Below are 227,849 nucleotides of genomic sequence, written 5' to 3' on the forward strand. Positions count from 1 at the left end.
ACTGGGCCGGTTCCAGGCGCATCACCCCGTTCTTGACCGCGGGCCATGTGAAGCTGTTATCTTCGAGCCGTTTGTAGGCCATCACCAACCCGCTACCGTCCCAGTAGATCAGCTTCAGCCGATCCGCGCGCTTGGCCCGGAACACATAGACCGACCCATCAAACGGCTTCTGGCGCAGGTGGCTCTGCACCAAAGCGGCCAGACCATCATGGCCCTTGCGGAAGTCCACCGGATCACTGGCCACAAAAATCCGCACCTTGTGGGATGGCGTGATCACGGTGTCAAAGCCCGCGCAATCTCGGCGATCCGAGCCGCTGGCGTTGCCGCATCAAGACGAACGGTGATGTCGCCCTTGATCACATCCAGCGTATTGGAGAAAGGGTTGGGCAAAGGCTGGGCAACTGGCACAGAGGCCTCAACCTCAACAGGCACAAAATCTATGCCGTTCAAATTTGGCAGAACCAGTTTGCCCTGCCGCGCCATCCGCCGCCAATCAGACACCGTGCTGGGGATCAACTCATACCGTTTCGCAACCGCATTGACCGTCTCGCCTTCAATCAGAGTCTCCGCCACGATCCGAGCCTTCAACTCCGGCGGCCAACTCCGCTTGCCGTCCGCCCGGCGCGGCACCCTTGCCAGAAACTCGCTTGTAGCTACCATCGAGAAACTCCCCACAAATCAAAGAAGCCTCTGAATCGCAGATCAGGCGTCATGCCGTAAGTGTGGGAGCGGCGCACCGCTTACCGTCCATTCGTATCTCAGCATGATTTCATGCACCGGTATCCGAGTTGCGGGCCTCTTTGCTGTTCAATGCTTGGCGGCACAAAAGGGCGAGAGATGACTGCGCCCCTGGTTAGGCGGCGCGTCTGTTGTTCTACAGGAACCATACAACGTTTCATGCTTCCGAGTTAACGCAGCGCGTCTTTCAAAGAGCTCGCAAGGTCATTTATCGAATACGGCTTACCAAGAATATCGAGAGAATGATCATCCACCTCCGAGAACTCGAAGTAGCCCGATGTGAGGAGTATCCTGATATGGGGTCGGTGCTCCTTTATCCATGCCGCCAGGTCGTATCCCGTCAACGCTCCGGGCATCTTGATGTCGGAAAACACAAGCGACGCGGGTGATCCGCTTTCGAGCGTTTCAATCGCCTCGGCCACGCCCTTTGCTTCGAGGACGCTATACCCAAGTGCCTGCAAACGTTGGCGTGTCAGCTTCAGGACCGCTTCATCATCCTCAACCGCCAGAACGACTTCCCGCTGTCCGAAAGGCATCTGCGCCTTGGAAGCGGCTGGCACGGTTTCAATCGGTGGCGGGTCAGCACATGGTAAGTAAACACTCACCGTCGTCCCAATTCCCTCGCGACTCTCGATTGTGACAAAGCCGCCGGACTGCTTGGCAAAGCCAAACACCGAGCTCAGGCCAAGACCGCTTCCTTTTCCAATTTCCTTCGTCGTGAAGAACGGAGTCATCGCCTGCTCCAAAATACCCCGCGACATGCCGATCCCGGTATCTGACACAGAAAGCCTGACATATCGGCCCGTCTTCAACGACGGATCACTCTTCAAATCATCACAATCAAAAGTCTTATTCCCCGTCACAATGCGAATCTCACCGCCTGAAGGCATGGCGTCGCGCGCATTAATGACGAGATTCAAGAGCGCGCTATCAAACTCACCAGGGTCGACGAAAGCCGTATAGGTATCGCTATCGAGCTCTGTTATCAGCACGATGTTCTCGTCGAGCGTTCTCGCCAGGAACGACCGCACAAATTCCACCTTCTCGTTGATCGAGATGTTCGCGGCGTTGTGCGCTCTTTTCTGCGCAAACGACAGAAGGCGCATATTGAGATTTGCGCCCGCCTCGACAGCGCTTTGCGCATCCTCGATCATTCCCGCCAAGCGCGGATCCGACAGCTTCGCCGCAATAAGCTCGAGGTTTCCACCGATAATCGTCAAAAGGTTATTGAAATCGTGCGCTACACCGCCCGCGAGTTGCCCGACGGCTTCCAGTCGCTGAGAGTGCGCGAGCGCCTCGCGAGCCCTCTGACGCTCTTGCATCTCTCGCTCCAACTCATGCGTTCGCTCAGCAACACGCGCTTCTAGTTCTTCATTGACACTTGCCAGCTGAAGCTCTGCGGCCTTTCTCTCGGTAATGTCATAATTTATACCGGTCATGGCCTGCGGCTTACCATCGCTGTCATGGCGAAGCGGTCGGCCATGGCCAACGAGCCATCGGACTTCGCCGTTTCGGTGAACCACGCGAAACTCGTCCCGATACGGCCGGTTGTCTCTGATGGCAGAAAGGGTCGTCTTCACGACGCGATCAACATCGTCTGGATGAACTCGGGCGATTGCCGTTTCGAAGTCTAACTTTTCGGAGCCCCTCGGCACATCGAATAACCTGAACTGCTGATCGTTCCAGTAAAGATCCTTAGTCTTCAGATCGAGGTCCCATGCCCCAATGTCCGCCGCATCGTAGGCCAGGCCCAGGCGCGCTTTGGTCTCTAGAAGGGCGGCCCTAGACTTTCTTATCTCTGTAATGTCACGAGCCTCGGGTGCCAGGAAGATCACCTCCCCAGCATCATTTCGGATCGGTGAAAGAGAAAAATCGGCATGGATGGTTCTGCCTTCTCGATTGGCCAGCTGGGCCTCGAAGCGCGATACCTCGCCTGATACGCCCCGGCGGATGGCCTCTTTAAGAGCGGTTCGCGACACCTCGCAGCCAAGCCACCATGGGGTGTCCCAAAATGGCATGCCGATCACGTCCTCAAGGTCAGCATCAATGAAATCAAGGGCGCTCTTGTTTGCATCTAGCAAAATTCCGTCAGTCGAGATGAGGCCAATGAAACTTTGAACAACATCGTAGATCTCACGAGTTTTGCTGCTATCGAACTTAGGATTCTTTGAAGACGCCATTTCGCGACAAGCTCATTGCAATTGAAACTTCATAACTCTGCTGAATTTTTCCCTGACATGCAACGAATCGTTGTGAACGGTGCGCGGTCAGGTTTTCGCGAACAGGACGTCTCGACCCATCGTAAAATCGAACATTGTCAGCCTCAAGTCTTCGTCTCTGAGCCAAGGGATGCCGCAACTTGCTAGCCTGTCGGCTCCGGGCTCTAAGCCGACTTGCGGCGGTGCAGCACGCGATACTGGAGCGTTTTGGCACCTGAGCGGTCCCCCAGATGACCGCAGTCAGCCCCAAAGCGGTCATGGCGCGGAACTGTGGGACTGGTCAGAGCGGACCTTCGCGTTGCGGCAGGAGATATAGCTAAAAGTTGGTGATGGCCCCTGAGGGGCGGCATATCATGGCGTTGTTCACGCGCCGCAATTCTCATCTGAGAAAAGGATATGCCACATGACGACAAATACCATTACCCAACTGCCCGATCCACAGGGATTTTCGCCTGACCCTCTGACAGAACTTTTACGATCCGGCGCGCAGCGTTTGATTGAGCAAGCCGTCGAGGCCGAACTCGCTGTTCTGCTGGAGGCCTATGCATCCGACAAAACGGACGATGTCCGATAGCGACACATTTCAAATGTGTCCAACACCAATACTCGACGGCAATTGATATTGGGTATCGCCAGATCGTCGCGTTGACCTTCGCCTGTTCAATCTCAACTTGCACGGGACCAATCAGAATTGTGCCGCGAGGTGATCAATCAGGGCTCGAATATCCTGTTCCATTTGCAATACTATGCGTTGACCGCCGCCACGACCCACACAGGGTTTGAAGGAATGGTGATCAAGGATAAGAACCGGTTGAAGCTCGGCACGTTCCACCACCAGATGCATCATCGCTATTTCGAATGTAACTACGGATCGCTCGAGTTGCCGTGGGACAAGTGGTTTGGATCATTCCATGACGGCACCGTTGAATCGGACACCAAAATCCGCAAACGACGCAAGAAATTTACGAATGGAGCCAAATGATATGGGTGGCATGACGGTCAAGGACCTGCGGGAAGCCAAGGGTAATCGCACCATCGCCTATGTTCAGGTCGCAAGCGAGGAGGAAGCGGTCGCCGCCTCTGCCGCGGGCATGGATATGATCGGAACGGCCTTTGTGCCCGACCGCGCACATTTTGCACGGGCGGTCCCCGACACACATTTCCAGTTTGGTCTGCCTTGGGGCAAACACGCGGATTCAACCGAAGCGCTGCGCGATGCGATGGCGGCTATGATGGCAGGCGCGCAATCGGTCTATTGTGGGTGTAGCCCCAAGATCGTTGAGGCGCTGGCCGTTGAGGGTGTGCCAGTCATCTGCCATGTCGGCTTGGTCCCGCCCAAGGCCACATGGACGGGCGGATTTAAGGCCGTAGGCAAGACGGTCGAACAGGCCCGCATGATCTGGCAACAGGTGCAGAATTTTGAGTCCGCCGGTGCCTTTGCCGTTGAGATGGAAGTCATCCCCGCCGCCCTTGCGACCGAGATAACAAAGCGCTCGAAGATGCTGACGATTTCGCTCGGTTCTGGTGCCGGCTGCGATGCACAATACTTGTTTTCCGCTGACCTGCTGGGAGAAAATCGCGGCCATATTCCGCGCCACGCCAAGACTTATCGCAATTTCGCCGCCGAACGCGACCGGATGCAAGACGAACGCATCGCGGCGTATGGCGAATATATCGCAGATGTGCGTGGCGGGGTTTTCCCGAACGATGTGCAATCGGTGGCCACGGACGATGCGGTGCTGGCGCAGCTTTGGAAAGATTAGAGCGGATTGCAGCGACGGAAGCCATGCAGAGGATTGCTTTCAGGTGGGCGTCCGAATGCCATTGTATTGATTTCCCGTTTCCAGACATTCGCTGCGAGGCAGAAAATCGGTAAAGAGGGCTCGAAGTTACCCTTCGCCGCGGCAGGCTCGAAGGTCCGCATTGGGAGGTTTGAGCACCCGAACATCTGCGGCGCCGGAATGCATCCCCATCGCATCCACGCAATTTCTCTAGGACTTCGTGCTGTCTATGGAGATCCTCATCAGTGGATCCCGAGATGTTGAGCCATTCCTCGCCCGGGGAAGCCGAGCTAACCACCTGCCTCAAGATCCGAGGTGATGGATTTGATCATATCTGAGATACGTGCGACCCGCGCGGGCAGCGCGCGGCCACGTTGAAAAATCATCCAAAGGTCATGATGGTGACTTTTGGGAAGCCGCAAAACGCACAGCTTGTCTTTGCCGGGGTATGAAATAACGCCACTGCGCGGCAGCAGCGTGTAGCCTATGCCATGCGCGACGGGCGCCGGTATCTGGCTGATCTGGTTCACGAATGTGCGGATCCGCAAATGTTGTGCCCCCTTGAATTGATCAGGGAAGTTCAGCGAGAATAGCTCTTCCGCGTAGGTAAACCCATCAGGGTGCGCAACAAAGCCAAGGCCTTCAAGTGCCTCGAAACTGATCGGCGATGTCACCGCATCGGGCGGTAGCACCAAGCATAGTTCTTCTTTCCCCAAATACTGCGCATCAAGGCGCGGCTGCCGCGGTTTGTGGTCAACAATGCCAATATCAAACCGGCCCTCAAGCACACCGGACAGAACGCTGTCCTGCGGGGTGGCCTCAAGATGTATGGTCAGGTCAGGAGAGGCGCGCATTGCCGCAAAAAGATGCGAATAGAGCACCATCGCGAAGCTTCCGGAACAGCCAACCACCACACGTCCGACAGCAGGATCGTCGCGCAGGATCGTCTCTTGCAAGGCCTTTTCCTCGATGCGCCGCGCGCGCCCCAAGGCAAGCACAGCCTCGCCAGCCGGTGTCACGCTAAAGCGCTTGCCCTGACGCGAAATCAGGGCTTGGCCAACCTGATCCTCAAGTTTGCGCAAATGCTGTGACACGCCGGGCTGGGTCATCCCCAGACGGTTGGCGGCACGGGTGAAATGCCCGATGTCACACAGCACGGTGAAGGTTTCCAACCATTGAGCGTTCAGCATGAGTCATTACTATTTGTTATCAAACCAGATTGAAATGATTATTTTAATAATCGTCGCTCGCCACCTATCTCTGTCCCAACCAGACAGGACAAGGATATCACCATGCTTCCGACACCCCGCACATTTTCCCATATCGGCCTCTCGGTGCCCGACCTTGACGGCGCAGTGAAATTCTACACCGAGGTTTTTGGGTTCTACACCATCATGCCCCCCACCGAGGTGATCGAGGACGATAGCGATATCGGCAAGATGTGCACCGATGTGTTCGGCCCCGGCTGGACACGCCTGCGCATCGCGCATCTGGCAACGGCCGATCGTATCGGCTTCGAGCTGTTCGAGTTCGACGGCAACCATGCCCCACAGGACAACCTGTCCTTTCGCCAGCACGGCACCTTCCACTTTGCAATTCAAGATCCCGACCTTGAAGGTCTGCTTGCTAAAATCGTCGCCGCAGGCGGAAAACAGCGGATGCCGGTCCGGGAATACTTTCCCGATGAAAAGCCCTATCGGATGGTCTATGTCGAAGATCCGTTCGGCATCGTCTTTGAACTTTACAGCCATAGTTATGAGCTAACCTATTCGGCTGGCGCCTATACTTGATCCCGCACATCTGCGACGCCGCAAAGGTGTCACCCCTCCCCTAACCGACAGACCGCAGGTATGATCAGAAAAGGACGCCGCATGACGCAATCCAGCACCGCAGGTTCGTTCTGGCCGAGCGCCCCAAGGGCGAACCCGACGACAAGACGCTGCGCCTTGATGTCGGGGACCTGCTGAGGGGCGAGGCTTTTGGCAAGCGCGTCATCCACCTGACAACCTGAACACCAAAATAAAAAGGAAGATACCAATGAAAATTCTAATGGTTCTCACATCTCATAATCAACTGGGCGACACTGGCAAGAAGACCGGTTTCTGGCTCGAAGAATTCGCGGCCCCCTATTATGTCTTCAAGGACGCAGGTGCCGAGATCACGCTGGCTTCGCCCAAGGGCGGCCAGCCGCCGCTTGACCCAAACAGTGACGCGGATGACGCCCAGACCGAGGCCACCAAACGCTTCAAGGGCGATGAGGCGGCGCAAAAAGAGTTGGCGCAGACCGCCGTGCTGTCGGAAATTTCGGCGGACGAGTTTGACGCGATCTTTTACCCCGGCGGTCACGGCCCGCTCTGGGATCTGGCCGAGGACGGCGACAGTGCCAAGCTGATCGAGACCTTTGCCGCAAGCGACCGCCCCATCGGCGCGGTCTGTCACGCCCCGGCAGTGTTCAAGCATCCCAAGGGCGCAGATGGCAAGCCACTTGTGTCGGGTCGCAAAGTGACCGGCTTTACCAATACCGAGGAAGACGCCGTTGGCCTGACCGACATCGTGCCGTTTCTGGTCGAGGACATGCTGGGTGCCAATGGGGCCACCTATCAGAAAGGCCCCGATTGGGGGTCCTTCGTGGTGGTCGATGGCAAGCTTGTCACCGGCCAGAACCCGGCCTCCTCCGAAGAGGCCGCGCGCAAGCTGCTCTCGTTGCTGTGAAAAATTCGATCGGGGCAGTAACGAAATAGCTGCACCGATCCCGCAGCAGATAATTTCGTGTCATACAGGCAGGATCGATGGCTACATGATCGAAGTGCACGCAAAAAAGGACAATTGAATTGGAATACAGGCGCAACGCTGGTGCATCTTTTTTGCCGGTATCACAAGTGGCTTGCGCCGTTAAGAAAAGCAGCGCACTGGATGATTTTCGTATTCAGGCTGCGGCGGCGCGGCACAGGCAACTTGCACGGATCGGGATATCAGCGCGCGCAATAGCCTGATCAAGCAAGAGCTTCACATGCGGCAGTTCCACACTCTCGCCGCGTCTTGCCAGACACTCGTGCAAGCCGTGCAGCGCCCAGACGTTACGGGGGTGCTGGCTCGGACGCGGTAGTTTGCCATCCAGGCCCAGATCCGCGCGATAGGCTGCTTCGGCCTCGTTATATTCGCCTGCCTCCATGAGCAGTGCGCCCAAAGCGTGACGCGTGGGCTGCGGCCAAGACCAAGGTTCTTCGTATTCCAGATTGTCGTCCAGATCGACCGCCTTGCGAAGATGGTCCAGCCCTTCCTCGCGACGGCCTGCCTTGAAGGCGATCTCGCCTTTCATCATCTCTTCGGCCACGGCAAGCACATCGCGCGCCTTATTGTTGAACAGCATCCGGCTTTCAGGGACCTTCGCATAGGCCGAGGTGAAATTCGCCATTGCTGCTTTGGCTTCTTCGTGTCGGCCGAGATTAGCAAGCGCCACCGCCTTGGCATAATAGATCAGGGCGTTGGTGGTCACATACAGTTCCTTGTCTTCGGGTTGAGCGAGATCAAGTATCTCGGACCACATACCGAAGCGGATATAGACGTGCGGTGCAGCGGCCACAAAGGTCTCGAAGATATCTGGGTAAGAGCGGACGACCTCGTCGGGAACTTCTTCACGCAGACGTATGGCTGCATCGACCGCCGCGGCCTTCTGGCCAAGAAACATTGCGCCATAGAAGGCGAAATGCAGATTGTGAATCCGATAGAGCGCGTAGAAATTTGCCGGACCAGCGTAGGCCTTGAATTTTTCATCTACTCTGGCGGCCGCAAGATTTCTGTCGAGGACGTTCTGGTATTCACCGCACAGCACATCGATATGGGTCGCCATATGCACGAGGTGGCCGGCATCAGCGACCAAGTCCTTCAGGCGGTCGCCGTGGCGCAGGGCGCGTTCAGGATGCGGCGACATCTCCATCAGGTGGATATACATGTGCAGCAAGCCGGGATGGTCCCAGGCCCCGGAGGTTTGGTCGAAAGCCCGCTCAAGCACGGCCATCGCCTCGGGCGTCGAGGCATCAGGGTTGGGAACGCCCCTATGAAAGTCCCAAAGCTGCCAAGGGGTTCGGTTCATCATCGCTTCAGCATAGGCAAAGGCGATATCCAGATCATCGGGATTAGCCTCGTAAACCGGTTTCATTGCGGCTGCGAACCCGTCATTGAAGGGCTGGTAATCTTCGATTTCCGGATCAGTAGGGTAGCGCGACGCAAGCGCTTGGATCAGGGCGCGCTCCACCGGCTTGGCGTTTTCGAGCGCGAGGCCCGCTTTAAGCGCTGTATGTGCGCGTTCCAGGGCCGGTGCTTTCTCCTCTGGCGTAAAAAACTCCCACGGCTTGTTGTAATTCGGACCGATGGCATAGGCGATCCCCCAGTGAGCCAAAGCGCAGGCCGGATCGGCCACCAGCGCCTTTTCGAAACACACAATGGCCTCTTCATGATTGTAAGCGAACAGCCAGACCAGGCCGCGGTCAAACCAGGTTTGTGCAATAGGAACATCACTCGCTGGACGCCTGTAGCTACCCAAGTTGAAATAATCTGACATGGAAATACTCCTCGTTGGTTTAACAACGATATCACAAACTCGAGGCTCAGTCTGCCCAGCCCATGCCCATAGGCCTCGAACATTGCAGAATGCTGCACTACGCACGAATGGCCGCTCTGGTGAAGCTGCACCGCAGCGACGGACACTTCGGTCTATGTCGGATTTGGGCCGTCATCTCAATTCTTGAAATGCTTCCCAGCCGCGAAGTCTCGCATTGGCACTACGGCTAGATCCGCTTCTAGCTCCGTAGCTATTCCATCATGCAGCTTTATACACATTAAGCACAATTTTCACCCAACAGCTCCGTAAAGCGCAGGAAATTGTGGCGCATCTCAGGTAGTGTCGCCGCACCGCGGCGCCTCCCATTGCCGCAACGCAGCATATCGTTCGGTCAATGAAGCATAAGATTTTTATGGCGGACTTTCTCCTCCCAGAGACCCCGACATAAATTTGCAGCACGCTTTCACCTCCTCCCGAGAGCAAGTTGCCAACTGAAAAGGTTCGCTGCACCTCCTCCCGTGGCGAACCATTCAATAATCGGTGGCCTCGCCTCCTGAGGTCACCGTTTTTTCTTTTAAGAAAATTTGGCGCTACTCGAGGCCCTTATTAGGCAGCCGACTCATAAAACTCGATCCACAGGCGGACCGAGGCCAGTTTGATCATTGCCAGAAAGTTGCGTGATGTTTTCTCATACCGCGTGACGATGCGGCGGAAAGAGGCTTTCACCAGCTTCGAGAACATGCTCTACCGATAGTCAATCTTCACTGCCCGCGCTTGAACTTTGCCCGCAATCCTCAAGAACAGAAGCGGCTTGCCCTTTGCTGAAGCCGAAATCTCTGCAATTATCGGGACTGGAACAAGATCGGAGGGCAATATGACAAAAGTAGCCGCAGTTCAGTATCCGCCTGTTTACTACGACCTAGCGAAATGCTTGGAACGAGCCGTTGAAATCATTGAAGAGGCTGCATCAGACGGAATTGAATGCCTTGTTTTTTCTGAAGCATGGCTGTCTGGTTATCCGATCCTCGTTTGGAACAATCTTCCCGAGAATGGCTTTGGCGGGTTGAGCGACATTTACCGAAGGATGTTTGAAAATTCCGTTGATCTCTCCAAGGATGACTTAAAACCAGTATGTTACGCCGCTCGAGAGCATGGCATCGTGGTCGTTATAGGCATCAATGAACGCGAAAGCGAAATGAGTGCCAGCACTCTCTACAACACGATGGTAATTGTCGACGCCACAGGCGAAATACTGAACGTTCACAGGAAGGTAATGCCAACTAACCCTGAACGCATGGTCTGGGGGTTCGGTGATGCCAGCGGCATCAACGTTGTGGAAACGGCTGTCGGACGTGTCGGTGGCCTTCTGTGTTGGGAAAACTACATGCCGCTCGCCCGCGCGGCGGTCTATGCACAGAATGTTGAGATTTACTGCGCCCCAACTGCTGCCGAAAACAATGTCTGGCATGCTGCCATGCAGCTTGTCGGTCGGGAGGGGTCTTGCTTTGTCGTGGGGGTGGCACCCACGGTCGAAAGATCAGACATCCCTAAGGACCTTCCATCCTATGCAGAATACGCGGGAGATGATGGCTGGGTCGCCGGTGGCAATGGAATTATCTGCGACCCTATGGGCGATGTCATTGCAGGTCCGATGCCGCAGAAGAAAGGTTTCTTGACGGCTGATATTGATGTTGGGCAAGTCCGGGAGGCGCGACGAGCGTTCGACGTGATGGGTCATTATTCAAGGCCGGATATTTTTCAGCTCTCCGTCAACAAAAGTAAGTTGTCACCGGTCAAGTTCGAGCGCGAGAACTGAAATAGCGAGCGCGTGTCGCCCTTAAGGCTTGTGTTGCATTCGCCAGAAACCAAATGTCGTGTTTGGTTCGACGCCGTCATGCGGCGCTGCAGCGGGTCAAGCTTGAACCGTCTCCCGAAAGCCGCCGTTCTTAGAACGCCGAAGCTTCACTCTTTTCAAACGGATGGCTCGGAGAGCGGACGTTTGGTGGTCGGAAGCGGCCGTCAGATGACGGGGCACTGAACGACTGCACCGAGTCCGAGCTGGACGCTTGGTCAATTTCCGCAATGCGCGTAACCTATCGACCATGACCGATTATCCTACAAAGCGGATGGACTTACTCAAGGAATACTTGGCGGGAGTTCAGTCGATGGACCCCAAGCGCGCTATGCGCGCGGCGGCTCCAGACTATCGATGGTATGATGGAATGGTATCCGAGCCCATCACCAAAGAACGGTTCTCCGAGTATCTTCTGAACTGGGAGGATAGGATGCGTTCAATTGGCGGGACTGGTCGTTACGAGGTTTCAGACGAGCTTTTGGCTGATCAGGAGGGGCATATTCTTCGCTGGGCGTGGTGGAAGTTTGTTGGCACGGATGTGGCGGGCTCGGCGCTTCTGAAGGTTGGCAACGATGGCGTCATTTATGAAAAGATTGCCTATTTCAAACCCATTTAGCTTTGCATCAACGGCAACTTTGTCCGCACTGCCGACCTTCGACCCTCCAAAATGCCGCACAATGCAGGAATGGCCGGTCTGGTGCAGCCGCAGCGCGGCATCGGTTCTACGGATGAAAGGCAGGTCAGGGCCGATTGCCAATGGCGAAGGATGGTATGACACAATAGACGGTTGTGACTGCGCCGAGTCGATGGTTTTGGCTTTTGCAAACAAGTTGGAAGTATGGGCAGAATTTGCTTTAAATTAGTCAAACAAGAAAGGATCTATCGTATCAATAAGTTTGACCCTAAGACGCTATCAATAGCTCATCAAGACGTGGTAAAAAACACCCGTCGATGGCTTGAACAAATGGTAGTAGGATTAAATCTATGCCCATTTTCCTCTAGCGTCATAGCCCGAGACCAAGTGTATTATGCCATATGTGATGCCACCACCGATGCACAACTAAAGCAGTTCTATGTGAATGAATTACAGCGCCTGCTTGGGACTAACGAAAATGACGTTGCCACTAGCTTGCTCATGTTTACCCAAGGTCTAGAAGAGTTCGGTGATTACCTCGCATTACTCGATTGGTTTCAGCAGCTATTGGAGAAAGCAGAGCTGACAGAGCATGTGCAATTAGCATCATTTCATCCTCAATATCAATTTGAGGGTGTGGCTGCAGACGATCTTAGCCACTTTACTAATCGCTCACCCTATCCAACCATACATCTTCTGCGTCAAGATCAGATGACTAAAGTCCTCGCTCACGTTTTGGACCCCGAGAAGATTTATATAGATAACATAAAAACATTGAATAAACTTGGTCGCCGACAGGTCGAAGCACTCTGCCCCTGGGGTATATAAAAACTGTTTGCATTGTCTTGTAACCGCATCCGTCGTCAGGGTTTCTGGGTCCAAAGGCGGCTTAAACTAAGAGAGAGTTTGGCTCATCTGGTTTGTTGCATTGCTATGGCCCAACTTTGTGGTGAGCGGCAGCAAAGTCCCGCACCGGAGACATCGAACAAGCCTGCGGCGAACGAGCGGTTTGGATTTCTGCCCTTCAGACCATTGCGAACGGCCGCTTCGGGGAAATCCTGCCGCAGTGCCGCGAAACTGTTGCCTTCTTGATTGGGCGGGTCCGGCGAATTGTGCTGCACTCGCATCAGGCCGGTTTGTCCGCACAGCTGTCCGCGATTCCAACCTGCACCAGCCGATCACGCAAACAAAGTATGGAATACCTGACCAACTTCCGCAAGTTGGTTCGGTTGGGTGCCCGGTCGCAGCCTGACGTTAGCGTAAGCCTGTGGGTAAATAGAGCTCAAGATCCTGGTGAGTGAATGAATGCTATGGGCTTATTCCGTTGAAAAACTCGCCTGATCGCTCGAAAGGGCAAGATCAGCAGAATATTGTCCCGCTAAAACGCCATTCTGGAAGTACCGTTTGTCAATTGGCCTGTGACGAGAACAGTGTTCCAAGTTTCCGAGGCGATTTTGGCGTAGCGGAGTTTTTCAACAGAATAGGCTCTAAGCGGTCATCTGAGGCCTTTCCTCAGATGTCGGCTCTGTCACTCTAAACGGTCATTGGTTGTTGTCAGTTTGAAAACTCAGTCCGCATGGATCGTTAGCCGTCTTTCCCGCTCTTCAACACCCTCGAAACGCTTTGCCTGACTGCTTCTTGTGCTTCTTCTAGTGTATCAACTCGACCTCCTTCGGCAGGGTGAACCCATGTGTTCCACAACCACGGAAGGGAGTCGTTCTGTGGATAGAAGTCACGTGAAATGCGCCCGACATCCTTACCGTCACGCAGGATGACCCAGTCGCTATCTGGATCTGGGCTATAAGTACCACCAATATGGGTTCTTTTCCGCGTCCAAAGCATCAGTACATAAGGTGAACATCATGAGGCATTGTCAATAGACTCAATTAATTCTGGACCATCATTACCTCAGCCAATCTTTTGCACCTCAAGCAATCGCGGGCGATGTCAGCACCGGGGGGAGGGTTGACGGTGAAAAGTGACGGTAACCCCATAGACCCCACCCAAAGGCTCAGAGATGCGCCCAGATGCTGCGCAACAGCAAAGAGCACCGGAGGGCGTTGCAAGGCTCCTGCGGTGCGCGGCTGGCGCGTCTGTCGCATGCATGGCGCTGGCGGTGGAGCGTCATCTGGTTCAGCACATCCGAACTATAGGCATGGACTGCGGACTAAGCAGATGCAGGAACTGCGGCGGTTGGTTACAGTTCTCAGCAGGGAGGCTCGAGATATTAGAAATGAAATCGATTAGCTCAAATGTAGAGTGATACTCCAGTTCGGATTTCATCCGGTCGGCAAACTTTCTCCCAAACGCAGTCACAATTCAAAATTAGAGTGTTTAGGGAAAAACCGGATTAGAAAACTATCAAGATGGAAATATTGATCTTCTTGCTAATGATATGCGGCATGATAGGTTTTGTTGCAGCGGCATCACTGAATCCGGTGAGAAGATTTGTGCACGAAGCAATAGCAATCACTGGACTGATTGAATTCATATTTTTTGTCTCAGTCATAGTTTGCGTTTCGTTTGCTTAGCAACCCTAACCTAGACGCCACTCAGAGGCCCAGAGACAACGCAGATGCCGCGCAACGGCCAAGAGTACAGGGAACGCAGTCAATGCCCTTCTAAGCAAGGCTGGCGCGTCTGTCGCGTTCACGGCGCTGGCGGTGGTGCGCCGTCTGGCTCTGTCCATCCCAATTACAAACATGATCGGGTTGCGCAACTATCTCAAGACATGCATTCTCGAATTTTTACGCTTGCTCATAAGAGGGCTATTAATGCTTAGAATTTTCTTTGCCGCGCTTTCCGCAATTATTATCGTTTTTGCTGGTGTGGTTGCCTACGCCGCAGATTTCCAAAAGGGGTTAGATGCAGCTAAGGCGGGAGATTACGCAACAGCCCTTAAGGAATGGCAGCCCTTGGCTGAGCAGGGTAATGCCGACGCTCAATTCAACCTCGGCCTCATGTATGACAACGGCTGGGGTGTGTCGAAAGACGACGTTGAAGCTGTACGGTTGTATCGCCTCGCAGCCGAGCAGGGCGATGCCAGCGCCCAGATTAACCTCGGCATGATGTATGCGACCGGCAAGGGTGTGCTGAAAGATGACGTTGAAGCTGCGCAGTGGTATCGCCTCGCAGCCGAGCAGGGTAATGCCGACGCCCAGTACAACCTCGGCCTCATGTATTACTACGGCAGGGGCGTGCTGAAAGATGCCGTTGAAGCTGTGCGGTGGTATCGCCTCGCAGCCGATCAGGGCGATGCCAAAGCCCAGTACAACCTCGGCGTCTTGTATGGCAAAGGCGAAGGTGTGCTGAAAGACATGGTCTTCGCGCATATGTGGTCGAATATCGCCAGTGCCAACGGCCAAGAACTTGCAGCAGGAAACCGCGATATAGCTGAAAGCCAGATGACGTCTGAACAGATTGCTGACGCAACGCAACGGGCCAGGGCGTGCATGTCTTCTGGCTACAGCGACTGCGATTGATGCATATCGAAAGCAAATACGCTGGGCAGTGACGGCTAGTGAAGGCCGTTAAAGTTCAAGACCTAACCCTAACTTACACACAGTTTGTTCTCGGAGATGTAATTTGAGCCTGATTAAACTAATCGCTGCGCTTTTTGCACTTTCTGTGTTTCCCTACATTGCTGATGCTCAGGATTCATCGCTCTCAACCCTGAAGGAATTTCAACTTGCCCAAAGTTACTCCTGTGGTCGAACTTGTGGGCAAGTGAGAAGCTGCAAAGAAGCAGTCTACCAGTGGTGTGTATGTGGGTACGCCCGCGCTGATGGTGATAACGACGGGATTCCTTGCGAAAAACAATGTGGTCAAAGTTCGAAAGTGAACCTTGAGCGCGTACAGGCATATAAGAAGGAATTTGGTTGCAGATGACGGCCCATATGTTGCAGGCATTAGACGGAGCGGACTTATGAGAAAGATATTACAGGCGGCGCTGGTCGCGATGATGCTGGTGCCGACAGGCGCGATGGCACAAGTCAAGGAATTCGAAAGGTGTGGCTCAGCTAAGCGCATCACATGCGTTGTTGATGGCGACACGATTTGGTTCGAGGGCGAGAAAATCAGAATGATGGGCTACGATACCCCGGAGCCAATCACCAACATCTGCGGTGGACAGCGCGAAGTTGACTTGGCAACTGCTGCTTCTGACAGATTGCTCCAACTTCTGAATGAGAACCAGTTCACCATCGTCCGCGACGGAAAAGACAAGTACGGGCGTACTCTTGCAGTCGTTCGAGTTGGCGGAATGGACATTGGGGATATTCTTATCGCAGAGGGCTTGGCTCGAAGCTGGCCTGATGGTGCAGAGTTTTGGTGCGAGTGAACAGCGGTCGGGGGCTAATGCCGATGGGAGTGTATGGGAGCCAAGATATCTTGATCACTGTGCTCCCCCGCTCAAATCCCATGCAATGAGACGAAGATTCGCTCACGGCTCAAGCATTTTTTCTATGTGGGGTATTATGTGGGGTAAGGTCGCCAAAACCAATTTTTAACAAATTTTTTCAATGGGTAATGGCGGAGGAGGTGGGATTCGAACCCACGGAGGACTTTCACCCTCGTCGGTTTTCAAGACCGGTGCATTCGACCACTCTGCCACTCCTCCGACGCATGATCCTCTACAGCGGCTTTTGCGATTCTGAAAGATATTGTTTTGCGGGGAAATTCGCCCATCGTGCACCTGCGTGCTTTTCTTGGGCAAGGCAAGGCGCTAGACTGCGCGCGGGCGGGATGCCGCAAGTGAGTATCAACAGGACCGGACAAACCGGCGAGGCGCGCTTTTTGAGCGTGTTCACAGGCAAGGGGCAAAGCATGTTTATTCAATCGGGTGGCAAGGGGTCACGACTACGCGCAGGCTGGAAAACGCTGGCGATGGCCGGACTTGGGCTTGCGGTTCTGGCAGGCTGTGACGACAGTGGGCAGTTCGCCAATCCGTTCCAGGCCAAACCGGGCCAGACGGCCGAGGGCACGGCCGGGACCTCGACCGTGAAACTGGTCGAACGTGATGTCGAGGCGCCGGATGTCTTTCAGGTCACCGATATGGGCCTTTGGGATGGTCGCCCCTCGCTTGGCGGGGTCTGGGTGGCGCATCCGGATGTCAAAGACCCAGAGCGGGTGATTATCCGCAACACGGCCAATTCGAAATTCGTGATAGGCGCGCTGTTTCGTCGTGAGCGCGATAATCCCGGCCCGGCATTGCAGGTCTCTTCGGATGCCGCCAACGCCCTTGGCATGCTGGCCGGCGCGCCGGCGCAACTCAACGTGACCGCGCTGCGGCGCGAGGAAACCCCTGTTGCCGACGCTGCCCCGGAGGATGCGCAGACCGCAGAGCTTGCCGCGCCGAGCGACATTGAGGCGACCTCGCTTGACCCGGTCGCAGGCGCTGCCGCCGCGATTGACGCCGCCGAGGCCGAGGCCGCTGCACCTGCCACACCGGCCCCTGCGGCCGCCGCCCCGCCAAAACCCGCGCCGGCACCCGCAGCAGCGCCCGCGCGCCGCGCCTCGTCGCTTGAAAAGCCATTCATCCAGATCGGGATTTTCAGCGTCGAACAGAACGCCAGCAATACCGCCACCGCCATGCGGCAGGCCGGAATGGTGCCCACGGTGATCGAGCAGACATCGCAGGGCAAAAAGTTCTGGCGTGTCATTGTCGGTCCGGCCACAACCACATCTGAGCGGGGTGTTTTGCTCAAGAAGATCAAGGGCATCGGCTTTGATGATGCCTATCCTGTCACCAATTGATCCGGGGGGCGTCATGACGCTTTTCTTCCGACGTATAGTGTCATCCATCGTGCTGGGCCTTGCTCTGGCGCATCCGGTGCAGGCATTTGACACCGGGGCCAAGGCGGCCTTTGTGTTTGACATGACCACCGGCACGGTGCTGCTGGACAGGAACGCCGATACGCCATTGCCGCCGGCCTCGATGTCCAAGCTGATGACGCTTTACGTTGCCTTCGAGGCGATCCGCGATGGCCGCCTGTCGCTGGACGAGCGTCTGCCGGTGTCGCGTCACGCCATGAGCTATGGCGGCTCGACGATGTTTCTGGACACCACCGATCGCGTCAGGGTCGAGGATCTGCTGCGCGGCATTATCGTGTTGTCGGGCAATGACGCCTGCGCCGTGATCGCCGAAGCGCTAAGCCCCGACGGATCAGAGGCGGGCTTTGCCACCTTCATGACGCAGCGCGCCCAGCAGATGGGCATGACCAACTCGACCTTCAAGAATTCGAACGGCTGGCCCGCGCCGGGCCATGAGATGAGCATGCGTGACCTTGCGCTTCTGGCGCGTCACATCATCACCGACTTCCCGGATTTCTATCCGATGTTTTCCGAAACCGAGTTTCAGTTTGATGGGCGCGCGCCGCGCAACTCGCAAAACCGCAATCCGCTTCTGAGTCTCGGGGTCGGCGCGGATGGCCTCAAGACCGGGCACACCCAACAGGCGGGCTATGGTCTGACCGGGTCGGCCAAACAGGGCGATCGTCGGGTGGTTTTCGTGCTGTCGGGTCTTGAAAGCGCACAGGCCCGCGCCCGCGAATCCGAGGCGGTGGTCAACTGGGCCTTTCGCCAGTTTGCCCGGAAATCCGTGGTAAAGGCGGGCGAAGAAGTGGCGCGCGCACCGATCTGGATGGGCGAGGCCGATAGCGTTGGCCTGACCCCGGCAGAGGACGTGAGCACCCTTATGCCAGTTCTCGGGAGCAGCGTTCTCAAGGCAGAGGTTGTCTTTACCGGGCCGGTTCGCGCGCCGGTCAAGAAGGGCGATCAGATCGCAGAGCTGGTCTTTGCGCCAGAGGGCTTGCCGGAAACCCGCGTGCCGCTGGTCGCTGCCGAAGACGTGGCCAAGGGCGGCTTTACCGCGCGTCTGCGCACGGTCTCGGGGCTGTTGCTGACGCGGTTGCAACAAGGGCCCGAGGGGGCGCTTTGAGCGGGCCGGGCCTTTTCATCAGTTTCGAGGGCATCGACGGCTCCGGCAAATCCACGCAGGCCCGGCTTTTGGCCGAGGCCTTGCGCGCGCAGGGGCGCGATGTGGTGCTGACCCGCGAACCGGGCGGAAGCCCGGGCGCCGAGGAAATCCGCAAACTCGTGCTGACGGGCGACGGCGACCGCTGGTCGGCGGAAACCGAACTGCTTTTGTTCACGGCAGCTCGGCGCGACCACCTTGAGCGCACGATTGCCCCGGCGATTGCCGCCGGACAGGTGGTGATCTGCGACCGCTTTGCCGATAGCACGCGGATGTATCAGGGGCTAAGCCGCAGCGATTTGCGCGCGGCGGTGGATCAGTTGCACGACCTGATGATCGGGCGAGAACCGGACCTGACGCTGTTGATTGATATCGACCCTGCCACCGGGCTTGGCCGGGCCTTGTCGCGTGGTGGCCATGAAGAGCGATTTGAATCCTTCGGCGAGGGCCTCCAGCAAAAGATGCGCGCCGGATTTCTGGCGCTGGCCGAGGAATTTTCCGACCGGATCGTGGTTATCGACGGCAATCGCGCACTTGAGGATGTGGCGCTTGATGTGGCCGCCGCTGCCGGGGCGCGCCTGCCATGAGCACCAGCGATTTGCCGGAACCCGACCGCGTCGAGGGCGCGCCGCATCCGCGCGAAACCGCGCAGGTGATCGGGCAGGGGGCGGCCGAGGCCGAATTCCTTGACGCCTTCAACACCGGGCGGCTGCATCACGGCTGGCTGATCACCGGGCCGCGCGGCGTCGGCAAGGCGACGCTGGCCTGGTCAATCGCGCGGTTTCTTTTGGCCGCCCCGCTGGTGCAGGACGACGGGCTTTTCGGCGCACCGCCACTGCCCACATCGCTTGATGTCGCGCCGGATCATCCGGTGGCGCGCCGGGTTCTGGCGCTCTCGGATCCGGGGCTTTTTTTGTTGCGGCGCGGCGCGACCGAAAAGGGCGACCGGCTGGCCAGCGAGATCCTGGTCAAAGAAGTGCGTCGCCTTGGCAATTTCTTTTCCCTCTCGGCGGCGGATGGCGGGCGGCGGGTGGTGATCGTCGATGCCGCCGATGACCTCAACACCCAGGCCGCCAACGCGATCCTGAAAATGCTCGAAGAGCCGCCCGCGCGCACCACGATCCTGTTGATCAGCCATCAGCCCTCGGGGCTTTTGCCGACGATCCGCTCGCGCTGTCGCACGCTTCGGCTGCATCCCCTGGCGGCCCCCGAGATGGCGCAGGCGCTTGATCAGGCGGGGATTATCCCCGAAGGCGATGCGGGTGCCCTGGCCGAACTTTCGGGCGGGTCGGTCGGCGAGGCGGTGCGCCTGATCAATCTTGGCGGGCTCAAGATCTATAGCGAACTCGTCGGCCTGCTCGACAGCCTGCCGCGGCTTGACCGGCCGCGCGCGCTCAAGCTGGCCGAGGCGGCGGCGACGCGCGGCGCCGAAGAGCGGCTTGACCTCTTGATGGGGCTGACCGACCTTTTGCTGGCGCGGCTGGCGCGCACGGGTGCGATTGGCCATCCCCCGGCAATCGAGGCCGCGAACGGCGAGGCGGTGCTTTTGGCGCGACTGTCCTCGACGCCGCAAATGGCGCGGGCCTGGGCCGATTGCGCGCAAGAGATCGGTGCGCGCGCCCGACACGGGCGGGCGGTCAACCTTGACCCGGCCGCTCTGGTGCTTGATACGGTGTTCAAAATCCAGAAAACCGCCGCAGGCTAAGGCCCGCGCAAGGATAGACATGACCCAAACGATCAAGATCACCGACAGCCATTGCCATCTCGATTTCCCCGATTTCGACGCCGAGCGCGATCAGGTGATCGAGCGTGCGCTTGACGCGGGCGTGCATCGCATGGTCACGATCTGCACCAAGCTGCGCAGCGAACCCCAGGTGCGCGCCATCGCGGAAAAATACGCGCCGGTGTTTTATGCCGCCGGCACCCACCCGATGAGTGCCGCGTCAGAGCCGATGGTGAGTGTCGATGACCTCATTCGCCTTGCCGCCCATCCCAAGTTTGTCGGCATCGGCGAAACCGGGCTTGATTATCACTACACCTCTGAAAGCGCCGAGGTGCAAAAGCAAAGCCTGCGGGTGCATATCGAGGCCGCGCGCCAGACCGGCCTGCCGCTTATCATCCATGCGCGCGGGGCCGATGAGGACATGGCGCAGATTTTGACCGAGGAAATGAAAAACGGCGCCTATACCTGCGTCATGCATTGCTTTTCCTCGGGGCCAGAGCTGGCCAGGGCGGCGCTTGAGCTTGGGTTTTATTTGTCGATGTCGGGCATCGCCACATTCCCCAAAAGCCAGGACGTGCGCGATATCTTTGCGAGCGCCCCGGTGGACCGCATTCTGGTGGAAACCGACGCGCCTTACCTTGCGCCGCCGCCCTATCGCGGCAAACGCAACGAGCCGGCCTATACCTTTCACACCGCCCAAAGGGGCGCCGAGGTGTTCGGCATGGATTGGCCCGCCTTCGCCGCCCAGACCGAGGCGAATTTCGAGCGTCTTTTCTCCAAGGCGGTGCTGTGATGGGCGAGCTGCGCTTTACCATTCTCGGCTGTGGGTCATCGGGTGGCGTGCCGCGCCTTGGCGGGCATTGGGGCGATTGCGACCCGGATAACCCCAGGAACACCCGTCGCCGCTGTTCGCTTTTGATCGAACGCGAAGACGAGGGCGGCGTGACCCGCATTCTGGTTGACAGCTCGCCTGATCTGCGCGCCCAGCTTCTGGATGCAGGCGTCGGCGCGCTTGATGCGGTGGTCTATACCCATAGCCACGCCGATCATGTGCATGGCATCGACGATCTGCGCATGATCGTGTTCAACATGCGCCAACGCCTTCCGGTCTGGGCCGATGGCGACACGCAAAACGCGCTTTACGCGCGCTTTGGCTATGCCTTCACCCAGCCCGAGGATAGCCCCTATCCGCCGATCCTTGACATGCACACCATCAACGGGCCGTTCGAGATCACCGGCGCCGGGGGGGCGGTGTCCTTGCACCCGTTCGAGGTCAATCACGGCTCGATTGAGGCGCTTGGCTTTCGGGTGGGCGGCTTTGCCTATCTGCCCGATGTGGCGGCGATCCCCGAGGATGTCTGGCCGGTGCTTGAGGGGCTGGATTGCTGGGTGCTGGATGCGCTGCGCCGCACGCCGCACCCGACCCATGCACATCTTGCGCAGGCGCTTGACTGGATGGCGCGCGCCGCGCCGCGCCGGGGGATCCTGACCAATATGCATATCGACATGGATTATCAGACCCTCGTCGAAGAACTGCCCGAGCATATAGCGCCGGCCTATGATGGGATGACCATCCGCTATCCGGTCTGAGGCGATGCAGGCCCTGATCGAAGTCATCCTGCCGGTCTTTCTTGTGATCGGCTTTGGCTATCTGGCGGTCTGGCGCGGCTGGTTCAGCCAGGCAGGCGTTGACGGGCTCATGGCCTTCACCCAGAAATTCGCCATTCCCTGCCTGTTGTTCACCGCGATCTCGCGGCTCGATCTGGGCCAGAGCTTTGACTGGCGCCTGCTCACCAGCTTTTACGCCGGGGCGTTGTCGGGGTTTCTTCTGGGGCTGTTCGGCGCGCGCTATCTTTTCTCGCGCACCTGGGAAGACGCGGTCGCCATCGGCTTTTGCTGTTTGTTCTCAAACTCGGTTCTGCTTGGCCTTCCGATCATGGAGCGGGCCTATGGCGCGGCCGCGATGACCGCGAATTTCGCCATTATCTCAATGCACTCGCCGTTTTGCTATGGCATCGGCATCACCGTGATGGAGGTCGTCAAGGCGCGCGGCGCGGCGGGGCCAGCGGTGCTGGTCAAGGTGCTCAAGGCGATGTTTTCCAACACGCTCATCATGGGCGTGGCGCTTGGTTTTGCGGTCAACCTCTCGGGGTTTGCCCTTCCGGGGCCGGTGAATGATGCGCTGGATCTGATGGTGCGCGCGGCGTTGCCGGCGGCCTTGTTCGGGCTTGGCGGGGTGTTGGTGCAATACCGCCCCGAGGGCGATTTGCGGGTGATCTTTTACGTTTGCGCGGTGGCGCTTGTGGCACATCCTCTGATCACCTTCGGGCTTGGCCGGGCGTTTGATCTCTCGGATGCGTCACTGCGCTCGGCGGTGGTGACCGGGGCGATGGCGCCGGGCGTTAACGCCTATATCTTCGCCAATATTTATGGTCACGCGAAACGCGTGGCGGCCTCAAGCGTGCTTTTGTCCACCGCGCTGACGATTGTCACCGCCTGGGTCTGGCTTCAGGTTCTGCCCTGAGCGGGCGGGTTATTCGGTCTTGATGGGCGCACCGCCGACAAAGGCATTGCCATTGGCGTAATCGCAGGGCGCCTCCTGCATTTCCAGATGCAGGCCACTGTCGGTATAGGGATGCGCGCGCGCCAGATCCTCATCGACCTCGATGCCAAGACCGGGGGTGTCGGGCGGCACGACAAAGCCATGCTCGACGCGAATCGTGCCTTTGATCAGATCGTTGTGAAAGCCGGTCTCGATGGTTTCGGCCATCAGGATATTGGGGATCGAGGTGGCCAGGTGGATGTTGGCTGCCCATTCCACCGGGCCTGCGTAAAGATGCGGGGCGATCTGGGCGTTATAGACCTCAGCCATGGCGGCAACCTTTTTCATCTCCCAGATACCACCCGCGCGCCCCAAGGCGGGTTGAAGGATGCTCGCGGCACCGGCGCGCAGGACGGGGGCGAATTCGGCCTTGGTGGTCAGCCGCTCGCCGGTGGCGACAGGGATGTTCACCGCGCCCGCAACCCGCGCCATCTCGGGGATATTGTCGGGCGGAACGGGTTCTTCATACCAGAGCGGCGCATAGGGCTCGATCGCCTTGCCAAGGCGGATCGCGCCGGCGGTGGTAAACTGACCATGGGTGCCGAACAACAGGTCAGCGCGATCCCCCACGGCCTCGCGGATGGCACGACAAAAGGCCACCGAGAGCGAGATGTCCGACATCGCAGGCATATGCCCGCCGCGCATCGTATAGGGGCCGGCCGGGTCGAACTTGATCGCGGTAAAGCCGCGCGCCACGCAATCAAGCGCCGACTCCGCCGCCATTTCGGGCGATGTCCAGAAGGCGGTAAGATCGTGATGCGGCAGCGGGTAGAGATAGGTATAGGCGCGGATGCGCTCATTCATCTTGCCGCCCAAAAGCGCATAGACCGGGCGGCCGCGCGCCTTGCCAAGGATATCCCAACAGGCGATTTCCAGGCCCGAAAAGGCGCCCATGACCGTGAGGTCGGGGCGTTGCGTGAAGCCCGAGGAATAGGCGCGGCGGAACATCAGCTCGATATTTTCGGGATTCTCGCCCTGAATGTGGCGGCTGAACACATCCTTGATGACGCCGCGCATCGCCTCTGGGCCGATGGTGCTTGCATAGCATTCGCCCCAGCCGGTGATGCCGTCGTCGGTGGTGAGCTTGACCAATATCCAGTAGCGCCCGCCCCAGCCCGGTGCGGGCGGGGCGGTGACGATGATGTCGAGGTCCCTGAGTTTCATGTCATGCTCCGATCTGTGAGACGGGTTTCGGATCGCGTTCCGCGATCCGACCGGGTGGGGGGCGCTGCCCCCCACACCCCCCGGGATATTTATGGCAAGAAGAAGGGGTGGGTCATTTGAAGAGGATCACGTTGCGCCGGGCGGCGCCGGTCTTGGTGTCGGCGATGGCCTCGTTGATCTGATCGAGGCGCCAGCGGCCCGAGATGAGTTCGTCGAGTTTGAGGCGGCCCTGTTGGTAGAGGTCGACCATCCAGGGGATATCGCGGCGGATGACAACCTCGCCCGCGTAGGAGCCGATCATCGACTGGCCTGCGGCGGCGAAGCTTACGGCCTCGTAAGAAGAGGGTGAGCCGCTATGGGGCATGCCGACCATAATCATCTTGCCGCCCCCCGCGAGGTAGCGCGGGGCGACGTCATAAGCGGCGGCGGCGCCGACGGTGACGAGCACTACATCGGCGCCGCGCCCCATCGCGGCCTTGGCGGCGCGCCAGGGTTTGTCGCCCGTGGCAAGCACGCCGTCGGTGGCGCCGAATTCGAGGGCGACGGCGAGTTTCTCCTCGTTCATGTCGACCGCTACGATGCGCCGGGCACCGGCGATGCGCGCGCCCTGAATGGCGTTGAGGCCGACGCCGCCGGCGCCGATCACCACCACGTCCTGACCGGCACGCAGGCCTGCGGCGTTGACCACGGCGCCGACGCCGGTAATCACGCCGCAGGCCAGAAGGCAGGCCGAGGCCATGTCGATGCCCGCAGGCAGTTTCACGATCTGGCTTTGGTCGACCACGACCTTTTGCGCGAAGGCCCCGCAGGCCATCGCCTGATGCAGGGTGCCGCCCGAGGTGGTGCTGAGCGGGCCAAGGTCGCCGTCATAACGGGTTTCGCATCCTGTCGGGCGTCCCGAGCCGCAACTTGGGCAAGAGCCGCAGGAGCGGATCAGGGTGACGACGACCGGGTCGCCGGTTTCAAAGCCGGTAACGCCCTCGCCGATGGCGCTTATGCGGCCGGCGGCTTCGTGGCCATAGACCGCCGGCAACGACCCGCCCCAGCCACCCTCGGCATAGGAAATGTCGGAGTGACAGACGGCCACGGCATCCAGATCGACCAGGACCTCGCCGCGTTCGGGCGCGCGCAGCTCGACGTCCTCGATGACAAGCGGCGCGCCGAAGCTGTGACACACGGCGGCTTTGATGGTTGGCATGGCGACGCTCCTTTTTGCGTTTCGGGCAGGTGACCCGGATTCGCGCGCCATCGCAAGGGGGGATTGCAGGATGGGCGCCCGCAACGGCGCCCTTGAGGTGTCAGATGTGGCCCGTGGCGCGGAGGAAGTCGCGCAGTTGGCGGGCATAGGCCTCTGGCTGATCTACCGGGGGCACATGGCCCGCGCGGCGGATAAGGTGAAACTGCGAGCCGGGGATAAGATCAACGGTTTCGCGCACAAGATCAGGCGGGGTCGAGCCATCCTCGGAGCCCGCAATGCCAAGCGTCGGCAGGCGCAGCCCCGAAGTTGGCGTGTAGAAATCCGTGCCTGAAATGGCTGAAGCGCAACCGATGTAGCCCTCTGGATCATGCCGCGTCAAAACGTTGAGCCAGGGCAGGTGCCTGTTTTCCTTCATGAACGCGCGGGTGAACCAGCGCTCGCAAGAAGCGCGGGCAAGCTCTGCCATGCCGCCCGCGCGGGCGGTGGCGATGCGGCTGGCCCAGATCTCGGGGGTGGCGATTTTGGCGGCGGTATTGGACAGAACCATGGCGCGCACAAGATCGGGCCGCTTTACCGCCAGCCCCTGCGCCACCATCCCGCCAATCGAGAGGCCGACGAACATCGCCTCACGCACCGAAAGGTGATCCAAGAGACGCTCAGCGTCGCGCACCAGGGTGCCCATCGAATAGGGCGCGGCCGGGCAGGACGAGAGGCCATGACCGCGCGCGTCATAGCGGATGATGCGCAGGCCCGGCGGCAAATGTGGCAGGATCGCACCCCAAAGCAGCGTGCCGGTGCCAAGCGCATGCGCGAACACAATCGGCGCGCCCTTTGGGTCACCCTCGTCGAGATAATGCAGCCTTATGTCGTCAAATTCCGCAAACGCCATGGCCAGACCTCAGGCAAACCGGGCGAGGGCGGTCTGAAAGACCTCGGCATCGACATTGCCGCCCGAAATGGTGGCAAATACCGCGTCGCCCTCGATCTGATCGGCGTGAAACAGGGCGGCTGCAAGCGCCACGGCGCCGCCCGGTTCGGCGACGACCTTGAGCCGCGACCAGGCGAGGGCCATGGCGTGCAGGCATTGATCCTCGCTCACGACAAGGCCGGGACCACACAGCCGCTGCATGATCGGAAAAGTGATCTCGCCGGGCTGTGGCGTTACGATGGCGTCGCAGAGGCTTCCGGAAAGACGCGCGTTACGCTCGATCTTGCCAGAGACAAGCGAGCGGGTGACATCGTCGAACCCCTGCGGCTCGCAGGGGCGGGCGCGCAGACCCGGCGCATCGGCCTCAAGTGCAAGCGCGATGCCAGAGGTCAGTCCGCCACCGCCACAACAGACCAGAACGTCGGCCTTGGCCACGCCAAGCGCGACCGCGTCCTCGGCGATCTCAAGGCCGATGGTGCCTTGCCCGGCAATCACCTGTGGCTCGTCATAGGGTTTGATCAGGGTCAGGCCGCGTTCGCCCGCAAGACGCGCGCCGATGGCATCGCGATCCTCGGTGGCGCGATCATAAAGCACCACCTCGGCCCCAAGCGCGCGGGTGTTGTCGATTTTCATGCGCGGTGAATCGCCCGGCATGATGATCACCGAAGCCACGCCATGTTCGCGCGCCGCCAGGGCCACGCCCTGGGCATGGTTGCCGCTTGAAAATGCGATCACACCACGGGCGCGGGCGTCGGGGTCAAGCGCTGAAACCGCCGAGCGCGCGCCGCGATACTTGAAGCTTCCGGTGTGTTGCAGGCATTCGGGTTTCACGAACACCCGCCGCCCGGCGATCTCATCCAGAAACGGCGAGGACAACAGAGGCGTGCGCCGCGCGTGCCCCTTGAGGCGCGCGGCGGCAGAGCGGATCATGGTGATGTCGGTCATGCTGTTTGCTCCAGCAGCGCGTGAATGGCGGCAAGCGCCGGGGCTTCGTCAAGAAAGGGCACATGGCCGCGATCGGGCACCACGGCGGCAATAAGGCCGGGGTGATGCTCTTGCATCTTGGCCAGGGTCGCAGCGGTCAGCAGGTCCGAGTTCTCACCCTTGATCACCGCCAGCGGGATATCTTTGAGTGCGTCGAACAACAGCCAGAGATCGGCCGCCTCGCCGGTGCCGGCCTGACCTGTGAGGGCGTCGCGCAGCTTGGCATCATAGCGCAGCCCAAGCCCGCCGCCGGGTTTTTCGTAAAACATGAACTCGGCCTGCTGGCGCCAACGCTCAAGGCTGACCCCGGCGAAATCGGGGCCATGCACATGGGCAAGCGCTGCGGCGCAGCTGTCAAGGTCGGGCAGGCCTGGTTCCTTGCCGACATAATCCATGATCCGCTCAAGGCCCTTGGCATCCACATCCGGCCCGATATCGTTGAGCACCACCGCCCGGAGGCGCGCCGGGTGGCCATAGGCAAGGGCCATCGCGATCAGCCCGCCGCGCGAGGTGCCGATCAGGGTGACCTGATCAAGCCCGAGGTGGTCGAGCAGTTCAAGCGCATCCTGACCTTCGCGCAGGATGTTGTAATTGGTGAAATCCGCGTCATAGGCCGACTTTCCGCGCCCGCGATAATCCATGCAGATCAACCGGTTATCGGATAGGTGAGGCGCCAAAAAGTTGAAGTCGGCGCTGTTGCGCGTCAGCCCCGCAAGGCAGAGGATCGCACGGCCGTTGCCCGTATCGGTGTAATAAATCTCAAGCCCGTCCGAGGTGGTGAAATGCGCCATCAGGAGCCCGCCAGTGCGGGGATGCCCGTCAGATCGTGGCGTATGCTTGTCGGGCGCGCCGGCAGGCGATCCACCGGATCGCCGGCGCGATTGACCCAGGCCGTAGTAAAGCCATAGCCCGCCGCCGCGCTTGCATCCCAGCCGTTTGAGGACACGAACAGCACCTCGTCGGGCGCACAGCCAAAGCGCGCGCCGACAAGGTCATAGACCACGCGCGCCGGCTTGAATATCCCGACGCTTTCAACCGAGAGAACATCGTCAAGCACATCCCCGATGCCCGCCGATCTGACCGCCCCGTCAAGCATATCCGGCGACCCGTTGGACAGGATCGCGGTGTTCATCCCGGCGTCTTTCAACGCGTGCAGCATGGCGGGGACCTCTGGATAGGCCTCAAGCTCCCAGTAGAGTTGTAACAGGCGCTCGCGCAGATCCCTGTCGTCGCCAAGCCCCTCGGAATCCATCGCCCAGTCAAGCCCGTCCTGCGTGACCTGCCAGAACCCCGTATGCTCGCCCATGACCGCGCGCAGCCAGGTGTATTGCAACTGCTTAAGGCGCCATTTCTCGGCAATCGCGGGCCAATGGCGGGCAAAGACCTCGCGGCCGGGTTCTTGTGCGGCGTTGCGGGCGGCGGCGGCGACGTCGAACAGCGTGCCATAGGCGTCGAAAACACAGGTGGTTATGGGCATGGGGCCTCCGGGGGCAGGGGCGCGCGACTGGGGAAATCCCGGCGCGGCAGACTATGGATTGCGCGCAGAGTGGCACGGATTTTCAGGGGTGGAAAGGCCCTGTCGCATAACGCCCACGTGACCGGCCCGCGGGCAAATCAGGATCGGTTTGCAAATCGTGGCAGGGGTGGTTAGGTTTGCGCATCACTCAAAGCACCCGCGCGATGCGCGGCCTTTAAAACCCATCCCCCCATCACGATTGGATATTTCATGACGCAAGTTAAATCGGGCGATACCGTTCGCATTCATTACACGGGTACGCTGGCCGATGGCAGCACCTTTGACAGCAGCGCAGGCCGCGATCCGCTGGAATTTGCGGTCGGCTCGGGCCAGATCATTCCGGGCCTTGACGCGGCGATACCGGGCATGACCGTGGGCGACAAGAAAACCGTCGAAGTGCCCGCCGATCAGGCCTATGGCCACTCCGATCCCAACGCCCAGCAGGCCGTGCCGCGCGCCGAAATTCCGGCCGATATCCCGCTTGAGGTAGGCACGCAGCTTCAGGTTCAGACGCCCCAGGGGCAGGTCATGCCGGTCACCGTGGTCGAGCTGACCGAAGAACAGGTGGTGCTGGACGCCAACCACCCGCTGGCGGGCAAGGATCTGACCTTTGCCATCGAGCTTGTCGAGATCGCCTGAACGCGCGTTTGCCAATTGGCACAACGATAAAAAACGCGCGCCGTGGACCATCCACGGCGCGCGTTGCGGTTTCCGGGCCAGATTTTTCGGCGAAAAATCTGGCGGTTGCGCGTCAGGCGATGTCGAGCAGAACCGCACCGGCGCGCCCCGGTGTCATCACTGCATCCTGCGCGGCGGCGCACTCCTCTAACGGGTAATGGGCGTGAATGGCCGGGGTCAGGCTGCCATCGGCCAAGGCGCTGTGCAGCCGCGCGATGGCGGCCTGTCGCGGCGCATCGGGCAGAATGTAGATCAGCGTGATATCAATCGTGATCGCCTTGAACAAATACGGCCCGAACGGCAGCACCGGCGTCATGTTGCGGCCCGAGCCATAGGCGGCGATGGTGCCATTGGGGGCCATCACCTCGCCGAGGAGCGCCGCGTTTTCGCCAAACTCGACCTCGATCGCGCGCTCCACGCCCTTGCCCTCCGTATCCTCGATGATCTTGGCCGCAAGGTCGGGATCGGCGTAGTCATACACCTGATCCGCGCCCGCCGCCTTTACACGCTCGACCGCGCCCGCAGAGCAGGTTGCGATCACGCGGGCGCCTGCGCCATGGGCCAGTTGCACTGCGTTATGGCCCACCGCACCGGCCCCCCCTGAGATCAAAAGGGTTTGCCCTGCCACATCGCCGCCGCCAAACACCGTGTGCGCCGCTGTCAGCCCCGGAATGCCAAGTGTCGCGCCGGCGTCAAAGCTCATAGCCTCGGGCAGGGGCACGGCCTGAGTCGCAGGCAGGGCGATATACTCGGCGGCGGTGCCATGGGCGCGTTGCCACTGACCATTCCAGATCCAGACCCGCTCGCCGATGCGGGCGGTGTCAACGCCGCTCCCGACCGCCTCGATCACGCCGGCGCCGTCGGAATGGGGGATGATTCGATCAAAGGCGGGCTTGGTCACGCCGGGGCGCGCACCGGCACGGGCCTTGGCATCCGACGGGTTCACCCCCGAGACATGAAGCCGTACCAGAACCTCGCCCGGTGCCGGGCTTGGGGTGTCGATCTCGATCAGGCCAAGCACATCGCTTGCGGGGCCGAAGGCTGAATAGGAAATTGCGCGCATGTCAGAGGGGCCTTTTTGTCAGTGGGGGACACCGTTCACGCCTAAGCTGACGGCGCAGAACGGCAGGAAAGCAATGTTGGTTTGATCGTCGTGCAGGGTGATGATCCCAAGGTCGGGCGCCTCGGCGGCTGGCGTGAAACTCTCCCAATTCCAGGTCGGCACCGGTGGTGGCGCCTGGTAGAGCGCCGAGCGCAGGCTACTGAAGGCGATCCGGCCGATATGCCCCGAGACCGGGCGATGCACATGCCCGAAACAAAGCTGGCGCACCGCCGGGAACCGCGCCAGTAGATCCAGAAGCGCGGCCCCGTTTTCCAACCGGTCCGGGTCAAGCATCGGCAGATCGAGGGCCATCGGCGGGTGATGCAGAAAGACGAGGGTTGCCTTGTCGGGGTTTGCCAGCAACGCGCGTTCAAGCCAGTCAAGCCGTTCGGCGCAAAGCAGGCCAGAGGCCACGCCGGGGTTCAGGCTGTCAAGGCAGAGAACGCGCGCCTGCGGCAGCTCGATCGCATATTGCGCAAAGCCGGGCATCGCGCCATCCGGCAGGCCTAGATGCTCAGGAACCATCGCGCGGTCGTCATGGTTGCCGGTCATCGGCCACCAAGGAATAGCAAGCCGGTCAAGCTCTGTGGCAAGCGCGCGGTAATTCGCGGGTGTGGCGGTTTCAACCATATCGCCCGAGATCAGGCAAAGATCGGCAGCGCCATAGTTCTTGTTGATAAAGGAAATCGTCACATCCAGCCGCGCGCGCGGATCGTGGCCCAGAACCGTGCCGTATTCTTCAAAATGCAGATCGCTCAGCCAGATGATCCGGGTATCGCCTGTCCGGGTGTTGCCTGTCTGTGTCGACTCAGCCCTGTCGGCTGTCATTTCCGGCGCAGGCGGATGACCACATCGACCGAGGCAATCTCGGCGCCCTCTGGCGCGTCAGGCACCTGCGTGATCTTGAGCTGATCGGCGGGCGCATCCGACAGGGTGCCGGTGTCTTCCCAATAGAAATGCGGGTGATCATGGGTGTTGGTGTCAAAATAGCTTTTTGAGCCGTCAACCGTTACCTCTTGCACAAGGCCGACCTCGCAAAACGCGCGCAGCGTATTATAAACCGTGGCCAGAGAGACGCTCTCGCCCATGTCCTGAACATTGGCAAACAGGCTTTCCGCAGTGACATGGCGGTGCTGGCCATCGCCGACCAGAAGCGTGGCAAGCGCGACACGCTGTCGTGTCGGGCGAAGCCCGGCGCCCGAAAGCCACTGCGTTGCGGTGTTGGTCGCTTGCACTGTCATTTTTCCGTCTTTCCCGTGTTCCTGGGTAATATAGAGGTGGGTCGGGGCTGAATTCAAATAAAAATCACAGGCGTTTCCTTGGGCGGGCATGACGTCGCAGGCTTGCATGCGCCTTTTGCCCGATGATAGAGGGTTTGTTAACACAGGGTTTGGAAAATAAAAGGGGGCCGCCTGAATGGCCGATTATCCTAGCAGCTTTGATCGCGACGACTTGCTGAAATGTGCGCGCGGGGAATTGTTTGGCGAGGGCAATGCGCAATTGCCGGAACCGCCCATGCTCATGATGGACCGCATCACCGAGATTTCCGGCGACGGCGGTGCGCATGGCAAGGGTCATGTGGTGGCCGAATTCGATATCCACCCTGATCTGTGGTTCTTCAAATGCCATTTCCCCGGCAATCCGATCATGCCCGGCTGTCTCGGCCTTGATGGCCTGTGGCAGCTGACCGGGTTCAACCTTGGCTGGCGCGGCTGGAAGGGGCGCGGCTATGCGCTTGGCGTGGGCGAGGTCAAACTGACCGGCATGGTGCGCCCGGACCGCAAGATGCTGACCTATTACGTGGATTTCACAAAAGCAGTGCAGAGCCGCCGCCTGACGATGGGGGTTGCCGACGGCCGGGTTGAGGCCGATGGTGAGGTCATCTATCAGGTGAGTGACATGAAGGTTGCATTGTCGGAAAACTAAGCCTCGCGGAAAAAGGAGTACGCAAATGCGTCGAGTTGTGGTGACTGGTCTGGGAGTTGTCTCCAGTATCGGGAACAATGCCCAAGAGGTGCTGGCCTCGCTCAAGGAGGGGCGGTCGGGTATTACCGCAAATGAGGCGATGGCCGAGCACGGCTTTCGCAGCCAGATCGCCGGGGCGGTGAATATTGACCCGAGCGAGCATATCGACAAACGCGCGCTGCGCTTCATGGGGCCGGGCGCGGCCTATGCCCATATCGCCATGCAGCAGGCGATTGCCGACAGCGGGCTTGAGGACAGCGATATCGTCAATCCGCGCACCGGTCTTGTGGCCGGCTCGGGCGGGCCCTCGACAAGCGCGATGCTTCAGGCCCATCAGGCGGTTCTGAGCAGCGGCGCGACCAAGCGGATCGGGCCCTTTGCGGTGCCCAAATGCATGTGTTCGACGATTTCGGCCAATCTGAGCACGGCGTTCAAGATCAAGGGCATCAACTATTCGATCACCTCGGCCTGTTCGACCAGCCTGCATTGCATCGGCAATGCCGCCGAACAGATCATGATGGGCAAACAGGACGTGATGTTTGCGGGCGGCGGAGAAGAGCTTGACTGGACCCTGTCGTGCCTGTTCGACGCCATGGGTGCGATGAGCAGCAAATATAACGACACCCCCGACAAGGCCAGCCGCGCCTTTGATGCGGGCCGTGATGGCTTTGTCATTTCCGGCGGCGGCGGCATTCTTGTGCTCGAAGAGCTGGATCATGCGCTTGCGCGCGGAGCCAAGATTTACGCCGAGGTGACCGGCTATGCCGCCACCAGCGACGGGCACGACATGGTGGCCCCCTCGGGCGAGGGCGGCGAACGCGCGATGCGGCTTGCGCTTGGCCAGCTCAGCACCGATCGCAAGGTCAGCTATATCAACGCCCACGGCACCAGCACGCCGGTCGGCGATGTCGGCGAAGTCGAGGCCGTGCGCCGCGTCTTCGGCCAGGGGGCAACCCCGCCGATCAGTTCGACAAAATCCATGACCGGCCACAGCCAGGGCGCCACCGGCGCGCAAGAGGCGGTTTATTGCCTGCTCGCTCTGGAACATGATTTCATAATTCCCTCGATCAATGTCGAAACGCTTGATCCCGCGCTGAACCCGGCAGAAATCGCCACCAAGCGGGTGGACAATGCCGGGCTTGATACGGTCATGACCAACAGTTTCGGCTTTGGCGGCACAAACGGCTCGATGCTTCTGAGCAAATATCACGGATGACAAATATATGAACACGTCAATGAAGGGCAAACGCGGGCTGATCATGGGGGTGGCGAATGACCGCTCGATCGCCTGGGGCATTGCCCGCGCGCTGCATGAGGCCGGGGCCGAACTGGCCTTTAGCTATCAGGGTGAGGCGTTTGGCAAGCGGTTGGAGCCACTGGCGGCAAGTGTCGGGTCGGATTTCATGGTCGATGTGGATGTGACCGATGATGCATCGCTGGACGCCGCGTTCGAGGCTCTTGGCGCGCGGTGGCCGACGATTGATTTTGTCGTGCATGCGATTGCGTTTTCCGACAAGTCCGAGCTTACCGGCCGGTTTTTGAACACCAGTCGGGCGAATTTCAAAAACTCGATGGATATCTCGTGTTACTCCTTCATCGAAGTGGCGCGCCGGGCGCACCCGTTGATGAAGGAAAACGGCGGCACGTTGCTGACACTGACCTATCAGGGATCAAACCGGGTTGTGCCCAGCTATAACGTGATGGGCGTGGCCAAGGCGGCGCTTGAGGCGGCGACCCGCTATCTGGCCAATGACCTTGGTCCCGATGGCATCCGCGTCAACGCCATCAGCCCCGGCCCGATGAAAACCCTCGCCGGCGCGGCGATTGGCGGCGCGCGCAAGACCTTCAAGCATACCGAGCAGAATGCGCCGCTGCGCGCCAATGCCACGCTTGAGGCGATTGGCGGAACGGCGGTTTACCTGGCCTCGGATGCGGGCGCCTGCACCTCGGGCGAGATCATTCGCGTCGATGGTGGCTATCACGTGCTTGGCATGCCGCAGGCCGACAACCTGTAAGTCCGAAACGGACCGTTTTCGGCCCAAAAAATGCCATTATGCGATAATACCTCATTCGCATGATGACCCAAAGATATAGTACCCCCCAGCGACAAGAACGTTATCAGGCCCGCGCCAAACGGGCCCGCTTTTGGGCTTGGCCAGTGCGGATCGCGATGATCGGCTGTGTCGGCGCAGCAATCTGGCAGGAGCCGGCTTTGTCGCCCAAAGCGCATGCCATGCTCAAGGATGTTGCAGGGCGCGCCAACGAGCGGCTTGAACGCTCTGGCGTGGCGCAATCCTATCTGACCGCCCTGTCCGGGCCAGCGGTGAGTGCGACGGACAAATAAAGCCTGCAAAGGACTGCCGCGGATCGCGCGATCCCCGCGAGGGGCAGCAGCCAAGCGGCGCATTTTCGTGCGGGACTGCGTAAGAAACATGTGATCCCTGAGGCCCTTGGCCGTGGCGCGACCCTTGCGGGCACCTTGACCACCACCGGCGACGGCGGCATGACCGAAGAAGAGCGCGGCCATTCCAAAACGCTGGTCTACCAGGTGCTGCCCTCGCGCTATGGCATGAACCCCGATGACCTGCGGCGCGCCGATGCGATCGAGGTCGTGATCGGTCAGGGCGCCAAGCCGGGCGGCGGCGGCATGCTTCTGGGGCAAAAGATCACCGACCGGGTCGCCGAGATGCGCACCCTGCCCAAGGGCATCGACCAGCGCTCGGCCTGTCGTCACCCCGATTGGACCGGCCCCGACGATCTTGAAATCAAGATCCTCGAACTGCGCGAAATCACCGGCTGGGAAAAGCCGATCTATGTGAAAATCGGCGGCACGCGGCCCTATTATGACACCACTCTGGCGGTCAAGGCGGGGGCCGATGTGGTGGTTCTCGACGGCATGCAAGGCGGCACAGCAGCCACCCAGGACGTGTTCATCGAACACGTCGGCCTGCCGACGCTGGCCTGTATCCGCCCCGCCGTTCAGGCGCTTCAGGACATGGGCCTGCACCGCGAGGTACAGCTTGTGGTTTCGGGCGGCATCCGCACCGGGGCCGATGTGGCCAAGGCGCTTGCGCTTGGCGCGGATGCAGTTGCCATCGGCACCGCCGCCATGGTCGCACTTGGCGACAACGATCCGCGATGGGAATCCGAGTATAACGCGCTTGGCACCACCACCGGCGCCTATGACGACTGGCACGAAGGCCGCGACCCGGCCGGCATCACCACCCAGGACCCGACCCTTTCGGCGCGCCTTGATCCGGTTGCGGCGGGTCGGCGTCTGCGCAATTATCTGGCCGTTCTCACGCTTGAGGCCCAGACAATCGCGCGCGCCTGCGGTCACAACAACCTGCACAACCTTGAACCCGAAGACCTCTGCGCGCTGACGATGGAAGCGGCCGCAATGGCGCGCGTGCCGCTTGCCGGCACCACGTGGATCCCCGGTCAGGGCGGGTTCTGAACACACCTGCCCCCGGCACAGATGTCCGGGGGCCAATTAATGAACGACAACAGGGAAAAGCAAAGACATGGCCAAGGATCTTGCTCAATTCGCCGCCGAGAACGGCGTAAAATATTTCATGGTATCCTACACCGATCTGTTCGGCGCGCAGCGCGCCAAGATGGTCCCCGCCCAGGCGATTGCCGGCATGCAAAAGGACGGCGCCGGCTTTGCGGGTTTTGCCACATGGCTTGACCTGACCCCGGCGCATCCCGACATGCTTGCCGTGCCTGACCCGGAGGCGGTCATCCAACTTCCCTGGAAGCCCGAGGTCGCCTGGGTGCCCGCCAATTGCGTGATGGATGACGCCAAGCTTTCGCAGGCGCCGCGCAACGTGCTTTTGCGCCAGATCAAAGCCGCCGCCGATATGGGGCTGACCATCAAGACCGGCATCGAGGCGGAATTCTTCCTGCTTGATCCCACCGGGGTCGAGGTCTCGGACAAGTTCGATACCGCCGAGAAACCCTGTTACGATCAACAGGCGATCATGCGCCGCTATGACGTGATTGCCGAGATCAGCGATTACATGCTCGATCTGGGCTGGGGCCCCTATCAGAGCGACCACGAAGACGCCAACGGCCAGTTCGAGATGAACTGGGAATTCGACGATGTGCTGGCCACCGCCGACAAGCATTCCTTCTTCAAGTTCATGGTCAAATCCGTCGCCGAGAAACACGGGCTGCGCGCCACCTTCATGCCCAAACCCATTCAGGGGCTGACCGGCAACGGCTGTCACGCGCATATCTCGATCTGGGACAAGGCGGGCAAGACCAACCTCTTTACCGACGGCACCCACGACCTTGGCATGTCCGACACCGGCTGGCATTTCCTTGGCGGGATCATGAAACACGCCTCGGCGCTTGCGGCGATCACCAACCCGACCGTCAACAGCTATAAGCGCATCAATGCCCCGCGCACCATGTCGGGGGCCACATGGGCGCCCAATACCGTGACATGGACCGGCAACAACCGCACCCATATGGTGCGCGTGCCCGGCGCCGGGCGGTTTGAATTGCGCCTTCCCGATGGCGCGGCCAACCCCTACCTCATGCAGGCGGTGATCATCGCCGCGGGTCTGTCGGGCATCAACAGCAAGGCCGACCCCGGCAAGCGGCTTGATATCGACATGTACAAGGACGGCCACACCGTCAAGGATGCGCCGCCCCTGCCCCTCAACATGCTCGACGCCCTGCGCTTTTTCGATCAGGACAGCGCGCTTAAATCCGCCCTCGGCGATGAGTTTTCAGCCGCCTTCATGAAGCTCAAGCATCAGGAATGGAATGCCTTCGTGTCGCATTTCTCTCACTGGGAACGCGAAAACACACTCGATATCTAAGTCCCTCCCCCGCCACCTTTTCCCGAGGGCGGGGCACCTGCGCCGGTATCGCACTTGCGACCGGCGCAGTTTTTTATCTGCACCCGCCTTTGGGGGTCTGATGCCAGAGGGCGCAGACCTGTATCAAATAGCTGGCAGATGTTTTCATCAGAAAACACCTCTTAATCTTACACCCGCACGAACTGACAAGCCGCAGACTTTCCCGCCCATAACCACAGCCCTGCGATCAAGTCAGCTGCAACCGCAGCATTCAGAAATAGCGGCGGACAGCGGACCTTCGCTGCAATCTGCATAGAGGTCTGCAATGCGGACGAAACCGCCATCGGGGGCGTCGGACGCAGATGACCGCCGCGCACAACAAACTTGCAGGTCTCAGGGTGGAACTGCCGCCTGCCTTTGGCAGGCCGCAAGGCCAACATCTGGATGCAGGTCAACGCAAAACACCGGCCAAGCGACCGGTGTTCTGGATATGTCACGACATTCGATTAATGTCGCAGGCCCGCAGTCACCGTTCCGGAGCGGCTTCGCACACACCAGCGCGACAACGTTTGCCCTCACGGAAACAGGCTATGATTTTGGGGAAATCACAAACTAAAGGCTCCTCGGGGGCTTCGCCGCAGTTTCCGTCTGAACCACCAAGCAAGTCGGCCATTCTGATTTCGAAATTGGTTGCGTTTGCGGTGTTGTGTGCCTCCAGCAACGGATCAATCTTGGTCTGCATTTTCAAGCAGGCATTGACACTCGCGTCGGCGTCGAGTGAATCGCAATCCATGGCAGTACAGAATGCGTTGCACAGCCCGTTAAGCTTTCAGTCAAATTCTACCCCGCAGAAAAATTCCTCTTGTGCCGTTTTTGCCTCCGGGTCGAACCCTTCGGGTATAGTCTGCGCATAAGCCGCCGGGCCGAAAAATACGATCGCGACGAAACCAAGCCTGACGCATGCGGCGCCAAGTCTTGACGCCATGGATAAAAACAGAGCCAATACCGGTGATAATTTCATTTATTCCAACCCCTTAGCCACCCACCTTTGTGGTGGCAATTATTATTGAGCGGACAGGCCATTGCGTGTCGCGCATGCGTTAATGTCGTTTGGTCGTAAGGCGCAAATACCCGGGCCGACGCTCCGGTTTCATCTCTGCGGGTCAGTTGCCGCTTAGCAAGATCGTGCGACGATTAGACACGATTCCGTGACCAAGTCGAGTTTTTATGCACATTGGCCCTGACATTCACGCTATGGTTGTCAGGTGCGCAATTTTCTCTTGGCGGCGTCCAAAAGGACCGCGCCCAAGCTCGCCTCATCCCCAGGCGATGCCTTTTTTTGATGGGGCACCATGTGAAGGCCCGTTGGCTCCATGTTGTTACCATTGCAGAAGGACTCTTACGTGCCGTTAGCTGCGCTCTGCAACAAGGTCCGGTAAGGGCCGTTACCGTAGCATTCTACCCTCTCCCTTATCAGCCCCTCTTTGCCGCTCCTGATACCTTAGCTTACAGATACCATTAGCATTTATTCCTTTTGGTTAGCTTAGCTGATAATTATAACCAAGGTCACAGCCAGACACCCACCCGAAAAGGGGCCCGCCCGTGACCGCCGCCCAAGAAACGCTTGATGTCACCGTCCATCGCGGCACCACCCGTGGCGCGCGCTATGACAGCTTTCAGGTCCCCGCCCACGCAAGCCAGACCGTGCTTGATGTGGTCTCGTGGATTCAGCAGTTCGCCGATCCGACCCTTAGCTATCGCTTTGCCTGTCGGGTTGGCATGTGCGGGTCTTGCGCGATGATGGTCAACGGCACCCCGCGCTGGACCTGCCGCACCCATATCAAAAAGGTCGCGCCCGACGGCAAGCTGTTGATCGAGCCGCTGCGCAATCTGCCGGTGATCAAGGATCTGGCCGCCGACATGGACCCGTTCTTTGACAAATGGACCGCCGCCGAGGCCCAGCATCACCCAAGCCAGACCCGCCATGACCCGATTGAACCCATCGACCCGACCGACGCCACCCGCGCCGAGGCCGATCTTGGCGTCGAATGCATCAACTGCGCGATCTGCTATGCCGCCTGTGACACGGTGGCGGGCAATCCCGATTATCTCGGCCCCGCCGCCCTGCAACGCGCCTGGACCCTTTTGAACGATAGCCGCGACGATGGCCGTCAGAGCATCCTTGACGCGGTCTCGGGCACCGGGGGCTGTCACAACTGTCACTCGATGGGAAGCTGCGCGCAATATTGCCCCAACGACCTTAACCCGATGCGCGCCATTGCCGGGCTGAAACGCGAAACCGCGAAATCGTTTTTCAAGGGTAAACGCAATGCTTGATCTGCGTCTTTACATGCTGCAACGGCTCACCGCGCTTGTGATGGCGCCCTTGGTTCTGGGCCACCTCGCGGTGATGATCTATGCCATTCAGGGCGGGCTAAGCACCGCCGAAATCCTTGGGCGCACACAGGGCAGCGCGCTTTGGTTCGCCTTTTACGGCCTCTTCGTCATTGCCGTTTCGATCCACGCCGCCATCGGCCTGCGGGTGATCGCGCATGAATGGCTCGCCCTCAAAGGCGCGGCGCTCTCGCTCCTCACATGGGGCGCCTGCGCCGCCCTGCTCTTTCTTGGCCTCAGCGCCGTTTTCGTGGTGACCGTGCCATGAAGGCCCCTGCCCGCTCTCATCCGCTTTGGTTTGCCTTTGTGTTGCACCGGGTCTCGGGCCTTGGCCTTGCGCTGTTCCTGCCCGCGCATTTTTGGCTGTTGTCACAGGCGTTGACCAACCCTGCGCGCCTTGACGGGTTTCTGGCCTTCGCCGAAATGCCTCTGGTCAAGCTGGCCGAGTTCGGCCTCGTCTTCCTGCTTGCGGTGCATATGTTCGGCGGTCTTCGCCTTTTGGCGCTTGAATTCCTGCCCTGGTCGGACCGCCAGAAGACCCTGGCGGCGGGGGCGGCTGGCGTCGCTTTCCTGATCTCTACCACCTTTTTCCTGAAAGCGATATAGCCATGGCCTCCCCCACAGAGATCGATCGCCATGACACCGATATCCTGATCATCGGCACCGGCGGCGCGGGGCTTTTCGCGGCCCTTCACGCCCAGCAATCCGCACCGCCGGGCACCCGCATCACCATCGCCGTCAAGGGGTTGATCGGCAAATGCGGCTGCACCCGGATGGTGCAGGGCGGCTATAACGTGGCGCTTGGCGGCGGTGATACCGTCGAGCGGCATTTCATGGATACAATCCGGGGCGGCAAATGGCTCCCCAATCAGGATATGGCCTGGAAGCTTTGCGAACAGGCGGTCGTGCGCATTCGCGAGCTTGAGAACGAAGTCGGCTGTTTCTTTGACCGCAATCCGGACGGAAGCCTGCACCAGAAGGCCTTCGCCGGGCAGACGGCGGATCGCACCGTGCACAAGGGCGACCTTACGGGGATCGAGATCATCAGCCGCCTGATGGAACAGGTGCTGTCGCGCCCGGTTGAAAAGCTTCAGGAACACCGCGCCATCGGCCTTATCCCGACGGCGGACAAAAGCGCGCTTGCCGGGGTCCTGTTCATCGACATGCGCACGGGCCGCTTTCGCCTTGTGCGCGCCAAGACGGTGATGATGGCGACGGGCGGCGGCCCGACCATGTACAAATATAACACCCCCTCGGGCGACAAGACGATGGATGGCCTTGCCATGGCCCTGCGCGCCGGGCTTGAACTGCGCGATATGGAAATGGTGCAGTTTCATCCCACCGGTCTTCTGGCGGGCGATCACACCCGGATGACCGGCACCGTCCTCGAAGAGGGTCTGCGCGGCGCGGGCGGGCAATTGCTCAACGGTGCACAGAACCGCTTTATGTTCGATTACGACCCAAAGGGCGAACGCGCCACCCGCGATGTGGTCAGCCGGGGCATCTATTCCGAGATGCGCAAGAACAACACCTCGGAAAATGGCGGCGTGTTCATCTCGATGGCGCATCTTGGCCCCGACAACGTGCGCGCCAAGTTTCCCGGCATGGTCAAACGCTGCGCCGACAGCGGCTTTGATCTCGCCGCCGGTCTGGTCGAGGTGGTGCCGACCGCGCATTACTTCATGGGCGGCGTGGTGGTTGATGCCGATACCCGCACCGCGCTTGAAGGGCTTTACGTGGCCGGTGAGGATGCCGGCGGCGCGCATGGCTCCAACCGTCTTGGCGGCAACGGCGTGGCCAATTCCACCGTCTATGGCGGCGTCGCGGGCGACACGATGGGCGCCGACATTCGCAAGATGGGCGCCCTGCGCGACCCCTGCCCCACAACGTTGCAGGCCGAGGTTGACCGCGCCCTGCACCCGCTCACCCGCAAGCCCGATCTTGTCCAACCCCTGCGCCACGCCCTGCAAGAGGCGATGTGGGAAGATGTCGGCGTGTTGCGCACCGAAACCGGCCTCACGCGCGCACAGACCCGCGTTGCCGATATTTCGGATGCGCTCATGGAGGTCGGCGTCGCCTCCGACAACCTCGCCTTCAACCTGACATGGCATGACTGGCTGAATTTGCGCTCGCTTTGTGATATATCTCAGGCCATCGCCCTGGCCGGCCTTGAACGCGAAAATTCCCGCGGCGCGCATTACCGCGAGGATTTCCCCGACGAGGGCGACCTTGATGCGTCTTACTTCACCGTCGTGACGCAAACCGGCGGCGACCTCGCCGTGCGCCGCGACCCCGTCGATTTCAGCATCGTTCGCCCCGGCGAGACCATCCTGCCCGACGGCGAACCCGAAACACTGGTAGCTGCACAATGATCTCCATCGACCTCATTCAAAAGACCGCCGAAACCCTGATGGACAAGGCCGCCATCGAGATCCCCGACGATTACCTCTCGGGTCTCAAATCCGCCGCCAAAACCGAGGATGGCGATCTGTCGTCTTTCGTCCTGCAGGCGATGCTTGAAAACTATCAGGCCGCCAAGGAAGACCGCCGCGCCATGTGCGGCGATACCGGCACCCCGCGCTGGTACGTCAAGATGGGCAACAAAACGCAGATCGAAGGCGGCCCCATCGCGCTAGAGGCCGCTTTGCGCCGCGCCACCGCCAATGCCACCAACGGCGTGCCGTTGCGGCCCAACCGGGTGCATCCGCTCTGGCGCACCGATCACAACAACAACGTCGGCATCGGCGCGCCCGAGATCGAATACGGCTATGAACCGGGCGGCGAATGGATCGACCTCATTACCGTTCACAAGGGCGGCCTTTTCGGCACCGATTACCGCATGCTGTTCCCGAGCGACGGCATTCAGGGCATCAAACGCTTTTATCTCGATAGCCTTGTCGCCTTTGGCAAACGCGGTCTTGCCTGCCAGCCGGCGATCATCGGCATCGGCCTTGGCGGGTGTAAGGATACCTGCATGGTGCTTGGCAAACGCGCCGCCTGTCTTCGGGTGGTCGGCGATCGCAACCCCGACCCCAAGATCGCCGCGCTTGAGGATGAATTCAAAGAGCTAGGCAATTCCATCGGCATGGGCGCCATGGGCTTTGTCGGCAAGAATATGGTGATCGATTGCAATATCGAGGTCGGCTATTGCCACACTGGCGGCATGCAGATGTCGGTGCATGCCTTCTGCCTCTCGTCACGTCGCGCGGTGGCGCGGGTGCATGCCGACGGGCGCGTCGAATACCGCACCGATCCTGAATGGTTCACCGATTATCAGCGCCGCGATACCATCGAGTGGCACCCCGAGATGGCCGCCGCCGAATGATCGCCACCGGCCCCCTTTCCGGCCTTCGGGTGCTTGATCTCACCCATGTGCTGGCCGGGCCCTATGCCACCGGGCAACTGGCCCTGATGGGCGCCGAGGTGATCCGCGTCGAGCGCCCCGACAGCGACGATTTCGTCCGCACCCACGGCGGCACGCCGGACATGCGCGCAAAAGGTCTTGGCGCGTCCTTTCTCAGCCAGAACAGCGGCAAGAAATCCGTGGTGCTTGATCTCAAATCCGACACCGGGCGCGCCACTTTCCTCGATCTCGCCGCCACCGCCGATATCGTGACCGAAAACTTTCGCCCCGGCGTGACCGAGCGCCTTGGAGTCGATTACGACAGCCTGCGCGCGCCCGCGCTGCCGTTTCGCGCGCCTTGGGCGCCGCGCACCCTTGCCCCGGCTCCGACATGCGGGCGCGACACGTCCGAGATCCTCGCCACCCTTACCCCACAGGAGGCCCCCCGATGAAAGTGCGCGAAGTCCGCCTGAGCACCACCCCGACGCCAGAGGCCATCGCCGATCTGCGGCTTGGCGATATCGTCTATCTCGACGGGCTGCTCTATACGGCGCGCGAGGGCGTCTACATGCGCGCGCTCGAAGAACAGGCGAATATCCCGATGGAATTGCCAAGCCAGAGCGCCGCCAATTTCCATTGCTCCCCCGCCGCCGCCATTCGCGAGGACGGTAGTTTTGACATGGGCGCGGTGACCGCCACCGCCTCGTTCCGCTTCGCCAAATGGCTGCCGGAATGGATCGCCAAGACCGGCGCGAAACTGATCATCGGCAAGGGCGGCATGTCGTCCAGGGACTACAAGGAATACTTCGTGCCCAACGGCGCGGTCTACCTCTCGACCGTCGGCTATGGCACCGGCGCTTTGCTGGGCCGCGGCATCGAAAAGGTCGAGGCCGTGCATTGGCAAGACGAGCTTGGTTTGGCCCAGGCCATGTGGGTGATCCGCTGCAACCGCATGGGGCCCTTCATCGTCGCCTCGGACATGGAGGGCAACTGCCTGTTCGAGCGCGAAAACGCCAAGATCGTGCAAAATCTCGACCGGGTGTACGAGGGCACCCGCCCGGCGGTACTCAAGCGCTATGGCGAAACCGATGACCGCTCCGACGAAGTTATCGGCTAACCCCGCGAGACGGCCCGTCAGGGCTGGCGGGCCACCCCGCTCACCCTATCGCGCCGCATTTCAGTCCTGCCAATGCACCGCCTCGACCTGTTCGCAAGCCGCCGGATACCTTCTTGGTGTGCTTGATAATGTAAGCTCAGCCGCTTTGGATGATGGTGAGTTCGACGAAAGGGACTATATCCTGACCGACGGCGTTTCCTATAACATCGGCAAAATTCAGGAACCGACCAACAGCGGCCGTTTACGCTCGGGGATGGAACCAATCTGAGCTTTGATCCCTCGTTGCGTCGAGGCGTGTCAATTACGCAACCCAATCAGGTCTGGTGCCGCTTGGCATCCCGGTTTGGTCTGACCCAAACAGCGACCGACCTGACAGGTGTCTTTCCCTGGACCTGTCGACTGCCCGGGAACGCCTTGCGAAAAGGCTTGATCGCGGCGCACAACTGCACGATGCTAGACGTATCCGCATTCCACTTAGAGTAACGTCAGTTTAGGAATGGGAAAGCCAATGATCAGGAATTCATTTATCGCGGCGGGGCTGTTGACTGTGATGTTTGGCGGGATCGCTGATGCGGCGACGTTTAACCTTGAGTATACGTTGGGATCCGGCGATGTTGTGACCGCCACAGTCCAAGGGGCTGTGAATTCAGGCGATGCCAATCTGGTGAACGTGGCGTCGGTAAGCGATGCGGCGTTCAACGGTTTATCTTTTGGGCCGCTGGGATTTTCGGCGTCGACACTCGGTGCCGCAGATGGAAGCGGAATCCTGAGCTTTGATGGGTTGGCGACAGAGTTCCTTGCCTGCGACAGCAGCGCTTGCAGTGAGGGTTTTCTGATCTCCGTTGCCGATACATTCGGTGCGCCAGTGTACATCAGCTCGACTTTCTTTTCAGGGGCTTTTGAAGAATTCGACTCTGCCCGCTACTCGCTTTCGGCGGTGCCGCTGCCAGCGGCGATGCCTTTGTTGCTGGCGGCACTTGGCGGTCTGGGTTTCATTGCCCGCCGTCGCAAGGCCGCCTGACACAGCACCGCTCGTTAAAAGTAACATGCGGGCGGCTTCGGTCGCCCGTTTTTGTTTGCATCCTCAAGATCTGCAGCCTATCTAAAAGGAATGATGAATTTGCGGACCATATTTCAAACCTTCCTGCTGAGCCTGATCATGGCGATGGCGGCGAATGGTATGGCGATGGCCTCAAATAGCGTGATGCATCAAGGTCAATGCGCGCATGCGGCATCAGATGCGACACAAACCGCGCCGATGGTCATGGATCACACACACCAAACCGCGACGAGCGGCGAAACGGCATCTGATCATGACCACGAGACCTGCATGATGCATGCCTGCTCGGCTGTGGCCTATGAGTCGCACGGGGCTTTTGCGATCTCTGTTTTGCTTTCTGCGGCAATCGCGTCGAACGAGAAAGAGCTTGTGGCGCTTGAGCGCGCCGATAGCCTTTTGAGGCCTCCAAATACCTGATCTCCGGCTGTGCCGGATCTGAATGAGCGGGACGCACGGTTGACGTGATTGTCCTGCATTGCGTTCTATCGATCAGGAAAAATCATGAAATTTTATATTGTTCTGGGCTTTCCCATAGCCCTTGCGGCCTGTGGCGCGGTGACCGAGCCGCAAGCGCCAACCCGATTGGCAGCCGCCGCCACCCCTGAGGCCACCCATAGCCATGCCAGCTCGCCTTCGCTGCTGACCGGCTATGCAGCGCGCGCCATCAAAGGGCCCGCCTCCTGGCGCGAACTGAATGAGCGGCAATCGCCCGATCACAAGGGGGCTCACGAATGAGAGTATCCCGCAAATCAGGGCTGGCGCTGTCCGTGGCCCTGCTGATCTCGGCCTGTACCTCGCCACAGCAGGTGGCAAAGTTTGCCGATCCAAAAGCCGCGTTTGCACCGGTTTCCGACAGTGGGCGCAAGGTCTTGGGCAAGGACACCGCCCTTTTGATGGATGTCCCCGCGATCGAGGCCAATGCCAAGCGCGTGCATGCCATGGTTCAGGGCAAGACGCTTGACGCGGATACCGCCGTGCAAGTGGCGCTCTTGAACAATCGCGGCCTTCAGGCGGCCTATGCGCAGCTGGGCGTGTCCTCGGCCGAGGCCTGGCAATCCGTCATGATGCCCAATCCGGTGGTTTCCATCGGGGTACTTGGGATCAATGCTGACGGGGTCGGGGCGTTCCGCTCCATCGAGGGGGTGATTGCCAACAACCTGCTGGCGGCGTTCACACAAGAGGGCCGCAGCCACGCGGCGGATGTCAAATTTCGTCAGGCACAGCTTACTGCGGTCGAGAAGACCCTGAGCGTTGCGGTCGATACCCGGCGCGCCTGGGTCGATGCCGTGGCCGCCTTCGAGGCCGCCGGGTTGATCCGCGAGGCCCAGGGAACCGCCGATGCCGCGTCGGAACTGGCGGCACGGCTTGGCGATACCGGCTATCTCAACAAGGCCGATCAGGCGCGCGAACATGCGTTCTACGCCGAGCTGACCGGCCAGCGGGCACAGGCCAAACTTGCCGCCACGCTGGCGAAAGAGGCGTTGACCCGGCAAATGGGTCTTTGGGGGCAGGACGTGACTTATTTCGTGCCCAATGCCCTGCCACGCCTGCCCGGACAGGTGAAAAGCCGCCCGCATATCGAGCGCGATGCGCTCAAGTCGCGGGTCGACCTGGCGATTGCGCGGCTTGATCTGGACAGCATGGCAAAAGCGCGCGGAATGACCGAAGCGACGCGATACGTCACCGATCTGGAACTGGTGGTCGGGGCCGAACTGGAACGCGAGAATGACGGCGGCGGCATCGAAACGAAGACCACGCCACAGGTCGAGCTTGATTTCGCGATCCCGATTTTCGACAGCGGCAAGGCGCGCCTGAAACGGGCCGAAGCGGCCTATATGCTGGCGGCGCATCAGCTCGCCGAACGGGCGGTGAATGTGCGCTCCGAGGCGCGCGCGGCCCATGCGTCTTACCTCGGAACGCACCAGATCGCGCGTCACTATCGCAATGCGGTTCTGCCGCTGCGCCAGACCATCGAGGAAGAGGCGCTGCTGTCTTACAACGGCATGATCACCAACACATTCGAGCTTTTGGCAGACACCCGCGCGCGGTTGAATTCCAACCTGACCGAGGCGAGTGCACGACGCGACTTCTGGCAGGCCGAGGCCAATCTTGTGGCCGCAGTGCATGGCGGCGGTGGCGGTGGCGCGGGCAGCGGTGGTGATACTCAGGCATCGGTGGCCGGTGACGGCTCCGGCGGGCATTGAAAAGGAACATAAGATGATGAACAGACGTCAACTTCTCACTGCCGGCGCGGGCCTGATGGCCACCGGTGCAATGGCAAAATCCCAAAATATGGGCCTCCCCGAGGCGGCGGTGATGGACAATGCCTCCACGCAAGCCCCGCTCAGGCCCAATTCCGGTCCCGACTATAACCCGGTGGTCACGCTCAATGGCTGGACGCTGCCCTATCGCATGAACGGCAACGTCAAGGAATTCCATCTGGTCGCCGAGCCGGTGGAACGCGAGCTTGCCGATGGCATGACCGCCTATCTCTGGGGCTATAATGGCCAATCCACCGGCCCCACGATCGAGGCGGTCGAGGGCGACAGGGTACGCATTTTCGTCACCAACAAGCTGCCGGAACATACCACGGTGCATTGGCACGGCCTCATCCTGCCCTCGGGCATGGATGGCGTCGGCGGGCTTAGTCATCCCGGCATTCCGCCCGGCAAAACCTTTGTCTACGAGTTCGATCTCGTGAAATCGGGCACCTTCATGTATCACCCGCATGCCGATGAAATGGTGCAGATGGCAATGGGGATGATGGGCATGTTCATCGTCCACCCCAAAGACCCGACCTTCATGCCGGTGGATCGCGATTTCTGCATCATGCTCAACGCCTTCGACATTGATCCGGGCACCTATATTCCGCGTGTGATGACGATGACCGAGTTCAATCTCTGGACCTGGAACAGCCGGGTCTTTCCCGATATCGACCCGCTGGTGGTGGGCCTTGGCGACCGGGTGCGCGTGCGCGTCGGAAATCTGACCATGACAAATCACCCGATCCACATGCATGGCTATGACTTCGAGGTGACCTGCACCGATGGTGGCTGGGTTCCGCCCGAGGCGCGTTGGCCCGAGGTGTCGATCGACATTCCCGTCGGCGCGATGCGCGCCTACGAGTTTGACGCGGTTCATCCCGGCGATTGGGCGATCCACTGTCACAAGTCACATCACACGATGAACGCCATGGGCCATGACGTGCCCAATTTCATCGGGGCAGACAAACGCGCGCTCACAAACATGATCCGCAAACATCAGCCGGAGTATATGCCGATGGGCACTGCGGGCATGGCGGATATGGCTGTAATGTCTATGGAAATCCCCGACAATACCGTGCCGATGATGACCGGCTGGGGTCCGCATGGGCCGATTGAAATGGGCGGCATGTTTTCGGTCGTGAAGGTGCGTGATGGCATCGAGGCGAACGATTACTCCGATCCCGGCTGGTACGAGAACCCGCCCGGCACCGAGGCCTATGAATGGACCGGCGAGTTGCCGGAATTCACCTCTAATGAAAAAGCTCAAACCATCCTGACACCCCGCCCGGACACGGCGCGGAAATCCTGAATCAACGGAGAGACACAATGAGAAAACTTATCCTGACGACAAGCATCCTGGCAGTATCGGCAAGTCTGGCATTCGCCGCCGGAACCCATGGTGGCGGCCACGGCCACGACGCAGGTCATATGAAAACGCAAGACGGTCACGGCCATGGCGCGGGTCATATGGACATGATGCAGATCGGCATGACGGGCGACACGACGAAAATTGATCGCATCGTCACGGTTACCATGATGGAAACCGCCGATGGCGATATGCTTTTTGAACCGCGCGACCTGATGTTTGCCGAAGGCGAGACCGTTCATTTCAAGATCACCAATGCCGGTGAGATCGACCATGAGTTTGTCATGGATACCTTCGCCAATAACGAAAAGCACCGTGCGCTGATGATGAAGTTCCCCGAGATGGAACATGATGATCCCAATTCGGTGCGCCTGGCTCCCGGCGAAAACGGCGAGATCATCTGGACCTTCGCTAATGCAGGCGAATTCAACTTTGCCTGCCTGATACCGGGCCACATGGAAATGGGCATGCATGGCCCGCTCAATGTGACGTCTAATTGACCCCATAACCCGAAAGGAAACGCTATGAACCTCATCAAATCCACCCTTCTGGGCTTTGCGATCACAACCGCAACCGGTGCCTTCGCAGAGCCGGTCTTTACCAAGGGCGTCGTCAAGAAAGTGGCCCCTGATGCGGGCAAGGTCACCATAATTCACGAAGAGCTGGTCAATCTGGACATGCCCGCGATGACCATGGTCTTTCGCGTCGCCGACGAGGCCATGTTCGAACAGCTTGAACCCGGCGACGATATCGAATTCGTCGCGGACCGGGTGAATGGAAAGCTGACCGTCACCGACCTGAAATAGGCAACAGCTTTTGGGCGCAGGATGAATGTGCGCCCAAACCGCCACCCGGATGGGCGATGCCACCGCAATTACCCGGCCATCTAATCAACGCAGAAAGAGGATTTCCATATGCGAAAACCCATCATTTTCATCGGAGTTGTTGCTGTCGGTATTGCGGCCTATTTCCTTGCTCAGCCCCCAAAACCGACGCCTGCGCCAGCCGCAGGTCAAGCCGGTGCAATCGCGTCGGTACGGCTGCCGGAAACACTATCGCCGGATGCATCAATTGGAAAAACCGCATATCAGGCGAAATGCGCAAACTGCCACGGAGACAACGCGGCCGGAAAGCACGGTGTCGGCCCACCTTTGGTTCATAAAGTCTATGAGCCGTCCCATCATGGCGATGAGGCCTTTCAACGCGCAGCCGCACTTGGCGTGCGTGGCCATCATTGGCCTTTTGGGGATATGCCCCCGATCAAGGGTGTAACCCGCGCCGATGTTACAATGATCGTCGCCTATGTTCGGGACTTGCAGCGTTTTAACGGTATCAACTGATAAGGATCGGCTCCGGCTGAGTGCAAAACAGGGCGGTAAGGACGTTGTCCCATTCGCACAGGTGAGATAGCGGCCCTCCGCTGCGTAGGGTATGAACCGAGAAGATGCGGATAAAGCGCCATGTCGCTGCGGCTTCGCCAACGGCTTTTAAGGTCTCAATTATTCAATTTGTTCAAAACCAAAGAGACACGCCAAGGGCTTTGAATATAAATCAAGCGCTTGCACCGCGATAGTTTGCCAGTGTTCCAGCCAAAAGCAGCCGAGACAGAGGCGGCAATAAACGGCGCCATTCCGAACAGCGGCGACGAAGCCGGTGGATGAGGGGGATTCCGGCATAGAGGGCGGACAGCATGACAAGCTGCAAAATGATCAGCCTGGACAGGGCCGCGATTGCAGGGCATCGCGAAACAGGCGCGTGCATCAAATGAAACACTGTACAACTGGTACGGGGACAAGCAGGGCCTGTTCAAGGCTCTGGTCACCCGCAACGCCGCCGAAGTCAAAACCCTGCTTGAGGCGGGACTGGCCGCAGATCGCGATGCACTGTCGATCCTTGGCCTGCTCGGCCCAAGACTGCTCGCCCTATTGCTGGGCAACCGCGCAATTGCGCTGAACCGTGCTGCCGCAGCAGACCCAAGTGGGGCACTCGGGAGGACTTTGTCGCAGGCAGGGCGCGAATCCATTTTGCCGTTGTTGATGGAGGTGCTCGAGGCTGCCAGGCACAAGGGCCAGCTGACATTCGACACGACAGAAACAGCGGTGGGTCTCTACCTCGATCTCTTGCTCGGGGATTTGCAAATCAGGCGCGTGATCGGACGCCAGCCACCGCCCACAGCCGAGTTTTTCGTCGCTCGCTCCGAAAGGGCAATGAAACTCTTGCGGCACGTCCTGTCGTGACCATGCAGCCAAAACGTGACGCACCGTATTGATCGCGCGACTGAACTGAAACCAGCAGAGGGCTTGCCTGCCAAAACACCAGCCAGGCTGGCAGAAGTGTTGAGCAATGTCCGGGCAAAGGCGGAAATGGCTGGATGGGATCAGGCCTGGCCGAAACGGTGTTGTCGCGTTAACTGTGCGAAAAACGCGGAAAGGCATCCTTATCAAGGGTCTTGTGGCTCACGCAGATCGATATTCGGCACCTACATCAGCTCGCGCGCCAAAAGCACCGCGCCTGACACAAAGGTCATCACGATAAGCAAGCGCCGGAAAACCGCATCCGGCAGGCGGCGAAAGATCGCGATGCCGATCTGGGCGGCGGCAATCGCCACCGGCGCCGCGACCGCCAGATAGATCAGCGTCTCGCGCGTATAGGCCCCCTTGAGCGCCAAAAGCATCGCCGTCAGCCCCAGAACCACAAAGTTGAACGGCTGTAACACCGCGCGGGTCTCGGCTTTGGGCCAGGGCCTGAGCGCGCACCACATCATCGGCAAGGCCCCCGATAGCGAGGCCGCGCCGCCCAGAATGCCGCCCAGAAACCCCACCACCATATCAAGGTAAGGCGTCGGGCGTTCAAACCGGGGCAAGACCGTGCGCAGACTGAAATAGCCACCATAAAGCAAAAGGAATGCGGCAATCACAAGCTTGAGCGTGCGCGCATCCAGCACCGACAGCGTCAGCACCCCCAGCGGAATGCCCACCAGCGCCGGCACCATGAACCGCGCCAGCCGCCTCGGGTTCTGGCCAATCGCGTGTCGCACCACCCAAAGCCCCTGTGTGCCGGTGATCACCGAGATCATCACCACCACCGCCACCGCCTGTACCGGAGGCATCACCGTCAGAAAAAATCCAAGCGCGAAAAGTGCAGTGCCAAAGCCGGCAAGCCCGTTGATCAACCCGCCCGCCGCCGCCCCGGCGGCCACGTAAACCATCACATCCGGGCTCATGGCGCGCTTTCCTTCATCTGGGGCGTCTGTTGGAACACGCCGATTTTGACCGCCTCAAGCAACGCCTTGTGAATCTCTTCGATCACCGGCAGGCGCGGGTTGTCACGCCGATAGGCCAGCGTCAGCCGCCGCGCCGGTGCGCCATCGGGAAGCGGCAGGCGTTTGAGCGGCAGCGGATTGAAATCACGTACACAGCGCGCGGGCACGATCGACACGCCAAGCCCGGCCAGAACCATGCTTGAAATCGCCTCAAGCCCCTCAAGCTCCATCGTGGCGTTCACCCGGATACCGCTTTCCTGAAGCCAGCCGTCTATCAGATTGCCAACCACCGCATCGCGGCTGAAGCGGATGAACGGATAGTTGGCGAGCAATTCCAGCGGGTCATCGCTTGGCATATTCTGCGCCGCGATCAACTGCATCGGCTCAAGCGCGATATCGCTATACTCCATGTCCGGCGGCAACGGCCTGTGCCGCGACAGGATCGCCGCATCCACCGCGCCGCGATCCACCTGCGCGATCAACTGCGTGGTCAGGCCCGGAAATATCCGCACATGCAAATCCGGATAACTGTCCTTGAGATGGCGCACCGCCAGCGGCGTCAGCCCGGTCAGCGTCATCGGCACCGCCCCCAAAAGGATCTCGCCCTGAAACCCTGCATCGCCAATCACCGAGGGCACGATGGTATCATAGGCGCGCACGATCTCTTTCGCCTTCGCCACAAGCGCGCGCCCCACCGGGGTAAGCTGCGGCGTGCGCCGACTGCGATCAAACAGCGTGACCTGCCATTCCTCTTCCAGCATGCGCATTTGCTGGCTCACGGCGGCATGGGTGATGAACACCGAATCCGCTGCGGCACTGAAGGTGCTGTGTTCTTCGACCGCAATCAGCGTTCGCAACCGCCGGATTGACATGACGCCCCTTTATCGTAAGTTTATCTAACAAATGCTGTAACGCAATATTGCTTATCTTAAGGTTCTCTTAACGATACTACTGATCGCGACGGCGTTGCAATGAGCCATTGATAAGGCCGCATAAAAAGACAGTGGAGGAGGAAATCATGACTTTCAAAAAGCTGGGCGCGGCCTGCGCCCTTGGTCTCGGCCTTTTGGCGACAACTGCCATGGCCGAATACCCCGAACGCCCGATCAACATGGTCATTCCCTATGGCGCGGGTGGGGCCACAGACATTTCCGCCCGCACCATCGCCGAGCCCCTTGGCACGGCCGTGGGCAAACCTCTGGTGATGTCCAACATCACCGGCGCCGGCGGGGCCATCGGCTCAGTTGCGGTGCAAAACGCCAAGCCGGATGGCTATACCATGCTGTTCGCGCGCGTCGGCTCGCATTCCGTCAACCCGGCGATGAAGGCCACCCTGCCCTACAGCCTCGATGACTTCCGCTTTGTCACCGTCTATGAAATCAACCCGGTCGCCTGCGCGGTGCGCCCGGATTCCGGCATCAACTCCATGGAAGACCTGATCGCCAAGACCGAATCCGACGGCACCACCTATAGCTCCTCTGGCGTCGGCTCGCTGCTGCACCTCGCGGCGGTCTATGTGCTGTCGGAATACGGCGTCGAAAACCCGCTCGATAAGGCCACGCATATCCCGCAAAAAGGCGGCGGCGCAGCGGCCACGGCGGTTCTGAATGGCACGGCGACGTTCCTTTGCACCAACACCTCGGCCCTGGCGAGCTTTGTCGCAAATGGCCAGCTCAGGCCGATCCTTGTCACCACCGCCGAACCCGTGCCCGGCTTTGACGCCCCCACCTCGGCCGATGTCGGCAAACCCGGCCTGACCCAGCTTGTCGGCTGGACCGGCATTGCCGGCCCCAAGGATCTGCCCGATGATGTCGCCGCCAAATGGGGCGAGTGGATGGCCGCCGCCGCTGGCGATCAGACCTTCCTCGATCAGATGACGGCGCGTGGCTCGGTGATCAACGTCATGAGCCCCGAAGACGCCAACGCCTTCATTCAAAAGCAATACGAAACCTTCCGCGCCCTTGTCGACAAACTGGGCATGCGGATCGAAGGCTGATACCACTTTTGCAATAACGCCGGGCGCCCGAAATCGCGCCCGGCCAACAACAAAATCAATCTGATCGGGGAGGATCGGGGTGAGCATTCGCACAATACAGGTGCATCTTGGCATCGGGGCCTGCCTCGTCGCCCTTTTCCTGATCCTTTACGGCATACCAAACTGGGTGTCTTCGCCCAGCAATGTGCGCAAGATCATCCTGTCGCCGCTGTTCTGGCCCTATACCATCGCCGGATTGACCGGATTGGTTGGGCTTGGCCTGATCGTCTTCGGGCGTGGCCCGGATGATGACGACACCCCCGTCAACGAGGCCATAGAAGACCCGCGCGCAGGCATGATGCGACTCGCGGCGATGGCGGTGCTGATGACGGTCACCTTCTGGGCAATGCCCCGGATCGGCATGGTCTGGGCCTCGATGGGGGCCTTTGCGGCGCTCGCCTTTCTGGTCAGGACCCGTCACCCCAAAATCGCCCTCGCCTGCGCGGTGCTGGTGCCGCTGGTGCTCTATGCCTTCTTCGCGCATGTCGCCAGCGTCGCCATCCCGCAGGGCAATTACGTGAGACTGCCATGAGCCTTTTGGATAGCATCATGGCAGGCTTTGCGCTTGTCGGGAATTTCAACGCCTTCCTGTCACTGGCCATTGGCATCGTGATCGGCGTGGTCGGCGGTGCCATTCCTGGCATTTCGGCGACCATGGCGGTGGCGCTTGCCCTGCCCTTCACCTTTCCGATGCAGCCGATCAACGGCATCCTCTTGCTGCTTGGCGTCTACAAGGGCGGCATTTTCGGCGGCTCTATCCCGGCGATCCTGATCAAGACACCGGGCACCCCGGCCTCTTCCGCGACCATCCTTGACGGTCACCCGATGGCCGAACGCGGCGAGGCGGGGCGCGCCCTTGGCATGGCGCTTTGGGCCTCCTGCACGGCCGATATCATCTCGAACCTGTCGCTGATCCTCTTCGCGGGCTGGCTGGCATCCTTCGCTCTCAACTTTGGCCCGCCCGAGTTTTTTGCCCTGATGCTGTTCTCGCTGACCATCATCGCGGGCGTCTCGGGCGACAGCCTGTTGCGTGGCGCGCTCTCGGCGCTTCTCGGGCTGTTGCTGGCCACGATCGGGCTTGATCTGGTCTATGGCACCAGCCGCTTTACCTTCGGCGACCCGAGCCTGATGGGCGGCTTGAATTTCATCGCCGTTCTGATCGGGTTGTTCGCCATCCCCGAGGTGATCAACATGGTCTGGCACCCCACCGGCCATATCGGCAAGGTTCAGTCCTTGGGCAGCAAATGGGTCACTTTCGCCGATTACAAACGCTGCTTCCGCTCTATCGTGAGGGGAAGCTTTATCGGCGTCTTCCTCGGCTCTATCCCCGGCATCGGCGCGGCCCCGGCGGCGTTCCTGTCCTATTCCGAGGCCCGGCGCAAATCGCCCAACAAGGCCAATTTCGGCAAGGGCGAGATCGAAGGCGTCGCCGCCTCCGAAGCGGGCAACAACGGCGTGGCCGGCGCCACCCTGATCCCTCTGCTGGCGCTTGGCGTGCCGGGCGATGTGATCACCGCCATCATCATCGGCGCGTTCATGGTGCACGGGTTGCAACCGGGGCCGATGATGTTCGTGATGAATGTCGATATCATCTATGGGCTGTTCATCGGGCTGATCTTCAGCTCTGGCCTGCTTCTGATCGTCGGGTCACTGGCCATTCGCGGCTTTCGACCGGTGGCCGACATCCCCAAGCGCATCCTGATGCCCTGCGTACTGGTGCTCTGCATTTACGGGGTGTTTGCGGTCAATAATAACATCTTCGATGTGGGCGTGATGTTCGTCATGGGCTGGGTCGGCTTTGTCATGAGTCGCTATCACATCCCCGCCGCGCCCTTCCTGATCGCCTTCATCCTCGGCCCGCTGCTAGAGGATAATTTCCGCCAAGCCATGCTGATGTCCGGCGGCAGCCCCGAGATCCTGTTGCGCGGCCCGATCACCTGGTTCTTCTGGGCGCTCACCGTAATCACCGTCGTCGCCATAAGCCGCGGCACCCTCAACAAGGCGCGCGAAGCCGGTTAGGCCCCGTTGATACTCCAGAACCGGTAACGCCCCTGCCCGGTGACCTCGCGGATCAACCCGTGATCCATCAGCAATGTCAGGTTGCGTTGCACCGCCGCGCGGCTGGCCCCGGTCAGGTGCTCCGCCATCGGGGCCGACACAAGCGGCCATTCCGCCAGCACCGCCAGCAATTGCCCCGGCGTGCGCCCCGAGAGCTTGGCGGTTTTCGCCTGCGCGTCGCTCTGCCAGCGTTCCAATTGATCAAGCTGGCGCATCGCCTTGAGAATGGCGCTCTCCACGCCCTCGATCCAGGCCCGCAACCGCGCCTCGGCCTCTTTCGATCCGCGCCCCGCACCGGGCAGCGAAAGTGGCGCGAAAATCGCCCCGCCCCGGCAGTCACCCGCCGCCAGCCGCGCCGCCGTCACCGTCGCCTCAAGCCGGTCGCCCTGATGCCCAAGCCCCGCCATCGGCCAAAGGTAAAACCCGAAGGCCGCGCGCACCAGCGGATGCAACCCACCCGCGTGCGCCATCACGCTCTGCCAGCCTTCAATCCGCTCGCCAAGCGGCTCTGCCCCCTGCCCCGGCTCGTGCCGCCCCAGAAAGGCCTGCAACCCCTCCTCCGGCCCAGGCCCGCCCGACAGCCGCCGCATTGCCCAGCCGACCCGCGTCAGCGCCTGCGCATCCTCCTGCGCCCCCGCAAGGCGCAACGACAGCCAAAGCGCCAACCGCTCGGGCGCCACCCTCTCTCCTGCAAACCAACTTAAATCAGCGGCCGCGCTCAACGCCAACCGATGCCGCCATCCCGGTGGCGCGCGCAACAACCGGTCATCCAGCGCCCCAAGCCGCGCCGCGGCCCGCGCCAGCGGCAAGGCCAAAGCCGCCTGCGCCCTCTCCCAGGGCACAAGCTGATCGCGCTCGCCCACGCCTGCCCTCGGCAATGGCGCAAGCATCGCGTCCTCGTCCGGCGGGCCGGGCAGAAACCAAAGATCGTCGTCAGCACCCTCATTCATATGCGCAAAATACCGCTATTTTGCACATTATAAAAGACCTCACACCTCAAGGTCGTCAAACGCTCCGGGCACCATATCCTCCCAGAACGCGACCATCTCAGCCACACAAAGCGCCGCCGCCCAGCCAAGGCGCGCAAATTCGGCGCGCTTCACCTCATCCTCGACCCCGGCCAGAAACAGCCGCCGGTCGGCATCGCGCTGCGTCGGGCTTCGCGTGCCGGTCAACTCCCTGACCCGCGCCATCTGCGCCGCCCTGATCCTGCGCCCTTCGGCAACCACCGCACCGCGCGCCTCGGCCTCCACCTCGGCCTTGCTCTGCGCCGCGCGCCGCGCCTTCTCGGCCTCGACAACCTCGGGTCGCGGCTCTGGCACAGGCTCGGCGCGATAATCATCGCGCAACGCGGCCGAGAGATACCGCACCGGATGCTCGACCCCTCCGCGCCCCTTGAGATACTCCAACTTCTGGCTCACATAATCTTCGCCATGCTCGGCAATCCACTGCCGTGCCAGCCGGTCACTGACCCCAACCTCAAGCAGCCTCGCATAAACCCGGCCCTGCCTTACTCCCTCGCCATCGTCGATATTCATCATCGCCAGTTGCGGGTTTTCCTTGATGCGGAACCTGATCTCGCTCACCTGCCGCCCCATCTTGCGCAATTCCGGCTCGACAAGGATGTTCGAGGTCTTGTTGACCTCGCTCACCGCAGGCTTGATCACCTTGGCATTGAGATGCTTGAAACTCTCGTAATAGGCGCTGCCATCGACCCCCATCAGACGCCGGAAAAGATCAATTGGCCACCAGCCGGTGCTTCCGGTGCGCACAAACCGATAACAATTCTCGTAAAGGGCAAGCGCGTGACCGCTGGTGAACCGCCGCTGGATATTGAGATTGATAAGCGCAAAGACCTTCGGATCATGAAGCTTTTCCGCCAAGGCCGGGGAATAGGCATATTCGCACACCCCGCTCTTGAGCTTGGCATAAGACAAAAGCGAGCTGACCCCCCATTCCTGACGGCCCTCTTCATCAAGCATGTCCCATTCCGCCGTGGTCTCGGCCAACGAGCGCAGGGATTGCTTGAGCGTCGCCATATCGTTGGAATTATACCCCACCATCAAACAGAGCGTCTGCGCGTCGATCTGATGCTTAGGTTTCGTGATCAGCGCATCATAGGCATTGAGCAACAACACATTCGACAGCTTGCGCTGCAACAGCGTCAACTTGCCCGACACATGAATAGCTGCCACATTCTTTTTCACCGATTGACGCCTTAGCGCCCCGGTCAGCCTGTCATGCTGAATCTCTTGCTGCATCGCCCTGCCCTCTTCTGCCCCAGGATTTTTTCCTGTCGGCGCCTGCTCTCACCCTCTAGTATGCCTCAAAAGGCACCCGTCCTCAATCATTCTCTAGGCACCCGTTTACGGGGGGCGGTGATCCCGCAAACGGGTACTTATGAGCTTTCGGGGTATGGTTTTGGGGATAACTTGGTGGATATGTCTCGGTCCGATGGCGCATTTTGGCCTAAATAGACTCTGTCCCGTGCTCCGGTCCCCCTGCCCCCGCGAATCGCCACCCTTCGCCCCGTGTCCGGGCACCTTTGACCCCGTAGATGGGTGCCTTTCATCCCGTAGTCTGGCACCCAAACATATCTAAGGTATTGATATTAAACGGCGTATACGGGTTAAAGATTCTATAGATTCCTAAAGAATTACAATCTTTAGCGTGGTGTTTTTCTTTCTGATATACTGATTTATGTGGGTTTCGCCGCGAAACCTTCCCTTTTCCTTTCTGGTATCGGTCTCTTCTTAGTGATTCACAATCTCGTCCCGATGTGCGATGATTTGTGCAATAGCACCGAAAAACGGTGATCTTAGTGAGGCTTCCCATACATGGACAAGAAACCAGAGATTCCCCTTCCCCCCTATTTCAATCTCAATCCCGAGGCCGCCGCGGCCAAGCTTGGGCCGATCGTCGATACCGCCCGATTCGCCCGCGCCGCCGCTTTTGCCGGTCGCGGACGCGTTGATCTGGCCAAGCGTGGCTATGCCCCGGATGGCAAGAAGCGTCTGCGCAAGTTCTCCACATGGGAGGTGTGCCGCTATCTCATTCCCGTTGCCCCGGCCCACCTGCGCCGGGTTCTGAACAAGCACCCCGAATTGCCGCAAGGCGAAGGTCAGGGCAATTCCCGCTGGTTCAGCCTTGAAGAAATCCTGATCCTGCGCGATCATTTCGCCGAAGAAGGCAGCAGCGCCAAGGAATACCGCCCCTATCGCCCCAAGGGCCAACCGGCCAAAATCACCGCCGTGGCCAACTTCAAGGGCGGCGTCGGCAAGACCTCGACCGCCGCCCATCTCGCGATGAGTGCCGCGCTTGATGGCTACAAGGTTCTTGTCATCGACCTCGATAGCCAGGGATCGATGACCTCGATCCTTGGCGGCGATGTGCCCGATGAATGGCGCACGGTGTTCCCGCTTCTGGCGCGCGATTACGCCACCCATCTCGAGGCTGAAAATCGCGTGCGCGAGGCCTCCGGCGACCCTGTCCTGCCGCTTGACGAAACCTTGACCGAGGCCTTGCAGGTTTCCTTCGCCGATGTGGTTCAGAAAACCCATTGGCCCAATATTGATCTGATCGGTGCACAGCTTAACCTCTACTGGGCCGAGTTTCAGATTCCGGTCTGGCGCATGGGTCTGCGCAACTGGCCGCTCTGGGATGCGCTCACCTCTGCGCTCTCTGAGAGCGGCGCGCTCGATGACTATGACGTGATCATTCTCGATACCCCGCCTGCCCTTGGCTATCTCACCATCAACGCGCTTGCGGCGGCGGATATCATTCTTGTGCCGCTTGGCGCCTCGTTTCTCGAGTTCGATTCGACGGGGCGGTTCTTTGACATGCTCTATTCGACCTTTGCCTCGATCGAGGATGGTGAAAACACGGCACGCCGTCGCGCGGGCCTGCCTGAGATGAAGTTCGAATGGGACGTGGTGCGCGCCATCATCACCCGCTTTGACGCCAGCCAGCAGACCGATCTCGCCAATGTCATTCAGGCCTATTTTGGCGATATGACCAACGCTTACCGCCAGGACTATACCGCCATGGTCGGGCAGGCGGGCGAGACCGTGTCGGGCATCTACGAGGCCGATTACCGCGACTTTAACAGAGAGACCTATACCCGTGGGCGCGAAACCTTTGATCGCACCTATGCGGAATTCAAGGAAATGCTGATTGGCGCCTGGTGGCGTGATGAACAACTCGCAAAGAAGGAGGCCGGTCATGGCGAAACGCAGACAGCTTGAGATCCCGAGCGCCGAGGCCCTGAAGGAAATCGAAGAGGGTTTCGCGCGCGAAACCCCCACCGGCCCCGGCCTTCGTCCCCCTATCGCCGACGTCGTCGCCGACGCGGCGATGCATTCTGATCCCTTGCCGCCCTCTGAAAGAGCAGATGCCGCGCGCGATAAATCCGAGGCCCGGCAATTGCGCGAGGCGGTCGAGAAAGGCCTGATCGCGCGCGAAATTCCGATCCATGACATCACCGCAGATGCCCTGACCCGCGACCGGATTCATCTTGATGAAGAGGAAATGGTCGAGCTATGCACCTCGATTTCTGCGCATGGTTTACGGCTCCCCATCGAGGTGTTCGAGCCCGCAAATCCAGAGGCTGCGGGCAAATATGCCCTGATCTCCGGCTTTCGTCGTCTTGCCGCAGTTCGTCGCCTGAATGCCATGTCGGGGGGCGAAAAACACCTCACGATTGCGGCCTTTGTACGCCAGCCGGATAGCATTGCCGATTCGGTTATTGCGATGGTCGAAGAGAACGAAATTCGCGCCGGTCTGAGCCAATACGAACGGGGCAGGGCGGCCGCCATGGCGGTTTATGATGGGGTTTTTCCCTCGATGGATGAGGCGGTTCAACGGCTGTTCGGGGCAGCCTCGAAAGCCAAGCGATCCAAGATTCGTTCCTTTGCTCTGGTGCATGAAGAATTGGGCGATATGCTGACCTTTGCAACCCAACTGAGCGAGCGGCAATGCCTGCGTCTTGCAGCGGCCCTCAGGGCCGGTTTGGCGCAGGATATTCGCAGAGTTCTGGAGAATCATGTGATCGAATCCGCCGAGGCAGAATGGGCGGTTTTGACTCCTTTGGTCGAGCAGGCCGAAGGGGTTGGGCCGGACCCGAGCCGGGGAGGGCGGCCCAAGGTTGCGAGTAGGGTCAGGAAAGGCACGCCGATTTCATTGGCGAACGGGGTGTCGATCGAGCGGGTCGAGCGGCCTGAGGGCTATGCTATCCAGTTTCGTGGCGCGGCGGTGAATAGCGAGATGATCGACAAGGTCATCGACCATATCCGCTATTTGCTGGAAGAGGTGAAAGACTAGGGCAGGTGGGTGGGTTTCGCGCGCGAAACCTGCCGTTGCCACCTGACTTGAAATTGGCAAAAAAACAGACTAAGTCTAATTAGCTAAGTCTGGAGTGGCCAAAATGAAAACCGTCAATATGCACGAGGCGAAAACGCACCTCTCGAAGCTGGTCGAGCAGGCCTTGCAGGGCCAGCCCTTTGTTATCGCAAAGGCCGGTAAGCCTTTGGTGCAGGTTACCATGATAGAGACTGTTTCGCCGCAAAGAACAGGTTTTCTGAAAGGGCAGGTCGAAATCCCGGAGGATTTTGATGATATGGCCGCAGAGGATATAAAACAGCTGTTCGAGGGTGAAACAGAGACTGAATCGGCGGCGAAGGGGTGAATTTTTTGCTGGATACCCATTTACTCTTATGGGCGGCCGCGAATGACGATCTGATGTCTCGCAAAGCCGATCAGATGATCAAGAATCCGCAGAACCGGTTATGGTTCAGTGTGGCCAGCCTCTGGGAAATTACCATCAAGCGCGCGTTGGATCGGCCGGATTTTCGTGCCGATGCCGGGCAGATGCGCGCGGGGCTTTTGGCCAACGGCTATGAGGAATTGCAAATTGACGGGCGGCATTGGCTTGCGCTGGCGACCTTGCCGCCCATTCATGGTGATCCGTTTGATCGTATGTTGATTGCGCAGGCGGCGACAGAGGGGATGACCCTTGTCACATCCGATAAAAAGGTGGCGCAATATACCGGACCTATCGAGCTGGTCTGAGGTCTGGTTTCAGCCGTAAAATCGGCTGAGTCAGGGTAATGTGCAAAACATCGCAATTATGCACATTAAATTTTTCGGCCAATTGAGGTTATTCACCTTTCGCCGACGCTTGCAAATACCCCGCCAGAGCGCCGGAGAGGCTCCGTGAGGGTCGTTGAGGTGACTCTGGGTAAGCCCCCCCCCCGCCTAGCCCGCAGGCGTGCCGCCCTCGCCGATATCCCAGAACAACCCGGCCATAAGCCTAAGGGCATCGCGGCAGAGCGGTTTGAGGACATGTTCATCGGGGGCGTGTTGCGAGCAGCCGCGATAGGAATGCGGCACCCAGACCGTGGGCAGGCCGAGAATATCGGTAAAGCAGTCATTGGGCAGCGAACCGGCCAGATTGGGCAGGATATGGGGCGCTTGCCCCGAGGTCTGTTCAAGGGAACGGGCGACGAAGGTGACCCAAGGGTGACCCGGATCGAGCCGCGTCGCGCGGAAAAAGCCCCGGTCATGCGGCTCGATGCGCACCGCATCAAAGCCATGCGCGTCAAGGTGACGGCGCAGGGCGGGCAGGATGTCTTCGGGCGTGGTGCCGACCACATAGCGCAATTGACAGGTGGCGCGGGCATGGGCGGAAATCGCGTTCACCGGGGCCTCGGGCACGCCGCTTTTCATCGCAAGGATGGCAAAGCTGTTCCAGCCATAGGCGCGCTCGACCGGGGTCAGGCTTTCTTCGCCCCAATCAGGGTCGATCGTCGGGCCATCGCCGCCCTCGATCGGCAGGCCATGCAGGGCGGCGCGCACCTCGTCGGTCAGGCTATCGGGGCGCCATTCGGGGATCTTGATCTGGCCGCGGGCATCGGTGATGCAAGACAGCGCCTGCGCCAGAATCATCGCGGGGTCGGCCAGAAGGCCACCCCAGTTGCCCGAGTGATGCGCGCCGTCGCGCAGATCGACGATCAGATCAAAGGTAACCCCGCCACGCGAGCCCATGAACATGGTCGGCGTTTCGGGTTGCAGGCGAGGGCCGTCAGAGGCGATCAGCACATCGGCGTTGAGCTGTTTCTTATGCGCGGCAAAGAATTCGGCAAGGCCGGGCGAGCCGGTTTCTTCGCCGGTTTCGATCACGATGCGACAGTTGAAGCCAAGCGCGCCACGGGTTTGCAGAACCGCGTCGAGAGCGGCGATATTGATCAGGTGCTGGCCCTTGTTGTCGGCGGTGCCGCGACCGTAAAGGCGCTCGCCCTCTTCGACGATCGTGAACGGGTGCAGGCCCGCGCGCCATTGATCGGTCTGGGCGCGGATCACATCGCCATGCCCATAGCTAAGCACGGTCGGGAGGTCGTCGCCCTCGTGCCGCTCGGCGATCAGGAAGGGGCCGGCATTGGCAACGGGGTTGGGATAGGTACTGCAGGTAAATCCCATGGCCGTGAGGCGGGGCAGCATGGCCTCGTTCAGATAGCGGGTCAGTTCGGGAGCCTGATCGGGATTCTGGCTTTCGGTTTCAAAGCTGACCAGCTCGGCAAGCTCTGCCTGGAAGCGATTATCGTCGAAATAGGCCGAAATAGTCTCGATTGCGGTGCTGCGGGTCATTGCGGTGTCTCTTGGTTTATGGCGTCGCCCCAGGGCGACATGATCTCGGTACAGCCGGAGTTGCGCGTGCCGCGGCGCATCACGCCGGCAGGGCAGGCGAAGGCATAGGGAAAGGGGCTTCGCCGGGTGGTGTGAACCGGGTGACCGGCGCGAAGGCGCTCTATCACCTCGGGCGGCAGGGTGTCGTCGGCGACGATGGTGTCGCCCCCCGAGACATCAATCCGCGGGTGGTGGAACGTGTCGGAGATATCCATGCCGAAATCGGCGACAAAAGACGCCATTTGGGCCATGGCAGAGACTATTTTGCGCCCACCAGAGGCGCCGAAGGCAAAGCGGGTATCGCCGACCTCGCCGAGGATCGGGCAGACGTTCATCAGGCAGGCCTTGTTCGGGCCAAGCGAGTTGGGACGCCCCTGAACCGGGTCAAACCACATGATGCCGTTGTTCATCAGGAAGCCGGTGGAGGGCGAGACCACGCGAGAGCCGAAGATCGACAGAAGGGTCTGGGTTTGCGAGACCATGTTGCCCGAGGCATCCACCACCGAGAAATGCGTGGTGCAGCCGGGCGCCGTTTCGGTCTCGCCGGTGTCGCCCATTGCGCCAAGACGGGCGGCATAGGCGGATTTCAGGCCCTCGGCATAGGCGGCGAAGGCCTCTGGCTTGGTGCGCATGTCGCGGGTTTCCATCAAGGCGAGGGCCTGTTGGAAGGTCGGCCCGGCGGTCAGGCCGGGGGGGACATGAAAGCGGGTGGTGCGATAGTCAAAGCTGAGCGGTTCAAGCATCTTGGCGCGGTAGGCAAGGAGGTCGTCGCGCGAGAGGGAGCCGCCCTTGGCCTGGATATCCGCGGCCATGGCGGCACCGAGATCGCCGTCGTAAAGCGTGCGCGCGCCGTGGCGGGCGATCTGGTCGAGGCTGTCGGCCATGCGGCTCTGATCCAGCCGTTTTTCGGCGAGGGCGGTCCAGCCGCTGATGGTGGGCCATTGACCGTCGTCAAGAAACAGCGCGGCGGCGTCGGGGTCTTTGGCAAGCGCGCGGGTGCTTGAGGCGATAATGAGGGCGGCGTACCAGTCGACCAACAGCCCCTGCCTGGCAAAGGCGATTGAGGGGGCCAGGAGGTCGGCCCAGGGCAGGCGGCCAAAGCGGGCGTGCATCTGGCCCATGCCATCGACAAGGCCGGGGACGGCGACGGCGGTTGCGCCTTGAACGTTGCGATCATCGAGCACCTCTTCCCAGGGAAAAAGATCACCGGCGATGCCCTTGCCGGTCAGCGGGTAATTGACGGGATCAAGCGCGGCGGGCGAGCGCATGCCGTAGTTGAGGGCCTGAGCGGTGCCGGTTTCGGCGCGCCAGAGCATGAGGGCGCCACCGCCGGCGGGGCCGCTCATCCAGGGCTCCAGCACGCCGATGGCGAAGGAGACGGCGACGGCGGCGTCGACCGCGTCACCGCCGGCGGCGAGAACATCGGCCCCGGCCTGGGCGGCTAGGCGATGCTGGGCGGCGACGACGCCGTATTCGGTTTCAATGACGGTTTTGCGGGTGAGCATGCTGCGCGAGAGGTTGTCGGACATTTTTAGCCCTCCTTGCCTATGAACATCGGGCCGTTCGGGTCGTGCAGGTGGCATTCGACATGACCCAAAGGCGTGGGAAGGGCGCGCGGGGCCGTGGCTTTGCAGAACGCCGTCGCCCTGGGGCAGCGCGGATGAAAATGACAGCCCGAGGGCGGATCAATCGGGTTGGGATAGGCCATGCCAAGTTGCGTATCGGGCACGCCGAGGCCCGGTTCCGGCGTGAGGACGGATTTCAGAAGCGCCTGCGTATAGGGGTGGCGGGCATGGTCGAACAACCCGCCGACCTCGGCCTCTTCGACGATGCGGCCAAGGTACATCACCGCGACGCGGGTCGCGAGATGTTCGACCACCGCCAGATCGTGGCTGATGAAGAGGTAGGTGAGGCCAAATTCGCGGCGCAGATCGCCAAGGAGGTTGAGAATCTGGCTTTGCACAGAGACATCGAGCGCCGAGGTGGGTTCGTCGCAGATCACGATTTCGGGCTTCATGATCAGGGCGCGGGCGATGGCGACACGCTGGCGCTGACCGCCCGACATCTGGCTTGGGAAGGTGTTCATCACGCGCGCCGGAAGGCCGACGATATCGAGGATCTTGCGCACCTCTTTATCCCAGCTTGCCGCGTCGCCGATGCGATGCACCCGAAGCGGCAGCGAGACGATGTCAAAGATGCTTTTGCGCGGGTTTAGAGACGAATAGGGGTCCTGAAAGATCGGCTGAATCCGGCGCGCGAGGGTCATGCGATCCTGTGCGCCGATTTCCTGACCATCGACCAGAACCTGACCCGCCGTGGGGCTTTCAAGCCCGAGCAGGATCTTGGCGAGGGTGGATTTGCCACAGCCGGATTCACCGACAAGGCCAAGCACCTCGCCACGCGGCAGGGAAATCGACACATCGTTAACCGCCGTCAGCGGGCGGGCCTTGCCAAAGAGGCCCTGTTTCACGCGATAGGTCTTGGTCACGCCGCGCAGTTCCAGAATGGGGGCGGCGGTTTCGGGTTTTGGCGATTTTGCGGTGGCGGGGGTCATGTGGTGGCCTCCTCTGCGTGAAGCTTGCCGTCGGCGTGGATGCAGCGAAAGGCATGGCCGCCGCTGGTATGGCGCGGGATATCGCCGCGGCATTCAAGCGTGGCATGCGGACAGCGGGTGCGGAATGCACAGCCCGTCACATCGCCGATCAGCGAGGGCACGATGCCGGGAATGGTGCCAAGGGTGCTGCCGCGTTCGGTCTTGCCGGGCAGGGGGATACAGCGCAAAAGCCCACGGGTATAGGGATGCGACGGGGTGTTGAACACCTCTTTGGCAGAGCCGGTTTCGACCAACTCGCCGGCATACATCACCGCGACCTTGTCGGCGACGCGGGCCACGACGCCAAGGTCATGGGTGATCAGGATCATCGCCATGTTCATCTCGCGGCCAAGATCATAGAGCAGGCGCAGGATCTGGGCCTGAATAGTAACGTCAAGCGCGGTTGTCGGCTCATCGGCGATGATAAGTTCGGGTTCGCACATCAGGGCCATGGCGATCATCACCCGCTGGCGCAGACCGCCCGAAAGCTGGTGGGGATATTGCGAAAGTCGGCTTGCGGCGGCGGTGATGCCGACCTTTTCCAAAAGCTCGACGGCGCGGGCGCGCGCGGCCTCTTGTCCGACCGGTTTGTGCAGCAACAGAGCCTCGGTCAGCTGATCGCCGATGGTATAGGCGGGGTTGAGCGAGGTCATCGGTTCCTGAAAGATCATCGACATGCGCGCGCCGCGCAAGGACCGCATGGTGCGGGCATTGGCGCGGGTGAGGTCGATGCCGTCAAACGTCATCTCATCGGCGTTACGTTTGATGGTTTTGCCCAAAAGGCCCATCAGCGCCAGCGAAGTGAGGGATTTGCCAGAGCCGCTCTCGCCGACAATACAGAGGGTTTCGCCGCGCTTGAGGTCGAAATCAATGCCGCGCACCGCATGCAGCGTGCCGCCGCCAACCGGAATATCAAGGGTCAGGTTGCGGACGCTCAGAAGGGGTTTATCCATGGCTCAGCTCCGGTTTTCGGGGGCGGTGACATCGCGAAGCCCGTCGCCCATGAGGTTGATGGCCAGTACCAGAACAAACAGCACCGCGCCGGGGATCAGCACCATCCACGGTTCGAACAGCATCATGTTCTTGCCTTCCGAGACCATCAGGCCCCAGCTTGGGGTCGGGGGTTGCACCCCGAGGCCGAGGAACGACAAAGCCGCCTCAAGCAGGATGGCGTGGGCCATTTCAAGGGTGACCACCACGATCAGGTTATTGGCGATATTGGGCATGATTTCGGACAGGATCACCCGAGGGGTCGAGGCGCCGATGGCACGGGCGGCGGCGACATATTCGCGGTTGCGCACCTGAAGCGTGGAGGCGCGCATGACCACGGCAAAGCGATCCCAGAGCAGGAAACCAAGCACCATGATCACCACCTGAAGCGAGCCGCCGAGGATCGCCACCACGGCAAGCGCCACAAGCACCACCGGCATGGCCAGGCGTACGTTGATCAGGAAGGTCACCACCATATCGACGCGCCCGCCGAAATAACCCGCAGCGACACCCATTGCCGTTCCGATCACGCCCGAGATAAGCGCGGCGATCACGCCGATCATCAGGGACACCCGAGCGCCATAGATCAGCCGCGAAAGGTAGTCGCGCCCAAGGTGGTCGGTGCCAAGCGGATGCTCCCAATCGCCGCCGAGAAAGACGGGCGGTTGCATGCGGGTCATCAGGCTCTGGGCATAAGGGTCATGCGGGGCGAGCAGCGGCGCGAAGATCGCCACCAAGAGCAAAAGGCCCACAACAGAGGCGCCGATCAACAGGCCCTGGTGGCCAAAAACGCGTTTGCGCAGCATCTGGGAGGGGGTCGGGCCGATGATATCCTTGAGGAGGGGATCGGGGGTATCGGTCATGGTCATCTCAGCTGCTCCGCATGCGGGGGTCAAGCCAGGCGTTCAGCACATCGGCGAGAAAGGTGAAGACGATGTAGAACATCGAAAAGACAAGGATCAGGGCCTGAACCGTGGGAAGGTCGTTGCGCGCGATGCTTTCCCAGGCGAGGTAGCCGGCGCCGTGCAGGGCGAAGATCGATTCAACCACGATCGAGCCGCCGAGCATAAAGCCCATCTGTACCGCCGCCAGTGACACCACAGGAATGATCGCGTTGCGCAGGGCATGGCGGAAAAGAACGCGCATTTCGGGCGCGCCCTTGGCGCGGGCGGTGCGGATATAGTCGGACGATAGCACGTCGAGCATGCCCGCCCGCGTCAGGCGCATGATCGCGGGCATGGCGTAATAGCCAAGCACGATGGTCGGCATGATGAAATGCGCAGGTGTCGAGGCACCCGAGGGCGGCAGCCAGCCGAGTTTGATGGCGAAAAGCACGATCAGGATCAGGCCGAACCAGAAGCTTGGCATTGCTTGGCCCGCAACCGACAGGAACAGCGCCACCCGGTCGATGATCGAATTCGGGCGGATCGCGGCGGCGACGCCGAGGGGGACGGCGGTGACAAGGGCGAAGGTGATGCCGCAGAGGCCGAGGGTCATGGTCACGCCAAGCCGGTCGACGATCAGAGAGGCGACCGGAAGGCGGAAATAATAGCTTTCGCCGAAATCGCCGCGCAGGGCGGAAAACAGCCATTCGCCGTATTGCACCAGCATCGGGCGGTCAAAGCCGTAAAGGGTACGCAGGGCCTCGATATCTTCGCCGCTGGCGGTTTCACCGGCAAGCGCGACGGCGGGATCGCCGGCCATGAACAGCAGGCTGAAACTTATGAAAGAGACAGTGAAGGCCACCAGAATGGCGAGGCCAAGGCGTTTCAGGATGAAATTGAGCACGGCGGCAGCCCCTTTGGTTGGCGCGGGCAGAAATGCGCGCGGGCGGCGGGATTTGGTGCCGTCATGGCACCCGGATCAAGGCAGGGTAGGGCGCGGGGGCAGGCATGCCGCCCCCGCAGAAGACCGGATCGCTTAGTTCCAGGTCATCGTGGTAAAGCGCAGCACCTCGTCGGCGGTGGGCGTATACTCTACCTCTTTGGTCGAGACATAGTTGGTGTTGTACGAGAACATCGGCGCCCAATAGGCCTGATCGGTGATACGGGCGATGGCTTTGCCGTAATGCTCGATCCGGGTGGCGTCGTCGGTTGCGCTATCGGCGATGGTGAGATCGGCGAGAACCTGATCGTCGCGCGCATCGTCAAGCGAACCGTGCTTGAAGAACTGGCTTACCATGGCAGAGGCATCGTTGATCGAGAAGCTGCCCCAGGTGAGGAAGGCAAGCGGCACGTCGCCGGTCATGTTAAGCTCGCGCAGGGCCGAATATTGCAGGTATTTGAAATCTGCCTTGATCCCCACGGCGTTGAGATAGCTGAGGATCGCCTCGGCATATTCGCGGTTGCGATAGGCGTAGAACTCGGTGGTGAAGCCATCGGGATAGCCCGCTTCGGCCAAAAGCGCCCTGGCCTTTTCCGGGTTGTATTCATACTCGGTCGCGACGTCCTGAACACAGCCGAACTGGCTTGGGAAACACGGCGTCCAGACCACTTTGGATTTGCCCTTGAGCAGGGCATCCACCAGCTCCTGACGGTTGATGGCGTGGTTCACGGCGCGGCGCACGCGAACATCGGTAAACGGCGTGTCGCCCGAACGCCCGGCGGCATCCATCGAGAGATAGCCGACCCGCATGGTCGATTCGTTGGTCACGGTAAACTGGTCCATCTGGGCCAGCTTTTCGGCCTGATCGGCGGGCACCTGCCAGATCAGATCAAGCGAGCCGCTGAACAGTTCGGCCATCTGGGTGTTCACATCCGGGATGGTGCGAATATCGACATTGGTGATGCTGGCCTTGCCCTTGGGGCTATCGTGATAGCCGTCGTTCTTTTTCAGAACGAAATGCTGGCCGGGGACAACCGACACCACCTTGTAGGGGCCGGTGCCGACCGGGTTGAGGCCCATACCGCTTGGGCCGACTTCGGCGTAATAGTCGTTGGGGTACATCGAGACCGGGCCGGACAGAAATTCGATTGCGGCGGGAAAGGCCTCTTTGAGGTGAATGCGGACGGTGTAATCGTCGATCTTCTCGGCGGATTTCATCCAGTTCACGTTGCGCTGAGTCTTGACGCCGTTTTCTTCCTTGGAAACGAAATTGACGGTATAGACCACGTCATCGGCGTTGAACGCCTCGCCGTTGTGAAAGGTCACGCCCTCGCGCAGTTTGAATTCGAGGGTCACATCGTCGATCCATTCCCACGAGGTGGCCAGATTGCCGGAATATTCGTTGGTGATCGGATCACGGTAAACCAGGCCATCCCAGATCGCGCGTTGCAAAACGACGCCTTCGCGCGAGGAATTGAAATAGCTGTCGACGTTCTCAAGCTCTTTGGTAAAGCCGACGCGCAGGGTATCATTGGCCTTTTCGGCCCATGCGGCGCCGCTTGCCGCGATCAGCGCGACGCTGGCGATGGTGTTTTTGAACCAGGATTGTTTCATCGGAATCTCCCTTGTTGGTATGTCTTGTGGTGCGCGATTATGGCCCCGCGTCATTTTTTTGGCTCTTGCTGCAGGTATTATATTATGATACCTAGTGTTGCCATATGATCTATTAAGGCAATGACAATCGCATCCGTCAACCCTCTGCACCGGGGCGGGCCCCTGATTTTGTGAGAGGCGCATGAAAACAAAGCAGAATACGCTTTACGTGGGGTCACTGGCCAAGGGGCTGCGGCTTTTGCGGGCGTTTGATGAAAGCCATAGCGAGCTTTCGCTGTCGGAACTGGCGGCGCGCACCGGGCTTGATAAAAGCGCCACGCAGCGGCTTGCCAATACGCTTCACATCGAGGGGATGCTGGATAAAGACCCCGGCACGCGGCGGTTTCGCCCCTCGCATGCCTGGCTTGAGATGGCCTATGCCTATTACTGGTCCGACCCGCTTGTCGGGCAGGCGATGCCCAAGCTTATCAACCTCAGTCAGGATCTTGGCGAGACCGTGAACCTTGCGGAAATGTCGGGCGATCACATCATTTACGTCAGCCGCCTGCCGTGCAAGCGCACCTATTTCGCCGCGACTGTGATCGGGCGGCGCTTGCCGGCGCTGTCGACCTCGGCAGGGCGGGCAATGCTTGCGACCGTTCCCGAGGACGAGCGGCGCGCGGCGGTCGAGACCTGGCCGATCAAGCCGTTTACCCCAAACACGACCCTGGACCGCGACGCGATCCGCGCCAGCGTCGAAGCCGCGGTGCATGATGGCTATGCGATTTCAAAGGGTCAGATGATTCTCAATGAAATGGCCGTAGCCACGCCGATTATCGGCCCCGAGGGGCGGGCCTTTGCGGCGGTGCAATGTTCGGTCTCGGGGCATACCTGGGATCGCGAGAGGATCGTGGCGGAAATCCTGCCCAGGCTTCAGGATGCCGCTAATTCGATTTCGCCGTCGTTTCAGTCGCAGCGCGGAGCCTAGGCGCGCGCGACAACATTCCCGTGAGGTCGGGGCGTTTGCAGTGTGAATTTGCGCGAACCGTGCATATATTCAGAAAATGAAATATTGTCCTGATCTATGGATCGGGTGGGGCAAGAGGATATGGGAAATGACGGGTTTTGAGACAGCGTTTACGCCGCTTCAGTCACTGGCGGGTGGCGTTCTTATCGGGCTTGCGGCGGTGATGCTTATGCTGGCGCAGGGGCGAATCATGGGCGCGACGGGGATTTTGTCAGGTTTGATCACCGCAGGCACGGTGGGTGACAAGGGATGGCGCGCGGCGATGGTCGCGGGGATGATCAGCGGGCCGCTGTTGATCTTTGCTCTGACGGGCGAGATGCCGGTGGTTGAGGTGCCGGTATCATTGCCGATGGTTTTGATCGGCGGGTTCATTGTCGGGATCGGCGTGACATTCGGGTCGGGCTGTACCTCGGGGCATGGGGTATGCGGGATGGCGCGTCTGTCAAAGCGGTCGTTTGCGGCGACGGCGACCTTTATGGTGGTCTGTTTCGCGACGGTCTATGTCATTCGTCATGTGCTGGGGGTGTAAGAGATGCGGTTGCTGTCTGGATATATCGTCGGGCTTGTCTTTGGTCTTGGCATTGCGATTTCGGGGATGATCAACCCGGCGAAGGTGTTGAACTTTTTCGATCTGTTCGGCACCTGGGACCCGAGCCTTGTCTTCGTGATGGGCGGGGCCTTGGTGACGACCTTTATTGGCTATCGGATCGTCTGGCGCAGGCCTGTGCCGATGCTTGAGGGGGCGTTTCAATTGCCCACCAACACCAAGCTTGATGCGCGCCTTATCGGCGGCTCGGCGGTGTTTGGGCTTGGCTGGGGCATTGCGGGGTTTTGCCCCGGTGCGGCGCTTCCGGCGCTTGGCACCGGGCAGGCCGGGGTGTTTGCCTTTGTGGCCGCCTTGTTGGCGGGCATCCGGGCGGCGCGCGCGGTTCTGGCGCGGCAAGGATAGAGGCAAGGGAAGGGATGAGATGATGACAGACTATCCTGTGACCCTCGGTATCAAGCCCGAGGTGAAGGCGTTCTTTGACGAGGCGACCAATACCATCAGCTATGTGGTGAAAGACCCCGCAAGCCGCGCCTGTGCGGTGATCGATTCGGTGATGGATATCGACATGGCGGCGGGGCGGATCACCTATGATCATGCCGATGCGATGATCGCCTATATCGAGCAGAACGGGCTGAGGCTTGAGTGGATCATCGAGACCCATGTGCATGCCGACCACCTGTCGGCGGCACCTTATATTCAGGACAAGCTTGGCGGGAAGATCGGGATCGGTGACAAGATCCTGGTGGTGCAGGATACCTTTGGCAAGATATTCAATGAGGGCACCGAGTTTCAGCGCGACGGCAGCCAGTTTGACGCACTGTTCAAGGATGGCGACACCTATCAGATCGGCAGCATGCCGTGTTTCGCGATGTATACGCCCGGCCACACGCCGGCCTGCATGGTGCATGTGATCGGCGACGCGGCCTTTGTGGGCGATACGCTGTTCATGCCCGATGGCGGCTCGGCGCGGGCGGATTTTCCGGGGGGCGATGCCGGTGCGCTTTATGACAGTATCCAGAAGGTTCTAAGCCTGCCGGACGAGATGCGTCTGTTCATGTGTCACGATTACGGCCCCAATGGACGGGATATTCAGTGGGAAACCACCGTGGCCGAGGAAAAGGCCCACAACATCCACGTCGGCGGCGGCAAGACCCGCGAGGATTTCATCAAGTTCCGCACCGAGCGCGACGCGACGCTGGCGGTGCCGAGGCTGATCATCCCGTCGTTGCAGGTCAACATGCGCGCCGGGGATTTGCCCAAGGATAGGGACGGCAATCTTGCGATCAGGGTGCCGATCAACAAGCTTTGATTTGATCAGACAAAGCCGGTGATCAATTGGCGCAACCCGATGGCGGCGCCGATAAAGATCGCGACAAAGGTGATTGGCGCGCTCAGCGCCAGCACCGAAAAGGCCGAGACGCCCTGACCGATGGTACAGCCAAAGGCCAGCACCGCGCCAAAGCCCATGCAGACCGCGCCAAGGATCTGGCGGCGCAATTCGCGCGGGTCTTCGCAGGCCTCCCAGCGGAAGTGGCCCTTGATCAGGCTGCCGCCAAATGCCCCCGCCAAAACGCCAAAGACCGAGCCGACCCCAAAGCTAAGGCCGCCGCCGCTTGCGGTCATCAGAAAGAGGATGGTTTCGCCAAGCGGGGCGGAGAAGGTATGCGACTGGATCGGTTGGGGCGAAAAGCCGTGGGTTGCCACCCAGGTACTGCCGAGCCAGCCCGAGGTAACCGCGACCCCGACGATCATACCCCAGAACATCGCCTTGCGGTCGCGCAGAAAGCGCGCAGAGCCAAGCGCCGCGAGGGCGATCAGGAGGGAGAGGGCAAGCCCGGCCCAGACCACCGGCAGGCCGGTCACCTGTGACAGGATCTGGGCGTAGCTATCAGTCTCTAACCTTGGTGTCGTGGCCTCGGTTGCCATCAGGCGCAGGCGCGCAAGCGGGCCCGACATCATGACATAGGCGGCGATGCCCATGACGATGACGATCACGAAAGACCGCAGGTCGCCGCCGCCAAAGCGCGCCAAGGCGCCAAAGCCGCAATTGCCCGCCAGCGACATGCCATAGCCAAACATCAGCCCGCCCAGCACCGTGATCACCGGTGACCAGGGGGTGATGTAATAGATATTGGCCGAGAGGTTTACCGCGCCAAGCCCGGCAAGGCCGAAGGTCAGAATCCCGGCCACGCCGATCGCCAGCACCCACATGCGCAGGCGGGTGTCGCTTTGCTGATAGAGGTAATCCTCGATCGCGCCGAGGGTACAGAACCGGCCAATCCGCGCCGCAAGCCCAAGCAATGCGCCACCGCCAAAGCCGATCAGGGCAATCAGCAGGGGTTCAGGAATGCCGTGTAGCATGCGAATCTCCGATTATCGTGGGCGGGATCAGGGCTGTTTGCAAAACAGATCATACACCATTTCGAGCATTTTGACCGCACGGCGATCTGTCAGGCTGTAATAAATCGCCTTGCCCTCGCGGCGCGGCGTCACAAGGCCCTCGACGCGCAGGCGCGAAAGCTGTTGCGAGACGGCGGCCTGGCGGGCGGATAAAAGCGCTTCCAGCTCGGTTACGGATTTTTCGCCGGTCGAGAGGTGACAGAGGATCATCAACCGGCCTTCATGGCTAATGGCCTTGAGAAAATCGGCGGCGTTGTGGGCGCTTGCGAGCATCGCATCAAGCGATTGCGGGTTGAGGTCACGCTTGGTCTGATTGTTGGGGGTCAGCATGGCGCGCTCATGGGTTGACCTCTGTGGCAAAGGCCTCGGGGTGAGCCGCCAGAAGCTGTTCGACATGGAACCAGAAGAAATCTTCGCTGGCGTAACCCTCGATGCGGCCAAGTTCGACCCCGTCCTTGACCAGCACGAAGGTGGGGGTAAAGACCGGCGGGCTTTTGAAGGTCACGTCCTCGGGAAGGTCGTGAATGTCGGCGCGGCGCAGCGGGGCAAGTTTGCCTTCGCGGGTCTTGGGATAGATATGCGCGATCTCGGTGTTCCAGCGTTCGCACCAGTGACAGCCCGCACGCTCGACCATCACAAGATCAACCGCCCGCGCCGCGCCGGGCAGGGCGAGCGCCAGCAGAATGAGGATCGTGGCAAGCAATTGGCGCATGTGGGTTCCGATTGACGGGTGCTCTAAAACATATGATAGTTTGAATGTGTTGGCCAAGCAAGCCATCAGAGGAGGCCCCGATGTTCGACGTCTCGATCTTAAGCGCGTTTCTGGGCGGTCTCATCGTCTTTTTCTCGCCCTGCGTTTTGCCGATTGTGCCGTTTTACCTGAGCTACATGGCGGGCGCTTCGATGTCCGAGATCAGCGCCGAGGGCAAGCTGGCGCCCGGTGTGCGGCGCCGGGCCTTTGCGGCCTCGGTGATGTTTTCGGCGGGAATCATCACGGTTTTCGTATTGCTCGGGGCGGCGGCCTTTGGGCTTAGCCAGGTGTTTCGCGGGTTTCAGACCGAGTTTCGGCTATTTGCCGCGCTGGTGGTCTTGGTCATGGGGCTGCATTTTCTTGGTGTGCTGCGGATCGGGTTTCTGAACCGGGTGTTCCAGATGGATGCGGGTGACACCAGGAACATGTCGGTACTGGGCGCCTATGTGGTGGGGTTCGCCTTTGCCGCCGGTTGGACGCCTTGCGTTGGCGGCGTTCTCACGGCGGTGGTGTTTACAGCGAGTGCCGAGGCGACGGCGCTTAAGGGGCTGGGCCTTTTGCTTGTGTTCGGCTTTGCGATGACGACGCCGTTCATGGTCGCCTCGCTGTTCATCGGGCCGTTTCTGCGGTTTGCGTCAAAGTTCCGGCGGCATCTGCCCAAGGTGGAAAAGGCGATGGGGCTTTTGATGCTGGTCTTTGCGGCGCTGATTGCCACCGATAGTGTGAATTACATTGCCCAATGGATGCTGGAGGCCTTTCCGGCGTTTCAGAATATCTAGGATGTGGAGGGAATGATGAAACGGTTTCTGACAATGATTGCGGCGCTCTGTCTGGCGGTGCCGGTGATGGCGGCCGAGCTTGGCGATGACGGGCTGCACAAGACCGACTGGATGCGTGAGACCTTCAAGGATCTGCGCGAGGATCTGGACGAGGCAAACGCCGAGGGCAAGCGCCTGATGCTCCTGATCGAGCAACGCGGCTGTATCTATTGCGAGCGGATGCACAGGGATGTTTTTCCGCTGCCGGTGATCGACAGCTATATCCGCGAGAACTTCTTTGTGGTGCAGCTTGACCTTTACGGCGCTGCCGAGCTGATCGACTTTGACGGCGAGGAATTGTCGCAGCGCGATGCCATGCGCAAGTGGGGAATAATGTTCACCCCATCGATTCTGTTCATGCCGCAAGAGGTGCCCGAGGGCAAAACCGCCGCACAGGCGGCTGTGGCGGTGATGCCGGGCGCATTTGAGGCGGGCACCACGCTCGATCTGTTGACCTGGGTAAACGAGGAACGGTACGCGCTTGATTCAGAGGAAGATTTTCAGCGCTACCACGCCCGCCGGATCAGGGAACGCACGGTTGATCTGGGGGATTGAGCCGGGGAAAATTAGCAATAAATTCAAAAATTAGAATTTATTGTTGTTTGGTCACGCGATTGTGTCCTATGATATACGGAAATCTGAATGTGTTGAGGGAGGACGCATGAAACGATCATTTATTACGATGGCGCTGGTCTGTACGGGCTTTGCGGTATCCGCCGCCGAGGTGGCACCCACCGACGTCAAATTCGAGGATGGCAGTGTCAGTCAATCTTTGTCGGGCATGCCCGGCGATGCGGCCAGCGGCCGCGAGGTTGTCGGCAACAAGTCCCTTGGCAATTGCGTCGCCTGTCATCAGGTCAGCGATCTTGCCGATGTTCCGTTTCAGGGCGAGATCGGTCCGTCGCTTGACGGTGCCGGCGAACGCTGGAGCGAAGAGGAACTGCGCGGCATTGTCGCCAATGCCAAGATGATGTTTCCGGAGTCGATGATGCCGTCTTTCTACAAGACCGAAGGTTTTATCCGCCCCGGCAACGCCTATACCGGCGAGGCGCCCGACGACACGTTCGGCCCGCTTTTGACGGCGCAGCAGATTGAAGATGTGGTTGCCTATCTGGTGACCCTTAAGGAATGACCGTCCCCTGCGGGATGAATGAGATCAGGAGTTTGACACAATGACACTGACCAGACGGAAAGTTATGGTTATGGGGGCAGGGGCGTTCGTGGCCTTTGGTCTGCCCCTGCGGGCCACGGCAGCCGCCGAGGACGCAATCGCGGCCTTCACCGGCGGCGCGGCGATTGGCGAGGGTGGCATCACCCTGACCGCGCCCGAGATCGCGGAAAACGGCAACACCGTTCCGATCGAGGTTTCCGCCCCCGGCGCGAGCGAGATCATGGTGCTGGCCACCGGCAACCCGACACCGGGTGTGGCGACCTTTACCTTTGGCGCACTTGCGGCGTCGCAGGCGGCGTCGACACGCATCCGCCTTGCCGGCACGCAGGACGTGGTGGCGATTGCCAAGATGGCGGACGGCTCGTTCGTTCAGGCATCGAGCAACGTCAAGGTCACAATCGGCGGCTGCGGCGGCTAAGGCATATCTCAAGGAGACACGACAATGGCACAAGACGTCAAACCCCGCGTCAAGGTTCCGAAATCCGCCGCTGCTGGCGATGCAGTGACGATCAAGACCCTGATCAACCACGCGATGGAATCCGGTCAGCGCAAAGACGCGGACGGCAATGTTATCCCGCGCTCGATCATCAACCGCTTTACCTGTGAGTTTAACGGGCAGAGCGTTGTCGATGTAAAGATGGAGCCCGCGATTTCCACCAACCCTTATTTCGAATTCGAGGCCACCGTGCCCGAGGCCGGTGAGTTCAAGTTCACCTGGTACGACGACGACGGCTCTGTCTATGAGGAAGCCAAGAAAATCGCGTTGAAATAAGGCAAATCGTCAGGGAGGGATGAGAATGAGAAAAACAAATCTTTGGACGGCTCTGATGAGCGTCGGCGTGATTGCGGCGGGATCGGCATTTGCCGATCCGGTCGAAGACACGCTGATCGTCAACGAAGAAATCGAGATGGTCACCCGTACGGCGGCCCCGGCGCATCTTTCGGATGCAATGGACGAGATCTATTCCGGCTGGCATTTCCGCGGCACCGAGACCCGCGCGATGCAGGCGGATGATTTCGACAATCCGGGCATGATCTTTGTCGAGCAGGCACAAGAAGCCTGGGACACGGCAGAGGGCAGTGAGGGCAAGTCATGCGCAAGCTGTCACGGCGCCGCCGATGAAAGCATGAAGGGCGTGCGCGCGGTCTATCCCAAATGGAACGAGACCGCTGGCGAAGTGCGTACTCTGGAAATGCAGATCAACGATTGCCGTGAAAACCAGATGGGCGCCGAAAAGTGGAAGTACACCGGCGGTGACATGGTCAACATGACCGCGCTTTTGGCCTCGGTTTCGCGCGGGATGCCGGTGAATGTTGCGATTGACGGCCCGGTGCAGTCGACCTGGGAGCAGGGCAAAGAGCTCTATTACACCCGCACCGGTCAGCTTGAGCTGTCTTGTGCGAATTGCCACGAGGACAGCTATGGCAAGATGATCCGCGCGGATCACCTGAGCCAGGGCCAGATCAACGGCTTTCCGACCTATCGTCTCAAGAACACCAAGCTGAACGCGGTCCATGCGCGCTTCAAGGGCTGTGTGCGCGACACCCGCGCCGAGACCTTTTCGCCGGGCAGCCCCGAGTTCATCGCGCTTGAGCTTTATGTCGCCTCGCGCGGCAACGGTCTTTCGGTCGAAGGACCGTCGATCAGAAACTAAATCCAAAGGCCCCGCCTGACGTTTTGTCGGGCGGGGTTTTCTTTGGTGATAAACATTCAAAAAACCGCATGTAACCTGTGCGGGATGTGGAAGGGTCCGATATGATCTCGCGGCGTGATTTTCTTCAGACGAGCATGGCGGCTTCGGCCATTCTGGGCGGGTCGTCCTTTGGTCAGTGGGCCAAGGTTGCGGCGCAACAGGCGCTGACTCAAGATCAGCTTTTGCAGTTTGATACCTTTGGCAATGTGTCGCTGATCCATATCACCGACATTCACGCGCAGATGAAACCGATCTATTTCCGCGAGCCGTCGATCAATATCGGCGTGGGCGACAACAAGGGGCAGGTGCCGCATGTCACCGGCGCCGACTTCCGCAAGATGTATGGCATCGACGACGGTAGCCCCTCGCATTACGCGCTGAGCTCGGGCGATTTTTCGGCGCTTGCGCAGGCCTATGGCCGGGTTGGCGGGCTTGACCGGGTGTCGACCGTGATCAACGCGATTCGCGCCGACCGCCCTGATGCGATCCTGCTGGATGGCGGCGACACATGGCACGGCTCTTACACCTGTTACCAGACCGAAGGTCAGGACATGGTCAACGTGATGAACGCATTGAAGCCCGACGCGATGACCTTTCACTGGGAATTCACGCTTGGGTCAGAGCGCGTGCAGGAGATTGTCGAGGGATTGCCCTTTGCCGCCCTTGGCCAGAATATCTTTGACGCGGAATGGGACGAGCCGGTTGATATCTTCCCGCCTTACAAGTTCTTCGAGCGTGGCGGCGTCAATGTTGCCGTGATCGGGCAGGCCTTTCCTTACATGCCGATTGCCAACCCCGGCTGGATGTTCCCGGAATACAGCTTTGGTATCCGCGACGAGAACATGCAGGCGATGGTTGACGAAGTGCGCGCCAAGGGCGCCGAGTTGGTCGTCGTGCTCAGCCATAACGGTTTTGACGTCGACAAGAAGATGGCCGGCAAGGTTACGGGCATTGACGTGATCCTGTCGGGGCACACCCATGATGCCTTGCCCGAGCCGGTTTTGGTTGGCGAGACGATCATCGTCGCCAGCGGGTCGAACGGCAAATTCGTCAGCCGCGTCGATCTTGATGTGCGCGACGGCCGGATGATGGGGTTCCGCCACAAGCTTATCCCGATTTTCAGCGATGTGATCGAGCCGGACAAGGCGGTCACCGAGGTGATCGACGCACAGCGCGCGCCTTATATGGCAGAGCTGAGTGAGGTGATCGGCCAGAGCGAGAGCCTTTTGTACCGACGCGGCAATTTCAACGGCACCTGGGATGATCTTATCTGTGACGCCCTGATCAGCGAGCGCGAGGCCGATATCGCCATGTCGCCCGGTGTGCGGTGGGGTCCGTCGATCCTGCCGGGGCAGGATATCACCCGCGAGGATATCTGGAACGTGACCTCGATGACCTATGGCCGGGCGTATCGCACCGAAATGACCGGCGAGTTTATCCATGTCATCCTTGAGGATGTCGCCGACAACCTGTTCAATCCCGACCCCTATTACCAGCAGGGCGGCGATATGGTGCGGCTTGGCGGGCTTGGCTATCGAATTGATATCACCAAACCGCAGGGCAGCCGGATCACCGATATGACCCTGTTGAAAACCGGCGAGGCGCTTGATGCCTCCAAGACCTATCAGGTTGCCGGCTGGGCCTCGGTCAACGAGGGCACCGAAGGACCGCAGATCTGGGATGTCGTCGAAAGCCATATCCGCAAACAGGGCACTGTGCGCGTTGAACCCAATAACAGCGTCAAAGTGATTGGCGCCTAAAGTCTATGCTGAAAGGAGGCATGTAACATGTCCGAGACCTTCAAAGGCAAATCCACATCGCGGCGCGGGTTTCTGCGCGGGGCGGCAGCGGCGGGGGCCGGTGCGCTTGCGGCCGGTGCGGCCAAGGCGGCCACGCCCGATCCGTTGATCACCGAGCCACAGCCCTGGGCGCAGGGCCTTGGCGAAGGCGTTGACGTCACGCCCTATGGCCTGCCGATCCAGTTTGAAAACGACGTGGTGCGGCGCAATGTTGACTGGCTGACGGCGGATACGATCAGCTCGATCAACTTTACGCCGATCCATGCGCTTGATGGCACGATCACGCCGCAGGGCTGTGCGTTTGAGCGGCACCATTCCGGCGCGATCGAGCTTGCCAAGGAAGATTACCGCCTGATGATCAACGGGCTTGTCGATACCCCGCTGGTGTTTAGTTATGCAGATCTTGAGCGGTTCCCGCGCGAAAACCACGTCTATTTCTGTGAATGTGCGGCCAATACCGGGATGGAATGGGCCGGCGCACAATTGAACGGCGCGCAGTTCACCCATGGCATGATCCACAACATGGAATATACCGGCGTGCCGCTGCGCACGATCCTGGAAGAGGCGGGCGTCAAGACCGAGGGTAAATGGGTTTACGTCGAGGGCGCCGATGCGTCGTCGAACGGGCGCTCTATTCCGATGGAAAAGGCGCTTGATGACGTGCTTGTCGCGTTCAAGGCCAATGGCGAGGCGTTGCGCAAGGAACACGGATACCCTGTGCGTCTTGTCGTGCCCGGCTGGGAAGGCAATATGTGGGTCAAGTGGCTGCGCCGGATCGAAGTGACCGATGCCGCCGTGCAGAGCCGCGAAGAAACCAGCAAATACACCGACACATTGGAAGACGGCACCAGCCGCAAATGGACATGGGAGATGGATGCGAAATCTGTCGTGACATCGCCCAGCCCGCAAGCGCCCATCACTCACGGAACCGGGCCTTTGGTGATCTCCGGCCTGGCATGGTCAGGTCGGGGAGCCATCACACGGGTGGATGTATCCAAGGACGGCGGCAAGACATGGGAAACCGCCCGCCTTGCCAAGCCCGGCGAGAAAATGGCGCTGACGCGGTTCTATCTTGATACCACGTGGGACGGCACAGAGATGCTGTTGCAGAGCCGCGCCATGGACGAGACCGGCTATGTTCAGCCGACCAAGACACAGCTGCGCGAGGTGCGTGGACTCAACTCGATCTATCACAACAATTGCATTCAGACATGGTGGGTCAAGCCCAACGGGGAGGCAGAGAATGTCGAAGTTTCTTAAATTCACCCTTGCCGCCGGCTTTGCCATCAGTGCCACCGCCGTTTTTGCCGGGGAATTTGGTCTTGGCCGCCCCGCGCTGCCCGAGGAAATCGCGGCGTGGGATGTCAAGGTAATGCCCGATGGGCGCGGTTTGCCTGAAGGGTCGGGCGATGTCTGGACCGGCGACGAGGTGTTTTCGGAGAATTGCGCCGTCTGTCACGGGGATTTCGCCGAAGGTGTCGGCAATTGGCCTAAACTTGCCGGGGGCTGGGATACGCTTGACCACGAAGATCCGCTCAAGACGGTCGGGTCATACTGGCCCTATCTTTCGACGGTCTGGGATTACGTCAACCGCTCGATGCCGTTTGGCAATGCGCAAAGCCTGAGCGCTGACGAGGTTTACGCCATCACTGCCTATATCCTTTATTCCAACAATCTCGTGGATGAGGACTTTACCCTGAGCCACGAGAATTTCACCGAGGTCGAGATGCCCAATGCCGATGGCTTTATCGTCGATGACCGCGCCGAGACCGAATATCCAAAATGGACGGGCGAGCCTTGCATGGAAAACTGCAAGGAAGAGGTCAAGATCACCATGCGCGCCCGCGTGCTTGACGTGACCCCGGATGTGGAAGAGGCCGAAGCGGCCCCGGTTGAGGCAGAGCCGGTTGCGGTTGCTGTTGCAGAACCGGAGCCCGCGCCGGAACCCGAAGTTGCCGCCGTCGATCCGGCGCTGATTGAAGCCGGTGAAAAGGTGTTCAAGAAATGCAAGGCTTGCCATCAGGTGGGCGAAGGTGCCAAGGATCGGGCCGGGCCACAGCTTAACGGTGTCATGGGCCGTGCGGCCGGGTCTGTCGAGGGGTTCAAGTATTCAAAGGCGCTCAAGGCCAAGGCCGACGAGGGGCTGGTGTGGAACGAAGAGACTATTTCGGCGTTTTTGGCCAATCCGCGCGGTTACATGAAAGGCACGAAAATGGGTTTTGCAGGGCTTAAATCCGAGGAAGATCAGGCCGCGATTGCCGCTTATCTGTCCAGCTTCGCCGACTAGGGGCTGATCATGCCCCAACGGTTTCTAACCCTCGTCCTTGCCGTGATTTTCGCGGCAGGGACAGCGCGGTCAGAGGCCATCGGTGACGCCGAGGCCGGGGCCGGAATTTTTGAAATGTGCAGCGGCTGTCATGAGATCGGCAAGGGCGCGCAAGACGCCATCGGGCCGCATCTTAACGGGTTGTTCGGACGGCCCGCCGCCGCGCACGACGGTTTTGCCTATTCCGCCTCGATGAAGCGCGCAGGCGTTGACGGGCTGGTCTGGGATTTGTCGCGGCTTGATGCCTATATAGCCAATCCGCGTGCATTGGTGTCGAAAACCCGGATGAGCTTTGACGGGTTGGACGATGCTCAAGAGCGCGCCGATCTTCTGGCCTATCTGCGCCGGTTTTCCGACAATCCGCAGAACATCCCCGAGGCGGCGCCAACCGCGCGTGGCACGGACCATTCCGTTGCACCCGAAATTCTCGCGCTTCAGGGCGACCCGGAATATGGCGAATACCTAAGCAGCGAATGCGTAAGTTGCCATCAGATCGACGGCAGCGCCAACGGCATTCCGTCGATCACACATTGGCCAGAAGATGATTTCGTGGTTGCCATGCACGCCTATAAGGCGAAACTACGCTCGCATCCGGTGATGCAGATGATGGCCGGGCGGCTTTCAAACGAAGAGATTGCCGCACTTGCGGCCTATTTCGGGGCCCTCGACTAAATCGAGGGCGTTTAAGGGAGGAAAAGTGATGAAGTTGAACCGACGCAAGTTTATTGGAGCGGGGGCGGCTGCGGCTGCGACCTTGTCTGCACCGGCGGTTTTGGCCGATGGCCATGGCAAACCGCGGGTGGTGGTGATCGGCGGCGGGGCAGGGGGGGCCACCGTGGCGCGCTATCTCGCCAAGGACAGCAAGGGCGCGATTGACGTTACTCTTGTCGAACCATCGCGCAGCTATTTCACCTGCTTCTTTTCCAACCTCTATATCGCGGGCTTTACCGATCTTGAGGATATCTCGCATACCTATGGCACGCTGGCGGCCAAATACGGGATCAACGTGGTGCATGACTGGGCGATTGACGTGGATCGCGCGGGCAAGACCGTGACCCTCGCCGGCGGCGCGCAGCTGTCTTATGACAAGCTTATCCTGAGCCCGGGCATTGATTTCGTCGAAGACGCCGTGCCGGGTTGGAGTGTGGCCGCGCAGAACGTCATGCCACATGCCTATAAGGCCGGATCGCAGAGCGAGCTTTTGAAAGCGCAGATCGCGGCGATGCCGGAGGGCGGCACCTTTGCGATGGTCGCGCCGCCCAACCCCTATCGCTGTCCGCCGGGCCCTTATGAGAGGGTGTCGATGGTGGCACATGTTCTCAAGCAGATCAACCCGAGCGCCAAGATTCTCGTGATCGACCCGAAGGAAAAGTTTTCCAAGCAGGGGCTGTTCGAGGAGGGCTGGCAAAGTCACTATACCGGCATGATCGAGCGGATCGGCCCGGATTTTGGCGGCACCAATGTGTCGGTCAATCCCGATGATATGACGATTGATATCGACGGGATGGTCGAAAAGGTCGACGTCTGCAACGTGATCCCGGCGCAAAAGGCCGGGCGGATTGCCGATATTGCCGGTGTCACCGATGGCAATTGGGTGCCGGTCAATGCCGCCGATCTATCGACCAAGGTCGACCCGGATGTGCATGTGCTTGGCGATGCGGCCGCGCAGGGCGACATGCCCAAATCGGGCTTTGCCGCCAACAGTCAGGCCAAGGTCTGTGCCATGGCGGTGCGCGGAGCATTGACCGGGTCCAAGGTGTTCCCGGCCAAGTTTACCAATACCTGCTGGTCGCTGATTGATACCGATGATGGCGTCAAGGTGGGCGCAACCTATGAGGCGACGGCCGAGAAGATCGCCAAGGTCGACGGGTTCATTTCGCAAAACGGCGAAGATGCCGCGACGCGCAAGGCGACCTATGAGGAATCGATTGGCTGGTACGCAGGCATCACCGCCGACATGTTCGGCTAGGCGCTTGCGGGCGCCGATTTTCACCCAAGGAGAGAGACCATGAAACAGACAGTTTTTGCCGCGATACTCGGAATGATGGCTGTTCCGGCCATGGCGCAAGAGGTTGTGACCACGCCCTTTAACGGCAGCTTTGAGGATGCCACCTTTGCAGTGGAAAACGCCATTGTCGGCGAGGGGCTTGTGATTGATTTCACAAGCCATGTTGGCGAGATGCTGAACCGCACTGGCGCCGATGTGGGCAGCGACGTCAAGATCTTCGATGCCGCCGACATCTTTCTGTTCTGCTCGGCGCAGGTGTCGCGCGAGGTGATGGAGGTCAACCCGATGAACATCGCCCATTGTCCTTATAGCATTTTCGTGGCCGACCGGGATGGCGAGGTGGTGATCGGCCATCGCACCTATCCAGAGGGCGAGATGCAGAAGGTCGAGGCGCTTTTGGACGGTATCGTGAAAAGCGCGCTGGAATAGGGTCTGTTTGCGCGGGGCTTGACGCAGGTCAAGGTCTTTTCGCCCGAACCGGGCTATCCCATGACGTGGATGGCAAAAGGGGCCTCGGATGCTTGAAGGCTTGATCGACAGGTTTGGCGATGGCGCAGTCCTGATGATGGCAGGGGCGCTTGTCGGGGTGATCTTTGGCGCGGCGGCGCAACACTCGCGGTTTTGTCTGCGCGCGGCCTCGATTGAGCTGGCGACGGGCCTCTTTGGGCCGCGGCTTTCGATCTGGCTGATCGCCTTTTCCGCCGGGGTGATGGCGGTGCAGGGGATGATCGCGTTTGGCCTGCTTGACGTCAACGAGGCGCGCCCGCTTGCCGCCACCGGAAGCATGTCTGGCGCGATCATCGGCGGGCTGATGTTTGGCACCGGCATGATCCTTGCGCGCGGCTGTGCCAGCCGGTTGCTGGTCTTGTCGGCCACGGGAAATCTGCGGGCCATTGTCACCGGTCTTGTTCTGACGCTGGTCGCGCAATCGGCCTTGCGCGGGGTTCTGGCCCCGGTGCGCGAGGCGCTTGGCGGGCTCTGGCTGGTGCCTGGCGGCGAGGCGCGCAATATCCTGTCGCATCTTGGTATGGGTCCGGGGCTGGCGGCGGGTATTGCCGGGCTGGTTCTGCTGGCGGCTCTGTGGCTTGCGCATATGCGCGGTGTGCGCGCGAGCCATGCGATTGCCGGGGTCTTTGTCGGGCTTGCCGTCGGCTTTGGCTGGCTGGCGACCTATATGATTGCGCAGACCTCGTTCGAGGTGGTGGCGATTTCGTCGGTGACCTTTACCGGCCCGTCGGCGGATACGTTGATGGGGCTGGTCAACAGCACGAGCTTGCCGCCTGGGTTCGGGGTCGGGCTTGTGCCGGGGGTGTTTGTCGGCGCGGCGGGCATGGCCATCGCGACGCGTGAATGGATGATCGAACGCTTTGGCCCCGATACCCCGATGGAGCGTTACCTTGTCGGCGCGGCCCTGATGGGGTTTGGCAGCATGCTTGCGGGCGGCTGTGCCGTGGGCGCGGGCATGTCGGGAGGCGCGATTTTCGCGCTGACCGCTTGGGTCGCGGTGTTCTGCATGTGGATCGGCGCGATGGCCACGCATCTTGTGATGGGGCGCGGCGCGGTCCCGGTTGCGACCACCTGAGCGAGGCTGCACGTAGGGTGGGTGAAACCCACGCCCCTCAGCATTAAACCAGAGCAAGCGTGGGTGTTACCCACCCTACGGATCAAGGACAGGGCGCCTTATTCCCACTCCATCTGTTCATAGACCCGACCGGCGTTCTTGGTGGCGAGTTCTTCGAACGTGTCGAGGTGGGAATAGGCCGACTGATCAACGTAATAGGCATCACTCAGGTCACCGCCCTCGTCAATATGTGCCCGGATCTGGGCGCGCAGGTGTTCGAGATAGCCTTTGGTATAACGGCGGACCTGCGCCATATTGGTGGGGTGACCGTGGCCGGGGATCACATAGGTGGCGTTGAGCGCCTCGAATTCGTTATCCCAAGTCTCTAGCCAATCGGCGGTGATGGTATCGGCAAAGATCGGCAGCATGCGTTCGTGAAACGCCATGTCGCCCGAGATCACAAGGCTTTGCTCGGGCAGCCAGACCACGATATCGCCGGGGCTGTGGGCGGGGCCAAGGTGGCGCGCCTCGATGCGGAAATCACCCATTTCGACAATATATTCGTCGCTGAAGGTTTCAGTCGGGACCTGCACGGTGGTGCCCTCGGCCTTGTCGCGATTGTAGCCCTTCATCGCCTGAAGGTTGGGGCCGCCGTTCTCCTCAACTTCGTGGGCGGCATCGACATGCGCGACAATCGGCACGCCCTGTTCAGCCCAGTAGGAATTCCCAAGCGTGGCGTGGCCCTGCCCGTTTTCGTTAAACACCAGTTTTACCGGCTGGTCGGTGATGCGTTTGATCTCGTCATGCAGGGCCTTTGCCAGGGCATAGGCGGCGCTGCCGTTGATCACGACAACCCCGTCGCCGGTGACGATAAAGCTCAGGTTGTTGTTATGGCCCGAGTTTTCATAAGAGGGCGGCGCGGTGGCGCCAATCGCGGACCAGACGCCGGGGATCACCTCGACCGGTTCGTCATAGAGAAGGGAGCCCGGGTATTTATCGGCGATATTCTCGCTCGCCAGAGCAGGGGCGGCGGCAAGGGTAAGGGCAAAAAGCAGGTGTTTCATCGTCTCAAACCTCACTCAGAAAGCGATAGCTGTCGCCGCTGCGCTCGACCCGGCCAAGCCCGCCGTCGGGCAAATGAAAGCCGATCATCGCCATTTTATCCTGTGCCAGCTGATCCAAGAGCCGCTTTCGGGTCTTGATGCCGCCCTCTGCGTCCTGATCCGAGCCGCTGGCCCAATCGGGGCGCTCAAAGGCGAGGTGGCCGTTGCCAATGGCATCGCCAACGACCATCACCGATTCGCTTCCCTGACGGATTTCGAACGACATATGCCCCGGCGTATGGCCAAAGGTGGCATGCGCCATCACACCGGAAAGCACCTCTTGGCCGTCGCTGAAAAAGCTGACCTGATCCTCAATCGCGGCAAGGCGGCGGGCGGCGCCGACGGCAAAGCTCGCGCGTTCTTCGCCAATGGTGGTTACGGTGTCGGGATCGGTCCAATAGTCCCATTCCCGCTGGCCGATCATGTAGCCTGCATTGGCAAAGACCAGATCGTCGAAATCATCCAGCACCCCCCAGAGGTGATCAGGGTGGCCATGGGTAAAGACCACGTCGGTGACATCATCGGGCGCCACGCCAAGAGCATCCAGCGTATCCACCAGATCGCCGGCACTGGGCATGAAGCCGCTGCCCGATCCTGCATCGAACAGAACGGTGCGATCGCCATCCTGAAGCAGGGTAACATTGCACGGCGGGTGCATCACGTCGCCGATGATCGCGTATTTTTCAAGGATCGGGGCAGTCTCGGCGGCGGGCAGATTACCAAGCAGAAACGATTTTGGCAGCACGAGGTGACCGTCGCTTACGGTGGTGATCGTGGCCGTGCCAAGCGTCATCTGGTCGGCAGCAAATGTCATGCGTGGCGCGCCAAGGAACGCCGTTGCCCCAAGGCCGCAAAGAACCTGTCGTCTGGTCGGTGTCATCCGCTTTCCCCCATCTATTCGAATTTATGAATATGACCACAGGCAGGGGCCGAAAGACAAGGATTATTTTGCGGGGGTCTTGGTTGAAATGCGGCTCTGTTTCCTGCTGATTTCCGGATTGTGATGGGTTACCTTGGCCAGAGCACCGAGATTTAAAAAGGCACCTTTCGCAACATGGATACCCAACAGCCCGCCTATTTGACAACCAAAGAGGTGGCCGATCTTTTGCGTGTGAAAGAGCGCAAGGTTTACGATCTGGTCGCCGCCGAAGAGATCCCGCATCGCAAGATCACCGGCAAGCTGTTGTTTCCGGCGGCTGAGCTGACCGCGTGGATCGAGGGCTCTGGTGCGGTGGTGAGCGGCGAGCGACCGGCGGTTGTGACCGGCTCGCATGATCCGCTTCTGGATTGGGCGTTGCGTGAATGCGGGGCGGGACTGGCGACGCTTTTGAACGGAAGCCGCGACGGGCTTGCCTGTTTTGCGCAGGGGCAGGCGGCGGTTGCGGGCCTGCATATCCCGGATGAGCAGGGGTGGAACATCGCGGCGGTTGAGGCCGCTGGTCTGGAAAATTGCGCGCTGATCGGCTGGGCGCTGCGCGCGCGCGGTCTTATCTTGTCGGAGGCTGCGGCCAGCGACGTGCGCGGCGTTGGCGATTTGCGCGGCAAGCGGGTGATCCTGCGCCAGCCCGGTGCCGGTGCGGCGGCGCTGTTTCAGCGGTTGATGGCCGAGGCGGGATTGCGCGACGAAGATATCGTGGCGCAGGCCGGCCTTGCCCATACTGAAAGCGATGCTGCCGCCGCGATTGCGGCAGGCGAGGCCGACGCGACGCTTGGCATCAAGGCGATGGCGAAACAGTTTCACCTGCCGTTCGTGCCGCTTGTGGACGAGCGCTTTGATCTGCTGATTGACCGGCGGTCTTATTTCACCGAGCCGGTGCAAAGCCTGTTGCGCTTTGCCCAGAGCGAGGCTTTTGCTGCCAAGGCCGGGGCGCTTGGCGGCTATGATATCGGCGATCTCGGGCGCGTGCGCTGGATCTCGAAATAGGGCCTCTTTGGCCTAGCCCGCGTTCGGGAAGAACAGCTGTTGGCCGTCGACCTTGTAGTCGGCAATCGCGGCTTGGCCCTCGTCCGACAGAACCCAGTCGATGAAGGTCTGGCCAGCCTCGGCCTTGACGTTTTCATGCATCTCGGGGTTCACGAGGATGATGCCATATTGGTTGAACATCTTCGCGTCGCCCTCGACCGCGATTTGATAATCACCCTTGTTGCCAAAGGCGATCCAGGTGGCGCGGTCGGTCATGATATAGGCGCCCATGGCGGTGCCGGTGTTGAGGGTCGCGCCCATGCCCGAGCCGGTTTCGCGATACCAATCCCCGGAGGCGGCGCGTGCGTCGATGCTGGCTTCGCCCCAAAGCCGCAGCTCGGCCTTGTTGGTGCCGCTGTCATCGCCGCGCGAGGCAAAGGGCGCCTCGGCCTCGGCAATGCGCGTAAGGGCGGCCACCACATCGGACATGCCGGCAACACGGGCGGGGTCGGCGGGCGGGCCGACGATGACAAAGTCGTTGTACATCACGTCAAAGCGGGCAACACCGTGGCCCTGGGAGACGAATTTTTCCTCGGCGGGCTTGGCATGCACGAAGAGGACATCACCATCGCCATTGGCGGCGTTCTTGATCGCCTGCCCGGTGCCGACGGCGACAACGCGCACCTCAATCCCGGTCTTTTCGGTAAAGATCGGCAGGATATGATCGAACAGGCCGGAATTCTGGGTCGAGGTGGTTGATTGCACCACGATAAAGCTGTCCTCGGCCTGTGCCGTGCCGCTTAGACCAAGGGCCAGAAGGGTGGATGCGGCAAGCGAAAGAAGGTGACGTCTGATCATTGAAAAGCTCCGTGATCTGGTGGGATTTGAGATTAGGGTGCGGTGTACAGTCGCCCTTCAAGCCAGGCCTTGGTCGAGGGTGCCTGTGGCGCGGCCAGAACGTCTTGCAGGGGGCCGTCCTCGGCCAGGGTGCCGTTCTGAAGAAAGATGACATCATCGCCCATGCGCCGCGCCTGTCCAAGATCATGGGTGACCATGACGATGCTGACGCCGCGGGCATGGGCGGCGTTTATCAGATCCTCGATCGCGTGGGTCGAGGCCGGATCAAGGCTTGAGGTCGGTTCATCAAGGAACAAAAGCCGGGGTTCGCCGACAAGGGCGCGCGCCAGGGCAAGGCGTTGCTGTTCGCCCCCAGACAAGACCCGCGCGGGGCGGCGCGCCAAATCGGTGAGCCGGGCAAGCTCAAGCGCCTCGGCGGCCTTGGCGGCGCGCGCGGCCCCGGTGACGCCGCGCACTGTGAGGGCGAATTTGAGGTTTGCCAGAACCGAGCGGCGCAGCATGACAGGACGCTGAAACACCATCGCCTGTGCGTCGCGCGCGGCGCGGTCAAGCGGGCCACCCTGCCAGAGAACCGCGCCGGTCGTGGGCGCGATAAGCCCGTGCAGAAGGCGTAGCAAAACGCTTTTGCCGGCGCCATTCGGGCCCATGATCAGGGTGCGTCGACCGGGGCGGATTGCAAGCGTCAGATCATCAATCAGCCGTTTGCCGCCCGCATCAAACGACAGCCCCTGACAGGCAAGCAAGGCGGGCGCTGTGGCGCTATCGGGGATGGTCATATCAAGGGTCATGTCACGCATAGGCCGCCCGCACCGCAGAGGCCCGAAGCGCCATCACGAGGGCATTCACGATCACCGCAATCGCCAACAGCAACAGCCCAAGCGCGAGGGCGAGTTCAAGGTTTCCCTTCGAGGTTTCAAGCGCGATGGTGGTGGTCATCACGCGGGTCACATGGTTGATATTGCCGCCCACGATCAGCACCGCGCCAACCTCGGCCACGGCGCGGCCAAACCCGGCGAGGGCGACGGTCAAAAGGCTATAGCGCGCATCCCAGAGCAGCGCCGCGATGCGATCAAACGCGCCGACACCAAGCGAGGCGAATTGCTCGCGATATTCAGCGTGCAGATCCTCGACCACCTGCTTGGTGAGCGCCGCTATGATCGGCGTCACAAGGATGGTCTGCGCGATGATCATCGCCGTGGGCGTATAGAGCAGTTGCAACACCCCAAGCGGCCCCGAGGCCGAGAGCATCAGGTAGACCACAAGCCCGACCACGACCGGCGGCAGGCCCATCAGAGCGTTGAGCAAAACGGTGAGCACGCCACGGCCCGGAAAGCGGAAGGCGCCAACCATCGCGCCAAGCGGCAGGCCGATCAGGCAGGAAATCACCACCGCCGTGAGGGTCACGCGCAGCGACAGCATCACGATTTCGCTCAGGTCCCGATCCCACGTCAGGATCAGGCCAAGCGCTTCGGTCAGGATGTCAGTCAGGCTGAACACGTGCGTTTTCTCCCCTTGTAGGGAAAAAATACACAATTATGCATATCAATCCAGTCCAAAGCGAAAGGACGGGGTGATTTATCCTGGATTGGTCCGCAGCCGCCAGATTTTGAGGGGTTGGACAAGCTGTTGACCGTCCGGGCCGGTGACCACGTTTTTGGCGAAAAGCCGGGCAAGCTCGGGGCGCAGGGCCTCGGCCAGGGCGCGGCGGGCGGGATCGACCGCGGCGAGATAGTCGATGAAGGCCTCAAGGTCTGGCATCGGCGTCGCGCGCTCATAAACAACCGGCGCGGGGCCGGTGGCGAGGCCTTGGGCCAGAAGGTCATCAATCGCGCGCTGCGCCGCTTCGCGAATCGTCGTTTCATCTTCGATCGGGCGCATGACCTCGAAGAACGAGCCCTTTGCCAGTGGCTCGACCACAATCACCTCGCCATTCGGGCGCAACACGCGCAACGCCTCTTGCAGGGCGGCAGGCATGGCGGGCACAGGGACGTGGTGCAGGGAGTTGAGGAATATCGCCGCATCAAAGCTGGCGGGCGCAAAGGGGATCGCCTCTGCCCCGGCGGTGACGAAGGTGGCGTCGGGGACGCGCGCGGTGGCGGCGGCAATGGCCCCGGCACTTGGGTCAATGCCGGTCATGCGAAACCCGTCGCGTGAAAGGCTCTTGGCAAGCGCGCCATGACCACAGCCAATATCCAGCACATCGCGCGCGCCAATCTCTTGCAGGCTGGCCACGATGCGCGCGCGGGTGTCGTAGGGGTTACTCATCGGCGGGGCCAAACTCGGCAAAGAGGGCCTCGGTATGCGCCCCAAGCCCCGGCACCGCGCCCAGATCGGGCAGGGTGGCATTGACGAGCGCGCCGGGGGCGAGCATGCGGACCGGGCCGCTTGGGGTATCGACCTCGACATAGCGGTTCTGGGGGTGCTGGGCGAGATCCTCCATCGTGCTGACGCGGCCATAGGCGATGCGTGCATCGCGCAACCGCTCGGCCATGTCGTCACGGGTGCAGGCGGCAAAGACCGGCGCGATGACCGCATCAAGCGCGGCGCGATTGGCGACGCGGCTGGAATTGCTGTCAAAGCGCGGATCGCTGGCAAGACCCGGCTGGCCCAGAATATCGGCGCAGAAAATGGCCCATTCGCGTTCGTTCTGGATCGAGACAAGCACCTCTTTGTCGTCGCTGCCCATATAGGTGCCATAGGGCGCAATAGTGGGATGGTTGAGCCCGCTGCGCGGCGGGGTTTTGCCGCCATAGGCATATTGCAGATAGGGCACGTTCATCCAGTCGCCGAGCGCGTGAAACAGCGAGACCGCGATATGACGGCCCGCGCCGGTTTGGCTGCGTCCGATCAGCGCCAGAAGCACCGATTGAAAGGCGGTCATGCCGGCCGCGATGTCACAGACCGACACCCCGGTCCGCGCAGAGCCGTGGGTGTTGCCGGTGATCGACGACAGCCCGCTTTCGGCCTGCACCAAAAGGTCATAGGCCTTGAGATCGCGCAATGGCCCCTCTTCGCCATAGCCCGAGATCGACACCGTGATAAGCCGGGGATAGCGGGCGCGCAAATCGGCGGGGGCAAAGCCAAGCCGGTCAATCGCGCCCGGCGCAAGGTTCTGGATAAACACATCGGCGCGCGCCAGCATCGCCTCCATCACCGCGCGATCCGCGTCCTGGCGCAGGTCAAGGCAGATCGATTCCTTGCCGCGATTGAGCCAGACGAAATAGGCGCTTTCGCCGTGAACAAGGTGATCATAGCCACGGGCGAAATCGCCCTCGGGGCGTTCGACCTTGATTACCCGCGCGCCCGCCTCGGCCAGACGGCCCGAGACGTAAGGCGCGGCGACCGCCTGTTCGACGGAGACAACGAAAATGCCAGAGAGATCAGGGGTCATGCGGGCCTCGTTTCGGTCAGGATTTGAATGGCCTAGATCGTGCGCCCGCCATCGACCTCAAGCACGACGCCGGTGATGAAATCGGCCTCGTCCGAGGCGAGGTAAAGCGCCGCATTGGCAATGTCACGCGGCGTTGACATGCGCCCCAGAGGAATGCCTGCAATAAAGGCCGCGCGGTTTTCCGGCGTGTCTGGCATGCCCATGAACTGTTCCAGAAGGGCGGTGGCGCCGATCACCGGGGCGATGCAATTGACGCGGATGCCGTCGGGGGCGAGCTCTGCGGCAAGGCTTCGTGACATCAGGTTGACCGCGCCCTTGGTCGAATTGTACCAGGTCAGGCCGGGGCGCGGGCGAATGCCGGCGGTCGAGCCGATGTTGATCATCACGCCGTTGCCCTGTGCGCGCCAGAGCGGAACACAGGTCTTGGTCATGTGAAAGATCGAGGTGACATTGACGTCGTAAAGCTTGCGAAAGGTTGCCTCGTCGGTTTCCATCAGCGGGCGGTTGGCGTTTGACCAGCCGGCGTTGTTTACCACGATATCAAGGCGGCCAAAGGCGGTGTTTACCTCGGCCACGGCAGCGGCGACATCGGCACCATCCGAGACGTCACAGCGAATGGCAATCGCGCCATTGCCGATTTCCTCGGCCACTGCGCGCGCGCCCTCAAGGTTGAGATCGAGCAGGGCCACCCGCGCGCCCTCGCGGGTAAAGGTCTCGGCGATGCCCTTGCCAAAGCCCGAGGCGGCGCCTGTTACGAGGGCTGTTTTTCCGTTCAAGCGCATGTTGCGTTCCCTAGCCGTGATTGTTGATGATGGTCTTGATCTGCGAGAACTCGAACAGGGCGGCAAAGCCCTTTTCGCGCCCGTGGCCGGATTTTCGGATGCCGCCGAACGGCAATTCTATCCCGCCACCGGCACCATAACCGTTGATGAACACCTGACCACAGCGCATCGCCTTGGCGACGCGCATCTGGCGGCCACCGTCGCGCGTCCAGATGCCGGCGACAAGGCCATAGTCGGTGTCGTTTGCGATCTGGATCGCCTCGGCCTCGGTGTCGAACGGAATGGCGCAGAGGACAGGGCCGAACACCTCTTCCTGGGCAATCCGTGATTTCGGATTGACCGGTCCGAACAGGGCAGGAGCCACGTAATAGCCGGCCTTGGGCGCATCAGGGTCGATTGTGCCGCGTGCCACAAGCGGGGCGTCGGCCTGCGTGATATAGGTTTCGACGCGTTTCTTCTGTTTCGCGGAAATCAGCGGGCCGAGTACCGAATCCTCGCCCGAGGCAGAGGCGGTGACGGCGCTGAACCGCTCGGCCAGTTGGCCCATCACCTGATCATAAATCCCGCGCTGGATCAGAACGCGAGAGCCGGCCGAACAGGTCTGGCCGCCGTTTTGAATGATGGCATTGACCAGCACCGGCATCACCGCATCAAGATCGGCGTCGTCAAACACGATCTGCGGGGATTTGCCGCCAAGTTCCAGGGTACAGTTGATGTGATTGCGCGCGGCGGCGATCTGAATCATCGCGCCCACCTCGGGCGAGCCGGTGAAGGACATGAAATCGACATCAGGGTGTTCGGACAGGGCCTTGCCCGCCGTATCGCCGCGCCCGGTGACAATGTTGATCGCGCCGGGCGGAAAGCCGGCCTCCTGCGCCAGTTCGCCAAGGCGCAGCGAGGTCAAGCAGGCATCCTCGGCAGGCTTTAGGACGGCGGCATTGCCCATGGCGAGGGCGGCGGCCACAGAGCGGCCGAACATCTGCGCGGGGTAATTCCACGGGATGATATGGCCGGTCACGCCATGCGGTTCGCGCAGCACCTGCACGTTATAGCCCGCCATGAAGGGGATCACCTCGCCATGGACCTTATCGGCCCCGCCACCGTAAAATTCGAAATAGCGCGCGGCGGCGATCATATCGGCGCGCGATTGTTTGATCGGCTTACCGTTGTCGCGGGTTTCAAGCTGGGCGAGGGTTTCGACGTCCTCAAGAATGCGCAGGCTGAGGCGCAGCATCAGGCGGCCCCGTTCGGCGGCGGTCATGGCACCCCAATCGCCGGTTTGATACGCGGCGCGGGCGGCGGCAACGGCAGCATCGATATCGGCCGCGCCGGAATCGGCGATAGAGGTAAACACCTCGCCATCAATCGGCGAGCGCACGTCAAGTTCGGCACCGGACTGGGCGGGCACCCATTGGCCGCCAATCAGGTTGAGAGGTCTGGGAATGGCAAAACTTGTCATCTCGGAGGTGTCCCTTTTGGCCCGGTGCGATGTGTCCGCGCATTTAACAGGGGATTGGGCGTGCTTGACAAGCGGCAGGGTTCAGGATCGGTTTTCCGGTTCCTTGCCCGGCCCAAATCTGCGAAAGAAGGGCGACCCTAGACTGAGTGAGAAACAGATGACCTCTTTCGATCCGACGGCGGAGTATAGTGCAATTCGTGATGGCGTGGCCAAGGTTTGCGCCGGGTTTCCGGGGGCCTATTGGCGCGATCTCGATGCGCGCCGGGCCTATCCCAAGGACTTCGTGGATGCGCTTATCCGCGAGGGATATCTGGCGGCGATGATCCCCGAAAGCTATGGCGGTTCTGGGCTTAACCTCACCGCCTCGGCGGCGATCTTGGAGGAAATTCACCGGCAGGGCTGCAATGCGGCGGCGTGCCACGCGCAGATGTATACGATGGGTACGGTGTTGCGTCACGGCAGCGACGCGCAAAAAGAACGCTATCTGCCGCGGATCGCCGATGGCACGCTGCGGCTTCAGGCCTTTGGCGTGACCGAACCGACCAGCGGCACTGATACGCTTGCGCTCAAGACCACGGCGCGGCGCGAGGGCGACGAATACGTGATCAACGGCCAGAAAATCTGGACCTCGCGGGTCGAGCATTCCGATTTGATGGTGCTGCTTGCGCGCACCACGCCGCGCGATCAGGTCACATCCAAGACCGACGGGTTGTCGGTGTTTCTTGTCGATCTGCGCGAGAAGGTCGGCAATGGCATCGAAATTCGCCCGATCCGCACGATGATCAACCATGCCACCACCGAGGTGTTCTTTGACAACCTGCGCATTCCCGCCGACAGCCTTATCGGCGAAGAGGGCAAGGGGTTTCGCTATATCCTGTCGGGGATGAATTCCGAGCGCATCCTGATTGCCGCCGAATGTATTGGCGATGCCAAGTGGTTTCTTGACACGGGTGCCGCCTATGCCCGCGAACGTGTGGTGTTCGGTGATCCGATCGGCGCCAATCAGGGAATTCAGTTTCCGCTTGCGCGCGCCCATGCCCATATGATGGCCGCCGAGGCGATCGTGTACCGCGCGGCGGCGATGTATGATGCGGGGCAGAACCCCGGTGTCGAGGCCAATACCGCCAAGATGCTGGCCGCCGATGCAAGCTGGGAGGCGGCAGAGGCCTGTATGCAGACGCATGGCGGTTTTGCCTTTGCCGAGGAATATGACGTCGAGCGCAAGTTTCGCGAGGCGCGGCTTTATCAGGTGGCGCCGATCTCGACCAACCTTATCCTGTGTTATATTGCCGAACAGGTGCTTGGCCTGCCCAAATCCTATGGGCCCGGGCGCGGATAAATCAGTGCGCGGATAATTCAGGGGGCGGATATGGGCGAATATGACGATTGGATCGGGCGCAGCTTTACCCGGTCAGAGCCGATTTCGGATCGTCTTTTGGCGCAATACCGCGCCACGCTTGCCGGCACGCTTGGCCCCGGTGCGGTGCCGCCGGGGTTTCACTGGTGCCTTGGGCCGGATGTGGTCGAGCCGTCGGACCTTGGCCGCGATTGCCACCCCAAAACCGGGATTTTCCTGCCGGCCCTGCCGTTGCCGCGCCGGATGTGGGCGGGGGGCGCGTTGGAATTTCACCGAGCGTTTGTGCCCGGCGAGCATGTGACCCGCACCAGCACGATTGACGATGTGACCTTCAAGCAGGGGCGCAGTGGCGCGCTTGGGTTTGTCACGCAGCGCCATGACTATAGCGTCGATGGCACGCCGTACCTGAGCGAGCGGCAGGATATCGTTTACCGCGAAGATCCCAAGCCCGGCAGCACGCGCACCCCCGCCCCGTCAGAGGAGTGGCCCGGCGCCGAAAGCTGGTTGATCACGCCGGATTCGACCCTGTTGTTTCGCTATTCGGCGCTTACCTTCAACGGGCATCGCATTCATTACGATTACCCCTACGCCACCGAGGTCGAGGGCTATGCCGGCCTTGTGGTGCACGGCCCGCTTCAGGCGATCTGGATGATGAATCTTGCGAGCGAGGTGTTTGGCCATTTGCCCGCGCGGTTTAGCTATCGCGGGCTGTCGCCGTTGATCTGCGGCATTCCGGTGCGGATTGAGGCGAAGGCAAGTGAGGGCTCTCTCGCCCTGCGTGTGCGGCGCGAAAATGATCACGTCACCACCATGGAAGCGACCGCATTTGCGCCCTGAAACCCCGGTTTTCAGGGGCATTGCGGCCTGTGACCGAATTGTGGGCAGGGTATTTTGCATCCGGCAGATGAACTTTGCCCATTTCGCAGGCAGGGCTTGCGGTTTCTCACGGTGCGGCGCACAAATTTGCTGACAATACGCAAAAATAATTTTACCAATTGGTAAAACAAAAACGCTGCCCAACAAGGAGAACATCATGACCACCCCCAAAAGCCGGACCATTGCGACCCTGTCGCGCCGCCAGTTCATGGCCAGCACCGCCGCTGTGGCGCTTGTTGCCGGGGCATCGACGCTGGCAACCCCGCTGCGTGCCGCCGAGCCGATCAAGACCGCCGGGATTTACACCGTGCCGGTCGAGCAGCAATGGGTCAGCCGCATTCACAAGGCCGCCATGACCGCGCAGGAGCGCGGCGATGTGGATTATGTCTATTCGGAAAACGTCAGCAACACCGACTATGCCCGCGTGATGCGCGAATATGCCGAGCAGGGCTATAAGCTTATCATCGGCGAGGCCTTTGCCGTGGAACAGGAAGCGCGCGAAGTGGCGGCGGAGTATCCCGATATCGCCTTTCTTCTCGGGTCAAGCTTTAAACCCGACGACGCCCTGCCGAATTTCGCGGTGTTCGACAACTATATTCAGGATGCCTCCTACCTTTCGGGGATCATCGCCGGGTCGATGACCAAGAGCGGCAATATCGGCATGGTCGGCGGCTTTCCGATCCCCGAGGTGAACCGTCTGATGCATGCCTTCATGGCCGGTGCTCATGAGATGAACCCGGATATCAAGTTCCAGGTCAGCTTTATCGGCTCGTGGTTCGATCCGCCCAAGGCCAAGGAAACCGCCTTTGCGATGATCGAAAATGGCGCCGATGTTCTTTATGCCGAACGCTTTGGCGTGTCGGATGCGGCGGCGGAAAAGGGCATTCTTGCGATTGGCAACGTGATCGACACGCAGGCCGATTATCCCGACACGGTTGTCGCCTCGGCGATCTGGCATTTCGAGCCGACCTTGGACAAGGCGATTGCCGAAGTGAACGCCGGCACGTTCAAGGCCGCCGATTACGGGGTCTATTCCTTCATGAGCGAGGGCGGTTCGTCGCTGGCACCGCTTGGCACCTTCGAGGACAAAGTGCCCGAGGCCGCCATGACGCTTGTCAACGAGCGCAGCGCGGCGATCAAGGCAGGCACCTTTACGGTCGAGATCAACGACGAAGAACCGAAGTCGTCCTGAATGACTGGCGCAGAGGCGGCGCAGGTCGTTCTGCGCCTTGATCGCATTACAAAAACCTTTGGCAAGCTGGTCGCGAATGACGCGGTCAGCTTGTCGTTGCATCGCGGCGAGGTGATCGCGCTTTTGGGCGAGAACGGCGCGGGCAAGACCACGCTGATGAATATCCTGTTTGGCCAGTACACCGCCGACAGTGGCGCGGTTGAGGTGTTCGGGCGTGCCCTGCCGCCCGGTAATCCGCGTGCGGCACTGGATGCGGGTGTCGGCATGGTGCATCAGCATTTCACGCTGGCCGACAACATGACCGTGCTGGAAAACGTCGCGCTTGGCACGGTGCCGCTCTGGCAACCCCGGCTTGATCGCACGGCGGTGCGGGCCAGGATCACCAGGCTGGCCGATGATTTCCGCCTTGCGGTCGATCCGGATGCCCGCGTCGGTACCCTCACCGTGGGCGAGCGACAGCGGGTCGAGATCCTCAAGGCGCTCTACCGAGAGGCCAGGATCCTAATTCTCGACGAGCCGACGGCGGTGCTTACCCCGCAGGAAACCGATGATCTTTTCGCCACCCTGCGCAAGGCGGTGGCGCTTGGCCTGTCGATCGTTTTCATCAGTCACAAGTTGCACGAGGTGATGGATATCTCTGACCGGGTGGTGATCCTGCGTCATGGTTGCCTTGTGGGCGAGATGGCCACCAAGGATACCGACCGCCACGCCCTTGCCGCCGCCATGGTGGGTGCCGAGGTCAGCGCCCCCAAGGTCGCCCCCGCCGCCCCCGGTGCGGCGCTTTTGCGGCTTGGCGAGGTGAGCACGCCCGATCAGGGCAATGCGCCGGGGCTCAAGTCTGTGTCGCTTGCGCTGCGCGCGGGTCAGATCACTGGGCTTGCCGGCGTGTCCGGCAACGGTCAGGCGGCGCTTGCCGATCTGATCGGCGGGCTTTGTGCGCCGACGACCGGGCAGTTTGATCTTGACGGGGCCAATGTTGCGCAGTGGTCGCCGCGCACCGCCGTGCAAAGCGGCATCGCGCGCATCCCCGAAGACAGGCACAAAACCGGCACGATCGCCGATTTCAACCTGACCGAAAACGCCATTCTCGAAAGCTATCACACTGCGCCGATGAGCAATCACGGCTGGATGAACTGGGCCCGTGCCGAAGCCGCCACCGAAGAGATTATCGCGCGCTATGACGTGCGCTGTCCGGGGCCGGATACGCGGATCAGGCTGTTGTCGGGGGGCAATATGCAAAAGCTTATCCTTGGTCGGGTGCTTGAGGCCGCGCCGCGCATTATCCTGGCCAATCAGCCGGTGCGCGGGCTTGATATCGGCGCGGTCAATTACGTGCATTCGCAACTTCTCGCGGCGCGGGCGCGCGGCGCGGCGGTGTTGTTGATTTCCGAGGATCTGGACGAGATCATGGCCCTGTCGGATGTGATCCACGTTATTTCCGAGGGTCGTCTTTCACCCGAATTTGCCCGAGGCACCATGGCCCCCGCCGATCTTGGCGTGTGGATGGCCGGGCATGGGTTTGACGAGGGGTTGGCGCATGCGTCTTGAGCCGATTGCCAACCCGAGCCTTGCGCGCACAACCCTGCCGCCACTGATCGCGATTGTGACGACGGTTGTGGTGGCCTCCTTGCTGGCGATGCTGGCCGGGGCCAATCCGTTTTCGGTTCTGGGGCTGATCCTCAAGGGCGCGTTCGGGTCGAAATTCGCCGCGTTAGAGACGCTTAACCGCGCCACGCCACTTATCTTTACCGGCCTGTCGGTCGCCGTGGCATTTCGCGCGCGGCTCTGGAATATCGGGGCCGAGGCACAGCTTTATGCCGGGGCGTTGATCACCGTCGTGCTTGGCACCGGCGCGCTGCCTTGGGGCGCGGGGGCGCTTTTGCCCGTGCTGGCGCTTGGCGCGATGCTGGCCGGGGCGCTTGTGCTGTTGGTGCCGGCTCTGTTGAAAGTTCGCTTTGGCGTTGACGAGGTGGTCACGACGCTTTTGTTCAACTTTATCTTTCTGCTGTTCATCTCGATGCTTCTGGAAGGGCCGCTCAAGGATCCGATGGGCATGGGATGGCCGAAATCCGAACGCCTTATCGCCGAGGCGCGCCTGCCGCGAATGGCGGAGGGTCTGCGCCTGCATTGGGGCTTCGGGCTTGCGATCATATCCGCCGCTCTGGTCTGGGTCATTCAGCGGCGCACGACCCTTGGCTATGAAATGCGCGCCGTCGGGCTTAACCGCGATGCGGCGCGGTTTGCCGGCATTCCGGTCAATGGCGTGCTGATCAAGACCGCGCTTTTGTCGGGTGGATTGGCGGCACTTGCCGGGTTTTCCGAGGTGGCAGGCGTCAAGGGGAGCCTGACGCTCGATCTGTCGCCCGGTTTTGGCTACACCGGTATCATCGTGGCGATGCTGGCGCTGCTCAATCCGCTGGCGGTGGTCGCCGCCGCGCTTTTCGTGGCGGGCATTTTCGTCGGCGCAGACAGCATGAGCCGCGCGGTTGGCGTGCCCACATATCTTGCCGATATCATGCTGGCGACGGCGCTTTTGCTCATGGTGCTGGCGATATTTCTCACCCGGTTCCGGGTGGTGAGGGAATAGATCATGGATATTCTCGATATTCTCCTGTCCGCCAGCTTTTGGGCCGCCGCGATCCGCATCGCGAGCCCGCTTATCTTTGCCACCCTGGGCGAATTGATTTGTGAGCGTGCCGGGGTGCTGAACCTCGGGATTGAGGGGATCATGGTTGCCGGGGCCTTTGCCGGCTGGATGGCGGTCTATTCCGGTACCGGCCTCTGGACTGGTGTCATGGTGGCGATGGTGGTCGGCATGGCGTTCGGCTTGATCCATAGCGTGCTGACCGTGCCCTTTGGCCTGTCGCAGCATGTGGTCGGATTGGGGGTGACCCTATTGGCGACCTCAAGCACCTATTACGCCTATCGCCTTGCCCTGCCAGAGGTGACAAGCCCGCCTAAGATCACCGCGTTTCAGCCGTTCGAAATACCGATCCTGTCGGATATTCCGCTGCTCGGTCCGGCGTTATTTGCACAAACTCCGATGACCTATCTGGCCTTTGTGCTTGTCGGGCTCGTGTCGATTGTTCTTTACCGCACGCCGCTTGGGCTGGCGTTGCGCGCGGCGGGGGAAAACCCCTCGGCAGTGGCGGCGCAGGGGCTTTCGGTTACCGGCATTCGCATGGGCGCGGTGATTGTCGGCAGCGGGTTCATGGCGATGGGCGGTGCGTTCCTGACCATGTCGGCGTTTGATTCCTTCTTCTTCGAGATGGTCAACGGGCGCGGCTGGATTTGTATCGCGCTGGTGGTGTTTGGCGCGTGGAAGCCGGGCAAGGCCCTGTTGGGGGCGGTGCTCTTTGCCGCCTTCGACGCGCTGCAGATCCGGGTGCAACAGACCCCGCTTGGCGCCGATATTCCCTATCAGATTTTCCTGATGACGCCCTATGTTCTGTCGATCCTGGCGCTTATCGTGATGTCGCGACGCGCCGAGGTGCCGGGCGCGTTGATGGTGCCGTTCAACAAAGGAGAGCGCTGATGTTCGATCTGATCGTCAAGGGGGGCACTTTGCCCGATGGCCGGGTGGCCGATATTGGCATCACCGGCGCCAGGGTCACCGCGATTGGCAATCTGCAAGAGGCGGACGCAGGCGAGGTGATCGACGTCAGCGGCGATCTTGTCAGCCCGCCGTTTGTCGACCCGCACTTTCATCTGGACGCGACGCTTAGCTATGGCACCCCGCGCGTCAACGCGAGCGGCACCCTGCTTGAGGGGATTGGTCTTTGGGGTGAATTGAAAGAGATCGTGACCCAGGAAGAGATGGTCAGCCGCGCGCTGGAGTATTGCGATTGGGCGGCGAGCATGGGCCTTTTGGCAATCCGAAGCCATGTCGACACCTGCGATGACCGCCTGCTCGGCGTCGCCGCGATGCTTGAGGTGCGCGACAAGGTCAAGGGTTACATCGACCTGCAATTGGTGGCCTTTCCGCAAGACGGGTTTTACCGCGATCCCACCGCGCGCGACAATACCATGCGCGCGCTTGATATGGGGGTGGATGTGGTCGGCGGCATCCCGCATTTTGAACGTACCATGGCCGATGGCGCGGCTTCGGTGCGCGAGCTCTGCGAATTGGCCGCCGCGCGTGGCTTGCCCGTCGATATGCATTGCGACGAGACCGACGACCCCCACAGCCGCCATATCGAAACGCTCGCCTATGAGGCACAGCGCCTTGGCTTGCAGGGGCGGGTCGCCGGAAGCCATCTGACCTCGATGCATTCGATGGACAATTACTATGTCTCGAAACTGTTGCCGCTTATGGCCGAGGCGGGGGTGGCGGCGATCCCCAATCCGCTGATCAATATCATGTTGCAGGGGCGGCATGACACTTTTCCGAAACGGCGCGGCCTGACCCGTGTCAAGGAAATGCAGGCGCAGGGCATCACCGTTGGCTGGGGTCAGGATTGCGTGCTTGATCCGTGGTATTCGCTTGGCACGGCAGACATGCTTGATGTGGCTTTCATGGGGCTGCATGTGGCGCAGATGTCCCACCCCGACGAGATGCGGCGCTGCTTTGACATGGTCACGACCCAGAACGCCCGCATTCTCGGGCTTGAGGGGTACGGGTTGCACGTCGGCGCGCAGGCGTCGTTGGTGGTGTTGGACGCGGGTGATCCGGTCGAGGCGCTGCGCCTGCGCCCGGCGCGTCTTGCGGTGGTCTCCAAAGGCCGGGTGATTGCCAAAACCCCGCGCCAGGACGCGAGCCTTGCACTGCCCGGACGCCCCGCAACCATCAGGCGGCGGCACCGGCAGGGCGGCTAGGCGCGATGATCGCGCTTTTGCAGGGGCTTGCGCGGCACGGGCGGCTTGTGCTGATTGTCGGGCTGGTGGTCGGGGTCACGGCGCCGGAGCTTGCCCGCATCCTTGCGCCGCTGATCTTTCCGATGATCGTTTGCCTGTTGTTTCTGGCAACGCTTCGGGTTGATCCGATTGCGGCCTTTCCGGATCGTCGTCATTTGCCGCGCTATGTCGGGCTTGCCGTGGCCTTGCAGGTTGGCATGCCGGTGCTGGCAATCGCGGTGCTTTGGGCGGTTGGCGGGCTCAATTCTATCCTTGGGATCGGCGCGGTTCTGGTGCTGGCTGGTGCGCCGCTGACCGGAAGCCCCGGTCTTGCGATCCTGTCGGGGGTCGACCCAAGCCCGGCCCTGCGCCAGCTTGTGGTGGGCACCGCGATCCTGCCGCTGACGGTCTTGCCGGTGTTCTGGCTTATGCCGGTCTTTGGCGCGCCTGAGGTCGTGGCGCTTGCCGCGCTCAGGCTTTTGGCGGTGATTGCGCTTGCCGGTGGCGCGGCGATGATCCTGCGCCGGGCGGTGCCGTGGCTGCGCGGGCCGCAGGGGCAGGGGGCGGTTGACGGGGTGATCACGCTTGCGATGGCGGTTGTGGTTGTGGGCCTGATGTCGGCGGTTGGTCCGGCGATCCTGTCGGGGGATGCGGGGCTATGGCGGGCCCTGGCGGTGGTCTTCGGGTTGAACTTTGGCGCGCAGATCGTGGCCTTTGCGCTGATGCAACGCGCCGGGCAACCAGCGGCGGCCCCGGCCTTGGCGATTGTCGCGGGCAATCGCAATCTTGCGCTGTTCCTCGGGGCATTGCCGCCCGAGACCGGGGCGGCAATGCTGTTGTTTATCGGCTGTTATCAGGTGCCGATGTACCTTACGCCGATGCTGATCGGCCCGTTGGCGCGGCGCGCTAGTTAAGCGCGGCCGGCAGGTAAAGCGCCAGTTGCGGAAAGGCGATCAATGCCGCCGCCATGATCAGCATGACACAGACGAACGGGATCGAGCCGATCATCACGTCGCTCATCTTGCCGGATTTGCGCGCGCCCTGCACCACGTAGAGGTTAAGCCCCACAGGCGGCGTGATCAGCGCCATTTCGATCAGCACGATCATCAGGATACCGAACCAGATCGGATCATAGCCCTGCGCCACCACCAGCGGCACGATGATCGGGATCGTCACCACCATCAGCGACAGCGTTTCGATGAAAAAGCCGAGCACGACATAGATCATCACCACCACTAGGATGAAGGCGAGCGGCGAGAGGCCAAGCCCTTCAAGAAAGCCCTTGAGCTCGCGGCCAAGCCCGGCCGAGGACAGGGTGAAGTTCAGGAAGGACGCGCCGATCACCACCAGCATGATCATCGAGGTGACCTTGATCGTGCCCAAAAGGCTATCCGAGATCATCTTGAACGAAATGCCGCTGGCGAAACCGGCGATGACAAAGGCCACGGCAACGCCGACGGCGGCGGCCTCGGTCGGGGTGGCCCAGCCCTTGTAGATCGTGCCGATGATCATGGTGAACAAAAAGATGATCGGCAAAAGATGCACAAGCGCGCCAAGCATTTGCGACAGCGGAAAGACCCGCCGCTCGCCACCAAGATCGGGTCGGATCAGGCAGATGATCACCGTGATCACGATAAAGCCGACGGCTAGAAGGATACCGGGCAAGAGCCCCGCAAGGAACAGCTGAGGAATAGAGGATTGGGTGAGAAAGCCATAAACGATCAGGTTGATCGACGGCGGGATCATGATGCCAAGCGTGCCGCCGGCGGCAATCGCGCCGGAAAACAGCTTGGGGTCATAGCCAAGGCGTTCGGCCTGTGGCATGGCGACGGTCGCGACGGTGGCGGCGGTAGCGACGGACGAGCCCGAGATCGCCGAGAACATCGTCGAGGTGGCGACATTGGCATGCACCAAGCCGCCCGGAAGCCATGACACCCACCGGTCAAGCGCCTCATAGGTGCGCGCGGCGACACCGCTTCGGACAAGGATTTCGCCCAAAAGCACAAAGAAAGGGATCGCGATAAGCGTGGCGCTGTTGGACGAGGACCAGACCATCTGACCCAGGCCCTTGATCAGGGGAAAGGGGCTAAATAACACATCAATGCCAAAGCCGAGCAGGAACAGCACGATCCCGACCGGGATTGACAGGCTGAGCAGAGCCAGAAGGCCGACCGACACATAGGTGATCATTGAAACGCCTCCTCTTCGGCAAAGACGCCGATGGCGGCCTCCGAGGCGTCAAAGCGGCCCTGAAGCACCATCACAAGCGCGGTCACAAAGGTCAGCCAGGCCATCAGAGCGAACCAGAGCCAGCCCGCGAACCACGGCAGTTGCACCAGCCAGAGCGGCGTTTCCAGCGCGGTATTGGCGCGCGACATATTGCTGATCGAGCGATCCACCACCGGCCAGCAGCGCAGGGCGATCACGCTGACCGTGCCCGCCATGATCATCAGCGAGGCCAGATCAAACAGGCACCGGCCGCGCCCGGCGGCGCGGCTGCGCAGGATGTCGATGCGGACATGGCCAAGTTCGAGCATCGCATAGGCCATGCCCCAGGAGGTGGCGATGGCCATCACATAGCCAGACACCTCATCGGTGCCGCCAAAAGAGGACCCCAGCTGACGCAGAATGATATCAAGCAGAACGAAGCCCGCGCAGGCCAGAAGCATGATGCCAATCAGCACCGCCACCACCCGGTTGAGCGCACGTAGTCTTATCAGAAATCTATCGGTCATTTGGGGCCCTCTCCGGCGCTTTTACGATCAGTTGGCGGTGACTTGCACGCCAACGACCTCGCCCACAGATGCGTTCCAGCGCGCAACCCAATCCGCACCGGCGCGACCAGCCCAATCCGGCAGCACTTCGGTCTCCAGGATCTCGCGGGCGGTGGCGAAATCGGCATCGCTTGCCTCGACAAGGGTCATCGAGCGCGCATCGCCCGCCGGGCATTCGCCATTGCCGGTCAGACAGGCGATGTCATTGACCAAGGCGTCTTGGGCCGATGACCATGCGGGGGCCTCGAAGTTGGCTTTGATCTCGGATGAGATCAGGCTTTGCATGTCGCCGCTCAGGCTGTTCCATTTGTCGAGGTTGATCGCGGTCACAACCGAATCCCACCCGCCAAGCGGCAGGGTCAGAAGATGCGAGGACACCTCCCACCAGCCGGCGCTATAGCCCGAGCCGGCACCGGTCACGGCACAATCCACAACGCCTTTTTGCAAGGCGCCCGGCACTTCGGAGAAGGACACGTTCACACCTTCGGCGCCAAGCGCGTCAAGGAATTTGGCGGTCATGCGACCCGAGGCGCGCACCTTGAGGCCCTTGAGATCGGCCAGACCGTCAATCGGCGCGTTACAGAACACGACCTGCGGCGGATAGGGCGCGATCGCAAGAACGTGGCTGTTGAAGCGGGCGTTATAGATGTCTTCGACCATCGGGCGGGCGGCATCGACCATCGCCTTGGCCTCATCTGCGGTGAGCGCCAGAAGCGGCACATCGAGACCTTCAAGCTCGGGGGCGTCGGCCACGGCGTAATCGGCCACGGTCATGGCAACGTCGTAAACTCCATCGCCAAGCAGGCGGTAAATGTCACCGACACCCAGCCCCATCTGATCGTGGGTGGTGACTGCGGTGGCGATCTCGCCGCCCGAAGCGGCGGGCAGGGTCTCACCCCAGAACGGTGCCTCGTATTGCTTGTGCAGCGGCAGGCCAGACCAGCTTCCGACGACCGATATATCCTCGGCCATGGCGGGGGCGGCGACAAGCGCGGTGGTGGCAAGCAGGCTTAGTGTCTTTTTCATGTGACTTCTCCTTGTTGGGTTGTTTTTGCTTTTTCAGGGCCGCAACACCGGAACTTCGGCATCCTCGGCAATATCGGTAATCAGCATATGACCCGGCTTGTGGGTAATGCAAATCGGCAGCCTGGCGCGCGACACTGCCGCCTGCGGGGTGACGCCACAGGCCCAGAACACCGGGATCTTGCCGGGCTCGTCGGGCACCGGATCGCCCCAATCGGGCGCGCCGATATTGGCGATGCCGATCTGTTCAGGGTCGCCCCAATGCACCGGCGCGCCATGCGCCAGCGGATAGCGGCGGCTGATGGTTTGCACCTGTTCAAGGCGTGCCGGGTCGATCATCCGCATGCTCACCACCATCGGGCCACAGAACGGCCCGGCCGGGGTGGTTTCGATACTGGTGCGATACATCGGCACGGTGGTGTTGTTCTGAATATGCCAGAGGTTGATGCTGGCCTGTTCAAGCGCGTGTTCAAACGTAAAGGAACAGCCAAGCGCGAAGGCCACGAAATCATCCTGCCAGAGGGCGGTGATGTCGGTGGTGCTCTCGGTGAGCAGGCCATCGCGGTAGATGTTATAGGCGGGCACGTCGCGGCGGATATCAATGTCGCGGCCAAGGGTGACCATCATCGGATTGCCGGTATCCGACACCCCGGTCAGCGGGCAGGGCTTGGGGTTTCTTTGGCAAAACCGCATGAAATCAAGCGCGTAACGCTCTGGCATGATCGCAAGATTGGCCTGCAAAAGGCCCGCGCCAAGCCCGGCGGTATGCGATGTATATTCCCCGGCGCGAATGGTGGCGCGCAGGTCCTCGATGGGCATGGTCCTTAGGGATTGATAATCGGCTGTCAAATCTGGCTCTCCCGGTTTGGCACAGGCTGACGGGTTCTGGGCATAAAGGCAAATCGAAATAATTTGCCCATTTGCATCACCTATTTTGATGCATCTGGATAGGCCCGCGCCACGCCAAGCGCAATTTTGGCCGCGGATTCAACCACATGGCTTTTGGGATCGCCGAGATAAGAGAGCGAAAAGCGCAGCGGGCCCGGGGTCCAGCCGGGATCAAACTCGCGCAGGGTGCCGCCTTTGAGATAGGGCGCGCCAAGGGCGCGGGGCAGGGCGGCAACGCCAAGCCCGGCCTCGACAAGGCGAAAACAGGCCGAGAGGGACGACGAGGGAAACAGCGAGACACCGGGACCAACCCTTTCAAATAAAACGGTTTTCAGCTCGCGGTAGGGGCGGGTGTTGCGGGCATAGGTGATGATCGGCTTGCTGTCCAACAGGGTGGCATCATCGCCGCCCACCCCGCGCATATCGGCGGCGGCGTACCAGGCGAGATCAAAGCCCGGCAGCTCGATATTATTGACCGAATATTCCGAGACAGGCCCCAGAAGAATGGCAAGGTCAATCTCGCGGTTCAGCAATCCATCGCGCAGGTTGGTCGAAATATCGACGTTGATTTCAATCTCGACCTTGGGAAATTCGTGGTGCAGCGCCGAAACAAATTCAGGCAGCCAGCATTGCGCGATGGTTTCCGATACGCCAAGGCGCAGGATAAAATCAATGCCTTGCGGATCGGTGATATTGGCCTCGACCAATTGCGAGAGGTGCTCGAACTGTTCGGCATAACTCACCAGCCGCTCGCCGCGTTTGGTCAGGCGCAGACCGCTTGCGGTGCGATCGAACAGGTCGGCGGCCAGCGATTGTTCAAGGTTCTTGATCCGCGCGGTGACGGCGGGTTGGGTGATGTTGAGGCCAAGCGCGGCCTTGCGGACGCTGCCTAGGCGCACCGTCGCGAGAAAGGTGCGAAGCTGTTCGATGTTTATTCTGGCCATTGCGCGATGATTGCCTGCGACGGGGCAAAAGGAAAGGCCCGCGTCAAAGGCCGAGCACGGCAGCGAAAAGCGCGATATAGGTCACTTGATGCGCGCCCTGATCCAGCCCCAGATAACGCCAAAAGGCGGTTTGGCCTGCATCGAGGTCGCGTCGCCTGACCGCGCGGGCCTTGGCCCAGTCAATGTGGTAATGCACGGTGGCCTCGGCGAGGGAGAGCATGAGCGCCGCCCCGGCTGGCACCCCGGCCCAGATCAGGATCGGCGCCGAAAGCGCGCCATGCACCCCCGCATGCACAAGCCCGCCGGGGTGGCCATAACGGCCCTTGTTGGCCAGCATCCAATCGGTTTGCCAGAGGTAATCGCCGATGAAATGCTTGATCTGAAAGAGGACCAGAACAGCGATCATCTCAGGGTTCGTGATCATCAAAGCCCCCCTTTCGCGCAGTGGACAGGCGTTGATTGGCGGCGACAAGCTTGGCGCGGGTATCGCGCGACATGGCGTTTTCCACCAGTAGGCGCAGATCTCTGTAGCGCCGGATAAGGCGGTTCAGTGCGCCGCCGGTGATGGTGAACAGGCGCGCGGGCCGGGCCAGGGGTTTTGGCATGGGGCCAAAGACCTGTGTGATCAGCGCCTTGTCTTCGGGTGAAAACCGCAGGCCGCTGTTAAGCCAGATCAGCCGGGCAAGCCCGCCGAGACTTATCGCGATCCAGAACACCTGAATAAGGGCCGAGGACAGGTTGAAGGCCGCGCTCAGGCTTATGAGCACAAAAGAGGCCGCAAGCAGGTTGAGCAGCGCGTAGATATAGTTGCTGCCGCGGATCACCCCGGCCTGAAGCGCCACCCCCAGATGACCGGACCAGTCGAAGACCCAGGGTGGCAGAGTGGATAACATCTTGGGCAATATCCCTTTCTTATCGGCCAAGGGCCTTAGTCACGGGGCAATCCCATGCTGACGAGGGCTTCAAGCTGCGGGGCGACACCGGCCACGAGCGCGGGCCATTTGGGAAAGTGAAACGCGTGCTGAATGGTGTGCAGCGTCAGGTTTGGCCGCACCGCCAGAGCGTTTTCGAGAGCGCGGCGCGCCGCCACCTCATCGTCGCGTTTAAGCGCGGTCACCGCGACGGCGATATGTACAAAGGTTTCCGCGCCCGGCAGGCGCGCGGCGGGATCAAGATAATGGCGCACGTTCTCGCCCAGTTCCATATCGCGCAGCCAGATCGACATCACCAGCATCCAGTGAAATGACCAGGCCAGCGGGTCTTGCGGGCTAAGGCGCACCGCCTCAAGGCCGGCGGCTTCCATCTCGTAGGTGTCGGGCTCTGGCTGAAAGAGGTTGATAAAAGTCTGGACGCTATAGACGAGGGCGTCATTGTCATTGAGTGCCTTGGCACGGGCAAGCGCATCGCGGGCATCCGCCTCGCGGCCCTGAATGGTCATGAGCTGGGCCAGAGTGGCATGGCCAAGTTCAAGACGGTCGTCAAGTTGCACCGCGAGGGTGGCATGCTTCATGCCCTCTGCCACATCTTTCTGGGGATCGGTGCTTCGGCCGGAATAGACCCGAACCGCATGCACCCGCCCCAACAGGGCATGTGGAAGCGCATAGGTGTCATCGGCCTCGGCGGCGGCCTTGAACAGGCCGTAGGCGTTGCGAAAGCTGCCGACGGTGCGCATGTCGATCTCGGCCAGACCCTTTTGGCACAACTCCCAGGCCGACAGGCTATCGGTGGGTTTGCTGCGCGAGATGTTGCGCTCATGCGCGCCGATCTCGGGCGTGAGGCCGGTGACAAGACAGCGGGTGATGTCATCCTGAAGCTCGAAGATATCTTCGATGTCGCGGTCATATCTGTCCGACCAGATTTGCTGGCCGGTGGCGGCCTCGATCAGTTGCGCCGAAACCCGCAGGCGTTGCCCGGCGCGACGCACCGCGCCCTTGACCACATAGCGTGCGCCGGTGTCCCGGGCGATCTGGCGCACGTCATGGGCGCGGTCCTTGTAGACAAAGCTTGACCCGCGCGCGATCACGAAGAGCGAGCGAAAGCGCGACAGCGCGTTGATCACGTCTTCGGCAATGCCATCGGCCAGAAACCCGTCCTCGATCGAGGGTGACATATTGTCAAACGGCAGCACGATCACCGACGGGCGGTCGCTACGGCGTTGTTCCTGGCCGGGGCTGTCGCCCTCGACGCCGGTGCTGACCTGCCAGACCTCGACCGGGGTCGGGATGTTGCGGACGTATTGCATGCCCTGCCCGGTGATGGTGAGGGTCTGGTCATTGATCAGCATATCCCGCACGCTGCGCGACACGCAGATCCCGCCCGGCGGCGACAGGGTTTCAAGGCGCGCGGCAATATTGACGACATCGCCAAGCACGTCGTCGCCATCAACCAGAACGCTGCCGTGATTGATGCCGACGCGAAAGCGGATGCGGGTATCTTCAGGGCGGTCGGCCTCATGGGCGGCCACGGCGCGTTGCACGGCGGTCGAGGCGCGAATGGCGGCGCCGGGTTGGGGGAACTCGACCAAAAGGCCATCGCCCATGGTCTTGACCACGCGCCCGCCCTCGGCGGTGACGGCGGGATCGATGACAGTGTGGCGCAGATCGTGCAGGCGCGCGAAAACTTCTTCTTCGGCATGCGCAACCAGGCGCGAGAACCCCACCACGTCAGCGGCAACAATTGTGGTTGCTTTTCGTTCCATCGTTTTCACAGGGTTCTCCCTTGCCTGTTCATGCTGGCATGCTCTGCCCGCGACCCCCAAATCGCGGGCGGGCATCGTTATGTCACCTGGCCAACCGCTCCCCGATCAATACCCGTAACATGAGCATTCAGGGTGATATCTAGTGTCGGCGCCATCTGTGTCCAGATATCGAGCCAGCCCTTTGACAGAACCGTGACTGCCGGTTTGTCGCTAAAGATCATGCCAAGTGTGAGCGGCAGCGATATCCAGATCAATCCATAATAGGCCGGGATCTGTTTCAACGGCCCATAGCCTTGGACGGAATAGGCATATTCAAGCATGCCGGTCAGCAACAGAAGATCGTTTTTCTCAAGGAAATCGTAGAAGCTGTCGTATTGCAGCAACGCGGTCGGCGGGCTGAGCGGCATCGGCAGGGTCAGCCCGCGATAAAGCGCCAAAAGGGCATCATATTCCAAGAGCTTGAGCAGCATCTCAAGCTTGAGTTTGTCCGGATCAAACCCATCCAGCCATTTGGCGGGCTCGGCAAAGGGTTGATTGGCCTCGTAATAGCCCTTGAGCAGCGTATATTCGGTATAATCAATCAGCGGCTCTGTCATCGGAACGCCGTCAAACTGACCAGCGGTGGTCATGCCGCGGATGGTTTTGCCTTTGGGGTCATCATGGCTGGGGGTCAGGAACATGCCCTCGCGGATGTTGTCCACCATGAAGTCGCAGGCGGCAAAATGATTGGCCATGGCATCATAGGCTGGCGAAAGATAACAGGTGCCCAGCTCGCAGGCGGTCTGACCGCCGTTCGGCGAGGGTGTGTCATAGGTGACGGTATGCGTCTTGCCGCCAAAGCGGCCAGTGCTCTCAAGGATTTCGACATTGGTATAGCACAGCTCTTTCAGGCGGTGCGCAAACATCATCCCCGACGGACCCGCCCCCAGCACGATGATCGAAGCGTCCTTGTGATCGGGCAGAGACCAGCCAAGCCGACCCTGATTTTCAATCAGCATGCCGCCATATTGCCAGCATTGCAGGACCGATTCAAAACAGGTCGAGCCATGCACGTAGATCGTGTTGTTCTTGCCTTGAAGGTCCAGGTAATCCCATGGCCCGCCCGCAAGCAGCCCGGCATTGTCGAAGTGATCGAAATAGGGCGTGCGCAGATCAACCGGCAGGCTGGCGGAATCGGTAACGATCTCGTAATCGGGATAGGGCCACCAAGACAGTGTTGGCAGCGTGGCATTCAGGTTGTCCAGAAACTGTTGCTCGGTCATCGGCGTGGTTTCGGGACCCTCTAGTTGATAGACGGTGACAAGGTTCTCGGCCATGCCATTGGCGGTTTCCAGCGAGAATTGCTTGGCCGTTTCATTGCGATATCCACTGACATTGCCGGCCATGTCCGAAATTTCCTGCGGCGACAGGATGATGCCGAATTCCGGCGCGGGGCTTGGCACCTTTACCTTCAGCAAAGTGGTGTGGAAGGTGTAGTTCTTGAACTTTGAAAACAGGTCCAGTTCGGTCTGCGTATAGTCGCAGGTGCCGATCAGGTTGCGCGGCTCGCAGGCCACGACCAGAAGGTCGCAGGTTTTGGTCACCGGCGCGCCGCCGTCGATGGAAACGGTAAGGGAAACAGGATTGCTTGTGGCTGAATTTTTCAAAATGAAACTCCTTCAGTGGTCGTCTAATATCTGTTTAAAACCGCTTGAAACAAAACGAATTGAGATTTCAGGTCTCAACACACCAATGGCGCGAGCCATCAATAGGTTAACCATAACATAGCCTAAAAGTGTATTCAGCAAATAACTGAAAGGTTTTGGGTGATTAGCGGCGCGTCAGCAACGCGTTTGTCTGGGTGACTTTAAGCGCAACCGAGCGCGCCAGAAGCCGCCATAAAAGCGCGGCAAGATCGCGGTCTTCGCGTTCAAGCCGGGCGATCGTATCGGCCGATAGCTGGTAAACGCGGGCGGTGGTCTCGCAGATCACATTTGCATTGCGCGGGGTGTCAAGCAGGCTTGCCAATTCGCCCACCACCGCGCCGGGGCCCATCGAGCGCACCCGGATCGCGGGGCCGCCGCGTTGTGGCAGCAATACTGCCAAGCGGCCCGAGGCGAGAAAATAGATATCCGCCTGGCTGTCGTCGGCGGCAATCAGGGTGTCGCCGGGGTTGAGATCAAGCACCGTCATCTGATCCATCAGATCGGACAGCCGGGGATGATCACGGCCCATCTGGCGCAGCAGCCCTGCGAAATCGGGGGTTTCGCCGGGGGTTTCGCCGGGGGTGTCAAGCTTGGTCAAAAGCGCGGTTTCACAAGCCTCAAGCGCTGCGTCAAGCGACGGCCAGAGCCGAAATCCGCCGGGCGTCACATCCTCTGCGGTCTCGGCAATCGGCAGGCCCCAGCGGGTAAAGACCGCCAGCAAGGCGGGCGACAGGCCGGTCAGATGGGTGGCGATGTTCTGGGCCTGCATCAGGTTCCCGAGCTTTTCAAGCGCGGCGCAGGCCGAGCTGTCAAAGGTGTTCACGGCGCTGAAATCAAGGATCACCGCGCGCGGGCTCTGGTGTGCATCGGGGCTGTGGCGCAGGGTGTCGATAAGTTGCTCGACCGAGCCGAAAAACAAGGCACCCTGCAATTGCAACACGCGGATCGCGCCACCGTTTTCGGCCAGATAGACGTTTTCGGCGGCATTGCGGTCCAGGGTGCTGCGATGGGTGCGCGCATCGCCGCTTTGGCGGATCACTGGCAGGCGCATATACCCGAAGGTAAAGCCAAGCACCGCAAGCCCGAGGCCAACCCCGACAGCAGGCAGGATGCCAAAGCCGATGGTAACCGCGACGATCCCCGCAACAATCAGCCAATCCACCGTCACAAGCCGGTGGCGCGCTGCGATCAGCCAATCCTCGATCATCGCAAAGCCAATGAACATCAACAGGCCCGCCGCAACAAAGGTCGGAACGGCGGCCACGATCCATTCGGCGAAAACACAGGCGACCAGAAGGACCGCCACATGCCCGAACACGAGGCCGCCACCATGCACGCCAAGCCGCGCGGCAATGATCGACGCCCCGCCCTGAAGATAGCTTGTTATCCCGCCCATGGCGCCGATCACGATATTGCCAAGGCCAGTCACCCGTAATTCGCGGTTCTCATCGGCATCCTGTCGCGTGGCCAGTTCCACCCCCGAGGTATTGAGCAACACGCCGATCAGGTTGAGCAGGATCACGGCGGCAAAGGTCGGCACGATGGTAAGCAACAGTGGCCAGTCGACCAGCCGGATCATCCATAATCCGGGGCCAAGCCCGCCGCCTTCGCCCAGATGCGGCAAAAGGCCAAGCGCGGTCGCCTCTGCCCGGCTTAGTCCGAGCCAGGACAAGGCCGCGTAAAATCCGGCCAGAAACAACAGGATGATCACCAGAACCGGTGTCGATCCCTGCCAGATGCGCAGCGCGCCGATCAAGGCAAGTGCCATGGCAATGGCCGGCAGGACACCCCACAGACCCTCGGGTGTGGCAAGGCTTGCGGCGATGGCACCATAGCCCTGCGCGCCTGTCAGGATCGACAGGGCCGCCATGACAAGCAGCACCCCCGAAGAGGCCAGAAATCCCGCCGCCACCGGATAGGGAAACATCCGCAAGAGCCGCCCCAGACCAAGCCGCCCGACAAGCCAAAACGCCAGCCCCGACAGCAAAGCCGAGGCACCGATTGCGGCGATGGCGGTGGCGACCTGTGCTTCGGGGGGGCCGCTTGCGGCGGCGGCGATAAGCGCAACTGCGGGGGCGAGAATCGCAACGGTGGTATCTTGCGTGATGCCAAGCGCGATGCGAAACCCGCCAAAGCGAAACAGCACAAGCGTGATAAGTGCGGTCGAGAACAAGAAGATCGCCGTCGCCAGCCCAAGCCCCGCCGCCAACCCGCCGGCAAAGAAAACCGTCGCCAGGGCAAGGCAATGACCAGCGGCATCAATCCCGAGGATTGCGCCGACAAGGGCGGATTGCACGGGGCCTGTCTGGGGCGCGGGCTTGACCCTGACCATCTGGAAAATCCTGTTGTGGGCAAAGGGAAAATCGTGATCCTGTGGCCTTAAGCCCTAGTGTCAATTCGGCGAGCTGACAAGCCGCAGGCTAGCTTCGGTCAGACATCCGGCTTGAGAGCAGATCACCGGATTCCGTCAGGATCGGATAGGCGACCATCGAGAACGAGGTGTTGACCTGTTTAAGGGCGCGCAACGTCTCTTGATGGATATTGCTGGTCTCGATGCTTTCGGTCAGCCCCTCGCGCAGGCGCCCCAGATGCAGGCGCTGAAGCTTTTGTTCAAGCGCGCGAATGCTGTCCTTTTCGGCGACAAGTTCGCGCGCATCATCAGGATTTTGCGTCATCATCACGCTGAGCGCCAGTTGCGCATTGGCCAGCACCCGGTCGTGAAAATCACAGATTTCATCCCAGCCGGATTGCGAAAAGTTCACGCCCTCGGTGTGCAACCGCCGAGCAAGGGTCAGCATCTTGCGCGCGATCATGTCGCCTGCGGCCTCAAGATTGGCGGCAATCGTCGCAAGGTCCATCGAGCGGCGGCTGTTGTCTTCGTCAAGCCCGCTGCGGTGAAGTTGCGCAAGATAAAGCTTGGTGTCAAAATGGCGTTTGCGCAGGGTCTTTTCATTGGTGGTAATCGCCTCGGCGCTCGCATCATCCCAGCTGGTGTAAAGCGTCGGTATCGTGCGCAACATGGCCTCGACCGTCTCGCCGATGCGCATCACCTCGCGCGCAGCGCAGGATAGCGCGCGGTCGGGATCTGTTAGCGCGGCCGGATCAAGAGCGGTGAAATGATCATGCGCGGCGGGGGCGGCCGGGGCCGCCAACAAGGTCGAGGCCATGCGCGCGGCGAGCCCGGCAAAAGGCAGCATCACGATCAAAAGCGCAAAGTTAAAGGCAATATGCAGGTGGATCGCCTGCGCCGCAGGGGTGGCCCCAAGCCAGTCAAGCGGCGGTTGAAACATGCGGAAGACCACCAGCGTCAGGGCCGCACCGCCACCGCGCAGCACCAGATTGGCGATGATCATGCGGCGCGCCACGATCGGGGCGGCGAGGGTCAGCACGAAGGCGATGAACGCGCCGCCAAGGTTGGCCCCGAGGATAAGCGCCACCGCCGCCGACAAGGGCAGCACGCCCTGCATGACCAGCGTCACGAACAGCAGAACCGCCGCCACGCTGGAATGCACCACCCAGGCAAACAGCGCGCCGATGACAAAGGCGGTCAGGGTATCGCGCCCGAGGTATTGCATCGCCATGATCGCGCCGGTGCTGTCGGTCAGCGGCGCCGTGGCCGCGCGCAGCATGTCGAGCGACACGAATATAAGCGCCAGCCCGATCAGGATGCGCCCGCCCTGGCGCACGCGTTTCTGATTGCCGCGCAGGAACATGGCAACCCCGACAAGCAGAAGGATCGGTACAAGCCATGTCTGGCGCACCAGCAACAGTTTCGCCACCAGAGCCGAACCAAGATCGGCCCCAAGCAGGATCGCAAGCCCCGCAGCAACCGCAATCCCGCCAGTGGCGACGAAATTGGCGGTCAGGATCGCCACCGCGGTCGAGCTTTGCAAAGCCATTGCCGAGGCGGTGCCGGTCAGGGCAGCCCAAAGTCGGCTCTTGCCCGAGCGGCGCAACCAAAGCCGCAATTGGACGGAAAAGGCGCGCTCTACCCCGGTGCGCACCAGGCGCACCGCCCAGATCAACAGGGCAGCTGCGCCTGCGATATGCAGAAAAAACAAGGTCAGGTTGGGTGTTTCCAAGGGGATTGATCCAAGTCTTTTGAAAGGATGCGGCCCGGTGCCCGAGGCCAGCGATAAACAGGTGCTTTGAAATCCGTCCCGCCCGTCATACAGTATTTAGCCCTGACGCATTCGGGCGAAAGTCGGCGGGAAAGCTGCTGCAGATTGCCGCACTGGTCAGGGCGATGCAAGGGCCGACTTGGCCGATGAAATTATAAAGCACAGGGCCCGCGTATCTAGCGATAGGTGCGCTCTTCCATCGGGGTCTCCTCGATGCGGTGCAGCAGGCGATCCAACAGCCATTTTTCCGCCCGGTTCAGTACCGCGCGCGGATTCCAGACAACATGCACGTCAATCGGCGCGGTCTGATCATAGGGCGGCAATTGCCAGAGCTGGCCATCGCGCACATCGCGCGCCGCCACATGAAGCGGCAGCGGCCCGACGCCAAGCCCGGCAATGATCAGGCGACGGACCTCTTCGAGGTGGCTTGAGGTGGCGATAATCTTGTCGCCAAGCTCGGCCTGCGCGCGCATCAGTGTCACGGGTTTGAGAGCATCCTGAAGCCGGTCGGTGCCAAAGCTGACCGCCGAATGCCCGGCAAGATCGGCGCGGGTGAGGTGCTTGCGCCCGAACAAGGGGTGCGGCGGGCCGCAGAACAGGCCGAAATATTCCCGGAACAGGCGCTTGTATTCAAGCTTGGAATTGCGCTGATGCACAAGGCAGATCGCGAACGAGGCCGAGCGCGCGGTGACCGTTTCAACCGCGAGGGCTGAGGTGTAAACGTCGATCGAAAGCGTCGCGCGCGGGTTCTCGGCATGAAATTCCGCCAGCACCTGATTAAAAAGCGGGCAGATGACATGGCTGGCCAGGGACAGGCGCACATGCCCGGTTACCTCGTCGGTCATGTCGCGCATCAGGGTTGACAGCCGCAGGATAGAGCCCTGGATATCCACCGCCTCGCGATAGAGAACCTGCCCCGCATCGGTCAGTTGAAAGTGCCCCGGACTGCGGTCAATAAGCTTTTTGCCAACCCTGTTTTCCAGCCTTTTCAAGGCGGTAGAAACCGATGGTTGGGTCAGCCGGAGCCGGGTTGCGGCATCGGTGACAGAGCGCGCCTGCGCCAGCACCACGAAGGTACGCAACAGGTTCCAGTCCATCTCGCGCATGATGCGTTCGGGGCTATTTTGGTCATCCATTGATTTCATCTATTGTCAGAATTGTCATTATCTATTGGATTTATGCTTGCCCGGTTTGCATCCTGATCGCAACCCCGCATCCGCGGTGTCAAAACACTAGGGAACCGTATGTCAGTCGAAGCCAGAGAGGCAAGACAACCTTGGATTTTGCTGTCACCCGCGCTTGGCGCGGTGGCGCTTTTGCTGTTTGTGCCGCTGCTGTTCATCGTGGTCTATTCGTTCTGGCTCCGGACCTCGACAGGGGCGGATCAGGTCGGGTTTTACCTTGAGAACTGGCAAGAAGTTCTGAGCGACGCGTTTTACCGCGACATCCTGTTGAACACGCTCAGGATCGCCGCGATCACCACGGTTGTCTGTGCCTTGATGGGCTATCCGGCGGCCTATTTCATTGCCCGCTCCAGCGGCAACAAGGCGATTTTGCTTTTGCTTCTGATGCTGCCTTTCTGGATCAGCTATATCATCCGCACAATGAGCTGGATCAACATCCTTGGCGTGTCGGGGGCGTTCAACACCTTCATGCTCTGGATCGGCATCATAGATGAGCCCCTTCAGATGCTCTATAACCAGACCACGGTGATCCTTGGTTTGGTGCATTTCCTGCTGCCCTTCATGGTGCTGAATGTCTTTGTTAGCCTTGATGGCATCGACACCAATCTTGAGGATGCCGCGAATTCGCTTGGCGCCACCCGCTGGCAAGCCTTTGTGCAGGTCACCCTGCCGCTCTCGCTTCCGGGGCTGGCGGCGGGCGGGCTGCTCTGTTTCGTGCTTGGCGCAGGCACCTATATCACGCCGCTCGTGCTTGGCGGGCCGCGCGATGCGATGTTTGCCAACCTCGTGTTCGAGGCAATCATCACCCAGCTCAACTGGCCGTTAGGCAGCGCGCTTAGCCTGATGCTCTTGGCGGTGCTTGGGGCGCTTGTCCTGATCTACAACCGCTATCTTGGCATGGCGCAGCTTATGAAGGGGCTTGGCTGATGGCGGATAAAACCAACCTCGGCTGGCACCTTATTCGCGGGTGGGCGATCGCGGTTTACATCTTCATGTTCCTGCCGGTGGCCGTCGTTGTGTTGCTGAGTTTCAACGCAAGCCAGTTCGGCAGCTTTCCGATGACCGGCTTTTCGTTTCGCTGGTTCGCGGAACTGGCCCAGAACGAGGCGATCCTGCGCGCCTTTCGCACCTCGATCATCCTTGGGGCGCTGACGGCGGTGTTTTCCACCACGCTTGGCGTTTTGGCCTCGCTGGCCTTGGTGCGTTACAACGTGCCGGGGCGCAACATGATTACCACCATGCTTATCGCGCCGATCCTGGTGCCCGAGGTGGTGCTTGCGGTGGCCTTGTTGTTGTTTCTCAACTTTCTCGGCCTGCCCAAGAGCTTTCCGCTTTTGCTGGCCGGGCATGTGATCTTTACACTACCTTTTGTGATTTTGGTGGTGCAGGCGCGCCTTGTGAGCATCAAGCGCGATATCGAAGAGGCCGCGCTTAGCCTTGGCGCGAGCCCGCGCCAGACGTTTTTCGAGATTACCCTGCCGTTGATGATGCCTGCGGTGCTGGCCGGGGGGCTGTTTGCCTTCACGATAAGCTTTGATGACATCACCGGCACATTGTTCTGGAAACCCGGCGGGGTGGAAACCGTGCCGACACAGATTTTCGCCATGCTGCGCAATTCCATCAGCCCAGAGATCAACGCCTTGGGCACGGTCATGATTTTCATGACTGTGGGCCTGCCCCTGCTTGGGCTGGCGATTGCGCGCAAGGTGGCAAGCAAGGGCGGCGCCTGAGAACCGCCCGAACAGACGAAGACCCCTGTCAACAAGGAGATGAAAATGACCGATAAAATGGACAACACCACCCGGCTCGAGCGGATGCGCGAACGGTATATGAACGGCGATCTGGACCGGCGCAGCTTTCTCGGGCTGATCGGTGCGGCGGGCCTTGCTTATGGCGTGCAGACGCCATTCGCCAAATACGCCAATGCCCAGACCGTATCGCAGGTGCGCTTTGACGGCTGGGGCGGCGTTGTGTCAGAGGCGTTCCGCAAGCACGCCTTTGACCCCTATACCGCCGCGACGGGCATCAACGTGGTCGATGGCACCTTTGGCGGCCCCGACGAATACATCAGCCGCATCAAGGCAGGCCAGGAAGGCGAATACAACATCGCCCACCTGTCCGGCGTGTTCGATTATGCGCGCTATCACAACCTTGGTTTTTCCAGCGTCCTGAACGAGGACAACATCCCGAACCTGAAATACGTCATCCCCAAGCTGGTTGATGTGTTCCGCAAGGTGACGGATGGCAAGCTGTCCTGCGTGCCCTACGATTATGGCACCACCGGTCTTGCCTATAACCGCAAGTATATCTCGGACGACGAGATGAAGGAAAAAGGCGCCAAGATCCTGATCGACGAAGGTCACAAGGGCAAGATTGCCGGCTGGGGCGACTGGCGCACGCGGATCTGGTTTGCCTCACTGCAAACCGGGCAGGACCCGAACGGCGCCACCGACATGGAGGCTGTCTGGGATGCGATCCGCACGCACCGTGACCTTAGCTTGAAATACTGGGGCTCGGGCGCCGAATTGATGAGCCTGCTTGCCGAAGAGGAAATTCACGTGACCGAAGGCTGGTCCGGCCGGATTTTCGCGCTTCAGGAACAGGGCCATGACATCGGTTATATGGACCCGCCCAACGGCTATGGCTGGCAGGAATGCCTCTTCGTGATCAAGGGCAGCCCGATGGAGGCCTGCGAAGAGCTGCTGAACTTCATGCTTGATCCGGCGACCTCGATCGCGGTCGCGGAAGGCCAGAATTATCCGCCCGCGCTTGACCCGACCAAGGTTGATCTTGGCGCCAAGATTCCGACGTTGCCGGCCTTTGATCCGACCGGCACCTTGGCGAACCTGACCTTTGCCGACCCGGCCTATTGGAACGAGAACGAACAGGAATGGACCAAGACCTTTGGTCGCGTCCAAAAGGGTTACTAAGCCCGTTCGATCCTTGCCTGTCCCGGCCATTGCCGGGGCGGGCCACCACTTTCCGCCCGCCCAAGGAGGCCGCTGATGAGCGCCGTCACCCTTAAGAACATCGTCAAACGGTTTGGCGGCTTTACCGCCGTTCACCAGACCTCGCTTGAGATACCCGAAGGCGCGTTCGTGACGCTTTTGGGGCCGTCGGGCTGTGGCAAGACCACGAATTTGCGGATGATCGCGGGGCTTCTCGACCCGACCGAGGGCGAAATCCTGATTGGCGACAAGCGGGTCAATGACGTGCCGATCCACAAGCGCAACCTTGGGCTGGTGTTTCAGAACTATGCCTTGTTTCCGCATAAAACCGTGGCCGAGAATGTCGCCTTTGGCCTCAAATACCGCGACGTGCCAAGCGCGGATATCCCGGCCAAGGTCAAGGCGGCGCTTGAACTTGTTCAGCTGCCCGATGTCGGGCATCGCTATCCCAAGGAATTGTCGGGCGGTCAACAACAGCGCATCGCGCTTGCCCGCGCCATCGTGATCGAACCGGATGTCTTGTTGCTCGACGAGCCGCTTTCGGCGCTTGATGCCAACCTGCGCGAGGATATGCGCGTTGAACTCAAGCGCATTCAGGAACGTATCGGCGTGACCACCGTCTTTGTGACCCATGACCAATCCGAGGCGCTTGCGATGTCGGATTTTATCGTCGTGATGTCCGAGGGGCGCGTTGAACAGGTTGGCAAACCCGAAGAGGTCTACAACACGCCAGCCTCTGAATTTGTCGCCAATTTCCTTGGCGCGTCGAACATCTTTGACGCGAAATGCACCAGCTATGGCGGCGCTAAGGTGGGGATCGAGGCGCCGGTGTTTGGCGGCATGGATATCCCGGCCGAGAAGGCGCCCAACCTCAAATCCAAGGGCGCGGCCAAGCTTGTGGTGCGCGCCGAAAAGCTGGTCTTGTCGAGATTGAGCGCCGCAAAGGGCGTGATTTCGGTCCCCGCCCGCGTCGAAACCGTCGATTACCAGGGACAGGCCGTGCGCTATTTCGTGCGCGCGGGCGAGACCCAGTTACAGGCCATCAACATGATCGACGGGCGCCCCTTTGCCGTGGGCGACAAGGTCAACCTCCACCTTCGCCCGCAGGATTGCGCGGCGCTTCCGGGATAAGACCATGAGTGCAAAACCAAGCCACCTTTTCTATCAGGGCAGAGAGCGCAAACCGGTGCTGGATCAGGCGCGTGGCGTTTACATGTGGGATGTCGACGGCAAGCGCTATCTTGACGGCTCGTCTGGTGCGATGGTCTGTAACATCGGCCATTCCAATGAAAATGTGCTAGAGGCGATGCGCCGCCAGATGGAGAAATCGACCTTTGGCTATCGGCTTCACTTTGAAACCGAGGCCTCGGAAAAGCTGGCCTCGAAAACCGCCGCCCTGACGCCCGAGGGGTTGAACCGGGTGTTCTTTGTTTCGGGTGGGTCCGAGGCGGTGGAAAGCGCTATCAAGCTGGCCCGGCAATATGCGCTTGCCGTGGGGCAGGGCAGCCGCTGGAAAGTGATTTCGCGCAGCCCGAGCTATCATGGTTGCACTCTGGGCGCGCTTGCGATCACCGGCTATGCGCCGCTGACCAAACCGTTCGAGCCGATGATGCAGATGATGCCGAAGGTGCCCGCGCCGCGCGCCTATCTTGATGGGCTTGACCCTGATGACATCGCGACCGGGCATCATTATGCCAATATGCTTGAGGCGCAAATTCTGGCCGAAGGGCCGGAGTCGGTGCTGGCCTTTATCGTCGAGCCGGTCGGCGGCGCCTCGACCGGGGCGCTTGTACCGCCGCGCGGATATATGGAGCGCGTGCAGGAGATTTGCCGCCAATATGGCGTACTTTTCATCCTTGACGAGGTGATGACCGGTGCCGGGCGCACCGGCAAATTTCTTGCCTCAGAGCATTGGAAGCTGGAACCCGATATCATGGTTATGTCGAAGGGTTTCGCCGCCGGATACATGCCACTTGGAGGGATGGTCGCGCATGAACGTCTGGTCGAGCCGGTGCTTGACGCGGGCGGCTTTTTGCACGGATTCACCTATGCCGGCAATCCGCTGGCCTGTGCCGCCGGCCTTGCCGTGATCGACGAGATCGAGCGTCTGGGGCTTGTCAAGAATTCGGCCCTGATGGGGGACAAGCTTGTGACCCGTTTGCGCGGGCTGATGGATCGCCATGCGATCATCGGCGATGTGCGCGGCATGGGTCTTTTGACGGCGTTCGAATTCATGGCGGACCGCACCACCAAGGCACCCCTGCCGAAAGAGTTGCGCGCCTTTGACCGCTTTGTCCAGATCGCCTATGACAAGGGGCTTATCGTCTATTCGCGCCGCACCCGTGATGGTGTCGAGGGCGATCATATCCTTGTCTGCCCGCCGATGATCGTGAATGAAACGCATCTGGACGAGATCACCGAAATGCTGGATGCAGCACTTGCGCAATTCACCGCCGAAATCCGCCCCAGCCTAGACAAGATCGCGTAAGGGGCGGGGATGCGCGAGATCATCATCACCTGCGCCCTGACCGGCTCGATCCACACGCCAAGCATGTCGCCGCACCTGCCTATCACGGCGGATGAGATCACGGCAGCCGGTCTTGGCGCGGCCGAGGCGGGGGCGGCGATCCTGCACCTGCATGCGCGCGATCCCGAGACCGGCAAACCCTCTGCCGAGCCGGAGCATTTCATGGGCTTCCTGCCCCGCCTGAAACAGGCGAGTGCTGCGGTGCTCAACATCTCGACCGGCGGCAGCGCGGTGATGAGCCTTGATCAGCGACTCGCCGCGTCGAAACAGGCCGCGCCTGAAATGGCCTCGCTCAACATGGGGACGATGAATTTTGCGCTCTACCCGATGGCCGAGCGGATTTCAGAGTGGAAACACGACTGGGAAAAGCCGTTTCTTGAGGGTTCTGATGACCTTGTTTTCAAAAATACCCCGCGCGATATCGCCCGTATACTGACCGAGCTTGGCCGGGATCGTGGCGCGCGGTTTGAATTCGAATGCTATGACCTGAGCCACCTTTACATGCTGCGCCATTTTGCCGATCGCGGGCTGATCAAGGCGCCGTTTTTCATTCAGTTCGTGTTTGGTGTCTTGGGCGGCATGGGGCCGGACCCCGAGAACCTGACGCATATGGTGCGGATCGCGGACAAGCTTTTTGGCGAGGATTACATGTTCTCGGTTCTGGCGGCGGGGCGGCACCAAATGCCGCTTATTACCATGTCGGCGGCCATGGGCGGGCATGTACGTGTCGGGCTTGAGGATAGCCTGACCATCGCGCGCGGCACTCTGGCGCAAAGCAACGCCGAACAGGTCGCCAAGATCCGTGGCATTGTCGAGGCTTTGGGCCGCACCGTCGCCACCCCCGATCAGGCGCGCGCGATTCTGGGCCTCAAGGGCGCGGACAAGACGGCGATCTGAGCGATGGGTGCGCTTGAATATCGTCCGGTGCAAAATGCCGATGACCTTGACCATTTGGATCATGCCCTGCGCGCGCTTAGCGTCGAGTTGGGCGATGCGCATCTGGCCGACAAAGGCGTGTTGCGCGCGGGGCTGTTCGGGCCAGTGCCCGCCGCCTATGGCCTCCTGGCCCTGCACGATGGCGCGTTGATCGGCGCGGCGCTGTTCAGCCCGGTGTTTTCCACCGCCCGCGGGACGGCGGGTGTTTATGTCTCTGACCTCTGGATCGCAGAGGCGGCGCGCGGTCAAAAGCTTGGGCAGGGTATGCTGGCAGAGGTCGGCAAACGCGCCGACCTTCTTTGGGGGGGCAAGTGGATGACATTGGCGGTCTATGCCCATAGCATCGCCTCGCGCCGGTTCTACACGCGCCTCGGGTTCGAGCCGCAAAGCAATGCCACGACGATGCGCCTGTCACAGGATGCGATGCAACGACTGATAAGGAACGCGCAATGAAGGCCATTTTTGACGACCGCCAGTGGTACCATGATCCGAAACATTTCATGGCCAATGGCAAGGTCCTGCCCAGCCCCGAACAACCAGAGCGGATCGCCCGCCTGCGCCACGGTGCCGAGGCGGCGGGCTGTGATTTCATCGCGCCGAAGGATGCCGGGCTTGGCCCGATCGCGGCGCTGCATTCGCCGGAATATGTGACGTTTCTCAGGAATATCTACACCCGCTGGCAGCGGATCAAGGGCGCCGGAGAAGAGGTGATCCCGAATATTCATCCCGCCAACCGATCCGACAATTATCCCAGGTCCGCCGTCGGGCAGGCGGGGTTTCATCAGGCCGATACCGCCTGTCCGATTGGCAAGGGCACGTGGGAAGCGGCCTATTGGTCGGCGCAATCCGCCGTGACCGGGGCCGATCTTCTGGCGGATGGCGCGCGTGCGGGCTATGCGCTATGCCGCCCGCCGGGGCATCATGCTTACGGTGATCTGGCGGGGGGGTTCTGCTTTCTCAACAATGCCGGGATCGCCGCAGAGCGGCTGCGCGCCAGCGGCCTGCGCGCCGCAATTCTGGATGTCGATGTGCATCACGGCAACGGCACGCAGGGCATTTTCTATGACCGCGACGATGTGCTGACCGTGTCGATCCATGCCGATCCGGCGCGGTTTTATCCCTTCTTCTGGGGGCATACCACCGAGCGCGGCGCGGGACGCGGGCTTGGCTACAACCTCAACCTGCCGCTGGCGCGCGGGACGGGGGATGACGCCTATCTCAGGGTGCTGGATACGGCGCTTGAGCGGGTTGCGGCCTTTGGCGCCGATGTGGTTGTGGTGGCGCTTGGGCTTGATGCCTATGAGGGCGATCCGTTTAAAGGCCTGGCGATCACGACGCCGGGGTTTGGCCGGATCGGGGCGGCGATTGCAGGCCTCGGCCTGCCGACGCTTTTCGTGCAGGAAGGCGGTTATATTTGCGAGGAGCTGGGCGAGAACCTGACCGCCACCTTGACAGGGTTTGAAGGCGCATGAGCCACGCTGATGTCATCGTGATCGGCGGCGGGATCGCCGGGGTAAGTGCCGCCGCAGAGCTCGCGCGCGGTGGGGCGAAGGTTATCCTGCTAGAGGGCGAGCCACAGCTTGGCTATCACTCGACCGGGCGCTCGGCGGCGATCTTTATTCGCAACTATGGCAATGCCACCCTGCGTGCGCTCAACGCGGCCGCAGAGCCGGTCTTTGAAAATCCCGGCGATATTTGCGATGGCCCTCTGCTTAGCCCGCGCGGCGAGTTGCTGATCGCCAGCGAAGATGAAATGCCGGTGCTTGAGGCCTATCTTGACGGCTCCACCGGGATCGAGCGGCTGAGCGGGGCGCAAGCCGCCGAGATCGTGCCGATCCTGCGCCCCGACCGTATTGCCGGGGCGATGATCGAACATGGCGCGCAAGGTATCGACGTGGACCGGATGTTGCAGGGCTATGCCCGGTATCTGCGCAGCAATGGCGGCCAGATCGTGACCGGCGCGCCGGTGGGCGAGATCCGCCATGACGGGGGGCTTTGGCAGGTTGAAACACCGCAAGGCACATTCACCGCGCCTGTCATCGTCAATGCCGCCGGGGCCTGGGCCGATGAGGTGGCAGGGCGCGCGGGCGTGGCGCAGGTGGCGCTGCAACCGCTGCGCCGCTCGGCCGCGATCATCCCTGCACCCGAGGGGTATGATTGCGCGGATTGGCCTGTGTTCGGCTCTATTGCCGAGACCTGGTATGCCAAGCCCGAGGCCGGCAAGCTTATGGTGTCACCCGCCGATGAAGACCCGGTTGATCCGCATGATGCCTGGGCCGACGATATGGTTCTGGCCGAAGGGTTGCACCGGTTTGAACAGGCGGTGACGGTGCCGGTGACGCGGGTCGAGCATAGCTGGGCCGGGTTGCGCAGCTTTGTCAGTGATCGCACGCCGGTGGCGGGTTTTGCCCCCGATGTGCGCGGGTTTTTCTGGCTGGCGGGGCAGGGGGGTTACGGGGTGCAGACCGCACCCGCCTTGTCGCGCCTGACAGCGGCGCTTGTGCTCGGGGAAAAGCCCGAGCTTGGGCCAGAGGTGATCGCGGCGCTTTCGCCAGAGCGGTTATTGGCGTGATACCGCCCTAGCCTTTGGCCGAAATCGAGGCGTGCTTTCGCAACAGATGCTCTTTCATAAGCCGCGCCGTGGTTGCCCCGTCGCGGGCACAAAGCGCCTCGGCAATCGCCTCGTGTTCCTCGACCGCTGCGCGCCAGCGGTCTGCTGTAAGGTTCGCCTGATAGCGCGCGCGCTGAACGCGGTAGGCCAAAAGCTCGTGCGAGCGCAGCAGGGTTTCGTTATCCGCCGCCTGCAATATCGCCTTGTGAATGCCCTGATTGATGCGGAAATAGGTTGGCCTGTCGGTTTCTTCATAAGAGCGGCGCAGCTTTTGCGTCATGGTTTCGATCTCTTTGAGAGCGCCATCGCTGGCCGCCACCGTCGCAAGCTCGCCGGCCAGCCCCTCAAGAGCGGCCAGAACGCGAAACACCTCGGCCAGTTCGCTCTCGCTTTGGCGGGTGATGACCGCACCGCGGTGCGGGATCAGATCAAGCAACCCCTCCGCCGCAAGCACCTTGAGCGCCTCGCGCAGGGGCGTGCGTGACACGCCGAACTGTTCGGTCAAAAGCTTTTCGTTGATCTTTCCACCGGGCTCCAGCTGCCCTTCAAGGATCATCTGGCGCAGGCGATTGGTGATCTCGACGGCAAGGGCGGTGCGCCCGATCGGCTCTGGTTTGAGCTCGGACATGGCGGCGGCGTTTTCGGGGTCGTTATACATGCTCTTGGCCCTTTCCTGCTGTCTCTGCCGAGGCTCTGTCGAAAACTTCCGCGATATGCAAGGCCCGCCGCCCGGTGCCATCGGCGATCTGGTGGCGGCAAGAGGTGCCATTGGCGATCACAAGATCATCCGGCGCGGCGGCGCGCACGGCGGGCAAAAGCGACAGCTCGCCCATGCGGATCGACACGTCGTAGGTTTCCGCGCCATAGCCAAAGGCGCCGGCCATGCCGCAGCAACTGCTTTCGATATTCTGTGCGGCAAGCCCCGGCACAAGGTCAAGCGCGGCCCCCATATCGCCCATGACCCCGGCGGCTTTTTGGTGGCAATGGCCATGCACATGCGCGCCCTTGCCGGTGTCGTGCATCTTGAGGTCAAAGCGCCCCGCTTTGGCCTCGCGCGCGGCGAACTCCTCGAAGAGAAAGGCGTTTTGGGCAAGCGCGCGGGCGTCTTCGCCGGGCAGAAGGGTCAGGAATTCGTCGCGCAGCGTCAAAAGGCAAGAGGGCTCCAGCCCGACAATCGGCGTGCCCGCGCGCGCATGCGGCATCAGGGCGTCAAGCGTGCGCCGCGCCTCGGCGCGTGCCTTGTCGATCATGCCCGCCGCCAGATAGGTGCGCCCACAACACAGCGGGCGACCGGAGGCAGTGGCGGGGATCACCTCGTATCCCGCACGGGTCAGAACCCGCAGCGCGGCGCGCGGAATTTCGGGTTCCATCCAGCGGTTGAACGTATCGGTGAACAGGATCACCTTGCCCGCTGTGCCACCCGCCTTGGCCTGTTTCACCTCGCTGTCGCGAAAGAAATCACCGCGAAACAACGGCAGGCTGCGCGCCGCCGCCAGCCCGAGAAGTTTTTCTCCCAGGCGCGCCAGAAACGGCACCCGGTTGCGCAGTGCGATCACCCCACGCAGCGCCACCGCAAGGCGGGCATAGCGGGGCATTTCCGCGATCAGCCGCTCGCGCGTGCCATAGCCCAGTTTCTGACCGCGCTGATAAAGAACCTCGGTTTTCATCTTGGCCATATCCACCCCGGTGGGGCATTCGCGCTTGCAGGCCTTGCAGCCGACGCAAAGCTTTAGCGTCTCGGCCATATCTTGCGAAAACAGCGCGTCTTTGCCCAAGCGCCCAGACAAAGCAAGGCGCAGGGTGTTGGCGCGCCCGCGGGTCACGTCACGCTCGTCGCGGGTCACGCGATAGCTCGGGCACATCGCGCCCCCGGTCAGCTTGCGACAGGCGCCGTTGTTGTTGCACATCTCGACCGCGCCCTGAAATCCAGCCCCCGCGCCGGTCCAGCCGGACCAGTCATGCCCGGTCTTGAGGTCGTCAAACGCATAACCCGGCGGATAGCGCATCAGGCTCCGGTCATCCATTTTCGGCGCATGCACGATCTTGCCGGGGTTAAGGCGCGCACCGGGATCAAACGCCGATTTCACCTCTTCAAAGGCGCTCAGGATGCGTTGGCCGAACATCGCCCCGTGAAATTCGGATCGCACGATGCCATCGCCATGCTCGCCGGAATGCGAGCCTTTGTACTCGCGCACCATCTCAAACGCGGCTTCGGCGATTTCACGCATGGCGCGGACGTCTTTTTTAAGCTTGAGGTTGAGGATCGGGCGCACATGAAGGCAGCCCTCAGAGGCATGCGCATACCATGTGCCGGTGGTGTCATGGCGATGAAACACCTCGGTCAGCCGGTCGGTGTAATCGGCCAGATGATCCAGCGGCACGGCGCAATCCTCGACGAATGACACCGGCTTGCCCGCCTCTTTCATCGACATCATGATATTGAGACCGGCCTTGCGCAGCTCGCCGATATCGGCGGCAAGACCCATATCCCAGACCTCGACGACGCCACCTTCGTGATCGCCGCCCTTGCCGAACCCAAAGCCGAGATCGGCCATGGTATCGGCAAGATGGCGCATGTTTTCCTGGTTCTCATCGGGGCTATCGGCGAATTCGACAAAGAGCATCGCGGCGGGGGTGCCACGCACGAAGCCCTCAAGCGTTTTGGCATAGATCGGGATGGATCGGGCAAGGTCGATCATCGTCGAATCGACCAGTTCCACGGATGTCGGCCCAAGCGCCACAAGCGGTTTTGCTGCCTCCATCGCGGCGCGGAAGGTCGGGAAATGGCACACCCCCATGACGCGGGTTTTCGAGGGTAGGGGCGACAGCTTGATCTCGATCGCGGTTGAAATCGCCAGAGTGCCCTCGGAGCCAATCAGAAGATGCGCAAGGTTGATAGGTGCCGCGCCGGGCACAAGTGCGTCGATGTTATAGCCGCCAACACGACGCTGAACCTTCGGGAAACGCGCGGCGATTTCATCCGCCTCGCGCGCGCCGAGGTCAAGCATCTGCCGCAACAAAGGTTCGGGTACGCGATTGCCAGATCCGGGGCCGAAATCAAACGCGGTGCCATCTGCCAAAAGCCCTTCGATCCGGTCGACATTATCGCGCGTCGTGCCATAGCGAAGCGACCGCGAGCCGCAGGAGTTATTGCCGACCATGCCGCCAATCGTGGCGCGCGAGGCGGTCGAGACATCGACCGGAAACCAAAGCCCATGCGGCTTGAGCGCGCGATTGAGGTCATCAAGCACGATCCCCGGTTCGACCACCGCGCGCCGACCCGGCACATCAAGTTCGATGATCCGGTTGAGGTATTTCGAGCAATCCACGATCAGCCCGGAATTCACCGTTTGCCCGCATTGCGAGGTGCCACCGCCCCGCATGGTGAGCGGGATATCGGCCTCGCGCGCGGCCTCAAGCGCGGCGGCGACATCGCCTGCACTCCTGGCGATGACCACCCCGGCGGGCATGATCTGATAGATCGAGGCATCGGTGGCATAGCGCCCCGCCGAGAAGGCATCAAAGCGGGTTTCGCCCTCGATGTCGCGCGCCAGCCGTGAGCGTATAGTTTCATCCAGCATGCGGCCCGATCCTTCAAAAAAACTTTGCGATATTTCTTGACAGAATATTGAATTCAGAATTCAATTCAACAAAATTCCCTCGTGTTTCGACGCGGGGTCTATCGTATCGGGGAGAGGACAACCATGACTGCCGGACGCCACTTTTTGCAAATTCCCGGGCCTTCCAATGTGCCGGATCGTATCCTGCGCGCGATGGATTACCCGACGATGGATCACCGCGGCCCCGCCTTTGCCGATGTTGGCCGCAGGGCGCTTGAGGGGATGAAATCAATCTTCAAGACCGAAAGCCGGGTGGTGATCTACCCCTCGTCGGGCACCGGCGCATGGGAGGCGGCGCTGGTTAATACCCTGTCGCCGGGCGACACGGTTTTGATGTATGAAACCGGCCATTTCGCGACCCTTTGGAAATCACTGGCGCAGAAACTTGACCTTAACCCGGTCTTTATCGAAAGCGACTGGCGTGCCGGCGCCGACCCGGCGGCCATTGAAGAGCGGCTGCGCGCCGACAAGGGCCACGAGATCAAGGCGGTCTGTGTGGTGCATAATGAAACCTCCACCGGCTCGGTCACGCCGGTGGCCGACGTGCGCCGCGCGATGGATGCCGCCGGGCATCCGGCGCTGCTTATGGCCGACACGATTTCCTCGCTCGCCTCGATTGACTTCAAGCATGATGACTGGGGTGTCGATGTCACGGTATCCGGCTCGCAAAAGGGCTTGATGCTGCCGCCGGGCCTGTCGTTCAACGCGATCAGCGACAAGGCGATGAAAGCCTCTGAGACCGCCGGCCTTAAGCGCGCCTATTGGAGCTGGGCGGACATGGCGGGGCCGAATGACACCGGGTATTTCCCCTACACGCCCGCGACCAACCTGCTTTATGGCCTCAACGAGGCGATTGATATGCTGCATGAAGAGGGGCTTGAGAACGTCTTTGCCCGCCATCAGCGTCACGCCGCCGCCACCCGCGCCGCAGTCAAAGCATGGGGCCTTGAGGTGCTCTGCCAGGTGCCCGAGCATCGCTCGCCGGTTCTGACGGCGGTGATGGTGCCCGAGGGGCATTCGGCGGATAATTTCCGCGCTGTCACCCTGCGCAATTACGATATGTCGCTTGGCAACGGCTTGTCCAAGGTCGCCGACCGGGTGTTCCGGATCGGGCATCTGGGGGATTTCAACGATCTCATGCTCTGCGGCACCCTGTCGGGCGTCGAAATGGGGCTGCGCGATGCGGGCATCCCCTATCGCGCCGGGGGCGTTCAAGCCGCGCTTGAGGTTTTGGGCCAGAAATTCGATGGTGCCCGTGCAGCGGCCTGACCCACTACAGAAATGGTCAACGCGTGAGGAGGAGCCCGCGTTGACCTTGATCGGCAAAACCTAGCGAGACCCAAGATAACCACCGCGCGGCACGGACAAAAGAAGGCACAGTGCCCAACGGCACCGCCCGCGCCTCATTCAGATATCCAGGGAGGATCAAGATGAAAAAGACACTTATCGCAACCGCTGTGGCCGCGATGCTTGCCATGCCGGCAATGGCCGCTGACGTCACCATGAAATTCGGCCATGTCGGCGCGCCCGGCTCGCTGTTCGAGGCGACAGTCAACAACTTCGCCGCCTGCGTTGGCGACAAATCCGGCGGCAAGATCGAGGTTCAGACCTTTGGCTCGTCACAGCTTGGCAAGGACAAGGAACTGCTGCAAAAGCTCAAGCTGGGGCAGGTTGATTTCGCGCTTCCGTCTTCGGTGATGTCCTCGGTCAGTGACGTTTTCGGCGTGTTCGAGATGCCCTATATCATCAAGGACCGCGATCACATGCGCCGCGTGCAAGGCGCGATGATGGACAAATTCCAGGGTGCGGCCAACGACAATGGCTATCACATTGTCGGGCTGGCCGAGAACGGCTTTCGCCACATCACCAACAACACCCGCCCGATCAACAAACCCGAGGATCTTGAGGGGATCAAGCTGCGCACGCCGAACGGCGCGTGGCGCGTCAAGATGTTCCAGCAATACGGCGCCAACCCCACGCCGATGTCCTTTTCCGACGTCTTTACCGCGCTTCAGACTGGTGTGATCGACGGCCAGGAAAACCCCTATGCACAGATCGCCTCGGCCAAGTTTCAAGAGGTGCAAAAGTACCTCTCGATCACCGGCCATGTCTATACGCCTGCGTATATTCTGACCTCGTCCAAGACTTTTGCCAAACAATCGGCGGATGTTCAGGCAATGCTGACCGAGTGCGCGAACGACACCCAAACCTTTACCTATGAAAAGGCGGCCCAGCTTGAGACCGACCTTTTGACGGTGATCAAGGATGCCGGTGTCGAGGTGAACGAGGCCGACAAGGCCGCATTCATCGAAGCCTCCAAGCCGATCTATGAAGGCTTTGCCGCCGAGGTAGAGGGCGGTCAGGAGCTGATCGACACGGTCATGGGGCTCGCCCAGTCGAGCTAAGCCCGCACACTATCCGGCGGTCCCGTCATGGGGCCGCCAAACCCCGTTTCCCAAGATCAAACACCCCCGGATCATCCTGTCACGTCAATCGGGCAGGGGCGTTCGGATGCATGTAAAAGAAGGCCCCCATGACTATTCTGTCACGCGCCAACCACATCCTGAGCCGTATTCTGGAAAGTCTCACGATCCTGCTGATGGTCGGTCTGACCGCGATCGTGATCATCGCCGTTCTGGCCCGCCTCATGGGGCAGAGCTTTTCGTGGTACGACGAGGTGGCCGCGATCATGCTGGCCTGGATCACCTATTATGGTTCGGCACTTGCGGCGCTGCATCGTCGCCACATCGGGTTTGATACCGTGCTTTTGGCGCTGCCGCCGAGTATGCGGCTTGTCGCACTTTTGGTGGGCGAGGGGCTTGTGTTGCTGTTCTTCGTGCTGATGGCGCGCGCCGGGCTTCAGGTGCTTGAGGTGCTTGAGGGCGACATGCTTGTGTCGCTGACCTGGGTGCCGGTGCAATTCACCCAATCCGTGATCCCGATTGGCGCCACCCTTTTCGTGGTCTGCCAATTACTGAGCCTGCCGGAGTACTGGGCAAAGACCATGCAGGGCATATCGCTTGAACACGCCGAAATCGAAGAAGAGGTCGAGACCGAACTTCAGAAGAACAAGGATCGCGTCTGATGCTTATGTTGGCCATTTTCCTAGCCCTTTTGGCGATGATCTGTATCAACGTGCCGATTGCCGTGGCTCTGGCGATGTCGGGTGTTCTGGGCCTTTTGGTCACCGAGGGGCCCGATAGTCTCGTGACCATCGCGCTTGATATGTACGACGGGTCGACCAAGTTTTCGCTGATTGCGATCCCGATGTTCGTGCTGGCCGGTGCGATCATGAATGCCGGTGGCATCACCGACCGGCTTATCAACTTTGTCTCGGCGATTGTCGGCTTTGTGCGCGGCGGATTGGCGATGGTGAATATCGGCGTCTCGCTGTTCTTCGCGGAAATTTCTGGCTCTGCGGTGGCGGATGTGGCGGCGATGGGCTCGATCCTGATCCCGCAGATGAAAAAGCGCGGCTATTCCAAGGAACTGTCGGCGGCGGTCACATCGTCTTCGGCGTCGCTCGCGATCATCATCCCGCCGTCGATCCCGATGATCCTTTACGCGGCCTCGGCCAATACATCCGTGGAACAGCTTTTCGTGGCCGGCGTGGTGCCGGGCCTTTTGGGGGCGGCGGGGCTCATGCTGGTCGCCTATATCTTTGCGCGCCGCTACAACCTTCCGACCGAAGAGGCGTTCAACATGCCGCGCCTGCGCGAGACCTTTGTCGATGCCCTGCCGGCCTTTACCCTTCCGGTGATCATCCTTGGCGGCATCTTTGGCGGCTTTGTCACCGCGACCGAAGGCGCGGGCCTTGCGGTGATTGCCGCGCTTGCGGTTTCGGCCTGGTATCGCAACCTTGACCTTGGCCACCTGCGCCGCGCCATGCTGGACGGCGGCATGCAGACCGCCGTTGTCATGCTTTTGGTCGCGGCCTCGGTCCTTATGGGCGGGTTCCTGACCCGTGCGCAGATCCCGCAGGAGCTTGCCAATGGCATCCTGTCGATCACCGACAAGCAATGGGCGATCCTGCTGATCCTCAACTTTTTCTTCCTGATCATCGGCTTTTTCCTGCACTCTGCGGCGGCGATCATCCTTGTGGTGCCGATTGTCATCCCGCTGATCACCGCGGCGGGGATCGACCCGGTGCATTTCGGCCTTGTGGTCACGCTTAACCTTGCCATCGGTCAACAGACCCCACCCGTGGCCTCGGTTCTGATCACATCCTGTGCGGTGGCGCGGGCCAATATCTGGGAGGTGTCCAAGGTCAATATCTGGTTCGTGATGGTGCTTTTGGCGGTGCTGATGCTTTGCACCTATGTGCCGTCGGTGCCATTGTTCCTGGTCGAATATTTCTACAGATAAGGCGGCAAGATGAGCGAACTTACCCATGATATCCGCGACGCGACGCTATGGATCACCTTTAACCGACCACAGGCGCGCAATGCGCTGACCTTTGAGATGTACGAGGGGCTTGCCGATCTCTGTCGCGGCGTGCCGACGGACGGAAGCCTGCGCGCCGTGGTTCTGTCGGGGGCCGGCGGGCGGGCCTTTGCGGCGGGCACCGACATGACCCAGTTTCGGGCCTTTGATAAGGCGCAGGATGCGCTTGATTACGAGGCAAAGATCGGCGCCGTGCTTGACGCGGTTGAGCGCTGCCCTTTGCCAACCATCGCGGCGCTCAACGGGGCCTGTACCGGGGGCGGGGCGGCGATTGCGGCGGCCTGCGATATCCGCATTGCAAGTGCCAACCTCAAGTTCGGCTTTCCGATTGCGCGCACCCTTGGCAATTGCCTGGCCGCCGCCAATCTGGCGCGGCTTTCGGCACTGATGGGGGCGGGGCGCGTGCGCGAGATGATCTTTACCGCGCGGCTTTTGGGCGCGGATGAGGCGCAGGCCTGTGGGTTGATTTCCGAGGTGCTTGAAGATGAGGCGGCGCTTATGGCGCGCGCCGAAGCCCTCGCAAAAACACTTGGCGAGATGGCGCCCCTGACCCTGCGCGCCACCAAAGAGGCGATGCGCCGTGTCGGTGCCGCAGCCGCTGTTGAAGACGCCGACCTGATCGAGATGTGTTACATGAGCGCAGATTTCCGTCACGGGATGGAAGCCTTCCTTGCCAAGGAGGCCCCGAAATGGACGGGAAAATAGCGCCGCAGGCGAGCGGTCCGCTGGCCGGGATGAAGGTGGTCGAGCTTGCGCACATCATGGCCGGGCCGGTCTGTGGCCTGATGCTGGCCGATATGGGCGCGGATGTGATCAAGGTTGAAAAGCCCGACGGCGATGACAGCCGCCGCTTTGTGCCCCCCGCGATCGAAGGAGAATCCGCCGCCTATATGATGATGAACCGGAACAAGCGGGGGCTGGCGCTTAACCTCAAGCAACCGGATGCGGTGGCGGCGCTTCACCGTCTGTTGGAAGAGGCCGACGTTGTGATCGAAAACTATCGCATGGGCACGATGGAGCGGTTGGGCCTTGGCTATGACGAGCTGCGCGCGATCAATCCGCGACTGATCTATTGCGAGATTTCCGGCTTTGGCCGTACGGGTCCGTATGCAGAGCGCGGCGGTTTTGATCTTATCGCCCAAGGCATGTCTGGCCTGATGTCGATCACCGGCGAAGGGCAAGGCCGCCCGCCCGTCAAGCCTGGAGCACCGATTTCTGACATCACGGCGGGGATCATCGCCGCCATGGGCGTTTCGGCGGCCTATGCCCGGATGTTGCAAACCGGAGAGGGGCAAAAGGTTGACACCTCGCTGTTTGAGGCGGCCATCACCCAGACCTATTGGCAATCGGCCATCGCCTTTGCCACCGGCACGGCGCCCGGCCCGCTTGGCTCGGCGCATCCGCTGAATGCGCCTTACCAGTCGTTTCGCACCTCTGACGGCTGGATCAATGTTGGCGCCGCCAATCAACGCAACTGGGAACGGTTTCTTGACGTGATCGACGCGCCAGAGCTTGGCCATGATCCGCGCTTTGCCAGCAATCAGGACCGGATGCAGAACCTGCATGCGCTTGAAGGCATCCTGAACGAGAAACTTGGCCATGAAACAACGCAGGTCTGGCTTGACCGGATGGAGGCCGCGGGCCTGCCCGCCGGGCCGGTGCTTGATATCCTTGAAATGCACCGTGATCCGCAAACCCTTGCCCGCGACATGATCGTCGAGGTGGCGCACCCCAAGGCGGGCAACATTCAGACCCTCGGCCACCCGATCAAGTTTAGCGAGACCCCCGCCAGCATCCGCAGCGCCGCGCCGGTTCTGGGCCAACATAGCCGCGAAGTGCTTGGGGAGGCGGGCTATGACGCCGCCGTGATTGACGCCATGATCGCAAGTGGCGCGGTGATTGCCGCATGAATGATCCCTTGATCCCGCTGCTGCATGCCGCGCGCGCCGGAGGCCCGAGACTGCCTGCCGGGGCAGGTGAAGGGCTGACCCGCGCGCGCGTCTTTGCCGTGCAAGAGGCGCTTGCCGCCACGCTTGGCCCGGTCGGCGGTTTCAAGGTGGCCTATCCGCCGGATGCCCCCATCATCATCGGGCCGATCTATGCCAGCGATATTCACGCCAGCCCTGCAACCCTTGACTTGCCTGCCGATGAAGAGGTCGGGGTCGAGCTTGAATATGCCTTTCGCCTGATCGCCCCTCTGCCGGATCGCGACGCGCCTGATTTTGCCGATAAACTGCGCGCAGCGGTCGAACTGCTGCCGGTGTTCGAGCTTGTGCGCAGCCGGTTGGACGACCCCAAAGGCGCAAGCCCGCTGTTGAAGATGCTCGACAATCAGTTGAACGGCGCGGTGGTCTTTGGCGCGCCAATCCGTGACTGGCAGGGGATTGATGTGACCGAGGCCACCGCGCGCCTGACGATTGGCGACGCAGTGCATCTGAGCGGCGCGGCGCGGGTGCCGGGCGGCGATGCCTTTGCGACACTGTGCAAGCTTGCCCTTGCGATCGGCGATCATTGTGGCGGCTTGCAGCCCGGTCAGGTGGTGATCACCGGATCGCTCAACGGGTTACCCTGGGTCAAACCGGGCCTTGTGTCGCGCGGCGAGATTGCCGGGCTCGGTACAGTGGAAATGACCCTTGAGGCCGGATCAGAATGACGGCGGCGTACAGGCGCTGATGATCTTGCAGACTTCCTTGCCGGGATTGCGAAACCGGTGGGGCAGGCGGCTATCAAAGAGGTATCCATCGCCGGGGTGTAGCACCCTGACCTGATCTTCGACGGTGATTTCGATCATGCCCGCGATCACGATGCCGGCCTCTTCGCCAATATGGCTAAGCAATTCCGGCCCGGTGTCGGCGTCTGGCGGATAGGTCTCATCCAGAATTTGCAGGGCATGGTTGCTGGCATTGCCAAGCTGGCGCAACGACACTGCCGTCAGGCCCGATTGCGGCGCGATCTCGGTGAACTCGTCAGGGCCGTAGAAATACTTGCTGTCCTGGATGTCCTCGATCGTGGCAAAGAATTCCGCGATACTCATGGGAATCGCATCCAGCAGACTTTTGAGCGAGGCCACTGAAGGGCTGGTCTTATTCTGCTCGATCAGTGAGATCGTTCCATTTGTCAGACCCGCCCGAGCGGCAAGTTCCCGCTGAGACAACCCATGTGCTTTGCGGATTTCCTGGAGCCTGTTGCCAATGTCCACGTCTCGTTCCTTCTGCGCCTTCGGAATAATCTTTTGCGAGAACAATGTAGTACACGCAACCCCGCACCGTAACCTTGTTTGGAATCAAATGTGTTGCACTGCTCGCATCTGTCGCACATCGAGAATGCCTTGGCGGAAACGGGATTGACAGGTAAATTAAACGTATTATGAGAATTTTAAACACACCCCTGAACGGGACCGGTGTTCGTCAGAACAAGGAAATAGCGAAATGTCCAATACCGTAAAGAAAAAGCCCCGCAAGGCTGCTGCCGCGTCCAAGGCCAAGATTGCAATCGTGCCGGATGTTGCGCGCGACCCACAAACTAATGCCGCGCTTATCGCCCGTCGCGAGGCCGCCGTTGCGCGCGGTGTGGCCTCTGCGGCCCCGGTCTTTGCAAGCCATGCCGAAAACGCCGAGCTTTGGGATGTCGAAGGCAACCGCTATATCGATTTCGTCGGCGGGATTGCCGTGCTCAACACCGGGCATCGTCACCCCAAAGTGGTCGCTGCCGCCAAGGCGCAGGAAGATCATTACACGCATACCAGCTTTCAGGTTGTGCCCTACGAGCCCTATATTGCCCTGGCCGAGAAACTGAACGATCTGGCCCCCGGCGATCACGCCAAGAAATCCCTTCTGGTCACCACCGGCGCCGAAGCGGTTGAAAACGCGGTCAAGATTGCCCGCGCCGCCACCGGCCGTCCGGGCATTATCGCCTTTACCGGCGGCTATCATGGCCGCACATTGCTCACGCTTGGCATGACCGGCAAGATCTCTCCCTATAAAAAGGACGTCGGCCCGTTCCCGTCCGATATCTTCCGCGCGCCCTTCCCGAGTGTGCGTGACGGCATCACCGTGCAGGACGCCCTTACCGGGCTTCAGAACCTGTTCCTCACAGACGCACAGCCCGAGCGGATTGCCGCGATCATCATCGAGCCGGTGCTTGGCGAGGCTGGCTATACGCCGGTGCCCTTCGAGATGATGCAGGCGCTGCGCGATATCTGTGACACCCATGGCATCATGCTGATCGCCGACGAGATTCAGGCTGGTTTTGGCCGTACAGGTACATGGTTTGCGGTTGAGCATTCCGGCGTTGTGCCGGATCTGATCACCGTCGCCAAATCCATGGCCGGCGGCTATCCCCTTGCCGGTGTGATTGGTCGCGCCGAGGTGATGGATGCGATGATTCCCGGTGGTCTGGGCGGCACTTACGGCGGTAACCCGGTGGCCTGCGCCGCGGCACTTGCCGCAATCGAAGCGATTGAGGAAGAGGGCCTTTTGGCGCGCTCGACCGAGCTTGGTGAGCATTTCCGCGCCCGCTTTGCCGAGATTGGCGCGCGCGTGGCACCGTTCCGCATGTGGGATATCCGCGGCCTTGGCGCCATGCTGGCGGTCGAGTTCGTGACCGACTTTGACAGTGCCGCGCCCGATGCCGCGCTGACCAAGGCGGTTGTTGCCCATGCGCTCAAACGCGGGCTGATCCTGCTGTCCTGTGGCATGCATGGCAACGCGGTTCGGATCATGGTGCCGCTGACCGCGTCGGATGGGATCATCGAAGAAGGTCTGGCCATCTTCGAGGCGGCATTGGTTGACGCGATGGCCGAACTGCAAGCCTAAGCAATCCCGGATTGCGAAGAGGGGCGGGCGGTTGCCTGCCCCTTTTTTGTGTCTCTGCCCATGTTTGGGATCAGTCGACAGGCGCAAACTGATCCGCTTTGGCGCGGGCCCATCTTGTGCGATAGCCACCCGGATCTTCCTTGCCGTCCTTCAGCAAAAAGCCGACCGGCAGGATCGAATAGGCCTCATCGCCGGTGACCATCTGCGCATCGCTCTGCCGGATCATAAGGTGACGTGGCAAAAACTCGCCCGGATTGGACAGGCCGGCTGCGCCGGTCATTTCGCCCAAAGCCGCCAGCGTATTGCGGTGAAAATTTGCGACGCGCTTGCTTTTTCCGACCGGATCAAGCGCGCGTTGGCGCAGCGGGTCCTGGGTGGCGACCCCGACGGGGCAATGGTTGGTATGACAGGCCTGCGCCTGGATACAGCCGATGGCAAACATATAGCCGCGCGCCGAATTGCACCAATCCGCCCCAAGCGCGAGGGCGCGGGCAATATCAAAGGCCGAGACGATCTTGCCCGCCGCCCCAATCTTGACCTGATCACGCAGCCCTGCGCCGCGCAGGGTGTTGTGCACAAAGGTCAGCCCCTCGACCATCGGCATGCCGATGTGATTGGCAAATTCCAGCGGCGCGGCGCCGGTGCCGCCCTCGGTCCCGTCAACCACGATGAAATCAGGGGTGAATTTGGTTTCGATCATCGCCTTGACCATGCACATGAATTCGCGCCGGTGGCCGATGCAAAGCTTGAAGCCCACCGGCTTGCCGCCGGATCTCTCGCGCAAAAGCGCGAGGAACTGCATCATCTCGATCGGGGTGGAAAAGGCGGAATGCGAGGCCGGTGATACACAATCCTGTCCCATCGGCACGCCGCGCGCCTCGGCGATCTCGGGGCTTATTTTCGAGGCGGGCAACATGCCGCCATGGCCCGGCTTGGCCCCCTGGCTTAGCTTGACCTCGATCATCTTGATTTGCGGGCTTGCGGCCTGTTCAGAAAAACGGTCGGCGTTAAAGGTACCATCATCATTGCGACAGCCGAAATAACCCGAGCCGACCTCGTAAATCAGATCGCCGCCGCCCTCGCGGTGATAGCGGCTTACCCCGCCCTCGCCGGTGTCATGGGCAAAGCCGCCAATCTTTGCGCCGGTGTTCAGCGCCAGAATGGCATTGGCCGACAGCGCGCCAAAGCTCATGGCGGAGATGTTGTAGATCGAGGCATCGTAGGGCTGGGCACAGTCGGGCCCGCCGATGCGCACGCGGAAATCGGTATCCTCAAGATGTTTCGGCATCACCGAATGCGTGACCCAGGAATAGCCCGCATCATAGACCCGCATCCGCGTACCAAAGGGCCGTTTGTCCTCCATCCCCTTGGCGCGCTGATAAACAAGCGAGCGGGCGTCGCGGCTAAAGGGTTCTTCGTCCTGATCGCTTTCAATCAGGTACTGGCGGATTTCGGGGCGGATACCCTCGAACAGAAACCGCATATGCCCGATCACCGGATAATTGCGCAGGATTGAATGGCTGTTCTGGGTCACATCCAGAACACCAAGCGCAGTCAGCCCCGCGAAAAATACCAGCGGAATTAGCATCCAGATCGACCAGAACAGGCCAATGAGGGACACAAATGCCAAAAGCCCCGATAGCGCAAAGGCCGCAAAGCGCCCCATTTCATTCATCTTCGGCATGTGGTCGTCCTTTCGAGTTTCGCGTACCTATACAACGACAAGTCTGAATTTTTGCCTTACTGCAACAATAACGGCATCATGAGCGAAGCGAGGCTCAGAACCAAAAAGAATCCGGCCATATCGGTGATTGTTGTCAAAAGCGGGCCACTGGCGACCGCCGGATCCTGGCCGACGCGCTTGAGAAGAAGCGGCACGACCCCGCCAATCGACACCGCAATCAGCGTGTTGAGCGCAAGCGCAAGACCGATGACAAGACCAAGGTAGGGGTTTCCTTTCCAGGCCCAACAGACAAGCCCGATGAGAATACCAAGCACGATCCCGTTGATCACCCCGACAGAAACTTCTTTCATCCAGACCCGCATCGCATCTTTTGGCCGCACAAGACCAAGGGACAGTTCGCGCATGGTCACGCCGACCGCCTGATTTCCCGAACAGCCGCTCATGTCCGACACCATCGGCAGGAACACGGCGATGGCAATGACGGCGGCGAGGGTTTCTTCATAGGCGGAAATCACGCTGGCCGCGATGATGTTCAGCACGATATTGGCCGACAGCCAGGCAAGACGACGCCGCGAGCGGATCGCCAGCGGCATGGTGCGAAGCTCGTCCCCGACGATCCCTTGCAGGCGCAGGTTATCGCCCTCGGCGCGCGCAAGAATGGCGGCATCGACCGCGGTGCGAGAGATCACGCCGACCAGGGCCTTGGCCTCGTCGACAACCGGGAAACCAAGAAAATCATAGTCGTTGAACAGGTCCTGAAGCGTATCAAGCGAGGCCTGCGCATCCACCGTGAGCGGCGTCACCATGATGTCTTCAAGTTTGGCGCTGCGCTTGGCCGTCAACAGCCCGCGCAATGACACAACGCCGACCGGATGACCCAACTCATCGACGATATAGGGGTGCTGCCCGTGATAGCGTTCAAGGTCTTCGTCGTCACTGGCGAGGCTGCGCAAAACCGCGCCAACCGTCTGGTTCGGGCGGAACTGAAAGGCATCCGCCAGCATCAGACCACCGGCAGTACCGGCATCATATTCGGCCAGGCGGCGCACCCCGGCGGCGTCTTCCGGGTCAAGCCCGGCCAGAATCGCATCGGCATCTTCCTGGTCAAGCTCGGCCAGAACATCGGCCTGAACGTCCGAATCAAGTTCGTCGAAAATTTCAACCGCCCTGGCCGTTTCCTGGCCTTCGATCAGCTCGCCGGCAAGTTCAAGGGGGGCTTCGTCAATCAACTGCGAGGCCATTTCAGGCGAGAGCAAAGCGATCAGCGCGTCCCGTTCCGTGTGCGAAAACGTCAACACTTCGCGCAGGGCTTCGCTAATGGTTACGCTGTCAAGAAGCGTGTCAAGCCGGTCACCGTCAGCGGCATCAAAGGCGGCCCTAACATCATCGGAAATATCAATATTTTCAATTATTTCGTTGTCAATCAGGGGGGCATCCATGATGAGTTTCCTTGTTGGTGCGTGCCATCTTGCGGCCTGTTGAGACGGGTAATTCTGCGATCTGTCATCGCATTCCCTGATCATGGCTTTGTGCCACTTTAACGAGCAGTTGTTAACTGTCGGCGACGCCGTCTTGGTTTTTCCAGCATATATAACTTGATCAAAATATTAAACACTACTAGCCTCTTGATAAGAAGCGAAAACAATGCAGACTGGTTATGTCGGACAGGAATGAGACGCGGAAAGACCGCATGAACGGGCTCCCTGTCCAAACGCAATTTTACGCTCGCGAGCCTGTGACGTGCGACATATCGCACCCAAGTTCCGATCAAATACGAAAATGAACGAGACCATCCTTGAAGGGTGGCAATCCTAATCAAGACAACCGGGAGAACACTATGAAGATTTTCAAATCTCTTGCCTTTGCCGGCGCCATGTTGGCCGGTACAGCAAGCTTCGCACAAGAAAAATTCATCACCATCGGAACCGGCGGCCAGACCGGCGTTTACTTTGTGGTTGGCCAGTCGATTTGCCGCCTTGTGAACCGCGGCTCGGCGGATCACGGGCTTAAATGCACCGCGCCGTCAACCGGCGGCTCGATCGCCAATATCAACGCCATCCAGGCGGGCGACATGGATATGGGCGTGGCCCAGTCCGACTGGCAGTACCACGCTTATAACGGCACCTCTGAATTCGAGGGCAAGGCCTTTACCGACGAACGCGCGGTGTTCTCGGTGCATGGCGAACCTTTCACGGTCATTGCGCGTGCGGATTCCGGGATCAAAACCTTTGCCGATCTCAAGGGCAAGCGCGTGAACATCGGCAACCCCGGCTCGGGTCAGTATGCCACCATGCAGGTCGTGATGAACGCGCTTGGCTGGACAATGGACGATTTCGCCCTCGCCTCGGAACTCAAGCCCGCAGAACAGGCCGCCGCGCTTGGCGACAACAAGGTTGACGCGATCATCTATACGGTTGGCCATCCCAATGGCTCGATCCAAGAGGCCGTTTCGACCGTCGATGCGGTTCTGGTTCCTGTGACCGGCCCCGAGATCGACAAGCTGATCGCCGACAATCCGTTCTATGCTGCGGCCACTGTGCCCGGCGGCATGTATGACGGCTCGCCCGAGGACACCCATACCTTTGGTGTGAAGGCGACCTTCGTGACCTCGGCCACGGTGGATGACGATGTCGTCTATGAGGTTGTGAAGGCGGTTTTCGATAACTTCGACCGCTTCAAGCGCCTGCACCCGGCGTTCGAGAACCTGAAAGAAGAAGACATGATCAGCGCCGGCCTCTCGGCCCCTCTGCATGACGGTGCGGTCCGCTATTACAAAGAGCGTGGCTGGAAGTAAGGCGCCTCGCCTTTCGGCACCTGAAAAATCGGTGCGGCAAGAGGGCTTGTCGCACCGACCTTGAGACACAGCAATCAAGCGCCTGAAAAACGGGCCGCGGGGGACTGACATGTCGGACAATCCAAACCAACAGCAAACCAAAGATCGTGGCGGGCTATCGCAGGAAGAACTCGACGCGCTGGTTGCCTCCTCTGATACGGGTGGGCGCGGGACGACGGGTACAGTCGGCATCTTTTTGACCTGCGTCGCGCTTGCCTGGTCGCTGTTTCAGCTTTGGATTGCCTCGCCGATCCCGTTTATCGTCGGCTGGGGCGTGTTCAACGACACCGAGAGCCGGTCGATTCACCTGGCCTTTGCCATTTTTCTTGCTTTCGCGGCCTTTCCGGCGGCGCGCACCAAGTTCCAGCTTGGGCTTGGCGTTGTCGTACCGGTGGTTCTGGCTTTTCTGTTCATGGTCGGTGCCAAAGATGACACCTCGACATGGTGGATTCCGCTAATCGCGATAGCTCTTGTCGCGGCGATCCTGCTTGGCTCGCCAAAGGACAAGGTGCCGGCCTGGGAATGGGCAATGGCGGTTGTTGGCGCCATGGCCGCGCTATATCTCTATGTCTATTATCGTGATATTTCCGGCCGCGTCGGCGCGCCGATCCTTCAGGATTTCGTCGTTGCCGTGATCGGCTTGATGCTGTTGCTAGAGGCCACGCGCCGCGCGCTTGGGCCCGCCTTGATGATCGTCGCTTCGGTCTTTCTCGTCTATACCGTGCTTGGCCCCTATATGCCCGGCATCATCGCCCATAAAGGTAATAGCCTGTCGGAAATCGTGAACCACCAGTGGATCACCACAGAGGGCGTGTTCGGCATCGCCTTGGGCGTCTCGACTTCCTTCGTGTTCCTGTTCGTTCTGTTCGGCTCGCTGCTCGACCGGGCAGGGGCGGGCAACTATTTCATTCAGGTCGCCTTTAGCCTGATGGGTCACATGAAGGGCGGCCCCGCCAAGGCGGCGGTGGTGTCTTCGGCGATGACCGGCCTTATCTCGGGCTCGTCGATTGCCAACGTGGTGACCACCGGCACCTTTACCATTCCGCTGATGAAAAAGGTCGGCTTCAGCTCGGAAAAGGCCGGCGCTGTCGAGGTTGCCAGCTCTGTCAACGGCCAGATCATGCCACCGGTGATGGGGGCGGCGGCGTTCCTTATGGTGGAATATGTAGGCATTCCCTATTTCGACGTGGTCAAACACGCCTTTTTGCCTGCCGTGATCAGCTATATCGCGCTGGTCTATATCGTGCATCTTGAGGCGCTTAAGGCCGGCATGGAGGGTCTTCCGCGCGCCTATACGCCCAAACCCATCGTGCAGCGCCTGATCGGCATTGCCTTTACCATCGCCGCGATCTGCGCGATTTCCTTTGCGGTTTATTATGGCATGGGCTGGATTCGCCCGGCGTTTCCGAATGCGGCGGGTTATATCATCTTCGCCTTCATCTCGCTGGTCTATATCGCCCTGCTTTATGTCGCCTCAAAAGAAGAGCCGCTTGAGCTTGACGATCCCAATGCGCCGGTGACCGCGCTTCCGCTGCCGGGGCCGACGGTTCGTTCGGGGCTGCATTTCATCCTGCCGGTTGTGGTTCTGGTCTGGGCGCTGATGGTGGATCGCCTGTCGCCGGGTCTGTCGGCCTTCTGGGCGACCGCCTATATGGTGTTCATCCTGCTGACCCAACGCCCGCTGACCGCGATCATGCGCGGCGAGGGCAAGCTTGGCGGCGCGCTCAAAGAAGGTTTGACCGATCTGATCGACGGCCTTGAAACCGGCGCGCGCAACATGATCGGTATCGGCATTGCCACCGCGACCGCCGGTATCATCGTCGGCGCCGTAAGCCAGACCGGCGTCGGCTCGGCGCTTGCCGATGTGGTCGAGGTTCTGTCCGGCGGCAATATCCTTGCCATCCTGTTCCTGACCGCAATCCTGTCGCTGATCCTTGGCATGGGCCTGCCGACCACGGCGAACTATATCGTTGTCTCGGCGCTTTTGGCCCCCGTCATCGTGACCCTTGGCCAGCAGAACGGCCTTATCGTGCCGCTGATCGCCGTGCATCTCTTTGTGTTCTATTTCGGGATCATGGCCGATGTGACGCCGCCCGTCGGCCTTGCAAGCTTTGCCGCCGCCGCCGTGTCGGGCGGCGATCCGATCAAGACCGGGGTTGTGGCGTTCTTTTACTCGCTGCGCACCGCCGCCCTTCCATTCCTGTTCATCTTCAATACCGAGCTGTTGCTGATAGATGTGACATGGATTCAGGGGATATTTGTCTTTATTGTCGCGACAATTGCCATGCTCTTGTTTGCGGCGGCAACGCAGGGGTGGTTCATCGCCAGAAACCGTATCTACGAAACTCTGGCGCTGCTGCTGATCGCCTTTACACTGTTCCGTCCGGGGTTCTGGATGGATATGGTCGCGCCGCCCTATAGCGAGGAAAACCCGACCGAGATTGCCGCCGCTGCGATGGCAACGCCGGTTGGCGAGGACCTGCGGCTTCGGGTGGCAGGGGTGAATGATCTTGGTGACCCGATCGAATTTGTCGCCGTCCTGCCGATCAAGGAGGGCGCAACCGGTGAAGAACGGCTGCAAAACGCCGGTCTGGCGTTCCGTAACGAAGGCGATACACTGGTGATCGACGACGTCGCCTTTGGCAGCGCCGGGGCAACGGCCGGTCTTGACTGGGATCAGGAAGTGTTGCGCGTGCTGCGCCCGGTGGGTCAGCCAAGCAAATACCTGATGTTCATTCCCGCGCTCTTGCTCTTGGGCTTTGTCGTGTTCCTTCAGCGGGGCCGCAACGCGCGCGCGCCGCGCAAACCCGCCGCCGCCTGAGGAGAGAGAGAATGTTCAATACCATCCTGCTCACGATTGATCTTAACGCGCCGGCGTCTTGGAAAATGGCCCTGCCACAGGCGATAGAGCTTGTGCGCGCCTCAAAGGGCAAATTGCATATCATGTCGGTGGTCCCCGATATGGGCACGCCGCTTGTCGAAGGGTTCTTTCCCGAGGATTTCGAGGCCAAGGCCGTCGCCGCCGCAAGCGAGGCCCTGAATACGCTGGTTTCCGCCGAGGTTCCGGAAGATGTGGACGTCAAGCAACACCTGGCATTTGGCAAGATTCACAAGAAAGTTCTCAAGGTTATTGATGAAATCAACTGTGATCTCGTGATCATGGCCTCACCCAAGCCCGACCGGGTACGGGAGTTTCTTGTCGGCTCGAATGCGGATAGGATCGTGCGCAGATCACCTGTTTCCGTTCTGGTGGTAAGGGCGTAATAGGTGGTCAAAGCAGAGAATCCTTGCGCCCGATCCGGGCCGCTCTGCCAGCACGGAGAGCTGACACTATGACCCCTTTCGCAATTGCTGGCGTACAAATGTACGTCAACGCCCTGCAGCCCAATGTCGATGGCATGCTTCACCGTCTTGACGTGCTTATGGCGCGGTTTCCCTGGACACAGATGGTGATGTTCAGCGAACTTTCGCCGTTTGGCCCGCTCGACAAATATGCCCTGCCTCATGAAAACGACGTGATCGACCAATTCTGCGAGGCGGCGCGGCGCTATAAGGTCTGGCTTATTCCCGGCTCGATGTTCCTGACCTCGCCGGTCGATGGCCGGATTTACAACACCGCGCTGGTGATCAACCCCGATGGCGAGGTGATCCGGCGCTATGCCAAGATGTTCCCGTTCCTGCCCTACGAGGCGGGGATCGCGGCGGGCACCGAATTCTGCGTCTTTGATGTGCCGGATGTGGGCCGCTTTGGCCTGTCGATCTGTTATGACATGTGGTTCCCGGAAACCACCCGCGAGCTGACCAGTCAGGGGGTCGAGGTTCTGCTTCATCCGGTTCTGACCGGCACCACCGACCGCGACGCAGAGCTGGCCATCGCGCGCGCCACGGCGGCGCAGTTTCAGTGCTATGTGTTTGACGTGAACGGCCTTGGTGCCGGCGGCGTCGGCAAATCGCTGGTGGTCGATCCGACCTCTCTGGTGCTACACCAGTCGGCCGGTCAAGAGGACATGTTCCCGATTGAGGTCGATCTTTCGATGGTGCGCCGCCAACGCGAAACCGGTATGAAGGGTCTGGGCCAGGTGCTCAAGAGCTTCCGTGACCGCTCGGTTGATTTCTCGGTTTACGATCGCACCAGCACAACCAACGACTATCTTAAAACACTCGGGCCGCTTGAAATCCCACAACAGGGATCACGTGCCGGATTGCATGTGGACGTGCCCGCCGATGCCGAAGCCGAAGAGCGCAATCACAAGCGCGCTCTTGGGTATGGAACCACCCCTTTCGAGGGCAGAACAACAGTCGGCTAGAACGCAGGACCGCAGGGGCCCTGTGCCCCTGATCCGTTGATCGCGTTCCGGCCCAATAAGCGGGAGAATGATTGATGGATTCTGTAAGCGACTATTATTCCGCAACGCAGCTCCGCTCTGACCGGTGGAGCGCGTTGCGCGAGGCAACAACCTCTATATGCCGCGAGCGGGACGCCAAAAAGATTGCGACCCTCAAATTGCGGGTCAATGAGCTTTTTGAGGCCCTCGCCGTGATCGAACCCTATTGGGCCTTTCCCGGCATGGCCGCCTTTGATCACATGCGCCGCCAGTTCGAGCATGGCAATTTCGACGATCTGTCCTTTGGCGTGCACCGGGTCACGCGGGCGTTGACCACCGGGGCCTATCGGCGCCGCACGATCCCGCTTGATCGCGACAGCATGGATGACGAAGAACATAACGACGAGGCAATGCTCTCGCCCGAGGCGCGCGCCATGGCGCGGCCCTATTTCGAGGTTCTGATCGTCGACAATGTCAGCGAACAGCAAGAACGCTGGCTCAAGTCCAACGTCACCCGGATGCGCCGCGCAGAAGACCCGTTTCACTATGAGGCGGTTGTCGTGCCAAGCCTTGAGGACGCACTTATTGCGGTGCTGTTCAACCATAACATTCAGGCGATTGTCGTGCGCCCCGGTCTTGTTCTGAAGTCCAAGAACGAAAACGAAATCCTCAGCAAATACCTCAGCAATGCCAGCGGCGCCGATGAGCTTGAGGCGCTGTTGCCCGAGAACTACGGGCCCGAACTCTGTCGCCTGATTGACCGGGTCCGCCCCGAGCTTGACGCCTATCTTGTCACCGAACGTTCGGTCGAGGATATCGCCGGGCTTGATCTTGGCATCTGTCGGCGTGTTTTCTACAATCAGGAAGATTTCATGGAGCTGCACCTCAATATCCTGCGCGGGGTCGAGGCCCGCAACAAGACGCCGTTCTTTACCGCGCTTGTGAACTATTCCAAACAGCCGACCGGCGTGTTTCACGCGATGCCCATCAGCCGCGGCAAATCCATCAGCCGCAGCCATTGGATTCAGGATATGGGCGCGTTTTACGGCCCCAACATCTTTCTGGCCGAAACCTCTGCCACATCGGGCGGGCTTGATAGCCTTCTGGAACCGCATGGCCCCATCAAAGAGGCGCAGGAACTTGCCAGCCGGGCGTTCGGATCAAAACAGACCTTTTTTGCCACCAATGGCACCTCGACCTGTAACAAGATCGTGGTGCAGGCGCTTGTGCGCCCCGGTGACATCGTGCTTGTCGACCGCGATTGCCACAAATCGCACCATTACGGCATGGTTCTTGCCGGCGCCGAGGTGGTCTATCTCGACAGCTATCCTCTCAATGAATACTCGATGTATGGCGCGGTGCCGCTGCGCGAAATCAAGCATCAGCTTCTGGCCCTGAAGGCGGCGGGCAAGCTTGACCGGGTGCGCATGCTCTTGCTCACCAACTGTACCTTTGACGGGCTGGTTTACAACGTCGAGCGCGTGATGGAGGAATGCCTGGCGATCAAGCGCGACCTCGTGTTCCTCTGGGATGAGGCATGGTTTGCCTTTGCCCGCTTCAGCCCGACCTATCGTCAGCGCACCGGCATGCGGACCGCCAACAACCTGCGCCGCCGCCTGCGCACCGATGCGCATCGCCGCACCTATGAGGCCCAGCAAGAGGCCCTTGCCGATGCCACGGATGAAGAATGGCTGGACACCCGCCTTGTCGCGCCACCCGCCGCGCGCATAAGGGTCTATGCCACCCAATCGACCCATAAAACGCTGACCTCTCTGCGACAGGGCTCGATGATCCATGTCAACGATCAGGACTTCAAAGGCGAGGTCGAACAGAGCTTTCACGAAGCCTATATGACCCACACGTCAACCTCGCCCAATTATCAGATCATCGCCTCGCTCGATGTCGGGCGCCGTCAGGTCGAGCTGGAAGGGTTTGAATTCGTTCAACGCCAGATCGAAGCGGCAATGTCGATGCGCAAGGCGATAAGCACCCATCCCTTGTTGCAAAAGTACTTCAAGGTTCTGACCGCCGGCGACATGATTCCCGAACATCACCGCCAAAGCGGCGTCACCCGGTCGTCGGTCGCGTATCTGATCGAGGTCTTGGTCGAAATTGCCAAGGATCTTGACGATCTTCTTGACGATGCCTCGAACATGGAGCGGATGTCGTTTGATCGCCGGGTCAAGAACCTGACCGAGAACTACCCGCCGCTGCCGGATTTCAGCCGCTTTCACGATGCGTTCCGACCAGACAACCTGACGCCTGAGGGCGATATCAGGACCGCCTATTACCTGAGCTATGATCTCAACAACTGCGATTATCTTGAACTGGATGGATCGCTCAAGGACGCGCTTGAGGCCGGGAAAGAGGTGGTCTCCGCCAGCTTTATCATCCCCTATCCGCCGGGCTTTCCGATCCTGGTGCCGGGGCAGGTGATCAGCAAGGAAATCCTTGCCTTCATGCGCGCGCTCGACGTCAATGAAATCCACGGCTACCGCGCCGATCTTGGGTTGCGCGTCTTCACACCAGAGGCCCTGGCCGCCTTGCCCAAGGCCAAATCCATCAAGACTGCAGCCGAATAAGGAAGGGAAACTATAATGGCAACTGTGCTCAAGAATATCTCGGAAATCCGCCGGTTCTTTCACCGCAACGAAGACCCGATCTACTTTATCTCGGCCACCAACTTTAACCTTCTGGGTCTTGATGAGTGGGTGAAGAACTTCAAATATATCTGCTATATCGATTGTTACGGCGGCAAGCACCCGAACGTGTTCTGCCCCTCGGAACAACCCCATGCCGAATTCCAGTCGATTGAAGACATCAACAACTATCTGTTGCAGCACAAAGAGGTGATTGATTTCATCAAGCGCCGGGGCGGCAAGCCGAAATTCGTCTTCCTGATGTTTGACGAGGAAACCGAGCGTCTGTCAAAAGAGCTTGGCGCCGACGTCTGGTTCCCCAAGGCCAAGCTGCGCACTTCGATGGACAACAAGATCGAAACCGTCCGCATCGGCAACAAGGCTGGCGTGCCTTCGGTGCCCAACGTTCTGGCCGAGGTGAAATCCTACGAGGATCTGCAAAAGACCTGTGAAAAGGCCGGGATCGGTCATGATCTGGTGCTGCAATCGGCCTTTGGCGATAGCGGCCATACCACGTTCTTCATCAAGTCCGAGGCCGATTTCCGTCGTCACGAGCACGAGATCATCGGCGAAGGCGAGATCAAGATCATGAAGCGGATTGATTGCCGGGGATCGGCAATCGAGGCTTGCGCCACCAAAGAGGGCACCATCGTTGGCCCGCTGATGACCGAGCTTGTCGGTTTCAAGGATCTCACGCCCTATCGCGGCGGTTGGTGTGGCAATGAAATCCTGTCCACCGCATTTCCGCCCAAGGTCCGCCAACAGGCGCGCGAGCTGACCTTCAAATTCGGCGAGCAGCTTCGCAAAGAGGGCTATCGCGGCTACTTCGAGCTTGATTTCCTGATCGACAAGAAGACTGGCGATCTTTGGCTGGGCGAGTTGAACCCGCGCATCACCGGGGCGTCGTCGATGACCAATCACGCCGCCTTTGCCCATGCGGATGCGCCCTTGTTCCTGTTCCACCTGCTGGAATTTTCCAAGAAGAAGTTCGATCTTGATGTGGACGAACTTAACAATCGGTGGGCCAACCCCGACATGATCGACAGCTGGTCGCAGATGGTGATCAAGCACACCGAGGACAGCGTTGATATCTGCACCGACGCGCCCGAAACCGGCATCTACAAGATGCTTGAGGATGGCCGCGTGGTGTTTGACCGCTTCGATTATCACCGTCGCGCGGTTGAGTCGGAAAACGAGGCGTTCTTCCTGCGCATCCTTCAGCCCGGCGATTACCGCTACGAGGGCGCCGATATCGGCATTCTCGTGACGCGCGGCCGCTCGATGACCAAGAGCTTTCAGCTCAACGAGCGCGCGAAAAAGTGGATCCACGGCATCAAGCAGACTGTCGCGGGCAAACCGCTGCCGGTTGCCAATGCGGGGCCTGCCCTGGCGGATCCGGCCTTTAAGATCATGTAAGGAAGTTGCGATGCTCTGGCGCGCACTAAGCGAAGACATGCCCGGCCCGAAATGGGCCGGGCTTTTCGCCGAATACTGGCCCGACTACAAACGCTGGTGGCTCAAAGAGGGCGACGCTGCGCGGCCGAAATATCTTGAAAGCCGACGCGCCCTTGAGCAGCACATGCCCGAGATCGTGCCGCTTTACGATAGCCTGTGCGAGCTTGCCGGCGGCGGCGATCAGGCCGCGCGCTTCCTGAGCTTTTATTGCCCGCCGCCTTATCTTTCGGGCTGTAGCCAGGCGATCTGGACCGGCGAAGAACCGGTGCTTGTGCGCAATTACGACTATAACCCCAACGCCTTTGATAGTCTGATCCTGAAAACCGGCTGGCAGGGGCGGCGCGTTATCGGCACCTCTGATGGGCTCTGGGGGCTTGTTGACGGGATGAACGATGCAGGTTTGGCGATCTCGCTTACCTTTGGCGGGCGGCGCGTGGTTGGCGAGGGGTTCGGCGTGCCGCTTATCCTGCGCTATGTGTTGCAAACCTGCGAAACCGCCAAAGAGGCCGGGGCCGCTCTGGCCCGTCTGCCGACACACATGAGCTATAACGTCACCGTTCTGGATGCCAAGCGCAAGTATCTGACCGCGATGATGGCGCCTGACCGCCCGGCGGTGATCACCCATGCCGCCGTTGCAACGAACCATCAGGAAAACGTCGAATGGGTCAGCCATGCGCGCTTTACCGCCACGGTCGAGCGCGAGCGGTATCTGCTGCAACGCCTGACCCTGCACCGCGATCCAGAGGATAAGTTCATCAACGCCTTCCTGCGCCCGCCGCTTTATTCAACGGCCTTTTCCGCCGGGTTTGGCACGCTATACACCGCCGTCTATCGACCGCGCCTGCAACAGATGGAGGTCCGCTGGCCGGGCACCGTCTGGTCGCAATCAATGGATCACTTTCAAGAGGGCGGCCGCCATGTTCAAATACCGGGTGCCGCATAGGAGAGACTGATGTCACATATTTTTCCACGCCATACCAAACAACTGCCCCCGGTCGCCGCGCGCGGTGAGGGGTGTTATCTCTATGACACCAGCGGCAAGCAGTATCTTGACGCCTCGGGCGGTGCGGCGGTGTCCTGTCTTGGTCATGGCGACAAGACGATCATTGAGGCCGTCAAGGCCCAGCTTGATACACTGGCCTATGCCCATACCGGGTTTTTCACCTCGGAACCTGCCGAAACGCTGGCCGATCTTCTGATCGCCCATGCGCCGGGCGATCTTGACCGGGTCTATCTTGTCTCGGGCGGCTCCGAGGCGATGGAAGCCGCGCTTAAGCTGGCGCGCCAGTATTTCGTCGAGAAGGGCGAGCCCAAGCGTGGCCGCCTTATCGCCCGCAAGCAAAGCTATCATGGCAACACCATGGGCGCGCTTTCGGCGGGGGGCAATGAGTGGCGCCGCGCGCAGTTCGGCCCGCTTCTGATCGACATGAGCCATATTGACCCGTGCTATGAATACCGTCTCAAGCGCGATGACGAGAGCCTTGAGGAGTACGGTGTGCGCGCCGCCAACCTTCTGGAAGAAGAATTGCTGCGGGTCGGGCCGGAAAACGTCATGGCCTTTGCTGCCGAGCCGGTTGTCGGGGCCACAGCGGGCGCGCTGACCGCCGCGCCGGGCTATTTCAAACGCATCCGCGAGATTTGCGATCAATACGGGATTCTGTTGATCCTTGACGAGGTGATGTGTGGCATGGGCCGCACCGGAAGCCTGTTCGCCTGTGAACAAGACGGCGTCACCCCCGATATCCTCTGCATCGCCAAGGGCCTTGGCGCAGGGTATCAGCCGATTGGCGCGATGCTCTGTAGCCGGAAAATCTATGAGACCATCGAAAACGGCAGCGGGTTTTTCCAGCACGGGCATACCTATCTTGGCCACCCCACCGCCGCCGCCGCCGGTGTTGCCGTGGTCAGCGCCATACTCGGGCGCAACCTTATCCCACGGGTGAAAACCCAAGGCGCTAAATTGATGGCGGCGCTTGAGGCCGAGTTTGGCCAGCATCCCAACGTGGGCGACATCCGGGGCAGGGGCCTGTTTCAGGGGGTCGAGCTTGTGGCCGACCGCGAGACCAAAGCGCCGTTTGATCCCGCGCGCAAGATTGCCGGGCGGATCAAGACGGCGGCGTTCGAGGCTGGTCTTATCTGTTACCCGATGAGCGGCACGATTGATGGACAAAGCGGCGATCACGTTCTTCTCGCGCCGCCCTTTATCATCAGCGACGATCAGATCGACGAGTTAGTGCAAAAGCTCTCGGGTGCCATCGAAACGGCCCTACGGGCCTGATCGGGTGTCCTGCCTTGCGAAGGCTTGAGGTGGTTTTTAAAATCGCGATAGCTATCGACATGATTATGCAAGGCTTTTGACCTAACAACGGCAAGCATCCGACGTCTCTGGTTACGTAAGGTCAACTTTCTCGGGGCACTCCACCCTTGTTAACATAACTATGTTTATGCGCAGTTAGTTGGCCCGCACGTTAGAATACTCGCATGCGGACCCGGGCAAACAAAGCGCTATGGTTAGCCCCTCCTGCGCGTTACACACCAAAGCACCCCATCGCAAAGATTTCAACGGGAGATGCGTGATGCAGAATTTTGGACCGTTTTCCCTCACCGGCCAGCAGGCCCTGGTCACCGGCAGCAGCAGTGGGTTGGGCTTTGAAATCGCGCGCCTTCTGGCCGAAGCCGGGGCCATTGTCTGGGTCAATGGGCGCCGGGCTGATGCTGTGTACGAGGCCGTTGCACAGATCGAAAGCGAAGGCGGCGAGGCTCGGGCTTTGGTTTTTGATGTGGCTGATGATGATGCGGTTGCAATGGCGTTCGACACGATCGCGAACGCCGGGGGCGGGCTTGATATCCTGGTCAACAATGTTGGCCTCAGAGATCGCCGCGCCTTTGCTGAATTCACCGGTGCAGATGTGCGCCGCCTGCTGGATGTCGATCTCGTGGCACCGTTTTTGTTGGCCCAACATGCCGCCAGGATGATGACTGCGAACAAATCCAAAGGGCGGATTGTAAACATCTCGTCGATTGCCGGGCTCATCGCACAATCCGGTGATGCCGCATACACAGCCGCCAAATCAGGCCTTGTCGGGCTGACGCGGGCCCTGGCTGCCGAACTTGGCCCCAAGGGCGTCACTGTAAATGCCGTTGCACCGGGCTTCTTCAGGACTGAGCCGAACCGACAGGCGGCATCGGACCCCAGGATAGCCGACATGTTGGCGCGAAACACCTCGCTTGGTCGTTGGGGGGACCCGGCAGAGCTTGCCCCGGCCGTGCTGTTTCTGGCATCTCCGGCGGCGTCCTATGTCACCGGGCAAGTGCTCGCGGTTGATGGCGGGTATGTATCGCATTATTAGACTAGAACGCAGATCGGGGCTTAGCGTTTGAACCAGAACTCCTTTGAATGGCGGGACTCCGCGACGGTGCTTGGATCGGACGTCGCGATGTCGCACCTCTGCGCACTGGTGCGCGCGCGCGCCTCGATTGCGGTTTCCGCCTCGGGCGTTGCGCCGCTTGACAGCCCCTCGTCTGACCCCGCGCGCTATCTTCACTGCGCGACCTCGGGCTCTGGCGGAGAGCCCAAGATTATCCGGCGCACGCAATCCTCCTGGATGGAAAGTTTCGCGGTCAACGGGCGGGTGCTTGGCCTGTCATCGCGCGATTGCGCCGCGGTGTTCGGAACGCTGGCGCATTCGCTGGCGCTTTATGGCACGTTAGAGGCCGCCCATCACGGTGCGCGCATTCTTGGCCTGCATGGCTTGCGCCCCGACCGCCAGCTTGCCGCGCTTGAGCGCGAACAGGCAACGGTCCTTTACATCACGCCAACGCAGCTTGGCCTGCTGAGCGCGCAGGACACCCCCCCAATTCAATCGACACGCCATATTCTGGTCGGCGGTGGCCAACTTAGCGAAAGGATCGCGACCGACGCCGCAAGGACGTTTCCCAATGCCCGGCTGATCCATTTCTATGGCGCGGCCGAGACCAGCTTTGTCAGCTGGGCAAACGACACCACGCCGCTCGGTTCGGTCGGAGCCGCCTATCCCGGTGTCTCGATTTCGATCCGCGATGCGACGCGTCATGAAACCGATCAGATCGGCGAAATCTGGGTCAAGAGCCCCTATCTCTTTGACGGCTACACCAGCGGTCAAAGCGCCGATACCCGCTGGGATGGCGCGTATCTTTCGATTGGCGAGCTGGGGCGGCTGGATGCGGCGGGCAACCTCTTTGTCGTTGGGCGCAAAAGCCGAATGGTGACAATCTCTGACATCAATGTCTTTCCCGAAGAGATCGAAGGCTTTCTGGCCGCAACCCTTGGCACCGGCAGTGTCGCGGTACTCCCCCTGCCCGATGCAAAGCGCGGTCATCGCCTTGTCGCGGTCGTCGCCGGCGCCGATGCCACGATGAGCGAACACGATCTGCTGGTGCTTTGCCGACAAACCCTTGGCCCGCTGCGCGCCCCGCGCCGGGTGCATTTTGTCGCCGCCCTGCCGATGCTGGCGGCAGGCAAACCCGACTATTGCACACTTACCCAATGGGTCGAGGCCACCGCATGACGCATAGCTATATTGTCGCCGCCAAACGATCCGCCGTCGTGCCCCTGAACGGCGCTTTTGCGCATCTGGAGTTTCATGATATCGCCGCCCCGGTGATCCGCGCCTGTCTTGTCGGCTGTGGCCTCGCCCCCGAGGAGGTTGGCGAAGTGATTGTCGGCAACGCCCTTGGCGCGGGTGGCAATCCTGCGCGGTTATGCGCTCTGGCGGCGGGCCTGCCCGAGCATGTGGCGGGGCTTTCGATTGACCGGCAATGCGCCAGCGGCCTCGACGCGCTTAACCTCGCCGATGCGATGATCCGTTCTGGTCAGGTGGAGATCGTCGTGGCCGGCGGCACCGAGAGCTATTCGCGCCGCCCCGAACGCGCCCGCACCTTTGCCGATGGCCGCCCCGCCCTGCCCTATGCCCAGGCCCGGTTTACCCCCTGGCCGGACCGCGACCCCGACATGCATGTGGCCGCAGATGCCCTAGCCGCAGAGCTTGGCATCCCCCGCGCCGCGCAGGATGCCTGGGCCGTGCAAAGCCATGATCGCGCGCTCCGGGCGCGTCACCGGCTGGCGCGCGAGCTGATCACGATTGGGGGCATCACAGACGATCCCTTCACCCGTGCCCTTTCGCCCGGCCTTTGTACGCGAAGCCGCGCGATGGTCGGCACCATCACGCCCGCCAATACCTCGGTCGCGGCCGATGGCGCGGCGTTTTGCGTTGTGGTCTCGGAGCGGATCGCGCGCAGCCTTGATGCGCCGGCCGTCAAGATCATCGGCGGCTGTACCCTGGGCGGACGCCCCGACCTTCCCGGTCTGGCGCCTGTCGCGGCGATCCAGAAACTTCTGCACGACGCCAGTCTCTCCCCCGATCACCTTGCCGTGGCCGAGATAATGGAGGCCTACGCCGCACAGGCCATCGCCTGCGTCACCGAAAGCGGTATCCCCCCCGAGATCGTCAACCCCGGCGGCGGATCGCTTGCGCGCGGCCACCCCATAGGCGCATCCGGCGCGATCAATGCCGTGCGGCTTTATCATGAATTGGTCGCGCGGGGCGGCACAGGGATTGCGGCGATTGCCGCCGCCGGGGGGATCGGCACGGCGCTCTTGCTGCGCGCCTAGGGTCTGTTGATTCCGCATGTTTGAGAAGCTCAAAACCGGTTCCCACTTTTGAGCAACATGCTTTAGTCGTCAAACCCCTCAAAACGCGCAAACTCCTCAAGCGCGTCGCGCTCTGTCCTGACCGTGTTCACCGGCGCCGCGTTATCCGGGTGCCCAAGGGCAATGCCGCACACCACAAGCTCATCCTCGGGCAGGCCAAGCGTCGCATGCACAAGATCGCCGTAGTTGCCCAAGGCACCGATTCCGCTTGTGCCATAACCCATATCCTCGGCCGCGAGAAACAGCGCCATGAGGGTCATGCCAAGATCCATGAAACACCCCTTGCCCATGTCCGCCCGGATCGTAACGACAATCCCGACCGGCGCGTCAAAGAACCGATAGTTCTGATCAAACTGCGCCTTGCGCCCTGCCAAATCCCGCCGCTCAATCCCGAGCGCGGAATAAAGCGCATAGCCCGCCGCGCGTTGCTTGGCCTTTAGCCCCGGCGGCATCGGATCGGGGAAATACGAGAATTGCGAGACCTGCGGGCGCCCCGCCGCCACCGCGTCAAGCAGAGCGGATTTCAACCCCTCCAGCGGCACACCACAGAGCACGTGAAAGCGCCCTGGCTGAAGGTTCGCGCCACTTGGCGCCCGCCGCGCCGCGGTGAGAATGCGGGCAACATCGGCCCTTGGCACCGGTGTCGCGTGATATTTGCGCACCGAGCGACGCGAGGCCAAAAGCTGCTCAAGAGGCGAAATGCTCATGCCCGCGATAGAACACTCTGTGGCCGGGCCTTGGCAAGGGCCGCGGTGATCACACCCGCAAGCACCGCTTTGACAATATCGCCGGGCACAAAGGCAACCACCAGCAGGGCGGCTTCATAACCGGATTTCTTCAAGGTCACGGCCAGGCCGGCAACGCCGAAAACATAGAGCACGAGAATGCCGCCGATCACCGAAGCAATCCCGGCCACGACCGCAAGCGACGCCCCGCGCCATTTCTCGACCACAAGGCCGGTGACAAAGGCCGCGACCGGCCAGCCAAACAGGAAGCCGGCCGAAGGCGACACGAAAAGGCCCAGCCCGCCGCGCCCCCCCGCCAAAAGCGGAAGGCCAAGCGCGAGCAGCAACAGGAACAGCAACACCGCCATCGCCCCGCGCCGCGATCCAAGCACCGTCCCGCAGAGCATGATCCCAAGGCTTTGCGCCGTGATTGGCACGCCGAACCCGAGGGTAAATTTCGGGATAAGCCCAAGCGCCGCAATCAAGGCGGCAAAAAGCGCCACGAGGGCAAGATTACGTTCCATTCTTTGACTTCCTTTACCGGTTTAGACCGCCGCGCGCCTTAAGCGCTTCGGCCACATATTCTGCGTCGTCGATGGCCAGCACGGTGAATGGCATGACGATCCTCCAACTGGGTTTTTTGGGCGAGCGGGCCGACCACGACTGTGCCAGCTGCGCGCCCTTGTCGGCCAGCGTCGGGGTGAAGCGCACGACAAGGGCAATCCCGATTTCAAGCGCGCGGGTATTCACCCCTATCCGTCTGAACGGCGCCGCCAGCCAGCGAACCACCTCGATCATCGCCGAAAGGCGGGTCGTCATCGTTACCAGATTGGCAAGCGCCACGGCCGATAACAACCGCAGAACGACGACCAGGCCCTCAACCGGCGCGCCAATCACCAGATGCCAGACCAGCACCACCGCAATGAACGGCCAGAGCGCAACAAGCCCCTTCACCCCGGCGCGGAAAAACCGCCCGCCGGGCAGGCGATAGACAAGCAGGCAAGCGGCAAATACCACCGCATGAAAGCCAAGGCCCTCTTGCGCAAACAACACAACCGTCGCGCCGCAAAGCGCCGCAAGCTTTGCGCCCGCCGACCAGCCATGGGCGCGCGTTTCAACCGGCGAGGTCAGAGATATCATCATGCCCCCCAAGATCGGTCATATGTTTGCCAAAGGCCGCAAGCGCTTGGGCCGCCTCACTATCCTGTTTGATCCGCCCCTCTTCAAGCCAGATCACCCTTTCATAGCCGCGCAAGGCCTGCGGGTCATGCGTGATATGGATCAGCGCCGCATCAATACGGTCAAAATACCGCGTCAACTGGGCGCGGGTCGGAATATCGAGCCCGGAAAACGGCTCGTCGAGAATAACCACCTTGGGTGCCATCGCGATGATGGCCATCAAACAGACCAGTTGCTTTTGCCCCTGCGAAAGCTGATGCGTCGCCGCCGATGCCCAATGGGATTTGTCAAACCGCGCCAGGATATCGGCAACCTGTCGTTCCGCCTCGGGTTTTGACGCGCCGGCCTGAAGCAAACCAAAGGCCAGCTCTTCTTCCACGGTCGGAAAAATGATCTGATGATCGGGGTTTTGAAACAGGATGCCCACGGTTTGGATCGCCGCCCTGCGATCCTTGGCGATATCCACGCCGCAAACCCGAACCTCGCCTTGGTCAGGCGCCACAAGACCGGACAGAACCCGCGCCAACGTGGTCTTGCCCGACCCGTTTCGCCCGACAATCCCGATGCGCCGTTCCGTCACGCGCAGATTGAGCCCCGTCAAGAGCGCCCGGCCCTCGCGGAAAAAGGACACTCCGGCCATTTCAAACGTCACAGACGGATCGCCGGATCGTGAAATGACACCCTCGCCTTGCATTCTCGTCCCTCAAAGTCGTTGTTGATACGCGCAGGCGCACGTATCGCCATCGACACTAGCGAATGCAAGCGGGCACGAACATGCCCCATGATATCATTGCCGCAGTTTCGCGGCTGATCAATCGGCGATAGCGGCCTTTTCCTAGGCCTGAGCCCGTACGCCCGGCTCGCCCGCGCCCAGAATGAAATGGAACGATGTGCCATTTGGGGCATTGGGTTCGCACCAGATTGTTCCACCATGGCGCAAGGCGATTTTGCGACAGGTCGCAAGGCCAAGCCCCGTGCCCTGGGGGGGCATTCCAGCCATTGATCCGACGAAACGTCTCGAAAATGCGGCCGCGAAATTCCTCCGGAACACCCTGACCGTTGTCCGAGACCGTCACCCTGAGCCCCTTTGCAACCCTCTGCGTAGACACGACTATATCGGGCGTCTCCTCACCGCGATACTTGATTGCATTGGCAATCAGATTCTGAAGCACCTGCGCCACCTGCGGGGCGGAACACACGGCGCTTGCCCCGACGTCGTTGGTCCGTACTTGCGCGCCACTCAACGAAATGTCGCGCTCATTGGCCATGATCGCACGCTCGAAAAGCTCGCCAAGATAGGCCTCGCAAAACGGCTCATCGGAATCGACCCTGGTCAGCATGGCCAGACTCTCGATCAACTCTGACATCTGCCGGGTGGAGCGGTTCAACAAGCCAAGACTGACCTGCACATCCGCCATATCCCCGTTCTCAAGACCCTCTTTTATCTGTTCGGCCAGAAAGCTGGCTCCCCGGATCGGCGCCTTGAAATCATGCACAAGAATATGCGCAAAGGTTTCAAGCTCCTGACGCTGCAGATCAATCTTGGCCTGCATATGCGTCAGGGCAATCCTGGTATCCAGCATCCGGAACAGCGCGTTCTGATTTAGCGACCGCTTGGAAATATAATCCGATGCGCCAAGCTGAATCGCCGATTTTGCAATCTCTTCATCGCCATGCCCGGTCATCAGGATATAGGCCGCACCCGGCCATTTTTCCTTGAGCCCCTTGAGCATCTCCAGCCCGGTCAGATCCGGCATCAGATAATCAAGCAGGACAACATCCGGCACCATGTCGGCAAACGATTGCGCCTCTTTGAAACTCTTGGCCTCATAGACATTGGCCCCCTCCGGACGCCCCGCCAGCAAGCGCCGGATCAGCTTGAGATCGCCAAAACATCAATCACACTCATATCAAGCGATCCTATCCAATCTCATGTCCGGCAGTTCGACAATCCGCCAGAAGTGATCAAGCGTGCCAATCAGATCAACAAAATCGCTGCCCGCGTTCTGCTTTTGAATATAGCCCGTCACATTATGCGCATAGGCCGCCGCCCTGTCGCGTTCATCGCTTGACGTGGTCAGCAGAAACGCAACCGCCTCCTTGAGCAGAGGGTCTATCCGGATTTCCTCCAACAACTCGATGCCATTCATCCGCGGCATGTTGAGATCAATCAAAAGTATGTAGGAATCCGGCGGCGTTCCGGTTTCGCCGCGCAAGAGGCCAAGCGCCTCGATCCCGTCAACCACACGCATAACCGGGTTGGCGATTTTTGCGCGCGTCAGTGCCCGCCTTATGGCCTTTGCATCGCCATCGTCATCTTCGACAAGGATGATATCAAGTGGCGGCCGTTCGCTCAGTTTCACTGAGTCACTCATGCTGCTTGTCCCTTCTGGGAGTTATTTTGAATCACGCAAGGCCAGAAAATCCGAAATTCGGCCCCTCGTCCCGCGCCCAAAATCACCTCAATACGCCCGCCCGCAAGCTGGACATGCTTTTTGACAATGGCGAGGCCCATGCCACTTCCATCGACCTGATCGCGCGGGCGCGCAGGGTTTGACCCAAAAGCTGGTTCCCAAGGGAGGCAAAGGCAAGGGTCAGTTCCCCGATTTCGTCATTGGTCGAGACCATAAGATCAAAAGGTTTGGCCCCGGCGTGCCTGCGAACCGCATCGGCGAGTTGGAGCAGTGGATCGGTAAGGTGCGCGCCGAAGATCCCCGCGATACCGATGGCAAGAAAAATCAGGACAAAAGCCACAACCGCATTCCGAACCAGCATCTTGTTCGCAGCCGCAAAAAGGGCGTCGCGCGGCATTTCCGTCACCACATAAAGGCCGAACGGACGATTGAGTTGCGGGGTCACAACCGCGTTTGCGGCCATCGCCACATCGCCGGCAAAGAAGATTTGCCCCGGACCAGCCTTTGATGCGATTTCCACATCATGCGGCGGCGGAATGAAATCAGGATCGGAATGATAGAATAGCTTTGGTCTCGAATCATCGGCGCTGAAGGTCATGTGATCCCCCAGGCCCGTCACCACACCAAGCCGGAAGCCCTCCGAAACGGTTGGCCTCGCCGCAGTAATCAGAGCCTGAAAATCCGCATTTACGACGATGACGCCATATAAGGCACCTTCCTCATCCAACACCGGCTGCACGTAGCGAATGGTTGGCGGGCCAACTTCGATTCCATGCTCGCGGTTGTAGGTCACCGTCGAAAAATAGCCATGGCCTGCGGCCTGCCTTACGAGGTCTTTCAAGTACGGCTCGCCGCCTTTGGCTTGAAGATCCGCAGTATCGACGGCATTTATATGATCCTCATGACGGCCGACGCGAACACGTTCGCGCCAGTTATCCGCTTGGCCGATAAACCTGAGCTGCGTGTAATGCGGGCGCGTTGTCAGGATCGATCTGAAAATCTCCTGAAGCCGGTGTTTACGCTGCGCCTTGAGGGACCCCGGCTGCACATCGCCGCCATCGGAGATTTTATCGCGTTGAACAATTTCCCTGACCGGCGGCAGCCCGGCAAACACAGTGGCATCAATGGCTGTCTGTTCAAGCACATCGGCGATCTGTTCGGATTGATGCCGTGCAATGTCACCTAACCGGTCTGTGGCGGCATGCCGGACGGTTGCACGCACCTGGGAGTAGGCCATGGCGGCGAAAATAACCGCCATCGCCAAGGTCATGCAGAGCGTCATCATCACAAGCTTGCCGCGCAAACGAAACCCGTTTGTTGGGGCCGTGACCAACAGACCCGGCGCGGTCATTCCAAACGCGGAGGTCTTGGCACACCTTTTCCATCTACTGCGTCACGCGCGACCGCGACCAATCCGTTGACCTCATCAAGGTAACCAAACAGATTGGCGCAATCATCTTCCAGCCCCTGACGGTTGCGCGCAACGTTCGGGTTGGTCGCCGCATCGCCGCGCAGGCTTCGAACCCGGCGCATCATTGCCGCCATGATGGCCCGCATATCCGGCGCACTTGCCCGTGAAAACCGGTCAACGGTCTCCGCAAGCGACGCGCGCGTGGAGTGTTCAGAGGTGATCACGGCCAACAGCAGGTTGCGCTCGATCGCCATGGTCACCGACTTGCGAATACTTTCGGCGCTCAGCTCGTCCTTGATCAGGTAATCGGCACAGCCTGAGCGCATCGCTTCGACGATGATGTCATGCTCGCCAACGCTCGTGACCATGATCGGGATCGCGTCTCTCTGCCGACCATGCGCTTTTACAAGCGCAAGCGCCTCAAGCCCGGTTTCAACGCCAAGATGATAGTCAAGGAAAACCAGGTCGAACTGATAGCGATCAAGCGCCGCCGCCATTTGCGCAAGATCACCTGCCTCTTCGGCCTTGAAATTCAGACCGGTCTTTTGCAAAAGATGATGATCCGGTGGCGATCAACAGGGTCATCATCGACAAACAACACCGACGAAAGATGTTTCTCGGTCGGAACGACAAGCTGAGAGGGTTGGATGTCTTTTGCCCTGTCTTTCATCGGCGTTTTCCTTTTTAAACTAGGCCGCGCCTGCCGCCTTTTACGGGCGTCAAAACGGCATATATCCGGGGGCATTCCCCAATTGGCTGATGTTGCGGCACGCCACAAAGCGCAGCCCCAAAGCCCATTAAACACGCGTCCAATGACAAGCCTCAAAAGGCGAGCCCATCACAGCCTGACCCTCAGAATGCCAAATCCGGACTAAGAAACGATTAAGAAAAATACACCGCGCCGACCCATGCGCCACAAAGAGCCCGCCACGGCGCGGCGCGGTCTGCAAAGCCCGGGCACCGCCGACAACCCGGCGCGCATCAGGGCCTTGCAACCGGCATGAAAGCCCTACTTTGGTCGTAGGAACCGCCCCCATCAAAGCCTTGCTCTTTGGAAAATCTAGGCTAGGCTCGCGTCTTGTGAATGCAACGTAAGAGGTATTTTCACTGGCCTGCGAAGGGGAGAGCGCGCGCCGGTTCAGCGTTTCGATTGCAAGACCAGGCGACCCGATTGTAGCCCTGACACGACGATCAAACACGTAAGATTTTCAAATGGGAGGAACCACATGAAACATCTGCTATCATCCATTGCCGCGCTCGCCCTGACGGCCGGGCTGGGCCACGCACAGGGCGCGAATGTGCCCGACAACCTCGACAAGCTGTCGAATTTCCAATCGACCGGCGTGACCGATTTTACCTTTATCGAGCAAAGCGGCGCCTATGCCGATGGCATCAAGAAGACGCTTGAGGGCATCACCCTTCCGGCCGGCTTCAAGATCGGCCTTTACGCGGTTGTGCCCGATGCGCGCCACATGGCCGTCGGCCCGCAGGGCGTGGTCACCTTTGTCGGCACCCGCAAAGACAAGGTCTGGTCGGTGACCGACCGCAACAAGGATCGTGTCGCCGATGAGGTCAAGGATTTCGCGCCCTCGCTCAAGTTCTCGATCCCGAACGGCCCCTGCTTTTCCAAGGATGGCTTTCTCTACATTGCCGAACAGAACCGCGTGCTGCTGTTCCCTGCTGCGGAATTCTTTTACGAAAGCCCCGATGTGGCGGCCTTCAACCTTGTTGCACAGGGTGACCTGATCCCCGAAGAACAGGAAAGCTTCAACCACACCGCGCGGGTGTGCGATATCGGCCCGGATGGCAAGATCTATATCTCGCTCGGCCAGCCGTTCAACGTCGCGCCGAAAGAGAACCTTGAGATCAACACCAAATGGGGGATCGGCGGTATCATCCGCATGAACACCGATGGCACCGGCCGCGAGGTCTATACCTACGGCGTGCGCAATTCGGTCGGTCAGGATTTCCACCCCGAAACCGGCGATCTGTGGTGGACCGACAATCAGGTTGACGGCATGGGCGATGACATCCCCCCCGGCGAGCTCAACCATCAGACCGAGGCGGGCCAGCACTTTGGCCATCCCTGGTATGGCGGCGGCTCGGTGCGCACCAACGAGTACAAGGGCGAAGACGTGCCGGTTGACGTGGTGATGCCTGCGGTCGAAACCGTGGCCCATGCCGCCGACCTTGGCATGACCTTCTACACCGGCAAGATGTTCCCGGCGCATTACAAGAACGCCATCTTCTCGGCGCAGCACGGCTCGTGGAACCGCACAGATCCGGTTGGCGCGCGCGTCATGGTCACCCATATCGCCGAAGATGGCACCGCCACGATGGAGCCGTTTGCAGAGGGCTGGATCGACGAGAACGGTGAATACCTTGGCCGCCCGGTGGACGTGGCGCAACTGCGCGACGGCTCGCTTCTGGTGTCGGATGACCTTGCCGGCGCGATCTATCGCATCTGGTACGAGGGCAACTGATGCTCAAGGCATGTGTTCTGGCTCTGGGCGGGGGTTTCCTCGCCCAGAGTGGCCTTGCCCAGGAGGCCGTTGGCGATCCTGAGGCCGGGCGCAAGCTTGCCGGTCAATGCCGCACCTGTCACGGCATCGACGGCTTTGCCAAAATCCCGATCGCGCCGCATATCGGCGGCGAGAACCCGGCCTATATCACCCATCAGCTGACCGCGTTTCGCGATGGCACACGGGTACACGAGATGATGACCGTCGTGGCCAAAAACCTTGACGATACCGCCATCGCCAACCTCGCCGCCTGGTACAGCAGCCAGACCCCGGTCGCCGCACTGTCCGCGCGCCAATCGCCCGACGATGCGCCCGAAGGCTGTGTTGCCTGTCACGGCGTCGACGGCATCGCCCAGATCGAGGATGCCCCCAATCTTGCGGGCGAAACCACCATGTATATCGACACGCAACTCAAGGCCTTTCGCACCGGAAAGCGCACCCATGACATCATGACCGGGATCGCCGCCGAGATGACGAACGAGGAAATCCGCGCCGTCGCCGAATGGTACGCCGCGGTTGATTTCAAGGTGAACCCTTCGGACTAACTCCGGCCAATCGGTCAATGTGCGTGGAGTCTGGCACCAGCACCACCGTTTCCTGCGGCGGTTTTCCCCGGCGTGATACCCTGTGCCTGAAACCGGTTGGGGTTGGCCATTAGCTTCGCGGCCCAGAGGCTGATCTTGGCAAAGTGCCGGGCCTTGCGCGGCGGTTTCGGGTAGAGCGCGCGGCATTTATGTGAATCGGTCAGCATGAGTGATTTCAAACCCTGCGGGCCAGGGTAAAAGCTTTCGACAGCAAGCCCCTCTGCTAAGATGATCTCGTGCCGGTCGAAGGCGAGGTTGACAACATCGGCCCGGCCGGTGCCCATAATGCGGGTGACGGCCGGATGCGACGCCAGCGCCTTTGCCGCCCTGCCCGAGGTTTTGGGCGCGCGACTTGCGCCCTGCACCCTTTTCGCGGAAAACCAGACCCGGCGGCTTAATCCACCCAAAGCGCACCAAATGCTGGAGTTACCCGCAAGGAGTGCGTAGAACCAACTGAACCCGAATGACCAAGGCCCTCGCATGACCAAAAGCAAAGACGCCGTCAACACCCCGGAACTCGCCCAAGACCCGCACCGGGTACGCGATCTCAATGAACGAAACCTTGAGTCCGCCATCGGCCGCGAGGTTCGTGCGTTTCGCCATCAAAAGGGCATGACCGTGGCCGATCTTGCCAATGCGACGGGACTGTCGCTCGGGATGCTGTCGAAGATCGAGAACGGCATCACATCGCCCTCGCTGACGACATTGCAAATTCTGGCGCATACACTCAGCACGCCAATCACCTCATTTTTTCGCCGCTTTGAAGAGCGACGCGAGGCGATGCATGTCAAGGCCGGGGATGCGGTTGAAATCAACCGAGCCGGCACCCGCTCGGGGCATCAGTACAACCTGCTTGGCCATATCGGCAGCAACGCCTCGGGCGTCACGGTCGAGCCATATCTTATCACCCTTTCGGAAACCTCTGATGTGTTTCCCACGTTTCAGCATGACGGCCTCGAACTGCTGTACATGCTCGAAGGCGTGATCGATTACCGACATGGCGACAATCATTACCTGCTGGAACCGGGCGATAGCCTGTTCTTTGATGCCGATGCGCCGCATGGCCCGGACGGGCTTGTGAAACTGCCTGCGCGCTATCTGTCGATCATCTGTTACCCGCAGGGCAACTAACTCCTTCAGGCCACAGACCAACATGACCCGATTGCGCCCCGCACCAGCGGTGCGCATTCAGTTTGCGCCATGCTTGTTAAGAAAAAAAGTTTCCTGGCAGTTGAATCAATTGTTTTCTGTGCTAGAGTTTTCTCAAACATGAACCAAGGAGAACCGACTCATGTGTGGCATTGTGGGCTTATTCCTGAAGGACAGCGCGTTAGAACCGCAGCTGGGCGCCCTTCTGACTGACATGCTGGTCACTATGACCGACCGCGGCCCGGATAGTGCCGGCATCGCCATTTACGGCGGCGCAGAGGCCGGCAAATGGACCATCACCGTACAATCGGCCAATCCCGACGCGGATTTCGCAACGCTTGAGGCCGATCTTGCCGCCGCCCTGGACGCGCCGGTCAAGATGACGATCAAAGACACCCACGCGGTGCTTGTGCTTGACGCCGACAAGGCCGACGCCGCGCGCGCCGCCCTTAAATCCCTGCGCCCCGACCTTCGCATCATGAGCTCGGGCGAAAGCATCGAGATTTTTAAAGAGGTCGGCCTTCCCGCCGATGTGGCCGCCCGCTTCGAGGTCTCCAAGATGTCCGGCAGCCACGGCATCGGCCACACCCGCATGGCAACCGAATCCGCGATCACCACCATGGGCGCGCATCCGTTTTCCACCGGGCCCGATCAATGCCTTGTGCACAACGGCTCGCTCAGCAACCACAACAGCCTGCGCCGCCGCCTGATCCGCGAAGGCATGACCTTTGAGACCGAAAACGACAGCGAAGTCGCCGCCGCCTACCTGAGCTGGAAAATGGCCAACGGTGCCGATCTCGGCGGTGCCCTTGAGGCCTCTCTTGACGATCTCGACGGGTTCTACACCTTCGTTGTCGGCACCAAGGACGGCTTTGGCGTGCTGCGCGATCCGATTGCCTGCAAGCCCGCCGTGATGGCCGAGACCGATCAATATGTCGCCTTCGGCTCGGAGTACCGCGCGATGGTCAACCTGCCGGGCATTGAAACCGCCCGCGTCTGGGAGCCCGAACCCTCAACCGTTTATTTCTGGAAGCACTGACCCATGCAGACATTCGATCTAGAGGCCGACGGGCTGCGCGCTCTTAATTCCACGCTGCACGCCCAAAAGGAAAGCACCAACGCAACCGCCTGGGAAATCATCAACCCCAAGGGCAGCCACGCGCTTGCCGTGGGCGTCGATGCCCCGCTCGATATTACCGTGCGCGGCTCGACCGGGTATTACTGCGCTGGCATGAACAAGCTTGCCACGATCCGCATCAAGGGCAATGCCGGACCGGGCGTGGCGGAAAACATGATGTCGGGCAGCGTCATCATCGACGGTGACGCAAGCCAATATGCTGGCGCCACCGGGCGCGGCGGTACCCTTGTGATCAAGGGCAATGCCGCCTCTCGCTGTGGTATCTCGATGAAGGGCATCGACATCATCGTGCATGGCAACATCGGCCATATGTCGGCCTTCATGGCGCAATCGGGCAACCTTGTGGTCTGCGGCGATGCCGGCGACGCGCTTGGCGACAGCCTCTATGAGGCGCGGATTTTCGTGCGCGGTTCGGTCAGGAGCCTTGGCGCGGATTGCATCGAAAAGGAAATGCGCCCCGAACATATCGAGATCCTGCGCGATCTTCTGGCCCGTGGCGAATGCGATGCCGACCCGTCGGAATTTCGCCGCTATGGCTCGGCCCGCAATCTCTATAATTTCAACGTCGACAACGCGTCGGCCTACTGAGGCACATTCAGATGACTGATCAATCGCCGAAAATTCCCCAAACCGTGCCGCGCCAGTCCGCCACTTTCACCAATGAGATCAACTCGGAAATCCGCCGAGCTGCGGCGACGGGCATCTATGATATCCGCGGTGGCGGCGCCAAGCGCAAAGTCCCGCATTTCGATGACCTCTTGTTCCTTGGTGCCTCGATCAGCCGCTATCCCCTCGAAGGCTATCGCGAAAAATGCAGCACCAATGTCACCCTCGGCACCCGCTTTGCCAAAAAGCCGATCGAGCTTGATATCCCCGTCACCATCGCCGGCATGAGCTTTGGCGCGCTGTCGGGCAACGCCAAAGAGGCGCTTGGCCGCGGCGCCTCGCTTGCGGGCACCTCGACCACCACCGGCGACGGCGGCATGACCGAAGAAGAGCGCGGCCATTCCAAAACGCTGGTCTACCAGGTGCTGCCCTCGCGCTATGGCATGAACCCCGATGACCTGCGGCGCGCCGATGCGATCGAGGTGGTGATCGGTCAGGGCGCCAAGCCGGGCGGCGGCGGCATGCTTCTGGGGCAAAAGATCACCGACCGGGTCGCCGAGATGCGCACCCTGCCCAAGGGCATCGACCAGCGCTCGGCCTGTCGTCACCCCGATTGGACCGGCCCCGACGATCTTGAAATCAAGATCCTCGAACTGCGCGAAATCACCGGCTGGGAAAAGCCGATCTATGTGAAAATCGGCGGCACGCGACCCTATTATGACACCACTCTGGCGGTCAAGGCGGGTGCCGATGTGGTGGTTCTTGACGGCGTGCAGGGCGGCACGGCGGCAACACGGGACGTGTTCATCGAACACGTCGGCCTGCCGACGCTGGCCTGTATCCGCCCCGCCGTTCCGCCGCTTCGCCATTCTTGTATCCATTCATGCGGGTTGGATACATCTTGGCATGCTGTCCGAATTTGCCGGGCCGCTTCCGGCCTATGGCGCGATGCTTTCACTCAAAGGGCATCCAGGCAGGTGCCCTTTATCGTTCAAGCGGAAGCCGGCACGCTCTGTTCGCTCTCGTAGGCCTCGATGATCGCGGCCACAAGCGGATGGCGTACCACATCTTTGGATGTGAAATAGTTAAAGCTGATCTTGGGAATGGCCTTCAAAAGACGTTCCGCGTCGGCCAGCCCCGACGGCACCCCTCGCGGAAGGTCGATCTGGGTGCGATCGCCGGTGATCACCATGCGGCTGCCCTCGCCGAGGCGGGTCAGGAACATCTTCATCTGCATCGTGGTGGCGTTCTGCGCCTCGTCCAGCACCACAAAGGCGTTCGACAGGGTGCGCCCGCGCATGAAGGCCAGCGGCGCGATCTCAATCCGCTTTTCCTCAATCAGCTTGGCAAGCTGCTTGCCGGGCAGGAAATCGTTGAGCGCGTCATAGAGCGGCTGCATGTAGGGGTCGACCTTGTCCTTCATGTCGCCGGGCAGATAGCCAAGCTTTTCACCCGCTTCGACCGCCGGGCGCGACAGGATGATGCGATCCACATGGCCTTCGATGAACATATTCACCGCCACTGCAACCGCCAGATAGGTCTTGCCGGTGCCCGCTGGCCCGATGCCAAAGGCAAGTTCATTGGCAAAAAGCGAGTGAACATAGGCCTTTTGCGCGTCGGTGCGCGGCTCGACCAGCTTTTTGCGGGTCTTGATCTCGACCGCACCGCCCTTGAACATCTCAAGCTGATCACCGTCGCGCGCGCCGGTGCCCGCATCCGAGCCGCCCATGCGCAATTCGCGGTCGACATCGCCGTGCTCCACGCCTTTACCGGTTTCAAGCCGCCCGTAAAGCGCGTTCAGCACGGTCACCGCCTCGGTGGCGGCGGCCTCGTCGCCGATGATCGACAACTGATTGCCGCGCCGGACGATCTGCACGCCAAGGCTGCGCTCGATCGCGGCAAGGTTCTTGTCGTATTCGCCGCATAAATCAATCAGCAGCTTGTTATCGGGAAATTCAATAACGGCTTCGTGGATCGAAGCCACGTCGGAAACGGGGGGTGGCGCACTATGGACCAATCAGTTCTCCAAAAACCAGAGGTGTGATTTCAGCCTGCCAAGTTGCGGGGCAAGGTGCAAGCGGTGGGTGGCAAAACTTTGCTGACCACAACGAAAAACTGCGGACCTTTCGGCCCGCAGTTCAATTTTTCGACCAATGGCCGCTCCGCTCAGAGCGAATCCGGGATCGAGCTGCCACCTTTGAAGTTGCCGGTGGCAACCGTCGCCGGCCCGACGCCCGAACAGACCGGCTTGCCGAATTTATCCAGACGCTGCGACAGGTAGCCCTCGACGCCATCGTCGATGATCCAGTGATCACAGCCGTTGGGGTCAATCCAGATACCAGCCTGAAGCTGGCTCAGGTGTTTCCGGTCGGTGCCGCGATCGCTGGTCTTGTCGGACCCGATCGCGCCATGAGCGCCACCTTCACAGGCGGCAAGCAGGCCGATGATCGGAAGCGCAAGTGCAAGTTTAACTGTTTTCATCATCCGATCCCCTTAACGCCAGCACAAGATTTCGACACGGCGGTTTTTGGCCATGCCCGCTGCGGTATTGTTTGACGCCTTGGGCATCCGTTCGCCGTACCCACGAACATCGGCAATGCTCGCGCCGGTGCGCTTGGCGACCGAGGCAACCGCATTGGCACGACGCAGCGAAAGACCCATGTTGTATTCATCCGAGGCGCGGCTGTCGGTGTGACCGACGATGGTATAAGACACCGCTCCTGCCTTCTGGAAGAACTCCGTAAGGCGCTGGCGACCGCCGGAATTGATGCGCGCGCTGTCGGTGGCAAACATCTGGTCGGTATTGATCACGCCACAAAGGTTCACCTCGCGACAGACCGGAATGCCCTGGCGGCTGACATGGGGGGACATATAGCCTTCGGCCCCGTCATCCATGACCCAATGCTCACAGCCATCGGGATCAACCCAGATTGTCGGCACATAGCGCTCGCCAACGATGGTGCGTTGACCGCCACTCTGGGCAAAGCCCACCTCCGCTGTCATGGCGACACAAAGGGCAGCGGCACAAACGCCCCCGACCATGCCGCGCAGCGTTTTCGAAATAATTTTCGTCACCCTACTGTCCTTTTCGTGGCCCCGGCCAAACACGTGCAACAAAGGCACCGACCGACCGTTAAATATGGCTGAATTGTAGCAATAATCAAAAGAAAGTGAAGCAAATTCCACCATATATTGTGGATAGAGTTGAAACAATCCATAGAGCTCGCCGTAATTCTGCCACAATCAGGGCAAATAGCGCAGGTTTCAGCCCCGGACCAAACGTCCGGCCAAAGAGTTGGTGCCGCTCTCGATGATCTCGACACGGGCCAGATCGCCCACGGCAACATCGGCATTGGCCACGTGAACCGCGTGCAGGTAATCTGATTTCCCCATCATCTGCCCCTCAAGGCGACCGGGCTTTTCGAACAAAACCCCCACGGTGCGCCCCACCATCGCGTCCTGAATGGCGCGTTGCTGGCGGGTGATCAGGCCTTGCAGACGTTGCAGGCGCTCGGATTTCACATCCTCATCGACCTGCGCGCGCTCGGCGGCGGGGGTGCCGGGGCGGGTCGAATATTTGAACGAATAGGCATAGCCGTAATTGACCTCTTCAACGAGATCCAGCGTGGCCTGAAAATCGGCTTCGGTCTCTTCCGGGAAACCGACGATGAAATCGCCCGACAACAGGATATCGGGGCGCGCCGCGCGAATGCGCTCGATCAGGCGCAGATAGCTTTCGGCGGTATGGCTGCGGTTCATCCGCTTGAGGATCTTGTCGCTGCCCGACTGCACCGGAAGATGCAGATAGGGCATCAGCTTGGCGCATTCGCCATGCGCCGCGATAAGGTCGTCGCCCATGTCGTTGGGGTGGCTGGTGGTAAAGCGGATGCGTTCAAGACCGTCGATGTTATTGAGCGCCCAGATCAGCCGCGCCAATGTCCAGTCACCGCCGTCCTCGCCCGCGCCGTGATAGGCGTTCACGTTCTGGCCCAGAAGGGTGATTTCGCGCACGCCGCGCTCGACCAGGTTGCGGGCCTCTTCGAGGATGCGGCTGGCCGGGCGGCTTACCTCGGCGCCACGGGTATAGGGCACCACGCAGAACGCACAGAATTTGTCACAGCCCTCCTGCACCGTCAAAAAGGCGGTCGGGCCACGCGCGGCCTTGGGCCGGTGGCGAAGGGTGTCGAATTTGTCGTCGGCGGGAAAATCGGTATCAAGCGCCGTGCCCCCGGCGCGCACCTTGGCCTCCATCTGGGGCAGTCGGTGATAGCTTTGCGGCCCGACCACCAGATCGACCAGCGGCTGGCGGCGCATGATCTCTTCGCCCTCGGCCTGCGCGACACAGCCCGCCACGCCGATTTTGAGATCAGGGTTCGCGGCCTTGAGATCGCGAAAGCGGCCCAGCTCGGAATAGACCTTTTCGGCGGCCTTTTCGCGGATATGACAGGTGTTGAGCAGGATCATGTCAGCGTCATCGGGGCTTGTGGTTTCGACATAACCCGCACCGCCCATGGCCTCTGCCATCCGCTCGCTGTCATAGACGTTCATCTGACAGCCATAGGTCTTGATATAGAGTTTTTTCACATCGGCCATATGCCCGGCTCCTGCCATGGTTTCAGGGGGCCTGACTACATCACTTTCAGGGGCACTTGCAATGCGTCTGCGTTTGGCCGATTCTTGCACCAAAAGGACCGAGCAACGCATGCCCTCACCGCGCCTCAGAGACTTTCTTGCCAACCCCGGCAAGGCCCTTGCAAAAGGGCCTGTGGCCATGGTGTTTGCCGAAGATGAGACCGAGCTTAATTCGACCCTGCGCCATCATCTTGATTCGGGGTTCAAATCGGTGCTGGCGTTCTTGCCGGACAACTTTGATCTCGCCCCCGACGTGGCACAGGCCGAGACTGTTTACCGCATCCAGCATGATCTTTCGGGCGGCGACAGCCTGAGCGAGGCGGTCAATGCGGTGATTGCCGCCGCGCCGGGGCTTTGGATGTATTACTGCTACAACGCCGAATACCTGTTCTATCCGTTCTGCGAAACGCGCACCGTCGGGGAAATGCTTGCCTTTCACGCCGAAGAGCGGCGCGACGCGATGCTGTGCTATGTGATCGACCTTTATGCCGACGATCTTGATACCCATTCAAATGCGGTCTCGCTGGAACATGCGCATATGGACAAATCCGGCTATTATGCGCTTGCCCGGCCCGATCCGGGCAATCACAACCACGCCAAGGAACGCCAGCTTGATTTCTTCGGCGGCCTGCGGTGGCGCTATGAAGAGCATATCCCGTCCAAGCGCCGCAAGATCGACCGGATCGCGCTTTTCAAGGCCAGGCCGGGGCTGATCCTGCGCGAGGATCACACGTTCAGCGAGGAAGAATACAACACCTATGCCTGTCCCTGGCATCACAATCTGACAAGTGCGATCGTATCTTTTCGCACCGCCAAGGCGCTCAAGCGCAACCCCGGCTCGACCTTTGATATCCACACGTTCAAGTGGCACAATTCCATTCCGTTTGACTGGCATTCGCGACAATTGCTGGATCTGGGGTTGATGGAACCGGGGCAGTGGTTCTAGTCAGGCATTTGGCGGCTCTCAAATTCGCTGGATGCCAGCTTTTGCGCTGAAGCCCTGGAGGAGGCTATTTCCAGCTACGGCAAGCCAGAGGTCATGAATGCGGACAATCATATGATAGTCTCCGGTTCTCGGGTGGTTTGACTCAAACAGCGACCGACCTGACACGAGTCTTTCCCTGGACCTGTCGACTGCCCGGGAACGCCTTGCGGTGAGGCTTTGTCTCGAAGATGCCGCGTGACCCAGGAAGGGCCTGACCATCTGGTCTCATGACTGTCCTGAAAAGCAGGACCACTTCATTCTGAGCGCTCCGATGTGCATGTTTATGAATCTGTTCAGGCCCCGCGACCTCGGTTGCCTTTGCTCAAGACGTTTACCTCGAACCGGGGGGCTGGCTTCTCAAGCTTGCTGTCGGGTCATCTCGGACGTAATAGGGATGCATCCTTACACTTCCACTTCCAGCATTCTGCGTGAGCTTCCATGTTAACTGAAATCCTGATTGAAGATGAGCGCTGGGCCCTCCTGGATTTCAGCCCACTTGCCGAACGCGCGGCCCAGGCCACCCTGATCCATCTCGGCCTTGATCCCGCCGATTGGGAAATCAGCATTCTGGGCTGTGACGATGCGCGCATAGCCGTGCTGAACGCGGATTTTCGTGAAAAGCCGCAGGCGACCAATGTGCTGTCCTGGCCAAGCGAAGAGCGCGCGGCGCAAACCCCCGGCGCGCTGCCCGATCTGCCGGTGCCGGGCCCGGATGCTGGGCTTGGCGATATCGCCATCGCCTATGACACCTGCGCCGCCGAGGCGGAAGCTGGCAACAAGCCGCTTGCGGATCATGTGACGCACTTGATTGTTCACGCGGTGTTACATTTGTTGGGTTATGATCATATCCGTGACCAAGATGCCACTTTGATGGAAGCAACCGAAGTGGCGATACTTGGCAAACTGGGGTTACCTGACCCATATTAGGACATTGGGCGCTTGTGCCCGCAAACTAGAAAGAGACGGATGGGCGAGAGTATCGACGGGTCTTCTAACGCAGCGCAAAGCGCGCAGCCGGAAGACCAAACGGCAAGTGAAGAAACAGGCGGTTTTTTTCGCCGTTTCATAGGTGTGTTCAACCCCACCGATGCCACTGCTTTGGACGAGCAAGAAGATGCAACGCCGACCAACGGCGGCTTTGGCATGCGCAACCTGCGTGACATGGCGGTCGAAGACGTGGCCATCCCCAAGGCCGATATCGTCTCGGTGCCCGCTACCATAACCAAGGACGAGCTGGTGCATGTTTTCCGCAACAGCGGCATGACCCGCCTGCCGGTCTATGAGGGCACGCTGGATACGCCGATCGGCATGGTGCACCTCAAGGATTTCGCGCTCAAGCACGGGTTCAACGGCAATGGCGGGCGCTTTTCGCTCAAGCGGATGCTGCGGCCCTTGCTGTTCGTGCCGCCCTCGATGCCGATTGGCGTGCTTTTGCAAAAGATGCAGGCCGAGCGGCGCCACATGGCGCTTGTGATCGACGAATATGGCGGCGTTGACGGGCTTGTCACCATCGAAGACCTGATCGAACAGGTCGTCGGCGAGATCGAGGACGAGCATGACATCGACGAGGGCCATTTCTGGAACGAGGAAAGCCCAGGCTGTTACGTGGCGCTCGCCAAAACCCCGCTTGAGGATTTCGAGGCAGAGATCGGCCAATCGCTGACGGATGTGGATTCGGTCGATGAAGAGGAAATCGACACGCTCGGCGGGCTGGTCTTCATGCTGCTTGGCCGGGTGCCGGTGCGCGGCGAGGTGATCGAGCATCCCGCCGGGCCGGTGATCGAGGTGATGGAGGCCGATCCGCGCCGGGTGAAACGCCTGCGCGTCCGGCTTGCCGAGCCGGTGAATGGCTAACCTTTCAGGCCTGCCGGACCGGGCCTTGTGCCGCCTTGTCGGCTTGGCGCCCCTGCGCCGCTGGCTAAGTGTCATTGCGATCGGCGCACTCGCCGCTCTGGGGCAGGCGCCATTTGGCCTTTGGCCGGTGACCCTTGTGATGGTCGCGCTGCTCTTTGGACTTTTTCTCAAGGTCTCTGACTGGCGTCAGGCGGCGGGGCTCGGCTGGGCCTTTGGCACCGGGTATTTCCTTGTGGCGCTCAGCTGGATCGTCGAGCCCTTTCTGGTCGATGTGGCGCGCCACGGCTGGATGGCGCCTTTCGCCTTGTTGGGTCTGGCGGCGGGGCTTGCCCTGTTCTTTGCGGCCGGCCTTGCGCTTGGCCGTGCGCCGGGGGGCGGTGCGGCCGGATTTATCGGCGGGCCTGGCTTGGCCGAGGCCGCGCGCGGATATATTTTCACCGGGTTTCCATGGGCACAGCCGGGGCATGTGTTGATTGATACGGGCCTGTTGCACTGGGCCTCTTATGCGGGAGCGCTCGGGCTGACGGCGCTTGTGCTTGGCGGGGCAGCGGCGCTTTGGCATGCGGTGTCGGGCGGGCGGGTCGCCGCCGTGGTGGTGGTTGCGCTTGGCTTGCTCTGGCCCTTGGGCGCCGGTTTGCGCCCCGATGCGGCGGCGCAGACCGGCGCGCCGACCGTGCGCCTGATCCAGCCCAATGCGCCGCAGCATGAAAAGTGGCAGGCTGACAAGATACAGGGGTTTTTCGACCGCCAGATCCTGTTCACGCAGGCGGGGGAGCAACGCCCCGATCTGATCGTCTGGCCGGAAACGGCGGTGCCGGTCATGCTCAACAACGCCGCGCCGACGCTTGAGGTGATCTCGGCGGCCGCGGGCGGCGTGCCGGTGGTCGTGGGGTTACAACGCCATGACGATCGGCGGCTTTTCAACTCGCTGGCGCTGGTTGAGGCGGGCGGCACCGTCGCGGCGGTCTATGACAAGCATCATCTGGTGCCCTTTGGCGAATATGTGCCCTATGGCGACTGGCTTGGGCAGATCGGCATTCACGGCCTCGCCGCAAATGAGGGGCAGGGCTATTCCTCGGGGCCGGGGGCGCAGGTGATCGACATTGGGGGGCTTGGCGCGGCCCTGCCGCTGATCTGTTACGAGGGGGTCTTTGCGCAGGATGTCCTGTCGGCGCCCCGGCGGGCGGATTTCATGCTTTTGATCACCAATGACGCCTGGTTCGGGCAGGTCTCGGGGCCCTATCAGCATCTGGCACAGGCCCGGCTGCGCAGCGCCGAACAGGGCCTGCCGATGATCCGGGTCGCCAATACCGGCGTCTCGGCGATGATAGACGCCACTGGCCGGATCACGGCCCGCATCCCGATGGGACAGGCAGGCTGGCGCGATGCGCCCTTGCCGCCGCCCCTGCCGCCGACGTTTTATGCGCGCACCGGCGATCTTGGGGCGATCGTGCTTTTCGCTCTGCTGCTTGCGCTGTCACGCATTGGCCACAGGAAAAACGCCCGCCGCATATAGTGATTGACGCCATCGGGGCAGGGGCGTAACCAAGCTCGCATTCGTCACAACGGCTTCCTGACGTGGCGCAAGAGTATATTGGAGCGTTTTCATGGCAAGACAGAACTATCTTTTCACTTCCGAGTCGGTCTCGGAAGGGCATCCCGACAAGGTGTGTGATCGCATCTCTGACGCGATCCTTGATGCCTTTCTGGCGGAAGAGGCCAATGCCCGCGTGGCCTGCGAAACATTCGCCACAACCAACTGTGTCGTCGTCGGCGGCGAGGTGGGTCTTTCTGATCCTGCGCGCCTCAAGACCTTCATGGGTGGCGTTGAGGATATCGTGCGCGAATGTGTGCGCGACATCGGATATGAACAGGAAAAGTTCCACTGGAAAAACCTGTCGTTCCAGAACCTGCTGCACCCGCAGTCGGCGCATATCGCGCAGGGCGTGGATCGCGACGGCGCCGGGGACCAGGGCATCATGTTCGGCTATGCGGTTGATGAAACAAAAGAATTGATGCCGGCCCCCATTCTCTATGCTCATGCGATCCTCAAGCGGCTTGCAGAGGCGCGCAAATCCGGGGCCGAGCCGACACTTGGGCCGGATGCCAAGTCACAGCTGACCCTGCGCTATGAAGACGGTCGCCCGGTCGAGGTCACACAGCTTGTTCTGTCGACCCAGCACACCGATGAAAGCCAGACCAGCGACGACATTCGCGCCATTGTCGAGCCCTATATCAAAGAGGTTCTCCCGGCCGGTTGGCTGACCGAGAAAACCGAATGGTGGGTGAACCCGACCGGCACCTTCGTGATCGGTGGGCCGGATGGCGATGCAGGCCTGACCGGGCGCAAGATCATCGTGGATACCTATGGCGGCGCGGCCCCGCATGGCGGCGGCGCGTTCTCGGGCAAGGACCCGACAAAAGTGGACCGTTCGGCGGCCTATGCGGCGCGCTATCTGGCCAAGAACGTGGTTGCGGCAGGTCTGGCAGCACGCTGCACCCTGCAGCTCAGCTATGCGATCGGTGTGGCCAAGCCGCTGTCGATCTATGTCGATACGCATGGCACCGGGCAGGTGGATGACATGCGGATCGAAAAAGCGGTCGAGGCCTGCATGGACCTTACCCCGCGCGGCATCCGCGAGCATCTTGACCTCTGCCGCCCGATCTATTCGCGCACAGCGGCCTATGGCCATTTCGGCCGCGCACCCGAGGCCGATGGCGGCTTTAGCTGGGAACGCACCGATCTGATCGAGGCCTTGAAAAAGGCAGTTTAATCAAGGGGCTGGCGCGCGTTCTTCGCGTGCCAGTTTAACTGAATATGAAGCGCGACACACATCCTTCAGGCGCGCCTTGGCGCAACTTTTATGGTCGGTTCAAGGGCAAGACCCTGCGGCCAAGCCAAGAGACCTATCTTGACGAAGATCTGGCGAAACTATCGCCGGGGGCGGTCGGATGGGACGAGAACCCTGACCGCGAAAACATTGATCTCAAAGCGCTTTTTGGCGACAAGGATGTCTGGCTCGAGATCGGCTTTGGCGGTGGCGAGCACATGGTGCATCAGGCCGTTCAAAACCCTGACGTCGGCATCATCGGCTGCGAGCCTTTCATCAATGGCGTGGCCATGCTCCTGGGGAAAATCCGCGCGGCCGAGGCGGATAACATCAAGGTTTATCCCGGTGACGTGCGGCACATGTTTGACGTTTTGCCAGACGCCTCGATTTCGCGGGCGTTTCTTCTTTATCCTGATCCATGGCCGAAAAAACGCCATCACAGACGCCGCTTTGTCACGCAAGAGCATTTAACTCCGCTCTGCAAGGTTCTGAAAAAAGGCGCTATTTTCCGTGTGGCAACGGACATTCCCGATTATGTCCGCCAAACTCTTGAAGAGGTGCCGCACCATGGCTTCGAGTGGCTTGCAGAGCGCCCCAGTGATTGGCGCGAGCCCTGGGATGACTGGATATCAACGCGCTATGAGCAAAAGGCCCTGCGCGAGGGGCGCGTGCCGCATTACCTGACGTTCCGCAAAATCTAAGGCTCGTCCGGCAAGGGGCGGATGAGCGCTCAGGCGGCCAGCTTGGTGCCAAGTCGGCCCAGCATATCGAGGCACTGCTGAAGCTGATCGAGCGACACATATTCATCGGGCTTGTGGGCCTGATCAATCGAGCCGGGCCCGCAGACCACCGCAGACATGCCGTATTGCTGAAAGATGCCGGCCTCGGTGCCGAACGGCACAAGCTCTGCCCCATTGGCGCCGGTCAGCTCCATCAGGATCGCCTTGGCCTCGTTCATTTCCGCAGGTTCCAGCCCGTCAACCTCGCCGATGACTTCGGTCACGATATTGGCGTCGGGGCAAATGCTTTGCATGGCGGGCAAGAGCACGTCGCGGCAATACTGGCGCAGGTCGTCCTTGACGAAAGCGGCGTCCGAGGCCTGAACCGGGCGCATTTCCCACTCGATGCTGGCATTCGAGGCAATCACGTTATGGGCCACGCCGCCCTTTACGCTGCCGGTGTTGATCGTGGTCCAGGGCGGCTCAAAGCGGCTGTCGCTTGGCGCACGCGCGCGCAGCGCATCCTTGAGCGCCAGCAGGCGATTGATGTAGCGCGCCGCATATTCCACCGCGTTCACGCCGCGGTCCGGGGCCGAGCCATGGCCCGCAAGCCCGCTGAAGTGGGTGGTATATTCATAGCACCCCTTGTGGCCCTCGATGATGCGCATGCTGGTCGGCTCGCCGATGATCGCCACGCCGGGGCGGATGCCCTTGGCCTTGAGGCTGTCGACAAGGGCCTGCGCCCCGAAACAGCCCACCTCTTCGTCATAGGTAAAGGCGAAATGCAGCGGGCGATCCCTGACCTGTTCGGCAAAGACCGGGGCCATGGCGGTGGCGGCGGCGATAAAGCCCTTCATGTCACAGGTGCCGCGCCCGTAAAGATGGCCGTCATGCTCAATCAACTCGAACGGATCGCTGGCCCAATCCTGTTCGGCCACGGGCACCACATCAGAATGACCCGACAGAACGATGCCGCCATCCACCTCGGGGCCGATGGTGGCGAAGAGGTTGGCCTTATGGCCGATTTCGTCATGAAAGATATCTACCCGCGCCCCATGGGATTCAAGCACATGCGCAAGATAGGCGATCATATCGAGATTGCTCATTTCCGAAACGGTCGGAAAGGCGATCAGATCGTGCAAAAGCGCGACGGTATCGGAAAGCATGGTGCGCACGGGCAATATCCTTGGCGGTTTGAAGGTCGTTGAGACTGCGTGACTGTGTTGAGCATGGCCAAGCCCGTCAAGCCCTGAGGGTGTAAATTTCCCAGGATGACACCGCCGAAAGCGAGGTGAAGAGTTGCAATTGCGACTCTGAGTGGTGGATGGGTGTGTGAATTCAGTCTCACACCGCTAGATATCTGGCAAATATGCTCATTTTGTCCGAATCACTTCAAAAACATCTAGCGATTGTGTCTAAGAAACGGGAATTGGAAGGCAGAAAAGTAAAGTGATGCGCCAAAGTATTACGTTGTGAGGCTTAAAGTGGTGGTGTTAAGAGAGCGATTGATTATGTTGCCTGCACGGGTGCGGGCCCGTCGCAGCGTGGGTCGGTTCTGGGTCAAGGTGGTGTGACGGTTATACCTGCCGATCAGGGCCAGGAAATTTCCCTAAATCTCAGACAGACCGACATTCAGGGCTATTCCCGTGATGGTGGTGATCTTGTGATCACGCTGTCGGATGGCCGGATGATCGTGCTGGACAATTATTACGGTGATGCAGGTGCTGCGCAAAGCCGCCTGTTTATCAGTGCTGATGGTTATTTGAACGAGGTCAGCCTGATTGAGGGCACCGAAGGCACGGTTTACGCGCAATATGGTCCGACCGAACAGTGGGGCAAGTGGAGCCCGACCGAAGATCTTATCTTCCTGAGTGGCAATGAGATCACCACGCCGGTTGGTGGCGATGATGAGGTCTCGATGCTCGGGGCCGGTATTCTGGCGGGCGGAAGCCTGTTGGGTCTTGGCGGGGCCGGGGCGGCTGGTCTTGCGGCGGCGGCCGTGATCGGTGCCGGAACTGGTGGCGGTGGCAGCGGTGGCGCCGCAACCCGCATTCCGCCTTCGGTCAATGAAGATGGCACAATTACCATTGGTGGCGATGACGCGGAGGACCCGACGATCACCATCACCGGCGGCGGCGAGCCCGGCTCGGATGTCGGGGTCACCATCGGCGATCAGACCGTCGATACCGTGGTTGATGAAAATGGCGAATGGGACGTCGCGTTCGAGGGTGATACCTTCCCCGAAGACGGCGAACATGTCGCCGTCGTCGTCGTGACAGAGCCCGATGGTGCCGAGACCACGCTGGATGGCCTGCCGATCATGATCGACACCACCCCGCCCGAGGTTTCGGTCGAAGAGGGCACCGTGGCCACGGATCACGTGGTCAACGCCGAAGATTATGACGACGGCGTCGATATCGCCGGTCAGGGCGTGCCGGGCGCGTCGATCACGGTTGTGGTCGATGGTCTGGAACAGAGCACAGTCATCGGCGAAGACGGTCAGTGGAAGGTCACCTTTGATCCTGCCGATCTGGCCGGGGGCGAGCGTGAGGCCGAGGTGACCATCACCGCAACCGACAGCTTTGGCAACTCGACCACGGTCACGGATGCCCTTTCGATTGATACGGTGCCGCATCCGATTGCCATCAATGGCGCAGCGATTGGCGGCGATGGTGTGTTGAACTTTGCCGAGCTGGATGCCGGGTATCAGGTCTCGGGCACATCGACGGCCGGGGCGACCGTGCGCGTCACGCTTGAGGGGATCGAGCAGGACGTGATCGTTGGCGAAAACGGCACATGGACCGCGCAATTCGAATCTCAAAGCATCGCTGGCGGCACGCGCGAAGCGACCGTCACCGCAAGCACGTTTGATGCGGCGGGCAACCCGAGCCAGACAACCGGCACCTTCCATATCGACACCGAGGTGCGCGACTTTGCCATGTCGGGCAATGCCGGTGGCGACGATTCCGTGATCAACGCGGTCGAACAGAATGGCGGCTTTACCATGAGCGGTCAGGTCGAGCCGGACTCGAGCGTGGTGGTGACCTTCCGCGGGGCTGAGGTCGATGCGGTTGTCGACGCAAACGGAAGCTGGACGGCGTACTTTACCGGCGCGCAAATTCCGGCGGGCACCTATAGTGCCGATGTCGTCGCGATTGCGACCGATGCGGCCAACAACACCTCTGAGGAGCTTCGCCAGACGATCACGGTTGATACCGAAGCGGGCAGCCTGACGCTGAACGCGGCCAGCATTGGCGGCAATGGCGTGATCAACGGCGACGAGGCGAACGCGGGCGTTCTCGTGACCGGCACCGCCGATCCGGGTGCGCGGGTGATCGTCACGCTGGACGGTGTCGAACATACCGCCATGGCCAACAACAGCGGTCAGTGGCAGAGCCTTTACAGAAGCCAGGAAATCACCCGCGGCACCCATGACCCGCTGGTCACGGCCTATACCGAGGATGCCGCCGGTAATCCGGCCGAGGTCGAGGCGACGGTGCGTGTGGATACGCAGGTTGACAACCTCAACCTCAACGATCTCAATCTGGCGATCACCGCCGATGGGCGCGATGTGATCAACAACGACGTGGCCACTGGCGGCTTTAGCGTCACCGGCACGATCGAACCCGGCTCGCAGGTCACTGTGACCGTCGACGGGGTCGAACATGACGCGACCGTGGATAGTGCCGACAACTGGGTTGCCGTCTTTGGCGCCAACGAGATTGTCTCGGGCCAGCGTTTCGCCAACCTGCGCGTCGACGTGATCGACCCGGCGGGCAACGAGGCCTTCCTGACCGATACGGTTCAGACCGACACCTTTGTCGACGAGCTGTCGCTTCAGGGGCCGATCACCGCGGATAATGTCGTCAACATCGCCGAGGCGCAGGGCGGGCTCCAGCTCTCGGGTCGTGTCGAGGCGGGATCGAGCGCAACCATCGACGTCTTTGGCCGCACCTATGACGCGGCGGTGGACGGCGCGGGCAACTGGACGCTGACCATTCCGCAAGGCGATATCCCGCTGGAAGAAGGCAGCACGCAAATGGTGATCAACGCCACCGATTAGGCGGGCAACACCGGCCAGATATTTGAGACGCTGAACTATGACATGGTGGCCCCCGATACCCCCGGTATCGTCGGTTATTTCCGTCAGGGCGACGGCTATCGCAATGCCACCGTGGAAACCAACGAAGACGATATCAGCATTCATCAGGTTGATGCAGGCGGCAATGTTCAGCAGTTGTCGCTTGGCGAACAGCCCAATGCCTTTACCGGTGAGACGGATTACTTCTTTCTCGACACGGCCGGAGGTAGCAAGCCGGTTCCCGATGGCTCGCAACTTGTGGTGACCGCGACAGATCCCGGCGGCAACACCGCCAGCACCTATGTGGTGCTGGATGAAACCAGCACCTCGGTTGTCAATATCGCCAACCCGAACCTGGCCGCGTTTGATATTGAAACCATCGACCTGCGCTTTGGCGATCAGTCCCAGCTTACGCTGAGCGAAGCGCAGGTTCTGGCGCTGTCGGGCAACAGCGATACGGTTCTGGTGCAGGGCGGCGGCGATGATCACCTGACCATTGCGGGCGCGCAATCGGCGGGGAGCACCCAGATCGACGGCCAGACCTATGACATCTACACCCTTGGCAATGATGCCACGCTGGTGGTGGATGACGAGATCCGGATCGTTACCTGAATCAAGGCCGGGGCGCGCGAGATATCTGTTTGCGCGCCCCCAAAAGATGAACCCGATAAGAGGGCAGACCATGGGGCAGGGGCAAAGATCAGCACGTTGGCTGGCGGCAGGCACCGCCTGTTTCTTTCTGGCAGGATGCCTGTCAGGGACAGGCGACGAAGAAAGCGTATCGCGCTTCAACCTGAATGCAGGCGCGCGCCCCGATCAGGTGGCGCGGCAAAAGGAATCCGCCAATTCCCCGATCATCGCCGCCCTTCAGGACCGGCGCAGCGTTCTGCCCTCGAGCGGCAGCTTTGATCAGGTCGCAGGCGCGGTGCTCGGGGCCTACAGCCGCAGCGCCGAGGCCGACCTGCTGAGCGCGCGGTTGCGGGCCGAGGCGGCGTCGAAGAACTGGTTGCCGCGCATTGGCCCGAACATCCGCCTCACCAGCCTGAGTGATATTGTCTCGCAACTCATCGTCGAGCAGGTGCTGTTTGACAACGGCCGCAAAAAGGCCGAGCGCGGCTTTGCCAAGGCCGATGTCGAAGTGGCCGCCGTCACGCTGGCCGATGACGTCAACGGGCGTGTTCTGAGCGGTCTGTCGCTCTATCTTGATGCGGCCGAGGCGCGTGAACGCGTCGCGCTTGAGACCCGCATCCTCGCCGATATGAGCCGGTTTGAATATATCATGTCCGAGCGCGTCAAAGGCGGCGTGTCGGATATGTCCGACCTCAATGTCCTTGGTCAGAAGCTGGCCGAGATCCGCGCCACGCTGGCAAGCCAGACCGAGGCCGAAACCACCGCGCTTGCAGAGTTGAACGCGATGTCGGCGCGCCCGCTGAACGGCGTCACCGGCCTGAGCGAAGTGCCGGTCCATATCGACGACGCAGAGCCGCTTGACGTGCTCAAGGCCGAGGCCGAGAAAGAGCGCGATATCGCGGGCGCCGTAATGGCGCGCGCCGGTCTGCTGCCGGGTCTGACGGCGGGCGGCACGCTTGGCGATGGCGGTAGCGGCATCGGCCTTAACCTGCGCTCGGAACAGCTTTTGGGTCTTGGCACCGGGGCGCAGATGCGTGCGATCGAGGCCGAGAAAGAGGCCGCGAGCCGCCGTGTCACACAGGCCGAAGAAGACAGCAACCGCATCCTGCAACGGCTTGAGGCGCGGCTTGCCGCCCTCTCGTGTCAGGGTGGCGAGGCAAGCGCCCTCAGCCGCGCCGCCAAGGCCAATCTTGAACTTTTTCAGGAACAGTATGACGCGGGGCAACGTCAGGTCATGGATGTGGCCGACGTCTATGAAACCTTCGCAGACCGCCAGACCCGCGCCGTCAGCCTGAAATACGAACTGGCCCTTGCGCGGCTGGAAATTTCCCGTGACCTCGGCCTTTTGGCGGACTGGAGCCGGATTTGAGCAAAGCGCCAATCGCTCTGACCATCACCAGCGGCACCAAAGGCGCGGCCCTGCGCCGGGCGGCCACTGAGGGGGCGGGCGAGGCGACGGTGGCCTCGCGCTTTGGCGCGCGAGCCGAGGCGCGTGCCAAGCTTGGCGCAAGTTACGGCGCGCTTCTTGGCGTCGAGGTCATGGCGCGCGATATTCTTGAGGCGATGATCGCCAGCGATGCCAATGGCCCGGCCAATGACTCGCCGCAACCCCAGGCCCTGGCCGATGGGCTAGAGGCGGTGGGGCTTGTCTCGCGGGTTGAAACCGTGGCCCATCCGCATCCCGACCGCTGGCCCGCGCTCGCGCAGATGACCAGCGGGCAATTCGTGCTTGTGCTTGGCCAAGAGCGCGGCACGCTGGTGATTTACGACACCACCTGCACCGACAATCGCACCGAGGTGCCGGTCGATGAGTTCGAGTCGTTTTTCACCGGCATGATCGTGCGCGCCGAGGCGCCTGCGCAAACGCTAAGCCGCGCGCATGACCTTCCGACCGCCAAGGCGCATTGGTTCTGGTCGCAATTTGCCGGGTTTCAGCGCCACATCGCCGAAGTCACGCTTGGCTCATTCGTTGTCAATATTCTGGCGGTCGCGGTCGCCTTGTTCGCGCTTCAGGTCTATGACCGGGTGATCCCGCATCAATCCGAGGCCACGCTCTGGGTGCTGGCCGCCGGTGCCGGCCTTGCGCTGGTGATGGAAGCCGGCCTCAAGATCGCGCGGGCGCGGCTTATGGATGGCGCCGGGCGCCAGATCGAGCTTAACGTGCAGAAAATCCTGATGGATCGCCTGCTTGGCATGCGATCCGAACTGGCCAGCAAGAGCCCCTCGAACCTCTTTAGTGCGATGCGCGAATTTGGCTCGGTGCGCGAATTTTTCACCGCCTCAACGATTGGCACGCTGACTGATTTACCGTTCATCGTGGTGTTTCTGGCGCTCGTCGCGTCGATTGCGGGCAATGTGGTGTGGATTTTGATCGCGGGCGGCATCATCATGGTGGTGCCGGGGTTCTTGTTGCAAAAGCGGATGATGCGCCTCACCCAGGACATGCAGGGCGCCGGCGCGCGCAGTGCGCGGCTTTTGTACGAGGCGATCTTTGAGCTTGATACCCTCAAGACTCAGCGCGCCGAGGATCGGTTTCGCCGCCTCTGGGGTGATCTGACCGCGCTTCAGGCGCTCAAATCAAGCGAACAGCGCCGCCTTGATTCGGCGCTGACCTTTTGGGCGCAGGGCGTGCAGCAGGCCACATATATCGGGGCGGTGATCCTTGGCACCTATCTTGTGTTTGCCGGGGAATTCACCGTTGGCTCGATCAATGCGGTCGGCATCCTGACCAGCCGCACCCTTGGCCCGCTGACCCAGTTGAGCGGCACTCTGGCCCGCTGGGGCAACGTCAAATCGGCCCTCAACGGGCTTGATACGATCGCGCTTGCCAGGCAGGACGAGGAAGAAAACCGCAGCTATCTGCGCCGCGAACAGATCGAGGGCGGGTTCGAGCTTCGCGAGGTGCAGTTCACCTATGACGAGGGCGCGGCGCCGGTTTTGGATATCGGGGGCCTTGCCATTCAGCCGGGGCAGGCGGTGGCGGTGCTTGGCACCAACGGCTCGGGCAAATCGACCTTCCTCAAGTTGCTGTCGGGGCTTTATGCGCCAAGCAAGGGCCGGGTTCTTCTGGATGGCACCGATATGGGCCAGATCGCGCCGCGCGATTTGCGCCGTCTGATCGGCTATCTGGGCCTAGACGTGCGCCTGTTCACCGGAAGCCTGCGCGAGAACCTGAACCTGACGCTGCTGGAACGCGATGACGGCCGTTTGATGCAGGCGCTTGATTTTGCCGGGCTGGGGCCGTTCGTGAAAAGCCACCCCAAGGGGCTTGATCTTGAAATTCTCGACGGCGGTCACGGGTTGAGCCAGGGCCAGCGGCAAAGCATCGGCTGGGCGCGGCTCTGGCTTCAGGACCCGAAGATCTGTCTTCTGGATGAACCCACCGCGGCGCTTGATCAGACGCTTGAACGCACCCTCGTGAGCCGCCTTGAAACATGGCTCAAGGGGCGCACGGCGATCATCGCGACGCATCGCATGCCGATCCTGTCGCTGACCAGCCGCACCCTGATCCTTCAGGCCGGGCGCATGGCCGTGGACGGGCCGCGCGATCAGGTGCTTGCGCATCTGGCGCAGGCCGGACCCACCGCGCAGGGAGGTGCCTGAGATGAGCAGCCTGGACAGCCCCCGCACCACCGCCGGTATTCTGGCCGAACTTAATGACCGCCTGCGCGGCCCGAGCCTTACGGTCTGGCTCTGTGCGCTGACGGTCTGGGCGTTTATCCTCTGGGCGGCCTTTGCCTGGATCGACGAGATCGTGCGCGCGCAGGGCGAGTTTATTTCGACCTCGCGCCCACAGATCATCCAGAACCTCGAAGGCGGTATCCTGGCCGAGCTTTTGGTGCAGGAAGGCGATGTGGTGGCGCGCGGCGATATCCTTGCGCGCCTTCACGACACCCAGTTTGAAAGCGCGGTTGTCGATCTGAGCGATCAGATTGCCGCGCTTGAAGTGCGCCGCCTGCGGCTTGAGGCCGAGCTTGCCGGGCAGTTCGATTTTACCGTTCCCGGTCACCTTGGCGCGCGCGCGGCGGATATGATCGCCTCGGAGCGCGCGCTATTGAAGGCCCGGCAGGAGGATTTCGTCAAACGCAGCGAGGGGGCGAAAAGCGTTCTCAAGCAATCGTCCGAGGAAAAGCGCCTGTTGGAGAACCTGCTTGAGCGCAAGATCGTGGCCCTGATCGAAGTGACCCGCGCGCGCAAGGGCCATGCCGATGCCCAAAAGCGTTATGACGAGATTGTCACCCAGGCCGAGCTTGAGCGCGCCGAGGCCTATTCCGAGACGCTCAAGGAACTGGCGACGCTGAGGCAGGGCCTTAAGTCCAGTCAGGACCAGCTCAACCGCACCGTACTTCGCAGCCCGCTGCGTGGGATCGTGAATAACCTCAAGGTGACCACGATTGGCGGTGTGGTGCGGCCGGGCGAGCAAATCCTCGAAGTCATTCCGCTGGATGAAGAAATGTTTGTCGAGGCCCGCGTCGAGCCGCGCAACATCGCCAATATCCGGCGCGGACAAGAGGCCACGATCAAGCTGACGGCCTATGATTACACGATCTATGGCACCCTCAAGGGGCAGGTGAATTTCATCTCTGCCGATACGTTCAAGGATGAGCGCGCCCGTGATCCGGATGGCGATCCGCATTACAAGGTGACGCTGCGGGTCGATATGAGCGCGCTGACGCCCCGGCAGGCGGGCATCGAGATCCGCCCCGGCATGCAGGCCGAGGTCGAGTTGCACACTGGTGAAAAGACGGTGCTGCAGTATCTCTTGAAGCCACTCTGCAAATCGCAACAGGCGCTGCGCGAACCCTAGGGGTTTGAGCCGAAGGAGCGCCTGCGGCGCGCTCTTTTTTGGTAAAGGATGAGGGGCGCTGCCCCTCAAACTCCCCGGGATATTTTGTGGCAAGAAGAAGGGTGCCGTGTCGATTTAGATCGCAACCGGGCCGGCGTTGATGAAGCTGGCTTTCATGTCCGCGCCGAACTGGCCGGTTTGGGTGGCGAAGCCCTTGGCGGCGATCGGAGCTGCGAAGTCCTCATAGCGGTGGCGTTCGTCATCGCAGGCGGCGCTTGAAAACCCGGCGCGGGTGCCGCGCCTGGCATCGGCGGCCCGGGTGAACCGGATTAACACCAGAGCCGAACCGCCTGATGCCATCGCGCCATGAGCGCCCGGATAGCTTGCGGGTCAGGGCGGGGCGGGCGCGGCGGTTTGATGTGCCGCGCCCGGATGTGGTTAGGGGTGGCTCAGGCCAGATCGAAGCGATCGGCGTTCATCACCTTGGTCCATGCGGCGACGAAATCGCGCACCAGCTTTTCCTTGTTGTCGTCCTGGGCATAGACCTCTGCATAGGCCCGCAGGATCGAGTTTGAGCCGAACACCAGATCGGCGCGGGTGGCGGTCCACTTGACCTTGCCCGTGGCGCGGTCACGCACCTCGTAGATGCCGTTGTCAACCGGGTTCCACGTGTTCGCCATGTCGGTGAGGTTCACGAAGAAATCGTTGGTCAACGCGCCCTCATTGTCGGTGAACACGCCATGCTTGGTGCCGCCATGGTTGGTGCCGAGCATCCGCATTCCGCCAACAAGAACCGTCATTTCATGCGCGCTGAGGCCCATCAACTGGCTCCGGTCGAGAAGCATTTCCTCGGCGGTGACGACATAGTCGGCCTTCATCCAGTTGCGAAAGCCATCAGCCAGCGGTTCCAGAACGTCAAAGCTGTCGGCGTCGGTCATCTCGGCACTGGCATCGCCACGGCCCGGCGCGAAGGGCACCTCTATGTCAAAGCCAGCCGCCTTGGCAGCCTGTTCAACACCCAGATTGCCGGCCAGAACGATCACATCCGCCAGGCTGGCGCCGGTCTCGCTGGCGATGCCTTCGAGTGTGGCCAAAACAGCGGCCAGACGCTTGGGCTCGTTGCCTTCCCAGTCCTTTTGCGGGGCAAGGCGAATGCGCGCGCCATTGGCACCGCCGCGCATGTCCGAGCCGCGGAAGGTGCGCGCACTGTCCCAAGCGGTGGCAACCATGTCGCCAAGCGAGAGGCCGCTAGCGGCGATCTTGGCCTTGACGGCCGCGACGTCATAGCCGGTGCTGCCCGCCGGGATCGGGTCTTGCCAGACCAGGTCTTCCTGCGGGACATCGGGGCCGAAGTAGTTCGACTTGGGGCCAAGGTCACGATGGGTCAGCTTGAACCAAGCGCGTGCAAAGCAATCGTCGAAATAAGCCTGATCGGCCATGAACTTTTCGCAGATCGCGCGATAGGTCGGGTCCATTTTCATCGCCATGTCGGCATCGGTCATCATCGGCATGACGCGCTTGGACGGGTCGGTTGAATCGACCGGCATGTCCTCTTCCTTGATGCCGATAGGCTGCCATTGCTGTGCGCCGGCGGGTGATTTGGTCAACTCCCAGTCATAGCCGAACAGCAGCTTGAAATAGCCCATGTCCCACTTGGTCGGGTTGGTCGTCCACGCGCCCTCGATGCCCGAGGTCACCGCGTTGGTGGCCTTGCCGTCAAGGTTCGGGTTAACCCAGCCAAAGCCCTGGTTCTCGATCTCTGCGGCCTCGGGTTCGGCGCCGAGAGCATCGGCATCGCCATTGCCATGCGCCTTGCCGACGGTGTGGCCGCCACAGGTCAGGGCGGCGGTTTCTTCGTCGTTCATCGCCATGCGGGCAAAGGTCTCGCGGACCTGACCGGCGGTCTTGAGCGGATCAGGCTGACCGTTGACGCCCTCGGGGTTCACATAGATCAGACCCATCTGCACCGCGGCCAGCGGGTTTTCCATCGTGGCCGGGTTCTCGACGCTCTCATAGCGGCTGTCGGAGGGGGCGAGCCATTCCTTTTCCGCGCCCCAATAGGTGTCTTTCTCGGGGTGCCAGATGTCTTCGCGGCCAAAGGAGAAACCAAAGGTTTTCAGGCCCATGGATTCATAGGCCATGGTGCCCGCAAGCAGGATAAGATCGGCCCAGCTTATATTGTTGCCGTATTTCTTCTTGAGCGGCCAGAGAAGGCGGCGGGCCTTGTCGAGGTTGCCGTTGTCGGGCCAGCTGTTGAGCGGGGCAAAGCGGATGTTGCCATGGCCACCGCCACCGCGACCATCGGCAAGACGGTAAGAGCCGGCAGAATGCCACGCCATACGGATCATCAAACCGCCGTAATGGCCCCAATCGGCCGGCCACCAGTCCTGGCTGTCGGTCATAAGCGCGGTCAGGTCCTTTTTCAGGGCCTCGACGTCGAGCTTCTTGAGCTCTTCGCGATAGTTGAAATCAGCGCCCATCGGATTGGTCTTGGTGTCATGCTGGTGCAGGATCTCAAGGTTGAGGGACTTGGGCCACCATTCCATGTTCGAGGCTCCGGTGGCGGTATTGCCGCCATGCATGACCGGGCATTTCCCCATATCGTTTCCGTCCATCTGTCTCTCCGATTCTGGCTTGGTTAACTGAATGTGTGTTTGATAAAGGGGCTTGTTTACAAGCGATTAGCATGATGCCCACCTGTCCTATTCGCCATAAGGCCGGACAGGCGGACCCTCTCCCCCCGATCAAGTCTGCGCGATACATATCAAATTCAAACCATAGGTTTAAGTTGCATTTTGTAATCGCAACGATAGGTTTTGATTATTGATTGCAGGGCGAGGATCAGAGCCTGTCGAGCAGGGCGCGCGTCGGCCATGCGTCGGCTGGCAGGCCAAGCCGCGCCTGCACATCGCGCACCGCCGCGCGGGTGCCCGCGCCAAGGATGCCGTCGATCTTGCCCACGTCATAACCGCGCTTGGCAAGCTTGCTCTGTAGCGCCTTCATCTGATCGCCCGAAAGCCCCGGATCGGGGTTGCCCGGATCAAAAACCGGCGCACCGGCAAGGCGGTTGGCGAAATAGGCGGCGGTAAGAACATAGGTAAAGCTTTGGTTCCACTCAAAATAAACGTCGAAGTTGGGATAGGCCAGAAAGGCCGGTCCGCCTTTGCCTTGCGGCAGGATCACGCGGGCAGGCAGGCCAGTATTGATCTTGCCGTGGCGCGGTGTAACGCCCATGCGCGCCCATTCGGCCGCGGGTTTGACCGTCTCAAGCCCGCTGAGCGACCAATCAAACCCGGCGGGCAGGGCGACCTCTTGCAACCACGGCTCATTCTTGCGCCAGCCAAGCCCGCTTAGCATCTTGGCCCCGGACAAAAGCGCATCGGCGGGCGAGGATTTTAGCCGCACATGGCCATCGCCATCGCCATCGACGCCGTTTTCAAGAATATCGCGCGGCAGCATCTGCACCATGCCGATTTCCCCGGCCCAGGCCCCGGTGGTGGTGGCCGGGTCGAAATCGCCATGTTCGTAAAGCTCAAGCGCCGCGAAAATCTGTGGCCGGAACAGTTCCGGGCGGCGGCAATCATGCGCCAGGGTGACAAGCGCGTTGAGCGTGTTGAAATCGCCCTGAAACGCGCCGTAGTCGGTCTCGAACGCCCAGAATGCCAGCAAGACACCGGCGTCGATGCCATAGCTGCGCGCAATCTGGTCAAAGCTTGCCTTGTGGCGTTTGGCCATGGCGCGGCCCTTGTTCAGACGGTCATTGCTGATCAGGCGGCGGGCGAACTCGGTAAAGGGAAGCTGAAACACGCCCTGACGGCGATCGGCCTGTAACACCTTTTGGTCCTGACGCGCGCTGGCGAAAAAGCGCGTTACCGTGGCCGGATCATGACCCTTGGCAAACGCCTCTTGGCGCAGGCCCTTAACGAAGGATTGAAAGCTGCCGCCGCAGTCCGCGCTTGCCCATGTTGTGCTTGCCAGCCAGAGCGCCAGTGCCGTCGTGATCCCTCGCATGTGCCGTGCCTTTCTGTTGGTTGCGTCAGTGAAACACAAACGACAGCAGGATTGCCAGCCCCAAGGCTCCCGCCCAGACCCGCCAAAGCGCGCGACAGGTGGCGTCGATCTCGGGCGCGCCGATGTCTTTGCGCCCGGTCTCGTTAACATAAGGAAAATCGGTCAGCACGCCATGATAGGTGCGCGGCCCCGACAGGGCGACACCAAGCGCGCGCGCCATTGCCGCCTCGGGCCAGCCGGCATTGGGCGAGCGGTGGCGCGGGGCCTCGGCCCTGATCGCGGGCCAGTCGGACCAGATCGCATGGGTCACCACGATCAGCAGCGCCGTCAGCCGTGCCGGGATCAGATTGAGAAGATCATCAAACCGCGCCGCCGCCCAACCGAATTCAAGGTATTTCTCAGTGCGATATCCGATCATGCTGTCGGCGGTATTGGTGATTTTATAGAGCAGCAGCCCCGGCAGGCCGCCGATCAGAAACCAGAAGGCCGGGGCGATGACCCCGTCGCTCAGGTTTTCGGCGGCGGATTCGATGGCGCCACGTGCCACGTCGGAGGGCTGCATCGCGGCGGTATCGCGCCCGACGATTTGCGCCACCGCCAGACGTGCATCGCCAAGCGACAGGCGCAGCGCGTTGCCGACTGCGGCGACGTGATCAACCAGCGAGCGCTGTGCCAAAAGCATCGCCACGACCAGGATTTCGACCAGCGGCCCAAACTCTTCCAGCAGCCCGCCAAGTGCCATCGCGCAGAGGCCGAGCAGCATCATCGTGATGATCCCGCGCCCGCGCCGCGCCGTGCCCCGGTTGAGCCGCTTGTCGCACCAGCCAACCGCGCGCCCCATCAGCACGGCGGGATGCGGTACCCGATCCCAGAGCCAGCGCGGCTCGCCCAAAGCCGCATCAAGCAGCATGGCAAAAATCAGCGTCACAGAACGCGCTCAAGCTGCGCCCAGCCTTCGGGCGTCGGCAGGCCAAGGCGGATCAGATCATCGGCATAAGGAAAGACGCGCCCCAGGATGCGGTGAGCGGCAAGACGATCCTGCCAGTCGCTGGCGGTCTCCACCCGGTAGAGCCGGAACAGCGATGTGCCGCCTGCCGCTTCGGCGCCCGCGCGCAGCATCAGCGCATCAATCCGCGCGGCGTCGGTTGAAAGGCGGTCACGGGTTGCCTCTGCCCAGGTCTGATCGCCAAGCGCGCGCGCGCCGATGGCAAGGGCCGGGCCGGAAACCGGCCAGGGGCCAAGCATCTCTTGTAGTTGCCCAATTAGCGGCTCGGGGCCGATGGCAAAGCCAAGCCGCAGCCCCGCCAGCCCCCAGAATTTTCCAAAGCTTTTCAAAACGATATGACCGGGCCGCGTGGCATGGGCCACAAGCGAGCGCTCTGGGGCGATATCGCAAAAGCTCTCATCAATCACGGTGAGCGGCGCGCCAAGATCGTCAGCCCCGTAAAAATGCCCCGTGGGATTGTTGGGATGGACGATCACGCGCGCGTCAGGGCGCACGGGCGCGGTGGCCGTGACGCTCCAGCCGTGGGCGGCAAAGCCTGCGGCGTGCTCATTATAGGTTGGCGCCGGGATGTGGACCGTTCCCGGTTGTGCCAGTCCGGGTAGCCGCGCGATCAGGCTCGACGCGCCGGGCGCGGCGAGAATCGCGGCGCCTTCGGGCACCTGCCAAAAGGCGCGGGCGGCGCGGATCAGGGCGTCTTGAGCGGCGCGATCCGGCAGGGCGGTCCATGCCTCCTGTTCAAGAGCGTCGACCGGATAGGGCAGAGGGTTGATCCCCGTCGAGAGATCAAGCCAATCGGCGCGCTGGCCGCCGTGGCGGGCGATGGCCGCGTCAAGCCCGCCGCCGTGATCGCGCAGCATCGCGGTTACTCCTCTGCCGTGTCGGGCAGGGGCGGGTGACGGGTGATGAAATGCCCTTTCACGCCCTGTGGCCATTGTTTGTAGGGCACCTGGCCGTTGGTGCTTTGGGCATGCAGGGCGGCGTAGTCGACGATGGCCTCCGCAGCCTCGGGGGTGGGGTCGAATTTGCCGAGGGTATAGGCAAGCTTGTCGGCACCCTGAACCGCGACGTTGCAGCCATGAGAACAGCCCATCAGGCAGGACACGCGCCGCGTCCTGACGCCTTCACGGGCCATGGCGGCTGCTTCAATCAGGTCGGCCATGTCCTGACCATGGGGGCGGGAATGTGTGGTCTCGTCCCAGTCGGGTGTTTTGCAGGTGTCGCAAATGGTGATCCAGCTTGTCATCGGGGGCTCGCTTGTTGTTTGGTGTGGTTCAAGCGGAAATCCGCACAATCTGCAAGGGTTGGCTATGCGAAACCAGCGCGATCAGGAAAGCATTAACACTTTGTTAAGGTTTGAGGGCAAAGACATTGGGTAGACAGCGCGTGGCAGGGGCCAGAGGCGCCAGGCCGCATGAGGGTATATGAAAGTTCTGATCGTTGAAAGCTCGCCTGATCTGGGCCGTCTGTGGCAGAACCACATGCAGCGGCTTGGCATGGAGGTTTGTCTTTCGAGTGATCAGAGCAGCGCAGTGAACGCGCTTAATACCCAGGCCTTCGATGTGATTATTCTGGATCTCGTGCTTGAGCGCGGCAGCGCTTTGGCGGTCGCCGATCTTGCCTGTTACCGTTATCCAGACTCACAGGTGATTTTCGTCACGAATACCGGTTTTTTCTCGGATGGGTCGATCTTTGAGCTTAGCGTGAATGCGCGTGCCTTGTTGCAATCGGATACCCCGCCGGAAGATCTGGCGGCGATGGTGGAGCATTACGGGCGTACCGCCTGAGCGCTGACCAAGGTGTTAAGAATTGAGCGCGCAAGGCGCGCAAATCCATTTTTGGTTGGGGGCTCTGCCCCGTCGCCCCAAGGGGCGACTCCCCGGGATATTTACGGCAAGAAGAAACGTGTTTCAGTCTAAGCGGGTAACGATCTTCGAACTGCGTTCCAGCGTGCGGTGCACCGGGCATTTATCGGCAATTTCCAGCAGTTTCTCGCGCTGGGTTGCGTCGAGATCGCCGCTTAGCCGGATCACCCGGGTGAAGGTGTCGGCCTGTGCGCCACTGCCGCTGCGGGCGTCTTGTGCGTGTACCTTGTCGTGGGAGACATCAACGGCGACATGGGCCAGCGGCCAGCCTTTGCGCCGGGCGTACATGCGGATGGTCATGGAGGTACAAGCCCCGAGACCGGCGGCCAGAAAGCCATAGGGCGACATGCCCCGGTCGGTGCCGCCGTACGCCTCTGGCTCGTCGGCAAGCATGTGGTGGTCGGGGCCGGAATTGATGTCTTGCAGGAATCCCTTTGGATCGGCTTCGCTTATGCGGACGATGCCTTCGGGGGCGCCCGGCGGAGGCGCAGGAGGCGACAGATCAAGATAGTGCATGGCCCAGGCCGCAATTACCTGTGCGGCATATTCGGCATCGCTTGGATTGGTGATCAGGTGGTCGGCATTGTCCAATGTGACAAAGCTTTTGGGATGTTTGGCGGTCTTGAAGATTTCGGCGGCATTTTCGATGCCGACGATCTGGTCGCGTGGCGCGTGCAGCACCAGCAGGGCACGGCCAAGATGCGCAATATCCTTTTCCAGGTTCTCGGCCTTTACGTCATCGACAAAGCCCTTGCCGATGCGAATGTTGCGCCCGCCGAGGCTGACCTCGGCGACGCCTTCGGCCTCGATTTTCTCGAGCGCGTTGCCAAAGTTGTGGGTGACGTGATCGGGATCAAACGGGGCGCCGATGGTGACCACGGCACGTGCGCTTTCAATTCGGTGGGCGGCGGCCAGAACGGCGGCACCGCCCAGGCTGTGGCCGATCAGAAGCCCCGGCGCCATGCCGCGTTCAGAAAGCGCCCGCGCGGCCAGCTCAAGATCGTCGACATTGGAGGAAAACGAGGTGTTCTCGAACTCGCCCTCTGAATGGCCCAGCCCGGTGAAATCAAACCGCAGCACGGCAATGCCGGCCCCGGCCAGCCGCGCCGCGATCCGGCGCGCAGCAGGAATGTCCTTGGAGCAGGTGAAGCAATGCGCAAACAGCGCCGTCGCAAGATGCGGACCCTCGGGCAGGTCAAGCCGGGCGACAAGCTCGTGGCCGGCATGGCCAGTGAAAGTCAGGCGTTCGGTGGGCATGAAATATCCTTTGATCAACGTTGTCCAAGACTAGGTGCGCAAGGCCTGTTCTGCCACCCTGGGGTGCATCGGGTCACGCGAAGGTGAGGTCGGCTTGCGCGAAACCTTTAAAATTCAGTTTTTTGTTTAATGAAAACGCTCTGTGCTGGCCACGGATCATTAACTGCGCTCGGTGATATTGTCCGGGTAGATAGGTAATATGCTCAATGGTCATGCGCGTTAAATCTCGGCGGGAAGTACGCTTGTTTGCGGCGGCGGTTTCGCTTGTCGTGTTGCTGGGCAGTATTCTGTTGCGGATGCTTATCTTGCCGCCCGATCTGGCAGCGGAAACCATTTTGCCCGGCTCGCTCATGGCTGTGATGATTTCAGCGCCGATCGCGTTTTTTATCGGGCAGCGGATGCTCGAGGTTCACGAACTTGCCGCCAAGCTTGAACATGCGGTCTATCACGACCTTCTGACCGGTGTGTGCACACGCGCCCGCTTTCATGAAAGGGTTGCCGAACTTGGCGATGAAAGCTCTGTTGTGATTGTTGCCGATATTGACCATTTCAAGGGCTTCAACGACCAGTACGGCCACCACGCGGGCGACCTTGCGCTTCGGCAATTTGCCGCGATCCTCGCCGAGAACTGTCGCGCGGATGACATCGTTGCGCGGTTCGGTGGAGAGGAATTTGTCGTGCTGTTATGCGATAGTACCTTGTCCGACGGTTTGGTCGCCGCAGAGCGGCTTGGGCGACGTGTGCGTCAAAAACCGGTATTTGTCGATCAGAAGGCGCTTAGCCTGACAGCCAGTTTCGGGGTGGCGGCTCTGCCGCCGGGTGGCAATGCAGAGGCAGCCATTCAACAGGCGGACCGGGCGCTCTATCACGCCAAGCACGAGGGCCGCGACCGGGCCTATGTCTATGATCCGGCCCGTGATGCGGGCCCGCTGCCGACGAATGCTGCGGCCGAGTGAGGTGCTTAAGTATCATTAATTGTGATGATGTGCATATTATAAATTCGTTTTTATAATGTTTTTGGGGGCCCTATGTCTGGGGTGGCCGAAAGGTCAGGTTCAGAGAAAGGACACCTCATGCCCCAAGATATTTGTGTAAATCACCGCGCGCCGAAACGGGTTTCCGGTCTGCCGACAGGGTTCATCATCATCGTTATCGGATTGGCGATCGCGGCCCTTTTGGTTACAGTCCCAAGCCCCGAGAGTGCCGTCAAGCCTGCCGATACGAGCGGCGTCGCACTTGAAGACTGGCACGGCAATGTCATGCGGTCGCGATGACCCGCGCAGCGGGGCGGGCGGATCAGGCCCGCCCCATCAGCGCATCATCGAAGGGGTATTGCGTCAGGTTTTCAAATCCGGTCTCGGTGATCAGAACCTGATCTTCGAGCTTGATTGAAAAATCACCGCCCTCGGGGCTTATCAGGGCCTCGACGCAGAGCACCATGCCCGGCTCCAGTGCGTAATCAAACGCACCGGGCACGGCCTTGTCGGGATAGGCTACGAGCGGCCATTCATCACAAAGCCCGACGCCATGCATCATGCAGCCGTATTTCAGCGCCTGAAAATGCGGGTCAAGCACATGACAGCGCGCGCTCAGTTCCGGGATGGTGATGCCGGGTTTGAGCAATTCCATGTTCCGCATGATGTGCTCGTGGCCGTGCTGCATCGCATAGACCATATCGGCCGGGGGCGGGCGGTCTCCGATCCACCAGCTTCGGCTGATATCGACGCAGATGCCATAGCTGCCGATAAGGTCGGTATCAAAGCTGACGATTTCATTGTTCTGGACAATCCGCCCGCCGCATTCCTGAAACCACGGGTTGGTGCGCGGCCCCGAGGTGAGCAGGCGGGTTTCGATCCATTCGCCGCCCCGACGGATGTTTTCGGCATGCAGCACCGCCCAGATATCGTCTTCGCTCGTCTGCCCTTGCGGGACAGCCTCGCGGGCGAAGCGTTCCATCGCGGCGACGGCGGTTTCGCAGGCGTGGCTGGCACAGCGCATCGCCTTGATTTCATCGGGGCCCTTGATCGCGCGGGTCTTTTCGGTGACTTCCTCGCCTTCCATGACCTCGAATCCCTGCGCTTCGAGGGCGCGCAACCCGTGCAGCATGACCTTGTCGACCGCGAGCCGCTTGTTACCGGGCGCGTGTTCGGCCAAAAGAACGCGCACTTCGTTGGCAAAGGTATCGGCAGCCACATCAACCTTGTCGCCCCGGTCAAAGTAGAACAAATCCGCGCCAGAGCGCTGTTCGCGCACCAGCGGGTTGAAGGTGCTGAGGAAGGGCGAATTCTTGTAATCCCAGATCACCATATAGCCATCGGCGCAGAGCAGTACCGCGCGAAACGGGTTGTGGGTGTTCCAAAGCTGCATGTTGGTGCTGTCGGTGGCATAGCGGATGTTGAGGGGGTCAAACATCAACACTCCGGCATAGTCACGCGCCACGACAGACGCGGTCAGCCGCTCCCAGCGAAAGCGACGCATCGCCTGAAGGTCGGGAAGCTCAAGCCCAGCCTCGTCCCATTCGCGATAGGCAAGCTGAGTCGGGCCAATCTCGATCCGGTCGGCGTCATTGGGGGTGTTGTCACCAAGGGTGGCACCGCGGCTCGGGTCAATTTTGCGGGTGTCGCGGAAATGGGTGTTCATTGGCCTCTCCTCCTGGGCCAAGACTGGAAAGATCGCATGCGTCCTGCGCGCCGGATTGCGACATGATTCAGGGTCGCGTTTGACGCAATCATCAGGATATTGGGCGCGCGGCCCGTCGCCATTGTCTCTCGGACCAATGGTGCAACAATGACGACCCCCCGGGATATTTTCAGCCAGAAGAAGGGGAGAGCGTCATGCCTTACCCGCCGCGCACTGCGTCGATCATGCGTTGCACATTGTCGGGATCGGCGTCGGGGGTGATGCCATGACCGAGGTTGAAGATGTGCGGCCCCTTTCCAAACGCTTTGACGATGCGTTTGGTTTCGCGCACCAGGGCGTCGCCGCCAGTTACCATATGCGACGAGGCGAGATTGCCCTGAACGCAGCCGTCTTTCTGAACATGTTCAGCGGCCCATTCGGCGCTGACCGAGTCATCAATCGCGACGCAATCGGCGCCGGTTTTGGCGTGAAAGCCGATGTATTTATCCCCGGCTTCGCGCGGAAAGGCGATGACCGGAATCCCCGGGTGGCGGGTTTTCAGTTCAGAAATGATGCGCTTGGCGGGGGCGGTGGCGTATTTGTCGAAATCCGCGCCCCTGAGCGAGCCGGCCCAGCTATCGAACAGTTTCACGACTTCGGCGCCGGCCTCGATCTGGGCCGAGAGATATTCGATTGTGCCTTCGGTGATGCGATTCAGAAGCCCCTCGAACACCGCCTTGTTTTCGTCCTTGAGGGCATGGGCCGGTCCCTGGTCGGGGGTGCCGCGCCCGGCAATCATATAGGTGGCGACGGTCCAGGGGGCGCCCGCAAAGCCGATCAGGGTGGTCTCGCGCGGCAGGGCGGTCGTGAGATTGCGCACCGTCTGATAGATCGGATTGAGGGTTTCGTGGATATCCTCGACGGGTTTCAGGGCATCAAGGCCCCTTTGATCGGTGATGGTTGAAAGGCGCGGGCCTTCGCCGGTGACAAACCAGAGGTCGGCCCCAAGCGCCTGGGGCAGGAGCAGGATATCGGCAAACAGGATCGCCGCGTCAAAGCCGTACCGGCGGATCGGCTGAAGGGTCACCTCGGTCGCCAGATCGCTGTTGTAGCAAAGCGAAAGGAAATCGCCCGCCTCGGCGCGCGTGGCCTTGTACTCCGGCAGATACCGCCCCGCCTGCCGCATCATCCAGATGGGGGGGGTGGGTTGCGTTTCGCCAGCCAGCGCCTTGAGGATTGTTTTATCAGCGGCCATTGGGGTTCCTCCGTTTTTTGTGTGGTCACCCCCGCGGGCCGGGATGTCAAGCACTCTGCCGCTTGCCAGTCAGGTATCGCGGGTCTAAACCTTCGCCATGACACGTGATTTACCCACCCCGACCGAACCCCTCAAAATTGGCACGCGCGGCTCGCCGTTGGCCTTGGCGCAGGCCTATGAAACGCGCAATCGGCTGTCAGCGGCCTTTGACCTGCCTGAGGAAGCCTTTGAAATCGTTGTGATTAAAACCACAGGTGATCGGATTATTGATCGCCCGCTGAAAGAGATCGGCGGCAAGGGGTTGTTCACCCGCGAGATCGAACAGGCCATGTTGATCGGGGAAATCGACATTGCGGTGCATTCGATGAAAGACATGCCTGTCCTGCAGCCCGAGGGGCTTTTGCTGGATACATATCTTCCGCGCGAGGACGTGCGCGATGCGTTCGTGTCGCCCTCGGTGAAAAACTTGGCCGATCTCCCCGCAGGGGCCAAGGTCGGCACCTCGTCTTTGCGGCGCAAGGCGCAGGTTCTGGTCGCCTACCCACAGCTTGAGGTGGTCGAATTTCGCGGCAATGTGCAGACCCGGTTGAAGAAACTGGATGACGGCGTGGCCGCCTGTACCTTTTTGGCAATGGCCGGATTGAACCGCCTGGGCCGCTCCGAGGTGGCGCAATGCGCGATCGAGCCCGAGGTGATGTTGCCCGCCGTGGCGCAGGGCGCCATCGGGATCGAGCGGCGCGCAGATGACAGCCGCGCCGCCGATATGCTGGCCGCGATTCACCACACGGAAACCGGAGAACGGCTTGCCGCCGAGCGCGCCTTTCTGGCGGCGCTTGACGGGTCCTGCGAGACGCCGATTGCCGGTTTGGCGGAACTGTCGGGCGGCACCCTGCGCCTGCGCGGCGAGATCCTGCGCCCCGACGGCAGCGAAAGCCTGAGCGATGAGGGCACCGCCCTGATCGAGGACGGGGCGCAGCTTGGCCGGGAGATGGCCGCGCGGTTGCTGGCGCGGGCGGGTGACGGGTTCTTCGACTGGCGCGCATGAGGCTATGCGTCGGGCAATAGCTTGCCGGGGTTCATGATGTTGTTGGGATCAAGCGCTGTCTTGATCCCGCGCATCACGCCAAGCGCCGCCTTGTCCTTATGAAGCGCCATGGCGGGTTTTTTCGACAGGCCGATGCCATGTTCGGCGGAAAAGCTACCACCGAGGGCGATCACCTCTTCCTCGACCGCGCGCTGAATGGCGCGGTGCAGCGCCGGGTCGCTGGCCGAGGGAAAGCCCGCGTAATGCAGGTTGCCATCGCCAAGATGCGCCACGCCGGTGTTGAAAATGCCGGGATCAATCGCTTTGCTGCGCGCCTCGATCCGTTCCAGCAGGGTTTGCATGCGGTCGGTCGCCACGGCGATATCGTTGTCGATCACCGGGCTGCGCATTCGCAACACCTGTGCCGAGGTCTCGCGCCGGGCCCAGATTTCGGCGCGCTGCGCGCTGTTTTGCGCCACCACCGCGTCAAGCAGGGTGCCGTCTTCGAGCAGTTCGGCAAGCACGCCTTCAAAATGCGCGACAAGCGGCACGCTGCCATCCGGGCCGGGTGTGGTGTCGCGGGGCGCGCGTGCGCCCAGCTCGACCAGGATGTTAACCTCATGTCTGGTGTCAAGCGGCGGGCGGGCCTCGGGGAAACGCTCAAGGTAGGCGTCGATAAAGCTGCGCGGCATGTATTCAAACGCCTCGACCGCGCCGCCGGTTTCATCCTGAAGCCGGTTCAAGAGCGCAAGCGCGGCGTTGACCGAAGGTACCGCGACCATCGCCGTGGCATAGGCGCGGGGTTTCGGCGCCAGTTTTAGAACGGCGGCAGTGATGATGCCAAGCGTGCCCTCGGCACCAATCATCAAATGGCGCAGATCATAGCCAGAGTTATCCTTGTGCAGCTCGCTCATGAGGTTCATCACCTCGCCACTTGGGAGAACCACCTCAAGCCCGAGGCAGAGATCGCGGGTATTGCCATAGCGCACCACGTTCGAGCCGCCCGCGTTGGTCGAGAGCGCCCCGCCGATCATCGCCGAACCGCGCGCGCCGAAGGTCAGCGGAAAGATCAGGTCATGTTCGGCACTGGCCGCATGCAGGTTGGCGATGATCACCCCGGCCTCGACAATGGCGATGCGGGCTTCGGGGCGAATCTCTCGGATGGCTGACATCCGCTCCAGCGACAGCATGAGCATGCCCTCGGCCGAGGTGCCTTTGACAAGGTTGGTGTTGCCCGACACCGGCACGATGGAAAGGCGATGTTGGTTGGCCAGCCGGAGAACGGCAGAGACTTCGGCGGTATTCGCCGGGCGCAGCACCGCTAGCGGGCTCCACTCTGCATTGCCTGTCCAGTCGTGCGCCCAAGGGGCGGTATCGGCCCCGGTCAGCACGTATTTGGGGCCGATGATCCGGCCCAGTTCAAAGAGCGGACCGGTATGGGGTTTGCTGTTCATGGCTTGGATCATGTGCCAACCGCGCGCGCGCCACAAGATGCGTTGTCCAAAAGGTATTTTTCGCCCTTGACGCACGGCGCGGGCTGGCATACCTACGCCCTCGTTCTGGCGGAGTAGCTCAGTTGGTTAGAGCAGCGGAATCATAATCCGCGTGTCGGGGGTTCAAATCCCTCCTCCGCTACCAAATAATTCAAAGGCTTAGAGGGAAACCTCTAAGCCTTTTGCGTTTCTTGGTTTTATTTGTAAAACACACGGGTTGATCTGACATTTCTGCTCTTATGGAGCGCAATCAAGGAGTGTCGATCAATGACAAGTCTTCAAGAGAAGATCATCAAGCCGAAACTTGGGCTGCTGGAGCTTGTTCGTTCAGGTGCCGATGATGTCGCAGAGTCCGATGACCTGATGGAAGGCGGGTCGACGCTGTCTGACGATCTTTCGAGCTGCTAAGTTTTGCTGTTGTTGTGCATCTAGGGGTGGCTCTGGGGCGCTGGAGCAATCCGTGCTGGCCTCGCGCCTCACGGCCTACCAGCCAATATTGGCCATCCACCTACGAATCCATGAAACCGGAAGCGGTCGGCACCCTGTATCAATTTTTGCCTGATCCAACAGCGCAGGAAGTTTATCGCGATTTGAACGCGACCTTGACTTGTCGCCTCCGTTCATGTCTTTTTCGTCACGCTTTCCCGCTAATCTGCTGAAAAAGTCGTCCACCTTTTTTATGTATTTGTGCCCTAATGCTGCGATAATCTGACGGGATTGGGGCCAAATTGCACGGAAAGCGCCTTGATCGTGGAAACAATATGTTTCAGAGACAAGTCGACCACACTGTCATCTTTCATCATCATTCCGCGCCCAGATGCCGATGATTTCGCCGCGTCAGAGGACCTAATGGAAGACGGGGCGGTGTTTGGTGACGATGAACTTGGGCGACAAGGGCCTATGTGCGTCAATCATGCCCCACGCGCGCGAGACGCATTTTGCCACTGGCGCTCGCAACGGCTCCAGATTGAAGGTTGTGATGACAATACGCAAACGGGCTTCGGCAATCGGTTCCGCAAGTGCTGCGAGCGAATTTCAGAAGCTCACGTAGCCCCACGATCCGGCAAGCCCGATATCCCGGCTGAGATGGTGGACGAGTCCCTGACCCGCGACTTGGGCAACGGCGGCTATATTGCCGCTGGCGTGGAGTTCGACGCAATGGGCCGCCGTGCTGCATACTACGTGCAGCCGCACCGCCCTACGGAACTGTTCCCGACTGCCGGTGAACCTATCCGCGTTCCCGCGTCGGACAGGCGACCAGAAGGGTCAACTGTTTTCAGGTGGGGTCATAGCCTACATTTTGCACAACCCGTAAATATATCATTTTCAAAAAGGCCTCTCGCGATCGATTCCTGCTTTTCCCCCGCACCTTCTGCCTGTCGCGGGGCAAGAGTCTTCGAGGCTCTAGAAACATTTACTTCAGTCCCGGAAAATCCGCATAGGCCACTTCACTCTCCCGCTCTCAGTGCTACGTGTCTGACGTCAGACACCAGGACAAGATCAACGGCAATGTGACAGCGACCAGATAAGCGACGATCAAAAAGAGCGGTTTCATATGTCCAGTCTTTTCCACTTTATCTTTATACTCAATTTCGCGCCCTTTTTGGTGCTGGTTACTTCAGAACAATGGATCCCAGAACTGAAGTCGCTCCCACAGTTATGAAAAGTGCAATTACGTCCAGCGGAGCACCTGCACGCAGCATGTCGGATCGGGTCACCACCGGGTCCGCGAATACGATTGCGTTTGGCGGCGTCGCGACCGGCAGCATAAACCCGATCGAGGCGGCCATTGCGATTGGAAGCATGAAAGCAACAGGATCAGTGCCAAGTCCCGTCGCGACGGCACCGGCAATCGGTAAGAAGATCGCCGCCATCGCGGTATTGCTTGCCAACTCACCCACGTAGACGATGAGGGCGGCAATGAAGAGAAGAACGACGAACTTTGGCCAGTCACTTACCAGTTGAACACTCCCGCCGATCCAATCCGCTAAACCTGACTGTTGGATTACACCGGCGAGCGCCAGTCCACCGCCAAACAGTATCAGCACATCCCAACGCAAAGACGCGGCAGCTTCCCAGTCCAGCAACCGCCCGTCTTTGCCGTCAGAAATCATGAAAAGCGTCAGAGCGGCTATCATCGCGATACCCGCGTCGGAAAGCGCAACCATTGGAAAAATCCATTCGATCAATGGCCTTGAAACCCATGCAAGCGCAGTCAGCCCGGCAATAACTGCGATCCTGCGCTCAGCTTTCTGAATTGCAGCTTCCGGCGCTCCGTAGGTCAGCTTTAGCGCAGTTGACGGCAATCTTGGAGACACTCGGGTGAGTGCAAGCCACGTAACCAGCAAGAGAACCAATGCAACTGGAATGCCAATCACCGCCCACTGAGCGAAACCCACGTTTACTCCATAGGAAGTACGAGCATAAGCGGCGAAAATGGCGTTGGGTGGCGTTCCGATGAGCGATCCCATACCACCGATCGTAGCTGAAAACGCGACGCCCAGCATGAGTGCCGTGCCAAAACGGGGTGTCTCGTCTTGCGAGCCAGCGACTGCGGCAGCAATCGGAGCAACAACCATGGCTGACGCCGTATTGCTGATCCAAAGGCTGAGAAACGCCGTGCAGAGCATAAAGCTCCCGAGAATTCGATGAGAGCTGCTCCCTGCCTGTCTGAGAAGCACACCGGCCAATCGCCTGTGCAAACCCGATTTTTCAATCGCCTTGGCGATAAGAAAACCGCCCAAGAACAGAAATATCAGCGGATCGCTGTATGACCGCGCTGCATCAGAAAGTTCCGCAAGGCCCATGATCGGAGCTACTGCCACCGGCAAAAGCGCGGTAGCCGGGAGCGGCAGGGCTTCAGAAATCCACCACAGTGCCATAGTAGACGCCAGACCCGATGCACGCCATGCCAAATCTGACATGCCTTCCGGGGCAGGCACAACGGTTGGAGCGATCAAAAGCAACAATCCGACAAGGATCAGGCCAGTATTGAATTTCATAGTGGTAACGTATCACCAAACGGTGTCGTGAAAAGCTCCTGGTGAAGTTTCTCGGATTATGACGCCGGCAGCACTGCCGCGATGCTGAGTTAAGTCAAACTGACCAGTTAATACCGGTTTCGATTTCGTTGCGGCTTATATGAACGACCGGTCTTCTTACTGCGATGCAGCGAGGTTTTGGCTGCGGTCGTTCACCGATTGCCTGTTCAAGGCGCATGGTGGTGTCTGATCCGATTGGCTTACGTTGAGCGGTTGTCAAAGGCGTATGTTGAAGATCAGCAAGCTACAAATCGCAGCTTACGTCAGTGTCCGATTTTCGGAGGGTAGCTCACAAATACTCCGATCCGGTCACCGACAACCCATCCTTGACGCTTAAATATATCAAAGGATGTGCGAAGCTGGCTAAACTGGATTAATAGTATTGATCTTGGCGCGTCCTGACAGACGTTTTGGACTGGGCCTGTCGCGATTTGATTGTGCGGCAGGCTCTCTGAATCTATGGGTCTTCGGTGAAACCGGGGCGATTCACTTGGCCCCGGAGAATGCACAACCCCAGAGGGCGCGAAAGCACCCAGTGGGGGAGGCTATCCCCAAGAGGACGGTTCCAGCCTGAAAAGCATTGCCAGCTGCTCGTAGACCTCCGGTTCTTTGCTCTTGAGGGCCACCGGTCTTTCAAAGAAGACTTCAACAGCCACCGCGAAAAACTCTTCCGGCCCTTCTGCCCCGTAGGCGTCGAATACCGTCTTGTGCCCCGCTTGGATATGTTGAACGTGGCTCTTGTATGCCTTGGCAAAGACGCGCTCCCAGACGGCAAAGCTCTGGCGCCTTTCGAGATTTGGGACACCGTCAGTATGGCCGGACAGGTCGTCGATTTGGTGGGCGAACTCATGAAATACGACGTTGTGACCGTCCTTATCGTTGGCTGCTCCCTGTCTGGTGTGCGCCCAGGAAAGAACGACCGGGCCCCGTGACCAGCTCTCGCCCGTTCGCACCGTTTCGCGTTCCGTGACGACATAGCCATTGTGCTCTGTCTGTCTCGATTTGAAGGCCCCAGGATAGATAAGGATCGTGCTGAGGTGCTCGTACCATGTATCGCTATTCATGACGAGCAGGCAGGCTTGGGCAGCTATAGACAGCTGCATTTCCTCGGTTACGTCCAGCCCGTTACATCCAATGAATTGCACTTGTTTCAGAAAGACGTTGATCCTGCCTTCAAGTTTTCTGCGTAATTCAGACGGAAGTCTCCGCGTCAGAGGGACCTGTTCTGTGACAATGGCCCGCTGATCATCTGAAAGCGCAGTCACGAGAAGCTTTGCGCGGATCTGTTGTCTTGACCAGTACCAGTATCCAAATGCGCCTGCGACGACGATCAGGGGGATAAGAAAAATTGTCATGGATGCTGACCTCGTCGAACAGACAAACCCTAGCTCGCCGCAAAGACAAGCGCCATGAGTGTTTCCCTCAAATCTTCTGTGAAGGCCTTCAAGGGGAGAGGTGTCCTTCAGGGCGTCGTCACGCTGTTGCTGATCTTATTGATTTAGGCACACGCAGATATTGACGTCGATCAACGACCGCGTTGGCGCCTGCCCGATAGTAATAGTCATATTAGTTTAGCAATGGATGCGATGATCATGCCGCGTGGGGCAGACAGAGATCAGACGACAGGCCCGATAATGCCGGGCAGCCAGCCATGGCTATGGCTTACGGTCTTTTTGGCCCTTTCAATGCTTTCAAGCTTCTGGTTCGCCTCGTCTGAGCAGCCATCAATATTGCCATACAGCGATATCAAGCAAATGATCCGGGACGGCGATGTCATGTCTGCCCAGCTGCAGGAACATGCAATTTCCGTTACAACGGAAGGGGCTGATCCGGAAAGTCCGACAACGTTTCGCTCTGTAACCCCGGCCCAGGGCGATCCTGAATTGTTGCCCCTTCTGGAACAGAGCGGTGCCGTAATCAGCGCGAAAGAGCCCCGAGGCGTCTCGATCTTTACCTATATCCTGCCGTGGGTCATGATCCTTGGGGCCTATTTGTTGCTGCAAAGGCGTATGATGGGCGGCACCGCTGGCGGAATTGGCAGCGGCGGGGTTGGCGCGTTTTTGAGCGGACGGTTTGCCAAGCCAAGCACTCCGACACAAAAGGTGACTTTTGCCGATGTCGCGGGCCAGGATCAGGCCAAGCGGGAGGTGTCCGAACTTGTGGAGTTTCTGCGCGATCCCGAGCGCTTTCAAAAGGTCGGAGCAGAGGTGCCGCACGGAGTGCTTTTGGTCGGTCCGCCGGGAACCGGCAAGACACTCCTGGCCAAAGCGCTGGCAGGTGAAGCGGATGTGCCGTTCTTTTCAACGTCCGGTTCGGAATTCATTGAAGTTTTCGTAGGCGTCGGCGCAGCCCGCGTACGCAAAATGTTCGAAGCGGCAAGAAAGGCAGCACCCGCTATTATCTTCATCGACGAACTGGACAGCATCGGACGCACCCGCGGCACAGGTCTAGGCGGTGGGCACGATGAACGTGAGCAAACGCTGAACCAAATTCTGGCAGAACTTGATGGTTTTGGAGGACGCGAAGCCGTGGTGGTTCTCGCTGCGACCAACCGTCCCGATGTTTTGGACCCTGCGCTGCTGCGGCCTGGTCGGTTTGATCGGCACGTCACGCTGAACCTCCCCGACAAGAATGCGCGACGCGCAATCCTGAACATACATGCCAGTAGGCTACCGCTGGAGGACTCCAGCGACCTTGATACGATGGCTGCAGGAACGACGGGCTTTTCTGGTGCTGATCTGAAAAACCTGCTAAACGAGGCTGCTATCAACGCGGCGCGACGCAATGCCAGCCTGATCACCAGTGATGATCTGGGCGAGGCCCGCGACAAAGTGATCATGGGAACTGTGCGGTCATTGGCCATCCGACCTGAGGAACACCACCGGCTGGCGGTTCACGAGGCCGGGCATACTGCCGCAGCCTTTTACACCCCAGATGCCGATCCGCTTTACAAGGTCACCATCATTCCGCGCGGCCACGCCTTGGGCGGAACGCATATGCTGAGCACGGCAGAACGCCACACATTGGACGAAACCTATCTGAAGGCGCAGCTTGTCACCCTGCTGGCTGGCCGCGCGGCTGAGCGGCTTTTGATCGGAACAGTGAGTTCGGGTGCCGATGATGACATACGTCGTGCTACTGAGTTGGCTCGCTCGATGGTTGCCCGCTGGGGCATGACCGATGAGCTTGGCCCGATTGATCTGCGCCAAAGCGAGGACCATCCCTTCCTGGGACAATCCATCGCGCAACCGCGTGGCCATGCCGATGCGACGGCGGCGCAGGTCGATCGGGCTGTGATTGCTGCGCTAAAAAAAGCAGAAAAACGGGCCTTGGATGTGATTGGCGAGCACAGATCGCAGGTCGAACATCTGATAGAGAGACTTGGAGCGAAAGAGACGCTGGGTTTTGAAGAAATCCAGCAATGCCTGGACCCTGATAGAGGGGTGACCACTCCGAAGCGGCCCGTCCGATCTTTCAGCAAAATACCTCCGTCAGGGTGACCCGGATATGATAACCCACTCTCCCCCAATTGTTCGCTGGGAGTTCATTGGAGCGCTGGTTACCATTCTGGCTGGCTCTGCACTTCATTTTGTTTTTGACTGGACTGGCGGCTGGCGCCCTGCCGCGATTATCGTGGCAGTAAACGAATCTATCTGGGAACACCTGAAACTCGCATTCTGGCCGGGTCTTTTCTGGGCGCTTTTACCCCAAGAATTTTCTGAATTAAGTTTGTGGGAACGCTTGGCGATTAAGGGTTTTACTCTTATTACGTCGGCCATTCTGATTGTTGTGATCTTCAAAAGTTACACAGCCATTCTAGGGCACAACATTTTACTGTTGGACATTGGTACATTTGTTGTGGCGATTGTGGCTGGTCAGGGCGCTTCTGCATGGTTGAATATACACGGGCTTCGCTAGACGAGCGCATGATCGCTCGCGTGAACCGGTTTATTCAGCCTACCACTTAACGCCCCATGTCGGTGATTATGTGACTGGCCGTTCATTCCGGTTCTTATGATTTCAGGACGCACATTCGGATACTCCTGTGCCAAGCGCGGTGAGACAAGTATCCGGTCCGGACGCGAGTGTAGATGCGTGCCGGGGACCTCGAATGTCCAGTCAGTGCCGGGTGTTAATCGATCCAGCAGGTCGAACGAAAAACCCTGTTTCAGCGGGGCGAGGGCTGACCTGGAAAGCTCATTGCCTAGACCTGGTTCATTGAGGTCTCCCACGATCATCCACCGCTCATGTTTTGGATCGTCAAAGCGCATTTCGACAATTTTGCGAACCGCGCGTGCTTCAGCTTCCCGTATGATGTACGCCTTGCCGTCTCCGCGACTTCTAGATTAAATAACGGACGGTGGTTCCAGCGCTACAGGCCGGTCATGATCTTGTTCTCGTTTGCAGCATCATGCCGCTGTTGAGATTAAAACACATCTATTCCACCGTTCAGATTTCCCCGGCCACGTCTCACTTTTGCGGAGAGACAGATCTAGCTTATTTGGCCTTTCGATATTTGCCGGGAGAGTGGCCAAAGCGTTCGCGGAAGCATTTGATGAAAACAACCGGTGAGGTAAAACCCGAGGCGACGGCTATTTCTGTCACGCTCATATCGGTTTCGCGCAAAAGACTACGGCCGCGGTCGAGTCTCAGGTCGCGAAAGAACCTGTAGGGGGTTTTGTCGAGATATTTCACGAATAGCCGTTCCATTTGTCGGCGTGAACATCCTGCGGCATCTGCCAAATCTTCCATCGCCGTTGGCGTTTCAATATTGGCTTGCATCAGCTTGATTGCGCGGACCAGTAAAGGGTTGCGGCTTTCGATTGCATTGCTGATCGACGTGCGCTGAGGGGATCGCTCGCTGCGGCGCTGAGCGTAAAGGCACATGTCGGCGACCAGATTGGCAAAAGGTTGGCCGTAATCGTCTTCGATAATCTCAAGCATCATGTCGGTTGCACCCACGCCGCCGCCACAGGTGAAAATCCTGCCATCCACCTCATATGTGTTGCTGGTCACCTCCACCTCGGGAAACTTTTCGTGAAAGGCGGGTTGGTTTTCCCAGTGCAATGTAGCCTTGCGACCTGCGAGCAAACCAGCCTGCGCCAAAGCAATTGCGCCGGTGCAAATGCCGCCAACACGACCACCAAAGCGGGCATGCTGGCGTAGGACCGCCTGCAATTCCTTATGGCCCTCGGCATTGCGCACAGTGCCGCCGCAGACCACGAGATCGGTATCGCGCGCGCTCGGGCTTAGCGACTCATCGACATTCACCGAAATCCCGCAAGAACTGGTTGCCGCGGCGCCATCCTGCGAGGACACAGTCCAGCGATAGAGCGGGCGCTGTGCCAGTTGGTTGGCGATCCTCAGAGGATCAAGCGCTGCGCTGAACGCCAGAAGGGTGAACTCGGGGAGCAGGTGAAAGGCGAAATGCCGCGCGGATTTGGTTGTCTCTACAGCAAAGTAAGCCGCGCCTTGCGGAATAATGGCCTCGCGGCGCTTTTCGGTGTCATTCGCCTGGCAGGACATGACAGCTATGAGACTCCCAATGCAGATTCAGGGTGCTCCCCGGATGCAGATTTACCGAAGTCAGTTCAACATGACTTTTCTGCACCTTCAACTCTTCTCCTGTCTCTGTCTCTAGAAATACAATGGCAGTGGCACCGACGAACTCCTCGCCCACCACCTTGGCCCGGATACCTGGCGTGTCGCCCCCCCCGGGGCTGATATGCATGTTCTCGGCGCTGACGGTAAAGGTTACCGCGTCTCCCAGAGATTTCGCGGGCGCATTGCTAGCAGTGACCGCAAAGCGGCCATGAACAGTCTCGACCAGCCAATCGTCACCTGATTTCTCTACCAGGCGTCCAGTGAAGATATTGGAAGAACCGAGGAATTCGGCCACGAACCGATTGCGCGGCGCGTGATAGATTTCCTGGGGCGACCCGATCTGCTCGATCTTGCCCCGGCTCATGATCACCACCCGATCCGCCATTGAAAATGCCTCGGACATGGAGTGAGTGACATAGACAAAGGTGATGCCAAGGTCTTTTTGCAGGCTCGACAGAACCGCCTGCATCCGTACCTTGAGATGCGCGTCAAGCGCCGAGAGTGGTTCATCAAGGAGCAATATCTTGGGTTCGGTCACTAGGGCGCGTGCAAGGGCCACGCGCTGCCTTTGACCGCCTGAAAGTTGCGAGATGTTGCGGTCGGCGAATTCGAGAATCTGCATCTTGTCGAGCCAGTTGCGCGCCCGGGCGATACGCTCGGTCTTGCCCACGCCGCGCATCTTCAGGCTGAATTCGACGTTTTCCTGCACCGTGAGGAAGGGGAAAAGCGCAAGGCTCTGCCAGACCATCGGCGTGTCGCGGTCCCATGTGGCCTTGCCGTTCACCCGCTCGCCATCGAGCCATATATCGCCCTCGGTTGGATCATCCAATCCCGCCAGCATCCTGAGGGTGGTTGTCTTGCCACACCCCGATGAGCCCATGATCGCCAGAAACTCGCCGCGCCCGATCTCGAAATCGACCCGCTCCACGGCGGTGAAAGTGCCGAATTGCTTGACGACCCCATCAAGCTTGACGATGGCGTCGGTGTTCATGTGCATGGTCATGACTTATCCTTTGACGAATTGCGCAAGAGCATCTGCGCCAGAATGATCAGTGTGATGGAACTAACGAAGGCCAGAGAGCCGATTGCGTTGATGCGCGGGCTGACCTGTCCCTGAAGAAAGCCGAGGATTTTTACCGGCAGGGTTTCATTGAGGCCCGATACGAACCAAGCGACCGCGAATTCATCGAAGGACACAGCCATAGTGATGAAGAGCGCGGCAAAAAGTGCTGGCTTGGTGAAGGGAATGATCACGTGGCGCAAGGTGGCCCATTCGTTGCCACCAAGGTTCCACGAGGCGGCCTCAAGATCGGGGTCCATCTGCGACAGGCGCAGGCGAATGATGGCCATGGCAAAGGGGCTGCACATCACGCCATGAGCGATGATGATCGAGATCGTGCTGCCCGACAGGTTTACCCGAGACAGGAACGCCAGCATTGCCAGCCCCATGATTACCACCGGGATGGTCGGCGGCAAAAGGGCGAGGGCGAGGTATATGTTCTTTCCGAAAAAGTTGTATCGAAAATCGGTGTAGGCCCCGCCAAAACCCAGCACCGTGGCAATCACCGCCACAATGAGCCCGACGACGACGGTGTTGAAGAATCCGGCCCAGACGAACGGATCCTCCCAGATCAGGCGATACCACTCGGTCGAGAAATGCCCCAGGGGGAGCGAGGGAAAGCGATCCGAGTTGAGCGAGAACACGAAGCTGCCGAGGATCGGCGCGAAGATAAAGATCACGCAGGCCGCGATGTGCAGTTTCAGGGCCGCGTTGATCAGGCGATTGCGGTTGCCGGTCATTTGCCGCGCTCCTTGTAGGCATAAGTGATGGCGCCGAAGGCCACGGTGAGCAGCGTGCCGATCATCATTAGCGCGACGACGGCGGCGCGGGGCCATTGCTGCCCGGATTTTGTGATATCGGTGATCATGATCGAGAGCGTCGGCGGGTTGCCTCCGCCCAGGTAAAGCGGGCTCACGAAATCGCCGAACGAGAGGATGAAGGCGAACAGCGCCGCAATCACAAGCCCCACGCGTGCCGAGGGCACGATCACCGCCAGCACCGTGCGCAGCCGTCCGCAGCGCAAGTTATGCGCAGCCTCGACAAAATCTCGGTTGACGAAATTGAGGCTGAACACCTGAAGCAGGATCACCAGCGGCAGGCAGAGCGTGACCATTCCCACCAGCGTGCCAAAGGTGGTGTTAAGCATTAGGAACGGCCCAATTCCGAACATGTCCAGGAATGCGTTGATAATTCCCGCATCCGACAGAAACACCTGAAGCGAATAAACCCGCACCAGATAGCTGGTGAAAAAGGGAATGATCAGGACGAAGACCAGCCATTGCTTGGCCCTCTCCGAGAGCTTGAATGAAATCGCATAGGCAGCGGGAAAGGCGATGGCGCTGGTCAATGCCGCCGACGCCGTGGCGAGCATTGCGGTGCGCGCATAGGCATCCCAAAAGGTGCCACGCGTCAGGATGCGGTCCCAGTTGCCGAAATTCAGGTCCGGTGTCATCTGGAAATTGCGTACCGTCCAGAAGCTGATTGCCACGAGGAAGATCAGCGGAAAGAGGAAGAAGGCCACCTGCCAGATCAAGAGCGGCAGGGACAAAACAAGAGAAAAGAGACTGGGGCGGGATCGGGTCATGTTATGCGGCTTTCTCGGAGGCAGGAGCGGATGCGCCGGGGTCTGGGAGATGAAAGACCCCGGCAAGGCCCGCGTCAGGCGCCCTTGTAGTCGGACCAGAAGTCGTTCCAGTCCTCAAGGCTCTGTTGCACGGGCAGTTGGCGGTACTTGATACGCCCCTCGCGGATCATATCCATGGCATTGTGTTGACCCAGAACCATGTTCTGGCGCTTTGCCTCTGCGGGGTTGGTGGCGTTGAGCACTTCCCAGCCCTTTTTGCTTGGAACAAGCGCCGGATAGGCGGCCATATCGGCAGATTTTGCCTGGCCGTCGGGCGACGTGATCCACTGGATCCACTTGCGGGCCATCTCGTGAGTGCGCGAACCCTTGCCGATCGAGAAGGATTCGGTCCATTGCAGCCCGCCTTCTTCGGGGATCGTGGTGCGCACCTTTGCGCCGTTCTTTTCCAGAACGCCGGTGATCCAGTCGCCGATCCCGCCAAAGGCAACCATCTGTCCGTCATTGAGCGACGAGAAGGTTCCGCCATAGTCAAAAAAGCCGCCAACCTGTCCGCGAAGGGCCATGGTCGCCTCCTGCACCTTTTCCCAGGCCGCCTCGTCGATGTCATAAGGCGAGGGGTTGCCGACTGCGAGACTCATCTGGCCCAGGTTTGGAAGGTGCCAGTCAAAGTGGCCCAGCTTGCCGGTGACGCGCGCATCGGAGAATACGCCGTAGCTTGACGCGTCCTTCTCACTCAGCACGTCGGTGTTATGGGCGATGCCGAGAAAGCCGAACCGCGTGATCACCGAATACAGCTTGTCGTCCTGCCAGTGACCGGGGAATTTCTGGAACTCGGGGTAGAAATCGTCAAACGCGTAATCCGCCGGATCGAGCTGCTCGATATAGCCAGCGGCGTTCAGCTGTTGGACATACTCGGCATCCGACAGGATCAGGTCATAGGTGCCAGCGGGCGATTGCGCGATCAGGCCCAGCATGTTGTCGCCGCCGGTATAGTATTTCGGTGTGAACTTCACGTTGTTGGCGTCTTCGAACTCTGCGACGATATCGGGCTCTGCATGGCCATACCATGCCAGCATTGACAGGTTGACGGTCTGGGCTGCGGCGCGGATCGACAGGAAGGGAGTGGCCAGCGCTGCGCCAGCGGTCATCTGAAGCAGTTGGCGGCGGGTCGGGGCGTGCGTGGTCTTGGTCATGGATATCTCCTTGGTGGTCAAAACGGTTTTTGTTCTTGGTCTCTCAACGCCTCACTCGGCGGCAATCTGATCTTTGAATGAGAACTCTGTGCGCAGCGCTTTCACGATGCCGCGCGTGCAGACGTCCAGCAGGATGTCGCCCTTTTCGGCAGAGGCGTTTTTGGGGGAGGACAGCGTGCCGCTTGCCGGTGTCCATTCAGGATGCGGCGGATAAACGTCATAGGGCGGGAATTCGGCAGGCGGATGATCGACTGCCTTTTCCAGGGCCACCATGTCGGGATAGAGGCGCAGCATCAGCGAGGTTTCCAGAACCCCGCCATGCTCAATGTCCCAGCCCAGAAAACCCTCGGGGTAAAGCTTGTCTATTGCCGCCTGATCGACGAAATCCCAATAGGAAAGCACCACGACCTTGGTGTCGTGAATGCCACTCCAGCGCAATTCGCGCAGCGCCAGGTCAATGCCTTCGGCGATGAACCAGGAATTCTCGAAATGTCCGTTTACGATGCACAGCTGGCGATTGCCGTGGCGCGCGAACTCGCGGATGACGTCCTTGAGAGCGTTCACGAGGCTCGCACCGTCCAGACTGGTGGTGCCCGGAAAGAAATTGCCACCCCCCGACTTTTGTTGGGATTTGTATCCGTAGGTGAATGGCGGAGCGACAAGACCACCCGTCGCCACCGCCGCCCGACGGGCGAATTCAGTGGGCAAGAGGACATCGACATGCATCGGCATGTGGTGGCCGTGCTGTTCCATTGATCCGAGCGGGATGAAGATGGGGACAGCCCCGCCTTGAACGCGACTCTGATACTCGGGCCAGGGTAATTCTGCTGCAAAAACCGTATCTTGGACCATGTTGCCCTCTTTTCTTCTAGGTTTCTGAAGCTTAGAACGGCTTGCCTTATGCGTAAAATTCATAGTAGCAATGCTTGAATAAGGATTATTAATCATGCGCCATTTTGTGAACTTGCAGACCGACCTTATCCGCACCTTTGTTACGGTTGTGGATCTTGGGAGTTATACCGAAACCGGTCATGTTCTTGGCCGCACGCAGCCTGCTATTTCATTGCAGATCAAGAGGTTGGAGGATCTAGTGGGGGTCAAGCTTTTGCATCATAAGGGCAAGGCTTTGGATCTGACGCCGCAGGGGCACGCTCTTATCGGCTATGCCCGCGAGATGCTTCGATTGAACGACAGGGCGGTGGCCAATTTGCAGCAAGCCAAGTTCATGGGCACCCTCCGCGTGGGTTTGCCTACAGATTACGCGATTGAATATTTTCAGCGCATCATTGCCGATTTTGCGCGGGCGAATCCCGATGTCTCATTGGACATACGTTGCGACAGGAGCAGTGATATCCTGGGGCAGCTGCATGTTGACGAGCTGGATCTTGCCATCGTGATCACCGATACAATGCCTGCACCTTATGTGTCGCTCTACTGGTCCGAGCGGCCATTCTGGGTCTGTGGGCGTGACTATCAATTCAGCCTCGACAAGCCGGTTCAGATCATTGCCCATCCCAAGGGGTGTTTCTATCGTAAACGGATGATTGATGCCCTCAATACGGAAGGTCGCGAATGGCGGATTTGTTTTGAGAGTCCCGGCATATCCGCTCTGCAAAACGCAGTGCTTGACGGGATGGGGGTGACAGCCCTGACAAAGAAAACACTCTTGCCGGGGATGCGTGTGCTTTCCCCAAAAGAGGGGTTTCCTCCGCTGGCCAACCTGCATGTCGGCCTCTTCTATAAGCACATCAAGGCCTCTGACGCCGCGTTGAAATTGATCGAACAAATCACCGAGGGGGTAGGCGCCTTTCGCAAGCTTACTTATGCACGCAGCTAATGCGGCTCAGTCCATGGATTTGGATTTCTTATTCTAAAATCAAACCTATTAATTATGCTTTGGTCACCTTTGCTGTTAGCCGATTGATATCGAAGACAGCGAGGAGATACCGAGATGCTTGATGATGAAATGCTGCACGTCACGGAGTGGCATAATGGTGAAAAGGATTTTTCACCCTTTTCAGACACAGAAATGGCCCGTCGCCAAAACGAGTTGCGCGTCTGGATGGCCGGTAACAACGTCGATGCGGCGTTGTTCACTTCGTATCACTGCATCAATTATTACTCGGGTTGGCTCTACTGCTATTTCGGACGTAAATATGGCATGGTTGTTGATCAAAAGAGTGCCACAACGATTTCGGCGGGTATTGATGGTGGTCAGCCGTGGCGCCGAACCTTTGGCAGCAACATCACCTATACCGACTGGCGGCGCGACAACTTCTACCGCGCGGTGCAGGGGCTGACCAAGGGCGCCAAGCGGGTCGGGATCGAATTCGACCATGTCTCGCTTGAGTATCGCCAGTTGATTCAGGATGCTCTGCCTGGCGTCGAACTGGTCGATATCAGCCAGGCGTCGATGTGGATGCGCACCATCAAATCAGCCGAAGAAATCACGCTTATCAAGGAAGGCGCGCGGATCTGCGACGTGGGCGGTTATGCTGTCGCCGGTGCCGCCCAGGCGGGCGTGCCTGAGCATGAGGTTGCCATCGCTGGCACCAATGCGATGATCCGCGAGATAGCCAAATCCTTTCCGTTTGTAGAGTTGATGGACACCTGGACATGGTTTCAGTCGGGTATCAACACGGATGGCGCCCATAACCCGGTGACCAATCGCGTGGTGCAGTCGGGCGATATCCTCAGCCTCAACACCTTTCCGATGATCTTTGGCTACTACACGGCACTTGAGCGGACTTTGTTTTGCGATAGCGTCGATGATGCCAGCCTCGATATCTGGCAAAAGAACGTCGCGGTGCATGAGCGCGGGCTTGAACTGATGAAGCCGGGCGCGCGCTGCATGGATATCGCCAAGGAACTCAACGAGATGTATCGCGAATGGGATCTGCTCAAGTACCGTTCCTTTGGCTATGGCCACAGCTTTGGCGTGCTGAGCCACTATTATGGCCGCGAGGCAGGGGTTGAGCTGCGCGAGGATATCGACACGGAGCTGAAACCCGGCATGGTCGTCTCGATGGAGCCGATGGTCATGATCCCAGAGGGTCGCCCCGGCGCGGGCGGATACCGCGAGCATGATATTCTGGTGATTGGCGAAGACGGGGCCGAGAACATCACCGGCTTCCCCTTTGGTCCCGAGCATAACATCGTGGGCAAGGGCTGAGCGTTCCGTGCGCAAAGCCCTCGATAGACTTATTGCTGCGGTCAGCGTCGGATTGACGCTGGCCGCATTGTACATTGTGAATAATGCTGAACATGGGCGTATTGCCGTCCTTCGATACGGCGCGTTCACCCAAGTCGCACTCGTGTCTCGTCAAGTTTCCGAAGACTGAAATCGGCGGGCCGCGGTCGATCAATGGGCATGCCCTTCTTCCTGAAGCCAGGTTCGTATCGAGCGGAAATTTTCCATCTATGACCCGCGATGCGAGAGCAGGTGGTGGCGCCTGCGCGCTCCTCTCAATCATAGCTGACAGCGCATTGCGGCTCTGTGGACCAACCTCAAGAGTAATTTTGGCTTTCCGCAGCAAGCCGGGCAAGTGTTGATAGCTGGGTCTCTTGAACGTCGATCCGGAACATATGCGCAGGGTATCACCCAAGACCCGGAGCACCATCGACACAGAGCCACTCTAACGCGCAATCTGCATCTTAACAAAATCAAACAAATGCGGTGATTGACGTGACAAAGATCGACCAAATCGAGACCATGATCCTCGACATCCCAACTATCCGGGGGCATGTGTTGTCTATGGCGACCATGCGGTCGCAAGCAGCAGTCCTTGTGCGCATCAAGTTTTCCGATGGCTCCGAGGGGATTGGTGAAGGGACAACAATTGGCGGGCTGGCATATGGCCCGGAAAGTCCCGAAAGCATTCAGTCCGCAATTGATACCTATATCGCGCCTGCGCTGGCCGATTGGAATTCCGACGATGTAAATGGTGCCCTCCAGCTTTTGGACAAACTGGTTCGCGGCAACCGCATTGCGAAAACGGCGGTGGAAATTGCCCTTTGGGATGGCTTGGGCAAGCGCCTTGGGGTGCCAGTCTCGCAGTTGTTCGGCGGTGCCGTGACGACCAAGATGCCGGTCGCCTGGACACTGGCATCAGGAAATTCAGAGACCGATATCGCCGAAGCGCTGGAAATGATCGAGACGCGCCGCCACAATATTTTCAAGCTCAAAATTGGCAAGCGTGCGGTGCGTGATGACGTGGCGCATGTGGCTCGCATTAAAGAAGCGGTCGGTGACGCGGCGAGCATCCGTGTGGACGTAAATACGGCATGGTCACTGCAAGACGCGCGTTGGGGATTGAAGGGCCTGCAGGAGGTCGGATGCGAATTGGTCGAACAACCGGTTCCGGCCCGATATCTGGATGCAATGGCCGAATTGACCAGTTCTTATGAAATTGCGGTCATGGCAGATGAAGCACTGAACGGACCTGAAGACGCTTTGGCCGTTGCCACGCACCGTGCCGCTGATGTGTTCGCCGTGAAGATTGCCCAATCGGGTGGCCTGAAACGGGCGTCTGAAGTGATCTCCGTCGGTCAGGCTGCAGGGCTTGGACTTTATGCGGGCACAATGCTTGAGACCGGTCTCAGCACGGCGGCCGCACTTCAGCTCTTTTCGACGGTTGAAACGCTGCACTGGGGAACAGAGCTTTTTGGCCCGCTGCTTTTGACCGACGAGATACTGGCCGAACCGATCGTCTATCGCGACTTCTGCGTTGAGGTTCCGCAAGGCAACGGGATCGGTGTCACACTGGACCCTGACAAGATTGAATTCTACCGCCGCGGCGGTAGCCGGATACTGAAGTCTGCCGCTGGGGAATAACCCACGGGCAAAGCAATTTGCCAATGCCGAAACCCTGCATTGGCCCCTAAGGAGGAGAAGACCCATGTTCACGCAATCTAATCTGGATGAACTCGAAAGCCGTCTTGACGGTATAGTGCAGGATGATCCGGAAAAAGGCATCTTCCGCGCGCGCCGCGACATGTTCACCGATGAGGAACTGTTTGAGCTCGAGATGAAGCATATTTTCGAGGGCAACTGGATCTATATGGCGCATGAAAGCCAGATCCCGAATCCTGGCGATTATTTTTCGCTTCACATGGGCCGGACGCCTGTCGTGATCACCCGCGACAAGGATGGCGAGCTGCATGCACTGGTCAACGCCTGTTCACACCGCGGCGCAATGCTCTGCCGTTTCAAGCGGCGCAACCAAAAGACATTTACTTGCCCTTTCCACGGCTGGACCTTCTCGAACACCGGCAAGCTTCTCAAGGTAAAAGACCCCAAGGGCGGCGGCTATCCCGAGCAGTTCAATCAGGACGGCAGTCACGACCTGACCAAGGTCGCCCGCTTTCAGAACTATCGCGGCTTCCTGTTCGGCTCGCTCAATGCGGATGTGCAACCGCTGGAGGAATATCTTGGCGAGGCGTGTAAGATGATCGACATGATCGTTGATCAGTCCGAGGAGGGCATGGAAGTCCTGCGCGGATCATCAACCTACACCTATGACGGTAACTGGAAGCTTCAGGCCGAGAACGGCGCGGACGGCTATCACGTCTCTGCCGTGCATTGGAACTATGTCGCCACCACCTCACACCGCACAGTGGACGGCAAGGAAGACAAGATCAAAGCGACCGATGCGTCGAAATGGTCAAAGCAGAAGGGCGGCTTTCATTCCTATGAGAATGGTCACCTGCTGCTCTGGACAACCTGGGCCGATCCGAGCACCCGCCCGAACTATGCGCGCCTTGAAGAGTGGACCAAGACCTACGGCAAGACCAAGGCCGAGTGGATGGTCGGCGTGTTGCGCAACCTGTGCCTCTACCCGAACGTCTTCCTGATGGACCAGTTCAGCAGCCAGATCCGCGTGTTCCGCCCGATCAGCGTCGATAAGACCGAAGTTACGATCTACTGCATCGCGCCGAAAGGCGAAGACCAGGCATCGCGCTCGCTGCGCATTCGCCAGTATGAAGACTTTTTCAACGCCTCCGGCATGGCGACGCCGGATGACACAGAAGAATTCCGCGCGACGCAGCGGGGCTATGCCGGTGGCGCTCATGCCAAATGGAACGACCTGAGCCGGGGTGCGACCCAGTGGATTGAAGGGCCGGATGAGGATGCCAAGGAACTTGGTATCAACCCGATCCTGTCGGGAGCGCGGACCGAAGACGAGGGCCTGTTTGTCATTCAGCACACGCAGTGGACAGAACGCATGGCAGCAGCCATCGCCAAAGAACGCGAAGATGCACCGGATGCATCCGTTGCGGCAGAATGAGGAGATAGAACCATGACAACCGATACAATTAACCGTGCCGACACAGCTCTTGGTTTTGACGAAATTCAGGCATTCCTGTTTGCTGAGACACGCGCGCTTGACGACCGTCAATGGGACACTTGGCTGAGCTTTTATCATGCTGATTGCCCGTTCTGGATGCCCGCCTGGGATGATGAGGATCAGCTTACCGAGGATCCGCAAAACGAGATGTCGCTGATCTTTTACCCCGACAAATCGGGGATTGAGGATCGTGTCTTTCGGATCCAGACAGACCGATCATCGTCAACCTCGCTGCCCGAGCCGCGCACGATGCACAACCTCAGCAACATCGAAGTTCTGAACCAAGAGGGCGGGGAGATCAAGCTGCGCTTCAACTGGATTACGCTGACCTACCGCTACGGGACAACGGACCAGCATTGGGGAACGTCGTTTTACACCATAGATGCGACCGGTCCAAAGCCTCTGATCACGAATAAGAAAGTCGTACTGAAAAACGACAAGATCCATCACGTGATTGACGTCTACCATATCTGATCCGGTTCACATCGATCACATTGAACGACCACGCATCCCTTGCGAGGGTGCGTGGACAAGGGAGGAGCAAGCTATGACCCATTACAACATTGCCTTGAATTTCGAAGACGGCGTTACGCGCGTCATCGAGTGCGAAGACGACGAGAAGGTGACAGACGCGGCCTTTCGCCAAAAGATCAACTTGCCGATGGATTGCCGCGATGGTGTCTGCGGCACCTGCAAGTGCTTTGCCGAAAAAGGCGAGTACGAGCTTGAATTCTACATGGACGAGTCGATGAGCGACGAAGAGGCCGAACAGGGCTACGTCCTCACCTGCCAGATGATCCCGGAAAGCGATTGCGTTCTGCGCGTCCCGGCCTCGTCAGCTGTCTGCAAGACGGCGCCCGAGGCGGTGCAGGCCGAGGTTCTGGGCGTTGACCGACTGTCCGAGACTTCCTTCAGCTTGCGTGTGAAACCCGCCAAGCCCATCGGCTTTTTGCCAGGGCAGTATGTGAATGTCACGGTTCCGGGCACACAAAAGCACCGGTCCTATTCGTTCTCTTCTGCGCCCGGCGCCGACATCGCGACCTTCCTCGTGCGCAATATTCCGGGCGGCGTGATGAGCTCTTATCTGGGCGAGGGCGCCAAGACTGGCGACAGCGTGACGCTGACCGGGCCGATGGGGGCGTTCTATCTGCGCCCGATGGAGCGCGCGCAGCTCTGGCTTGCCGGTGGCACCGGGCTTGCGCCTTTCCTGTCCATGCTGGAACAGGTCGCAGAGCAGGGGACGGATCAGCCGATCACACTCTTTTATGCCGCGACAAACGCCGCCGATCTGGTTGAGCTGGACCGCGTCAACGCATTGGCCGGGAAAATCGGCAACGTCACCGTCATTACGGTGCTGGCCGCCGAGGAAGATGCCCATGAGCGCAAAGGTTTCGTGACCGATCACGTGACGGCCGACGACCTTCATGGGGGCGATTGCGATGTCTACCTCTGTGGTCCGCCGCCGATGGTTGATGCGGTGCGGTCGCATTTCGGCAAGCTGGGTGTCGAGCCCGCTAATTTCTACTTTGAAAAGTTCA

The 227,849-nt window shown here is 60.3% G+C and carries 221 protein-coding genes, 2 tRNA genes, 3 pseudogenes and 1 riboswitch (1 of these 227 running past the window's edge); of the genes and pseudogenes, 132 read left to right on the plus strand and 94 right to left on the minus strand.

Annotated elements, in window-relative coordinates:
* The 3 genes from tnpB to BUB78_RS05255 form a co-directional block, all read right to left on the minus strand.
* Window positions 1-277: IS66 family insertion sequence element accessory protein TnpB (gene tnpB, locus BUB78_RS05245; protein WP_139279256.1), on the minus strand; the 277-nt coding region annotated here is incomplete at its 3' end.
* The gene (locus tag BUB78_RS05250) at window positions 274-660 is read right to left on the minus strand and encodes a transposase (RefSeq protein ID WP_073195794.1); all 387 of its coding nucleotides are present in this window, start codon (window positions 658-660) and stop codon (window positions 274-276) included. The genes tnpB and BUB78_RS05250, both read right to left, overlap by 4 nt.
* Before the next feature lie 248 nt (window positions 661-908).
* Window positions 909-2,918 (minus strand): PAS domain S-box protein, encoded by a 2,010-nt coding sequence (locus tag BUB78_RS05255; RefSeq protein WP_073195796.1) that lies wholly within the window; start codon window positions 2,916-2,918, stop codon window positions 909-911.
* Between the two features lie 442 nt (window positions 2,919-3,360).
* Between BUB78_RS05255 and BUB78_RS20635 the strand changes: the two are divergent.
* The 3 genes and pseudogenes from BUB78_RS20635 to BUB78_RS05265 form a co-directional block, all read left to right on the plus strand.
* Window positions 3,361-3,528, plus strand: a pseudogene (locus BUB78_RS20635) (IS256 family transposase); the annotation flags it as partial.
* 150 nt (window positions 3,529-3,678) lie between these two features.
* Window positions 3,679-3,939 (plus strand): annotated as a pseudogene (locus BUB78_RS05260) (sterol desaturase family protein); the annotation flags it as partial.
* Complete coding sequence (locus BUB78_RS05265) at window positions 3,926-4,720, plus strand: 3-methyl-2-oxobutanoate hydroxymethyltransferase (protein WP_073195797.1); 795 nt, start codon at window positions 3,926-3,928, stop codon at window positions 4,718-4,720. The pseudogene BUB78_RS05260 and the gene BUB78_RS05265, both read left to right, overlap by 14 nt.
* A gap of 308 nt (window positions 4,721-5,028) precedes the next feature.
* On the opposite strand, the gene BUB78_RS05270 is transcribed toward BUB78_RS05265, so the two are convergent.
* Window positions 5,029-5,928, minus strand: coding sequence for a LysR family transcriptional regulator (locus BUB78_RS05270; RefSeq protein ID WP_073195799.1), 900 nt, complete (start codon window positions 5,926-5,928; stop codon window positions 5,029-5,031).
* Between the two features lie 102 nt (window positions 5,929-6,030).
* Here BUB78_RS05270 and BUB78_RS05275 point away from each other — a divergent pair, with 102 nt between their 5' ends.
* Entirely contained in the window at window positions 6,031-6,528 is a 498-nt protein-coding gene (locus BUB78_RS05275) for a lactoylglutathione lyase family protein (protein ID WP_073195800.1), read from the plus strand.
* Between the two features lie 29 nt (window positions 6,529-6,557).
* Here BUB78_RS05275 and BUB78_RS20875 read toward each other — a convergent pair whose 3' ends face one another.
* Complete coding sequence (locus BUB78_RS20875) at window positions 6,558-6,737, minus strand: hypothetical protein (protein WP_073195802.1); 180 nt, start codon at window positions 6,735-6,737, stop codon at window positions 6,558-6,560.
* A gap of 38 nt (window positions 6,738-6,775) precedes the next feature.
* Between BUB78_RS20875 and BUB78_RS05285 the strand changes: the two genes are divergently transcribed.
* Window positions 6,776-7,450 carry a type 1 glutamine amidotransferase domain-containing protein gene (locus tag BUB78_RS05285; RefSeq protein ID WP_073195803.1) on the plus strand — a complete coding sequence of 225 codons (675 nt, stop codon included), beginning with the start codon at window positions 6,776-6,778 and terminating at the stop codon, window positions 7,448-7,450.
* Between the two features lie 214 nt (window positions 7,451-7,664).
* On the opposite strand, the gene BUB78_RS05290 is transcribed toward BUB78_RS05285, so the two are convergent.
* Together BUB78_RS05290 and BUB78_RS21095 are read right to left on the minus strand one after the other, a co-directional pair.
* Window positions 7,665-9,299, minus strand: coding sequence for a hypothetical protein (locus BUB78_RS05290; RefSeq protein ID WP_073195805.1), 1,635 nt, complete (start codon window positions 9,297-9,299; stop codon window positions 7,665-7,667).
* A 606-nt stretch (window positions 9,300-9,905) separates the two neighbouring features.
* A complete protein-coding gene (locus tag BUB78_RS21095) occupies window positions 9,906-10,040 on the minus strand; it encodes a hypothetical protein (protein WP_425442133.1) in 135 nt (44 codons plus the stop codon).
* 133 nt (window positions 10,041-10,173) lie between these two features.
* Between BUB78_RS21095 and BUB78_RS05295 the strand changes: the two genes are divergently transcribed.
* The 5 genes from BUB78_RS05295 (at window position 10,174) to BUB78_RS05325 (ending at window position 16,127) form a co-directional block, all read left to right on the plus strand.
* Window positions 10,174-11,115: a carbon-nitrogen hydrolase family protein gene (locus tag BUB78_RS05295; protein ID WP_073195807.1), complete on the plus strand. Its 942-nt coding sequence runs from the start codon at window positions 10,174-10,176 to the stop codon at window positions 11,113-11,115.
* 286 nt (window positions 11,116-11,401) lie between these two features.
* The gene (locus BUB78_RS05300) at window positions 11,402-11,770 is read left to right on the plus strand and encodes a hypothetical protein (RefSeq protein WP_073195809.1); all 369 of its coding nucleotides are present in this window, start codon (window positions 11,402-11,404) and stop codon (window positions 11,768-11,770) included.
* Between the two features lie 222 nt (window positions 11,771-11,992).
* Window positions 11,993-12,616 carry a DUF1415 domain-containing protein gene (locus BUB78_RS05305; protein WP_245813364.1) on the plus strand — a complete coding sequence of 208 codons (624 nt, stop codon included), beginning with the start codon at window positions 11,993-11,995 and terminating at the stop codon, window positions 12,614-12,616.
* Between the two features lie 1,874 nt (window positions 12,617-14,490).
* The gene (locus tag BUB78_RS21390) at window positions 14,491-15,270 is read left to right on the plus strand and encodes a tetratricopeptide repeat protein (RefSeq protein WP_281248838.1); all 780 of its coding nucleotides are present in this window, start codon (window positions 14,491-14,493) and stop codon (window positions 15,268-15,270) included.
* Between the two features lie 443 nt (window positions 15,271-15,713).
* Window positions 15,714-16,127 (plus strand): thermonuclease family protein, encoded by a 414-nt coding sequence (locus tag BUB78_RS05325; protein WP_084732779.1) that lies wholly within the window; start codon window positions 15,714-15,716, stop codon window positions 16,125-16,127.
* 189 nt (window positions 16,128-16,316) lie between these two features.
* Here the strand turns inward: BUB78_RS05325 and BUB78_RS05330 are convergent.
* A tRNA-Ser gene (locus BUB78_RS05330) sits at window positions 16,317-16,406 on the minus strand.
* 206 nt (window positions 16,407-16,612) lie between these two features.
* On the opposite strand from BUB78_RS05330, the gene BUB78_RS05335 reads away from it, so the two are divergent.
* Genes BUB78_RS05335 through BUB78_RS05365 form a run of 7 tightly spaced genes read left to right on the plus strand, consistent with a single transcriptional unit; the run spans window position 16,613 to window position 23,008 of the window.
* The gene (locus BUB78_RS05335; RefSeq protein WP_073196214.1) at window positions 16,613-17,542 is read left to right on the plus strand and encodes an SPOR domain-containing protein; all 930 of its coding nucleotides are present in this window, start codon (window positions 16,613-16,615) and stop codon (window positions 17,540-17,542) included.
* A 13-nt stretch (window positions 17,543-17,555) separates the two neighbouring features.
* Window positions 17,556-18,725 (plus strand): D-alanyl-D-alanine carboxypeptidase family protein, encoded by a 1,170-nt coding sequence (locus BUB78_RS05340; protein ID WP_073195811.1) that lies wholly within the window; start codon window positions 17,556-17,558, stop codon window positions 18,723-18,725.
* A complete protein-coding gene (gene tmk, locus BUB78_RS05345) occupies window positions 18,722-19,348 on the plus strand; it encodes a dTMP kinase (RefSeq protein ID WP_073195812.1) in 627 nt (208 codons plus the stop codon). Before BUB78_RS05340 ends, tmk begins: the two co-directional genes overlap by 4 nt.
* A complete protein-coding gene (locus BUB78_RS05350; RefSeq protein ID WP_073195814.1) occupies window positions 19,345-20,466 on the plus strand; it encodes a DNA polymerase III subunit delta' in 1,122 nt (373 codons plus the stop codon). The genes tmk and BUB78_RS05350 overlap by 4 nt, the downstream gene beginning before the upstream one ends.
* A 19-nt stretch (window positions 20,467-20,485) precedes the next feature.
* Complete coding sequence (locus BUB78_RS05355; RefSeq protein WP_073195816.1) at window positions 20,486-21,277, plus strand: TatD family hydrolase; 792 nt, start codon at window positions 20,486-20,488, stop codon at window positions 21,275-21,277.
* Window positions 21,277-22,074, plus strand: coding sequence for an MBL fold metallo-hydrolase (locus tag BUB78_RS05360; protein ID WP_073195818.1), 798 nt, complete (start codon window positions 21,277-21,279; stop codon window positions 22,072-22,074). The genes BUB78_RS05355 and BUB78_RS05360 overlap by 1 nt, the downstream gene beginning before the upstream one ends.
* Window positions 22,075-22,078: 4 nt before the next feature.
* On the plus strand, window positions 22,079-23,008 hold the full coding sequence (locus BUB78_RS05365; RefSeq protein ID WP_073195819.1) for an AEC family transporter: 930 nt from the start codon (window positions 22,079-22,081) through the stop codon (window positions 23,006-23,008).
* A gap of 9 nt (window positions 23,009-23,017) precedes the next feature.
* Here BUB78_RS05365 and BUB78_RS05370 read toward each other — a convergent pair whose 3' ends face one another.
* The 6 genes from BUB78_RS05370 to BUB78_RS05395 all read right to left on the minus strand — a co-directional run bounded on the left by BUB78_RS05370 (window position 23,018) and on the right by BUB78_RS05395 (window position 28,837).
* Entirely contained in the window at window positions 23,018-24,250 is a 1,233-nt protein-coding gene (locus tag BUB78_RS05370) for a mandelate racemase/muconate lactonizing enzyme family protein (protein WP_073195821.1), read from the minus strand.
* A 112-nt stretch (window positions 24,251-24,362) separates the two neighbouring features.
* Window positions 24,363-25,448, minus strand: coding sequence for an alcohol dehydrogenase catalytic domain-containing protein (locus BUB78_RS05375; RefSeq protein ID WP_073195823.1), 1,086 nt, complete (start codon window positions 25,446-25,448; stop codon window positions 24,363-24,365).
* A gap of 100 nt (window positions 25,449-25,548) precedes the next feature.
* Window positions 25,549-26,337: a 3-oxoadipate enol-lactonase gene (gene pcaD, locus BUB78_RS05380; RefSeq protein WP_073195824.1), complete on the minus strand. Its 789-nt coding sequence runs from the start codon at window positions 26,335-26,337 to the stop codon at window positions 25,549-25,551.
* A 9-nt stretch (window positions 26,338-26,346) separates the two neighbouring features.
* Window positions 26,347-27,321, minus strand: coding sequence for a threonine ammonia-lyase (locus BUB78_RS05385; RefSeq protein WP_073195826.1), 975 nt, complete (start codon window positions 27,319-27,321; stop codon window positions 26,347-26,349).
* Window positions 27,318-28,151: an alpha/beta fold hydrolase gene (locus tag BUB78_RS05390; RefSeq protein WP_073195828.1), complete on the minus strand. Its 834-nt coding sequence runs from the start codon at window positions 28,149-28,151 to the stop codon at window positions 27,318-27,320. The genes BUB78_RS05385 and BUB78_RS05390 overlap by 4 nt, the downstream gene beginning before the upstream one ends.
* Window positions 28,151-28,837 (minus strand): haloacid dehalogenase type II, encoded by a 687-nt coding sequence (locus BUB78_RS05395; RefSeq protein ID WP_073195830.1) that lies wholly within the window; start codon window positions 28,835-28,837, stop codon window positions 28,151-28,153. The genes BUB78_RS05390 and BUB78_RS05395 overlap by 1 nt, the downstream gene beginning before the upstream one ends.
* A gap of 249 nt (window positions 28,838-29,086) precedes the next feature.
* Between BUB78_RS05395 and BUB78_RS05400 the strand changes: the two genes are divergently transcribed.
* A complete protein-coding gene (locus tag BUB78_RS05400) occupies window positions 29,087-29,515 on the plus strand; it encodes an FKBP-type peptidyl-prolyl cis-trans isomerase (RefSeq protein WP_073195832.1) in 429 nt (142 codons plus the stop codon).
* Between the two features lie 112 nt (window positions 29,516-29,627).
* Here BUB78_RS05400 and BUB78_RS05405 read toward each other — a convergent pair whose 3' ends face one another.
* Genes BUB78_RS05405 through irrA form a run of 3 tightly spaced genes read right to left on the minus strand, consistent with a single transcriptional unit; the run spans window position 29,628 to window position 31,897 of the window.
* Window positions 29,628-30,617: an NADPH:quinone reductase gene (locus tag BUB78_RS05405; protein ID WP_073195834.1), complete on the minus strand. Its 990-nt coding sequence runs from the start codon at window positions 30,615-30,617 to the stop codon at window positions 29,628-29,630.
* Between the two features lie 18 nt (window positions 30,618-30,635).
* Window positions 30,636-31,484 (minus strand): phosphodiesterase, encoded by an 849-nt coding sequence (locus BUB78_RS05410; RefSeq protein ID WP_073195836.1) that lies wholly within the window; start codon window positions 31,482-31,484, stop codon window positions 30,636-30,638.
* A complete protein-coding gene (gene irrA, locus BUB78_RS05415; protein WP_073196215.1) occupies window positions 31,481-31,897 on the minus strand; it encodes an iron response transcriptional regulator IrrA in 417 nt (138 codons plus the stop codon). Before irrA ends, BUB78_RS05410 begins: the two co-directional genes overlap by 4 nt.
* A 175-nt stretch (window positions 31,898-32,072) precedes the next feature.
* On the opposite strand from irrA, the gene fabA reads away from it, so the two are divergent.
* From fabA to glnT, 6 genes are all read left to right on the plus strand, one after another.
* Window positions 32,073-32,582: a bifunctional 3-hydroxydecanoyl-ACP dehydratase/trans-2-decenoyl-ACP isomerase gene (gene fabA / locus BUB78_RS05420; protein WP_073195838.1), complete on the plus strand. Its 510-nt coding sequence runs from the start codon at window positions 32,073-32,075 to the stop codon at window positions 32,580-32,582.
* A 25-nt stretch (window positions 32,583-32,607) separates the two neighbouring features.
* Window positions 32,608-33,837 (plus strand): beta-ketoacyl-ACP synthase I, encoded by a 1,230-nt coding sequence (gene fabB, locus BUB78_RS05425; protein WP_073195840.1) that lies wholly within the window; start codon window positions 32,608-32,610, stop codon window positions 33,835-33,837.
* A gap of 7 nt (window positions 33,838-33,844) precedes the next feature.
* Window positions 33,845-34,636 (plus strand): enoyl-ACP reductase FabI, encoded by a 792-nt coding sequence (locus BUB78_RS05430; RefSeq protein ID WP_073195842.1) that lies wholly within the window; start codon window positions 33,845-33,847, stop codon window positions 34,634-34,636.
* A gap of 59 nt (window positions 34,637-34,695) precedes the next feature.
* On the plus strand, window positions 34,696-34,965 hold the full coding sequence (locus BUB78_RS05435) for a hypothetical protein (protein ID WP_073195844.1): 270 nt from the start codon (window positions 34,696-34,698) through the stop codon (window positions 34,963-34,965).
* Between the two features lie 90 nt (window positions 34,966-35,055).
* Entirely contained in the window at window positions 35,056-36,078 is a 1,023-nt protein-coding gene (locus BUB78_RS05440) for an FMN-binding glutamate synthase family protein (RefSeq protein ID WP_245813365.1), read from the plus strand.
* 67 nt (window positions 36,079-36,145) lie between these two features.
* Entirely contained in the window at window positions 36,146-37,453 is a 1,308-nt protein-coding gene (gene glnT / locus BUB78_RS05445; RefSeq protein WP_073195846.1) for a type III glutamate--ammonia ligase, read from the plus strand.
* Between the two features lie 505 nt (window positions 37,454-37,958).
* Here glnT and BUB78_RS05455 read toward each other — a convergent pair.
* Window positions 37,959-38,225 (minus strand): hypothetical protein, encoded by a 267-nt coding sequence (locus tag BUB78_RS05455; RefSeq protein ID WP_073195850.1) that lies wholly within the window; start codon window positions 38,223-38,225, stop codon window positions 37,959-37,961.
* A gap of 36 nt (window positions 38,226-38,261) precedes the next feature.
* Window positions 38,262-38,453, minus strand: coding sequence for a hypothetical protein (locus tag BUB78_RS20250; RefSeq protein ID WP_139279260.1), 192 nt, complete (start codon window positions 38,451-38,453; stop codon window positions 38,262-38,264).
* 581 nt (window positions 38,454-39,034) lie between these two features.
* On the opposite strand from BUB78_RS20250, the gene BUB78_RS05460 reads away from it, so the two are divergent.
* From BUB78_RS05460 to BUB78_RS05535, 16 genes are all read left to right on the plus strand, one after another.
* A complete protein-coding gene (locus tag BUB78_RS05460) occupies window positions 39,035-39,769 on the plus strand; it encodes a succinate dehydrogenase/fumarate reductase iron-sulfur subunit (protein ID WP_073195852.1) in 735 nt (244 codons plus the stop codon).
* Window positions 39,762-40,094 carry a succinate dehydrogenase gene (locus BUB78_RS05465; protein ID WP_073195854.1) on the plus strand — a complete coding sequence of 111 codons (333 nt, stop codon included), beginning with the start codon at window positions 39,762-39,764 and terminating at the stop codon, window positions 40,092-40,094. The genes BUB78_RS05460 and BUB78_RS05465 overlap by 8 nt, the downstream gene beginning before the upstream one ends.
* Window positions 40,091-40,432 carry a succinate dehydrogenase, cytochrome b556 subunit gene (gene sdhC, locus BUB78_RS05470; protein ID WP_073195856.1) on the plus strand — a complete coding sequence of 114 codons (342 nt, stop codon included), beginning with the start codon at window positions 40,091-40,093 and terminating at the stop codon, window positions 40,430-40,432. The genes BUB78_RS05465 and sdhC overlap by 4 nt, the downstream gene beginning before the upstream one ends.
* A gap of 2 nt (window positions 40,433-40,434) precedes the next feature.
* Window positions 40,435-42,198 (plus strand): L-aspartate oxidase, encoded by a 1,764-nt coding sequence (locus BUB78_RS05475; protein ID WP_073195859.1) that lies wholly within the window; start codon window positions 40,435-40,437, stop codon window positions 42,196-42,198.
* Entirely contained in the window at window positions 42,195-43,151 is a 957-nt protein-coding gene (locus tag BUB78_RS05480) for a fumarate hydratase (protein ID WP_073195861.1), read from the plus strand. The genes BUB78_RS05475 and BUB78_RS05480 overlap by 4 nt, the downstream gene beginning before the upstream one ends.
* Window positions 43,148-43,621 (plus strand): CoA transferase, encoded by a 474-nt coding sequence (locus tag BUB78_RS05485; protein ID WP_073195863.1) that lies wholly within the window; start codon window positions 43,148-43,150, stop codon window positions 43,619-43,621. The genes BUB78_RS05480 and BUB78_RS05485 overlap by 4 nt, the downstream gene beginning before the upstream one ends.
* Entirely contained in the window at window positions 43,618-44,286 is a 669-nt protein-coding gene (locus BUB78_RS05490; RefSeq protein ID WP_073195865.1) for a fumarate hydratase C-terminal domain-containing protein, read from the plus strand. The genes BUB78_RS05485 and BUB78_RS05490 overlap by 4 nt, the downstream gene beginning before the upstream one ends.
* A 508-nt stretch (window positions 44,287-44,794) precedes the next feature.
* Window positions 44,795-45,307, plus strand: coding sequence for a VPLPA-CTERM sorting domain-containing protein (locus tag BUB78_RS05495; protein ID WP_170865028.1), 513 nt, complete (start codon window positions 44,795-44,797; stop codon window positions 45,305-45,307).
* 51 nt (window positions 45,308-45,358) lie between these two features.
* Window positions 45,359-45,763: a hypothetical protein gene (locus tag BUB78_RS05500; protein WP_139279261.1), complete on the plus strand. Its 405-nt coding sequence runs from the start codon at window positions 45,359-45,361 to the stop codon at window positions 45,761-45,763.
* 84 nt (window positions 45,764-45,847) lie between these two features.
* Window positions 45,848-46,081: a hypothetical protein gene (locus BUB78_RS05505; protein ID WP_073195871.1), complete on the plus strand. Its 234-nt coding sequence runs from the start codon at window positions 45,848-45,850 to the stop codon at window positions 46,079-46,081.
* Complete coding sequence (locus BUB78_RS05510; RefSeq protein ID WP_073195873.1) at window positions 46,078-47,550, plus strand: TolC family protein; 1,473 nt, start codon at window positions 46,078-46,080, stop codon at window positions 47,548-47,550. Before BUB78_RS05505 ends, BUB78_RS05510 begins: the two co-directional genes overlap by 4 nt.
* Before the next feature lie 13 nt (window positions 47,551-47,563).
* Window positions 47,564-48,919, plus strand: a complete 1,356-nt coding sequence (locus tag BUB78_RS05515; protein ID WP_073196217.1) for a multicopper oxidase family protein — start codon at window positions 47,564-47,566, stop codon at window positions 48,917-48,919.
* A 17-nt stretch (window positions 48,920-48,936) separates the two neighbouring features.
* Complete coding sequence (locus BUB78_RS21105; RefSeq protein ID WP_073195875.1) at window positions 48,937-49,476, plus strand: cupredoxin domain-containing protein; 540 nt, start codon at window positions 48,937-48,939, stop codon at window positions 49,474-49,476.
* 24 nt (window positions 49,477-49,500) lie between these two features.
* The gene (locus BUB78_RS21110; protein ID WP_139279262.1) at window positions 49,501-49,782 is read left to right on the plus strand and encodes a copper-binding protein; all 282 of its coding nucleotides are present in this window, start codon (window positions 49,501-49,503) and stop codon (window positions 49,780-49,782) included.
* A 108-nt stretch (window positions 49,783-49,890) separates the two neighbouring features.
* A complete protein-coding gene (locus BUB78_RS05530) occupies window positions 49,891-50,316 on the plus strand; it encodes a c-type cytochrome (RefSeq protein WP_073195877.1) in 426 nt (141 codons plus the stop codon).
* Between the two features lie 390 nt (window positions 50,317-50,706).
* Window positions 50,707-51,213, plus strand: coding sequence for a TetR/AcrR family transcriptional regulator (locus BUB78_RS05535; protein ID WP_073195879.1), 507 nt, complete (start codon window positions 50,707-50,709; stop codon window positions 51,211-51,213).
* 242 nt (window positions 51,214-51,455) lie between these two features.
* Here the strand turns inward: BUB78_RS05535 and BUB78_RS05540 are convergent, their stop codons facing one another.
* Window positions 51,456-52,199, minus strand: coding sequence for a sulfite exporter TauE/SafE family protein (locus tag BUB78_RS05540; protein ID WP_073195880.1), 744 nt, complete (start codon window positions 52,197-52,199; stop codon window positions 51,456-51,458).
* Complete coding sequence (locus BUB78_RS05545) at window positions 52,196-53,110, minus strand: LysR family transcriptional regulator (protein ID WP_073195882.1); 915 nt, start codon at window positions 53,108-53,110, stop codon at window positions 52,196-52,198. The genes BUB78_RS05540 and BUB78_RS05545 overlap by 4 nt, the downstream gene beginning before the upstream one ends.
* Window positions 53,111-53,256: 146 nt before the next feature.
* Here BUB78_RS05545 and BUB78_RS05550 point away from each other — a divergent pair, with 146 nt between their 5' ends.
* The 3 genes from BUB78_RS05550 (at window position 53,257) to BUB78_RS05560 (ending at window position 56,292) form a co-directional block, all read left to right on the plus strand.
* Complete coding sequence (locus tag BUB78_RS05550; protein ID WP_073196220.1) at window positions 53,257-54,234, plus strand: Bug family tripartite tricarboxylate transporter substrate binding protein; 978 nt, start codon at window positions 53,257-53,259, stop codon at window positions 54,232-54,234.
* A 79-nt stretch (window positions 54,235-54,313) separates the two neighbouring features.
* Window positions 54,314-54,805: a tripartite tricarboxylate transporter TctB family protein gene (locus tag BUB78_RS05555; protein WP_073195884.1), complete on the plus strand. Its 492-nt coding sequence runs from the start codon at window positions 54,314-54,316 to the stop codon at window positions 54,803-54,805.
* Window positions 54,802-56,292 carry a tripartite tricarboxylate transporter permease gene (locus BUB78_RS05560; RefSeq protein ID WP_073195886.1) on the plus strand — a complete coding sequence of 497 codons (1,491 nt, stop codon included), beginning with the start codon at window positions 54,802-54,804 and terminating at the stop codon, window positions 56,290-56,292. The genes BUB78_RS05555 and BUB78_RS05560 overlap by 4 nt, the downstream gene beginning before the upstream one ends.
* Here BUB78_RS05560 and BUB78_RS05565 read toward each other — a convergent pair.
* Together BUB78_RS05565 and BUB78_RS05570 are read right to left on the minus strand one after the other, a co-directional pair.
* Window positions 56,289-57,281, minus strand: coding sequence for a helix-turn-helix domain-containing protein (locus BUB78_RS05565; protein ID WP_073195888.1), 993 nt, complete (start codon window positions 57,279-57,281; stop codon window positions 56,289-56,291). The genes BUB78_RS05560 and BUB78_RS05565 overlap by 4 nt on opposite strands.
* 39 nt (window positions 57,282-57,320) lie before the next feature.
* Entirely contained in the window at window positions 57,321-58,592 is a 1,272-nt protein-coding gene (locus tag BUB78_RS05570; protein WP_073195890.1) for a replication initiation protein, read from the minus strand.
* A gap of 576 nt (window positions 58,593-59,168) precedes the next feature.
* Here BUB78_RS05570 and BUB78_RS05575 point away from each other — a divergent pair.
* From BUB78_RS05575 to BUB78_RS05590, 4 genes are all read left to right on the plus strand, one after another.
* Complete coding sequence (locus BUB78_RS05575; protein ID WP_073195892.1) at window positions 59,169-60,575, plus strand: AAA family ATPase; 1,407 nt, start codon at window positions 59,169-59,171, stop codon at window positions 60,573-60,575.
* Window positions 60,553-61,650: a ParB/RepB/Spo0J family partition protein gene (locus BUB78_RS05580; RefSeq protein ID WP_073195894.1), complete on the plus strand. Its 1,098-nt coding sequence runs from the start codon at window positions 60,553-60,555 to the stop codon at window positions 61,648-61,650. Before BUB78_RS05575 ends, BUB78_RS05580 begins: the two co-directional genes overlap by 23 nt.
* A gap of 103 nt (window positions 61,651-61,753) precedes the next feature.
* Window positions 61,754-62,014, plus strand: coding sequence for a type II toxin-antitoxin system Phd/YefM family antitoxin (locus tag BUB78_RS05585; protein WP_073195896.1), 261 nt, complete (start codon window positions 61,754-61,756; stop codon window positions 62,012-62,014).
* Complete coding sequence (locus BUB78_RS05590; RefSeq protein ID WP_073195898.1) at window positions 62,011-62,397, plus strand: type II toxin-antitoxin system VapC family toxin; 387 nt, start codon at window positions 62,011-62,013, stop codon at window positions 62,395-62,397. Before BUB78_RS05585 ends, BUB78_RS05590 begins: the two co-directional genes overlap by 4 nt.
* Before the next feature lie 186 nt (window positions 62,398-62,583).
* Here the strand turns inward: BUB78_RS05590 and BUB78_RS05595 are convergent, their stop codons facing one another.
* The 7 genes from BUB78_RS05595 to BUB78_RS05625 form a co-directional block, all read right to left on the minus strand.
* A complete protein-coding gene (locus BUB78_RS05595) occupies window positions 62,584-63,972 on the minus strand; it encodes a M20 family metallopeptidase (RefSeq protein WP_073195900.1) in 1,389 nt (462 codons plus the stop codon).
* The gene (locus tag BUB78_RS05600) at window positions 63,969-65,540 is read right to left on the minus strand and encodes a gamma-glutamyltransferase (protein WP_073195902.1); all 1,572 of its coding nucleotides are present in this window, start codon (window positions 65,538-65,540) and stop codon (window positions 63,969-63,971) included. Before BUB78_RS05600 ends, BUB78_RS05595 begins: the two co-directional genes overlap by 4 nt.
* A gap of 2 nt (window positions 65,541-65,542) precedes the next feature.
* A complete protein-coding gene (locus tag BUB78_RS05605) occupies window positions 65,543-66,565 on the minus strand; it encodes an ABC transporter ATP-binding protein (protein WP_073195904.1) in 1,023 nt (340 codons plus the stop codon).
* On the minus strand, window positions 66,562-67,557 hold the full coding sequence (locus BUB78_RS05610) for an ABC transporter ATP-binding protein (RefSeq protein ID WP_073195906.1): 996 nt from the start codon (window positions 67,555-67,557) through the stop codon (window positions 66,562-66,564). The genes BUB78_RS05605 and BUB78_RS05610 overlap by 4 nt, the downstream gene beginning before the upstream one ends.
* A 3-nt stretch (window positions 67,558-67,560) precedes the next feature.
* Window positions 67,561-68,457, minus strand: a complete 897-nt coding sequence (locus BUB78_RS05615) for an ABC transporter permease (RefSeq protein ID WP_073196221.1) — start codon at window positions 68,455-68,457, stop codon at window positions 67,561-67,563.
* A 7-nt stretch (window positions 68,458-68,464) separates the two neighbouring features.
* The gene (locus tag BUB78_RS05620; RefSeq protein ID WP_073195908.1) at window positions 68,465-69,382 is read right to left on the minus strand and encodes an ABC transporter permease; all 918 of its coding nucleotides are present in this window, start codon (window positions 69,380-69,382) and stop codon (window positions 68,465-68,467) included.
* Window positions 69,383-69,514: 132 nt separating this feature from the next.
* A complete protein-coding gene (locus BUB78_RS05625) occupies window positions 69,515-71,032 on the minus strand; it encodes an ABC transporter substrate-binding protein (protein WP_073195910.1) in 1,518 nt (505 codons plus the stop codon).
* Window positions 71,033-71,213: 181 nt separating this feature from the next.
* Between BUB78_RS05625 and BUB78_RS05630 the strand changes: the two genes are divergently transcribed.
* The 4 genes from BUB78_RS05630 (at window position 71,214) to BUB78_RS05645 (ending at window position 73,894) form a co-directional block, all read left to right on the plus strand.
* Window positions 71,214-71,999 (plus strand): IclR family transcriptional regulator, encoded by a 786-nt coding sequence (locus BUB78_RS05630; protein ID WP_073195912.1) that lies wholly within the window; start codon window positions 71,214-71,216, stop codon window positions 71,997-71,999.
* A 127-nt stretch (window positions 72,000-72,126) separates the two neighbouring features.
* Entirely contained in the window at window positions 72,127-72,567 is a 441-nt protein-coding gene (locus BUB78_RS05635) for a YeeE/YedE family protein (RefSeq protein ID WP_073195914.1), read from the plus strand.
* A gap of 3 nt (window positions 72,568-72,570) precedes the next feature.
* Window positions 72,571-72,987 carry a DUF6691 family protein gene (locus BUB78_RS05640; protein WP_073195916.1) on the plus strand — a complete coding sequence of 139 codons (417 nt, stop codon included), beginning with the start codon at window positions 72,571-72,573 and terminating at the stop codon, window positions 72,985-72,987.
* Window positions 72,988-73,009: 22 nt separating this feature from the next.
* Window positions 73,010-73,894 (plus strand): MBL fold metallo-hydrolase, encoded by an 885-nt coding sequence (locus BUB78_RS05645; protein ID WP_073196222.1) that lies wholly within the window; start codon window positions 73,010-73,012, stop codon window positions 73,892-73,894.
* A gap of 5 nt (window positions 73,895-73,899) precedes the next feature.
* On the opposite strand, the gene BUB78_RS05650 is transcribed toward BUB78_RS05645, so the two are convergent.
* Genes BUB78_RS05650 through BUB78_RS05660 form a run of 3 tightly spaced genes read right to left on the minus strand, consistent with a single transcriptional unit; the run spans window position 73,900 to window position 75,697 of the window.
* Window positions 73,900-74,946, minus strand: coding sequence for a YeeE/YedE family protein (locus BUB78_RS05650; protein WP_073195918.1), 1,047 nt, complete (start codon window positions 74,944-74,946; stop codon window positions 73,900-73,902).
* A gap of 27 nt (window positions 74,947-74,973) precedes the next feature.
* Window positions 74,974-75,315 carry an ArsR/SmtB family transcription factor gene (locus BUB78_RS05655; protein ID WP_073195921.1) on the minus strand — a complete coding sequence of 114 codons (342 nt, stop codon included), beginning with the start codon at window positions 75,313-75,315 and terminating at the stop codon, window positions 74,974-74,976.
* Between the two features lie 7 nt (window positions 75,316-75,322).
* On the minus strand, window positions 75,323-75,697 hold the full coding sequence (locus BUB78_RS05660) for a hypothetical protein (protein ID WP_073195923.1): 375 nt from the start codon (window positions 75,695-75,697) through the stop codon (window positions 75,323-75,325).
* An 80-nt stretch (window positions 75,698-75,777) separates the two neighbouring features.
* Here BUB78_RS05660 and BUB78_RS05665 point away from each other — a divergent pair, with 80 nt between their 5' ends.
* From BUB78_RS05665 to BUB78_RS05725, 13 genes are all read left to right on the plus strand, one after another.
* The gene (locus BUB78_RS05665) at window positions 75,778-76,515 is read left to right on the plus strand and encodes a cytochrome c biogenesis CcdA family protein (protein ID WP_073196224.1); all 738 of its coding nucleotides are present in this window, start codon (window positions 75,778-75,780) and stop codon (window positions 76,513-76,515) included.
* 15 nt (window positions 76,516-76,530) lie between these two features.
* The gene (locus tag BUB78_RS05670) at window positions 76,531-77,109 is read left to right on the plus strand and encodes a thioredoxin family protein (protein ID WP_073196225.1); all 579 of its coding nucleotides are present in this window, start codon (window positions 76,531-76,533) and stop codon (window positions 77,107-77,109) included.
* Between the two features lie 106 nt (window positions 77,110-77,215).
* Window positions 77,216-77,686, plus strand: a complete 471-nt coding sequence (gene soxX, locus BUB78_RS05675) for a sulfur oxidation c-type cytochrome SoxX (protein ID WP_073195925.1) — start codon at window positions 77,216-77,218, stop codon at window positions 77,684-77,686.
* A 40-nt stretch (window positions 77,687-77,726) separates the two neighbouring features.
* Window positions 77,727-78,143: a thiosulfate oxidation carrier protein SoxY gene (gene soxY, locus BUB78_RS05680; protein ID WP_073195927.1), complete on the plus strand. Its 417-nt coding sequence runs from the start codon at window positions 77,727-77,729 to the stop codon at window positions 78,141-78,143.
* 24 nt (window positions 78,144-78,167) lie between these two features.
* Window positions 78,168-78,497: a thiosulfate oxidation carrier complex protein SoxZ gene (gene soxZ / locus BUB78_RS05685; protein ID WP_073195929.1), complete on the plus strand. Its 330-nt coding sequence runs from the start codon at window positions 78,168-78,170 to the stop codon at window positions 78,495-78,497.
* 25 nt (window positions 78,498-78,522) lie between these two features.
* Window positions 78,523-79,380, plus strand: a complete 858-nt coding sequence (gene soxA, locus BUB78_RS05690; RefSeq protein ID WP_073195931.1) for a sulfur oxidation c-type cytochrome SoxA — start codon at window positions 78,523-78,525, stop codon at window positions 79,378-79,380.
* Between the two features lie 101 nt (window positions 79,381-79,481).
* Window positions 79,482-81,179 (plus strand): thiosulfohydrolase SoxB, encoded by a 1,698-nt coding sequence (soxB, locus tag BUB78_RS05695; protein WP_073196227.1) that lies wholly within the window; start codon window positions 79,482-79,484, stop codon window positions 81,177-81,179.
* A gap of 27 nt (window positions 81,180-81,206) precedes the next feature.
* Window positions 81,207-82,478, plus strand: coding sequence for a sulfite dehydrogenase (soxC, locus tag BUB78_RS05700; RefSeq protein ID WP_073195933.1), 1,272 nt, complete (start codon window positions 81,207-81,209; stop codon window positions 82,476-82,478).
* Entirely contained in the window at window positions 82,462-83,505 is a 1,044-nt protein-coding gene (locus BUB78_RS05705; protein WP_073195936.1) for a c-type cytochrome, read from the plus strand. The genes soxC and BUB78_RS05705 overlap by 17 nt, the downstream gene beginning before the upstream one ends.
* Window positions 83,506-83,514: 9 nt before the next feature.
* A complete protein-coding gene (locus BUB78_RS05710; RefSeq protein ID WP_073195938.1) occupies window positions 83,515-84,216 on the plus strand; it encodes a c-type cytochrome in 702 nt (233 codons plus the stop codon).
* A 28-nt stretch (window positions 84,217-84,244) separates the two neighbouring features.
* Entirely contained in the window at window positions 84,245-85,513 is a 1,269-nt protein-coding gene (locus BUB78_RS05715) for an NAD(P)/FAD-dependent oxidoreductase (protein WP_073195940.1), read from the plus strand.
* Window positions 85,514-85,552: 39 nt separating this feature from the next.
* Window positions 85,553-85,981 (plus strand): DUF302 domain-containing protein, encoded by a 429-nt coding sequence (locus BUB78_RS05720; RefSeq protein ID WP_073195942.1) that lies wholly within the window; start codon window positions 85,553-85,555, stop codon window positions 85,979-85,981.
* A gap of 88 nt (window positions 85,982-86,069) precedes the next feature.
* On the plus strand, window positions 86,070-87,134 hold the full coding sequence (locus tag BUB78_RS05725) for a YeeE/YedE family protein (protein ID WP_073195945.1): 1,065 nt from the start codon (window positions 86,070-86,072) through the stop codon (window positions 87,132-87,134).
* A 98-nt stretch (window positions 87,135-87,232) separates the two neighbouring features.
* On the opposite strand, the gene BUB78_RS05730 is transcribed toward BUB78_RS05725, so the two are convergent.
* Both BUB78_RS05730 and BUB78_RS05735 read right to left on the minus strand, forming a co-directional pair.
* A complete protein-coding gene (locus BUB78_RS05730) occupies window positions 87,233-88,177 on the minus strand; it encodes an MBL fold metallo-hydrolase (protein ID WP_073195947.1) in 945 nt (314 codons plus the stop codon).
* Window positions 88,178-88,181: 4 nt separating this feature from the next.
* Entirely contained in the window at window positions 88,182-89,096 is a 915-nt protein-coding gene (locus tag BUB78_RS05735; RefSeq protein WP_073195949.1) for an MBL fold metallo-hydrolase, read from the minus strand.
* A 174-nt stretch (window positions 89,097-89,270) separates the two neighbouring features.
* Between BUB78_RS05735 and BUB78_RS05740 the strand changes: the two genes are divergently transcribed.
* On the plus strand, window positions 89,271-90,140 hold the full coding sequence (locus BUB78_RS05740; RefSeq protein ID WP_073195952.1) for a helix-turn-helix transcriptional regulator: 870 nt from the start codon (window positions 89,271-89,273) through the stop codon (window positions 90,138-90,140).
* Between the two features lie 12 nt (window positions 90,141-90,152).
* On the opposite strand, the gene BUB78_RS05745 is transcribed toward BUB78_RS05740, so the two are convergent.
* The 7 genes from BUB78_RS05745 to BUB78_RS05775 form a co-directional block, all read right to left on the minus strand.
* Entirely contained in the window at window positions 90,153-90,977 is an 825-nt protein-coding gene (locus BUB78_RS05745) for an ABC transporter substrate-binding protein (protein ID WP_073195953.1), read from the minus strand.
* Window positions 90,978-91,009: 32 nt separating this feature from the next.
* A complete protein-coding gene (locus tag BUB78_RS05750) occupies window positions 91,010-91,765 on the minus strand; it encodes an ATP-binding cassette domain-containing protein (protein ID WP_245813367.1) in 756 nt (251 codons plus the stop codon).
* Between the two features lies 1 nt (window position 91,766).
* A complete protein-coding gene (locus BUB78_RS05755) occupies window positions 91,767-92,474 on the minus strand; it encodes an ABC transporter permease (RefSeq protein WP_073195955.1) in 708 nt (235 codons plus the stop codon).
* 78 nt (window positions 92,475-92,552) lie between these two features.
* The gene (locus BUB78_RS05760) at window positions 92,553-93,242 is read right to left on the minus strand and encodes a class I SAM-dependent methyltransferase (RefSeq protein ID WP_073195957.1); all 690 of its coding nucleotides are present in this window, start codon (window positions 93,240-93,242) and stop codon (window positions 92,553-92,555) included.
* A complete protein-coding gene (locus tag BUB78_RS05765) occupies window positions 93,235-94,368 on the minus strand; it encodes a CaiB/BaiF CoA transferase family protein (RefSeq protein WP_073195959.1) in 1,134 nt (377 codons plus the stop codon). Before BUB78_RS05765 ends, BUB78_RS05760 begins: the two co-directional genes overlap by 8 nt.
* Before the next feature lie 32 nt (window positions 94,369-94,400).
* Window positions 94,401-95,150 (minus strand): SDR family oxidoreductase, encoded by a 750-nt coding sequence (locus BUB78_RS05770; RefSeq protein WP_073195962.1) that lies wholly within the window; start codon window positions 95,148-95,150, stop codon window positions 94,401-94,403.
* A 10-nt stretch (window positions 95,151-95,160) separates the two neighbouring features.
* Entirely contained in the window at window positions 95,161-96,609 is a 1,449-nt protein-coding gene (locus BUB78_RS05775) for an aldehyde dehydrogenase family protein (RefSeq protein ID WP_073195964.1), read from the minus strand.
* A gap of 157 nt (window positions 96,610-96,766) precedes the next feature.
* Between BUB78_RS05775 and BUB78_RS05780 the strand changes: the two genes are divergently transcribed.
* The 8 genes from BUB78_RS05780 (at window position 96,767) to BUB78_RS05815 (ending at window position 105,781) form a co-directional block, all read left to right on the plus strand.
* Window positions 96,767-97,948: an acyl-CoA dehydrogenase family protein gene (locus BUB78_RS05780; RefSeq protein WP_073195965.1), complete on the plus strand. Its 1,182-nt coding sequence runs from the start codon at window positions 96,767-96,769 to the stop codon at window positions 97,946-97,948.
* A 30-nt stretch (window positions 97,949-97,978) separates the two neighbouring features.
* Complete coding sequence (locus tag BUB78_RS05785) at window positions 97,979-98,803, plus strand: HTD2 family dehydratase (protein WP_073195967.1); 825 nt, start codon at window positions 97,979-97,981, stop codon at window positions 98,801-98,803.
* Window positions 98,804-98,999: 196 nt separating this feature from the next.
* Window positions 99,000-100,034, plus strand: a complete 1,035-nt coding sequence (locus tag BUB78_RS05790; protein ID WP_073195970.1) for a BMP family protein — start codon at window positions 99,000-99,002, stop codon at window positions 100,032-100,034.
* Window positions 100,035-101,582, plus strand: a complete 1,548-nt coding sequence (locus BUB78_RS05795) for an ABC transporter ATP-binding protein (RefSeq protein WP_073195972.1) — start codon at window positions 100,035-100,037, stop codon at window positions 101,580-101,582.
* Complete coding sequence (locus BUB78_RS05800; RefSeq protein WP_073195975.1) at window positions 101,572-102,621, plus strand: ABC transporter permease; 1,050 nt, start codon at window positions 101,572-101,574, stop codon at window positions 102,619-102,621. The genes BUB78_RS05795 and BUB78_RS05800 overlap by 11 nt, the downstream gene beginning before the upstream one ends.
* A 3-nt stretch (window positions 102,622-102,624) precedes the next feature.
* Window positions 102,625-103,569, plus strand: a complete 945-nt coding sequence (locus tag BUB78_RS05805; protein ID WP_073195977.1) for an ABC transporter permease — start codon at window positions 102,625-102,627, stop codon at window positions 103,567-103,569.
* Entirely contained in the window at window positions 103,569-104,849 is a 1,281-nt protein-coding gene (locus tag BUB78_RS05810) for an amidohydrolase family protein (protein ID WP_073195979.1), read from the plus strand. Before BUB78_RS05805 ends, BUB78_RS05810 begins: the two co-directional genes overlap by 1 nt.
* Window positions 104,850-104,854: 5 nt before the next feature.
* Window positions 104,855-105,781, plus strand: a complete 927-nt coding sequence (locus BUB78_RS05815; protein WP_073195982.1) for a hypothetical protein — start codon at window positions 104,855-104,857, stop codon at window positions 105,779-105,781.
* Here the strand turns inward: BUB78_RS05815 and BUB78_RS05820 are convergent.
* The 12 genes from BUB78_RS05820 to BUB78_RS05875 form a co-directional block, all read right to left on the minus strand.
* Window positions 105,774-107,057, minus strand: a complete 1,284-nt coding sequence (locus BUB78_RS05820) for a TRAP transporter large permease (RefSeq protein ID WP_073195984.1) — start codon at window positions 107,055-107,057, stop codon at window positions 105,774-105,776. The two genes, BUB78_RS05815 and BUB78_RS05820, sit on opposite strands and share 8 nt — an antisense overlap.
* Entirely contained in the window at window positions 107,054-107,602 is a 549-nt protein-coding gene (locus tag BUB78_RS05825; RefSeq protein ID WP_073195986.1) for a TRAP transporter small permease subunit, read from the minus strand. The genes BUB78_RS05820 and BUB78_RS05825 overlap by 4 nt, the downstream gene beginning before the upstream one ends.
* Before the next feature lie 27 nt (window positions 107,603-107,629).
* On the minus strand, window positions 107,630-108,667 hold the full coding sequence (locus BUB78_RS05830; RefSeq protein WP_073195989.1) for a TRAP transporter substrate-binding protein: 1,038 nt from the start codon (window positions 108,665-108,667) through the stop codon (window positions 107,630-107,632).
* Window positions 108,668-108,700: 33 nt separating this feature from the next.
* Window positions 108,701-109,513 carry a putative hydro-lyase gene (locus BUB78_RS05835; protein ID WP_281248842.1) on the minus strand — a complete coding sequence of 271 codons (813 nt, stop codon included), beginning with the start codon at window positions 109,511-109,513 and terminating at the stop codon, window positions 108,701-108,703.
* Between the two features lie 80 nt (window positions 109,514-109,593).
* Complete coding sequence (locus BUB78_RS05840) at window positions 109,594-110,496, minus strand: LysR family transcriptional regulator (protein ID WP_073195993.1); 903 nt, start codon at window positions 110,494-110,496, stop codon at window positions 109,594-109,596.
* Window positions 110,497-110,539: 43 nt separating this feature from the next.
* Entirely contained in the window at window positions 110,540-110,920 is a 381-nt protein-coding gene (locus BUB78_RS05845) for a DUF3307 domain-containing protein (protein WP_073195995.1), read from the minus strand.
* Window positions 110,904-111,389 carry a CBU_0592 family membrane protein gene (locus BUB78_RS05850; protein WP_073195997.1) on the minus strand — a complete coding sequence of 162 codons (486 nt, stop codon included), beginning with the start codon at window positions 111,387-111,389 and terminating at the stop codon, window positions 110,904-110,906. The genes BUB78_RS05845 and BUB78_RS05850 overlap by 17 nt, the downstream gene beginning before the upstream one ends.
* Window positions 111,390-111,424: 35 nt before the next feature.
* Window positions 111,425-113,194 carry an adenylate/guanylate cyclase domain-containing protein gene (locus BUB78_RS05855; RefSeq protein WP_245813369.1) on the minus strand — a complete coding sequence of 590 codons (1,770 nt, stop codon included), beginning with the start codon at window positions 113,192-113,194 and terminating at the stop codon, window positions 111,425-111,427.
* 77 nt (window positions 113,195-113,271) lie between these two features.
* Window positions 113,272-114,840 carry an NAD(P)-binding protein gene (locus BUB78_RS05860; RefSeq protein WP_073195999.1) on the minus strand — a complete coding sequence of 523 codons (1,569 nt, stop codon included), beginning with the start codon at window positions 114,838-114,840 and terminating at the stop codon, window positions 113,272-113,274.
* Window positions 114,841-115,003: 163 nt separating this feature from the next.
* Window positions 115,004-117,211, minus strand: a complete 2,208-nt coding sequence (locus tag BUB78_RS05865) for an SLC26A/SulP transporter family protein (protein WP_073196002.1) — start codon at window positions 117,209-117,211, stop codon at window positions 115,004-115,006.
* 88 nt (window positions 117,212-117,299) lie between these two features.
* Window positions 117,300-118,961, minus strand: coding sequence for a Na/Pi cotransporter family protein (locus BUB78_RS05870; RefSeq protein ID WP_170865029.1), 1,662 nt, complete (start codon window positions 118,959-118,961; stop codon window positions 117,300-117,302).
* A 215-nt stretch (window positions 118,962-119,176) separates the two neighbouring features.
* Complete coding sequence (locus BUB78_RS05875) at window positions 119,177-120,136, minus strand: LysR family transcriptional regulator (RefSeq protein ID WP_073196005.1); 960 nt, start codon at window positions 120,134-120,136, stop codon at window positions 119,177-119,179.
* A 108-nt stretch (window positions 120,137-120,244) separates the two neighbouring features.
* On the opposite strand from BUB78_RS05875, the gene BUB78_RS05880 reads away from it, so the two are divergent.
* From BUB78_RS05880 to BUB78_RS05920, 9 genes are all read left to right on the plus strand, one after another.
* Entirely contained in the window at window positions 120,245-121,111 is an 867-nt protein-coding gene (locus BUB78_RS05880) for an ABC transporter permease (protein ID WP_073196008.1), read from the plus strand.
* Window positions 121,111-121,914, plus strand: coding sequence for an ABC transporter permease (locus BUB78_RS05885; protein WP_073196010.1), 804 nt, complete (start codon window positions 121,111-121,113; stop codon window positions 121,912-121,914). Before BUB78_RS05880 ends, BUB78_RS05885 begins: the two co-directional genes overlap by 1 nt.
* 57 nt (window positions 121,915-121,971) lie before the next feature.
* Window positions 121,972-123,114, plus strand: coding sequence for an extracellular solute-binding protein (locus BUB78_RS05890; RefSeq protein ID WP_073196012.1), 1,143 nt, complete (start codon window positions 121,972-121,974; stop codon window positions 123,112-123,114).
* A gap of 75 nt (window positions 123,115-123,189) precedes the next feature.
* On the plus strand, window positions 123,190-124,263 hold the full coding sequence (locus tag BUB78_RS05895; protein WP_073196015.1) for an ABC transporter ATP-binding protein: 1,074 nt from the start codon (window positions 123,190-123,192) through the stop codon (window positions 124,261-124,263).
* Window positions 124,264-124,267: 4 nt separating this feature from the next.
* On the plus strand, window positions 124,268-125,620 hold the full coding sequence (locus BUB78_RS05900; RefSeq protein ID WP_073196017.1) for an aminotransferase family protein: 1,353 nt from the start codon (window positions 124,268-124,270) through the stop codon (window positions 125,618-125,620).
* 9 nt (window positions 125,621-125,629) lie between these two features.
* A complete protein-coding gene (gene kce, locus BUB78_RS05905) occupies window positions 125,630-126,556 on the plus strand; it encodes a 3,5-dioxohexanoate:acetyl-CoA acetone transferase (protein ID WP_073196019.1) in 927 nt (308 codons plus the stop codon).
* 3 nt (window positions 126,557-126,559) lie between these two features.
* Window positions 126,560-127,048 carry a GNAT family N-acetyltransferase gene (locus BUB78_RS05910; protein ID WP_073196021.1) on the plus strand — a complete coding sequence of 163 codons (489 nt, stop codon included), beginning with the start codon at window positions 126,560-126,562 and terminating at the stop codon, window positions 127,046-127,048.
* Window positions 127,045-128,067, plus strand: coding sequence for a histone deacetylase family protein (locus BUB78_RS05915; RefSeq protein ID WP_073196023.1), 1,023 nt, complete (start codon window positions 127,045-127,047; stop codon window positions 128,065-128,067). Before BUB78_RS05910 ends, BUB78_RS05915 begins: the two co-directional genes overlap by 4 nt.
* Window positions 128,064-129,167 carry an NAD(P)/FAD-dependent oxidoreductase gene (locus BUB78_RS05920; RefSeq protein WP_073196025.1) on the plus strand — a complete coding sequence of 368 codons (1,104 nt, stop codon included), beginning with the start codon at window positions 128,064-128,066 and terminating at the stop codon, window positions 129,165-129,167. The genes BUB78_RS05915 and BUB78_RS05920 overlap by 4 nt, the downstream gene beginning before the upstream one ends.
* 7 nt (window positions 129,168-129,174) lie before the next feature.
* Here the strand turns inward: BUB78_RS05920 and BUB78_RS05925 are convergent, their stop codons facing one another.
* The gene (locus tag BUB78_RS05925; protein ID WP_245813372.1) at window positions 129,175-129,864 is read right to left on the minus strand and encodes a GntR family transcriptional regulator; all 690 of its coding nucleotides are present in this window, start codon (window positions 129,862-129,864) and stop codon (window positions 129,175-129,177) included.
* Window positions 129,857-132,787 carry an FAD-binding and (Fe-S)-binding domain-containing protein gene (locus BUB78_RS05930; protein WP_073196027.1) on the minus strand — a complete coding sequence of 977 codons (2,931 nt, stop codon included), beginning with the start codon at window positions 132,785-132,787 and terminating at the stop codon, window positions 129,857-129,859. The genes BUB78_RS05925 and BUB78_RS05930 overlap by 8 nt, the downstream gene beginning before the upstream one ends.
* Before the next feature lie 123 nt (window positions 132,788-132,910).
* Here BUB78_RS05930 and BUB78_RS05935 point away from each other — a divergent pair, with 123 nt between their 5' ends.
* From BUB78_RS05935 to BUB78_RS05965, 7 genes are all read left to right on the plus strand, one after another.
* Entirely contained in the window at window positions 132,911-134,095 is a 1,185-nt protein-coding gene (locus BUB78_RS05935; protein WP_073196029.1) for a pyridoxal-phosphate-dependent aminotransferase family protein, read from the plus strand.
* A gap of 161 nt (window positions 134,096-134,256) precedes the next feature.
* Complete coding sequence (locus BUB78_RS05940) at window positions 134,257-135,231, plus strand: TRAP transporter substrate-binding protein (RefSeq protein WP_073196031.1); 975 nt, start codon at window positions 134,257-134,259, stop codon at window positions 135,229-135,231.
* Between the two features lie 128 nt (window positions 135,232-135,359).
* Window positions 135,360-135,911 carry a TRAP transporter small permease gene (locus BUB78_RS05945; protein ID WP_073196033.1) on the plus strand — a complete coding sequence of 184 codons (552 nt, stop codon included), beginning with the start codon at window positions 135,360-135,362 and terminating at the stop codon, window positions 135,909-135,911.
* Window positions 135,911-137,191 carry a TRAP transporter large permease gene (locus tag BUB78_RS05950; RefSeq protein WP_073196035.1) on the plus strand — a complete coding sequence of 427 codons (1,281 nt, stop codon included), beginning with the start codon at window positions 135,911-135,913 and terminating at the stop codon, window positions 137,189-137,191. The genes BUB78_RS05945 and BUB78_RS05950 overlap by 1 nt, the downstream gene beginning before the upstream one ends.
* A 9-nt stretch (window positions 137,192-137,200) precedes the next feature.
* Window positions 137,201-137,974: an enoyl-CoA hydratase gene (locus BUB78_RS05955; RefSeq protein WP_073196037.1), complete on the plus strand. Its 774-nt coding sequence runs from the start codon at window positions 137,201-137,203 to the stop codon at window positions 137,972-137,974.
* Complete coding sequence (locus tag BUB78_RS05960) at window positions 137,959-139,179, plus strand: CaiB/BaiF CoA transferase family protein (protein ID WP_073196039.1); 1,221 nt, start codon at window positions 137,959-137,961, stop codon at window positions 139,177-139,179. Before BUB78_RS05955 ends, BUB78_RS05960 begins: the two co-directional genes overlap by 16 nt.
* Window positions 139,176-139,922, plus strand: a complete 747-nt coding sequence (locus BUB78_RS05965) for a 2-keto-4-pentenoate hydratase (RefSeq protein ID WP_073196041.1) — start codon at window positions 139,176-139,178, stop codon at window positions 139,920-139,922. The genes BUB78_RS05960 and BUB78_RS05965 overlap by 4 nt, the downstream gene beginning before the upstream one ends.
* On the opposite strand, the gene BUB78_RS05970 is transcribed toward BUB78_RS05965, so the two are convergent.
* Window positions 139,914-140,468, minus strand: a complete 555-nt coding sequence (locus BUB78_RS05970; protein ID WP_073196043.1) for a cupin domain-containing protein — start codon at window positions 140,466-140,468, stop codon at window positions 139,914-139,916. The two genes, BUB78_RS05965 and BUB78_RS05970, sit on opposite strands and share 9 nt — an antisense overlap.
* A gap of 229 nt (window positions 140,469-140,697) precedes the next feature.
* On the opposite strand from BUB78_RS05970, the gene gabT reads away from it, so the two are divergent.
* A complete protein-coding gene (gene gabT / locus BUB78_RS05975; RefSeq protein ID WP_220083988.1) occupies window positions 140,698-142,083 on the plus strand; it encodes a 4-aminobutyrate--2-oxoglutarate transaminase in 1,386 nt (461 codons plus the stop codon).
* A 70-nt stretch (window positions 142,084-142,153) separates the two neighbouring features.
* Here gabT and BUB78_RS05980 read toward each other — a convergent pair whose 3' ends face one another.
* Both BUB78_RS05980 and mgtE read right to left on the minus strand, forming a co-directional pair.
* Window positions 142,154-143,767, minus strand: coding sequence for an FMN-binding glutamate synthase family protein (locus tag BUB78_RS05980; protein ID WP_073196045.1), 1,614 nt, complete (start codon window positions 143,765-143,767; stop codon window positions 142,154-142,156).
* Between the two features lie 56 nt (window positions 143,768-143,823).
* Entirely contained in the window at window positions 143,824-145,206 is a 1,383-nt protein-coding gene (mgtE, locus tag BUB78_RS05985) for a magnesium transporter (protein ID WP_073196048.1), read from the minus strand.
* A gap of 398 nt (window positions 145,207-145,604) precedes the next feature.
* On the opposite strand from mgtE, the gene BUB78_RS05990 reads away from it, so the two are divergent.
* The 11 genes from BUB78_RS05990 to BUB78_RS06040 all read left to right on the plus strand — a co-directional run bounded on the left by BUB78_RS05990 (window position 145,605) and on the right by BUB78_RS06040 (window position 160,669).
* Window positions 145,605-146,561 carry a TAXI family TRAP transporter solute-binding subunit gene (locus tag BUB78_RS05990; RefSeq protein ID WP_073196050.1) on the plus strand — a complete coding sequence of 319 codons (957 nt, stop codon included), beginning with the start codon at window positions 145,605-145,607 and terminating at the stop codon, window positions 146,559-146,561.
* Window positions 146,562-146,670: 109 nt separating this feature from the next.
* A complete protein-coding gene (locus BUB78_RS05995; RefSeq protein WP_073196052.1) occupies window positions 146,671-149,421 on the plus strand; it encodes a TRAP transporter permease in 2,751 nt (916 codons plus the stop codon).
* Window positions 149,422-149,432: 11 nt separating this feature from the next.
* On the plus strand, window positions 149,433-149,864 hold the full coding sequence (locus tag BUB78_RS06000) for a universal stress protein (RefSeq protein WP_073196053.1): 432 nt from the start codon (window positions 149,433-149,435) through the stop codon (window positions 149,862-149,864).
* A gap of 68 nt (window positions 149,865-149,932) precedes the next feature.
* Window positions 149,933-150,907 carry a carbon-nitrogen hydrolase family protein gene (locus tag BUB78_RS06005; protein WP_073196055.1) on the plus strand — a complete coding sequence of 325 codons (975 nt, stop codon included), beginning with the start codon at window positions 149,933-149,935 and terminating at the stop codon, window positions 150,905-150,907.
* 74 nt (window positions 150,908-150,981) lie between these two features.
* Entirely contained in the window at window positions 150,982-153,507 is a 2,526-nt protein-coding gene (locus tag BUB78_RS06010; RefSeq protein WP_073196057.1) for an ornithine decarboxylase, read from the plus strand.
* A 12-nt stretch (window positions 153,508-153,519) separates the two neighbouring features.
* Entirely contained in the window at window positions 153,520-154,980 is a 1,461-nt protein-coding gene (locus BUB78_RS06015) for a biotin carboxylase (RefSeq protein WP_139279263.1), read from the plus strand.
* A 10-nt stretch (window positions 154,981-154,990) separates the two neighbouring features.
* Window positions 154,991-155,962, plus strand: coding sequence for a C45 family autoproteolytic acyltransferase/hydrolase (locus BUB78_RS06020; RefSeq protein WP_073196061.1), 972 nt, complete (start codon window positions 154,991-154,993; stop codon window positions 155,960-155,962).
* Window positions 155,963-155,971: 9 nt separating this feature from the next.
* Window positions 155,972-157,297, plus strand: a complete 1,326-nt coding sequence (locus tag BUB78_RS06025) for an aspartate aminotransferase family protein (RefSeq protein WP_073196063.1) — start codon at window positions 155,972-155,974, stop codon at window positions 157,295-157,297.
* Window positions 157,298-157,595: 298 nt separating this feature from the next.
* The gene (locus BUB78_RS06030) at window positions 157,596-158,369 is read left to right on the plus strand and encodes an SDR family oxidoreductase (protein WP_073196066.1); all 774 of its coding nucleotides are present in this window, start codon (window positions 157,596-157,598) and stop codon (window positions 158,367-158,369) included.
* Between the two features lie 87 nt (window positions 158,370-158,456).
* Window positions 158,457-159,566 carry an AMP-binding protein gene (locus tag BUB78_RS06035; RefSeq protein WP_139279264.1) on the plus strand — a complete coding sequence of 370 codons (1,110 nt, stop codon included), beginning with the start codon at window positions 158,457-158,459 and terminating at the stop codon, window positions 159,564-159,566.
* On the plus strand, window positions 159,563-160,669 hold the full coding sequence (locus tag BUB78_RS06040) for a thiolase family protein (RefSeq protein ID WP_073196070.1): 1,107 nt from the start codon (window positions 159,563-159,565) through the stop codon (window positions 160,667-160,669). Before BUB78_RS06035 ends, BUB78_RS06040 begins: the two co-directional genes overlap by 4 nt.
* Before the next feature lie 62 nt (window positions 160,670-160,731).
* Here BUB78_RS06040 and BUB78_RS06045 read toward each other — a convergent pair whose 3' ends face one another.
* From BUB78_RS06045 to BUB78_RS20645, 10 genes are read right to left on the minus strand one after another with little or no spacing between them, the layout of a single operon-like run.
* The gene (locus BUB78_RS06045; protein WP_073196072.1) at window positions 160,732-161,415 is read right to left on the minus strand and encodes a nitroreductase; all 684 of its coding nucleotides are present in this window, start codon (window positions 161,413-161,415) and stop codon (window positions 160,732-160,734) included.
* Complete coding sequence (locus BUB78_RS06050) at window positions 161,412-161,957, minus strand: biotin transporter BioY (protein WP_073196074.1); 546 nt, start codon at window positions 161,955-161,957, stop codon at window positions 161,412-161,414. Before BUB78_RS06050 ends, BUB78_RS06045 begins: the two co-directional genes overlap by 4 nt.
* Window positions 161,958-161,970: 13 nt before the next feature.
* Window positions 161,971-162,576, minus strand: coding sequence for an energy-coupling factor transporter transmembrane component T family protein (locus BUB78_RS06055; RefSeq protein WP_342742305.1), 606 nt, complete (start codon window positions 162,574-162,576; stop codon window positions 161,971-161,973).
* Window positions 162,548-163,306, minus strand: coding sequence for an energy-coupling factor ABC transporter ATP-binding protein (locus BUB78_RS06060; RefSeq protein WP_073196077.1), 759 nt, complete (start codon window positions 163,304-163,306; stop codon window positions 162,548-162,550). Before BUB78_RS06060 ends, BUB78_RS06055 begins: the two co-directional genes overlap by 29 nt.
* Window positions 163,307-163,361: 55 nt before the next feature.
* The gene (locus tag BUB78_RS06065; RefSeq protein WP_342742308.1) at window positions 163,362-164,489 is read right to left on the minus strand and encodes a sensor histidine kinase; all 1,128 of its coding nucleotides are present in this window, start codon (window positions 164,487-164,489) and stop codon (window positions 163,362-163,364) included.
* 33 nt (window positions 164,490-164,522) lie between these two features.
* Window positions 164,523-164,987: a response regulator gene (locus tag BUB78_RS06070; protein ID WP_073196079.1), complete on the minus strand. Its 465-nt coding sequence runs from the start codon at window positions 164,985-164,987 to the stop codon at window positions 164,523-164,525.
* Window positions 164,984-165,127 carry a hypothetical protein gene (locus tag BUB78_RS21440; protein WP_342742306.1) on the minus strand — a complete coding sequence of 48 codons (144 nt, stop codon included), beginning with the start codon at window positions 165,125-165,127 and terminating at the stop codon, window positions 164,984-164,986. The genes BUB78_RS06070 and BUB78_RS21440 overlap by 4 nt, the downstream gene beginning before the upstream one ends.
* Window positions 165,070-166,377, minus strand: a complete 1,308-nt coding sequence (locus BUB78_RS20640; RefSeq protein WP_084732782.1) for a cache domain-containing protein — start codon at window positions 166,375-166,377, stop codon at window positions 165,070-165,072. The genes BUB78_RS21440 and BUB78_RS20640 overlap by 58 nt, the downstream gene beginning before the upstream one ends.
* The gene (locus BUB78_RS06080; protein WP_073196081.1) at window positions 166,374-166,988 is read right to left on the minus strand and encodes a response regulator; all 615 of its coding nucleotides are present in this window, start codon (window positions 166,986-166,988) and stop codon (window positions 166,374-166,376) included. Before BUB78_RS06080 ends, BUB78_RS20640 begins: the two co-directional genes overlap by 4 nt.
* Entirely contained in the window at window positions 166,970-167,107 is a 138-nt protein-coding gene (locus BUB78_RS20645) for a hypothetical protein (protein ID WP_170865031.1), read from the minus strand. The genes BUB78_RS06080 and BUB78_RS20645 overlap by 19 nt, the downstream gene beginning before the upstream one ends.
* A gap of 556 nt (window positions 167,108-167,663) precedes the next feature.
* On the opposite strand from BUB78_RS20645, the gene BUB78_RS06085 reads away from it, so the two are divergent.
* On the plus strand, window positions 167,664-168,920 hold the full coding sequence (locus tag BUB78_RS06085; protein ID WP_073196083.1) for a PQQ-dependent sugar dehydrogenase: 1,257 nt from the start codon (window positions 167,664-167,666) through the stop codon (window positions 168,918-168,920).
* Complete coding sequence (locus BUB78_RS06090) at window positions 168,920-169,504, plus strand: c-type cytochrome (RefSeq protein ID WP_073196086.1); 585 nt, start codon at window positions 168,920-168,922, stop codon at window positions 169,502-169,504. Before BUB78_RS06085 ends, BUB78_RS06090 begins: the two co-directional genes overlap by 1 nt.
* A gap of 14 nt (window positions 169,505-169,518) precedes the next feature.
* Here BUB78_RS06090 and BUB78_RS06095 read toward each other — a convergent pair whose 3' ends face one another.
* Entirely contained in the window at window positions 169,519-169,908 is a 390-nt protein-coding gene (locus BUB78_RS06095) for a Hint domain-containing protein (RefSeq protein ID WP_073196089.1), read from the minus strand.
* A 115-nt stretch (window positions 169,909-170,023) separates the two neighbouring features.
* Here BUB78_RS06095 and BUB78_RS06100 point away from each other — a divergent pair, with 115 nt between their 5' ends.
* The 4 genes and pseudogenes from BUB78_RS06100 to BUB78_RS06115 all read left to right on the plus strand — a co-directional run.
* Window positions 170,024-170,674: a helix-turn-helix domain-containing protein gene (locus BUB78_RS06100; protein ID WP_084732783.1), complete on the plus strand. Its 651-nt coding sequence runs from the start codon at window positions 170,024-170,026 to the stop codon at window positions 170,672-170,674.
* A gap of 160 nt (window positions 170,675-170,834) precedes the next feature.
* Entirely contained in the window at window positions 170,835-171,731 is an 897-nt protein-coding gene (locus tag BUB78_RS06105; protein ID WP_073196094.1) for a class II glutamine amidotransferase, read from the plus strand.
* A gap of 3 nt (window positions 171,732-171,734) precedes the next feature.
* A complete protein-coding gene (locus BUB78_RS06110; protein ID WP_073196096.1) occupies window positions 171,735-172,418 on the plus strand; it encodes a GltB/FmdC/FwdC-like GXGXG domain-containing protein in 684 nt (227 codons plus the stop codon).
* Window positions 172,419-172,429: 11 nt separating this feature from the next.
* A pseudogene (locus tag BUB78_RS06115) lies at window positions 172,430-173,317 on the plus strand (FMN-binding glutamate synthase family protein); the annotation flags it as partial.
* A 110-nt stretch (window positions 173,318-173,427) separates the two neighbouring features.
* Here BUB78_RS06115 and BUB78_RS06120 read toward each other — a convergent pair.
* The 4 genes from BUB78_RS06120 to miaB all read right to left on the minus strand — a co-directional run bounded on the left by BUB78_RS06120 (window position 173,428) and on the right by miaB (window position 177,029).
* Window positions 173,428-174,420, minus strand: a complete 993-nt coding sequence (locus BUB78_RS06120; protein WP_245813374.1) for a PhoH family protein — start codon at window positions 174,418-174,420, stop codon at window positions 173,428-173,430.
* A 182-nt stretch (window positions 174,421-174,602) separates the two neighbouring features.
* A complete protein-coding gene (locus BUB78_RS06125) occupies window positions 174,603-174,917 on the minus strand; it encodes a hypothetical protein (protein WP_139279266.1) in 315 nt (104 codons plus the stop codon).
* A gap of 12 nt (window positions 174,918-174,929) precedes the next feature.
* Complete coding sequence (locus BUB78_RS06130; RefSeq protein ID WP_425442135.1) at window positions 174,930-175,511, minus strand: OmpA family protein; 582 nt, start codon at window positions 175,509-175,511, stop codon at window positions 174,930-174,932.
* Between the two features lie 189 nt (window positions 175,512-175,700).
* On the minus strand, window positions 175,701-177,029 hold the full coding sequence (gene miaB, locus BUB78_RS06135) for a tRNA (N6-isopentenyl adenosine(37)-C2)-methylthiotransferase MiaB (protein WP_073196103.1): 1,329 nt from the start codon (window positions 177,027-177,029) through the stop codon (window positions 175,701-175,703).
* Window positions 177,030-177,138: 109 nt separating this feature from the next.
* Here miaB and BUB78_RS06140 point away from each other — a divergent pair, with 109 nt between their 5' ends.
* From BUB78_RS06140 to trmB, 6 genes are all read left to right on the plus strand, one after another.
* Complete coding sequence (locus BUB78_RS06140) at window positions 177,139-178,014, plus strand: glycosyltransferase family 2 protein (protein WP_073196244.1); 876 nt, start codon at window positions 177,139-177,141, stop codon at window positions 178,012-178,014.
* Window positions 178,015-178,491: 477 nt separating this feature from the next.
* Complete coding sequence (gene ybeY, locus BUB78_RS06145; RefSeq protein ID WP_073196106.1) at window positions 178,492-178,980, plus strand: rRNA maturation RNase YbeY; 489 nt, start codon at window positions 178,492-178,494, stop codon at window positions 178,978-178,980.
* A 39-nt stretch (window positions 178,981-179,019) separates the two neighbouring features.
* Window positions 179,020-179,907, plus strand: coding sequence for a CBS domain-containing protein (locus BUB78_RS06150; RefSeq protein WP_073196109.1), 888 nt, complete (start codon window positions 179,020-179,022; stop codon window positions 179,905-179,907).
* A complete protein-coding gene (gene lnt, locus BUB78_RS06155; protein WP_073196113.1) occupies window positions 179,900-181,423 on the plus strand; it encodes an apolipoprotein N-acyltransferase in 1,524 nt (507 codons plus the stop codon). Before BUB78_RS06150 ends, lnt begins: the two co-directional genes overlap by 8 nt.
* Before the next feature lie 38 nt (window positions 181,424-181,461).
* Window positions 181,462-181,509: riboswitch (SAM-SAH riboswitch) on the plus strand.
* A gap of 5 nt (window positions 181,510-181,514) precedes the next feature.
* Window positions 181,515-182,681: a methionine adenosyltransferase gene (gene metK, locus BUB78_RS06160; protein ID WP_073196116.1), complete on the plus strand. Its 1,167-nt coding sequence runs from the start codon at window positions 181,515-181,517 to the stop codon at window positions 182,679-182,681.
* A 44-nt stretch (window positions 182,682-182,725) separates the two neighbouring features.
* The gene (gene trmB / locus BUB78_RS06165) at window positions 182,726-183,439 is read left to right on the plus strand and encodes a tRNA (guanosine(46)-N7)-methyltransferase TrmB (protein WP_073196119.1); all 714 of its coding nucleotides are present in this window, start codon (window positions 182,726-182,728) and stop codon (window positions 183,437-183,439) included.
* Between the two features lie 29 nt (window positions 183,440-183,468).
* Here trmB and argE read toward each other — a convergent pair whose 3' ends face one another.
* A complete protein-coding gene (gene argE, locus BUB78_RS06170; protein WP_073196121.1) occupies window positions 183,469-184,623 on the minus strand; it encodes an acetylornithine deacetylase in 1,155 nt (384 codons plus the stop codon).
* Between the two features lie 404 nt (window positions 184,624-185,027).
* Between argE and BUB78_RS06175 the strand changes: the two genes are divergently transcribed.
* The 5 genes from BUB78_RS06175 to BUB78_RS06190 are packed head-to-tail and all read left to right on the plus strand — an operon-like array spanning window position 185,028 to window position 192,975.
* On the plus strand, window positions 185,028-187,520 hold the full coding sequence (locus tag BUB78_RS06175) for a BapA/Bap/LapF family prefix-like domain-containing protein (protein ID WP_245813376.1): 2,493 nt from the start codon (window positions 185,028-185,030) through the stop codon (window positions 187,518-187,520).
* Window positions 187,521-187,562: 42 nt separating this feature from the next.
* Window positions 187,563-188,150 (plus strand): hypothetical protein, encoded by a 588-nt coding sequence (locus BUB78_RS21115; protein ID WP_245813377.1) that lies wholly within the window; start codon window positions 187,563-187,565, stop codon window positions 188,148-188,150.
* Window positions 188,151-188,196: 46 nt separating this feature from the next.
* Complete coding sequence (locus BUB78_RS06180) at window positions 188,197-189,537, plus strand: TolC family protein (protein ID WP_245813379.1); 1,341 nt, start codon at window positions 188,197-188,199, stop codon at window positions 189,535-189,537.
* Window positions 189,534-191,771: an ATP-binding cassette domain-containing protein gene (locus tag BUB78_RS06185; RefSeq protein ID WP_073196126.1), complete on the plus strand. Its 2,238-nt coding sequence runs from the start codon at window positions 189,534-189,536 to the stop codon at window positions 191,769-191,771. The genes BUB78_RS06180 and BUB78_RS06185 overlap by 4 nt, the downstream gene beginning before the upstream one ends.
* Window position 191,772: 1 nt before the next feature.
* Complete coding sequence (locus tag BUB78_RS06190) at window positions 191,773-192,975, plus strand: HlyD family type I secretion periplasmic adaptor subunit (protein ID WP_073196129.1); 1,203 nt, start codon at window positions 191,773-191,775, stop codon at window positions 192,973-192,975.
* Window positions 192,976-193,089: 114 nt separating this feature from the next.
* Here BUB78_RS06190 and BUB78_RS06195 read toward each other — a convergent pair whose 3' ends face one another.
* The 6 genes from BUB78_RS06195 to BUB78_RS06220 all read right to left on the minus strand — a co-directional run bounded on the left by BUB78_RS06195 (window position 193,090) and on the right by BUB78_RS06220 (window position 199,214).
* The gene (locus BUB78_RS06195) at window positions 193,090-193,314 is read right to left on the minus strand and encodes a D-aminoacyl-tRNA deacylase (RefSeq protein ID WP_073196131.1); all 225 of its coding nucleotides are present in this window, start codon (window positions 193,312-193,314) and stop codon (window positions 193,090-193,092) included.
* Between the two features lie 89 nt (window positions 193,315-193,403).
* Window positions 193,404-195,569 carry a catalase/peroxidase HPI gene (katG, locus tag BUB78_RS06200; protein WP_073196133.1) on the minus strand — a complete coding sequence of 722 codons (2,166 nt, stop codon included), beginning with the start codon at window positions 195,567-195,569 and terminating at the stop codon, window positions 193,404-193,406.
* Between the two features lie 226 nt (window positions 195,570-195,795).
* Entirely contained in the window at window positions 195,796-196,965 is a 1,170-nt protein-coding gene (locus BUB78_RS06205; RefSeq protein WP_073196136.1) for a lytic murein transglycosylase, read from the minus strand.
* Window positions 196,966-196,990: 25 nt separating this feature from the next.
* Entirely contained in the window at window positions 196,991-197,893 is a 903-nt protein-coding gene (cbiB, locus tag BUB78_RS06210) for an adenosylcobinamide-phosphate synthase CbiB (protein ID WP_073196138.1), read from the minus strand.
* The gene (locus BUB78_RS06215; protein WP_073196140.1) at window positions 197,890-198,828 is read right to left on the minus strand and encodes a threonine-phosphate decarboxylase; all 939 of its coding nucleotides are present in this window, start codon (window positions 198,826-198,828) and stop codon (window positions 197,890-197,892) included. The genes cbiB and BUB78_RS06215 overlap by 4 nt, the downstream gene beginning before the upstream one ends.
* Window positions 198,829-198,833: 5 nt before the next feature.
* Window positions 198,834-199,214 (minus strand): DUF1636 family protein, encoded by a 381-nt coding sequence (locus tag BUB78_RS06220; RefSeq protein WP_073196142.1) that lies wholly within the window; start codon window positions 199,212-199,214, stop codon window positions 198,834-198,836.
* Window positions 199,215-199,392: 178 nt separating this feature from the next.
* Between BUB78_RS06220 and BUB78_RS06225 the strand changes: the two genes are divergently transcribed.
* A complete protein-coding gene (locus BUB78_RS06225; RefSeq protein WP_073196144.1) occupies window positions 199,393-199,755 on the plus strand; it encodes a response regulator in 363 nt (120 codons plus the stop codon).
* A 123-nt stretch (window positions 199,756-199,878) separates the two neighbouring features.
* Here BUB78_RS06225 and BUB78_RS06230 read toward each other — a convergent pair whose 3' ends face one another.
* Window positions 199,879-201,090: a bifunctional alpha/beta hydrolase/OsmC family protein gene (locus BUB78_RS06230; protein ID WP_073196246.1), complete on the minus strand. Its 1,212-nt coding sequence runs from the start codon at window positions 201,088-201,090 to the stop codon at window positions 199,879-199,881.
* A gap of 73 nt (window positions 201,091-201,163) precedes the next feature.
* Window positions 201,164-201,442 carry a hypothetical protein gene (locus BUB78_RS21120; RefSeq protein ID WP_245813381.1) on the minus strand — a complete coding sequence of 93 codons (279 nt, stop codon included), beginning with the start codon at window positions 201,440-201,442 and terminating at the stop codon, window positions 201,164-201,166.
* Between BUB78_RS21120 and BUB78_RS06235 the strand changes: the two genes are divergently transcribed.
* Window positions 201,441-202,046 (plus strand): GGDEF domain-containing protein, encoded by a 606-nt coding sequence (locus BUB78_RS06235; RefSeq protein ID WP_245813383.1) that lies wholly within the window; start codon window positions 201,441-201,443, stop codon window positions 202,044-202,046. The genes BUB78_RS21120 and BUB78_RS06235 overlap by 2 nt on opposite strands.
* A 117-nt stretch (window positions 202,047-202,163) precedes the next feature.
* On the plus strand, window positions 202,164-202,364 hold the full coding sequence (locus BUB78_RS06240; RefSeq protein WP_139279267.1) for a hypothetical protein: 201 nt from the start codon (window positions 202,164-202,166) through the stop codon (window positions 202,362-202,364).
* Window positions 202,365-202,386: 22 nt separating this feature from the next.
* On the opposite strand, the gene dddP is transcribed toward BUB78_RS06240, so the two are convergent.
* Together dddP and hemE are read right to left on the minus strand one after the other, a co-directional pair.
* Window positions 202,387-203,730 carry a dimethylsulfonioproprionate lyase DddP gene (gene dddP / locus BUB78_RS06245; RefSeq protein WP_073196151.1) on the minus strand — a complete coding sequence of 448 codons (1,344 nt, stop codon included), beginning with the start codon at window positions 203,728-203,730 and terminating at the stop codon, window positions 202,387-202,389.
* A gap of 199 nt (window positions 203,731-203,929) precedes the next feature.
* The gene (hemE, locus tag BUB78_RS06250) at window positions 203,930-204,964 is read right to left on the minus strand and encodes a uroporphyrinogen decarboxylase (RefSeq protein ID WP_073196154.1); all 1,035 of its coding nucleotides are present in this window, start codon (window positions 204,962-204,964) and stop codon (window positions 203,930-203,932) included.
* Between the two features lie 97 nt (window positions 204,965-205,061).
* Here hemE and hemC point away from each other — a divergent pair, with 97 nt between their 5' ends.
* Window positions 205,062-206,009 carry a hydroxymethylbilane synthase gene (hemC, locus tag BUB78_RS06255; RefSeq protein WP_073196156.1) on the plus strand — a complete coding sequence of 316 codons (948 nt, stop codon included), beginning with the start codon at window positions 205,062-205,064 and terminating at the stop codon, window positions 206,007-206,009.
* 2 nt (window positions 206,010-206,011) lie between these two features.
* On the opposite strand, the gene BUB78_RS06260 is transcribed toward hemC, so the two are convergent.
* Window positions 206,012-207,442: an FAD-binding oxidoreductase gene (locus BUB78_RS06260; protein ID WP_073196159.1), complete on the minus strand. Its 1,431-nt coding sequence runs from the start codon at window positions 207,440-207,442 to the stop codon at window positions 206,012-206,014.
* Between the two features lie 107 nt (window positions 207,443-207,549).
* Here BUB78_RS06260 and BUB78_RS06265 point away from each other — a divergent pair.
* Window positions 207,550-207,626: transfer RNA gene (locus tag BUB78_RS06265), tRNA-Met, on the plus strand.
* 122 nt (window positions 207,627-207,748) lie between these two features.
* A complete protein-coding gene (locus BUB78_RS20650) occupies window positions 207,749-207,889 on the plus strand; it encodes a hypothetical protein (RefSeq protein WP_170865032.1) in 141 nt (46 codons plus the stop codon).
* 1,205 nt (window positions 207,890-209,094) lie between these two features.
* Here BUB78_RS20650 and BUB78_RS06270 read toward each other — a convergent pair.
* Both BUB78_RS06270 and BUB78_RS06275 read right to left on the minus strand, forming a co-directional pair.
* Window positions 209,095-210,483 carry an SLC13 family permease gene (locus BUB78_RS06270; protein ID WP_073196161.1) on the minus strand — a complete coding sequence of 463 codons (1,389 nt, stop codon included), beginning with the start codon at window positions 210,481-210,483 and terminating at the stop codon, window positions 209,095-209,097.
* Window positions 210,484-211,067: 584 nt separating this feature from the next.
* Window positions 211,068-211,877: a M90 family metallopeptidase gene (locus BUB78_RS06275; RefSeq protein WP_073196163.1), complete on the minus strand. Its 810-nt coding sequence runs from the start codon at window positions 211,875-211,877 to the stop codon at window positions 211,068-211,070.
* A 222-nt stretch (window positions 211,878-212,099) separates the two neighbouring features.
* Here BUB78_RS06275 and ftsH point away from each other — a divergent pair, with 222 nt between their 5' ends.
* Together ftsH and BUB78_RS06285 are read left to right on the plus strand one after the other, a co-directional pair.
* Window positions 212,100-214,022 carry an ATP-dependent zinc metalloprotease FtsH gene (ftsH, locus tag BUB78_RS06280; RefSeq protein ID WP_245813385.1) on the plus strand — a complete coding sequence of 641 codons (1,923 nt, stop codon included), beginning with the start codon at window positions 212,100-212,102 and terminating at the stop codon, window positions 214,020-214,022.
* 7 nt (window positions 214,023-214,029) lie between these two features.
* On the plus strand, window positions 214,030-214,440 hold the full coding sequence (locus BUB78_RS06285) for a DUF6512 family protein (protein WP_073196165.1): 411 nt from the start codon (window positions 214,030-214,032) through the stop codon (window positions 214,438-214,440).
* Window positions 214,441-215,019: 579 nt separating this feature from the next.
* On the opposite strand, the gene BUB78_RS06290 is transcribed toward BUB78_RS06285, so the two are convergent.
* The 6 genes from BUB78_RS06290 to BUB78_RS06315 all read right to left on the minus strand — a co-directional run bounded on the left by BUB78_RS06290 (window position 215,020) and on the right by BUB78_RS06315 (window position 220,816).
* Entirely contained in the window at window positions 215,020-216,048 is a 1,029-nt protein-coding gene (locus BUB78_RS06290) for a GlxA family transcriptional regulator (RefSeq protein WP_073196168.1), read from the minus strand.
* Window positions 216,029-217,123: an ABC transporter ATP-binding protein gene (locus BUB78_RS06295; RefSeq protein ID WP_073196250.1), complete on the minus strand. Its 1,095-nt coding sequence runs from the start codon at window positions 217,121-217,123 to the stop codon at window positions 216,029-216,031. Before BUB78_RS06295 ends, BUB78_RS06290 begins: the two co-directional genes overlap by 20 nt.
* A gap of 2 nt (window positions 217,124-217,125) precedes the next feature.
* The gene (locus tag BUB78_RS06300; protein ID WP_073196170.1) at window positions 217,126-217,926 is read right to left on the minus strand and encodes an ABC transporter permease; all 801 of its coding nucleotides are present in this window, start codon (window positions 217,924-217,926) and stop codon (window positions 217,126-217,128) included.
* Complete coding sequence (locus BUB78_RS06305; protein ID WP_073196173.1) at window positions 217,923-218,771, minus strand: ABC transporter permease; 849 nt, start codon at window positions 218,769-218,771, stop codon at window positions 217,923-217,925. The genes BUB78_RS06300 and BUB78_RS06305 overlap by 4 nt, the downstream gene beginning before the upstream one ends.
* A 74-nt stretch (window positions 218,772-218,845) precedes the next feature.
* Window positions 218,846-219,964 carry a polyamine ABC transporter substrate-binding protein gene (locus tag BUB78_RS06310; RefSeq protein WP_073196175.1) on the minus strand — a complete coding sequence of 373 codons (1,119 nt, stop codon included), beginning with the start codon at window positions 219,962-219,964 and terminating at the stop codon, window positions 218,846-218,848.
* A gap of 51 nt (window positions 219,965-220,015) precedes the next feature.
* Entirely contained in the window at window positions 220,016-220,816 is an 801-nt protein-coding gene (locus BUB78_RS06315; RefSeq protein ID WP_073196177.1) for a creatininase, read from the minus strand.
* 94 nt (window positions 220,817-220,910) lie between these two features.
* On the opposite strand from BUB78_RS06315, the gene BUB78_RS06320 reads away from it, so the two are divergent.
* The 6 genes from BUB78_RS06320 to benC form a co-directional block, all read left to right on the plus strand.
* Complete coding sequence (locus tag BUB78_RS06320) at window positions 220,911-221,801, plus strand: LysR substrate-binding domain-containing protein (RefSeq protein WP_073196180.1); 891 nt, start codon at window positions 220,911-220,913, stop codon at window positions 221,799-221,801.
* 114 nt (window positions 221,802-221,915) lie between these two features.
* A complete protein-coding gene (locus BUB78_RS06325) occupies window positions 221,916-223,136 on the plus strand; it encodes a M24 family metallopeptidase (protein ID WP_073196183.1) in 1,221 nt (406 codons plus the stop codon).
* Between the two features lie 513 nt (window positions 223,137-223,649).
* Complete coding sequence (locus BUB78_RS06330) at window positions 223,650-224,798, plus strand: muconate/chloromuconate family cycloisomerase (RefSeq protein WP_073196252.1); 1,149 nt, start codon at window positions 223,650-223,652, stop codon at window positions 224,796-224,798.
* A gap of 64 nt (window positions 224,799-224,862) precedes the next feature.
* Window positions 224,863-226,251, plus strand: a complete 1,389-nt coding sequence (benA, locus tag BUB78_RS06335; RefSeq protein ID WP_073196184.1) for a benzoate 1,2-dioxygenase large subunit — start codon at window positions 224,863-224,865, stop codon at window positions 226,249-226,251.
* A 12-nt stretch (window positions 226,252-226,263) separates the two neighbouring features.
* A complete protein-coding gene (gene benB / locus BUB78_RS06340; protein ID WP_073196186.1) occupies window positions 226,264-226,785 on the plus strand; it encodes a benzoate 1,2-dioxygenase small subunit in 522 nt (173 codons plus the stop codon).
* Between the two features lie 73 nt (window positions 226,786-226,858).
* A protein-coding gene (benC, locus tag BUB78_RS06345) for a benzoate 1,2-dioxygenase electron transfer component BenC (RefSeq protein ID WP_073196189.1) crosses the window boundary here: on the plus strand, window positions 226,859-227,849 show its 5' portion. The gene runs 32 nt beyond the window's last position; only the first 991 of its 1,023 coding nucleotides appear in the window; its start codon is at window positions 226,859-226,861; its stop codon lies off the right edge, out of view.

The organism is Roseovarius marisflavi (assembly GCF_900142625.1).
Taxonomy (GTDB): domain Bacteria; phylum Pseudomonadota; class Alphaproteobacteria; order Rhodobacterales; family Rhodobacteraceae; genus Roseovarius; species Roseovarius marisflavi.

Bases quoted from the DNA above. Each gene is read 5' to 3' on its own strand.
- BUB78_RS05475 (WP_073195859.1), top strand. From the start codon at position 40,435: ATGGCCTCCCCCACAGAGATCGATCGCCATGACACCGATATCCTGATC.
- BUB78_RS05340 (WP_073195811.1), top strand. From the start codon at position 17,556: ATGACGCTTTTCTTCCGACGTATAGTGTCATCCATCGTGCTGGGCCTT.
- BUB78_RS06190 (WP_073196129.1), top strand. From the start codon at position 191,773: ATGAGCAGCCTGGACAGCCCCCGCACCACCGCCGGTATTCTGGCCGAA.
- BUB78_RS05370 (WP_073195821.1), bottom strand. From the start codon at position 24,250: ATGAAACTCAGGGACCTCGACATCATCGTCACCGCCCCGCCCGCACCG.
- BUB78_RS06295 (WP_073196250.1), bottom strand. From the start codon at position 217,123: ATGCACATGAACACCGACGCCATCGTCAAGCTTGATGGGGTCGTCAAG.
- BUB78_RS06290 (WP_073196168.1), bottom strand. From the start codon at position 216,048: ATGTCCTGCCAGGCGAATGACACCGAAAAGCGCCGCGAGGCCATTATT.
- BUB78_RS05880 (WP_073196008.1), top strand. From the start codon at position 120,245: ATGTCAGTCGAAGCCAGAGAGGCAAGACAACCTTGGATTTTGCTGTCA.
- BUB78_RS21105 (WP_073195875.1), top strand. From the start codon at position 48,937: ATGAGAAAACTTATCCTGACGACAAGCATCCTGGCAGTATCGGCAAGT.
- BUB78_RS05395 (WP_073195830.1), bottom strand. From the start codon at position 28,837: ATGCCCATAACCACCTGTGTTTTCGACGCCTATGGCACGCTGTTCGAC.
- glnT (WP_073195846.1), top strand. From the start codon at position 36,146: ATGGCCAAGGATCTTGCTCAATTCGCCGCCGAGAACGGCGTAAAATAT.
- BUB78_RS05485 (WP_073195863.1), top strand. From the start codon at position 43,148: ATGATCGCCACCGGCCCCCTTTCCGGCCTTCGGGTGCTTGATCTCACC.
- BUB78_RS06150 (WP_073196109.1), top strand. From the start codon at position 179,020: ATGGGCGAGAGTATCGACGGGTCTTCTAACGCAGCGCAAAGCGCGCAG.
- BUB78_RS06235 (WP_245813383.1), top strand. From the start codon at position 201,441: ATGGCTGTGATGATTTCAGCGCCGATCGCGTTTTTTATCGGGCAGCGG.
- BUB78_RS06025 (WP_073196063.1), top strand. From the start codon at position 155,972: ATGTCACATATTTTTCCACGCCATACCAAACAACTGCCCCCGGTCGCC.
- BUB78_RS05385 (WP_073195826.1), bottom strand. From the start codon at position 27,321: ATGACCGACATCACCATGATCCGCTCTGCCGCCGCGCGCCTCAAGGGG.
- BUB78_RS06045 (WP_073196072.1), bottom strand. From the start codon at position 161,415: ATGAGCATTTCGCCTCTTGAGCAGCTTTTGGCCTCGCGTCGCTCGGTG.
- BUB78_RS05955 (WP_073196037.1), top strand. From the start codon at position 137,201: ATGAGCGAACTTACCCATGATATCCGCGACGCGACGCTATGGATCACC.
- BUB78_RS06320 (WP_073196180.1), top strand. From the start codon at position 220,911: ATGCGCCATTTTGTGAACTTGCAGACCGACCTTATCCGCACCTTTGTT.
- BUB78_RS05740 (WP_073195952.1), top strand. From the start codon at position 89,271: ATGGATACCCAACAGCCCGCCTATTTGACAACCAAAGAGGTGGCCGAT.
- BUB78_RS05715 (WP_073195940.1), top strand. From the start codon at position 84,245: ATGAAGTTGAACCGACGCAAGTTTATTGGAGCGGGGGCGGCTGCGGCT.
- BUB78_RS05960 (WP_073196039.1), top strand. From the start codon at position 137,959: ATGGACGGGAAAATAGCGCCGCAGGCGAGCGGTCCGCTGGCCGGGATG.
- BUB78_RS05790 (WP_073195970.1), top strand. From the start codon at position 99,000: ATGACCACCCCCAAAAGCCGGACCATTGCGACCCTGTCGCGCCGCCAG.
- BUB78_RS06220 (WP_073196142.1), bottom strand. From the start codon at position 199,214: ATGACAAGCTGGATCACCATTTGCGACACCTGCAAAACACCCGACTGG.
- BUB78_RS05305 (WP_245813364.1), top strand. From the start codon at position 11,993: ATGGGCAGAATTTGCTTTAAATTAGTCAAACAAGAAAGGATCTATCGT.
- BUB78_RS05455 (WP_073195850.1), bottom strand. From the start codon at position 38,225: ATGGATTGCGATTCACTCGACGCCGACGCGAGTGTCAATGCCTGCTTG.
- BUB78_RS05885 (WP_073196010.1), top strand. From the start codon at position 121,111: ATGGCGGATAAAACCAACCTCGGCTGGCACCTTATTCGCGGGTGGGCG.
- kce (WP_073196019.1), top strand. From the start codon at position 125,630: ATGCGCGAGATCATCATCACCTGCGCCCTGACCGGCTCGATCCACACG.
- benB (WP_073196186.1), top strand. From the start codon at position 226,264: ATGACAACCGATACAATTAACCGTGCCGACACAGCTCTTGGTTTTGAC.
- BUB78_RS06090 (WP_073196086.1), top strand. From the start codon at position 168,920: ATGCTCAAGGCATGTGTTCTGGCTCTGGGCGGGGGTTTCCTCGCCCAG.
- BUB78_RS05540 (WP_073195880.1), bottom strand. From the start codon at position 52,199: ATGAGCCCGGATGTGATGGTTTACGTGGCCGCCGGGGCGGCGGCGGGC.
- BUB78_RS06285 (WP_073196165.1), top strand. From the start codon at position 214,030: ATGATAACCCACTCTCCCCCAATTGTTCGCTGGGAGTTCATTGGAGCG.
- dddP (WP_073196151.1), bottom strand. From the start codon at position 203,730: ATGAACACCCATTTCCGCGACACCCGCAAAATTGACCCGAGCCGCGGT.
- BUB78_RS06270 (WP_073196161.1), bottom strand. From the start codon at position 210,483: ATGAAATTCAATACTGGCCTGATCCTTGTCGGATTGTTGCTTTTGATC.
- BUB78_RS05705 (WP_073195936.1), top strand. From the start codon at position 82,462: ATGTCGAAGTTTCTTAAATTCACCCTTGCCGCCGGCTTTGCCATCAGT.
- BUB78_RS06060 (WP_073196077.1), bottom strand. From the start codon at position 163,306: ATGCAAGGCGAGGGTGTCATTTCACGATCCGGCGATCCGTCTGTGACG.
- BUB78_RS05785 (WP_073195967.1), top strand. From the start codon at position 97,979: ATGGGCGAATATGACGATTGGATCGGGCGCAGCTTTACCCGGTCAGAG.
- BUB78_RS05875 (WP_073196005.1), bottom strand. From the start codon at position 120,136: ATGGATGACCAAAATAGCCCCGAACGCATCATGCGCGAGATGGACTGG.
- BUB78_RS06000 (WP_073196053.1), top strand. From the start codon at position 149,433: ATGTTCAATACCATCCTGCTCACGATTGATCTTAACGCGCCGGCGTCT.
- BUB78_RS05630 (WP_073195912.1), top strand. From the start codon at position 71,214: ATGAAAACAAAGCAGAATACGCTTTACGTGGGGTCACTGGCCAAGGGG.
- BUB78_RS05980 (WP_073196045.1), bottom strand. From the start codon at position 143,767: ATGCCGAAGATGAATGAAATGGGGCGCTTTGCGGCCTTTGCGCTATCG.
- soxC (WP_073195933.1), top strand. From the start codon at position 81,207: ATGTCCGAGACCTTCAAAGGCAAATCCACATCGCGGCGCGGGTTTCTG.
- BUB78_RS06125 (WP_139279266.1), bottom strand. From the start codon at position 174,917: ATGAAAACAGTTAAACTTGCACTTGCGCTTCCGATCATCGGCCTGCTT.
- BUB78_RS06055 (WP_342742305.1), bottom strand. From the start codon at position 162,576: ATGATGATATCTCTGACCTCGCCGGTTGAAACGCGCGCCCATGGCTGG.
- BUB78_RS05410 (WP_073195836.1), bottom strand. From the start codon at position 31,484: ATGACAGCCGACAGGGCTGAGTCGACACAGACAGGCAACACCCGGACA.
- BUB78_RS05925 (WP_245813372.1), bottom strand. From the start codon at position 129,864: ATGTATAACGACCCCGAAAACGCCGCCGCCATGTCCGAGCTCAAACCA.
- BUB78_RS20250 (WP_139279260.1), bottom strand. From the start codon at position 38,453: ATGAAATTATCACCGGTATTGGCTCTGTTTTTATCCATGGCGTCAAGA.
- pcaD (WP_073195824.1), bottom strand. From the start codon at position 26,337: ATGGCGTTTGCGGAATTTGACGACATAAGGCTGCATTATCTCGACGAG.
- BUB78_RS05530 (WP_073195877.1), top strand. From the start codon at position 49,891: ATGCGAAAACCCATCATTTTCATCGGAGTTGTTGCTGTCGGTATTGCG.
- BUB78_RS06325 (WP_073196183.1), top strand. From the start codon at position 221,916: ATGCTTGATGATGAAATGCTGCACGTCACGGAGTGGCATAATGGTGAA.
- BUB78_RS06140 (WP_073196244.1), top strand. From the start codon at position 177,139: ATGCCCTCACCGCGCCTCAGAGACTTTCTTGCCAACCCCGGCAAGGCC.
- BUB78_RS05735 (WP_073195949.1), bottom strand. From the start codon at position 89,096: ATGACACCGACCAGACGACAGGTTCTTTGCGGCCTTGGGGCAACGGCG.
- BUB78_RS05435 (WP_073195844.1), top strand. From the start codon at position 34,696: ATGATGACCCAAAGATATAGTACCCCCCAGCGACAAGAACGTTATCAG.
- BUB78_RS05350 (WP_073195814.1), top strand. From the start codon at position 19,345: ATGAGCACCAGCGATTTGCCGGAACCCGACCGCGTCGAGGGCGCGCCG.
- benA (WP_073196184.1), top strand. From the start codon at position 224,863: ATGTTCACGCAATCTAATCTGGATGAACTCGAAAGCCGTCTTGACGGT.
- BUB78_RS05360 (WP_073195818.1), top strand. From the start codon at position 21,277: ATGGGCGAGCTGCGCTTTACCATTCTCGGCTGTGGGTCATCGGGTGGC.
- BUB78_RS06195 (WP_073196131.1), bottom strand. From the start codon at position 193,314: ATGGCATCAGGCGGTTCGGCTCTGGTGTTAATCCGGTTCACCCGGGCC.
- BUB78_RS05795 (WP_073195972.1), top strand. From the start codon at position 100,035: ATGACTGGCGCAGAGGCGGCGCAGGTCGTTCTGCGCCTTGATCGCATT.
- BUB78_RS05490 (WP_073195865.1), top strand. From the start codon at position 43,618: ATGAAAGTGCGCGAAGTCCGCCTGAGCACCACCCCGACGCCAGAGGCC.
- BUB78_RS21110 (WP_139279262.1), top strand. From the start codon at position 49,501: ATGAACCTCATCAAATCCACCCTTCTGGGCTTTGCGATCACAACCGCA.
- BUB78_RS05480 (WP_073195861.1), top strand. From the start codon at position 42,195: ATGATCTCCATCGACCTCATTCAAAAGACCGCCGAAACCCTGATGGAC.
- BUB78_RS06070 (WP_073196079.1), bottom strand. From the start codon at position 164,987: ATGAGTGACTCAGTGAAACTGAGCGAACGGCCGCCACTTGATATCATC.
- BUB78_RS05660 (WP_073195923.1), bottom strand. From the start codon at position 75,697: ATGCGCCAATTGCTTGCCACGATCCTCATTCTGCTGGCGCTCGCCCTG.
- BUB78_RS05615 (WP_073196221.1), bottom strand. From the start codon at position 68,457: ATGACCGATACCCCCGATCCCCTCCTCAAGGATATCATCGGCCCGACC.
- BUB78_RS05845 (WP_073195995.1), bottom strand. From the start codon at position 110,920: ATGATCACGAACCCTGAGATGATCGCTGTTCTGGTCCTCTTTCAGATC.
- argE (WP_073196121.1), bottom strand. From the start codon at position 184,623: ATGCTTTCCGATACCGTCGCGCTTTTGCACGATCTGATCGCCTTTCCG.
- BUB78_RS05550 (WP_073196220.1), top strand. From the start codon at position 53,257: ATGACTTTCAAAAAGCTGGGCGCGGCCTGCGCCCTTGGTCTCGGCCTT.
- BUB78_RS05575 (WP_073195892.1), top strand. From the start codon at position 59,169: ATGGACAAGAAACCAGAGATTCCCCTTCCCCCCTATTTCAATCTCAAT.
- BUB78_RS05710 (WP_073195938.1), top strand. From the start codon at position 83,515: ATGCCCCAACGGTTTCTAACCCTCGTCCTTGCCGTGATTTTCGCGGCA.
- BUB78_RS05400 (WP_073195832.1), top strand. From the start codon at position 29,087: ATGACGCAAGTTAAATCGGGCGATACCGTTCGCATTCATTACACGGGT.
- BUB78_RS06050 (WP_073196074.1), bottom strand. From the start codon at position 161,957: ATGGAACGTAATCTTGCCCTCGTGGCGCTTTTTGCCGCCTTGATTGCG.
- BUB78_RS06225 (WP_073196144.1), top strand. From the start codon at position 199,393: ATGAAAGTTCTGATCGTTGAAAGCTCGCCTGATCTGGGCCGTCTGTGG.
- BUB78_RS21390 (WP_281248838.1), top strand. From the start codon at position 14,491: ATGATCGGGTTGCGCAACTATCTCAAGACATGCATTCTCGAATTTTTA.
- miaB (WP_073196103.1), bottom strand. From the start codon at position 177,029: ATGGCCGATGTGAAAAAACTCTATATCAAGACCTATGGCTGTCAGATG.
- BUB78_RS05255 (WP_073195796.1), bottom strand. From the start codon at position 2,918: ATGGCGTCTTCAAAGAATCCTAAGTTCGATAGCAGCAAAACTCGTGAG.
- BUB78_RS06040 (WP_073196070.1), top strand. From the start codon at position 159,563: ATGACGCATAGCTATATTGTCGCCGCCAAACGATCCGCCGTCGTGCCC.
- BUB78_RS05940 (WP_073196031.1), top strand. From the start codon at position 134,257: ATGAAAAAGACACTTATCGCAACCGCTGTGGCCGCGATGCTTGCCATG.
- BUB78_RS06005 (WP_073196055.1), top strand. From the start codon at position 149,933: ATGACCCCTTTCGCAATTGCTGGCGTACAAATGTACGTCAACGCCCTG.
- BUB78_RS20650 (WP_170865032.1), top strand. From the start codon at position 207,749: ATGACAAGTCTTCAAGAGAAGATCATCAAGCCGAAACTTGGGCTGCTG.
- BUB78_RS05275 (WP_073195800.1), top strand. From the start codon at position 6,031: ATGCTTCCGACACCCCGCACATTTTCCCATATCGGCCTCTCGGTGCCC.
- BUB78_RS06010 (WP_073196057.1), top strand. From the start codon at position 150,982: ATGGATTCTGTAAGCGACTATTATTCCGCAACGCAGCTCCGCTCTGAC.
- BUB78_RS05775 (WP_073195964.1), bottom strand. From the start codon at position 96,609: ATGACAAGTTTTGCCATTCCCAGACCTCTCAACCTGATTGGCGGCCAA.
- BUB78_RS05365 (WP_073195819.1), top strand. From the start codon at position 22,079: ATGCAGGCCCTGATCGAAGTCATCCTGCCGGTCTTTCTTGTGATCGGC.
- BUB78_RS05585 (WP_073195896.1), top strand. From the start codon at position 61,754: ATGAAAACCGTCAATATGCACGAGGCGAAAACGCACCTCTCGAAGCTG.
- BUB78_RS05495 (WP_170865028.1), top strand. From the start codon at position 44,795: ATGATCAGGAATTCATTTATCGCGGCGGGGCTGTTGACTGTGATGTTT.
- BUB78_RS05610 (WP_073195906.1), bottom strand. From the start codon at position 67,557: ATGGATAAACCCCTTCTGAGCGTCCGCAACCTGACCCTTGATATTCCG.
- BUB78_RS05895 (WP_073196015.1), top strand. From the start codon at position 123,190: ATGAGCGCCGTCACCCTTAAGAACATCGTCAAACGGTTTGGCGGCTTT.
- BUB78_RS05640 (WP_073195916.1), top strand. From the start codon at position 72,571: ATGCGGTTGCTGTCTGGATATATCGTCGGGCTTGTCTTTGGTCTTGGC.
- BUB78_RS05285 (WP_073195803.1), top strand. From the start codon at position 6,776: ATGAAAATTCTAATGGTTCTCACATCTCATAATCAACTGGGCGACACT.
- BUB78_RS05765 (WP_073195959.1), bottom strand. From the start codon at position 94,368: ATGACCCCTGATCTCTCTGGCATTTTCGTTGTCTCCGTCGAACAGGCG.
- BUB78_RS21095 (WP_425442133.1), bottom strand. From the start codon at position 10,040: ATGTTCTCGAAGCTGGTGAAAGCCTCTTTCCGCCGCATCGTCACGCGG.
- BUB78_RS05930 (WP_073196027.1), bottom strand. From the start codon at position 132,787: ATGCTGGATGAAACTATACGCTCACGGCTGGCGCGCGACATCGAGGGC.
- BUB78_RS05650 (WP_073195918.1), bottom strand. From the start codon at position 74,946: ATGCTACACGGCATTCCTGAACCCCTGCTGATTGCCCTGATCGGCTTT.
- trmB (WP_073196119.1), top strand. From the start codon at position 182,726: ATGAAGCGCGACACACATCCTTCAGGCGCGCCTTGGCGCAACTTTTAT.
- BUB78_RS05510 (WP_073195873.1), top strand. From the start codon at position 46,078: ATGAGAGTATCCCGCAAATCAGGGCTGGCGCTGTCCGTGGCCCTGCTG.
- BUB78_RS06100 (WP_084732783.1), top strand. From the start codon at position 170,024: ATGACCAAAAGCAAAGACGCCGTCAACACCCCGGAACTCGCCCAAGAC.
- BUB78_RS20645 (WP_170865031.1), bottom strand. From the start codon at position 167,107: ATGAAAGACAGGGCAAAAGACATCCAACCCTCTCAGCTTGTCGTTCCG.
- BUB78_RS05665 (WP_073196224.1), top strand. From the start codon at position 75,778: ATGTTCGACGTCTCGATCTTAAGCGCGTTTCTGGGCGGTCTCATCGTC.
- BUB78_RS05595 (WP_073195900.1), bottom strand. From the start codon at position 63,972: ATGACCCGCAGCACCGCAATCGAGACTATTTCGGCCTATTTCGACGAT.
- soxA (WP_073195931.1), top strand. From the start codon at position 78,523: ATGAGAAAAACAAATCTTTGGACGGCTCTGATGAGCGTCGGCGTGATT.
- BUB78_RS05355 (WP_073195816.1), top strand. From the start codon at position 20,486: ATGACCCAAACGATCAAGATCACCGACAGCCATTGCCATCTCGATTTC.
- BUB78_RS05865 (WP_073196002.1), bottom strand. From the start codon at position 117,211: ATGGTCAGGGTCAAGCCCGCGCCCCAGACAGGCCCCGTGCAATCCGCC.
- BUB78_RS05405 (WP_073195834.1), bottom strand. From the start codon at position 30,617: ATGCGCGCAATTTCCTATTCAGCCTTCGGCCCCGCAAGCGATGTGCTT.
- BUB78_RS06085 (WP_073196083.1), top strand. From the start codon at position 167,664: ATGAAACATCTGCTATCATCCATTGCCGCGCTCGCCCTGACGGCCGGG.
- BUB78_RS05910 (WP_073196021.1), top strand. From the start codon at position 126,560: ATGGGTGCGCTTGAATATCGTCCGGTGCAAAATGCCGATGACCTTGAC.
- BUB78_RS06020 (WP_073196061.1), top strand. From the start codon at position 154,991: ATGCTCTGGCGCGCACTAAGCGAAGACATGCCCGGCCCGAAATGGGCC.
- soxZ (WP_073195929.1), top strand. From the start codon at position 78,168: ATGGCACAAGACGTCAAACCCCGCGTCAAGGTTCCGAAATCCGCCGCT.
- hemC (WP_073196156.1), top strand. From the start codon at position 205,062: ATGACACGTGATTTACCCACCCCGACCGAACCCCTCAAAATTGGCACG.
- BUB78_RS05725 (WP_073195945.1), top strand. From the start codon at position 86,070: ATGCTTGAAGGCTTGATCGACAGGTTTGGCGATGGCGCAGTCCTGATG.
- BUB78_RS05780 (WP_073195965.1), top strand. From the start codon at position 96,767: ATGACCTCTTTCGATCCGACGGCGGAGTATAGTGCAATTCGTGATGGC.
- BUB78_RS05290 (WP_073195805.1), bottom strand. From the start codon at position 9,299: ATGTCAGATTATTTCAACTTGGGTAGCTACAGGCGTCCAGCGAGTGAT.
- BUB78_RS06260 (WP_073196159.1), bottom strand. From the start codon at position 207,442: ATGAACAGCAAACCCCATACCGGTCCGCTCTTTGAACTGGGCCGGATC.
- BUB78_RS05890 (WP_073196012.1), top strand. From the start codon at position 121,972: ATGGACAACACCACCCGGCTCGAGCGGATGCGCGAACGGTATATGAAC.
- BUB78_RS05580 (WP_073195894.1), top strand. From the start codon at position 60,553: ATGGCGAAACGCAGACAGCTTGAGATCCCGAGCGCCGAGGCCCTGAAG.
- fabA (WP_073195838.1), top strand. From the start codon at position 32,073: ATGGCCGATTATCCTAGCAGCTTTGATCGCGACGACTTGCTGAAATGT.
- BUB78_RS05800 (WP_073195975.1), top strand. From the start codon at position 101,572: ATGCGTCTTGAGCCGATTGCCAACCCGAGCCTTGCGCGCACAACCCTG.
- BUB78_RS05915 (WP_073196023.1), top strand. From the start codon at position 127,045: ATGAAGGCCATTTTTGACGACCGCCAGTGGTACCATGATCCGAAACAT.
- BUB78_RS06035 (WP_139279264.1), top strand. From the start codon at position 158,457: ATGTCGCACCTCTGCGCACTGGTGCGCGCGCGCGCCTCGATTGCGGTT.
- BUB78_RS05750 (WP_245813367.1), bottom strand. From the start codon at position 91,765: ATGACCCTTGATATGACCATCCCCGATAGCGCCACAGCGCCCGCCTTG.
- BUB78_RS05300 (WP_073195809.1), top strand. From the start codon at position 11,402: ATGACCGATTATCCTACAAAGCGGATGGACTTACTCAAGGAATACTTG.
- BUB78_RS05270 (WP_073195799.1), bottom strand. From the start codon at position 5,928: ATGCTGAACGCTCAATGGTTGGAAACCTTCACCGTGCTGTGTGACATC.
- irrA (WP_073196215.1), bottom strand. From the start codon at position 31,897: ATGACAGTGCAAGCGACCAACACCGCAACGCAGTGGCTTTCGGGCGCC.
- BUB78_RS05545 (WP_073195882.1), bottom strand. From the start codon at position 53,110: ATGTCAATCCGGCGGTTGCGAACGCTGATTGCGGTCGAAGAACACAGC.
- BUB78_RS05920 (WP_073196025.1), top strand. From the start codon at position 128,064: ATGAGCCACGCTGATGTCATCGTGATCGGCGGCGGGATCGCCGGGGTA.
- BUB78_RS06230 (WP_073196246.1), bottom strand. From the start codon at position 201,090: ATGCCCACCGAACGCCTGACTTTCACTGGCCATGCCGGCCACGAGCTT.
- BUB78_RS05965 (WP_073196041.1), top strand. From the start codon at position 139,176: ATGAATGATCCCTTGATCCCGCTGCTGCATGCCGCGCGCGCCGGAGGC.
- BUB78_RS21115 (WP_245813377.1), top strand. From the start codon at position 187,563: ATGGTGGCCCCCGATACCCCCGGTATCGTCGGTTATTTCCGTCAGGGC.
- BUB78_RS05670 (WP_073196225.1), top strand. From the start codon at position 76,531: ATGAAACGGTTTCTGACAATGATTGCGGCGCTCTGTCTGGCGGTGCCG.
- BUB78_RS05250 (WP_073195794.1), bottom strand. From the start codon at position 660: ATGGTAGCTACAAGCGAGTTTCTGGCAAGGGTGCCGCGCCGGGCGGAC.
- BUB78_RS05265 (WP_073195797.1), top strand. From the start codon at position 3,926: ATGGAGCCAAATGATATGGGTGGCATGACGGTCAAGGACCTGCGGGAA.
- BUB78_RS05825 (WP_073195986.1), bottom strand. From the start codon at position 107,602: ATGACCGATAGATTTCTGATAAGACTACGTGCGCTCAACCGGGTGGTG.
- fabB (WP_073195840.1), top strand. From the start codon at position 32,608: ATGCGTCGAGTTGTGGTGACTGGTCTGGGAGTTGTCTCCAGTATCGGG.
- katG (WP_073196133.1), bottom strand. From the start codon at position 195,569: ATGGACGGAAACGATATGGGGAAATGCCCGGTCATGCATGGCGGCAAT.
- BUB78_RS06315 (WP_073196177.1), bottom strand. From the start codon at position 220,816: ATGGTCCAAGATACGGTTTTTGCAGCAGAATTACCCTGGCCCGAGTAT.
- BUB78_RS06110 (WP_073196096.1), top strand. From the start codon at position 171,735: ATGCAGACATTCGATCTAGAGGCCGACGGGCTGCGCGCTCTTAATTCC.
- BUB78_RS05760 (WP_073195957.1), bottom strand. From the start codon at position 93,242: ATGAGTAACCCCTACGACACCCGCGCGCGCATCGTGGCCAGCCTGCAA.
- soxB (WP_073196227.1), top strand. From the start codon at position 79,482: ATGATCTCGCGGCGTGATTTTCTTCAGACGAGCATGGCGGCTTCGGCC.
- BUB78_RS05730 (WP_073195947.1), bottom strand. From the start codon at position 88,177: ATGAAACACCTGCTTTTTGCCCTTACCCTTGCCGCCGCCCCTGCTCTG.
- BUB78_RS06180 (WP_245813379.1), top strand. From the start codon at position 188,197: ATGAACCCGATAAGAGGGCAGACCATGGGGCAGGGGCAAAGATCAGCA.
- BUB78_RS05900 (WP_073196017.1), top strand. From the start codon at position 124,268: ATGAGTGCAAAACCAAGCCACCTTTTCTATCAGGGCAGAGAGCGCAAA.
- BUB78_RS05600 (WP_073195902.1), bottom strand. From the start codon at position 65,540: ATGTCCGACAACCTCTCGCGCAGCATGCTCACCCGCAAAACCGTCATT.
- sdhC (WP_073195856.1), top strand. From the start codon at position 40,091: ATGAAGGCCCCTGCCCGCTCTCATCCGCTTTGGTTTGCCTTTGTGTTG.
- BUB78_RS05375 (WP_073195823.1), bottom strand. From the start codon at position 25,448: ATGCCAACCATCAAAGCCGCCGTGTGTCACAGCTTCGGCGCGCCGCTT.
- BUB78_RS05815 (WP_073195982.1), top strand. From the start codon at position 104,855: ATGATCGCGCTTTTGCAGGGGCTTGCGCGGCACGGGCGGCTTGTGCTG.
- BUB78_RS06275 (WP_073196163.1), bottom strand. From the start codon at position 211,877: ATGACAATTTTTCTTATCCCCCTGATCGTCGTCGCAGGCGCATTTGGA.
- BUB78_RS20640 (WP_084732782.1), bottom strand. From the start codon at position 166,377: ATGACCGCGCCGGGTCTGTTGGTCACGGCCCCAACAAACGGGTTTCGT.
- BUB78_RS05850 (WP_073195997.1), bottom strand. From the start codon at position 111,389: ATGTTATCCACTCTGCCACCCTGGGTCTTCGACTGGTCCGGTCATCTG.
- ftsH (WP_245813385.1), top strand. From the start codon at position 212,100: ATGGATGCGATGATCATGCCGCGTGGGGCAGACAGAGATCAGACGACA.
- BUB78_RS05390 (WP_073195828.1), bottom strand. From the start codon at position 28,151: ATGGCGCATTTCACCACCTCGGACGGGCTTGAGATTTATTACACCGAT.
- hemE (WP_073196154.1), bottom strand. From the start codon at position 204,964: ATGGCCGCTGATAAAACAATCCTCAAGGCGCTGGCTGGCGAAACGCAA.
- BUB78_RS06310 (WP_073196175.1), bottom strand. From the start codon at position 219,964: ATGACCAAGACCACGCACGCCCCGACCCGCCGCCAACTGCTTCAGATG.
- BUB78_RS21440 (WP_342742306.1), bottom strand. From the start codon at position 165,127: ATGGGCCTCGCCATTGTCAAAAAGCATGTCCAGCTTGCGGGCGGGCGT.
- BUB78_RS06240 (WP_139279267.1), top strand. From the start codon at position 202,164: ATGCCCCAAGATATTTGTGTAAATCACCGCGCGCCGAAACGGGTTTCC.
- BUB78_RS05935 (WP_073196029.1), top strand. From the start codon at position 132,911: ATGACTGCCGGACGCCACTTTTTGCAAATTCCCGGGCCTTCCAATGTG.
- BUB78_RS05745 (WP_073195953.1), bottom strand. From the start codon at position 90,977: ATGATCAGACGTCACCTTCTTTCGCTTGCCGCATCCACCCTTCTGGCC.
- BUB78_RS06215 (WP_073196140.1), bottom strand. From the start codon at position 198,828: ATGCTGCGCGATCACGGCGGCGGGCTTGACGCGGCCATCGCCCGCCAC.
- BUB78_RS05990 (WP_073196050.1), top strand. From the start codon at position 145,605: ATGAAGATTTTCAAATCTCTTGCCTTTGCCGGCGCCATGTTGGCCGGT.
- BUB78_RS05605 (WP_073195904.1), bottom strand. From the start codon at position 66,565: ATGACCCCCGCCACCGCAAAATCGCCAAAACCCGAAACCGCCGCCCCC.
- BUB78_RS05945 (WP_073196033.1), top strand. From the start codon at position 135,360: ATGACTATTCTGTCACGCGCCAACCACATCCTGAGCCGTATTCTGGAA.
- BUB78_RS05655 (WP_073195921.1), bottom strand. From the start codon at position 75,315: ATGCTGACCCCCAACAATCAGACCAAGCGTGACCTCAACCCGCAATCG.
- soxX (WP_073195925.1), top strand. From the start codon at position 77,216: ATGAAACGATCATTTATTACGATGGCGCTGGTCTGTACGGGCTTTGCG.
- BUB78_RS05635 (WP_073195914.1), top strand. From the start codon at position 72,127: ATGACGGGTTTTGAGACAGCGTTTACGCCGCTTCAGTCACTGGCGGGT.
- BUB78_RS05325 (WP_084732779.1), top strand. From the start codon at position 15,714: ATGAGAAAGATATTACAGGCGGCGCTGGTCGCGATGATGCTGGTGCCG.
- BUB78_RS05565 (WP_073195888.1), bottom strand. From the start codon at position 57,281: ATGAATGAGGGTGCTGACGACGATCTTTGGTTTCTGCCCGGCCCGCCG.
- BUB78_RS05830 (WP_073195989.1), bottom strand. From the start codon at position 108,667: ATGAAAAAGACACTAAGCCTGCTTGCCACCACCGCGCTTGTCGCCGCC.
- BUB78_RS05625 (WP_073195910.1), bottom strand. From the start codon at position 71,032: ATGAAACAATCCTGGTTCAAAAACACCATCGCCAGCGTCGCGCTGATC.
- BUB78_RS05515 (WP_073196217.1), top strand. From the start codon at position 47,564: ATGATGAACAGACGTCAACTTCTCACTGCCGGCGCGGGCCTGATGGCC.
- BUB78_RS06305 (WP_073196173.1), bottom strand. From the start codon at position 218,771: ATGACCCGATCCCGCCCCAGTCTCTTTTCTCTTGTTTTGTCCCTGCCG.
- BUB78_RS05770 (WP_073195962.1), bottom strand. From the start codon at position 95,150: ATGCGCTTGAACGGAAAAACAGCCCTCGTAACAGGCGCCGCCTCGGGC.
- BUB78_RS05335 (WP_073196214.1), top strand. From the start codon at position 16,613: ATGTTTATTCAATCGGGTGGCAAGGGGTCACGACTACGCGCAGGCTGG.
- BUB78_RS06105 (WP_073196094.1), top strand. From the start codon at position 170,835: ATGTGTGGCATTGTGGGCTTATTCCTGAAGGACAGCGCGTTAGAACCG.
- BUB78_RS05720 (WP_073195942.1), top strand. From the start codon at position 85,553: ATGAAACAGACAGTTTTTGCCGCGATACTCGGAATGATGGCTGTTCCG.
- BUB78_RS05810 (WP_073195979.1), top strand. From the start codon at position 103,569: ATGTTCGATCTGATCGTCAAGGGGGGCACTTTGCCCGATGGCCGGGTG.
- BUB78_RS05560 (WP_073195886.1), top strand. From the start codon at position 54,802: ATGAGCCTTTTGGATAGCATCATGGCAGGCTTTGCGCTTGTCGGGAAT.
- BUB78_RS05645 (WP_073196222.1), top strand. From the start codon at position 73,010: ATGACAGACTATCCTGTGACCCTCGGTATCAAGCCCGAGGTGAAGGCG.
- BUB78_RS06205 (WP_073196136.1), bottom strand. From the start codon at position 196,965: ATGCGAGGGATCACGACGGCACTGGCGCTCTGGCTGGCAAGCACAACA.
- BUB78_RS05295 (WP_073195807.1), top strand. From the start codon at position 10,174: ATGACAAAAGTAGCCGCAGTTCAGTATCCGCCTGTTTACTACGACCTA.
- BUB78_RS05995 (WP_073196052.1), top strand. From the start codon at position 146,671: ATGTCGGACAATCCAAACCAACAGCAAACCAAAGATCGTGGCGGGCTA.
- BUB78_RS05430 (WP_073195842.1), top strand. From the start codon at position 33,845: ATGAACACGTCAATGAAGGGCAAACGCGGGCTGATCATGGGGGTGGCG.
- BUB78_RS05570 (WP_073195890.1), bottom strand. From the start codon at position 58,592: ATGCAGCAAGAGATTCAGCATGACAGGCTGACCGGGGCGCTAAGGCGT.
- BUB78_RS05855 (WP_245813369.1), bottom strand. From the start codon at position 113,194: ATGGAACGAAAAGCAACCACAATTGTTGCCGCTGACGTGGTGGGGTTC.
- BUB78_RS06300 (WP_073196170.1), bottom strand. From the start codon at position 217,926: ATGACCGGCAACCGCAATCGCCTGATCAACGCGGCCCTGAAACTGCAC.
- BUB78_RS05820 (WP_073195984.1), bottom strand. From the start codon at position 107,057: ATGATCACCTATGTGTCGGTCGGCCTTCTGGCTCTGCTCAGCCTGTCA.
- metK (WP_073196116.1), top strand. From the start codon at position 181,515: ATGGCAAGACAGAACTATCTTTTCACTTCCGAGTCGGTCTCGGAAGGG.
- BUB78_RS05505 (WP_073195871.1), top strand. From the start codon at position 45,848: ATGAAATTTTATATTGTTCTGGGCTTTCCCATAGCCCTTGCGGCCTGT.
- BUB78_RS05805 (WP_073195977.1), top strand. From the start codon at position 102,625: ATGGATATTCTCGATATTCTCCTGTCCGCCAGCTTTTGGGCCGCCGCG.
- mgtE (WP_073196048.1), bottom strand. From the start codon at position 145,206: ATGGATGCCCCCCTGATTGACAACGAAATAATTGAAAATATTGATATT.
- lnt (WP_073196113.1), top strand. From the start codon at position 179,900: ATGGCTAACCTTTCAGGCCTGCCGGACCGGGCCTTGTGCCGCCTTGTC.
- BUB78_RS21120 (WP_245813381.1), bottom strand. From the start codon at position 201,442: ATGAGCGAGCCGGGCAAAATGGTTTCCGCTGCCAGATCGGGCGGCAAG.
- BUB78_RS05840 (WP_073195993.1), bottom strand. From the start codon at position 110,496: ATGGCCAGAATAAACATCGAACAGCTTCGCACCTTTCTCGCGACGGTG.
- BUB78_RS05465 (WP_073195854.1), top strand. From the start codon at position 39,762: ATGCTTGATCTGCGTCTTTACATGCTGCAACGGCTCACCGCGCTTGTG.
- gabT (WP_220083988.1), top strand. From the start codon at position 140,698: ATGTCCAATACCGTAAAGAAAAAGCCCCGCAAGGCTGCTGCCGCGTCC.
- BUB78_RS06030 (WP_073196066.1), top strand. From the start codon at position 157,596: ATGCAGAATTTTGGACCGTTTTCCCTCACCGGCCAGCAGGCCCTGGTC.
- soxY (WP_073195927.1), top strand. From the start codon at position 77,727: ATGACACTGACCAGACGGAAAGTTATGGTTATGGGGGCAGGGGCGTTC.
- ybeY (WP_073196106.1), top strand. From the start codon at position 178,492: ATGTTAACTGAAATCCTGATTGAAGATGAGCGCTGGGCCCTCCTGGAT.
- BUB78_RS05950 (WP_073196035.1), top strand. From the start codon at position 135,911: ATGCTTATGTTGGCCATTTTCCTAGCCCTTTTGGCGATGATCTGTATC.